Here is a 228617-nt window from a genome sequence, read left to right as displayed (position 1 = left end):
GCCGGCCGCGTGGGTGACCTGGATCCAGAACAACCTGACCTCGGGTGACAACTGGTTCTACATGGTCCTGTACTTCCTGCTCATCGTCGGGTTCACCTACTTCTACGTCGCGATCACCTTCAACCCCGAAGAGGTCGCCGACAACATGAAGAAGTACGGCGGGTTCATCCCCGGCATCCGTGCCGGTCGTCCCACCGCCGAGTACCTCGACTACGTCCTGACCCGGGTGACGTTGCCCGGCTCGCTCTACCTCGGTCTCATCGCGCTCATCCCGCTGGCAGCACTGGCGCTGTTCGGCGCGAACCAGAACTTCCCGTTCGGTGGCGCGAGCATCCTCATCATCGTGGGTGTCGGTCTCGAGACCGTGAAGCAGATCGACTCGCAGCTGCAGCAACGTCACTACGAAGGGCTTCTCCGTTGAGCGCACGTCTCATCATCGTCGGACCTCCCGGAGCGGGAAAGGGAACCCAGGCCGGCCGCATCGCCGAGTCCTTCGGGATCCCCGCCGTCTCCACCGGTGACATCTTCCGGAAGAACGTCTCGGAAGGCACGCCGCTCGGGGTCCAGGCGAAGGCGATCATGGACGCGGGTGACTACGTCCCGGACTCGCTGACGAACGAGCTCGTGAAGTCCCGCCTCGGCGAGTCCGACGCCGAGAGCGGCTTCCTGCTCGACGGCTACCCCCGCACCGTCGGGCAGGTCGAGTACCTCGACGCGCTGCTCTCCGAGCAGGGCACCGGCCTCGACGCCGTCGTGCAGCTCGTCGCCGACCAGGACGAGCTCGTCGGGCGCCTCCTGAAGCGTGCCGAGGACCAGGGCCGCAGCGACGACAACGAGGAGACGATCCGTCGTCGCCAGCAGGTCTACGTCGAGCAGACCGCCCCGATCGTCGCGGCGTACCAGCAGCGCGGTCTCGTGGTCGAGGTCGACGGCCTCGGCGCCATCGACGAGGTCGGCGACCGCATCCAGGCAGCGCTCGCGTCGCGCGGGCTCACCGCCGGCGTCTGACCCCGGCGTGGTCCGGTTCCGCAAGCCCTCGATCTACAAGACGCCCGAGGAGCTCCGCGCCATGGTGCGCCCTGGACTCCTCACCGAGGCGGCGCTGAACGCGGTCCGTTCGGCGATCCGACCGGGCGTCACCACGGGCGAGCTCGACGCCGTCGCCGAGCGGACGATCCGTGACGGCGGCGGCATCCCGAACTTCCAGCTGGTGCCCGGGTACCGCCACACCCTGTGCGTGTCCGTGAACGACGAGATCGTGCACGGCATCCCCGGTGACCGTGTCCTGCGACCAGGCGACATCGTGTCCGTGGACGCGGGCGCCGAGGTCGACGGCTGGAACGGTGACAGCGCCTTCACCACGGTGGTGCCCGGTGGCGACGCCGGTGTGACCGCGGCGCGGCAGACGCTCTGCGACACCACCGAGCGGTCCCTCTGGCACGGCATCGCCGCGCTGGCGCACGCCAAGCACCTCAACGAGGTCGGCGACGCGGTGGAGGACGCCATCGACGAGACCGGCGCCTGGGGCATCGTCGAGGACTACACCGGTCACGGCATCGGCCGCTCCATGCACGAGGAACCCCCGGTCTTCAACTACCGCGTCCGTGGCGCAGGCCCCGCCGTCCGGCCAGGCCTGGTGGTCGCGATCGAGCCGATGGTCACCGCCGGCACGATCGACAGCACGACGGACGACGACGAGTGGACGGTCAGGACCCTGGACGGCGCCGATGCGGCGCACTGGGAGCACAGCGTCGCGGTCCATGCGGACGGCCTCTGGGTCCTCACGGCCAGCGACGGCGGGGCGGCTGCCCTGGCCCCGCTGGGAGTGACACCGGTCCCGATCCCGTAAGCCGAGCCTCCAGGCCCTGGAGGATCGGCTCGGCCCCGCCCCGTCGGCCTCAGTTGCCGACGGAGCAGGTCTCCTCCGCCGCGCTCTGTCCGGTGATCGACGACGGCAACGGCGTCGACGACGGACTCGCTGCGCTCGTACTGGTGCTCGTGCCGGTCGGTTCGCTCGACGGCGTCGCAGCCGACGACGGGGCGGCGCTGGAGGATCCGCTCTGGTCCTCTGATGCACGACCGGTCGACGAGTCGCTCAGCGTCGTCTTCTCGTCGGTCTGCAGCGCGACGTTGAGCGTGTGGGCGGTCGTCTGGTCCACGATGACGCGTGCGCTGTCGTCGGGGTCGTCGGCGACGGGGTACTGGACGAACAGCATGCTCGACGTGCTCATCCCGCGGAGCATGCTCGCGAGGCCGACCAGCGTCTTCGGCTGGTTGAGCCCGTCGGACAGGACCATGTTGTTCAGGGCCGCGCCGGCGAGCTTGTAGAGCGTGATGGGGTTCGAGAGGGTGCCGTCCGAGGTGACCTTGCGGAGCAGTGCCGAGAGGAACACCTGCTGCGAGCTGATGCGGGCGAGGTCGCTGCCGTCGCCGACGCCGTGTCGGGTCCGCAGGAAGGCGAGCGCGTCGGAGCCCTCGAGCGAGTGCGACCCCGCGGTGAGGTGCAGTCCCGTGTAGGTGTCGTCGATGTCCTTCGCGACGCAGACGTCGACGCCGCCGAGCGCGTTCGACATCTCGATCACGCCGTCGAAGGTGATGAGGCCCGCGTACGGGATGCTCAGTCCCGTGAGGTTCTCGACGGTGTCCACCACGCAGGAGACGCCGCCGTTGCCGAGTGCGGTGTTGAACTGCGCCGAGGTCGCTGCTGGGTAGCTCGTGCCCGTCTCCGGGTTGGTGCACGCGGGGATCGGCACCATCAGGTCGCGGGGGAAGCTCACCGCGGTCAGCTGGGTGTGGTCCTGCGACACGTGGATGAGCATCGTCACGTCGTTGCGTGCGCCCTCGACGTCCTCGTTCGCGTCGAACTGCCCGACGCGGGTGTCGCTGCCGATGAGCAGGATGTTCGCGCCGCCCTTGATGGCCGTGATGTCGGCGGTCTTCGCGGCGCTCTGGTCGTCGGTGCTCAGCTTCACGGAGGTCGGCGCACCGGCGAGCTGCGCGCCGGCGATGGCCGCGACGCTCGTCCCGCTGACGAGCACCACCGCGAGGGTGGAGGCGACGATCGACAGGAGGGTCGTCCAGGCTCGTCGTCGCGGGAGTCGTCCGTGACGAGCGAAGGGCCGAGAGGCGTCGGGCACGTGGTCTCCGTTCGGGTGGCTGCATCGTCACCGTAGGGCTGGACCCATGTCCATCCCCTCGAACGCGCCGTGGAACCACTGTGGAACGCTGGCCCGTCCCTCAGGAACACCCCAGCTCTGGGGGCGCGCCGGCTGCACTTGGCAATCGCACCACTTTCCCATAAGATCGATCTTTGGTGTGTCATGCCCTCTCGGCGTGGCGACCGACCCGCAGACCGGCTCGGGGATCACACCGGTAATCCAACCAAGCGACAGTGAGGCTATGGCCAAGAAAGACGGCGTCATCGAGATCGAAGGCTCGGTGCTCGAAGCTCTGCCCAACGCGATGTTCCGCGTTGAGCTGACCAATGGGCACAAGGTCCTCGCGCACATCTCCGGGAAGATGCGCCAGCACTACATCCGCATCCTCCCCGAGGACCGCGTGATCGTGGAGCTGAGCCCGTACGACCTGACCCGCGGCCGGATCGTCTACCGCTACAAGTGATCCGCGAGCTGGAAAGGAACGACTCGGCAACCCTGCCGGGCACGAAGCCAGCGAGCACGAGGAAACAGCAATGAAGGTCAACCCCAGCGTCAAGCCCATCTGCGAGCACTGCCGTGTGATTCGCCGCAAGGGCCGCGTCATGGTGATCTGCAAGAGCAACCCGCGTCACAAGCAGCGCCAGGGCTAGTCCCCGGAACTGCCTGACCGGACGCCGACAGGCGGCCTGCGCAGGATCCACAACTGAACACCGCAAACGCAGTACCAGAACCCTGGTCCGGCTCCGGCCGCGCACAGGGGGACACCTCGGGTCGGAGGCCCGAGCACCGGCACTGCGCCACACCTCCATCGACAACAGGAGCAGCCAGCACATGGCACGTCTAGCAGGCGTCGACATCCCGCGCGAGAAGCGCGTGGAGATCGCACTCACGTACATCTACGGCGTCGGCCGCACTCGCGCGGTCAAGACGCTCGCGGACACCGGTATCTCCGGTGACATCCGCGTCAAGGACCTCACCGACGACCAGCTCGTCGCCCTCCGCGACTACATCGAGGGCAACTTCAAGGTGGAGGGTGACCTCCGCCGCGAGGTGGCCGCCGACATCCGCCGCAAGGTCGAGATCGGTAGCTACGAGGGTCTTCGCCACCGTCGTGGTCTCCCGGTGCGCGGTCAGCGCACCAAGACCAACGCTCGTACCCGCAAGGGCCCGAAGCGCACCGTGGCAGGCAAGAAGAAGGCTCGATAGGAGACCCCGATGGCTACCCCCAAGACTGCCGCGCGCAAGCCGCGCCGCAAGGAGAAGAAGAACGTCGCAGTGGGCCAGGCTCACATCAAGAGCACGTTCAACAACACGATCGTCAGCATCACCGACCCGTCGGGTGCCGTCCTCAGCTGGGCGTCCTCCGGAGCCGTCGGCTTCAAGGGTTCGCGCAAGTCGACGCCGTTCGCGGCGCAGCTCGCCGCCGAGTCCGCTGCGCGTCAGGCGCAGGAGCACGGCGTCAAGAAGGTCGACGTCTTCGTGAAGGGTCCGGGTTCGGGCCGCGAGACCGCGATCCGCTCCCTCCAGGCCGCCGGCCTCGAGGTCGGTTCGATCAACGACGTCACGCCGCAGGCGCACAACGGGTGCCGCCCGCCCAAGCGCCGTCGCGTCTGACGCGAGGAGCAACCGGCCGTCCCCTGCTCGGTCCCTGACGGGGAAGACCCGTCTGACGGGAACGAGCGAGGACGGCCATTCCTGGTCGTTCGATCGCGCACTCCGGTGCGCGTGATCACAACTCAACAGACCCGTCGGGGCCTCGCCGGCCCCGTCGTACCGCCAAGTGTCATATAGCGGACACTTCGCCGAAAGGAATCCCACAGTGCTCATTGCACAGCGCCCCACCCTCACCGAGGAGTCGATCTCCGAGCACCGCTCGCGCTTCGTCATCGAGCCGCTCGAGCCTGGCTTCGGCTACACCCTCGGGAACTCGCTGCGCCGCACGCTCCTCTCCTCGATCCCCGGTGCTGCGGTCACGAGCATCCGTATCGACGGCGTCCTCCACGAATTCAGCACCGTTCCCGGTGTGAAGGAAGACGTCACGGAGATCATCCTCAACATCAAGAGCCTGGTCGTCTCCAGCGAGCACGACGAGCCCATCACGGCGTACCTGCGCAAGCAGGGTGCCGGTCAGGTCACCGCTGCGGACATCTCCGCGCCGGCCGGGGTCGAGATCCACAACCCGGACCTCGTCATCGCGACCCTGAACGACACCGCGCGCTTCGAGCTCGAGCTCACCATCGAGCGTGGCCGCGGCTACGTCTCGGCGACGCAGAACCGCTCGGAGTTCAGCGAGGCCGGTCAGATCCCGATCGACTCGATCTACTCGCCCGTCCTCAAGGTCACCTACCGCGTCGAGGCGACGCGTGCCGGTGAGCGCACGGACTTCGACCGTCTGGTCGTCGACGTCGAGTCGAAGCCGGCCATCACGCCGCGCGACGCCATCGCGTCGGCCGGTCGGACGCTCGTCGAGCTCTTCGGTCTCGCCCGTGAGCTCAACACGGCGGCAGAGGGCATCGAGATCGGCCCCGCGCCGGTCGACGCAGTGCTCTCGAACGAGCTGCAGACCCCGATCGAGGACCTCGACCTGTCGGTCCGCAGCTACAACTGCCTCAAGCGGGAGGGCATCAACACGGTGTCCGAGCTCGTCGCCCTGTCGGAGACGCAGCTCATGAACATCCGCAACTTCGGTCAGAAGTCGGTGGACGAGGTCAAGGACAAGCTCACCGAGCTCGGCCTGTCCCTCAAGGACACCGTCCCCGGATTCGACGGCGCCCACTTCTACAGCGGGTACGACGAGGACGAGTCCAACAACTGACCTCGCGCTCACGCGCACGCGTGCCGCTGACGCAGCGCGCACCACTTTCACCACTGGAGAACTGACATGCCGAAGCCCACCAAGGGCCCCCGCCTCGGTGGCGGCCCCGCCCACGAGCGCCTGCTCCTGAGCAACCTCGCCAACGCCCTCTTCACGCACGGTCGCATCACGACCACCGAGACGAAGGCCAAGCGCCTCCGCCCGGTCGCCGAGCGTCTCATCACGTTCGCGAAGCGTGGCGACCTGCACGCGCGTCGTCGCGTGATCAGCATCCTGCGCGACAAGACCGTCGTGCACACGCTGTTCACCGAGATCGCCCCGCAGGTCGAGGACCGCCAGGGTGGCTACACCCGCATCACCAAGCTCGGCTTCCGCAAGGGCGACAACGCTCCCCTCGCGTCGATCGAGCTCGTCCTCGAGCCCGTCTCGGGCACGCCGGCCCCCGTCTCGCGTAAGTCGGCTCCGGCCGCCGCCGCGCCCGTCGAGGAGCCCGCAGTCGAGGAGTCGGCGGCCGACGAGACGACCGAGGAGGCCCCGGTCGAGTCGACCGAGACCACCGAGGAGTCGGCTCCCGTCGCGGAGGAGACCGAGACCGAGGCTGCCGCCGAGGTCGAGGCAGACGCCGAGGCCAAGTCGGACGAGAAGTCGGACGACAAGTAACCCCAGCACCACTCGACACGGCCCCCGCAGCGCACGCTGCGGGGGCCGTGTCGTTCCCAGCAACTGCATCGTAGGGTGACCCGTCGGCCCATCGGGTGCGGGCCGACACCGGAGGACCCATGGGATTCGAACACGTCGCGGGCGTGGGAACGAGGGTCTGGCGCTGGAGCCGGACCTCGGGCACACAGCCGCGCCTGCTGCACGCCGGGAAGGCAGCGTTCGCCGCGTGTCTCGCCTGGTTCATCGCGAGACACGTGCCAGGGGTCGCGTCGGACTACCCCTACTACGCGCCGCTCGGGGCCGTGGTCGCGATGCAGACGACGGTGTTCGCGGGGCTCAGGAGCGGGATCCAGACCCTCGTGGGCATCGGCCTCGGGATCGTGATCGCCGGGTTCACGATGTGGATCGGCGACCCCGGGTTCATCGCGATCGCCCTCGCCGTGGGGATCGGGGTGCTCGTCGGCGGGTTCCGCATCCTCGGCGAGGGCAGCTCGTGGGTGTCCACCGCGGCGCTGTTCGTCCTGCTCGTCGGCGGTGCGCACGCGGAGGGGTACTCGCTCGGGTACCTCGTGCAGATGGCCGTCGGCGTCGCGGTCGGCCTGCTCGTCAACTTCCTGGTCTTCCCGCCGCTGCGCTTCTGGGACGCCGAACACCGGATCGACGCGGTGAACGACGTGCTCGCCGACCACCTCGACGGCCTCGCCGCGGTGCTCGAGGCCGACGAGCGCGACGAGAAGGCCTGGGACAGGCAGCAGGACCGGCTCGACCGGGCCATCGCCGACGTCCGGTCCCGGGTCTCGATCGCGCACGAGAGCCGGAAGCTCAACCCCCGCGGGGCGCTCCGCGGGTCACGGGCTCGGCTGCAGCAGGACGGCGCGCGGTTCCGGGCGCTCGAGCGGGCCGCCTGGTACACGACGGACCTCACCGAGCTCGTCGCCCGCTCGGGTCCGGTGTCCGACGGACTCGGCCGCCCGGACCCGGCGTTCGCCGAACCGCTCGCGAAGGCGTTCCGCGAACTCGCGTGCATGATCCGCGGCGAGTGCCCGGAGAGTGCAGGGGACGACGCGATCGCCGAGGTCGAGCGGGCCCTCGATGCGAGCAAGGAGGACCCGTCGCACGTCGCGGTGACGTCGGCTGCGCTGGTGTCGCTCCGGGGGATCGTGGAGTCCGAGCGGCGGGCGACGGAGGACCTCGACACGTCGACGGGGCCGTCCGCGTTCGGTCACCGGCGCGACGTCAGGCGGTGAGGGACGACTCCGCCCAGCGCTCGATCGCCGAGCTCGTGTTCGGAGCGGCCCAGGAGAACAGGACGTAGTGCGTCCAGGTGCCGTCCTGCACGACGTCGACGGAGCACGCGGCCTCGTCGCACGTGCGCCAGGCGGCGGCGTCCTCGGCGAGACCGTCGAGCTCGAGCCGGTCGTGTCGGTCGATGAGTCCGTTGCCGAGGCGGGCGCTGACGACCCATCCCGAGTCGGGCATCGAGGAGTACGAGGCTCCGGTCCGTGCGAACGGCTGCTCGGCAGGACCGAACGAGCACGCCGCGGCACCCAGACGGTTCAGCGCGTAGTAGGTCGGCTCGGCGCCGACGTCGGAGCCGAGCGACCACGGGTCGACCAGTGCGACGGCGGTGACGGCGTTCACCCGGTCGGCCGTGCAGGTGCTCGGCTTCCAGGACGCTGCATCGTGTTCGGTCCGCATCCCCGCGACCGGTGCCGCGGCGACGGTCTCCTCGACGTGGTCGAGCAGCGCCTGGAACGCGGGCTGCACCTGCTCCGGGGTGGCGTCGCCCGTGGTCTGGAGGCGGGTCAGGGAGAGGTCGATCCAGGCGTTCCCGGCGAGCGCACGCCCGCTGCAGCTCACCCGGGCGGCGTCGGAGGCCCCGCAGTACACCGACGCGGGGTCCGTCGACGGATCGACGTGCTCGGTGGCATCGGCGTGCTCGGGGGCCGCGTCCGGCAGCACCGAGAGCCCGACGCCCTCGTACATCGGATCGCCCTGCTCGCCGGGGCTGACGTCGTCGAGGAGCGAGACACCGTTGGTGCTCCAGCAGTCGGTACCGCCACTGGTCGTCGCGGTCGTCCAGGCGCCGAGGACGTGGTCCTGCGTCGTCATCGGGTCGAGCACGGTGGTGCCGGGGACCGCTCGGGTGACGAGGTCCGACGGCAGCAGCTGCGCACAGGTCGGTACGCCGTCGGACTCCGGCGACGGACCGAAGTCGACGCCGGAGGCCGTCTCGGTCGGCGTGGCCGACGGTGCGGCGCTGCGCGACGGTGCCGGTGTCGTTCCTGCGGACGACGCGGTGGAACACCCGGCGACGATGACGACCGCCGTGGTCGCGAGCGCCACGGCCACGACCCCCCTCGTGATGATGTGCATACGCACAGGCTAGGCCGCCGTGGTGCCCGCCGATCGGTGCGCGCATCACGATCGCACAACACCGTCCGTAGACTCGCTGCGTGCCGCAGCAGCCCCGCATCGCCGTCCTCGGACCGGTCCTGGTCGAGGACCCGTCCGGCGCGGCGGTGCCCGTCCCCGGGGCGCTCCCGCGGGCGTTCCTGACCGCGCTCGTGCTCGCCCGCGGTCATGCGATGACGACGGACGCGCTCATCGACGAGCTCTGGACCGACGCGCCGCCGAGGGGCGCGCGGGCGGCCCTGCAGACCCTGGTGTCCCGGCTCCGGCGGAGCACGGCCGAGGGGCTCGTGGTGTCGACGAGCACCGGCTACGCGCTCGACGTCCAGCCGGACGACGTCGACCTCGTCCGTGCCGAACACGTCGCCGAGGCCCGGCACACGTCCGACGACACGAGTCGGGCGGCGCTCGCTCTGTGGCGGGGTGATCCGGGCGCCGATGTCGACGGCGACCTCGGCACGGCGCTCGCCGAACGAGCCGAGGTGGCGCGACGTGCGCTCCGCCGGGCGCTCGGCACGGCGATGCTCGACGCCGGTGACGCCGACGCGGCCGTCGGGCTGTGGCACGAGGAAGCGGCCTCCGACCCGTTCGACGAAGTCGCGGTCTCGGGATCGATGCGCGCGCTCGCCGCCGCCGGCCGGACGAGCGAAGCGCTCGCGGTCTTCGCGGCCCACCGGGAGCGGCTGGCTGACGGGCTCGGTGCCGACCCGTCCGCCGACCTGGTGCGGCTGAACGCCGACCTGCTCCGCCGGACGGCGTCCGCCTCCGGGAGCGTCCGACGGATCGGCCTGCGTGCCGCGCCGAACGCGTTGGTCGGACGGGAGGCCGACCTCGCCGCCGTCACGGACCTCCTGTCCCGCGAACGGCTGGTGACCGTCCTCGGTGCCGGTGGGCTCGGGAAGACCCGCCTCGCGCAGGCGGTCGCGGCGGCACTCCCGGCCGACCGCAGCGTCGTGGTGCTCGAGCTCGCACCACTGGCCGCCGGCGAGGACGTCGTCCCCGCCCTCGGCGCGCTGCTCGGGATCGCCGAGGTACGGTCCGCCCGGGCGCTGCGGGACGCCGTCGTCGCCGATCTGCGGGGCCGCGTGTTCCGCGCGCTCGGTGAGGAACCGACCGTGCTCGTGCTCGACAACTGCGAGCACCTCGTCGCGGACGTCGCCGCGTTCGCCGCCGACCTGCTCGCCCAGCTCCCGTCCCTCCGCATCCTCACGACGTCGCGTGCACCGCTCGCCATCGCCGGCGAGGTCGTCGCGCCCCTCGCACCGCTGCCCGTCGACGCGGACGGCGCGGCGGTCCGGCTGTTCACCGACCGCGCACGAGCCGCCCGCCCCGGTGCCGTCCTGCCCTTCGACACCGTGCGGCGCATCTGCACGCGGCTCGACGGATCGCCGCTCGCGATCGAGCTCGCCGCCGCGCGGATCCGCGGGATGGGCGTCGAGGAGATCGAACGGCGGCTCGACGACCGTTTCGCGTTGCTCCGTGGCGGCGACCGGAGCGCACCCGAGCGGCACCGCACCCTGCTCGCCGTCATCGAGTGGAGCTGGCGGCTCCTCGACGACGGAGCCCAGGACCTGCTGACCCGGCTGGCGCTCTTCCCGGACGGCCTCGCGGTCGACGCGGTCGAGGCCGTCGCGGCACCCGAGCGGCGGGACGACGCACTGGACGCCCTCGCCGAGCTCGTCGAGCAGTCCCTCGTCCAGCTCGTCGAGCACGAGGGCGCCGACATCAGGTACCGGCTGCTCGAGACCGTCCGCGAGTTCGGTGCCGCCCGCCTCGACGAACGCGGGCGCACCGACGAGGTCCGCGCAGCGATGATCCGCTGGGGGCGGGACTTCGCCGCCACCCGCAACGTCTTCACCGCGACCGGGGAACCGCAGCGACGGTGGTTCCGCGAGATCGGCCGCGAGGCGGACAACCTCGTGACGCTGCTGCGCTGGAGCCTCGTCGCCGAGGACCGGTCGGCGCTCGCGCAGGTGTTCGCGGCCCTCGGCGGGTACTGGACCCTGCGCGGTGCCCACGGCGAAGTCGTCGCGGTCGCCGCCGAGGTCGTCGCGCTGCTCAGGACCGCGGAACCGTCACCCGCCGACCGAGCCGCCACGACGCTGGGTCTCGTCCTGATCGGCGGTTCCGCGGCGTTCTCGGACCGCAGGACCTCCGTGCGCGCGATCGCGATGCTCCGCCGGGTCGTCCGGCAGGGGACCACCGGCTTCCCGGTCCTCGACGCGCAGGCGGCACTGCTGCTCACGCTCGGCCGCCCGGACGACGGGCTGCGGCTGCTCGCCGCGCTCCGCGACGATCCGGACGACGGCGTGGCCTGCCTGGCGTGCATGCTGAGCGCCCCGCTGGCGGAGAACGACGGGGAGTTCGACGACGCGCTCCGCCACGCCCAGCGCGCCGAGGCACTCGCCACCAGGACCGACGACGCATGGGCGCTGGGGTCGGGTGCGGTCACGATGACCCAGTTGCTCGCGCAGACCGGACGGCACGCGGACGCGCTCGTCGTCGCCGACGTCGCGCGGACCCGCCTCGAGGTGTTCGGCGCCGAGGACGACCTCTACGAGATCGGCTGGACCGTCGGGCTGTGCGCGGCGGCGACGGGCGACGTCGTCCGCGCGCGGCAGGTCGCAGCGGACCTCGCGAACCAGCCGGTGGCGAACCGCGGTGGTCCCGACGGGGAAGCCGTGCAGATGGCCGTCCTCGCGATCGCGATCGCCGCCGAGTGCGCACGGAGCGACGGCGACGTGGCCGCAGGGGCGGCCGAGTACGCGCGAGCTTGGGACGCCGTGACCGCGCATCGCAAGCAGACGCCGAACTGGACACTGATGGCGGGCGCGGCACGCATCGCGGCAGAAGACGAGGCGGCGGCGAGACGACCCGGAGGAGCCGAACCGGGCCTCCCGTCCGGATCGGACGTGCCGCGTCGCCTGCGGGTCGGCGCGCTCGTGATGCTCCGACTGCACCCGTGGTGGATCGACCTGCCCGTCATCGGGACCACGCTGCTCGGGCTGGCGGTCGCCGCCGCCCGGCAGGGCGCGGCGGACCACGCGGCGCGGTGCTGGGGCCTTGCGCGACGGCTCGGTTCGCGACAGGACTTCGCGGTCCTCGCCCACGACCGGTTGCGCGGGGTCCTCGGCGCCGTCGTCGGTACCGGACCCCTCGTGGACGCCGAGACGGCCTCGGCCGGATGGGACCGGGCCGAGGCCGTCTCGCGGGCGCGCGTGCTGCTCGAGGAGCTGCGCTTCAGCGCCTGAGCGTCACGCCTTCCGCATGTAGGCGCGGACCGTCAGCGGGGCGAACACCGCGACGACGACCGCTGCTCCGACGAGCGAGAACACCAGGTCGCCGCCGACGGCTCCGTGGTTCACGAGCTCACGGACCGCGGTGATGAGGTGTGAGATCGGGTTGACCTCGGAGAACCAGCGCAGCCAGTCCGGCAGCGTGTCGGCGGGGACGAACGCGTTCGACAGGAACGTCAGCGGGAACAGCACGAGGTTCGAGATGCCGGAGACGCTCGACGCGGTGCGGGCGACGACGCCGAAGTAGGCGAAGATCCAGCTGATCGCCCACGCGACGACGATGACCAGCAGACCGGCGAGGACCACCGCGCCGAAGCCGCCAGCGGGGCGGAGTCCCATCGCGAAGCCGGTGATGAACGTGATCGTCGTCGCGATGGCGTAGCGGACGGTGTCGGCGAGCAGCGCTCCGGCCAGCGGCGCGATGCGGGCGATGGGCAGCGACTTGAAGCGGTCGAACACGCCCTTGTCCATGTCCTCGCGGAGCTGGACGCCGGTGACGATCGACGACGTGATGTTCGTCTGCACGAGGATGCCCGGGATGATGATCGGCAGGTACGACGCCACGTTGCCGGAGATCGCGCCGCCGAAGATGTACGTGAACATCACCGTGAAGACGATCGGCATGAGCGTCACGTCGAAGAGCTGCTCCGGCGTGCGACGGACCTTGACCAGGCCGCGGTACGCCATGGTGAGCGACTGCCGGATCGTGGCACCGATGCCCGTGCCGCCGACCCCTGGTCGCGGGGTGATGCGTGGGGTGGTCGGAGCCTGCGGGGTGAGCGTGGTCATGCGATGCTCCCTTCGAGCTCGCGCTGGGCGTCCTCGTCCGCCGCGTCGGCGGTCGGCTTGCCCGTGATGGTCAGGAAGACCTCGTCGAGCGTCGGCTTCTGCACGCTCATCTCGGCGAGGGAGATGCCCGCGTCGCGGAACGACACGAGCAGGTCGGTGACGCGGTCCGGCTCGGCCATCGGCGCGGTCAGCCGGGAGCCCTCGGGACTCGCGACGGCGTCGACGCCGAGCGTCTGGCGCACGATGGTCCTCGCCGCGTCGAGTCGGAGCGCATCGGCGAGCCGGAGCTGCAGCGACGCGGTGCCGATCGACGCCTTGAGCTCGTCGCCGGTGCCCTCCGCGACGACCCTGCCGTGGTCGATCACGGCGATGCGGTCGGCGAGCTGGTCGGCCTCGTCGAGGTACTGCGTCGTCAGGAGCACGGTGGAGCCGGTCGCGACGAGCTCCCGGATCGTGTCCCACATCTGCGCACGGGTCCGCGGGTCGAGGCCCGTCGTCGGCTCGTCGAGGAAGATGAGCGGCGGCTGCGCGATGAGGCTCGCCGCCAGGTCGAGGCGACGACGCATGCCGCCGGAGAAGTTCTTCAGCGGACGCTTCGCCGCCTCGGTCAGGCCGAAGCGCTCGAGGAGCTCGGCGGACTTCCGCTTCGACTCGGCCCGGGACAGCCCGAGCAGCCGCGAGAACACGACCAGGTTCTCGGTCGCGCTCAGCGTCTCGTCGACGCTGGCGTACTGGCCGGTCACGCCGATGAGCCGGCGGACCTCCTGGGGCTCCCGCCGGACGTCGTGGCCGAAGATCCTGGCCTCGCCGGCGTCCGCCTTGAGCAGGGTCGCGAGCATGCTGATCGTGGTCGTCTTGCCGGCGCCGTTCGGGCCGAGCACGCCGTACACGGTGCCGGCCTCGACGCGGAGGTCGACTCCGTCCACGGCGCGGTTCTGCCCGAAGGTCTTGACGAGGCCGGTGGCCTCCACCGCGAGTGGTGTCGTCGTCATCGCAGTTCCTTTCGTCGATGTCGAGGACGATGCTGCCGCCGGGCGCTCACACGGCACTGACGCGGCGCTGACATCGGTACCGTTGGGGTGTGAGCGAGAGCGACGGGCTGCAGAGCGGGGTGCGGCTGCGGCTCGACGTCGCGTACGACGGCGCCGCGTTCTCCGGGTGGGCCAAGCAACCGGGACTGCGGACCGTGCAGGGCGCGCTCGAGGACGCGCTCGCCACCGTGTTCAGCCGCTGGGGCCGCGCGCCGCAGCTGACCGTCGCCGGACGCACCGACGCCGGAGTGCACGCCACCGGGCAGGTCGCGCACCTCGACCTGTCCGCCGAGCAGTGGGGTGCGCTCAGCACGAAGCGGGGATCGGGGCGCTCGCCGCTGGACGGGCTCGTCAAGCGCCTGAACGGGCTCGCGGGGCCGCTCGGGGACGTCGTCGTCAGCCGGGTCTCGGTCGCGCCGGACGGGTTCGACGCCCGGTTCTCCCCGCTCTGGCGCCGCTACACGTACCGCGTCGCGGACCTCGACGCACCCCGCGATCCACTCCGTCGGGGGCACACGACCTGGTACCCGGGGCATCTCGACCCGGGAGCGATGGAGCGCGGTGCGCTGACACTGCTCGGGCTGCACGACTTCGCGGCGTTCTGCAAGCCGCGCGACGGCGCGACGACCATCAGGACGCTGCAGGAGTTCCGCTGGGACCGTGAGCCGGACGGCGTGCTGGTCGCGAGCCTCCAGGCCGATGCCTTCTGCCACTCCATGGTGCGCGCGATGGTGGGGGCGACCATCGCCGTCGGCGAGGGGCGCTTCGGACCGGACCGTCTCGAGGAGTTGCGCGTCGCGGGGGAGCGGACCAGCGCCTTCAAGGTCGCGCCGGCGCGCGGTCTCACCTTGACCGAGGTGGGCTACCCGGCCGACGACGAGCTCGCCGCGCGGGCATCGCAGACGCGGGCGCGGCGCTCCGCACCGTCCGGCTCGGATAGCGTCGGGGGATGAGCTCCAGAGAACCCCGGTCCGTCGTCTCCGTGGCACCAGGGGTGGTCTTCGTCGAGGGGCCCGTCTCGAACTGGGTCGTCCTCGCGGAAGAAGACGGCGTCGCCCTCATCGACGCCGGCTACCCAGCTGACACCGACCTGGTGCTGGACACCGTGCGCTACGCCGGACACGACCTCGACGACCTCCGCCGCATCTACGTCACGCACGGGCACGTCGACCACGTCGGTGGCATCCCCGGGATCCTCGAACAGCACCCGCACGTCGAGGTCCTGGCCCACGCGGACGAGCTGTCGAACGTCCGAGGCCCCTCGCGCCAGCAGGTCACGCCGGCGGAGATCGGCGGCCGGCTGGCGTCGGCGCGGGTGCTCAGGTGGCTCGCCCGCGCGATCCGGTCCGACGCGCTCCGGCCGACCACGGTGCCGACCGTCCGGGCCTTCACGGGTGCGGACTTCGAGGGCCGGGCGATCACGCCGTTCCCGGCGACCGGGCACACCGACGGGTCCACCGCGTACCTGCTGCCGGCCGCGGACGCGATCGTCACCGGGGACGCCGTCGTGTCGCGGCACGACACGCAGCCGGCGTCGTGGACGCCCAGGCCGCGGATGATCACGCCGTTCTTCACGGCGGACCAGGCAGTGGCGCTCGAGTCCGCCCGGGCGCTGCCGATCCCGGAGATCGTGCTGCCGGGCCACGGGCCGGCGGTGCACCGGGTCGGGCGGGAGTGGGTACCCGTCGGGTCGTGATGTTGTCGATCGCAATCATTTACCTGGGCGCAACCTGAGGGACTCTGCAGGTCGGTACGGTCTGACCATCCACGTCTCCGACCCGAAGGTCAGCATGCCCAAGATCGTCGGCCGCACTCTGCTGTGCGCCACGGTGGCCGCGACACTCCTCGCAGCGCCACTCGCCTCCGTCTCCGTCGCCAGTGCGAACACCGCAGGCACGGGTCTCGTCATCGCCGAGGCCTACCTGAAGGGCGGCAGCGCGAACGCCGTCTTCAACAAGAAGTTCGTCGAGATCGCGAACCCGACCGACGCCCCGGTCTCGGTCGACGGCTGGTCGCTGCAGTACCGCTCGGCGACCGGCTCGGCCGCGTTCAGCACCAGCGGCCTCGCGGGCACCGTCCCCGCGAACGGGACGTTCCTCGTCACGATGGCGGGCAACGGCGCGACGGGTGCGGAGCTGCCCGCCGCGGACGACACCGCGACCCTGAACACCTCGGGCACCACGGGCACGCTGGTCCTGTCCGACCAGTCCCAGGCGCTCACCCTGCCGACCGGCGCGATCGCGGCGGGCACCGCCGGGGTCGTCGACCTCCTCGGCTACGGTGCGTCGAACACCTTCGAGGGGCACGTGCGCACCGTCGACGGTGGGAACACCGTCCCGAACGGCCTGGTCCGCCAGGGCACGGTCGACAGCGACGACAACGCCGCGGACTTCTCCGTCACGACGACGCTCACGCCGACGAACGCAGCTGGCGAGACCGCGCCGACGACGCCGACAGACCCGACGGAGCCGACTGAGCCGACAGACCCCGGTGCTCCTGCCGAGGCCGTCACCATCGCGCAGCTGCAGGGCACAACGGACACCTCGCCGTACGTCGGCAAGACCGTCGTCACGAAGGGCGTCGTCACCGCCGTGTACGCCACCGGCGGGTTCAACGGCTACACCGTGCAGACCCCGGGCACCGGCGGTGCGATCGACCTCGGCACGCACACCGCGTCCGACGGGCTCTTCGTGTTCTCCTCGGCCACCGCGTCCCGGGTCGCAGCGGGCGACTACGTCGAACTCACCGGCTCGGTGAGTGAGTACTACGGCCTCACGGAGCTGAACGTCGCCGCCGGCGGCATGACGAAGCTCACCGAGACCGTGCCGGCTCCGCAGGCCGCCACCGTCGCGTTCCCGGCCTCGGACGCACAGCGCGAGTCCCTCGAGAGCATGCTCGTCGCGCCGCAGGGCGACTACACCGTCGCCGACAACTACACGACGAACCAGTACGGCGAGATCGTCCTGGCGTCGGGCACGAAGCGGCTGATCCAGCCCACCGAGGTCGCCCGTCCCGGCAGTGCAGCGGCCAAGGCAGTCGAGGCCGACAACGCCGCCCGCAAGGTCACGCTCGACGACGGCGGCAGCACGAACTTCCTGACCCAGGCGAACAAGTCGATCCCGGTGTCCTGGCTGACGCAGGGGCCCGTGACCGTCGGAGCAGCGGCGACCTTCACGAAGCCCGTCGTCCTCGACTACCGCAACGACTCGTGGAAGTTCCAGCCCACGTCGCCGATCACCGGCGCGACCGCGAAGACCGATCTGCCCGCGACCTTCTCGAACGTCCGCACGGCGAAGCCCCAGGACGTCGGCGGCGACCTCAAGCTCGCCGGCTTCAACGTGCTGAACTACTTCCCGACGACCGGCGACCAGCTCACCGGCTGCTCGTACTACACGGACCGCGACGGCGACCCCGTCACGGTGAACTCCGGCTGCGACGCCCGCGGCGCCGCCGAGCAGGAGGACTTCGAGCGCCAGCAGGTCAAGATCGTCAAGGCGATCAACGGTCTCGGCGCCGACGTCGTCTCGCTCGAGGAGATCGAGAACTCGGCCGAGTTCGGCCAGGACCGCGACGCCGCCGTGGCCACCCTCGTCGGGGCGCTCAACGCCGCGACCGGTGCCGACACCTGGGCGTACGTCAAGTCCCCGAAGACGCTCCCCGCGAGCGAGGACGTCATCCGCCTGGCACTGATCTACAAGAAGGACCGGGTCGCACCCACGGGTGAGTCGACGATCCTCATCGACCCGGCGTTCACGAACGCCCGTCAGCCCGTCGCGGACGCGTTCCGTCCGGTCGGGGGCACGGCGGACGACGAGTTCCTCGTGATCGCGAACCACTTCAAGTCGAAGGGGTCAGGCACCGGCGAGAACGCCGACCAGGGTGACGGCCAGGGGGCGTCGAACGCCGACCGCGTGAAGCAGGCGACGGCGCTCGCCGCGTTCTCCACGAAGATGCAGACGCAGTACGGCACCGACAAGGTGTTCATGCTCGGCGACTTCAACGCCTACAGCCAGGAGGACCCGATGGTCGTCCTCGACGATGCCGGCTACACGGACCTCGGGCCGGCGCTCGACTCGTCGGAGTGGTCGTACGTGTACAGCGGCCTGAGCGGATCGCTCGACCACGTGCTCGCCTCGCCAGCGGCGCTCGCGACGGTGACGGGTGTGGACATCTGGAACATCAACTCGGTCGAGTCGGTGGCGCTGGAGTACAGCCGCTACAACTACAACGCGACGAACCTGTACACGGACGACGTGTACCGGGCGAGCGACCACGACCCGATCCTGGTCGGCTTCGACCTGACCGGCGACACCACTCCGACGGACCCGGGTACGGACCCGACGGACCCGGGCACGACGCCTGGTGGTGGTGGCACCGGTGGTGGCTCGACCCCCGTTCCGACTCCGGGTGCTGGTTCGGCGCCGGTTGCTCCGTCGGAGTCGTCCCTGACGGATGCGAACCGTGGAACGGTCACGGCGCCGTCGTCGGCGCGTCCGGGGGAGACGATCACGATCGGTGTCGGGGCGCAGTACGCGGGGCAGCGGGTGAACGTGTGGATGTTCTCCACGCCGACGTTGCTCGGGACGGTGACGGTCGCGGCTGACGGGAGCGTGCGGGTGACGATCCCGGCTGATGCGCCGGCGGGGTCGCACCGGATCGTGGTGACGGCGGCTGACGGGTCGGTGATCGGGTGGACGACGATCACGATCGATCCGGTGACGGGTGCGCTGGCGTTCACGGGCGCCGACCTGACGGGTGGCATCGCCGCAGCGCTGCTGCTCCTCGCCGCTGGTGCCGGCGTGCTGGTCGCGCGTCGTCGCCGCGCCAGCGTCGCGTAGCCAGACAGCGGACTGGAGGCGCGGTGCCACCTGGCACCGTGCCTCCAGTCCTGCGGACGCGCGTTTCGACCCATGGCGCGCGCGGTGGAAAGCGGGAACGCGCGTAGGTGGTCGGAAGTTCGGGCCACCTACGCGCGTTTCGACCTCCTACGCGCGATTTGGCCACGCGGACCGATCTGGACGCGTTTGACCAGGGGGATGCGGGTCCGGTAGGCTCTCACCTTGGTCTGCGCGCCGTGTGCGCCGGACAGTCAGATGAGCCCTCCACCCGGGCGTTCCGCCGGCTTCTGCCGCGGGGAACCCCGACCGGAGCGGGATTCACGGACTCCTCACCTCGACACGAAAGCAGCACTCCTGTGACTCGCACGTTCTCACCGAAGCCGGCAGACGTCCAGCACGACTGGATCGTCATCGACGCGACCGACGTCGTCCTCGGCCGTCTCGCCACTCACGCCGCGGCGCTCCTGCGCGGCAAGCACAAGGCCACCTTCGCCCAGCACATGGACATGGGTGACTACGTCATCATCGTGAACGCGGACAAGGTCGCCCTCACCGGCTCCAAGCTCGCGAAGAAGGTCTACTACCGCCACTCGGGCTACCCGGGCGGCCTCACGGCGACCTCCTACCCGGAGATGCTCGAGAAGCACCCCACCCGCGCCGTCGAGAAGGCGATCCGCGGCATGCTGCCGAAGAACACCCTCGGTCGCGAGCAGCTCAAGAAGCTGAAGGTCTACGCCGGCGCGGAGCACCCGCACTCCGCGCAGCAGCCCAAGGCGTACACCTTCGACCAGGTCGCACAGTAGTTCCGGCCACGACGACTTCAAGGACATAGAGAAACTCATGGCTCAGATCGCTGATTCCCTCGACCAGACCCCGGAGAGCTTCACCACGGAGAGCGCACCCGCCGCTGCCGAGGCCGCTCCCCGTCAGATCCTCAACGTCTCCGGCGGTGCCGTCGGGCGCCGCAAGGAGGCCATCGCGCGCGTTCGCCTCGTTCCGGGCTCCGGCTCGTTCACGGTGAACGGCCGTTCGCTGGAGGACTACTTCCCGAACAAGCTGCACCAGCAGCTCATCAACGACCCGTTCAAGGTGCTCGAGCTCCTCGGCGCCTACGACGTGACCGCCCGCATCACGGGTGGTGGCCCCTCGGGTCAGGCCGGTGCCCTCCGCCTCGCGATCGCACGCACGCTGAACGAGATCGACCGCGAGAACAACCGCGCCACCCTCAAGAAGGCCGGCTTCCTCACCCGTGACGCCCGCGTCATCGAGCGCAAGAAGGCCGGTCTCAAGAAGGCCCGCAAGGCTTCGCAGTTCTCGAAGCGCTAGTCGTCACCGGCTGAAGATCGCAATGCCGCGTCTGTTCGGTACCGACGGGGTTCGTGGTCTCGCCAACGGCGAGCTGACGGCCGCGCTCGCACTGGGTCTTGCCCAGGCGAGCGCGGCCGTTCTCACACACGGACACCATGCCGACGCCCGCCGGGCGTCCGGTCGACCGCGCCCCCGCGCGGTCCTGGCGCGCGACCCGCGCGTCTCCGGCGAGTTCCTCGGTGCCGCAGTCGCGGCCGGGCTCGCCTCCGCCGGCGTCGACGTGCTCGACGCCGGGGTCATCCCCACCCCTGCTGCGGCGTTCCTCGTCGCGGACATCGACGCCGACTTCGGCGTGATGATCTCCGCGTCGCACAACCCGGCGCCGGACAACGGGATCAAGTTCTTCGCCGCAGGCGGCCGGAAGCTCCCCGACGAGGTCGAGGACCGCATCGAAGCGGCGATGCACGACCACTCGGCGCCGACCCCCACCGGCGCCGACGTCGGCCGCATCACCCGGTTCGCCGATGCCGAGGACCGCTACGTCGTGCACCTGCTCGGCACGCTGCCCCACCGTCTCGACGGGCTGCACGTCGTGCTCGACTGTGCGAACGGTGCCGCTGCCGGCGTCTCGCCAGAGGTCTTCGTCAACGCGGGTGCCGAGGTCACGCTGATCGGCGCCGACCCCGACGGCATCAACATCAACGACGGCGTCGGGTCCACGCACATCGACAACCTCGCTCGCGCGGTGCTCGAGCACGGCGCCGACGTCGGGATCGCCCACGACGGCGACGCGGACCGCTGCCTCGCGGTGGACGCCGACGGCAACGCGATCGACGGCGACCAGATCATGGCGATCCTCGCGCTGTCGTTGCAGGAGCGCGGACACCTGAAGGACGACACACTCGTCGCGACGGTGATGTCGAACCTCGGACTCAAGCGCGCCATGGCGGACGCGGGCATCACCGTGATCGAAGCCGGTGTGGGCGACCGCTACGTGCTCGAGAAGATGAACGCCGGCGGTTTCTCGCTCGGTGGCGAGCAGTCCGGGCACATCATCTTCCAGGACTACGCCACGACGGGTGACGGCATCCTCACGGGGCTGCACCTCGTCGCCGAGATGGCGCGGACCGGCAAGACGCTCGGCGAACTCGCCTCGTGCATGACGGTGTTCCCGCAGGTGCTGCTCAACGTGAAGGGCGTCGACCGGCACGGCCTGGCGGACCAGGGCGTGCAGGACGCCGTCGCATCGGCCACCGAGTCGCTCGGCGACACCGGCCGTGTGCTGCTCCGTCCGTCCGGCACCGAGCCCGTCGTCCGCGTCATGGTCGAGGCGGCTTCCCAGGACGACGCGCAGCGCATCGCGGAGGAGCTCGCCGCGGTCGTGTCCGACCGCTTGGCGCTCGACGCCGCGTAGGGGCTGGGCCGGCTGGCGGCGGCGCGCTTCGCTCTCGCACAACCGAAAGCACCCCGCACCACGTGAACACGTGGTGCAGGGTGCTTTCGGTTCTGCGAACGGGATCCGGGTCCGGCCCGGCGCCGCCCGCCGCCCCGGCCGGAGGCGCCGCGTCAGATCTTGCGGAGCAGGACCGACGAGACCTTGTGGTCGGCGGCCTTCTTCAGCACGAGGGTCGCCCGGGAGCGGGTGGGGAGCACGTTCTCGACGAGGTTCGGCTCGTTGATCGCGCGCCAGACCTGGGTCGCCGTCTCCACAGCGTCCGAGCGGGACAGGGACGCGAACCGGTGGAAGAACGAGTCGGTGCTCGAGAACGCCTCCTCTTGCAGTGCCAGGAACCGGTCGACGTACCAGGCCTCGATGTCCTTGGTCTTCGCGTCGACGTAGATCGTGAAGTCGAACAGGTCGGACAGTGCCAGCCGCCCGTGCACCGGCGGCGCGAGCACGTTGAGCCCCTCCACGATGAGGATGTCCGGCTGCCGCACGACGATCTCGGCGTTCGGCACGATGTCGTAGACGAGGTGCGAGTAGTACGGCGCCCGGACCTCGGTCGCACCGCTCTTCACCTGGCTGACGAAGCGCAACAGGGAACGGCGGTCGTAGGACTCCGGGAAGCCCTTCCGGTCCATGATCCCGCGACGCTCGAGCTCGGCGTTCGGGTACAGGAACCCATCGGTCGTGACGAGCTCAACCCGCGGGGTGTCCGGCCAGCGCTTCGTGAGTTCGCGCAGCAGCCGTGCGACGGTCGACTTGCCGACGGCGACCGAGCCCGCGACGCCGATGACGAAGGGCGTCCGCCCGGCCCGCTCCCCGAGGAAGCGGCTCGTCTCCGCGTGCAGGTTCCGCGCGCCAGCGGCGTAGAGCGTGAGCAGGCGGGAGAGGGGGAGGTAGACCTCCTGCACCTCCTGCATGTCGAGGCGGTCACCGAGGCCGCGCAGCTGCACGATCTCCGTCTCGGTCAGGGAGAGGTGCTCCTTGGGCGCGAGCTGCGACCACTCCCCGCGGGGGATCTCCACGAACGGGGTGGGGTGCGCGACGGTGGTCTCCGGGATCGGCATGGGAACGAGCGTAGACGGGAGGCGCGGTGCGGGTGGGCGACGCGGCGGACCTTCACCGAGCCTCCAGTCCGGAGCCCGCTCAGGCGGGCAGCGCCGCCTCGATGGCCGCGATCACCTCTGGCGCGTCCGGCTTCGTCGTCGGGCGGAACCGGGTGACGGTGCCGTCCGGCGCCACCAGGAACTTCTCGAAGTTCCAGATCACACGGCCGGCCTTGCCCGCGGCGTCCGGCGTCTGCTTGAGCTCCTTGTAGAGCGGGTGCGCGCCACCGCCGTTCACCTTGACCTTCTCGGACATCGGGAACGTCACGCCCCACGTGGTGGAGCAGTACTCGTCGATCGCCTCGGACGAGCCGAGCTCCTGCAGGAACTGGTTGCTCGGGAACCCGAGCACCGTGAAGCCCCGCGGGCCGTAGGTCTTCTGCAACTCCTCGAGCTGCTCGTACTGCGGTGCGAGGCCGCAGCGCGACGCCACGTTCACCACGAGCACCGCCTTGTCCGCGAAGGCGCCGAACGTGGTGTGCTCACCGTGCAGCGTCGTGATGTCGATTGCGTCGAAACGTCCCATGATGATCACGGTATCCCGCACGATCCGCGGCCTCGCAGGGAGCGGGCTGAGCCGCATCGTAGGATCGGTCCCATGTGTGGAATCGTGGGCTACGTCGGCACCAACAGCAGCACGGACGTGCTCCTCGGTGGACTCCGTCGGCTCGAGTACCGCGGGTACGACTCGGCCGGCATCGCGGTCATCGACCCGGCAGGCGACCTGTCCTTCGCGAAGAAGGCCGGCAAGCTGCAGGCCCTCGTCGACGAGCTCGACGAGCACCCCATCGCCGACGGCGGGACGGGCATCGGGCACACCCGCTGGGCGACCCACGGCGGCCCCACGGACGAGAACGCGCACCCGCACCTCGCCGACGGCGGCAAGCTCGCGCTCATCCACAACGGCATCATCGAGAACTTCTCCGCGCTCCGCGACGAACTCGCGGCCGAGGGCGTCGAGTTCCTCAGCGAGACCGACTCCGAGGTCGCGGCGCACCTGGTCGCGAAGGCCTTCCGCGAGACCGGTGACCTGACGAGCGCCATGCAGCAGACCGTGCAGCGGCTCGAGGGCGCCTTCACGCTCCTCGTCGTGCACGCCGACCAGCCCGGCGTCGTCGTCGGCGCCCGTCGTAACTCGCCCCTGGTCGTCGGGCTCGGCGACGGCGAGAACTTCATGGGCTCCGACGTCGCCGCGTTCGTCGCGTACACGCAGCGCGCGCTGTCCATCGGGCAGGACGAGATCGCCACCATCCGCCCCGACGGCGTCGACGTGGTCCACTTCGACGGCACCCCGGCCGACCGCAGCGAGTTCGAGGTGAACTGGGACGCGTCGGCCGCGGACAAGGGCGGCTGGTCCTCCTTCATGGCGAAGGAGATCAGCGAGGAGCCGGAGGCCGTCGCGAAGACCATCCTCGGCCGCGTGCACGACGGCGCCGTCACGCTCACCGACCTCGACCCGATCGCGGAGCGCCTGCAGCAGGTCGACCGCGTCATCGTCATCGCCTGCGGCACCGCTGCTTACGCCGGGATCCTCGGCAAGTACGCCATCGAGCAGTGGGCACGCATCCCGGTCGAGGTCGAGCTCGCGCACGAGTTCCGCTACCGCGACCCGGTGCTGAACGACCGCACGCTCGTCGTCTCGATCAGCCAGTCCGGCGAGACGATGGACACACTCATGGCCGTGAAGTACGCGCGTGAGCAGGGCGCGCAGGTCCTCTCGATCTGCAACACCCAGGGCGCCACGATCCCGCGCGAGTCCGACGCCGTGATCTACACGCACGCCGGGCCGGAGGTCGCCGTCGCGTCGACGAAGGCGTTCCTCGCGCAGGGCGTCGCGCTGTACCTGCTCGGCCTGCACCTCGCGACGCTCCGCGGCACGCTGACGACCGAGCAGATCGCCGAGCAGGTCGCGGAACTCGAGTCCCTCGCGCCGAAGCTGCAGCAGACCATCGAGGACGCCTCCGGGGTCGCCGAGCTCGCGAAGTGGATGGCCGACACCCGGAGCGTGCTGTTCCTGGGTCGCCACGTCGGGTACCCGATCGCCCTCGAAGGCGCGCTCAAGCTCAAGGAACTCGCGTACATCCACGCCGAGGGCTTCGCCGCCGGTGAGCTGAAGCACGGTCCGATCGCGCTCATCGAACCCGGCCAGATCGTCTTCGTCATCGTGCCGTCGCCCCGTGACGCCCGCTCGCTGCACCCGAAGGTGGTGTCGAACATCCAGGAGATCCGCGCGCGCGGCGCCCGGGTGATCGCGATCGCCGAAGAGGGCGACGCCGCGGTGCTGCCGTTCGCCGACGAGGTCCTCCGCATCCCGCTCGCGACCCCGCTGTTCGAGCCGCTGCTCGCGGTCGCGCCGCTGCACATGTTCGGCATGGAACTCGCCGCGGCCAAGGGCCTCGACGTCGACCAGCCGCGCAACCTCGCGAAGTCGGTCACCGTCGAGTAGTCGGACGGTGATCATCGGGATCGGGGTCGACGTCGTCGATCTCTCGCGGTTCGGGCAGGTGCTGGAACGCACGCCCGCGATGCGCACGCGCCTGTTCACGTCGGGGGAGCTGCTCCGGGACGGCGAACCACGCCCGATCGCCTCGCTCGCGGCGCGGTTCGCTGCGAAGGAGGCCCTGATCAAGGCGTTCGGCTCGAGCGCAGGACTGAGTTGGCAGGACCTCGAGGTCGTCTCCGACGACCAGCGGAACCCGTCGCTGACGCTGCACCAGCAGGCGCGGCAGGTGGCCGATGCGCGTGGGGTCACGAGCGTGCACCTGTCGCTGTCCCATGATGGAGGGATCGCCACGGCGTTCGTGGTGTTGGAAGGAACAGGGGACACGGCTTGAGTGCGTTCACCGGGATCACGGTCGACCGGGAGGCACTGATCGCCAACTACGCGACGGTCGCCGAACAGGTGGCACCGTCCGGCGTCATCGCGGTCGTCAAGGCGAACGCGTACGGGCACGGCGCGGCTGACGCCGCGCGGGCGTTCGTGGACGCCGGCGCGGAGTGGCTCGGCGTCGCCGACATCGACGAGGGCATCGCGCTCCGACAGGCCGGCATCGACGAGGGCGTCCGGATCCTCGCCTGGTTGCACGCGCCGGACGAGGACTTCCGCCGCGCCGCCCAGTACGGCATCACCCCCGCGGTGTCGAGCGTGTCCCAGCTCGCCGCGGCGGCCGACTCCGAGGTGCCCGAGGTGCACATCTGCGTCGACACCGGGCTCAGCCGGAACGGCGCCGTCGAGTCCGAGTGGCCCGAGCTCTTCGAGACCGCGGGGCGACTCGCACGGAACGGCGCGAGGACCCGGGTCGAGGGACTGATGTCCCACCTGTCGAACGCCTCCCGTACCGACGATCTCGACCAGGACGCCGCCCTGCAGCGCGCGCTCGACGGCCTGGGCGCGGTCGGCATCATGCCGCCGATGGTGCACCTCGCCGCGAGCGCCGCGAGCCTGGTCGTCCCCGAGACCCGTCGGGACCTCGCCCGTGTGGGGATCGCGCTCTACGGCCTGAGCCCGTTCGCCGACCGCACCTCGGCCGACCTCGGGCTCCGACCCGCGATGCGCCTGACCGCGTCGGTGCTGCGCACGGTCGTCGTGCCGGCCGGTGACGGCGTCAGCTACGGCTACACCTGGCGCGCCGAGTCGGACACCCGCCTCGCCGTGATCGGCCTCGGGTACGCGGACGGCTTCGACCGCGCCTTCGGCAACCACGTCGTGGTCCGCATCGGCGATCGGACGTTCCCCGTGGTCGGCCGCGTCGCGATGAACGCCATGCACATCGACATCGGGGACGCCGACGTCGCCGTGGGGGACGAGGTCGTGCTCTGGGGCGACCCGGCGAACGGCGATCCCGCTGTGGAGGACTGGGCGGCGGCCGTCGGCACCATCAACTACGAGGTGGTCGCCCGGCTCGGCCGGAGCATCGATCGGAGGACGACGTGAGCGCACCCCTGCGCCAGGCGGAGATCGACCTCGACGCCTACCGCGCCAACCTCGACCTGGTCCGCGAGTGGATGGACCCCGTCGAGGTGATGGCGATCATGAAGGCCGACGCGTACGGGCACGGCCTCGAACCGATCGCGCTCGCCGCCGTCGACGCCGGCATTCGCTGGATCGGTGTCCTCACGGTCCCGGCCGCGCTCCGGCTCCGGTCGATCGGCGTCGGCGAGGACGTCCACCTCTTCACCTGGCAGCACGACCCGGCGCTCGACTTCCGCGACGCGATCGACTCCGCCGTGGACCTCGGCGTCTCGAACGTCGCCGAGCTGCGGCGCGTCGTGGACGCCGTCGACCAGCGTCCGGCCCGCGTGCACCTCGGACTCGACACGGGGCTGCACCGCGACGGTTCGTCCGTCGACGACTGGCCAGCCCTGGTCGAGGCCGCACGGGACGCCCAGCGCGCCGGGCGGATCGAGGTCGTCGCCGCGTACACGCACCTGGCCGAGTCGTCCGAGGACGACGACAGCGCCGCCGTCGGGCTCTTCGAGGACGCGGTCGAACGCGCCGAGGACCTCGGGCTCGACATCCCGATCGAGCACGTCGCCGCATCGCTCGCCGGACTCGAGCGCAAGGAGTTTCGCAAGGACATGGTCCGGATGGGGGCGAACCTGTTCGGCATCCCCGGCGCGGACGGCGTCTCGGCGGCGGACCTCGGGCTCGAGCCCGTGATGACACTCACCGCGTCGGTCGCGAAGACCAAGCGCGTGCCGGTCGACACCGGTGTCTCCTACGACTACACGTACCGCACGACGACGGAGACGACCCTCGCGCTGGTGCCGGTCGGCTACGCGGACGGTGTCCCGCGGCTGGCGCAGGGGCGCCTCGAGGTGACGATCGCCGGCAAGCGCTACCCGATCGCCGGTCGGGTCGCGATGGACCAGTTCCTCGTCGACGTCGGGGACGACGACGTCCGGACCGGGGACACGGTGGTGCTCTTCGGCACGGGCGAGCGCGACGAGTCGACCGTGCTCGAGTGGGGTGCGGCGCTCGGCACCATCGGCGAGGAGATCGTCTGCCGCATCGGCTCCCGCGTGCCGCGCGTCTACTCCGGGCACTCCGTCGCAGGGCGCGTGGGCGAGTACCTGCGGGGCGAGCCGGCGTGACCGTCCTGCTCGACACCACCGTCGCGGGCACCGACGACATGGGCGCACTCGGCGCCCGGATCGCCGCGGTCCTGCGCGCCGGCGACCTCGTCGTGCTGACCGGGCCGCTCGGCGCCGGCAAGACGACGCTCACACGCGGACTCGGTGCGGCGCTCGGCGCGCGGGGCCAGGTGTCGAGTCCGACCTTCGTCCTCGCACGGACGCACCCCACGACGGCCGGGCCCGACCTGGTGCACGTCGATGCCTACCGGCTCTCTGACCCCCTCGAGCTCGACGACCTCGACCTCGACTGGGACGGTGCGATCGTCGTCGTCGAGTGGGGGCGTGGGTTCGTCGACGGCATCGGCGACAGCGTGCTCGACGTCGAGATCGTCCGCGCGACCGGTGCTGCGACGCTCGATCCTGACCTCGACCCCGACGACGTCCCCGACGAGCCCCGCCGTGTCGTCGTCACGGCCACCGGTCCGCGCTGGGAGGGCGTCACGCTCTGATCAGCGACCTGATGAAGGTCCTGCGTGTTCCGGTGCCGGGCGATCACGATCCGGTGACGGTGGCTACCGTGGACGCATGCAGATGCGCCGGGTCCTCGTCGTCGCCGCCGGGGTCGCGGTCGTCGTGGTCGCGCTCGGGGCGGCGCACTCGATCCGTTCCGAGGCCTCCGGTTCCGGCACCGCGTCGCCGACCGCATCAGCGCAGCGCGTCGCCACCATCGGCGACTCGATCATGGCCGGCTACGGCCTGGACAGCGAGGACCAGGCGTGGCCTGCGGTGCTCGCCGCGAAGGAGCACTTCGCCCTCACGAACGTCGCGTGCAGCGGTGCCGGCTTCATCAACGACGGCGACGCCTGCAACACCCACTACGACGGACTCGTGTCCCAGGCGGTCGCCGCGAAGCCGACGCTCGTCATCGTGCAGTCGTCGGACAACGACATGGGCGAGAGCGCCGCGGACATCCAGCGTGCGACGTCCGAGACGATCGAGGACATCCACTCGGCGCTCCCGCACGCCGAGATCGTCGGACTGAGCACCCTGTGGGACCAGCCGGGGAGCATCCCGGACGAGGTCTCGGTGAGCTCCGACGCGCTCGAGGCCGCGGTGACCGCCGTGCACGGCGAGTACGTCGACATCGGGCAGCCGATCGCCGGCCGGCACGGTCTGCTGCAGGCGGACAGCGAACACCCGACGGTCGCCGGGCAGCGGGTCCTGGCCGCGGCGATCGGGAAGGACCTGCGGAAGGCCGGCGTCCAGCTCTGATCCGTCAGGGCTTGTAGTCGTACGTCGTGACCCAGTCGATGTTGAGGTGCCCGGTCGCGCCCCAGTTGCCGGTCTGGAACATGTACCGGTGTGCGGTCTTCGGGACGTCCTTCGTGACGGTCTGGACGACACGGTTGTCGACGAAGTAGGTGACGGACTTGTTCGGGATCCACTCGATCGAGTAGGTGTGCCAGTCGCGCCAGGACACCCGGGCGGATGCACTGGTGGCGTTGAACTCCGCCCCGGCCGTCATCGAGTGCTGGTAGGAGACCGGTGCGGCTTCGAAGTTGCCCTCCGGGTAGTCGATCTCGCCCTCCGACCAGACGTTCGACGTCGGCCAGAGCATGAACGCCGCGCCGTTGCCGGTCGCGCCGCTCGCCTTGGCGCGGACGGTGAACTTCCCGCCGACGTGCGACCACGCCCCTGACGGTGTCCCGAACGTCCCCGCAGCCCCGTGCTTCCCGTCGAGGGTGACATCCATGATCCCGCCGTGCGCGCTGATCTGCGTGCCGGACCAGTACTTGCCGTCGCCCATCCCGTCCGGGTACGGCTGCCACGACTTCGCGTAGGTCTTCGCGAACTGACCCCCGGCGGAGGCCTTCGTGCTGAAGCTCTCGCGGAAGGTCTGCTTGAACTTGCCGATGTTCCCGATGGGGACCTCGGCGTGTGCGACCGAGTCGCTGCCGATCGGCACCGCGACGAGTCCAGCGGTGAGGACGACGGCCGCGAGGACGGCTCTGATGGTGCGTTGCTGCATGCGCTGGCGCTCCCTGTGGATGCGGGCCGACCCGAACGGCCCGCATCGACCCCTGTCGGCCGCCGGGGTCGATCCGACGGCGTCGCGTTGTCCCCAGAGCGAGGGGTCGTCCTTGCGGGACTCTCAGTCTCGACACCGTCTTCCCAGCTTCGCGCCCTGCTCATGACGCATCACGGGGCCAGCCTGAACCCATGACACCAGGGGAGGCGTCGGTTCCACGACGCAAGCGGTTCTCGTTCTTCAGGCTCATGGGCGGCGTCGCCGTCGGAGCACTGGTCATGGCAGGGGTTGCCGTGACCACCACCACATCGGCCTCGGCGGCGTCGGGTGGCAGCGGCGCGCTGTCGTACGCGGCGATCGAGGGGTTCTGGATCGACGCCGGCGGCACGGCGGCATCGGCGAAGACCGCAGCGGCCATCGCGATCGCCGAGAGCGGCGGCAACCCCGGGGCGATCCAGCAGGGGGTCGGCTACTGCGGTGCCGGCAGCGACCGCGCCGGATGGGGGCTCTGGCAGATCACCTGCGGGGACTCCGTGCCGCAGTACGGCCAGGACTTCCAGATGCTCGACCCGTGGAACAACGCCGAGGCGGCCTTCGCGAAGTACGTCGACGCCGGGGAGAGCTTCTCGCCGTGGACGACGTACACGAACGGCTCGTACTCGTCGTACGTGCAGTCCGTCGCGCCGGCGTTCATCGCCGATCCCGGTCAGTGGACGCCTCGGGGTACCGCTCCGGCAGGGACGCACAACTCGTCGCAGCCCGGCGTGACGTCAGGGCCCGGCATCCCGAACGCGCCGACGCCGTCCGCGTCCTACGTCACCGCGGCGCACGTGAAGTCGACGGGGCTGTGGAGCGTCACGGCGAGCAAGGCCGCGACGTCGTTCCCGGTCGGCGTGGCCTCCGGTACCAGCCCGGCGATCGCGGCCCAGGGGAGCGGGTACGTCATCGCGTTCCAGGCGACCGGCGGTGACCTCTGGTCGATCACGTCGGGCGGTGCGGCGACGCACTTCCCGGTCGGCATGAAGGCCGGGACCAGCCCGTCGATCATCGCGACCTCCGGCGGCGGGTACGTCATCGCCGTGCAGACGAACTCCGGCGACCTGTGGACGATCACGAACACGAAGGCGGCGACCGCCTTCGACATCGGGATGGCCGCTGGGACGAGCCCGTCCATCGTGGCCACGTCCGGCGGGTACACCGTCGCGGTGCAGACCAACACCGGCAAGCTCTGGACCGTCACGAACACGAAGGCCGCCACGGCGTTCGACGTCGGGATGGCCGCTGGGACGAGCCCGTCCATCGCAGCGACGTCCGGTGGGTACACCGTGGCCGTGCAGACGAACACGCACGTGCTGTGGACGATCACGAACACGAAGGCCGCCACGGCCTTCCACATCGGGATGGAAGGCGGCACGAGCCCGGCGATCCTCGCGACCTCGGGCGGGTACGTCGTCGCGGCGGAGGCGAACAACGGCGACCTGTGGAGCGTCACGAACACGAACGCCGCGACGCACTTCTCCATCGGCATGGCGACCGACTCGAGCCCGTCCATCGCGGCGGTGGGGAGTGGGTACGTCATCGCGGTCCAGACGAACTCGAGTGACCTCTGGACGGTGACCAACACGAACGCTGCGACGGCGTTCGGCGTCGGCCTCGCAGCGGGGACGAGCCCGGCGATCCTGCCGCGCTGACCCGAACGGTCCCGAGCGGGGCTGCCCGGCGCGACTCCCGTCGTGTCGAGCAGCCCCGCTCTCGTTCACCGGGCCGGACGCCTACGATGGACGGGTGCTGCTCGCCATCGACACGTCCGCCGGAACGAGCGTCGCCGTCGTCGATCCGGAGACACGACAGGTGCTCGCCGAGCGTTCGACGGAGGACACCCGTCGGCACGCCGAGGTCATCGGCCCCTTCCTGCAGGGGGTGCTCGACGACGCGGGGATCACCGCCGCCGACGTCACGGGCGTCGTCGCGGGGATGGGTCCGGGTCCGTTCACCGGTCTGCGTGTCGGCATCGCGGCCGCACGGACGTTCGCCGCGGCACGCGGCGTCCCGTTCCTGCCGCTCGTCAGCCACGACGCCGTCGCCGCCGAGCACGACGGCCCGCTGGTCGTCCTGACGGACGCCCGCCGACGCGAGGTCTACTGGAGCGTCCACGACCAGACCGGCGCGCGCACCGCAGGTCCCGGACTCGCCAAGCCGGCGGACCTGGACGACGTGCTGGGAGCCTCCAGTCGGTTCCGGCGGGTCACCGCCGTCACGATCCCGGCCGGGAGGCTCGGCTCGCTCGCCGCGGACCGGCTCGCCTCCGGCGGTTCCTTCGCCGACGACACCCCCCTCTACCTGCGCGACCCCGACGTCACCATGCCGGGCGCGCCCAAGCGGGTGAAGCAGTGAGCGCCTCCGGCGGGCGCCTGCCCGACGGGCTGCGCCTGCGGCGCGCCCACCCGCAGGACCTCGACGACGTGATGTGGCTCGAGCACGCCTCGTTCCCGACCGACGCCTGGTCGGCGTCGCAGATGTCCGGCGAGCTGTACTCGCCGCACGGGTACTACGTCGTCGTGGAGACCGTCGACGACGGCGCCCCGACGGTCGTCGGGTACGCGGGACTGTCGTCGCTCGCGGGCAACCCGGTCGCCGACGTGCAGACCATCGCCGTGTCGGCCGAGCACCGCGGCAGGGGCATCGGCCGGGCACTCTTCACCGAGCTCCTCGACGAGGCTCGTCGTCGCGCGGTGGAGGAGGTCTTCCTCGAGGTCCGCGCCGACAACCCCGTCGCGCAGGCGATGTACACGGCGTTCGGGTTCGAGCACATCGCCACCCGCCCGCGGTACTACCAGCCGGACGGCGTCGACGCGTGGGTGATGCGAGCGACGCTCGCGCCCACGAGGCAGGGACCCGGCCCGATCGGACAGGAGACGCTCGATGCGTGAACCGCTGGTGCTCGGCATCGAGACGAGCTGCGACGAGACGGGCGTGGGCATCGTCCGGGGCAGCACCCTGCTCGCCAACGTCATCGCGTCGAGCATGGAGGAGCACGCGCGCTACGGCGGCGTCGTGCCCGAGGTCGCCGCTCGTGCGCACCTCGAGGCGATGACCCCGACGCTGGAGCAGGCACTGTCGCAGGCGGGTGTCACGCTCGACGAGCTCGACGCGGTCGCGGTGACCGCAGGACCCGGGCTCGCCGGGGCGTTGATGGTCGGGGTCGGTGCGGCGAAGGCGCTCGCCGTGGCCACCGGCAAGCCGCTCTACGGCGTGAACCACCTGGTCGGGCACGTCGGGGCCGACGTCCTGCGCGCCGACGGCAGCGCGATCGAGCTGCCGACCGTGGCGCTCCTGGTGTCCGGTGGGCACACGTCGCTGCTGCTCGTGCGCGACCTCGTCGGTGACGTCGAGCTCCTCGGTGAGACCATCGACGACGCCGCGGGAGAGGCGTTCGACAAGGTCGCGCGGCTCCTCGGCCTGCCGTACCCGGGTGGGCCGCAGATCGACCGGGCTGCGGCGGACGGCGACCCGAAGGCGATCCGGTTCCCGCGGGGGCTGACCCTGCCGAAGGACATGGCGGCGCACCGGTACGACTTCTCGTTCTCGGGGCTGAAGACCGCCGTCGCGCGGTGGGTCGAGCGCTGCCGTGACGAGGGGCGCGAGGTCCCCGTGGCCGACGTCGCCGCCTCGTTCCGCGAGGCCGTCGTCGACGTGCTCGTCACCAAGGCCCTCAACGCCTGCCGTGACACCGGGGTGGACCGGCTGCTGCTCGGCGGCGGCGTCGTGGCGAACGCGCGCCTCCGCGCGGTCGCGATCGACCGCTGCGCCGCAGCCGGGGTCGAGCTCCGCATCCCCCCGCTCGACCTCTGCACCGACAACGGGGCCATGATCGCGGCCATCGGTGCGCGACTCGTCGCCGAGGGGCACGCGCCGAGCGACCTCGGCATCGCCGCGGACTCGACGCTGCCGGTGACGACCGTCCAGGTCTGAGCCCGGCCCCCGCGCTTGTGGGAGGATCGGGAGCGACGGCCGCACGGGTCGTCGGGAGGGGTGCAACGTGTCCGATCAGAACCAGTGGCCGAAGCCGGGCGAACAGCAGCCGGACGGGCAGCAGCCGGCGTCGCAGGACCCGACCGCATCGGCACCGGCCCCCGGGTCGGCGGCGGAGCCGAACGGGTACGGCCAGGACACGCAGCAGCCGAACCCGTACGCGCCGCAGCAGCCGCAGCCGCAGCAGCAGCAGCCGCCGCAGTACGGTGCTCCGGAGCAGCCGCAGTACGGTGCTCCGCAGCAGAACCCGTACGCCGCTCCCCAGCAGCCGCAGTACGGCGCTCCGCAGCAGCAGAACCCCTACGGCGCCTCGCAGCAGCCGCAGTACGGCGCACCGCAGAACCCGTACGCCGCATCCGCCCCCGGTTCGGCCCAGTACGCCGGGCAGGGCGCTCCCGGTTCCGCGCCGTACGCGAACCCCTACGCCCCCGCCGGCGCGTACTCGAACGCCGGGTACCAGCCGTACGCGCAGCGCCCGAAGACGAACATCCTCGCGATCCTGTCGATCGTGTTCGGTCTCGGTGCGATCCCGTTCTTCTTCATCGCGATCCTGCTCGGCCCAGCCGGTGCGATCCTCGGGCACGTGGCGCTCGGCAAGATCAAGCAGAACGGCGAGCAGGGCCGCGGCCTCGCACTGACCGGCATCATCGCCGGGTGGGTGATGACCGGCGTGTGGATCCTCTGGATCGTGGTCGTCGTCTTCGCGATCGGGCACTCCGGCGGCGGGTACTACGACGACAACTACGACTACGGCTCGACCGGCGCGTTCATCAGCTGAGGCGCTCGCAGAGGATCGCCGTGTGGCGGCCCTCGAGCCGGGTGAGTACCAGGGTCACCCGGCCGGACCCGCCGCGCAGTCGCAGTCGTTTCCGGAACTGGGCGGGATCGACGTCCACGCCGCGCTTCTTGATCTCCACCGTGCCGATCCCGTCCGCGGCGAGCCGTGCCGCGAGCTGCTTGACGTCGAGGGGCATCGTGTCCAGCACCCGGAAGCCCTGCGCGAACGGCGTGGTGACCGCGCGTGAGGACGTCACGTACGCGATCCCGTCGGAGAGCATGTGCCCGTCGATCGACCGCGCCAGGTCACCGATCAGCCGCGCCCGGATGACGGCGCCGTCCGGCTCGTAGAGGTACTCGCCGATCGGCCCCACCGGCTCGTCCTCGGAGTCGTCCGCTGCGGTCAGCTCCGCGATGCCGTGCGGCCCGATGACGGTGGCCGCGCGCCGGATGCCAGGGCGTGCGAGCGGCCCGAACCAGAGTGCGAGCTCGACGACCTCGCGGTCGACGGACGTCCACTGTGCTTCCGCGGTGTCCGGGACGAGGTCACGGTCGATCCCGGGGCCGAGCTTCACCCCGGTCGGCGTGGTCGTCGCCGCCGCGAACACGGTGTCCAGCGACGGCGACCAGTCGTCGGGATCGGCGAGGCGTCGCGTGTTCGCGTGGCCGGCAGTCCGTCGTGCGGGGTCCATCCAGACGCCGTCGACGCGCGACAGGTCGAACGAGGCCGCGTCCCCGAGCTCCACGCGGGCATCGGACCACGGCGAGAGGTTGTACGTGGCGACCGCCGCCGTGACCTCGTCACGGTCGACCGCCGTCACGTCGAGGTCGAGCGCCGCCATCGCCATCGCGTCCCCGCCGATGCCGCAGCCGAGGTCCGCCACCCGACGGAGCCCCGCCGCGGCGAAGCGTCCGGCGTGCTGGGCTGCGACGGACAGCCGGGTGGCCTGCTCGAGCCCGGCTTCGGTGAAGAGCATCCGCGACGCGAAGTCGCCGAACTTCCCCCTGGCCTTCTGCCGGAGCTTCGCCTGGGTCAGCACGGCGGCGACGAGCCCGGGATCGTGCCCCTCCGCCCGCAGCCGGGAGACGACACGGACGATCTCACCGTCGTCGGAGACGCTGGGCGTACGGTCGAGCAGCGCCATCCCGTCCGGGGTCAACAGCTGGGCGAGATCGGCGGCGTCCATGAGACGATCCTGTCATCAACGGATGCGCTGGCACTCGGATTGACCGAGTGCCAGCGGCCCCCTACAGTTGGACTTGGCACTCTCGTGTGCGTAGTGCCAACCGGTTTTCATCTGTACCGAGTCAGTACCGAGAAAGAAGAGGTCACCGTGGCCGTCACCATCAAGCCGCTCGAAGATCGCATCGTCATCCGTCAGGTCGAGGCGGAGCAGACCACTGCTTCGGGTCTCGTCATCCCGGACACCGCGAAGGAGAAGCCGCAGGAGGGCGAGGTCGTGGCCGTGGGTCCGGGTCGCATCGACGACAACGGCAACCGCGTCCCGCTCGACGTCGCCGTCGGCGACAAGGTCATCTACTCGAAGTACGGCGGCACCGAGGTCAAGTACTCGGGCGAGGACCTCCTGGTCCTCTCGGCTCGCGACGTCCTCGCGGTCATCGAGCACTGAACCCCGCTCCACGAACGAACGCCCCGTCAGCTCCCGGCTGACGGGGCGTTCGCCGTTCCGGCCTGGAGGTTCGGGGCACGTCCGTCGTGTCGGCGCACGTCCGTAGCATTGGTCCGTGACCGAGCGCGTGGCCAGGAGCGAAGCATCCGTCGGGGTCGTGCAGGCGATCGTCGCCTACGGGCTCTGGGGACTCATGCCGCTGCTCTTCGCGGCGATGGCCCCGGCCGGCGCCTTCGAGATCGTGGCCTGGCGCATCGTCTTCGGGCTGGGGTTCTGCGTGATCGCGATCGCCGTGACACGGTCGTGGCTCCGGACGCGGTCCCTGCTCGTCCAGCGTCGGGTGATGGGGGTCATGGCGATCGCCGCGGTGCTCATCGTCGTGAACTGGACCGTGTACGTCATCGCGACGACGACGGGCCACACCGTCGAGGCCGCGCTCGGGTACTTCATCAACCCGCTCGTGACGATCGCGCTCGGCGTCGTGCTGCTCCGGGAACGCCTCCGGCCGGCGCAGTGGACCGCGGTCGGCATCAGCGTCGTGGCGGTCGTCGTCATCGCCGTCGGGTACGGCCAGATGCCGTGGATCTCGCTCGCGCTGGCGTTCTCCTTCGGGCTGTACGGCCTGGTGAAGAAGCGTGTCGGCGGCACCGTGGATGCGCTCTCCGGCCTGACGATCGAGACGATGTGGCTCACACCGCTCGCGGTCGGCGCGTTGGTCGTGCTCGGCGTCACCGGGATCGGCGGCATCACGTTCGGCAGCGAGGGCTGGGTGCACGCGCTGATCATGATCGGGGCGGGCCCGGCGACGGCGGTGCCGCTGCTGCTCTTCGCGTCGTCGGCCAGGCGGCTGTCGCTCTCGACGCTCGGGCTGACGCAGTACCTGACGCCCGTGATGCAGCTCGTCGTGGGCGTGACGATCCAGCACGAGGCGATGAGCACCTCGCGGTGGATCGGCTTCGGGATCGTGTGGTGCGCCCTCGTGATCCTGTCCGTGGACTCGTTCACCGCCGCGCGCCGCGCCCGACGTGCCGTCCTGCCGGCCGCACCCGCCTGACGGACGCACCCCGAGCCTCCCGTCCGGCCGCCTGTCCTGTCCTGTCGTCCTGTCGTGCCGCGTGCCGCGTGCCGCGTGCCGTCGTTCCGCGAAAGCGACAGTCCCCGGCAGGAACCCTGCCGGGGACTGTCGCTTTCGCGGGTGCGGTGGTGTTACTTCGCGACCGAGCCCTGGATCGCGCTCTGGTACTGCGGCTTGTTGTCACCGTCGAACTTGTAGATGCCGATGTAGGCGGTCGACGGGTCGTTGTTCTTGTCGAACGGACCGATGCCGGACGGACCCGTGTAGTGGATGTCCTTGCCGTCGTCGAGGAGTGCCTTGCAGTCCTCGAACGTCGAGCACTCGGTGCCGCCGTCCGCGCCGGAGACCGCAGCCATGTTGGCCTGGATCGTGCCGGAGTCGGTGCCCTTGCCCTTCACCGCTGCGAGGGCGGCGAGGGTGGTGGCGTCGTAGGACTCGGCTGCGTACGAGTAGTCGGTGAGGTCCTTGCCCGACGACGTCTTGTAGTAGTCGACGAGGCGCTGCTTCAGTTCGTCCTTCGGCGAAGCACCGGGGATCGTGCCCTGCGCACCCTCGAGCGTGCCTGGGTCGAAGTCCTTCGAGTAGTCCGCCGTGTTGCCGTCCGACATGTAGATCTTCGCCATGTCGGCGTTCTGCGACTTCAGCTCGGGGATGATCGACTTCGTCTCGTCGAACGCCAGGACGACGATCGCGTCGGGCTTGGTCGCGAGCGCGGCCGTCACCTCGGACGAGAACGTGGTCTGTCCGGGCGGGAACTCCTGGCCCTTGCCCTTGCCGCCGTAGACGACCTGGCCACCAGAGGCCTCGACGGCCTTCTGGACCGAGTTGCGGAGGCCCGTGCCGTACGTGTCGTTGAAGACCAGGAAAGCGACCTTGGCGTTGCCGTCGCCCGTGATGAGCTGGCCGAGCGCCGAACCCTGCACCGAGTCCGGCGGAGCGGTCCGGTAGTAGTACGACGAGTAGCCCGAGAGGTCGGTCGCCGTGTTGGCCGGCGAGATCTCCACGATGCAGTTGCTCGTGAGCTGGTCGATCACGTTGAGCGTCACCGAGGACGACTCCGCGCCGATCGCGACCGGGACCTTCGCGTTGACGAGCTTCGTCGCGGCGGAGCTCGAGACGGTCATGTCGGTGCTGTCACCCGAGTCCGTCTGCGGCTCGATCGTGACGTCCTTGTCGAGCACGCCGCCGGCGGAGTTGATGTCCTCGACCGCGAGGCCGACACCGGACTCGGCGGGCGGGTTGAGGTACGCCAGCGAGCCGGTGAGCGGCAGGATCGTGCCGATCTTCAGCGCGTCGGTGCCTGGTGACGACGGTGCCTTGCAGCTCGACGCCGGGTCCTTCTTCGCTGCCGAAGCCGACGACGACGGGTCGGCGCTGCCGGCCGTGGAGCACGCCGCGAGCAGCACCGCTGCCGCTCCCGCCAGTGCCAGCGCCGTGGTGACGCGGGTGGTTCTGATCATCCGTGGAACCCTTTCTCGGCACGGAGGCTGAGCCGCATCGGGTCGAGTGCGACGCCTCCGTGTGGGGATGCGAGCAAAAGTAGGGTCCGGGTGTTTCGCCCGTGTGACGGGGCGGTACGCAAACTGTTTCGTTACCGAGCCGTGACAGAAGCTGTGCGTCTCCACGGGTTCGCGGCTGGTGCGGTACACCTGCCGGCATGCCCCGCCGGAACGCGAGACGCCCCCGTTCCCTCGAGACACCGCCGGATTCGGCGGCGTCTCGAGGGAACGGGGGCGTCTCGGAGGCCCGAGTGTGTCAGCTGCGGTAGTTCGGCGCCTCGACGACCATCTGGACGTCGTGCGGGTGCGACTCCTTGAGCCCGGCCGGCGTGATGCGGACGAACTTGCCGCGCGCCTTGAGCTCGGGGACCGTGCGGCCGCCGACGTAGAACATCGACTGCCGGAGCCCGCCGACGAGCTGGTACACGACGTTCGCGACCGAGCCGCGGTACGGCACCTGGCCCTCGATGCCCTCCGGCACGAGCTTGTCGTCCGAGGGGACGTCGGCCTGGAAGTACCGGTCCTTCGAGTACGAGGTCTTCTTGCCGCGGGTCTGCAGCGCGCCGAGGGAGCCCATCCCGCGGTACGCCTTGAACTGCTTGCCGCCGACGAACACCAGGTCGCCGGGGGACTCGTCGGTGCCGGCGAGGAGCGAGCCGAGCATCACGGTGTCGGCGCCCGCCACGAGGGCCTTCGCGATGTCGCCCGAGTACTGCAGCCCGCCGTCGGCGATGACCGGCACGCCGGCTTCGCGTGCGGCGAGGGACGCCTCGTAGACCGCGGTGACCTGCGGCACACCGACGCCGGCGACGACGCGGGTGGTGCAGATCGAGCCGGGGCCGACACCGACCTTGACGGCGTCCACACCGGCGTCGATGAGCGCCTGCGCTCCTTCACGCGTGGCTGCCTGGCCGCCGATGACGTCCACACCGTCGAACGCGGGGTCGGCCTTCAGGCGACGGACCATGTCGAGCACGCCGGCGCTGTGGCCGTTGGCGGTGTCGACGACGAGCACGTCCACGCCCGCTTCGAGCAGGGCGGTCGCGCGCTCCCATGCGTCGCCGAAGAAGCCGATCGCCGCACCGACGCGCAGCCGTCCGGCGTCGTCCTTCGTGGCGTCCGGGTACTTCTCGCTCTTGTCGAAGTCCTTGACGGTGATGAGCCCGCGGAGCCTGCCGTCGGCGTCGACGAGCGGGAGCTTCTCGATCTTGTGCTGGGCGAAGATCGCGACGGCGTCGTCCGGGTCGATGCCGACCTGCGCGGTGATGAGCGGCGCCTTGGTCATGACGTCGCGCACCAGCGTGGTCTGCTGCTCGAACGGCGCCACGAACCGCATGTCACGGTTGGTGATGATCCCGACGAGGGTGCCGTCGCCCTCCACCACGGGGAGGCCGGAGACGCGGAACTGTCCACAGAGCGCGTCGACCTCGGCGACGGTGGCGTCCGGGTTGGTGGTCACCGGGTTGGTGATCATGCCCGACTCGGAGCGCTTGACCTTGTCGACCGCGGCGGCCTGGTCGGCGATCGACATGTTGCGGTGCAGGATGCCGATACCGCCCTGGCGCGCCATGGCGATCGCCATGCGTGCCTCGGTGACGGTGTCCATCGCCGCGGAGAGCAGCGGGACGTTGACCGTGATCCGCTTGGTGAGCCGGGACGCGGTCGACGCCTCGCTCGGGATGACGTCGGTGTACCCCGGCAGGAGCATGACGTCGTCGTACGTGAGTCCGATGAATCCGAACGGATCCGGCTGGTCCATGGGTCCCCTTCGTGGGCGAGTGAAGTGGTTTCAGACACCGGGAACGCAGCTGTGGGTTCCGGATAGACCATGCTAACGCGCGCGACGGGGCGCGCATTCCGGATGGGCACGGGCCTGGAGGCTCGGTGCGGGCCCGCCTCGGAGCTCCCTGCACAGCATCACAGTTCCGGCACGAATTCCACAGGGAACGAGATGGAAACACGGGTGACACAAAATCCCCATAGGTTCCTCGGCATCCGAACGAGAGGCTCTTCCGTGGGATCCATCACTCCTGCGGGATCTGCGCTGCTGCGCCGATTCCGCCCCGGTGCGCCAGGTCGTCGCCGACTGGTGCTCGTCGTCGTGCTCGTCGCGGCCTTCCTGGCGACCTTCTTCGTCGACTGGGCCGTGACCCTCCCTGCTCAGGGAGCCACGACCGCGGCCACGGCGAGCGCGACCCCCAGCGCATCCGCCAGCACCGCGCCCTCGAGCACCCAGCCCTGCACCGTCAGCCCGACCAACGGCTGCATCCAGGGCACCATCCTCGACTCCGAGCGGAAGCCGGCCGAGGGCGTGGACGTCGACGTGACCGGCCCGAGCGGCTTCACCGCGACGTCGACGACGACCGACGCCGGCCGTTGGTCCGTCAGCGTCCCGGCCGCCGGGCAGTACTCGGTGACCGTCGACCAGGACACGCTGCCGAAGGGACAGTTCCTGACGAACGCGGCCGACGCGAAGCGCACCGTACAGGCGAACCTCAACGCCAACGCCGGGCAGATCTTCCAGCTGTCCGACCAGCAGGGTGCGACGACGAGCGATGCCTCGACGAGCGTCACACCGGCGCGGGCCTGGCAGCAGTTCGTGTCCGGCATCCGGCTCGGGCTGCTCCTCGCGCTCGCGTCGATCGGTCTCTCGCTGATCTACGGCACGACGGGCCTCTCGAGCTTCTCGCACGGTGAGCAGGTGACCCTCGGCGGGCTCCTCGCCTACGTGTTCGCGAACCAGCTCGGCATGAACGTCTGGCTCGCCGGCGTCATCGTCGTGGCCCTCTGCGCGGCGACCGGGTACTTCCAGGACATGGTCATCTGGAAACCGTTGCGCCGCCGACGGATCAGCCTGACGCAGCTGATGATCGTCACGATCGGTCTGTCGATCGCGGCGCAGTACGCGTTCCAGTACTTCTTCGGGGCCTCGACGGTCCGCATCCAGCAGAGCAACCCCGCGACGGTGACGTTCGCCGGCGTGACGCTGACGGTGCAGTCCTACGTGGCGATGGGCATCGCGCTCGTCGTGCTCGTCGCGACCGGGCTGTTCCTGGCGAAGACGCGGTTCGGCCGTGCCACCCGAGCGGTGTCCGACAACCCGGCGCTCGCGTCGGCGTCCGGCATCGACGTCGACCGGGTCATCCGGTTCGTGTGGACGCTCGCCGCCGGGCTCGCCGGACTGTCCGGCGTGATGCTCGGCCTCGTGCTCAACGGCGTGAACTGGCAGACCGGCCTGCAGCTGCTCCTGCTCATGTTCGCCGCCGTGACCCTCGGTGGTCTCGGCACGGCCTACGGCGCGCTCGTCGGGTCGATGATCATCGGCGTCGTCGTCGAGCTCACGAACCTGGTGCTGCCCGGTGACTTCAAGTACGCCACGGCACTCGTCATCCTCATCCTCATCCTGCTGTTCCGGCCGCAGGGCATCTTCGGTCGCGCCGAGCGGATCGGTTAAGGGAGCGCCGTCATGGACTACATCGTCAACCTCCTCAGCGCACTGACGCAGGAGGCCCTCGCGCCCACCACGGCAGCGTTCGCGCTCGCCGCGATCGGGCTGAACGTGCACTTCGGGCTCACCGGGCTCGTCAACATGGGGCAGGCGGCGTTCCTGCTGCTCGGCGCCTACGGCTTCGCGATCTCGATCACGAACGGGCTGCCCTTCGGGATGGCGGTCCTCGTCGCACTGCTCGTGGCGATCGTCTTCGCGATCATCCTCGGCATCCCGACGCTCCGGCTGCGGGGCGACTACCTGGCGATCGTGACGATCTCCGGCGCGGAGATCATCCGCATGGTCGGCAGGTCGAGTCTCCTCACGACGACGACGGGCGGCTCGAACGGCATCGCCGGATCGGCCTACCGCGACCCGTTCAACGCGCTGAGCTTCCTGCCGGACGGCACGACCACGATCCTGTGGTTCACGTACTCGAACAACGGCGTGAACGGCTGGTGGATCCGCATCGTCGGGTGGGGGCTCGTCGCCCTCTTCACGCTCGTGCTCTTCCTGCTCATGCGCAGCCCGTGGGGCCGCGTCGTGAAGGCCATCCGCGAGGACGAGGACGCGGTGCGCTCCCTCGGCAAGAGCGTGTACTCGTACAAGATGCAGGCGCTCGTCTTCGGTGGTGCGCTCGGAGCGCTCGCCGGGGTCATCTACGTCCTGCCGAGTTCGGTGCAACCGGACGCGATGGGTCGCTCGATGACGTTCTTCATCTGGACCGCGCTCATCCTCGGCGGCGCGGCGACGGTCTTCGGGCCGGTGCTCGGTTCGGTGCTGTTCTTCGTCGTCCGGCTCGCGATCAGGACGCTCGCGAGCGACTTCATCCCCAACTCGATCATGAACGCGCAGCAGGCGGAGCAGTTCTCCTACGTCCTCGTCGGCGTCGCGCTCATGCTGCTCATCGTCTTCCGTCCACAGGGACTCCTCGGGAACAAGAAGGAGCTGACGTTCAGTGTCTGAGACCTCCACGAGCACCGTCGCGCACACGCCGGGCGCCGCGAAGCCCGACGCCATCCTCACCGTCGACAACATCACCAGGAAGTTCGGCGGCATGACCGCCGTCGACGTCGACCACCTCGAGGTCCAGCGCGGCTCGATCACCGCGTTGATCGGACCGAACGGTGCCGGCAAGACGACGTTCTTCAACCTCCTCACCGGGTTCGACAAGCCGTCGAGCGGCAAGGACGCGAGCTGGGTCTTCAACGGCAAGACCCTCGGCAACACCGGTGCCGCCAAGGTGGCCCGGGCCGGCATGGTGCGCACCTTCCAGCTCACCAAGGCGCTGTCGCGGCTCACGGTGATGCAGAACATGCTGCTCGGCGCCAAGGACCAACCCGGCGAGAACTTCTTCGCCGCGCTGATCGCACCGGTCTGGCGCCGCCGTGAGCGGGAGATCACCGCGAAGGCCGAGGAACTCCTCGCCCGGTTCAAGCTGCTCGAGAAGAAGGACGACTACGCGGGATCGCTCTCGGGCGGCCAGCGGAAGCTCCTCGAGATGGCCAGGGCGCTGATGTCCGACCCGACGATGATCATGCTCGACGAGCCGATGGCCGGCGTGAACCCGGCGCTCACCCAGTCGTTGCTCGGGCACATCCAGTCCCTCCGCGACGACGGCATGACCGTGCTCTTCGTCGAGCACGACATGCACATGGTCCGGCACATCTCGGACTGGGTGGTCGTCATGGCCGAGGGGCGCGTCGTCGCCGAGGGGCCGGCCGGCACGGTGATGGACGACCAGGCGGTCATCGACGCGTACCTCGGGGCGCACCACGACACCGACCTCGGCGACGACTCGCTCCTCACCGAGGAGACCTACGAGGAACTCGCCGAAGAGGTCGCCGAGGAGGACGCCGAGGGCGCTGCCGACACGGCGCCGCCGACGGACGCGACGGCGCCACCCGCAACGGACACGACAGCAGACAGCACGGCGGACCCCGCCGACGACGGGAAGGCGACCCGATGACCGACGCGACGAACGGGGCGGAACCGACCCGTGCCTCCAGTCCGACCGGCGGAGCGCAGGCCGGCGGAACCGGGACGGCCACGCTGGAACCGGTGATGCGTGCCAGCGGCCTGGTCGCCGGGTACCTGCCGGGGGTGAACATCCTGAACGGCTGCGACCTGGACTGCTACCCGGGTGAGCTCATCGGCATCATCGGCCCGAACGGAGCCGGCAAGTCGACGCTCCTCAAGGCGCTGTTCGGGCTGGTCTCCGTGCGGGACGGCTCGGTGACGCTGCAGGGCGAGGACATCACCAACATGAAGGCGAACAAGCTCGTGCAGGCGGGCGTCGGGTTCGTGCCGCAGACGAACAACGTGTTCCCGTCGCTGTCCATCGAGGAGAACCTGCAGATGGGGCTCTACCTGCGGCCGCGGAAGTTCGCCGAGCGGCTCGAGGTCATCTACGACCTGTTCCCGGTGCTCGGGCAGCGTCGTGGCCAGCGCGCCGGATCGCTCTCCGGCGGCGAGCGGCAGTCGGTCGCGATGGCCAGGGCGCTGATGATGGACCCGAAGGTGCTGCTGCTCGACGAGCCGTCCGCCGGGCTGTCCCCGGTGCGCCAGGACGAGACGTTCATCCGCACACGCCGGATCAACAAGGCCGGAGTGTCGATCATCATGGTGGAGCAGAACGCGCGACGCTGTCTGCAGATCTGCGATCGTGGGTACGTGCTCGACCAGGGGAAGAACGCGTACTCGGGCACCGGGCGTGAGCTCGCCGACGACCCGAAGGTCATCGAGCTCTACCTGGGGACGCTCGCGAAGGACGTCGACGCCGCTCGCTAGCGCGAGTCGGGGTCGACATGCCGGTGCCGCTGTGGGGGCGGTACCGGCGACCGAGAGGGGTCGTGCGAAGTCGCTTCTGCGCCGCACGGCCCCTCTCCCAGCCTGGAGGCTCGGCTCGGCTCCGCCTTGCGGGTAGCGTTCCGCAGGTGGAACGCGTCTCGAGCATCGCGATGGACATCCTGGTCTGGGTCGTCTTCGCCGTGCTCTTCGTCGGTGCCGCACTGCTCGTGAAGGTCGCGGCGGCGCTGCTCGTCGTGCTCGTCGTCCTGGCGCTCGCACTCGGCCTGACGCTCCGCATGCTCCGCCGACGACGCGCGCGGTAGGCCACCGGTAGGCTTGCCGGGTGAGTGAAGTCGAGATCGGTGCAGGCAAGCGCGGACGTCGGGCGTACGCGTTCGACGACATCGCGGTGGTCCCCTCGCGGCGCACGCGTGACCCGCGTGACGTGAACGTGCAGTGGTCGATCGACGCCTTCACCTTCGAAGCGCCGATCCTCGCCGCGCCGATGGACTCCGTCGCCTCGCCGGCGACGGTCATCCAGATGGGCAAGGCCGGCATCCTCGGTGTCCTGGACCTCGAGGGGCTCTGGACCCGGTACGAGGACCCGGAGCCCTACTACGCCGAGATCCGTGCGCTCACCGACGGCAACGTCACGAAGCGCATGCAGGAGATCTACGCCGAGCCGGTCAAGGCCGAGCTCATCACCGCGCGGCTCGCCGAGATCCGCGCCGCCGGGGTCCCGGTCGCCGGGTCGCTCAGCCCGCAGCGCACGCAGGAGTTCTCCCAGACCGTCGTCGACGCCGGTGTCGACCTGTTCGTCATCCGCGGCACCACCGTCTCCGCGGAGCACGTGTCGCAGAGCACCGAGCCCCTCAACCTCAAGAATTTCATCTACGAGCTCGACGTCCCCGTGATCGTCGGCGGTGCGTCGACCTACACGGCCGCCCTGCACCTCATGCGGACCGGTGCCGCCGGTGTGCTCGTCGGGTTCGGCGGCGGCGCTGCCTCCACCACCCGTGCCGCGCTGGGCATCCACGCACCGATGGCCACCGCGGTCGCCGACATCGCCGGCGCCCGCCGTGACTACATGGACGAGTCGGGTGGCCGCTACGTGCACGTCATCGCGGACGGCGGCCTCGACACCGCCGGCGACGTCGTGAAGGCGATCGCGATGGGTGCCGACGCCGTCATGCTCGGCACGGCACTCGCCCGTGCGACCGAAGCCCCCGGCGGCGGGTTCCACTGGGGGGCCGAGGCGCACCACCCGGAGCTGCCGCGCGGCCGCCGTGTCGAGGTCGGCACGATCGCCCCGCTCGAGAACATCCTGAACGGCCCGACCCCGACGTGGGACGGCCGCGCGAACATCGTCGGGGCGCTGCGTCGCTCGATGGCGACGACCGGTTACTCCGACGTCAAGGAGTTCCAGCGAGTAGAAGTGGTCGTGGCGCCGTACCACCAGCAGTGACGGTGGCACCCGTGCAGCGCGGGTGACGCTCCGGCGCCGCTCGCAACGGCAGCGCGGAGGCGATGATGGCAACGACGGTCTCGGGCAAGAAGGCACCGACCGGAGCATTCGGCACGGCGGGGTTCGACCCCCGGGCGAAGCTCGGACCGGACGAACGCGCGGCCGCGATCGAGGTGCTGAAGACCAAGGAGCTGGACGTCCTGGTCGTCGGCGGCGGGATCGTCGGCGGTGGGAGCGCGCTCGATGCGGTGACCCGCGGACTGAGCGTCGGCATCGTCGAAGCCCGTGACTGGGGATCCGGTACGTCGAGTCGCTCGTCGAAGCTCGTCCACGGCGGCATCCGCTACCTCGAGCAGCTCAACTTCGGGCTCGTCCGAGAAGCCCTCATCGAGCGCGGCCTGCTGCTCCAGCGCATCGCGCCGCACCTCGTGAAGCCGGTCCGGTTCCTGTACCCGCTGAACCACCGCGTCTGGGAGCGCTTCTACATCGGCATCGGCATGGCGATGTACGACGCGTTCAGCTGGTCGGGTGGGCGCCCGCCCGGTGTCCCGCACCACCGACACCTCAGCCGCACGCAGGTGCTCCGCTCGATGCCGTCCCTGAAGAAGGACGCCTTCGTCGGGGGGATGACCTACTACGACGCCCAGGTGGACGACGCCCGCTACGTGTCCTCACTGGTCCGGACGGCTGCGTCCTACGGCGCCCACGCCGCGTCGCGCATCCGCATCGAGGGGTTCGTCAAGGTCGGCGAACGAGTCGTCGGCGCACACGCGCACGACATCCAGACCGGCGAGAAGTTCGAGATCAAGGCCAAGCAGGTCGTCAACGCGACGGGTGTCTGGACGGACGACACCCAGGCGATGGTGGGCACGCGGGGGCAGTTCAAGGTGCGGGCGTCGAAGGGCGTGCACCTCGTCATCCCACGCGACCGCTTCCAGTCGAACATGGGGATGATCCTCCGCACCGAGAAGAGCGTGCTGTTCGTCATCCCGTGGGGACGGCACTGGCTCGTCGGGACCACCGACACCGACTGGTACCTCGACAAGGCGCACCCGGCAGCCACCGCCGCGGACATCGACTACATCCTCGAACACGTCAACAAGGTGCTCCGCGTCCCGCTCACCCGCGAGGACGTCGAGGGCGTCTACGCCGGACTCCGGCCGCTGCTCGCGGGGGAGTCGGACCAGACGTCGAAGCTCAGCCGCGAACACGTCGTCGCGCACACGGTGCCGGGGCTCGTGGTCGTCGCGGGTGGCAAGTGGACCACCTACCGGGTGATGGGCAAGGACGCCATCGACGAGGCGGTGGCCGCGATGGACGGCAAGATCCCGGCGTCGACCACCGAGGACATCCCGCTGCTCGGTGCCGAGGGGTACCCGGCGGCGTGGAACAAGCGCGGACGCACCGCCCGCTCGTTCGGGCTGCACAAGGTCCGCGTCGAGCACCTGCTCAACCGGTACGGCACGCTCACCAGCGAGGTGCTCCAGCTCGTGAAGGAGGACCCCGCGCTCGCCGAGGCGCTCCCGGGGGCGGACGACTACATCGGTGCCGAGGTCGTGTACGCGGCCTCGCACGAGGGAGCACTCCACCTGGAAGACGTCCTCGCCCGCCGGACCCGCATCTCCATCGAGGCGTGGGACCGTGGCGAGTCGGCTGCTCCCGTGGCGGCGAAGCTCATGGCCGGTGTGCTCGGCTGGGACCAGGAGCAGACCGAGGCCGAGGTGTCGAACTACCTCAAGCGCGTCGCCGCCGAGCGGGCCTCGCAGCTCGAGCCGGACGACGCGTCCGCTGACCGTGTGCGTCTCGAGGCGCCGGACATCGCGTTCGGGTTCGAGGAGGACGACGTGGTCGTCGGCGGCGGGCGGAGCGAGGGCGCCGAGGGTGCGACGGCGAGCGACGAGCAGGTCGTCGGCGAGAAGACCACCGAGCCGAAGTAGTCGCGGAGGCGATCGGGTGCTTCAATTGCTGTACCGGGTAGCCGGTACAGCAAAGGAGCATCATGACCGTCACCGCGTCTCGTCCCGTCTCCGTCGACATCGGCGCCCTCGACCCGGCTGACGTCGTCGCCGTGGCACGGCACGGTGCCCTCGTCGAGCTCAGCCCGGCGTCCCTCGTCGCGATGGCCGACAGCCGCGCGGTGATCGAGGCGCTGGCCGACGACACCGCGCCGCACTACGGGGTCTCGACGGGGTTCGGCGCACTCGCGACGAAGCAGATCCCGTTCGACCGACGGCAGCAGCTGCAGGCGTCCCTCGTCCGGAGCCACGCTGCGTCGAGCGGTCCGGCGATCGAGGACGAGGTCGTCCGTGCGCTCATGCTCCTGCGGCTCTCCACCCTGGCGACCGGTCGTACCGGGGTCCGGCCGGACGTCGCGCTGACGTACGCGTCGCTGCTGAACGCCAGGATCACGCCGGTGATCGGCGAGTACGGCAGCCTGGGCTGCTCCGGCGACCTCGCACCGCTGGCGCACTGTGCGCTCGCCGCGATGGGCGAGGGCGAGGTGCGGGTCGACGGCGTCCCGATGCCGGCCGCCGACGCGCTCGCCGTTGCGGGCATCGAGCCACTCGTCCTCCGTGAGAAGGAGGGGCTCGCGCTCATCAACGGCACCGACGGCATGCTCGGGATGCTCCTCCTCGCGCTGGCAGACCTGCGGGACCTCGTCGCCACCGCCGACCTCGCCGCCGCCATGAGCGTCGAGGGGCTCGCCGGGACGGACACGGTGTTCGCCGCCGATCTGCAGGCGCTCCGGCCGCACCCGGGGCAGGCGCGGTCGGCAGCGAACATGCGGGCCGCCCTCGACGGGTCACCCGTCATCGCCGCACATCGCTCGTCCGGCTTCACCCGGGTGCAGGACGCCTACTCGCTGCGGTGCGCACCCCAGGTGCACGGTGCGGCCCGCGACACCCTCGACCACGCGGCGCTCGTCGCCTCGCGTGAGCTCGCGTCGGCGGTCGACAACCCCGTCGTGACGATCGACGGGCGTGTGGAGTCGAACGGCAACTTCCACGGGGCGCCGATCGGCTACGTGCTCGACTTCGTCGCGATCGCGGTGGCTGACGTCGCGAGCATGTCGGAGCGACGGACGGACCGGTTCCTGGACGCGAGCCGGTCGGGAGGGCTGCCGCCGTTCCTGGCGAACGACCCCGGTGTGGACTCCGGGCACATGATCGCGCAGTACACCCAGGCCGGGATCGTCTCCGAGCTGAAGCTGCTCGCGGTGCCGGCGTCGGTGGACTCGATCCCGACGTCCGCGATGCAGGAGGACCACGTGTCGATGGGCTGGAGCGCCGCGCGGAAGCTCCGTCGCGCGGTCGACGGACTCGGGCGTGTGCTCGCGATCGAGATCATGACCGCTGCTCGGGCGGCGGACTTCCGCGGGGAGTCGTCGGCACCCGTGACCGGCGCGGTCCGGGCCGCGCTCCGGCAGCGCGTGGCCGGTCCTGGCGACGATCGGTGGTTGGCGCCGGAGATCGCCGCGGCGGTCGAGCTCGTCGTCGACGGAACGCTCCTGACTGCTGCACGGGACGCGGGAGCCGACGTCCGCTGACCGCGCGATGCGATCTCCACAGATGGAATGCGCCGGGGCCATCGGTGGTTAGCATGGGCGTACTCGAAAAGGGAGCCATCATGGTCGACGTTCACCGCGTCAAACTCCCCGGAGTCGGCGTGCTGCACAGCTTCTACACCGACGACGGTGGCAAGTGTGGTGTCATCACGCACCGGTCGGGACACTCCGACCTCATCTCCTTCGCGGACGTCTCCGACGGCGCCGACAAGTCGGAGAAGGTGTCGCTGCGCCTCAGTGAGGACGAAGCGCACACCCTCGCCGAGCTGCTCGGCGGCACCCGCATCACCGAGGGGCTCGACAAGCTCGACGAGATCCCCGGGCTGTCGATCGACTGGTTCTCGGTCGACTACGACGACGCGATCGCCGGCAAGCCGCTCGGCGACCTGCACGACTCGGGCTTCATCGGCCTGACCGTCGTGGCCGTCGTCCGTGGCGACAGCGCCAACCCGGCGCCGTCACCGGACTTCGTCGTCTTCCCGGGTGACACGATCGTCGTCGCCGGCGCTCCCGAGAAGGTCGCGAAGGCCTTCTCGTTCTACCGCAGCGGTGAGCTCGCGGCGGCAGCAGCTGCCGAGGCCCCGCCCGGAAGGTAGCGCGGATGCACCTGGGTGGTGAGCTGCTCACCATCGGCGGCCTGTTCCTCATCGCCTACGTCCTCGGACGCCTCGGCAAGCTGATCGGCCTGCCCGCCATCCCGATCTACATGATCGTCGGGCTCATCGCGAGCCCGCACACGCCGTGGATCGGGCTGAGCGTCGAATCGCACACGATCGAGCTCATCGCCACCTTCGGTCTGATCCTGCTGCTGTTCAACCTGGGGCTGGAGTTCGACCAGGAAGAGTTCTACGGCAACGCCGGCAAACTCCTGGTGTCCGGCGGCACGTACGTCGCGATCAACATGGGCGTGGGGTTCGCCTTCGGGTTCTCCCTGGGCTGGGGCACCCGGGAAGCCCTGATCATCGCCGGGATGACGGCGACGTCGTCCAGTGCGATCGTCACGAAGCTGCTCATCGAACTCCGCCGTCTGGCCAACGACGAGACCCCGATGATCCTCGGCGTCACCGTGATCGAGGACGTCTTCATCGCGATCTACCTCGCGATCGTCTCCGTCGTGCTGTCCGGCGACACGAACGTGTGGGGCGTGATCGGCAAGCTCGGGCTGGCGTTCGGGTTCCTCATCGTGATGTTCAGCCTGGCGCGGTGGGGCGGCAAACAGGTCTCGCGGATCTTCGCGACGCGCGACGACGAGCTCTTCACGATCCTGTTCTTCGGTCTCGCCGTGATGTTCGGTGGCATCGGGGAGCTCCTCGGCGTGACCGACGCGATCGGCGCGTTCGTGATCGGCCTGCTCTGCGGCGCGACGCGCTACCGCGACCGCATCGAGCAGCTGGCGCTCCCGATGCGTGACGTCTTCGCGGCGTTCTTCTTCGTCAACTTCGGCCTCGGTCTCGACATCGCCACGTTCGGCGAGGTGCTCTGGCCGGTCCTCGCGGCGGTCGGCATGACGGTCGTGCTGAACGCCGTCGCAGGGCAGCTCGTCGCCCGGATGAACGGCTTCTCCGTCCAGCAGGGGATCAACACCGCGGTGATCCTGGTGAACCGTGGCGAGTTCGCGCTGATCCTCGCGACGCTCTCGGCTGCCGCCGGACTGGAGGCACGGATCACCGCGTTCGCGGGCCTGTACGTCCTCATCATGGCGATCCTCGGGCCGTTGCTCGCCTCGAACTCGGACCGGATCGGCCGCCTCGTGGTCCGTCCTGCCCGGGTGCGCAAGTTGCGCGGGCGCGAGCGCGCCGCCGCCGAGGCGGCGGCTGCGCGCAAGGCCGAACGCGATGCCCGGTTCGCCGAGGAGATCGCCCTCGTGGAGGCTGCTGGCAGCGAAGGGCGAGAGAATGGTCGACCGGAGACGACATCCGAGCGTGAACCGGAGACGGTGAGCACGGGGACGTCGTCGGTCGAGATCCCCGCCGAGCGCCCCGAACGCCCGGCACGCCAGCGCGATCCGGAGTACTGATACGCATGTGGGCCGTAGCCCGACGACCGAGATGGATCGCGCTGCTGCTGCTCGCGCTGGTCCTCGCAGCGGTGTTCGCATTCCTCGGCAAGTGGCAACTCGAGCGCAGCATCGAGAACGGCAAGCCGCTCCCGGCCACCACCGAGACGCGCCACGTGTTGTCGGACGTGTCGAAGCCCGAGCGCGGGGTGGGTGACAGCCTCGCCGGTCAGAAGGTGACCGTCACCGGCCGCTTCGTGGAAGGTGACACGACCGTCCTGACCGGGCGCAGCGGGGGCGGGAAGTACCAGACCGTCGGACACATGGTCGACACGACCACCGGAGCGAGCCTCCCGGTCGTCATCGGCTGGTCCGACCAGAAGGCAGCCGCCGTCGCCGGCGGTGACCGCCTGGCGGACGGCGCGACCGTCACGGTGCAGGGGCGGTACTACCCGTCCGAGTCCCCGGACCAGGACTCGTTCCAGCAGAACGAGTACTCCGCCGTCGCACCCGCGCGGTTCGTGAACACGTGGAAGGCGTTCGACGACCGCATGTACGGCGGCTACGTCGTCGCGGACGGCGCCACGGCGAAGGCAGCGGACCTGTCCACCGTGGCCGACCGTGCACCGACCCGCGACGTCCAGTTCGACTGGCTGAACCTGTTCTACGCGGTCGAGTGGGTCGTCTTCGCCGGGTTCGCCGTGTTCCTCTGGTGGCGCTTCGTGAAGGACGCCTGGGAGCGCGAGAACGAGGACGAAGAGGTCATGCTCGCACGACGGTAGGATGGCCGATATGGCTCTGACCGTCCGAACCCGCGACATCCCGAAGATCCCGGGAGCGGTGAAGTGGTACCGCGTCTCGGCGTACATCACCGGTGTGCTGCTGCTCGCCCTGGTGGTCGAGATGGTCATCAAGTACACGCCGCTGCACCTCGAGATGCAGCTCGGCGGCGGGGCGTTCTTCGTACCAGAGGGCACTGCGGGCAAGGACCCCGGCACCTTCAACCTGTCGATCGGCATCCTCATCGCCCACGGTTGGCTGTACGTGCTGTACCTGTTCACGGACTTCCGTCTGTGGAGCATCATGCGCTGGAAGCCGATCCGGTTCCTGCTCATCGCCCTCGGGGGCATCATCCCGTTCATGTCGTTCGTGGTCGAGCACCGCATGCAGAAGATCGCCATGGACACCTACCACGAGCTGACCGCGCAACAGGCGCGTGAGAAGGAGGCCGCTCGGTGAGCGAGACCGAACAGCGTCCCGTCCTCGTCGTCGACTTCGGAGCCCAGTACGCGCAGCTCATCGCTCGCCGCGTGCGGGAAGCGAACGTCTACAGCGAGATCGTCCCGCACTCCATCACCGCGGACGAGGTCCGTGCGAAGGCCCCGGCAGCGATCGTGCTGTCCGGTGGACCGTCGTCCGTGTACGAGGAAGGCGCACCGTCGCTCGACGGTGACATCCTCGAGCTCGGCGTCCCGGTCCTCGGCATCTGCTACGGCTTCCAGGCCATGGCATCGGCGCTCGGTGGGACGGTGGCGAACACCGGTCTCCGCGAGTACGGCGCCACTTCCGTCGAGGTGAGCGGGACCGATTCCGTCCTGCTCGGTGGACAGCCGGCCGCCCAGACGACCTGGATGTCGCACGGCGATTCCGTGTCGGCGGCACCTGCCGGCTTCGACGTGCTCGCGTCGAGTGCGTCCACTCCCGTCGCGGCCTTCGCGTCCGACGAGCGCAAGCTCTACGGCGTGCAGTGGCACCCCGAGGTGAAGCACTCGGAGCACGGCCAGGAGATCATCGAGAACTTCCTGCACAAGGCCGCCGGGCTCCCCGGCGACTGGAACTCGTCCAACGTGATCGAGGAGCAGGTCGCCCGCATCCGCGCGCAGGTCGGGTCCTCCCGCGTCATCGCCGGGCTGTCCGGTGGGGTCGACTCCGCCGTCGCCGCAGCGATCGTCCACAAGGCCGTCGGGGACCAGCTGACCTGCGTCTTCGTCGACCACGGGCTCCTCCGTGCCGACGAGCGCAAGCAGGTCGAGGAGGACTACGTCGCCTCGACCGGCGTCCGCCTGATCACGGTCGACGCCGAGCAGCAGTTCCTCGACGCCCTCGCCGGTGTGAGCGACCCGGAGCAGAAGCGCAAGATCATCGGGCGCGAGTTCATCCGCACGTTCGAAGCCGCCGCCGAGGCACTCGTGCTCGAAGCCCGCGCGTCCGACGGCGATGCCGAGGTCAAGTTCCTCGTGCAGGGCACGTTGTACCCGGACGTCGTCGAGTCCGGTGGAGGCTCCGGTACCGCGAACATCAAGTCGCACCACAACGTCGGTGGTCTGCCCGAGGACATGACGTTCGAGCTCGTCGAGCCCCTCCGTGCGCTCTTCAAGGACGAGGTCCGTGCCGTCGGCCGCGAGCTCGGGCTCCCCGAAGTCATCGTCGGCCGCCAGCCCTTCCCCGGCCCCGGGCTCGGCATCCGCATCGTCGGGTCCGTCGACAAGGAGCGGTTGGAGATCCTGCGCGCGGCCGACAAGATCGCGCGTGAAGAACTGACCGCAGCGGGGTTGGACGACGAGATCTGGCAGTGCCCGGTCGTGCTCCTCGCCGACGTCCGCTCCGTGGGCGTCCAGGGCGACGGGCGCACGTACGGGCACCCGATCGTGCTCCGCCCGGTTTCGTCCGAGGACGCGATGACCGCCGACTGGACGCGTCTGCCGTACGACGTGCTCGCGAGGATCTCGAACCGCATCACGAACGAGGTGCGCGACGTCAATCGGGTCGTGCTCGACGTCACGTCGAAGCCGCCGGGGACGATCGAGTGGGAGTGACGCTCCCCTGACGCCGGAGGCCCGTCGAGCAATGCTCGGCGGGCCTCCGGCGTGTGTGGGGCGCGCCGCGGGTGTGGGTGCCCCTGTCCCCCGATACCGCCGTGCCCGTGCCGGCGCCCCGTGCCCCCGTGCTCCGTGCCCGTGCCCCGTGCCCCGTGCCCCCGTGCTCCGTGCCCGTGCCCGTGCCCGTGCCCGTGCCTCGTGCCGAGTGCCCCGTGCGCCCGTGCCCGTGCCCCCGTGCCGGGTGCCCGCGTACCGGGTGCCCCGTGCCCCCGGGCCCGGTGCCGGGTGCCCCGTGCCGGGTGGTCACAACACCCCGCTCACGTTCGTGGAGTGGTCACAGACCGTCGGTCGTCGGCGCTCCGAACGACGTTTCGTGACCGGTCGGCGAACGTGAGCGGGGAGTTGTGACCGGTCGGGCAGCGCGCGCGACGGGCGTCGGGCGGCTCGCGTCGGGCAGCGCGCGTCGGGCAGCGCGCGTCGGGCAGCGCGCGACGGGCGACGGGCGTCGGGCAGCGGGCGACGGACGGCGGACCACCACGACGAAGGGCCCCGGCGATTGCCGGGGCCCTTCGTGTGTGCGCTGCCGCTAGTTGCGGGAGCTGCTCGCGACGATGGCGAGGATGCGCAGGATCTCGAGGTACAGCCAGACGAGCGTCACGATGAGGCCGAACGCCGCGGTCCAGCCGTAGATGCGCGGGGCTCCACGCTCGACACCGGTCTTGATCTGGTCGAAGTCGAGGACGAGCGAGTACGCGGCCATCAGAACCACGAAGATGCCGATCAGGACGCCGAGGGGGATACCGAACACCGTCGTGCCGAGCAGCCCGAACGCCGTGTTGGTGACGCCGGTCCACATCAGGACCAGGTTGACGAGCGAGAACGCCATGTACCCGACCATCGCGACGAGGAAGAACCGCGTCATCTTCGGGGTCGCACGGACCTTGCCCGAACGGAACAGCAGCAGCGTGACGAAGAACACGCCGAGGGTGCCGAAGACCGCCTGCGTGACGATGCCGTCCCACATGGAGTTGTAGGCGCCGGAGATACCGCCGACGAAGAGCCCCTCGAAGAACGCGTACGCGAGTACGAGGCCACCGGACGGCTTCTTCTTGAAGGTGTTGACGAGCGCCAGGACGAACCCGATGATCGCGCCCGCGATCCAGACGATCGGGGGGAGGTTCCACCCGGCGACCGCGCCGACGATGAGCACACCGAACGCCATGAGCGTCTTGACGATGGTGTCTTCGTAGGACATGCGGTCGGTGTCGACCGTGCTGGCCGACGGACGGTCGTACATGTGCTGCAGCTGCTCGGGCGTCATGCCAGCCGACTGCTGCGGGGTCTGGCCCCATCCGGCCTGCTGCGAGTTGGCGCCGGCGCCCCAAGCGTTCCGGCCCGCGTCGTTGAAGGCGGGGGACTGGTCGAAACCGGGCTTGAAAGCCATGGTGTCCTCGTGATTCCTCTGGATTCGGGTCGTCGAGCGGGAACGATGGACCGTTCCTTCGCGTCCTCTCAGCCTAGGTGTGCGTCGCGCCGAAAGGCTGAGGATTCGCGGCGAGCGGACGCCGGTGCTGCCGTCCGTGCATGCACTCTACGGGCGCGGGCTGCGGGATGGGTCGGTGCGGGTGGGGAGTTCACCGAGCGGGCCGAGAGCGGGCGCGGTGGGGAGAGCCACGTGACGAGTGCGACCGAGATCGTCATGAGCAGCAGCCACGCCACGATCTTCGTCGGTGCGACAGGGTGCCAGGCGGCCACCTGTGCCGGGTAGGACCACGCCCCCGCCCAGGTCGCGACGTTCTCGGCGATCCAGATGAACACCGCGACCAGCCCCATCGCCACGAGGATCGGCATCCGGATCGTCGCCCGGTAGACGCGCACGTGCATCGTCGTCCTGGCGAACAGCACCACCACGAGCGCGAGCAGCACGTACCTCGCGTCCCAGACGAAGTGGTGTGCGAAGAAGTTCACGTAGATGCCTGCGGCGACCACTGCGGTGTGCCACTGCTTCGGGTAGCGCGAGAACCGGAGGTCGAAGAGGCGGTACACGCGGACCATGTACGACCCGACCGCGCCGTACATGAAGCCGGAGAACAGCGGGACGCCGGCGACGTGCAGCAGGCCGCCCGTGTCGTACGCCCACGAGCCGACGTCGGTCTTGAAGACCTCCATGACCGTGCCGACGACGTGGAAGAGCAGCACGACACGGAGCTCGCGCACGGCCTCGAGTCCGAACACGAGCATCGCGACCTGGATGGCGATCGCGGCGATCGTCAGGGCGTCGTTCCTGGCGACCGGGGCGTCATCGGGCCAGGCGATGCGTGCGAGCGCGATCACGCCGAGCAGCAGCGCCCCGAACGTGCACGCCCACGCCTGCTTCGCGCCGAAGACCAGGAACTCGGTGACGAACTCGCGGATCGGCGTCCGGGGCTGCCGTCCGGCGTCGAGCACGCGGCGGGCGGCGCGGTCGATGCGGGACTCGACGGCGGTGGACAGGGATCGATCGGCCATGGCGGGATGGTCGCGCCGCCGGCTGGGATCCGGGGTGCCCACTCCTCCACATGTGCCCGCGGGTACATGGCCCTGCACATCGAGGAGCAGCCGTTGACACGAGTAAACCCGCATGGCCACAATGGTCGAGCAACGACGCACACCCACCCAAGGAGCCAGCATGACGTTCACCCTCGGCATGGTCGGAGCCGGCCAGTTCGCCAGCCACTTCGCGACCCTGTTCGACAAGCACCCCGGCATCTCCGACGTCTACGCCACGGACGTCATCCCGGAGCGCGCCGAGCAGCTCGTCGACGATCTCGCCCTGGCCGGGACCTTCCCGAGCTTCGAGGCGATGCTCGCGAGCCCGGACGTCGACGCCGTCGCGATCTTCACCCAGCGCTGGACGCACGGACCGCTCGTGCTGCAGGCGCTGCGTGCGGGCAAGCACGTGTACTCGGCCGTCCCGATGGCGACCGCGCTGACCGAGATCGAGTCGATCATCGCCGCGGTGCAGGAGACCGGGCTCACCTACATGATGGGCGAGACCAGTCAGTACAACCCGGCGACGGTGTTCGCGCGGCAGAAGGCAGAGCAGGGTGCGTTCGGCCGGGTGTTCTACGCCGAGGGTGACTACGTCCACGACATGGACCTCGGCTTCTACGACGCGTACAAGTACAGCGGCGGCGACGAGTGGAAGGCCACGGCGAGCTATCCGCCCATGTGGTACCCGACCCACGCGATCGGCGGTGTCCTCGGTGCGGTGCCGCGGCACGCGGTCAGTGTGAGCTGCATCGGGGTGCACGACGACCGCGGCGACGGGGTCTTCGACACCGAGGTCAGCATGTTCGACAACGACTTCTCCAACATGACGGCACTGTTCGAACTCGACGGCGGCGGCTCGATGCGCATCAACGAGTTCCGTCGCGTCGGCTTCCCGTCCTACATCCGCGAGAGCCGCTTCCGGTGGTTCGGCACCGACGGCAGCTTCGAGCAGCTCGTGACGAACTCCGTCTGGCAGGACCGTGACGGGGTCACCGATGTCTCCGACCAGATCGCGACGCGTCCGACCATGTCCGAGGACGACCCGCGCCTGGCGGACGTCTCCCCGGCGCTCCGCAGCTCGTTCATCTCCGGGCACGCGCCGGTGCACGACGCGCTGACGGACCGGTTGCCCGAAGAGTTCGCGTTCGCGCCGAACGGGCACGAAGGATCGCACCACCTGCTGGTCGACGACTTCGTCCGTGCGGTCAACGACGGAGTACTGCCCCCGGTCAACGCGTGGCAGGCAGCGCGCTACACGTTGCCCGGGCTGATCGCGCTCGAGTCCGCCCGGCGGGACGGGGAACGGCTGCCGATCCCGGACCAGGGTGGCGCTCCCGTCGCCGTCGGTGAGGCGCTGCCCGTGGCCGATCGGGTGTCATGATCGACCGGTGACCAACGGAACGAGCGACGAGCGCCCCCGGAAGTCCACGCGGCGGGACGTCGCCCGGCTCGCCGGGGTCTCGGATGCGCTCGTGAGCTACGCGCTGAATGGTGGAGCGCCGGTCGCTCCCGGGACTCGGCGAAGGATCCTCGCGGCCGTCGCCGAGCTCGGGTACCGGCCGAACCAGGCAGCGCGGGCCCTCCGATCCGGTTCTGCCCGCACGCTCGTGCTGGCCGTGCCGGATCGCGAGGACCCCGTGTTCGCGAACCCGTTCTTCGCCGAGTACGCGGCGGCGATCGAATCCGCCGCGTGGGAGCGCGGGTACGCGCTCTACACGACGGCGACGAGCTTCGAGCCAGACCGACTCCGTGCGCGTTTCGAGGAGTTCGCTGCGCGCATGGTCGACGGCGTGCTCGTGCTCTCCAGTGGAGCGGCCGACCCGGGTGCCATCGACCCGGTCGGCCTGCCGTGGGTGGAACTGAACGTCTCGTCGGCGCGAGCGGGTGTCGCGAGCGTCGGCACCGACCTGCAGGCCGGTGCGGAGCAGGCGACGGCGCACCTGCTCGGCCACGGTGCCCGGCAGGTGGCGTTCGTCGGCGAGCCGAACGCCCGAGAACCCCGCCATCGAGGATGGCGAGCCGCCTGCGAGCGGTGGGGCGTGCCTCCAGGCCGTATTTACGACGGCGGGTACACGCGCAAAGGTGGTTACGTGTCCGGATTGCAGATCGCGGACGAGGGCGATCGTCCCGATGCGGTGTTCGCCGCCTCGGACCGCACGGCGGTCGGAGTCCTCCGTGCCTTCCACGAGTGCGGCGTCCGGGTCCCCGACGACGTCGCGGTCGTCGCGTTCGACGGATCGTGGGAAGCCGAGTACACGTGGCCCCCGCTCACCACCGTCCGGCAGCCGGTCGTGCCGATGGCCGCTGCTGCCGTCGGGCGACTGCTCGGTGAGCCGGAGACCGAACACCGGGAGTTCCCGGCCGAGCTCGTGGTGCGGGCATCCTGCGGTGCGCACGATGCCCACGGACCGGCAACTCCCGCCCAGTAGGGTCGGCCGCATGACCCTCGTGATCGCCCACCGCGGTGCCTCCGGGTACCGCCCGGAGCACTCCCGCAGCGCCTACGAGCTCGCGATCGACCTCGGAGCCGACGCCATCGAACCGGACCTCGTCCCCACGAAGGACGGCGTGCTCGTGCTCCGGCACGAGAACGAGATCTCGGGCACGACGGACGTCGCCGACCACCCCGAGTTCGCTGCGAGGCGCACCACGAAGGTCGTCGACGGGAACCGGCTCAGCGGCTGGTTCACCGAGGACTTCACGTGGGACGAACTCACCGTGCTCCGCACGCGCGAGCGGCTTCCGGCACTGCGTCCGCGGTCCGCGGAGCACGACGGCGAGGATCCGGTCCTGCGGCTCGAGGACCTGCTCGCCATCCTCGACGCGGCACCCCGCCCGGTCGCGCTCGTCGCCGAGGTCAAGCACGCGACGTACTTCGACTCGATCGGGCTGCCGATGGGGGAGCTGGTCGACGGCGTCGTCGGGGGAGCCGGGTGGCGTGGTGACGAACGACTGACGTTCGAGTGCTTCGAGAAGGGCGTCCTCCGCGACATCGGCTCGCGTGGCGCCGGTGGTCGGCTGGTGTACCTCCAGGAGGCCAGGGGCAGCGCCGCGGACGAGGTCGCGTCCCACGGACGTGCGGCTCCGACCTATGCGGACGAGCGCACGGACGGCGCGCTCGCGCGGCTGGCCGAGGAGTTCGACGGGATCAGCCTCGACCTGAAGACGCTGATGGCCGGCACCGATCCGGTGGCGCTCGACGACCCCCGACCGGTGCGGTCGGACGTCGTCGAGCGTGCGCACGCGGTCGGGCTCGCGGTCTTCACGTGGACCCTCCGGCCGGAGAACCGGTTCCTGCCCGCGCCGCTCCGGCGTGGCGGGGACGCCGCGGCGCACGGCGACTGGGAGCGGTGGTTCACCTCGGTGGTGCGGACGGGAGTCGACGGGGTCTTCGCGGACCACGCCGACCTCGCGGTCCGGGCGCGTTCGCTGGCCGAGGAGCGGGGTGCCGGTGTCGGGGGTCCGGCCTAGACTGTCCCGGACATGACGATCGTGCTCGACCCATTCGACTCGACGCCCGAGCCGGGTGCCGGGGCCCGCCCGTACGACGACCCGTTCACCGCCGGTCTGAACCCCCAGCAGAAGGAAGCCGTCGAGTACCGCGGCGAGTCCCTGCTCATCGTGGCCGGCGCCGGTTCCGGCAAGACCAGCGTCCTCACGCGTCGCATCGCCCTGCTGCTCGCGAACCGTGAAGCATGGCCGTCGCAGATCCTCGCGATCACGTTCACGAACAAGGCGGCCGCCGAGATGCGCGAGCGCGTCCGTGCCCTCGTCGGCCAGGCGTCAGAGGGCATGTGGATCTCGACGTTCCACTCGGCGTGCGTGCGGATCCTGCGTCGTGAAGCCGAGCGCTTCGGCTTCCCGCAGTCGTTCACCATCTACGACTCCGCCGACTCGCGGGCGCTGCTCAAGCGCATCATCAAGGACCTCGAAGCGGACACGCTCGGTCTGACGGTCGGCGCGGCGGCGTCGAAGATCTCGAAGCTCAAGAACGAACTGCAGGACATCGACTCGTACGCGCGGAACATCAACGCGAACGACCCGCAGGAAGTCATGTTCACCGAGGTGTTCCGGCGGTACACGAACGACCTCCGTCGCGCCAACGCGTTCGACTTCGACGACCTCATCGGCCAGACGGTGTTCCTGTTCCGGGCGTTCCCCGAGGTCGCTGCGCTCTACCAGCGGCGCTTCCGGTTCATCCTCGTCGACGAGTACCAGGACACGAACCACGCGCAGTACTCGCTCATCCGCGAGCTGACGCGTCCGATCCCGGTGGAGCAGGTCGACCGGCTCGAGGACGAAGGCCAGCACGTCGCCAGGATGCGCGAGGCGGACGGGTCGATCGCCGGTGCGTCGCTGACCGTCGTCGGCGACTCGGACCAGTCGATCTACGCCTTCCGCGGCGCCGACATCCGCAACATCGTCGAGTTCGAGCGGGACTTCCCGAACTCCAAGGTGATCCTGCTCGAACAGAACTACCGCTCGACGCAGAACATCCTCGACGCGGCGAACGCCGTCATCGCGAACAACTTCGACCGCCAGGTGAAGAACCTGTTCACCGAGGTCGGCGCCGGCGACAAGATCGTCGGCTTCACGGGCTACACCGGACACGACGAAGCCCAGTTCGTCGCGGACGAGATCCAGCGTCTGCACGAGGACGGCATGGACTACCGCGACATGGCGGTGTTCTACCGGACGAACTCGCAGACGCGTGCACTCGAGGAGATCTTCATCCGCGCGGCGATCCCCTACCGGGTGCTCGGCGGCACGAAGTTCTACGAACGCGCCGAGATCAAGGACGCGATGTCGTACCTGATCACCGTCGCGAACCCGGCGGACCCGATGGCGCTCCGCCGTGTGCTCAACGTCCCGAAGCGGGGCATCGGCGCGGTGACCGAGACGACGTTGCAGCGCTACGCCGACGAGCACGACGTCACCATGCGCGAGTCGCTGCGGCACGCGGACGAGCTCGGGTTCGGGCCGAAGGTCCGGAATGCGATCACGGCCTTCGCGGCGCTCCTCGACGAGGTGTCCGCCAAGGCGCAGGACCAGCCCGTCGTCGACACGCTCACGCAGCTCCTGGACGGCTCCGGACTGCTCGAACAGCTCCGGAAGTCCCCGGACGCGCAGGACTCGGCGCGTGCCGACAACATCGACGAACTCGTCGCGGTGACGCGGGAGTTCCAGAAGAACAACCCAGACGGCACACTGAGCGACTTCCTGACCGAGGTCTCCCTGGTCGCCGCGGCGGACGAACTCGACGACTCCTCCGGAACAGTGTCGCTCATGACGCTGCACACGGCGAAGGGCCTCGAGTACGACGCGGTGTTCCTTACCGGCGTCGAGGAAGACCTGCTGCCGCACCGGATGTCGGCGAACGAACCCGGTGGCCCGTCCGAGGAACGCCGGTTGTTCTACGTCGGCATCACCCGCGCCAAGAAGTCGTTGTTCCTGTCGCTGGCGATGACCCGTGCGCAGTTCGGCGACGTCAACGTGGCGATGCCGTCCCGCTTCCTGCAGGAGATCCCCGAGGGGCTCATCGAGTGGAAGCAGTCACCCGGCATGGCGAACAGCCGTGGTGGGACGCAGCCGCGTGCGCTCAACGCCAAGCGTGACGGCGCCGGACCCGGTGGATTCGGTGGCGGCGGCGGAGGCGGCGGTGGCTACCGCGGCGGTGGCGGCTGGGGCGGCGGCTCCTACGACCGTGCTGCTGCGGCGGCGAAGACCCGGCCGAAGACCGAGTGGGCGAACCGTGTCTCCGGGCAGGTCCGTGACAACGGTGACATGGAGCTCGCATCCGGCGACCGCATCAAGCACGTCGACTTCGGCGAGGGCACGGTGTCGGCGGTGACCGGTCAGGGGGCCAAGCGCATCGCCGAGATCGCGTTCGACTCGGCCGGGCGGAAGAAGCTCCTGATCAAGATCGCCCCCATCGAGAAGCTGTAGCGCTCGGCGGTACCCGACCGCTCAGCGCACCAACCGCACGGCATCGAGCGGGTGCGGGCCGAGGTGCTCGCGCTTCACCGCGCCGTCCCGGCGGAACCCGTTGCGTCGGTAGAAGGCCTCGGCGCGCGGGTTGTCGTCCGCCATCCACAGGTACGCCGGCGCGTCGCCGACGGTCTCGTCGAGCAGCGCCTGCCCGGCACCCGAGCCGTACGTCGACGCCAGGACGTAGATGCCCTCGAGCTCCCGGTCGCGTGGAGCCTCGGGATCGCGTCCCGGACCCGCGGAGGCCCAGCCCACGACGACGTCGTCGATCGTGGCGATGAGCACGTCGGTCTGCGGGTCGGCGATGATCGTCCGCCATCGATCCGCCCGCGCATCGACGTCGAGTGCCGCCAGGAAGGACGCCGGCAGCAGGTGTGCGTAGGCCTCCTGCCAGGCCTGGACGTGCACGCGTGCGATGCGGTCGGCGTCCGTGACGCTCGCCGGACGGACCACGGGGTTGTTCATCCGACGATGATGCCGCATCTTGCCATCGCCACGCCCGGGCCCCTGTTCGGGTGACAGCCATGTGGAAGTGAGGTTAGCCTTACCTAACGTGACACCTGTGATCGAAATGCTGACCAACGCCACCGCCGCCCGCTACCGAGACCTCGTCGGATCGACCGTGGACCGGCTCGCCGACCGCGTCGCCGGGGTGACGACGCCGACGACGAGCACCTCCGCCGCGGAGCTCCGCGACCGGGTGACCGGGATCGATCTCGACGGCGTCCCGCTCGGGACGGACCGGGCACTCGTGGAGCTCGACGAGCTGTTCGTCCGGGAAGCCGTGTGGTTCCACCATCCCGGTTCCCTCGCACACCTGAACTGTCCGGTGGCCTTGCCCGCTGTCGCTGCCGAGGCCGTGCTCGCGGCGGTGAACCCGTCCGTCGACACCTGGGACCAGTCGCGGATCGGCACCGAGATCGAGCGACACGTCGTCGACTGGCTGGTACGCCGGATCGGCTTCGCGGCGGGCGACGGCATCTTCACCTCGGGCGGCTCGCAGTCGAACCTGCAGGCGCTCCTCATCGCACGGGAGCGACGGGGCACCGGAACCGTCTTCACCACGGCGGAGACCCACTTCAGCATCGCCAAGTCCGCCCGGCTCCTCGGCCTCGACGCAGTCGTGACCGTCCCCACCGACCCCGCCGGCCGCATGCTCCCCTCCGCCCTCGCCACGGCGATCGCGGAGACCCGCGCCGCAGGCCGCACCCCGATGGCCGTCGTCGCCACGGCCGGCACGACCGACCGCGGTGTGATCGACCCGCTCGAACCCGTCGCCGACGTCTGCGACCTCGAGGACGTCTGGCTGCACGTCGACGCCGCGTACGGCTGCGGCCTGCTCGTCTCGCCCACCCGGCGACACCTGCTGGACGGCATCGAGCGGGCCGACAGCGTGACCACCGACCTGCACAAGTCGTTCTTCCAGCCGGTCTCCTCGAGTGCCCTGCTGGTCCGTGACCCCGCCGACCTCCGCAGGATCGCCTGGCACGCCGACTACCTGAACCCCGAGGACGCGGCGGAACCGAACCAGGTGGACAAGTCCCTGCAGACGACGAGGCGCTTCGACGCGTTGAAGCTCTGGGCGACGCTCCGCGCGACGGGCGCTGACGCGATCGGCCGAGCGTTCGACGCGGTCATCGACCTCGCCGAGGCCACCCACGCCATCGTCGCCGAGCACCAGGACCTGCACCTCGTCGCGCCGACGCAGCTCAGCACGGTGCTGTTCCGCTGGCAGCCGGCGGGGATGTCCGACGCCGAGGCCGATGCCCTGGTGGCACCGCTCCGGGCAGCGCTCCTCGCCGAGGGGCGGGTCCTCGTCGCCAAGACGGTGATCGACGGGCGGCCGTGCAACAAGCTCACGCTGCTCAACCCGGAGACCACCCCGGAGCAGATGCGGACCTCCCTGGACCACGTGGCGCGAACGGCAGCAGCAACGGCAGCAGCAACGGCACCAGCAACGGCGGCCGCGACGGCAGGAGCAACACGATGAACAAGAACACCCTCGACGTCGTCGCCATCGGCATCGGCCCGTTCAACCTCGGCCTCGCCTGCCTGACCGACCCGCTCGACGACCTCGACGCGGTGTTCCTCGACGCCGCAGACGGCTTCGCCTGGCACCACGGCATGATGCTCGACGACGCCACGATCCAGGTGCCCTTCATGGCGGACCTCGTCACGATGGCCGACCCGACGTCCCCGTTCTCGTTCCTGGCATGGCTCAAGGAGACGAACCGGCTCTACCCGTTCTACATCCGCGAGGACTTCCACCCCCTCCGCAGCGAGTACGACGCGTACTGCCGCTGGGCCGCCGAGCGCCTCGACACCCTGCGCTGGGGCAGGACGGTCACGGCGGTCGAGCACGACGAGCCGACGGACCTGTTCACCGTGCACGCCGACACCGACCACGGCCCGGAGACGTACCGAGCCCGCCACGTCGTCATCGGCGTCGGCTCGGCGCCGTCCGTCCCGCCGGCGCTCCGCGACCTGCCTGGCCCGGTGATCCACTCCGCCGAGTACGTACCGAACCGCGACGCGCTCCGGAGCGCCGGCAGCATCGCGGTGATCGGCAGCGGGCAGTCCGCCGCCGAGGTCTACCGCGACCTGCTCGAGGACATCCGCGCGCACGACTACGCGCTCGACTGGATCACCCGCTCGCCGCGGTTCTTCCCGATGGAGGACACCAAGCTCACGCTCGAGATGACGAGCCCCGAGTACACGGACCACTTCCACGGGCTGCCCGAGGACCTCCGCGACCGCCTGGGACGCGAACAGCGCGGGCTGTACAAGGGCATCAGCGCCGACCTGGTCGACGACCTCTACGACGCGCTGTACCGGATCAGCGCGAGCGGCCCGATCCCGACGTCGCTGCGGACCGAGACGAGCGTCGTGGACGCGTCCTGGCTCGCCGACCGGGGCAGGTACCGACTGACCCTCCGGCACGAGCAGCTCGGCGAGACCTACGAGCACGAGGTGGAGCGGCTCGTCCTCGCGACCGGGTACGCCCCGCGCCCGACGCGGTTCCTCGAGCCGGTCGAGCACCTCGTCGCGCGGGACTCCCGCGGTCGGTTCGCCGTTGCGCGCGACCACCACGTGGACACCATCGGGGGTCGGATCTGGGTGCAGAACGCCGAGGAGCACACGCACGGGCTGACCGCCCCCGACCTCGGCATGGGTGCGTGGCGGAACGCGTCGATCATCCGGTCCGTCACGGGTCGCCCCGTCCACGGACTGGAGGACCGGATCGCCTTCCAGGAGTTCGGCCTGCCCGCCACGCGGCAGGCCGGGGCCCCGGGCGCCGCGCCTGAACGGCGCGGCGCCGAGCGTGCGGAGGTGCGCGCATGACCGAGAACGGAACCGTCCTGCTCGACGTGCCCCGCGAGGCGGGCGCGACCCCGAGCCTCCTGTCCGTCGAACCCGTGGACCCGGATCGCGACGCCGCCGTCGTGCAGGCGTGGCTCGCCCACCCGGCGTCGAGCTGGTGGGAGATGGGCCACCTCGACGTCGACGCCGTGCGCGCGTACCTCGCCGGCGTGCAGGCGGACCCGGCGCAGGCCGCGTGGTTGGGGCGCCGCGACGGCGAGCCGTGCTTCCTCGCCGAGACCTACGACCCGGGTGCCGTGCTGCTGACCGACGTCTGGCCCGCCGAACCCGGCGACGTCGGCATGCACCTGCTCGTCGCACCGCCGCCTGCCGACGGGCGGGTGCACGGACTCACGAGCGCGGTGATGCGGACCGTGGTGGAGCACTGTCGGGACGCCCTCGGCGCACGTCGCGTCGTGGTCGAGCCCGACGTCCGGAACACCGCGGTGCACGCGAAGAACGCCGAAGTCGGGTTCCGGGTGCTCCGCGAGGTCGACGTCGACGGCAAGCGCGCGCTGCTCTCGGTGCTCGACACCGACCGGATCGGGGTGCCGGACGACGACGGCCCTGCTGCGCACCTGCGGCCGGAGCACCTCGACGTCGCGGAGCGGCACCTCGTGGCGAAGGCGATCGCCGAGTTCACCCACGAGCGTCTGATCGCACCGGTGGCCGACGGCGACGGCTGGCGCCTTGCGGCAGGGCCGTCGACCTACCGGTTCCTGGCACGGCTGCACGCGCTCGAGCACTGGTCGATCGACGAGGCCTCGCTGACCAGGACCCGTCACGGTGACGCCGTGCCGCTCAGCGCACAGGACCTCGTGCTCGAGCTCCGCGACCTCCTCGGCATCCCCGACGAGCTGCTCGGCACGTACCTCGAAGAGATCGCCTCGACGCTCGCCAGTGCCGCCGCCAAGCACCGACGGGTCGGGCCCTCCGCTGCCCAGCTCGCGCGGGGACGGGCGGACGCGGTCGCGGCGTTCCAGGCGACCGAGGCGGCGATGACCGAGGGGCACCCGGCGTTCGTGGCGTCGAACGGCCGCATCGGGTTCGGGCTCGACGAGTACCGGGCGTACGCGCCGGAGTCCGGGCGGACGTTCCGGTACCGGTGGCTCGCGGCACGCCGGGAGCACACGCACCTGGCGCTCGCCGCGGACCGGACCGAGGACGCCCACTGGGCGGCCGAGCTGCCCGCGGCGACGGTGGCCGGGTTCCGGCAGACGCTGGAGCGCCGCGGGCTCGACCCGGACGACTACGTGTGGCTGCCGGTGCACCCGTGGCAGTGGCAGCACCGGATCGCTGTCACGTTCGCGCCGGACCTCGGACGACAGGACCTCGTCGACCTCGGGGAGGGGCCGGACGAGCACCAGCCGCAGCAGTCGATCCGGACGGCGTTCGACCGGACGGACCCGACGCGGTCGTACGTCAAGACGGCGTTGGCGGTGCAGAACATGGGGTTCCTCCGTGGGATGTCGCCGGCCTACATGCGGAACACCCCTGCGGTGAACGACTGGGTCGCCGGGATCGTCTCGGCCGACCCGACGCTGCGGTCAGCGGGCTTCGAGGTGCTGCGGGAACACGCGGCGATCGGGTACACGGGCGACGCGTACCACCGGGTGGACGTGTCGTCGCCGCAGCGGAAGATGCTCGCGGCGCTCTGGCGGGAGAGCCCGGTGCCGCGGCTGTCCGACGGCGAGCAGCTCATGACGATGGCGGCGCTGCTGCACCGCGATGCCTCCGGTGCGGCGGTGGCCTCGGCGCTGGTCGCCCGGTCGGGGCTGCCGGCGGACGAGTGGGTTCGGCGGTACCTCGACGCGTACCTGCTCCCCGTGGTGCACTGCCTGACCGTGCACGACCTGGCGTTCATGCCGCACGGGGAGAACCTCGTGCTGGTGCTCCGCGACGGTGTCGTGGTCCGCGCCGTCATGAAGGACATCGGGGAAGAGGTCGCGGTGCTCGCTCCGGTCGCCGTGCCGGCCGGGATCGAGCGCATCGTGCACCCGGTCGACGACGACGAGGCGGCGCTCGCCGTGTTCACCGACGTGTTCGACGGGGTGCTGCGGTTCGTCGCGGCGATCCTCGACGACGACGGGGTCCTGCCGGAGTCCCGCTTCTGGGAGCTCGTCGGCGCGTGCATCGACCGGCACGCTGCTGCCCACCCGGACCGGCGCCGCCCGCTCGACCTGCGTGCGCCGGTCTTCGAGCACTCCTGCCTGAACCGGCTGCAGCTGCGGAACACCCTGTCGATGGTCGACCTGGCGGACCAGTCGTCGTCGCTCATCCGCGCCGGGTCGATGCCGAACCCCGTCGCGCGGGCGTAGGGCGGGCGGCGGGCTCGCCGGTCGGGTCCGCGTTCGACCAACCGGGAGCAACTCGCGCCACCGACTTCGGTGGCGCGAGTTGTTCCCAGTTGTGCGGGAGCACCGCGCGCCCCGTCCGAAGACAGCTCACGGTTGCAGCACGCGTGTCGTCCACCCGTCATCCGACCGGCGGTACTGCAGGCGTCGGTGCATGCGGTCGCGGCTGCCGTGCCAGAACTCCACGACGACCGGTTCGAGCCGGTAGGCGATCCACGACGCCGGACGTGAGGCATCGTCACCGAGGGCCCCGGCAGCGGACAGCAGGTCGTCGAACGTGCCGTCGAGCGGCTCGGACTGGTGGGCTGCGGCCGTCGCTGCCCGGGACTTCGGCGACCGGTCGGCGAAGAGGGCGTCGGACTCGTCGTCGGAGAGCACCACGACGACCCCCTCGAACCGCATCTGCTGCATGGTCTCGCGCCAGTACACCTGCAGCGCGGCCGCCGGGTTGGCTGCGAGCTGCCGTCCCTTCGGGCTCTCGGTGGACGACCCGAACACGAGCCCCTCGTCGTCGAGCCGCTTGACGTCGACGGTCCTGGCGCTGACGACCCCGTCCGCCGCGGTCGCGAGCGTCATCGACAGCGGTTCGGAGACGTCGTCGGCCGTCGCCAGCCAGGCCCGCGCGGCGGCCATCGGCGTGGCGGGCGGATCGGTGAACTCGGGGAAGGCGAACGACGGGTCGCCGGAGAGGGGTGCGGTTGGCATCCCCTCAGCCAACCCCGGTCAGTCCGCCCACGTCCAGGAGACCGGGGGACGTCCGCCACGCTGGCCCGACGTCGTGGTCGCCGCCGCCCGGACGAGCGCCGGGTTGGTCCGCAGCGCCCGGTTCAGGTTGCCGGGATCGGGGGCGACGCCGGTCACCGCGGTCTGCAGCCGGCTCGCGTCCGCTGTCGTGAACCGCGTTCCGAGGAGGGCGCGGGTGAGCGGCAGGTCCCGCCACAGCCGGGTGCGGACGTGGTCGAGCGCGGCCTGGATGATCCGGTCGTGGTCGAACGGGAGGCCCGGCTCGGCCTGGGCAGGGTCGCGCCAGACCGCCGACGACGCGACTCCAGGGCCCCCGCCGGGTCCGGCGGACGACTCGGCGCCGCGATCGGATCCCGCCACCACCGCGACGAACGCGATGCTGATCGCCGTCGACCGCGGGTCCCGCTCTGGTCCGTCGAACGCGCCGATCTGCGCGAGGTGCCGGATCGACGCGTCGTCGATCCCGGTCTTGGTGCGGAGCGCGCGATGCGCCCCGTCGGTGAGCAGTTCCGTGCCGTCCAGGAGCACGCCGGGGAGTGCCTCCTGTCCGGCGTACGGGTCGTACGGCCGGCGCGCGGTGGCGACCAGCAGGCCGTCGCCCGCCGTGAACGACATCGGGACGACGTCGATCGCGATGAGCGGCTGGTCGCGGGCCGCCACGGCGCCGTCGGTCACGCCGATGCCGCCCGGCGTGCGGCACGGTCGGCGCGTTCGCGGCGGAGCGTCGCACGCACGTCGGCGAAGGACTGGTGCACGAGGAACCGGCCGTCGGTCCAGACCGGCTGGAGCAGGCTCGTCGCCTCGTCCGCCGCGCTCGCCTGGTCGCTCTGCCGGATCTCGCCGGTCTCGTCACGGTGCAGGGCGATGCGGCCCTTCGCGCTCTTCTTGCCGCTGCCCGTCTTCGGGTCCTTCTGGATGTCGACGGGCTCGCCGTCCACCAGCGCCCACGTCGCCTTCACGGCGCTGCCGAGGTTGTCGCGGGTCATGTACTGGTACGTGTACGAGCCGATGCCGAGCACGATGTTGTCGCTCGAGTAGCCCTTGGCCTCGAGCCGCTCGTAGATCCGACGAGCGCGGTCGAGGGTGATGCTGTCGCCGTAGATCACGCCGATGTGCTGGTCGAGGACCTTGTACCCGGCGTCGTTCACGGTGTGGCCGAAGATCTCGTCGAGGAGCTCGACGACGCCCTTCTCCTCGTGGCTGCGCGACGGGTCGGCGAGCGCGTCGGCACCCACCCCGTGCACGGTGCCGGTGACGATGTCGACCGGGTCACCCGAGTCCGGGCGGATCACGAGCTTGCCGTCGCGACCGGTGATCCGGTCCTTGAGCTGCGGGAGCGTCTCGGTGATGACCTTGAACAGGTCGAAGCCGTCGCTGACCGCCGACACGATGCCCGTCGGGTAGACGTCGAGGATCTGCTCGAACGTCTCGAGCTCCCCGTCGGCCCCGCGGACGCACATCACGCTGTGCTCGGTCGCCGGGACGCTCGCCGCAACCCAACCGTTGTCGCCCGGGTAGTACCGGTCGATGAAGTCGAGCGACGGCATCGAGTCGGTGCCGAGGAACGAGAGCAGGTGTCCGGCGCCACCGGCCGCCGCGGACTCGATGCTGGACTGCCCGCGGAACGAGAAGTCGTGCGCGGCGAAGTCGATGCTCTCCGGGACGGCACCGGTGCGCGCTGCCCAGTCCTCCATCATGTCGCGGTACTCCAGCGCCTTCGTGGCGACGGTCGAGGGGTGCCAGATCGACGCGGACAGGGCAGTCTCGATGTAGTTCGGCAGCCAGAAGAACTCGTCGACGGTGTTCTCGACCGTGAGCGTGGCGACACCGATCGGCGCGAGGGTCCCCTCGGGCAGGGCCGTGATCGTCAGCGGGAGGTACCCGAGGCGGTGCAGGGCGCGGACGTGGTCGACGCCGATGTGGTTCGGGCCGAAGTACCCCTCGAGCGCCTGCTGGAACAGGTCGGCGACCAGGTCCTCGTCCGCAGCGAAGAACGGCGCCCATGCCTCGACCAGGGAGCGCTGGATGAACGCCTGCAGGCCGAACACCACGGCGTGCGTGGATTCGGGCATGTGTGCGTTCGAGCGGTTCGTCCAGTTGATGAGGATCCGCGTGGTCCCCTGCGGGTACACCTGCCGGTGCGAGTGCTTGTACCCGTCGACGGCGAGGAGCGGCGCGATGGGGCTCGGACCGGTGATGCGGGGCTCGATGCCGGCGGTGGTCGTCGTGCCGGTCGCGGTGGTGTCGGTGGTGGTCATCGGATCTGCTCCGTCAGGAAGGGGATGAGGGGAACGGTCGTGAGCCCGGGCACGTCGGTCTGCGCCGGGTAGGAGTCGGTGGTGACGATCTCGCCGAAGTGCTCGGCGAGTGCCGGTGCCCGGCCGGAGAAGACGCCGTGCGAGACCCAGAGGCCGAGGCGTTCCTTCGGCAGGCCGGTCGCGCCGGCGAGGCCCATGAACGTTCCGCCGCCGTCGCAGATGTCGTCGACCACGAGCAGCCGTCCGGACTCGGGGAGGGGCTCGCAGGTGAACCCGTCGAGCTTGCCGGTGTCGGGGTTGCGGTGCTTCTCGGCCCGGAAGACCGGCAGGCCGCAGGCGTCGGCGACCGCGGTGGCCCGTGCGACGGCGCCCTTGTCCGGGGCGATGATGCCGACGTAGTCGGAACCGGCGACCACGGCGTCACGGACGACCCGTTCGCTCGTGACGACCGTCAGGTTGTCGACCAGCCCGACGATGACGGGCGAGTGCGGGTCGAAGGCGATGACCTGGTCGATGCCGAAGCCGTTGATGACGTCCGCGTAGACCTTCGCCCCGAAGGGGAGTCCGCGGTCCTGCCGGGCGCCTGGGAGGTACGGGATGAGTGCGACCGACTTCGAGCCGCGCTGTCGCACGGCGTCCGCCCACATGCCGAGCATGAGGAGGTCGTCGCCGCTCGCGCCCCGCAGGGTCGCGATCTCGGTGGTCTCCCCCGTGTCGGCGTCGTCGTTCGCGACCTTGACGTGTGCTTCGCCAGCGGGGAACCGCATGGTGGAGAACGTCGGGGTCACGCTGGTTCCGGAAGCGTTCCGGGTGGTGAGTTCGACTGCCATGACCCGACCGTAGCACGGTAATTGTCAGTGTGACAAGTACTGCTTCGCAATCCGTCGCATCTGTCGGAGCAGCAGCGGGCCGGGGAGGCGCCGCAGTGGTCCCGGCACGACGGCCCGGAAGCGCCGGACTCCTGCGGTCACCCGTGCGTACCGCCGTCGCTCGCGCGGGCCCCACGCGAAGCCGTACTGCGCGCGGACCGCATCGGGGAGCATGCCGACGGTCACGATCCGCACGAGCGGCATCGCGGCACGGACCCAGAGCGGCGCGAACCGCGGGTGCAGCAGGTCGCGCACCACGGCCCTCGCGTCGTCGGTGACCTGCAGACCCGCGATCGTGCCGGTCCAGTAGCGCTCGAAGGCGGCGACGGAGTCTGGCCAGCGTCCCGCCGGCACCCGGAGCGCCACCCCGATCGGTTCGTAGGCGGCCAGCACGCGCTGGGCGAGCTCCTGGGGCACCGGGTCGCCGAACGCCTCGTGCGCCCGGAGCGCCGAGTCGTACAGCGTCGCCGCCACCCAGAGCTGCCGGTCGGCGTCGTCCGCACCCGTGACCGGTGCGTGCGCGCGGTGCACGAACGACGTCGCGATCGCCGCGTCCGAGGGCGAGCCGAGCATCACGGCGTAGATGTACATGAGCGTGTGGGCGAGCCGCTGCTGCGGCCGCCGCGCGAAGTCCGAGTGCCGGCGGACGCCGGCCGCGACCACCGGGTCGGCGATCTGCAGCAGGATCGCACGCCCGCCGGCGACGACGGGGGTGCTGTCCGCCAGGAACCGGTCGAGCACCCGGTCCCGACCACGGGGCGGACTGGAGGCTCGGCGCACGTCCGGCGCTGAGCCTCCCGTCCGTTCGCTGGTCACCGTCTCGTGCCCCGCTCGCGTCGGCGCGGCACCACGTCGATCGCGACGGCGCCGGCCAGGGCGGCTGCGCCGCCGACGAGCGCGGCGACGACGAAGGCGACGCTGCCGACCGAGCCGGTGCTCATCGCGACGAGCGTCGCGACGAGCCAGATCGCGGGGAGCGGCCAGCAGTGCGACGGCGTCGCGGCTATCACGGCGACGAGCACTCCGCCGATCAGCAGGGGCAACCAGAGGAGGTTCGTGCCGCAGGAGGGGCCGTAGGTCGACGGGCCGCACGCGGTCACGCCCGAGCGGACACCCGTGTGCGCCGAGGCGGCCACGAGCAGCAGTGACGCGATCGCCAGCAGCCGTGCGACCGCGGGCATGCCGTGGACACTGGCCTGGACACGACGGAGCACGGCTCGATGGTACAGAGCCGTGCTCCGTGGTCGATGCGGTGCTGGGCGGTGCTGACTACAGCGGCTTCGTGCCGAGGTCGTTCCCCAGGTCGGGGAGCTCGGAGTCGCCGTCGTGCTCCCACAGGTCCGGCGAGCCCTCGCGGGGCGCTCCGCCGGTGGGGCCGTCGTCGGTGCCGTCACCCGGCTGCGGTTCGACGGTCTCGCCGGCGACGGCGTCGTTCGTCACCGTCTCGAGGGACTCGTCGGTCTCGTCGACCTCGTACGGTCCGACGTGCTCGCGGTCGACGTCGTCGTCGCGGCGCTCCTCTGCGTCGAAGTCGTCGACGGGGCTGATGCCGGGATCGGTCATGGTGCTGCTCCTTCGTGGTCGGGTCGTGCCGGGGTCAGGCGCTGACGAACTTGGTGTCGTGCTCGCCGAGGCGGAGCTGCTCCGCCAGGCCCTTCTCGTCGGTGGAGCCCCAGCGCTCGACGATCTTGCCGTCGCGGAACTTCGACACCTGGATGCCGCGCACCGTGAAGTCGCGGCCGGTGGGCTCGTGCCCCTGGAACGGGCCGGTGTGGGTCCCGCGGATCGTGAAGACGGCGGTGACGTAGTCGTCGGTCACGACGAGCGGGTCCGGTTCGAGCGAGAGATCGGGGAACGCCGTCGTGAACTCGGTCCAGAAGTCCACGATGCCCGCGAGCCCAGGTGCCTGGTCCGGCGCCGGGTCGTGGTCGACGACGTCCTCGGCCCAGACCTCGCTGAACCGGTCGAACGCGCGCGCCTCGAGGATCTCGCCGAGTCGTTCCTGTGCCTGCTGGTTCTGTTCCGCCGTCATGGCGCTCCTTCCGTCGGGCCTCCTGGTGTACGCCGGGGCCCTGGCGGGTCGCCCAGGATGTGGGGGACTCAGACCCGTTCGAGCAGGTGCCGTTCGGCGATGTCCGCGAGGGCCAGGGTCCGGTACCCGGCGTCGTCGAAGAAGACGGTGAGCCGGTCGTCCTCGGTGCTCATCACGACGCCCCGACCCCACTCGGTGTGCTCCACCGCTGCGTCGGGCGGCCACTCGGCGTCGTGTGCACCGTCGACGCCCGTGGTCGCGTCCGCGGTCCCGGCCGAGCAGGTGTCGCAGTTCCCGCATGGCTGGCGGAGCTCGTCGCCGAAGTACCCGAGCAGGAACTGGCGGCGGCACCCAGACGTCTCGGCGAACCGGCGCATCATCGCGATGCGGGACTCCTCGATCGTCACGAGCTGGGCGGCGCGGTCCCGTGCGGCCTTCGCGGCGGCGGACGCGTCGCGCGGAGCGTCGGCCGCGCGCGCCAGCCCGTCGCCGTCGTCCGAGAGGACACCGGCGTCGAGGAGCGCGTTCGCCGCCCGTCCCGCGGTGCGCGCCGACAGTCCGGACGCGTTCGCCAGGTCGGCGCGGGCGATCGACCCGGTGGCCGGGACCGCGTCGAACACGGAGCGGAGCGATGCCGGACGCGGGCTGCCGGAGGCGAAGAACCGGCGGAGCCCGAGGTCTTCCTCGCGGTAGTGCAGCGTGGCGAGCCCCGGCGCACCGTCCCGCCCGGCGCGGCCGATCTCCTGGTGGTAGGCGTCGACGGACTCCGGCACGTCGGCGTGCACCACGAAGCGCACGTCCGGCTTGTCGATCCCCATGCCGAACGCGCTCGTCGCCACGACGACCTCGACCGATCCGTCGTGGAACCCGGCGAGGACCTGCTCGCGGTCCGCCACCCGCAGTCCGGCGTGGTACGGCTTGGCGACCCGGCCGCGCTCGACGATCTCGTCGGCGTACACGAGCGTCTCCGCCCGGGTCGCGACGTAGACGATGCCGGTTCCCTCGAGGCCGGCGACCTGGTCGACGACCGCCTCCCGCTTGCCCTCGTCGTCCCCGTGGCGGCGCACCTCGAGCCGGAGCTCCGGGCGGTCGAAGCCGGTGGCGAGGACGAGCGGGTCGCGCATCCGGAGCCGCTCGACGACGTCGTCACGCACGGGGCCGGAGCCCGTCGCCGTCAGCGCGAGCACTGGCGGGTGGCCGAGGCGCTCGACCACCTCGCCGAGCGCCAGGTAGTCCGGGCGGAAGTCGTGCCCCCACGACGACACGCAGTGCGCCTCGTCGACGGTCACCAGCGCCACGCCGACGTCCAGGAGTCGCTCGATGACGGTGTCCTTCACGAGCTGCTCCGGGGCGAGGAACACGTACCGGACCGCGCCGGCGGCGACGTCGTCCCACGCCTCGGTCAGGTCGCGCGTGCCCTTCGTGGCGTTCACCGTCACGGCACGAGGAGCGTCCGGGTGCTCGGCGAGCCCGACCACCTGGTCCTCCTGCAGGGCGACCAACGGCGAGACGACGACGACCAGGCCGTCGAGGGCGAGTCCGGCGACCTGGTAGATCGCGGACTTGCCGGCGCCGGTGGGCATCACCGCGAGGGCGTCCCTGCCGTCGAGGACCGCGTCGACGACGGTCTCCTGGTCGGGGTGGAGGTGCCAGCCGAAGACCTCGGCGGCTCGGGTTCGGAGTCCATCGTGCACCGGACCACCGTGCCGTCCGATGCCTGGGACGGTTTCCGGGATGCCGTCCCCCGGATCGCGCGTCCATGTGGCGACCCGTTGCTGTCTGTGCGGGCTGGTGCTGTCCGTTGTCTCGACGTCCATGTGGCGACCCGTTGCTGTCTGTGCGGGCTGGTGCTGTCCGTTGTCTCGACGTCCATGTGGCGGCGCTAGGCTCTGTGACGGCCGTTGTCTCGACATCGAGCGACCCTCGATGCTGAGCGCTGCGACCTGCGAAACCGATGCCGATCGCACGACGAGTGCGGGAAGAAGAACAGCGTGGATCTTTTCGAGTATCAGGCCAGGGACCTCTTCGAGTCCTACGGCGTCCCCGTTCTGCAGGGGATCATCGCCGACACCCCAGAGGAGGCGAGGGCAGCGGCCGAGAAGATCGGCGGCGTGGTCGTCGTGAAGGCCCAGGTGAAGGTCGGCGGCCGTGGCAAGGCGGGCGGCGTGAAGGTCGCGAAGACCCCGGACGAGGCGTTCGAGCACGCCCAGGCCATCCTCGGCCTCGACATCAAGGGCCACACCGTCAAGCGCGTCATGATCGCGCAGGGAGCGGACATCGCCGAGGAGTTCTACTTCTCGGTGCTCCTCGACCGCGCCAACCGCTCCTACCTGTCGCTCGTCAGCGTCGAGGGCGGCATGGAGATCGAGCAGCTCGCGGTCGAGAAGCCCGAGGCGCTCGCACGCGTCGAGGTCGACCCGCTGACCGGGATCGACAAGGTGGCTGCGCTCGACATCGCGACGCAGGCGAACTTCCCCGAGGCGCTCCGCGACCAGGTCGCCGACGTGTTCGTGAAGCTCTACGACGTCTACAAGGGCGAGGACGCCACCCTGGTCGAGGTGAACCCCCTCGTCCGCACCGGCGACGGCCAGATCCTGGCGCTCGACGGCAAGGTCTCCCTCGACGAGAACGCGGACTTCCGTCACGACGCCCACAAGGCGCTCGAGGACACCGCGAGCGAGGACCCGCTCGAGGCCAAGGCGAAGGCCCACGGCCTCAACTACGTGAAGCTCGACGGCCAGGTCGGCGTCATCGGCAACGGCGCGGGGCTCGTCATGTCGACGCTCGACGTCGTCGCCTACGCCGGAGAACGTCACGGCGGTGTGAAGCCCGCCAACTTCCTCGACATCGGCGGCGGCGCCTCGGCAGAGGTCATGGCGAACGGCCTCGACGTGATCCTCGGCGACCCGCAGGTGAAGAGCGTCTTCGTGAACGTCTTCGGCGGCATCACCGCCTGCGACGCCGTCGCGAACGGCATCGTCGCCGCGCTCGGCATCCTCGGCGACGCGGCCACCAAGCCGCTCGTGGTGCGCCTCGACGGCAACAACGTGGAAGAGGGTCGCCGGATCCTGGCGGAGGCGGCGCACCCGCTCGTCACCGTCGCCGCGACCATGGACGATGCGGCCGAGCAGGCCGCCGAACTCGCTGCAGCAGCGGCCTGAAGGGACTGACCATGTCGATCTTCCTCAACAAGGACTCCAAGGTCATCGTCCAGGGCATCACCGGTGGCGAGGGCACGAAGCACACCGCCCTCATGCTCAAGGCCGGCACCCAGGTCGTGGGTGGTGTGAACGCGCGCAAGGCCGGCACGACCGTCACCCACGGCGACGTCACCCTGCCGGTGTTCGGCTCGGTGCGCGAGGCCATCGACACCACGGGTGCCGACGTCTCGATCGTCTTCGTCCCGCCGGCGTTCGCGAAGGACGCCGTGCTCGAAGCGATCGACGCGGAGATCCCGCTCGTCGTCGTGATCACCGAGGGCATCCCCGTGCAGGACTCGGCGGAGTTCTGGGCGCACGCCAAGGCGAAGGGCGGGACGACCCGCATCATCGGTCCGAACTGCCCCGGCATCATCACCCCGGGGGAGTCGCTCGTCGGCATCACCCCGGCGACGATCACCGGCAAGGGCCCGATCGGCCTCGTCTCGAAGTCGGGCACCCTGACCTACCAGATGATGTACGAGCTCCGTGACCTCGGCTTCTCCACCGCCATCGGCATCGGCGGCGACCCGGTCATCGGCACCACGCACATCGACGCGCTCGCCGCGTTCGAGGCGGACCCCGAGACCGAGGCGATCGTCATGATCGGCGAGATCGGTGGCGACGCCGAGGAGCGTGCGGCGGACTACATCAAGGCACACGTCACGAAGCCGGTCGTCGGGTACGTCGCCGGGTTCACCGCGCCAGAGGGCAAGACGATGGGCCACGCGGGCGCGATCGTGTCCGGATCCGCCGGCACGGCCGAGGCGAAGAAGCAGGCACTCGAGGCGGCCGGCGTCAAGGTCGGCAAGACGCCGTCCGAGACGGCTGCGCTGCTGCGCGAGGTGGTCGCCGCCCGCTAGCGGGTCGCGTCCACGTCAGGACTGCCGGGAGGCTCGGTGCGGGTTCCGCACCGAGCCTCCCGTCGTTCCCGGTCCGGCACCAGTGCCCGGCGCCGCCGGTAGCCTCACCGCATGCCCGAACCGTCCGCTGCTGTGCCGCGCACGATCAGACCGCCAGCGTCCCGAGGATGGATCGTCGCCGGTGGCACCCTGGTGGTGATCGCGATCGGTGCCGTCGTCTCGCCGCTGCGCTGCGTCGTCGCCGGTGACGGGGTCCCGCTCTGGTTCCTCGCCGTCGTACTGCTGGCGACCGGCGGCTGGTTCGTTGTCTACGCCGTGCTCGCCCGACCGCGACACGATGGGGAACGCCCGCTCGACCCGGAAGCGGCGACGATGCCGAGGGACCCGGCGATCTACGACCCGGCGGACTACGAACCGCACGCCGGGTACGTGACGGACGTCTCCGGTCGGACGAACACCACGCCGCTCTCGGTCGTGATCGCCGTCGTCGCCGGGTTCGCGACGGTGTTCGTGTCCGGGGCGTTCGGGGTCGACCGGTGGGTCGCGTACGGTCTCGCGGTGATCGTCGCCGTGGTGACCTCGCAAGTCTGGTCGCTCACTGGTCGGCGCTGACGCTCCACAGGGGTCCACGTCCTGCTGACTCTCCACAGGAGCCGCGCGGCACCCTCGGAGTCGGCGGATCGGCACGTATCCTCGCTGCGATGAACCGCCTGGGAACCGCACTGCTCGCCGCCGTCGAGGCGATCGTGACGGTCGGCGTGGGCGTCGGGATCGCGCTCGTGCCGCTGACGCTCCTCTGGGGCTTCGAGTACGGCCTGCAGGTCGACTGGGACGTGTTCTGGAAGGCAGCGGGCAGCGTCTGGCTGGTCGGGCACGGCGTCGACGTGACGTTCGTGCTCGGGGCCGCCACCGCGAAGGCCTCCGGGGTCAGCGGTGCCGCCGACCCGATCTCGGTGACGCTCGCCGCGCTCGGGTTCGCACTCGTCACGGCATGGCTCGGCGGGCGAGCCGGACGACGGTTCGCCGAGACGGAGCACCGCGTCACTGGCGTGCTCGTCGGCACCGGGGTGGTCGCCGCCCTCGGGCTCGGCCTCGCGCTGTCCTCCACGTCCGCGGCGACACAGCCGACCGTGTGGCAGGCCGTGGTGTTCCCGGCGCTGTGGTTCGGGATCCCGGCGCTCGTCGCGGCAGAGGTCTGTCGTCGTCGTCGCTCCATGCCGGCCGATCCGGTCACCGCGTGGGTCATCGGGCAGCTCGACCGCGTGCCGGCGGTGTGGCGTTCGGTCGCGGGCTTCGGGCTGCGAGCCGGTACCGCTGCGAGCGCGATGGTCGTCGCCGCCGCCGCGGTCGTCGTCGGCTTCCTGCTCTTCGGCTCCTTCGCCGAGGTCATCACCCTGTACGAGCGCTCGCACGCCGGGGTCGTCGGTGGGATCTCGCTGACGATCGGGCAGCTGGCGTTCCTGCCGGACTTCGTCGGCTGGGCGACCTCGTGGCTCGTCGGGCCCGGGTTCGCGATCGGCACCGGTTCGAGCGTCTCGCCGATCGGCACCACCCTCGGGCCGATCCCGAGCATCCCCGTCTTCGGTGCGCTGCCGTCGTCCGGGCACACGTTCGGTCTGCTGTGGGTGCTCGTCCCCGTCCTCGCCGGGTTCGCGGTCGGCGGGTTGCTGCGACCGCGCCTGGTCCGTGCACTCGGGTCCGAGGACAGTGCGCTGCACCGCGCCGCCGGCGGGCTCGCGACCGGCATCGTCGCCGGGGTGCTCACCGGGCTCGTTGCCTGGTTGTCGTCCGGGTCGTTCGGACCGGGGCGTCTGGCCGACGTCGGACCGCACGCGCTGGTCGTCGGGTCGCTCGCAGCGCTCGAGGTCGGCGTGCCCGCGATCGTGGCCCTCGCCGTCGGGCAGGACCTCGTGCGGATGCCCGAGCGCACCTGGACCCGCGAGCGCTGGCACGAGACCGAGGACGACCAGGACGCTGCGTCGGTGCAGGCCGAGGGCTCGCTGCTCGACGCGCTCGATCGTGCGGGTGCCGGACGGACGACCGACGTGCACCGGTTCGTGGTCGAGGAAGCGCACGACGGTGCGCTCCGCGCGGACGGGCCGTCGCGAGCCGGAGCGCCGGAGCCGGACGATGCCGTGACCGAGACCATCGAGGACGACGTGCGGGGCCAGGTGGACGCTCCACGGGCCTCCCGTCCGGCGTCGGCCCCGGACCGCGACGCGGACGCCGATGTGGAGATCCCCGAGTGGGCGCGCACCGGTGCCGTCGTGTCGCCGACGACCGCGCCGGCGTCGTCCGAGCCGCTCCGCCGAGGCGGCAGCATCCGTGACCGTCTGCGCGCCGCCGCCGACGGCGTCCGCGGCCGTGCCGACGACCTGCGTGAGCGGGCCAGCGGGATCCGCGACCGAGCCGGGGACCTGCGCGACCGGGTGACCGGTGCGGATGCCGAGCGGCCGGACAGTGCACCGGACGACCGCCCGGACCGGCACCGTCCCGAGCGGCCTGAGGTCGCGGGCGCGCGCGACGAGCAGCCGGCGTTCCCCTGGAGCACCGAGGAGTTCGTGGCAGGGCGCGACGACGTCGACGAGCAGTCGGCAGCACCGGCGCCCACCCAGCAGCCGCGGTGGGACGCCACCGACCAGATCGCCGACGACGAGCTGCCGTGGTGGCGCCGACCCAAGGACGACCGGGCGTAGCAGCGCACCACCGCCGGTAGGCTTGTCCCCGTGCTCGAACTGGTGGTCCTGATCTCCGGTGCCGGATCGAACCTCCGGGCCCTGCTCGAAGCGACCCGCGACGCGGAGTACCCCGCGCGGGTCGTCGCCATCGGGGCCGACCGTGACGCCGAGGGACTCGGTCTCGGCGAGGAGTACTCGATCCCGACCTTCACGGTGCCGTTCTCCCGGTACGAGACCCGTGCCGAGTGGGGTCAGGCGCTCGCCGAGCAGATCCGGCCCTGGTCGCCGGACCTCCTCGTCCTCTCCGGGCTGATGCGCCTGCTGCCGCCGGCCGTCGTGTCCGAGTTCGGTCCCGCGATCATCAACACGCACCCCGCGTACCTGCCGGAGTTCCCCGGTGCCCACGGCGTGCGTGACGCGTTGGCGGCCGGGGTCGGGCAGACCGGTGCGAGCGTCATCAAGGTCGACGACGGCGTCGACAGCGGCCCGATCCTCGCCCAGGAGCGCGTCCCCGTGCTCCCCGGTGACTCCGAGTCGACGCTGCACGACCGCATCAAACCGGTCGAGCGGCGCCTGCTCATCCAGACCATCCTCGACATCGCCAACGGCACCACCGACCTGAAGGGCACAACGAGCGCATGAGCGTGCACGCAGCCGACCCCAGCCTGTACCGCGACCGGGACGTCGTGCCCGTGCGTCGCGCGCTCATCTCGGTGAGCGACAAGTCCGGCCTGCTCGAGCTCGCTGGTGCCCTCGCCGACTCCGGTGTCGAGATCGTGTCGACGGGGTCCACCGCGCAGACGATCCGTGACGCGGGCTACGCCGTGACCGACGTCGCGAGCGTGACGGGCTTCCCCGAGTCGCTCGACGGTCGCGTGAAGACCCTGCACCCGTCGGTGCACGCCGGGCTCCTCGCCGATCTGCGCCTCGAGTCGCACGAGCAGCAGCTCGGTGAGCTCGGCATCGAGCCGTTCCAGCTCGTCGTCGTGAACCTGTACCCGTTCGTCGAGACCGTCGCGTCGGGTGCCGACACCGCGACCGTCGTCGAGAACGTCGACATCGGCGGCCCGGCGATGGTCCGCGCGTCGGCGAAGAACCACCCGAACGTGGCGATCGTCGTGTCGCCGTCGTCCTACGCCGAGGTCGTCGAGGCCGTCCGTGCCGGCGGGACCTCGCTCGAGCTCCGGAAGCGCCTCGCGGCGCAGGCGTTCGCGCACACGGCGGCGTACGACACCGCGGTGGCGTCCTACTTCGCGTCCGACGTGGTCGCAGCCGCCGGTCACGACATCGAGACCCCCGGAGCGTTCGACGAGACGCTGTCGCTCGGCGGTTCGCTGCACGCCACCCTCCGCTACGGCGAGAACGCGCACCAGGCGGCGGCGCTGTACACCTCCGACGGCGGCACGGGCATCGCGCAGGCGACGCAGCTGCACGGCAAGGAGATGTCCTACAACAACTACGTCGACGCCGACGCGGCCGTCCGTGCGGCGTTCGACTTCGACACACCGGCCGTGGCGATCATCAAGCACGCCAACCCCTGCGGCATCGCGATCGCACCCGTCGACGCGGCGGACCCCATCGCCGCCGCCCACGCCGCCGCGCACGCCTGCGACCCGCGGTCGGCGTTCGGCGGGGTGATCGCGGCGAACCGTCCCGTGACCGTCGCGATGGCCGAGACGGTCAAGGACATCTTCACCGAGGTCGTCGTCGCACCCGGGTTCGACCCCGAGGCGCTCGAGATCCTGTCGCGCAAGAAGAACATCCGCCTGCTCACGCTGCCCGCGGACTTCGCGCTCGCCCCGCGGGAGGTCAAGCAGATCTCCGGTGGGTTCCTCGTGCAGGACGCCGACCGCTTCACGACGTTCGACCAGTCCACCTGGAACCTCGTCGCGGGCGAGCCAGCGGACGACATTACCCTGGCGGACCTGGCGTTCGCGTGGAAGGCCTCGCGCGCGGTGAAGTCGAACGCGATCCTGCTCGCGAACGCCGGCGCGTCCGTCGGTGTCGGCATGGGGCAGGTCAACCGGGTCGACTCGTGCCACCTCGCCGTGAGCCGTGCCGGGGACCGCGCTGCCGGGTCGGTCGCCGCGTCCGATGCCTTCTTCCCGTTCGCCGACGGGCTCCAGGTGCTGCTCGACGCCGGCGTCCGTGCGGTGGCGCAGCCCGGGGGCAGCGTCCGCGACGAGGAGGTCATCGCCGCGGCGAAGGCAGCCGGCGTGACGATGTACTTCACGGGCGAGCGTCACTTCTTCCACTGAGGCCGACTGGTCACGACACCCCTGTGTGTCGTCGAGTGGTCGTGGATCGTCGTTCGCGCGGCGTGTGAGCGACGGATCCTGACCACTCCGCAGAGCTGAACGGGGTGTTGTGACCAGTCAGGCCTCCGCGGGCGGCGCGGGCGCCGCGGGTTTCGTCCACGGATTTGGCAAAAGCGCGCTAACCCTATTGCGCGCTGAGAGTCGCTGCGAATAGTCTGTAAGGCTCCGCGACAGGCACGCCAACGACTCCCAGGAGCCGGCGGCACCGCGGACACAACGGTGACGAAGACGACGACTGGAGTGACGATGAACACGACGACCGGAACAGTGGCGACGGCTGCCCGGGCAGGTCTCGTGTCCCTCGTGGGGACCACTCCCGCTCCGCGACCCCGACGGGCCGCGGCCGCCGCCTAGCCAGGCCGTTCCCACGGCCTCGCGGCGCCGCACCTGCACACGACAGCAGTTCGGCGACCGCGAACCACCCCGCTGAGAACCCGGGGGACGAGTGTCCCTCGGCGCCTACCGGCCCGACCGACGTCACGGAAGCGACGGCGGTGGCGCGCGACCACGCGCCCGGCTGATGATGACCACGCAACGCACACCGAGCCTCCAGGCCGGATCCGAGCAACCGACGGACCGACCTGCCCGTCTCGGCAGACGCATGAGGACGCAACGCATGTCCAAGTCGCCCACCACGGCGCGCCCGTCCACCTTCCGTGCCATCGCGCGGATCTACCCCTACGTGAAGCCCTACCAGGGCCGCCTCATCGCCGGCATGGCCGCGGCGATGGGTGCCTCCCTGGTGGCGCTCGCAATCCCCTACGTCCTGCAGTGGCTCGTCGACGGGCCGCTGTCCTCGAAGGACTCCGCCCAGATCTGGCCGGCCGGCCTCGGCGTGCTCGCCCTCGGCGTGCTCGAGGCGTTCTTCATCGCCTCGCGCCGCCGGATGGTGATGCGCCCGTCGACCCGCATCGAGACCAGCATGCGGAACGCGCTGTACGCCAAGCTGCAGGACCTGCCCGTGGCGTTCCACGACCGTTGGGAGTCCGGGCAGCTGCTGTCCCGGTCAGTCTCCGACCTGTCACTGATCCGTCGGTGGCTGGCGTTCGGCGTCGTGCTGCTCGTGGTGAACATCGTCACGATCGTCGTCGGCTTCGTCGTGCTGTTCACCTTCGGGTGGCTGCTCGGGCTGATCTTCCTCATCGCCTCGATCCCGCTCTGGATCAACGGGCTGTTGTTCGAGCGCCGGTACTCCGTCGTCGCGCGCCGCAGCCAGGACCAGGTCGGTGACCTCGCGACCAGTGTCGAGCAGTCGGTGCACGGCATCCGCGTGCTCAAGGCGTTCGGTCGCGGCGGCTACAAGCTCGAGGAGTTCAGCGAGCAGGCCGAGGCGCTCCGCGGCACGGAGATCAAGAAGGCGAAGGCCATCGCGAGCATCTGGCTGTGGCTGCTGCTCGTGCCGGACGTCGCGTTCGCGCTGTGCCTCCTCGCGGGCATCTACCTGGCGAGCCAGGGGCAGCTCAGCGTCGGGCAGCTGTTCGCGTTCTTCGCGACGGCGACGGTGCTGCGGTTCCCGATCGAGTCGATCGGCTTCCTGCTCTCGATGACGTTCGACACCCGCACGGCGGTCGACCGCTTCTTCGAGGTCATGGACTCCGAGAACACGATCACGGACCCGGAACACCCGAAGACGATCGTCGAGCCGCACGGGGCGCTGTCGTTCAACGCGGTGCACTTCCGCTACCAGGACTCGCCGCCGCAGTACGCGGACCTGATCAACGGCGTCGAGCTGCAGCTGCAGCCCGGCGAGACGATGGCGCTCGTCGGGTTGACCGGGTGCGGCAAGACGACGCTCCTGTCGCTCGTGCCGCGGCTCTACGACGTGACGGGTGGGTCGGTGACGATCGACGGCGTCGACATCCGCGACCTGACCCGCGAGGAACTCCGTCGCCACGTCGGCGTCGCGTTCGAGGACGCCACCCTGTTCTCGACGACGGTGCGGCAGAACGTGCTGCTCGGTCGCCCCGACGTCGAGGGCGAGGAAGCCGAGGCCCTGATGCGCGAGGCGCTCGACATCGCGCAGGCGTCCTTCGTGGACGACCTGCCGGACGGCGTCGACACCCGCGTCGGGGAAGAGGGGCTCTCGCTGTCCGGTGGGCAGCGACAGCGTCTGGCACTGGCCCGCGCGATCGCCGCACGACCGTCGGTGCTCGTCCTCGACGACCCGCTGTCGGCGCTCGACGTCGACACCGAGGCCCGGGTCGAGGCGGGGCTCCGCCGGGTCCTCGCGGAGACCACGTCGCTCATCGTCGCGCACCGTCCGTCCACCGTGACGCTCGCCGACCGCGTGGCGCTCATGGAGAACGGCGTCATCACCGCCGTCGGCACCCACTCGGAGCTGATGGCCACCAACGAGCACTACCGCTACGTCATCTCGTCGCTCGACGACGACGACGCGAACACCCGAGAGGAGGCGATGGCATGAGCCAGCACGACAACCGTCCCGTCGGCACGACCGACCGGCCTGGAGGCACGGCACCGGTCAGCGACGACGCTGCGGACACGCAGACTGCCGCGCCGATCACCGCATCCATCACCACCCTGGGCGTGCGCGGCGAGGAGCGCGAGGACTTCACCAAGGCGGAGAGCAAGCGCCTGCGGCGCCGCTCCCTCGCCCTGCTCGGGTCGCTCGCGGCTCCGCTGAAGCTCCGGCTCGTCCTGCTCGGCATCGTCGTGGTGGTGTCGACGGGCGGACAGGTCGCCGGCCCGGCACTCATCGCGTGGGGGATCGACAACGCCCTGCCGGCGGTGCTCGACCAGAACGACTGGGTGCCGGCGTTCGGCGTCGTCGCGACCTACATCGTGGTGGCGATCGCCGGCGCGGTGCTCACCGCGTGGTACACCGTGCTCGCGGCGCGCATCAGCCAGGCGATCCTGTTCGACCTCCGCAAGCGGGTGTTCCTGCACACGCAGCGGCTGTCGCTCGAGTTCCACGAGACGTACACGTCCGGCCGGATCATCTCCCGCCAGACGAGCGACCTGGACTCCATCCGCGAGCTCCTCGATTCGGGGCTGAACCAGCTCATCCAGGGCGTGCTCTACATGGGCTTCACCGCGGTGGCCCTCGTCTCGCTCGACCCGACGTCCGGGCTCGTGCTCGCGGTGTCGCTCGTCCCGCTCTGGTTCCTGATCCGCTGGTTCCAGACGAACTCGCAGACGCTGTTCCGGGCGACCCGTGTCACCTCGGCACGGGTGATCGTGCACTTCGTCGAGACGATGACCGGCATCAGAGCGGTGCAGGCGTTCCGCAAGGAGTCGCGCAACCGGGACGAGTACGGCGGCTACGTCGAGGACTACCGGGTGGCGAACACGAAGGTGTTCAACCTGTTCGGGACGTTCGACCCGGTGCTCGTGCTCATCGGCAACGCGACACTCGCCGCCGTGGTCATCGTGGGCGGCTTCCGGGTCGTCGGCGGGACGCTCGAGGTCGGTGCGCTGCTCGCGGTCGCGCTGTACGCCAAGCGCTTCTTCGACCCGGCGCAGGAACTCGCGATGTTCTACAACGGGTACCAGTCGGCATCGGCGGCGATGGAGAAGATCTCCGGCGTCCTCGAGGAACGGCCGAGCGTGCCGGAGCCCGTGAAGCCGACGAAGCTCGCCGACGCCCACGGCAAGATGGACTTCGACGACGTCGTGTTCGCCTACAACAAGGGCAAGGTCGTGCTCCCGGAGTTCGACCTGCACATCCCGGCAGGGCAGACCATCGCGCTCGTCGGGTCCACCGGTGCGGGGAAGTCGACGCTCGCCAAGCTGATGGCGCGCTTCTACGACCCGACGCAGGGGTCCGTGAAGCTCGACGGTGTCGACCTCCGTGACCTGGACTCGCGGGACATGCGCCGTGCGATCGTCATGGTGACGCAAGAGGCGTACCTGTTCTCCGGGACCGTGGCGGACAACATCGCGCTCGGCAAGCCGGGGGCGGAGCGCCACGAGATCGAGGCCGCGGCGAAGGCCGTCGGCGCGCACGAGTTCATCATGGCGCTGCCAGACGGGTACGACACCGACGTGAACAAGCGCGGCGGTCGTGTCTCGGCGGGCCAGCGGCAGCTGCTCTCGTTCGCGCGGGCGTTCATCGCTGACCCGAAGGTGCTCATCCTCGACGAGGCCACGGCGTCGCTCGACATCCCGTCCGAGCGACTCGTGCAGGAGGGCCTGGAGACGCTGCTCGCCGACCGGACCGCGGTGATCATCGCGCACCGGTTGTCGACCGTGGCGATCGCCCACCGGGTGCTCGTGATGGAGTACGGCAAGATCGTCGAGGACGGCACGCCGGACGACCTGATCGCGGGCACCGGGCGCTTCGCGCAGCTGCACGCGGCCTGGCGCGACTCGCTGGTGTAGCGCGCTGCCGGGCTGGAGGACGTGGTTGGCTTGGGGGATGACCAACGACAGTCCGCAGCCCGGCGGCGTGGCCCTGCGCGACCCGTTCTACGGAGCGCCCTTCGCCGAGGCCGTCCGGCGCTTCTGGCGGAAGTACACCGTGTTCACCGGGCGGGCGTCGCGCGCGGAGTTCTGGTGGTGGTGGATCACGTCGTTGGCGATCGGCCTCGTGCTGCAGCTCGTGCCGCAGATCTTCACGCCGGACACCGCGATGCTCGAGAACCCGGTCGGTTCGTACCTGTTCGTGCTCTGGGCGCTCGCGACGCTCGTCGGTTCGCTCGCGCTGGGCGCCCGCCGGCTCCACGACGCGAACCGCTCCGGCTTCTGGCAGTTCCTGCACGTGCTCCCCGCCATCGGGTCGCTCGTCCTCTTCGTGATGTTCCTGCTGCCGTCGAACCCGAAGGGCACCCGCTTCGACCTCTAGGACCCGTGGGCCCGATCAGAACGGGTCGCGGGGGAAGTTCGGGTCGCGCTCGTCGTGACCGGCGTGGTCCGGACCACCCGCGTCGGGTGACCAGCGCGCCCGACGCATGTCGAGCCTCCAGGTCGTGTCGCGCCACGTGAGCGGCGTGCCCTCGACCCGGTACTGCTCGAGCGCGCGCGCCTCGTGGTGGACGGGCGGGAGCCCGCCGGACCGCACCACGCGCCACCACGGCAGGTCCGCGCCCTCGTGCGCCATCACCTTGCCGACGGCGCGAGACGCCTTCGAGCCGAGGGCTGCGGCGACGTCGCCGTAGGTCATCACGCGACCCGGTGGGATCGTGCGCACCACCTCGGCGACGGCGGCGCCGAAGTCGTCGACCGGTGCTGCCGGTTCCAGCGGTGCTGCCGGTTCCACTACAGCGAGAGCACCGCGAAGTGGTCGCCGTACTGGGTCTCGCGGACGACGTCGAAGCCGACCGCGCGGAAGAACTCCTCCGGGCTGCCCTCGCCGGGTTCGTACACGGCGGTGAGGCGTTCGAAGCCGCGGCTGCGGGCCTCGTCCGCGAGACCGTGCACCGCGAAGCGCCCGATGCCCCTGCCCTGTGCGGTGGCGGACACGTTGACACGCCAGATGCACGCCTGCAGTTCCTCCTGCGGGTTCTCGGCGTCGAAGCTGCCGATGATCAGTCCGACGACCTCGTCGCCGTCGAGCACGACACGGGGCCACGACGCGCTCGGCTTGACGTCGGACTCGGCGACGCCGTAGGTCGTGGGCTGCACGAACTGCTCCTGCCCCGGCTTGAGCGTCAGGGAGTTGGCCGCGGCGGCGGTCGCTGCGGAGAGTTCTTCGAGGCGGAGGTCCGTCATGCGGTCAGGCTAACGGTGGTACCCGTGCGGGGGCCAGTAGGTCGCCCGTCCCGGGTGAGGCGGAGCGGGCCGACGACACGGTGGGCCGCACGGCGGAGTCGGCACGATATGGTCCAGACATGGCGGAACACCGGCGCGGCGCGAACCTGCCGTCGATCGGCGGGTTCAACCGCACCGTCGTGCTCGACGCGGTCCGACGCTCGCCCGACGGGTTGAGCCGCGTGGAGCTCGCCGGTCGCACCGGGCTCAGCGCGCAGACGGTGTCGAACGTCACCCGGTTCCTCATCGACGCGGGGATGATCGTCGAGTCGGGCACGATCGTGTCCGGGCGCGGCAAGCCCCGGACCATCCTCCGGCTCGAAGCGGGCAGCCGGTTCGCGGTCGGTGTGCACGTCGACCCGGCCGTCGTCACCTACGTCCTGCTCGACCTCGCCGGCACCGTCGTCGGGTCGACCACCACCTCCACCCCGACCGCGGACGACCCCGAGCAGGTCGTGCGGACGATGGCCTCGGCGGTCGACCGCCTCATCGCGGATGCGGAGGTGGATCGCGACTCCGTGCTCGGTGTCGGCATCGCCAGTCCCGGTCCGATCGACATCGACGCCGGCATCGTCGTCGACCCGCCGTTCCTGCCCCGGTGGCGAGACGTGCCCCTGCGGGACGCCCTCGCCGAGGCCACCGGACACCCCGTGCTCCTCGAGAAGGACGTCACCGCGGCCGCGGTCGGCGAGATGTTCCTGGCGGGGGAGTCGTCGGCCAGGAACTTCGCGTTCGTGTACTTCGGGACCGGGTTCGGCGTCGGGCTCGTCATCGACCACGAGCCCGTGCGCGGGACCGGTGCGAACGCGGGTGACGCCGGACACCTGATGGTCGAGCTCGGTGTCCTCAGCGGGACGCCGGACAGCGCTGCCGACCGGGGCGAGGTGGGTTCCGCCGTCGCGCCAGAGCGTCTCGTCGGCATCGCCGCATCGCGGGGCCTCGACCTCGGGGTCGTCGCACCGTCGGACGTCGAGGCGGTCGACCGCGCGTGGGACGCGCTGGCGGCGGCGATCGACGACGGCGACCAGACGGCGCTCGAACTCGCCGCCGACGCCGGCACCGTCATGGGGCGCGCTGCCGTGCTCATCGTGAACCTGCTCGACATCGACCGCGTCGTGTTCGGCGGGCCGTTCTGGTCCCGTATCTCGGCTGCTGCGCTGCCCGCTGCCCGTGCGGCGATCACGGGGTCGCCGCTCCTCGTCCCGAAGCACCCGGTCACCGTCGTGGAGAGCGACCGTGGGGCGGACGTCGCCGCGGTGGGTGCTGCGTGCCTGGTGCTCGACGCCGCGTTGTCGCCGCGGGCGAGCGCGTTGCTCATCCGGCGCTGACGGGGTGGGCTGGGCCTGCCGGAGCTGACGCGCTGACGCGCTGACGCACGGGCGCCCGGCACGTCCGTTGCCGAGGCGCTCGTGACGACACCCGTCGTTCACCGCCGCGACACCGGCCGGACGCCCGGGTGCTGAACAGTCGTGCAGGTCCCCGCCGTCCCGCTCGAAGGATCCTGCATGCCCACCCCTGTCCTCCGCTTCGGCGTAGCAGCCGCGACCTGTGCCGTGCTCGTCGCCGGCGTCCTCGCCAGCGCTCCGGCGGTCGCCGCGACGCCGAGCACCGCCGCTCCGACCGCCGCCGCGCCCGACGGTCTCGTCATCAACGAGGTCGAGTCCAACGGCGACGACGTCGACTGGGTGGAGCTGAAGAACACCTCGTCCGCAGCGATCGACATCAGCGGGTACTCGATGCTCGACGACAGCGACGCGCACACCCCCTACGTGCTCCCCGCGGGCTCGGTCGTCGCACCCGGCGGGTACTTCGTGCTGAACGGGAAGTCGACCACCGCGGACGGCTTCGACTTCGGGCTCGGGAACCCGGACGAGGTCCGGATCTTCGACACCACCGGCGCGCTCGTCCTCGACTTCGCGTACCAGCAGCACGCGAAGGTCACGTACGGTCGCTGCCCGGACGGCACCGGCGACCTCGTCGACACCACGAAGTCGACCAAGGGTGCGGCGAACGACTGCTCCTCCCCCGTGCGCATCAACGAGGTCGAGTCGCAGGACGGTGTCCCGGGTGACTGGGTGGAGCTGACGAACACGGGCACGACCTCGGTCGACCTCGGCGGGTACGTCTTCAAGGACGACGACGACACCCACGGCTACCCGATCCCGGCCAGCACGACCATCGCCGCCGGCGGGTTCACCGTCCTCGACGAGGCCGACTTCGGCTTCGGGCTCGGCAAGGCCGACTCCGCGCGGCTGTTCAGCCCGACCGGTGAGCTCGTCGACTCGTACTCGTGGACCGCGCACGCCGCCACGACCTACGGCCGGAACCCGGACGGCACGGGCGACTTCGCCGTGACCGCTTCGCCGACGAAGGGCGCCGCGAACAAATTCGCCGGCGTCATCACGGCGAAGGCCTGGCCCGGGAGCCCGGACGAGACGGTGCTCGACGACGAGGACACCTTCTCCGGCGACCTGAGCGGCCTCGACTGGCAGCCCGCTGCGACCGCGAAGGACGGCGGGGTGCTCTGGGGTGTCCAGAACGGCGACGGCCTGCTCTACCGCATGGTCTCCGACGGCGCGGGGGGCTGGGCACCGTCGAACGCGGCGGGCACCACGCTGCACTACGCCGACGGCTCCGGGACGCCCGACGCCGAGGGGGTCACGGTGACGTCGGACGACCCCGGCGCCGTCTACGTCTCGACGGAGCGCAACAACGACGTGTCCTCGACGAGTCGTCCGGCGGTCCTGCGCTTCGCCACGACCGACGGCTCCGAGCGGACGCTGAACGCCACGGACGAGTGGAACCTCGCGGCCGACTTCCCGGGCCTCGGTGCGAACTCCGGCCTCGAGGGCGTCAGCTGGATCCCCGACGCCTGGCTCACCGCACACGGCTTCACCGACGAGCACACCGGCGCGGCGTACTCCCCGTCGACCTACCCCGGACACGGTGCCGGGCTCTTCTTCGTCGGCGTCGAGGGCACCGCGAGCACCTATGCATACGCCCTGATGGACGACGGCTCGTTCCAGCGGGTCGCCACGATCGCCTCGCCGTTCGCGGTCGTCGCCGACGTGCAGTTCGACCCGACGCTCGACGCGCTCTGGGTGGTCTGCGACGACGCCTGCGCCGGCCGGACGGCGCTGTACACCGTCCAGGACGGCGTCTTCACGCTCGACACCGTGTACGAAGCGCCGGCGAACGCCGACCGCGCGCTCGCCAACGAGGGCTTCGCGATCACGGACGGCAGCACCGACGGGGTCCGCCGGACGTTCTACGCGGACGACAACGACACCGACGGCTTCTCGCTGCGGACGGGCACCTACCCGGGCACCGACGACGGTGGCACACCGCCGACCGATCCGGGCACGGACCCCACGGACCCGGGCACGGACCCGACGGACCCTGGCACAGTCCCGGGTGCCGGTCAGACGCCTGCTCCTGGTGCTGGTTCGGCGCCGGTTGCTCCGTCGGAGTCGTCGCTGACGGATGCGAACCGTGGCACGGTCACGGCGCCGTCGTCGGCGCGTCCGGGTGAGACGATCACGATCGGTGTGGGGGCGCAGTACGCGGGGCAGCGGGTGAACGTGTGGATGTTCTCGACGCCGACGTTGCTGGGCACGGTGACGGTCGCGGCTGACGGGAGCGTGCGGGTGACGATCCCGGCTGACGCGCAGGCTGGGCCCCACCGGATCGCCGTGACGGCTGCTGACGGGACGCTCATCGGGTGGACGACGATCACGATCGACCCGGTCACGGGTGCGCTGGCGTTCACGGGCACCGACCTGACGGGTGGCATCGCCGCAGCGCTGCTGCTCCTCGCCGCTGGTGCCGGCGTGCTGGTCGCGCGTCGCCGCCGTGGGGTGCGGGGCCGAGTCTCGGCGTGAGCGACGGTCCTCGCGGTGTGGGCCGCGAGGACTGTCGCCGGGCGCGAGTCTCGCCCCGGGCGTGACACGCTGGGAGCATGCAGCCAGACGTCCTCCGCTACACCGCCTTCGCTTCCGAACCAGGGGGCGGCAACCCCGCCGGACTGGTCCTCGACGCCAGCGCGTTGTCCGCCGAGGAGATGCTCGCGATCGCTGCCGAGGTCGGGTACCCCGAGACCGCGTTCGTCACGGGCGAGACCGCACACGGCCTCCGCGTCCGGTACTTCTCGCCGGGCGCCGAGGTCCCGTTCTGCGGCCACGCGACCGTCGCGCTCGCGGTCGCCCTCGCGGAACGGCACGGCATCGGCCCGCGGACCTTCACCACCATCGCCGGCGACATCGCACTCGACGCGACGCGGGACGAGCACGGAGCGGTCCAGGTCGCGATGACGAGCGTCGAACCGGCCACCCGGGACTTCGATCCCGCTGCGCTCCTCGAGCTGCTCGGCCTGACCGCGGACGACGTCGCCGACGGGTACCCGCTGCTCGAGTCCTACGCCGGCAACTGGCACCCCGTCGTGGTGCTCGGCGACGCGGAGCGCTTCCACCAGTTCCGCTTCGACCCGGCGGCGCTCGCCGACCTCAAGCGCGAGCGCGGCTGGGCGGGCACGGTCACCGTGCTGCACCCGACGGGCCCGGGGGAGTACGAGGCGCGGAACCTCTTCCCGGTCGGCCGCATCACCGAGGACCCCGCGACGGGATCCGCTGCGGCGTCGACGGGCGCCTACCTCCGCGCGATCGGCAAGGCCTGCGCCGGGGACCACGTCGTGATCCGGCAGGGCCGCCACGTCGGCCGCCCGAGCATCCTGCACGTGGACGTCCCCGCGTCCGGTGGCATCACCGTCCGGGGCGGCGCGACCCCGATCTGACGCGCGAACTCGCCCACAACGCCTGCGAGAGGAAGCCAGATCGCGCGTAGGAGGTCGGAAAACCTGACCTCCGACGCGCGTTTCGACCTTCGACGCGCGAGTCGACCCTCCGTCCCCGCGCGAGACAGGGCACCCCCGGGTCACGAACCGTGCGCCAATCTCCCGGAACCCCTTGACAAGCAATAAGTCCATACGGTGGAGTAACCCCTGTACGCGAGCGATGGGGCCCGCGCACACATCACCTGTGCAAAGGAGCACCGATGAAACGCACCCGAATCATCGCCGGACTCGCAGCCGTGGCAGTCGCCGCGCTCGGCCTGGCAGGCTGCTCGAGCTCGGGGTCCGCCTCGAGTGACACGATCAAGATCGCGTACCAGAAGTTCGGTTCCTTCCAACAGCTCGACGCCCAGATGAAGGTCGTCAAGAAGACCTACGAGAAGGAGCACCCTGGCGTCAAGGTCACCCTCGTGCCGATCCAGGCGCAGGAGAACGACTACTACACGAAGCTCGCGCTGATGAACAAGGCGCCGGCCACCGCTCCCGACGTCATGTACGAAGACACCTTCCTCGTGAAGGCCGACGCCGAGGCCGGCTACCTCCTGCCGCTCGACAAGTACACGGCGAAGTGGAAGGAGTGGGACCAGTTCTACGACAACGCCAAGCAGGCGGGTCAGGGCGACGACGGCAAGATCTACGGCGTCCCGATGGGTACCGACACCCGTGCGCTCTGGTACAACAAGGACATCTTCAAGGAGGTCGGCCTCCCGGTCCCGTGGCAGCCCAAGACCTGGGACGACGTGCTCGCGGCGGCGAAGACCATCAAGGAGAAGAAGCCCGACGTCATCCCGTTCAACGTCTACTCCGGCAAGCCGCAGGGCGAGGCGTCGACGATGCAGGGCTTCGAGATGCTCCTGTACGGCGCCGACGGCAAGGGCAACACGCTCTACAAGAACGGCAAGTGGGTCACCGGCTCGAAGCAGTTCGAGGACTCCCTGCAGTTCATCAAGGACGTCTACCAGGGCGGTCTCGGCCCGACACCGCAGCAGGCGCTCGACACCAACGTCGGCACCACGATCGCGCAGACCTGGCTCCCCAAGGGCCAGCTCGCGATCGACCTCGACGGGTCGTGGCAGTCCGGCACCTGGCTGAAGTCCGGCACCGCTCCGTGGGCCGACTGGTCGACGGTGATGGGCCAGGCGCCGATGCCGACGCAGAACGGCCAGGCTCCCGGCTACAACAGCATGTCCGGTGGCTGGACGCTCGCTGTGGGCAAGAACTCGAAGAACCCGCAGGCCGCGTTCGACTTCATCTCGACGTTCCTGAACAAGGACGGCTCGATGAAGTACGACATCGAGAACTCGCAGATCGCCGTCCGCAAGGACGTCTCCGAGGACCCGAAGTACGACGCGTCCAACCCGACGTTCAAGTTCTTCTCCGGGCTCGTGGAACACACGAACTTCCGCCCGGCGACGAGTGACTACTCGCAGATCTCGAACGCCATCCAGGTCGCCATGGAATCGGTGATGACCGGCCAGCAGACGCCGAAACAGGCGGCTGCGACGTACGACCAGTCCCTGATCGGCGTGGTCGGCAAGGACAAGACGGTCGACGTCGGCTGACGTGACCACATGACGGACTGGAGGCTCGTTGCGGCCCCGCCACGAGCCTCCAGTCCGACCCCACCCACTCGAGCTCCGTCAGCACCCCATGAAGGCGGCACCCGCATGACCAGCACCCCGATCGCGCCGACGCTGTCGGCGCCCGGTTCGCCGAAGCGCACCGACCCACCCGTGCCGCGCAAGCGGCGCGCACTGCGGAACGTGGGACGAGCGGTCCCGCTCCTCCCCGCGGTGGTCCTCCTCGTCATCTTCCTGCTCGGCCCCGTGATCTCGTCGTTCTACGGGTCGTTCACGAACTCCGCACTGACCGGCGCCGGCGCCGCGAACCAGGAGTTCATCGGCTTCAAGAACTACATCGACCTGTTCCAGGACAAGGACTTCCCGAAGTCGGTCGTCCTGACGCTGGTCTTCCTCATCGCCTCGGCCGTCGTCGGCCAGAACGTCGTCGGTCTCGGGCTCGCACTCCTCATGCGGAACGCCAACAAGGTCATCCGCGGGCTCGTCGGCACCTTCGTCGTCGCCGCCTGGGTCCTGCCGGAGATCGTCGCCGCGTTCGCCGCGTACGCGTTCTTCAACGACAAGGGCACGCTCAACTCGTTCCTCGGGCTGATCGGGATCACCGGGCCGAACTGGCTGTACGCGCTCCCGATGCTCAGCATCATCCTGGCGAACATCTGGCGCGGCACCGCGTTCTCGATGCTCGTGTACTCCGCCGCCGTCCAGGAGGTCCCCGAGGAGATCACCGAGTCGGCCGAGGTCGACGGCGCCACCGGCTGGCAGCGCCTCGTCTACATCACGCTCCCGGTCATCCGGCGGTCCATCTCCACCAACCTCATGCTGACGACGCTGCAGACGCTGTCGGTGTTCACCCTCATCTACGTGATGACCGCCGGCGGTCCGGGAACGGACTCGTCGACCCTGCCGATCCTGGCGTACCAGGAGGCGTTCAAGTTCTCGCAGCTCGGCTTCGGGACCGCGATCGCGACCATCCTGCTCGTGGTGGGGGCGCTCTTCTCGATCGTCTACATCCGGGCGCTGAAGCCGGAGGTGGACTGATGGCGATCACCGCTGCTCGTCCCGACACGACCACCCGATCCGTGACCGCTCCCGGTGCGCTGCACATGACCTCTCCCCGCGGACGGACCATGCGCTGGGTGTCGAACATCGTGCTGCTCATCGTGGCGATCTGCTTCGCGGTGCCGCTGCTGTGGCTCGTGCTCGCATCGGTCGACGCGAACGCCTCGCTGTCGGTGAAGGTGCCGTCGCAGTTCACGCTCGACAACTTCACGAAGGTGCTCACACCGGAGCTGTCGTTCATCCCGCTCGCGAACAGCTTGCTGCTCTCCGGCGGGTGCGCGCTCATCACGGTGGTCGTCGCGCTGCTGGCGGCGTACCCGCTGTCCCGGTACAAGATGCGGGTGAACAAGCCGTTCCTGTACGGGATCCTGTTCGGCACCTGCCTGCCGATCACGGCGATGATGGTGCCCGTCTACAGCCTGTTCGTGTCGCTCAACCTGATCGACAACGTGTGGGGCTGCATCTTCTTCCTCGCCGCGTCCAGCCTGCCGATGGCGATCTGGATGGCGAAGAACTTCATGGACTCCGTGCCGATCTCGCTCGAGGAGGCGGCGTGGACCGACGGCGCCTCGATGATGACCACGCTGACGCGCATCGTCGTGCCGCTCATGCGTCCCGGGATCGCCGTGGTGTTCATCTTCGTGTTCATCCAGGCCTGGGGGAACTTCTTCGTCCCCTTCGTCCTGCTCCTGTCGCCCGACAAGGTGCCCGCCGCGGTGAGCATCTTCAACTTCTTCGGGCAGTACGGCGCCGTGGCCTACGGGCAGCTCGCGGCGTTCTCGATCCTCTACTCCGTGCCCGTGATCGCGCTCTACGTGGTCGTCTCTCGAGGCCTCGGCGGCGGCAACGCCCTCGCCGGCGGCATCAAGGGCTGATCGAACTCCCTGCGAAAGGAAGCAACTCCATGCACAAGGACGAACCGCTCGTCGAGGCCCGCATCGCCCGCCTCGTCCGCGACCGGATCGACCCGGCGGTCCACCGCCGGTCGGCACCCGTGACGGTGACGGCGTGGGAGGTGCCCGACGAACCCGTGCCGTTCGCCGACGCCGTCACGCAGGAGTTCACGCCGTTCACGGTGGGCTCGGCGTGGGGCGGCCGTCCGTGGGGCACGACGTGGTTCAAGGTGACGGGTACGGTGCCCGAGGACTTCGGCACCGCTGACGGCACGACCGCCGAGCTGCTCGTCGACCTCGGGTTCACGAAGCGCCACCCCGGGTTCCAGGCCGAGGGACTCGCGTACCGGCCGGACGGCACCACGATCAAGGCCATCGAGCCGCGGAACAACGCCGTGCCGCTCGCCGTCGGACCAGGGGAGTCGTTCGAGCTCTACGTCGAGGCAGGAGCGAACCCGGACATCGGCGGCGACTCGTTCCAGGGCGCGACGCCGCTCGGGTCCCGGAAGACCGCCGGCGACGAGCCGATCTACCGGCTCCGCGCGCTCGAGGTCGTCGAGCGCGACGACACCGTGTGGGAGCTCCAGCAGGACTTCTGGGTGCTCCGCGGGCTCATGGCGGAGCTGCCGACCGACGGCACCCGTGGCGCGGACATCCTCCGGGCGCTCGAGCGGGCCGCCGATGCGCTCGACCCGGACGACGTCGCCGGGACGGCCGCAGCCACCCGCGAGGTGCTCGCACCGGTGCTCGCCGTCCCCGCGAGTGGAGCGGCGCACCGGGCGATCGCCGTGGGGCACGCCCACATCGACTCCGCCTGGCTCTGGCCGGTCCGGGAGACGAAGCGCAAGTGCGCCAGGACGTTCTCGAACGTGCTCGACCTGATGGACAGCGATCCCGACTTCACCTTCGCGTGTTCGTCAGCCCAGCAGTACGCGTGGATCCGGGACGAGTACCCGTCGATCTTCGCGCGCATCAAGCAGCGCGTCGCCGAAGGACGGTGGATCCCGGTCGGCGGCATGTGGGTCGAGTCGGACACGAACCTGCCCGGCGGTGAGGCGCTCGCCCGGCAGTTCGTCGCGGGCAAGCGGTTCTTCCTCGAGGAGTTCGGCATCGACACCCCGGAGGCATGGCTCCCGGACTCGTTCGGGTACACCGGGGCGCTGCCGCAGATCGTCCGGGCAGCCGGGTCGAAGTGGTTCGTCACGCAGAAGCCCTCGTGGAACGAGACGAACGTCATCCCGCACACGTCGTTCCACTGGGAGGGTATCGACGGCTCCCGCATCCTGACGCACCTGCCCCCGGCGGACACGTACAACTCCGACGTCTCGCCCGCCGACCTGCACCGCGGGGAGCGGCAGAACAAGGAGCGCGGCACCGCGAACACGTCGATGCTGCTCTACGGCTTCGGCGACGGCGGCGGTGGTCCCACGCGCGAGATGGTCGCAGCAGCCCACCGTCAGCACGACGTCGACGGCTCGCCCCGCGTCGACCTCGGGACGCCCGCACAGGTGTTCGAGCAGCTCGAGCAGGAGCTCCCCGTCCCCGGCGTCTGGTCCGGCGAGATGTACCTCGAGTTCCACCGCGGGACCTACACGTCGCAGATCCGCACGAAGCAGGGCAACCGTCGCTCCGAGCACCTGCTCCGCGAGGCCGAACTCTGGGCGGCGACCGCTGCCGTGCGCCTCGGGCTCGACTACCCCTACGAGCAGCTCGAAGCGGCATGGCACACCGTCCTGTTGCAGCAGTTCCACGACATCCTGCCCGGCTCCTCGATCGCGTGGGTCTACGAGAACGCCGAGGAGAACTACCGGCTCGTCGCCGAGACGCTCGAGGGGCTGATCGGCGACGCGACGACCGCGCTCGCGGGCGGCTCGACCGACGGGACCGTCGTGCGGTTCAACGCGTCGCCGGTCAGTGCGGGGGACGCAACCGCCCTGGGTGGTTCCCTCGGCTCGGAGCCGGAAGCCGTGCCTCCCGTCCGCTCCGGCGACCACTTCGTGTTCGACACCGGCGCGGTCGTGGCGACCATCGACGCGGCCGGCCACGTCGTGTCGTTCGTCGAGCACGCGACCGGACGCGACGCCATCGCGCCCGGGACGGTCGCCGCGGAGTACACCGTGTTCCGCGACACCCCGAACCAGTGGGAGGCGTGGGACATCGACCGCGCGTACCAGCGCAACGGGAACGCGCTGTCGGCCACGTCGGTGTCGGTCGAGGGGGACTCGCTCGTCGTGGTCCGTCCGGTCGGCTCGTCGACCGTGACCACGCGCTACTCGGCCGTCGCCGGGCAACCGGAGCTCACCATCGAGACCGAGGTCGACTGGCACGAGCAGCAGAAGCTCCTGAAGCTGGCGTTCCCGCTCGACGTGCGGGCCAGCGTCGCCTCGAGCGAGATCCAGTTCGGGCACATCGACCGGCCGACCCACCAGAACACGTCGTGGGACTTCGCCCGCTTCGAGACCTCGGCGCACCGGTGGGTGCACGTCGCGGAGCCCGGGTTCGGTGTCGCCGTCGCGAACGACTCGACCTACGGGCACGACATCACCCGGTCGACGCGTGCCGACGGCGGGACGACGACGCTCGTCCGCGAGTCGCTCCTCCGCGGCCCGACGTTCCCGGATCCGCACGCCGACCAGGGGCACCACGTGTTCCGCACGGTGCTGCGCGTCGGGGAGTCGGTGCTGGACGCCGCCGACTCCGGGTACCGGCTCAACCTGCCGGTGCGCACGGTCGCCGGTTCGGCCCCGGTGTCGCCGCTCGTCGTCGTGTCGTCGCCGCAGGTGTTCGTCGAGGCCGTGAAGCTCGCCGAGGACCGGTCGGGGGACGTCATCGTGCGGCTCTACGAGGGACTCGGCGGTCGTGCCACGGATGTCGGCGTGGACTTCGGGTTCGACGTCGCATCGGTGGCGCAGGTGGACCTGCTCGAGCGGCCGCTCGGCACGTCGTGGGACGCAGGCTCGCCCGTGTCGCTGACGCTGCGGCCGTTCGAGATCGTCACGCTGCGGGTGCGGCGGGCGTAGAGGACCGCGACGCCGGACGGGCACGGGTGCGCTCGTCCGGCGTCGTGTCGCGCGGAGTGGCAGCTCCGCGTGGGTGGGGGCGTTTCGCGCGTAGGCAGCTGTTTCGCGCGTGGGAGGCCGAAACGCGCGTAGGAGGTCGGTTGTTCCGACCTCCTACGCGCGATTCCGCTTTCCATCGCGGATGAAGTGGGTGGGAAGCGGTAGCCCTCCACAGATCGCCGGCCTGGAGGCTCGTCCACCGTCGGCGCCGCACCGCGCCAGTGCAGGTGGCCGGTCCGGCAGCGTGGGTGACATGGAACAGCCACTCCCGATCCACAGGTCCACGCCCACCCGAGAAGCCGGCCGGTCCGGCTCAGCGATGCGCCGCCGGACTGCTCGTCCCGGCCCCGACCAGCTCGTCCGAGTCGGTCCCAACGCGTTCGTGCGGGCGCTCGACTGGAACGCCGCCGGCCCCCGAACCCGCTACGTCACACGTGTGCACGCCAGGCTGCTCCGGCTGGGCGCACCGGCCTCGGCGTCGCACGCTTCGGCGGCCGCCTTGCACGGACTCGCGTGGCTCGCCGGTTGGCCGGAGGACGTCCACGTCACGGTGCCGAGGTCCCGGTACCGCAGCCGGAGCCCGGGTCTCGTGCTGCACACCCGTCCGCTCGGGGCGTCGGGGGTCGCGCGGGACGGACGGGTGACGGCGACGACCGTCGAACGCACCGTGATCGACGTGGCACTCACGGGGGACGTCCGCTCCGCGGTGGTCCTGGCGGATTCTGCGCTTCGTCGTGGGGTGTCCGCCGCCCAGCTCGACCACGCACTCGCCGCGTACCCTGCGGCTCGTGGTCGGCGCACGGCCGAACTCGTGCTGGAGCTCGCCGACGCGCGTTCCGGCTCGCCGGCGGAGTCGTTCGCACGAGTGGTCTTCCGAGAACTCGGGCTCCCGGAGCCGGTCCTGCAGCAGGAGTTCGTGCTCGACGGGCGCCGGATCGTCGTCGACTTCTGGTTCCCCGAGCAGGGTGTCGTCGTCGAGATCGACGGTCGCGCGAAGTACACGCAGGAGCGGTACCTGGCCGGCAGGTCCCCTGCCGACGCCTTCATCGACGAGAAACGACGGCAAGAGCTCCTGCTCACCTCGCCGGACGTCCGCCGTGTCGTGCGGGTCGAGTGGCGTGATCTGCACCTCCCGGAGCCGTTGGCGCATCGACTCCGGGCAGCGGGGCTCCCGTGTGCCGTCCGCCCGGGGCCGAGCGCGATCCTGGCCGCGGCGTGACCGGACCAGGCCTAGCGTGGCGGTATGGCCGTCACCGAGATCTGGCTCGTCCGCCACGGGGAGTCCACCGCCAACGTCGCCGCCGCACAGGCCGATGCCGCGGGCGCCGACGTCATCGAGGTCGAGCACCGCGATGCCGACGTCCCGCTGAGCCTGCTCGGGGAACGACAGTCGCGCGCCCTCGGCCCGGAGCTCGCCGCCCGCGGGGTCGACGACGTCCCGGTCGCGCTCTGGGTCTCGCCGTATCGTCGCGCGCAGCAGACGATCGACCTCGCGCTCGACGCAGGTGGGCTCGCGCTGCCGTCACGCAGAGTGGACGAACGGCTGCGGGATCGCGAACTCGGCGTGCTCGACCTGCTCACGCTGGCCGGCGTGCGGAACCGGTACCCGGACGAAGAACGCCGACGGCGGTGGCTCGGGAAGTACTACCACCGACCCGCGGGCGGCGAGTCATGGGCGGACGTCCTGCTCCGCCTGCGCTCGCTCATGGTCGACGTGGACCGGCTCGACGAGCCGGAGCGACTGGTGATCGCCGCGCACGACGCCGTCGTCATGCTCGCCGTCGCCGTGTGCCTCGACCTCGACGAGCCGGCGCTGACGGAGTTCGCCGAGTCGCACACCGTCCAGAACGCGTCCCTCACGCGCCTCCGGCGGGACGCGGTGGGTGCGCCGTGGGCGCTCGAGGAGTTCTCCGCGGTCGAGCACCTCGTCGATGACTCCGAAGCCGAGGTCACCGAGCACAGCGGGCGGAAGGACGACGTCCGTGCCGTCTGAAGTCATCACGCCGCACTTCCTCCGAGCCTGGCCGCTGCCGGGAGCCGGCGTCGGCAAGTACGGCCGCGGCCAGGTGCTCGTCGTCGGTGGCGCGGCGAGGACACCGGGCGCCGCGATGCTCGCTGCCGTCGCTGCACTCCGCGTCGGTGCCGGGCGGCTGACGCTCGCGGTCGCACGGAGTGTCGCCGGCCAGGTCGCGGTCGCGCTGCCCGAGTCCGGTGTCGAGGCCCTCGCAGAGGACGACGACGGGCACGTCGCCGTCGGGGCCATCGCATCGGTCCGAGCCGATCTGGGCAGCGCGGACGCCGTGCTCGTCGGGCCGGGGCTCGACGAGCCGGACGGCGCCCGTGACCTCGTGCGGGGGCTGGGCGGGGCCGTCCGAGACCACACCGTCGTGGTGCTCGACGCGTTCGCGCTCGGAGTGGCCGCCGACGTCGTCGAGGAGCTCGAGCCGCTGCGCGGTCGGCTCGTCATGACCCCGAACTCCGGCGAGGCGGGGCGGTTGCTCGGGCGCGACACGACGGACGACCACGGGGTGGACGGCCACGCTGCGGACGCGCTCGAGATCGCGGAGCGGTACGGCGCCGTGGTCTCGTTCGCCGGCGTCGTCGCGGCGCCGGACGGCCGGACGTGGGTGATGGGAACCGGTTCCGGTGGGCTCGGGACGAGCGGGAGCGGAGACGTCCTCTCGGGCGCGATCACCGGGTTGCTCGCCCGCGGTGCCGACGTCGACCAGGCGGTGGTGTGGGCGACGCACGTGCACGCTGCCGCGGGGGACCGGCTCGCGGTGCAGGTGGGGCCGATGGGCTACCTGGCGAGCGAGCTCCTCGCCGAGATCCCGCGCGTCCTGGTCGAACTCGGCGCCTGAAACGTGCACGTTCCAACCCACACCCGACGCATTCGGAAGCCTTCTCGCGCGGAGGAGGTCGGAACACCACGCCACCTACGCGCGATTCCACCTCCTACGCGCGAAGCCACCCGCCCCACCCGCGCGGCCCGCACCACTCAGGCGCGCAGTGACTCCACGGCCTTCTCGATGCGCCGGAGTCGCGTCTCCGGTGCCTTCGCCTGCACCACCGGGTCGACGAGCGCCCGCTGGCGGGAGTTCGACAGCGTGTTGAACGCCGCGCGGACGCCCGCCTCGGTCAGCGCCGCCGCCAGGTCCTCCGGCAGGTCCACGGTCCGGGGTTGTGCATCGACCACGAGTGAGACGGTGACGGTGTCACCAGCGGCGAGGCCGGATGCCGCACGGTGTTCGGCCGAGAGCGGAACGAGGAACTGCTCGTTCATCACGCCCACCGTCGACCGGTAGGTGTACCCGCCGTTCAGGGTGACCACCACCGGCGGGCGCTTCCCCGAGCCGAGCGCGTCGATGACCTCGGCCGGCACGGGCAGGCCCGTCGCCGTCTTGCGTGCCTGCAGCACCGTCGTCGTGAACTCCACAGGCCGAACGTACAACCGCTCCCCGACGTTCCGCCACCGTTCACCGTCGCAGCACGAACGCGAAACCGGCCGCGTCCACGATCATCCCGAACGCACCACCGAACACGGCGCCGGCCGCAGCACCGAACGCGACACCGGCGCACCACAGGACGTCACCTCGAACGCCACCCGAAAGGCACCTCTCCGTGCAGTACAAGCGCACCCTGGCCGGCCTCGCCCTGGCCGCAGCCGCAGTCGTCACCCTCGCCGGCTGCTCCGCGACGAGCTCCGCGTCCACCGGCAGCGGCGGCGACGCCGACTGGAAGACCGCCACGAGCGCCGAGAGCGCCGGCGGCATGGACGCCCTCGTCACGGCGGCGAAGGCGGAGGGGCAGCTCAACGTCATCGCGCTGCCGCCGTCGTGGGCGAACTACGGCAAGATCATCGACGGCTTCACCAAGAAGTACGGCATCACGGTCAACTCCGCGAACCCGAACGGGTCGAGCGCCGACGAGGTCGCCGCCGTGAAGTCGCAGAAGGGCCAGTCGACGGCACCGGACGTGCTCGACCTCGGCAACGCCGTCATGCAGCAGAACCTCGACCTGCTCACGGACTACAAGGTCGCGAACTGGAGCGACATCCCGACGAACCTGAAGGACGCGGACGGCAAGTGGACGCGTGACTACACGGGCCTCATGTCGATCGGCTACGACTCCTCGAAGATCAAGTCGGCCCCGAAGGACCTGGACGACCTGCTCGGCTCCGAGTACAAGGGCAAGGTCTCGATCTCGGGCGACCCGACGCAGGCGAACCAGGCAGCGTCCGCCGTGTACCTGGCGGCGCTCGAGAACGGCGGCTCGGCCGACGACATCACCAAGGGCGTCGAGTACTTCGGCAAGCTCAAGCAGGCGGGCAACTTCCAGAACGTGCTGCCGACACAGGCCACTGTCGCCTCTGGGGAGACCCCCGTCGTGGTCCAGTGGTCGTACAACAACCTGGCGTGGGGCCCTGCTGCGGGGACGAGTGGGAACAAGAACTGGAAGACCGTGGTCCCGAAGGGTCAGGCGCTCGGCTCGTACTACTCGCAGGCCATCAACAAGGACGCCCCGCACCCCGCGGCAGCCCGCCTGTGGCAGGAGTGGATCGCCAGCGCCGACGTACAGAACCTCTACCTGCAGGCCGGTGCCTTCCCGTCGACGCTCGCCGCACTCGAGAAGTCCGGAAAGGTCGACCAGGACGCCCTCGACGCCGCCGGCGGTGCGCCGAAGGACTACGTCGAGCTGACGGACGACCAGGTCGCAGCGGCATCGAAGGTCCTCGCCGCCAAGTGGTCCGCCACGATGGGCTCCTGACCAGCATGACCACCGCATCGGCACCAGGCGCGCCGGCCGCAGCGAGCATCACGCCCGCGGCGACGCTCGTCACGAGCGAGCACGCCGATGCCACCACCCGCCGCGGTGCCGGACCCCGTGTCCGGCGCCGCGGCGGCGTCGCGTGGCTCGGACTCACCCCGTTCGCCGCCTACGTGGTGCTCTTCCTCGCCGTCCCCGCGGTGATCGCGGTCGGCAGTGGGTTCTTCGACGCGACCGGACGCCCGACGCTGGCGAACCTCGCCGCGTTCGCGGACCCGAGCGTGCTCCGGGCGTTCGGCGCATCGTTCGGGCTCTCCGCGGTGTCCGCGATCGTCGGTGCGGTCGTCGGCGCGATCGTCTGCTGGGCGCTGTCGTCGCTCGCCCCCGACGGCATCGTGCGCTCGATGATCGACTCCGCCGCGAGCGTCCTCGCGCAGTTCGGCGGCGTGATGCTCGCCTTCGCGTTCATCGCCACGATCGGCGCCCAGGGGCTGGTGACGACGTGGCTGGCGTCGACGTTCCACTGGGACATCAACTCCGGCGGTGCGTTCCTCTACACGGTCCCCGGTCTCGTGCTCCCCTACGTGTACTTCCAGGTGCCGCTGATGGTGCTCACCTTCATGCCGGCGTTCGAGGGCGTGAAGACCCAGTGGGGCGAGGCCGCCGCGACCCTCGGGGCGAGCCGCTGGACGTACTGGCGCCGGATCGCCCTCCCCGTGCTCGCACCGGCGTTCTGGGGATCGCTGCTCCTGCTCTTCGCCAACGGCTTCTCGTCGTTCGCCACGGCCGCTGCGCTCATCTCGCAGGGTGGCATCGTCCCGCTGACGATCCGCGCCCAGCTCACGAGCGAGACGATCATCGGCCTGCAGAACGTCGCCGGCGTGCTCGCGTTCGGCATGGTCGTCGTGATGGCGGTCGTGATGGGCGCGTACTCGCTCCTGCAGCGTCGCGCATCGAGGTGGCAGCGATGACCGCGACGGGAGGCTCGCCCCGCGTCACGCAGACCGGCCGGCGCCGGTCGCGGCGCACCACGGCACGCTTCGGCGCCGCCCCGTCCCGGGTCACCGCCGCGATCGTCCTGGCCGTGATCGGAGTGGTCTTCGCCGTCCCGATCGCCGCCCTCGTGCAGTTCACCTTCCGCCAGGGGACCTCAGGTGCCCTGACCGGCGCGCACTACGCCGCCATCGTCGACCCGGTCAACCGGGCGACCTACCAGCCGGTGTTCGACGGCCTCGGCGCCTCGCTCGTGATCGCGCTCATCACCGTGGCGATCGTGCTGCTCGTGCTCCTGCCCGCGCAGATCATCACCGCGCTGCGGTACCCGAGGCTCCGCCGGATCCTGGAGTTCGTCTGCATCGTGCCGATCACGGTCCCCGCGGTGGTCCTCGTCGTCGGCTTCGTGCCCGTCTACCAGGTCGTCTCCCAGGTCTTCGGTTCCGGCGCGTGGACCCTGGCGTTCGCGGTGGGGATCATCGCGCTGCCGTTCGCGTTCCGCCCGATCGCCGCCGCCATCACCGCGACCGACATGACCACCCTGTCCGAGGCCGCACGCTCGCTCGGCGCCTCGTGGTGGACGGTGACCTGGCGGGTCCTCCTGCCGAACCTCCGACGCGGCATCATCGCGGCGTGCTTCCTGACGATCACCGTCGTCCTCGGCGAGTACACGCTCGCATCGTTCCTCTCCCGCACGACGTTCCAGACCGGGCTCGTGCTCGTGCAGCAGACCGACCCGTACGTCGCGGCGGTCTTCTCGCTCGGCGCCCTGGTGTTCGGGTTCGTGCTGCTCGTCGCCATCGGCCGGATCGGCACGCGCCGCACCTCCAAGGAGTCCGCATGACCACCATCGCCCCCGCTGCACCCGCGTCGCTCCGAGCCGCCGGCGCCGTCGTCGAGCTCGAGGCGGTCGAGAAGCGCTACGGCACCCACCTCGCCCTCGCTGGGCTGTCGCTCCGCATCGAGCCGGGGGAGTTCCTGTCGCTCCTCGGCCCGTCGGGCTGCGGCAAGACGACGGCGCTCCGGGCGCTCGCCGGACTCGAGGGCATCGACGCCGGCGCGATCCGCATCGACGGCGCCGACGTCGCGAGCACCCCGGCGAACAAGCGCGACATGGGGATGGTCTTCCAGCAGTACTCGCTGTTCCCGCACATGACGGTGCGCCAGAACGTCGCCTTCGGCCTCGAGATGCGCCGCGTGCCGACGGGCGAACGGAAGACCCGTGTGGTCGACGCGCTCGACATGGTGCACCTCGCGGACTTCGCGGACCGCTTCCCGCACCAGCTCTCCGGCGGGCAGCAGCAGCGTGTGGCGCTCGCGCGTGCGCTGGTCACCCGGCCGCGGGTGCTGCTCCTCGACGAACCGCTGTCCGCCCTCGACGCCAAGGTCCGGGTGTCGTTGCGCGACGAGATCCGACGCATCCAGACCGACCTCGGCATCACGACGGTGTTCGTCACCCACGACCAAGAGGAGGCGCTCGCCGTCTCCGACCGGATCGCCGTGATGCACGCGGGCGGCATCGAGCAGATCGGCACGCCCGAAGCGCTCTACCGCTCGCCGTCGTCGGCGTTCACGGCGGACTTCGTCGGGCAGTCGAACCGGCTCCGCGGGGACCTCCGCGGCGGGGACGTCTTCGTGTACGGGTTCCGCGTGCCGGCGCTCGACCAGTCCGCCGCCGACGGCCCGGTGCTCGCCTACGTCCGGCCGGAGGACATCGCGTTCGCGTCGGACGGCGTCACCGGCACCGTCGTCTCGTCGAGCTTCCTCGGATCGATCCGACGGACGACCGTCCGCCTCGACGACGACACCGTCGTCACGGTCCAGCACGAGGTCGGCGACCGCCACGCGACCGGCGACGCCGTCGCCGTGCGCCTCCTCGGCGCACCCGTCGCGATCGCACCGATCGCCTGACTGTCCGCGGTCCGGGCCAGGTCCAGGGTCGTGAAAGCAACAGAATGCCGCAGGAATCTGGGCACGATCTGTCGCTTCCGCGGCTCTGGTGGCGGTGCCGGTCAGCGCTGGAAGCGCGCCTCCGGTTCGCCCGCCAGGGCGACCTGCACCCGCTCCCGCATGTTCTCGGACATCGCCGGCAGCGCGGAGACCGGGGCCCAGAACGCCTCGGTGTTCTCGCCGTCGGCCGGGTACGGCTCACCGGACGACCACCGGCACGCGAAGACGAGGTCCATGTACTGCGCACGGTCCCCGTTCGCGTAGGTCATCTCCGGCAGGGTCTGCACCCACACCAGCCGTTCGGCGACCGCGACGACGCCCGCTTCCTCGAGGACCTCGCGCTCGGCCGCGACCGCGGGTTCCTCACCGGGGTCGACGATGCCGGTCACGGGTGTCAGGGCGCCGTTGTCCGCCCGCCGGACCACGAGCAGTTCGCGGTCGTCGCCCTCGCCGCGGGTGACGACGGCCGTCACGCCGGTCAGCCAGAGCGGGGCGTTCCCGATCTTCTCGCGCAGGGACAGGACGAAGTCGGGCGTCGGCATGCCGCCACGCTACCGATGGGTCGATACGCTCGGACCATGGCACGCGCAAGCAGGGCGCTCGAGGTTCGGGCGGACCACGGGGTCTGGGCCGCAGGATGGCGACTCGCGATCGCCGGGGTGGTGCGCGCCGTGACCCCGGGTCGGCGACTCGCGTTGTTCGCCTCGCTCGGTGTCGTGGTGGTCGGGCTCGTCGTCGGACTCGTCCGCGGGTCCTCGTCGCCGGCTTCGGTCGCTGTCCTGATCGGGACCGCGGCGCTCCTGGCGTACCTCGTCGTCGCGGTCGAACTCGTGCTCTGGACGATGGCGGATCGTCGTCGGGTCGCCCCGACCGACGTCGACCCGGAACGGCTCGGACGGGTGCAGCAGGCGATCGCCGACGGGCACGCGTCGTCGGTCGAGCCCGCCGATCGCCGTGCACTCGTGCGGTTCGCCCGGGTGCAGCAGACCGCGCTCCCCGCGACCGTCCTGGTCCACGTGCTCGGGGTCAGCGTCGGTGTGCTGCTCGCCGCCCTCGAGGCGTTCGCCGGGTCGGCCGGGATCGTCGTGCTCGTGCTCGCCGTGCTGATCGTGGCGGTGTCGGCGTGGTCGCTCCGCGGTGCGCTCCGCGCGCTCGGGTCGACGCCGGAGCTCGTGGCGCTGGAGGACTGATCGGCCCTGTCGCGGACTGGTCATGACCAGTAGGATGTGCCCGTGGAGATCATCATCCTGCCCACGCCTGCTGAGGTCGGTCGCGTCGCTGCGGCGAAGATCGCCTCGGTCGTGGCGAAGAAGCCGTCAGCCGTCATCGGTCTCGCGACCGGGTCCAGCCCCCAGGACATCTACACCGACCTGCAGCGCCGCGTGGACGCGGGGGAGATCTCCTTCGCCGAAGCGCGCGGGTTCGCCCTGGACGAGTACGTCGGGATCCCGCTGGAGCACCCCGAGTCGTACGCGTCGGTGATCGCGCGTGACGTGGTGGCGCCGCTGGGCTTCGACGCGTCGCGGGTCCGGGTGCCGGACGGTCGTGCTGCGGACATCGAGTTCGCGGCGAAGGAGTACGACGCCGCGATCCGTGCCGCCGGTGGGATCGACGTGCAGATCCTCGGGATCGGGGCGAACGGGCACATCGGCTTCAACGAGCCGACGTCCTCGTTCGCGTCACGGACCCGCATCAAGACGCTCGCACCGTCGACGCGGGAGGCCAACGCCCGGTTCTTCGACAGTCTGGACCAGGTGCCGACGCACTGCATGACGCAGGGGCTCGGCACGATCCTCGAGGCGCAGCAGCTGGTGCTCGTGGCGCAGGGGTCGGCGAAGGCCGAGGCGATCGCGGCCGCGGTGGAGGGGCCGCTGTCCTCCTTCGTGCCCGGGAGTGCGCTGCAGCTCCACGAGCACGCGACCGTCGTGGTCGACGAGGAAGCAGCAGCCGGACTCCGGCTCGCGGACTACTACAAGTACACGTACGCGAACAAGCCGTCCTGGCAGCTGTTCGAGTAGGCGTCACACCGATCGGGCGGCGTAGGCCGAGTGCAGTCGGCTGAGCCCCTCGTGCAGGGTCTCCGCCGAGCACCCGAAGTTGAGCCGGGCGAAGCCGCGCCCCTGCCGCCCGAACGCCGGTCCGCTGGCGAGCGCCACCTTCGCGTCGTCGACGAGCACCGCCGCGGGGTCGTCGCCCCACGGCAGCGCCCCGAGGTCGATCCACGACAGGTAGGACGCCTGCGGCTGTCGGTGCACGGCTCCCGGGAGTGCGGTCCCGAGCTCCTCGGCGAGGATCCGCCGGTTCGCGGCGAGTTCGGCGAGCAGCGACGCGAGCCACGGACCGCCCTCGCGGAAGGCGGCGACGCTCGCGGTGTACCCGAGGATGCCCGTGCGCTCGACGACCTCGCCCGGGAGCCCGTCGAACCACCCGCGTGCCCGGTCCGACGCGCCGACCATCAGCGCGCACTTGGTACCGGCGAGGTTCCACGCCTTGCTCGCGCTCGTCAACGCGACGCCGAGCGCGGCTGCCTCCTGGCAGGAGTCGAGGAACGGGGTGAACGTCGCGTCGGCGTGCACGAGCGGTGCGTGGATCTCGTCGGAGACGACCACGGCGTCCCACTCCGCGGCGAGCTGCGCGAGTGCCACGAGCGACGCGCGGTCGTGGACGAGTCCGAGCGGGTTGTGCGGGTTGCAGAGCAGGACCGTCCGGGCGCCGTCGGCGAACGCACGACGGACGCCGTCGAGGTCCATCCGCCACCCGGCCGTGGTGTCGAACGGGTCCGCTGGGCCGTCCGGCGCGATGAGCGGCACCTCGGTCACGGAGCCGCCGGCTTCGCTGACGTACTCCCAGAACGGCGGGTACACGGGCGGCATGATGACGACCTGGTCGCCTGGCTCGATCACCCGGCGGAGCACCTCCACCGCGGCGACGGACACGTCCGTGGTGGTCCGGACCAGGTCGGGGTTCACCTTCCACCCCCACCGGTCGCCCGCGAAGTCCGCGAACGCCTCGGGCAGGGCCCTGCCGTGCCCGACGTACCCGGTGTCCCCGGCGGTGACGGCGGCCACGAGGGCATCCCGCACGGGTTCGGCGAGCATGCTGTCCATCTCCGCGACGAACATCGGCAGCACGTCCGGCGGGTAGGCGGTGTACTTCTCGCTCGTGCGGGACCGGCTGGCATCGAACACGGAGACCATGACGCTCATGGGACTCATCCTCGCACCGTGGTCGCGCTGTGCTGAGCGGTGCCTCAGACTGGAGGCATGCCGGAACTTCCTGTCGTGTTCGAAGTCGGCTCGATGATCGCCCTCGTCGCGATCCTGCTCGCTGACCTGCTCATCGTCGCCCGTCGTCCGCACGTTCCGACGCTCAAGGAGTCGGCGATCTGGGTCGGGCTGTACGTCGGGCTCGCGCTGGTCTTCGCCGTGGCGATGTTCGTCTTCGCGGGCGGGGAGCCCGCCGGGCAGTTCGTCGCCGGATGGCTGACCGAGTACAGCCTCAGCATCGACAACCTCTTCGTCTTCGTCATCATCATGGCGCGGTTCTCGGTCCCGAAGCAGATCCAGCAAGAGGTCCTCATGCTGGGGATCATCATCGCGCTGGTGCTCCGGGGCGTCTTCATCCTCGTCGGAGCCCAGCTGATCGAGGACTTCTCCTGGATCTTCTACCTCTTCGGCGCCTGGCTGATCTGGACGGCGATCCAGCAGCTCCGGGACGAGGACGGCGACGACGAGAAGGACGGCCTCGTCGTCCGGCTGCTGCGCCGACGCGTGCGCCTGACCGACACCTTCGACGGGATGAAGTTCCGCACCACGCAGGACGGCGTCCGACACTTCACGCCGCTGCTCGTCGTCCTGATCGCCATCGGCACGACCGACCTGCTCTTCGCGCTCGACTCGATCCCCGCGATCTTCGGCATCACCGAGAGCGCGTTCATCGTGTTCACCGCGAACGTGTTCGCCCTGATGGGCCTGCGGCAGCTGTACTTCCTGCTCGGTGGACTCCTCGAGCGGCTCGTCTACCTGAAGTACGGGATCGCGTTCATCCTCGCCTTCATCGGCGTGAAGCTCGTGCTGCACGCACTGCACGGCAACGAGCTGCCCTTTCTCAACGGCGGGGACGGCTTCGCCTGGGCGCCGGAGATCCCGACGTGGGTGTCGCTCGTGGTCATCCTGGTGGCGATGGCCGCGTCGACGCTGGCGAGCGTCGTTCGTCTGCGCCACGACGGCGGTGCCACGAGCGACCAGGACAGCGGTACGGAGCAGCCCGTCCGCACCTCGGACTGACGCCCGCCGCGCGCTGCCGGGGGTGTTCAGTCGAGGGGACGCCCGTCGGCCCAGACCCGCTGCACCTCGAACGACGGCGACAGCGCCACGAGGTCCGCGGCGAACCCCGGCGCGAGACGGCCCAGGCGGTCGCCGAGCCCGAGTGCCTGGGCGGGCACGCTCGTCAGCGCCGCGACGGCAGCGGGGAGCGGCTGTCCGGCGAGGGTGACGGCGTTCCGCAGCGCGACGTCCTGCGTGAGCGTCGACCCCGCGATGGTCTCGGTCCCGGCGACGTGGGCGACGCCGTCCGTCACGGTGACGTCGAGGGAGCCCAGCGTGTAGGAACCGTCCGCGGCGCCGGCGGCCCCCATCGCGTCCGTGATCAGTGCGACCCGCCCCGGGGCCGCGCGGAACAGGGTCTCCGCGACGACCGGGTGCACGTGGACGCCGTCGAGGATGAGCTCGAGGGTCACACGGTCGTCCGCCACGGCGGCCCCGATCGGCCCCGGCGCGCGGTGGTGCAGGCCCGGCATCGCGTTGCACGCGTGGGTGAGCACCGTCGCGCCGGCGTCGAACGCGGCGCGTGCCTGGTCGAACGTGCCGACGGTGTGCCCGACCGCGACGACCACGCCGCCGGACACGAAGATGCGGACCGCGTCGAGGGCGCCGGGCAGCTCGGGTGCGATGGTGACCTGGCGGATGACACCGTCGCCGGCCGACAGCAGCTCGTCGACCGCGGCCGGGGTCGGATCGATCAGGAACGACTCGTTGTGGGCGCCCTTGTTGTGCGGGGAGAGGAACGGCCCCTCCAGGTGCACACCGAGCACGAGCGGGTCGGTGTCCATCACGGCGCGGATCTGTGCGAGCGAGTCGGCGATGGCGGGGACGGGGTTCGCGACGAGCGACAGCACCGATCGGGTCGTGCCGTGGGACCGGTGCATCGCGAGCGACTCGGCGAACGAGTCGTCCTCGTAGGACTCCGTCGCCCCACCGTGCCCGTGCAGGTCGATGAACCCGGGGGTCAGGATCGCGTCGCCGAGCTCGACGACCTCGTCCGCGGCAGGTGCTTCGGGACCGGAGCCGACCGCGTGGATGGTGTCACCGGTGACCAGGACCCAGCCGTCGGCGGTGGACCCGGACACGTCGACGACGTGACGGGCGCGGACCAGCGTGCGCCGAGCCTCCAGGCCGGACGCGCCGGACGCGCCGGACGCGCCGGACGCGCCGGACGCGCCGGACGCGCCGGACGTACCGGATGCGCCGGACCCGCCGCTCACCGCGTCTCCCGCCGGAACGTGACGATCCCGGAGACCGCGGCCACCACGATGAAGACCAGACCCACGACCGGATGCCCGATCGAGATCCAGCAGCCACCGGCCGCGACGATCAGGGCCACCTCGACGATGGTCTTGCCGACCGCGTCCGTCTCGATCGGCGACCGCGGCGACCGGAACAGGTACCAGACGACGATCGCGAAGACGGGCGCGCCGATCATGAACAGGATCCCGGGCATCGGGAACGGCCACGCGATGTAGCCCCAGTACGCCAGCGAGAGCAGACCGAAGGTGCAGACGACCACCCGCAGCACCTTCCAGGCGTCGAACTCGCGTCGGGGCTTGCCGATCGCCGACGGGTCAGGCGTGTCTCCCCAGTCCATGGGGGAGCGCGGTGCGTTGCTCATGGTGCCTACTTGAAGATGATCGTGCGGGCGCCGTCGAGCAGGACTCGGTCCTCCGCGATCCAGCGCACCGCCTGGGTGAGGGTCCTGGACTCCTCGTCCTGGCCGATCGACACCAGCTCGGACGGGTCCTTCGTGTGGTCGACGCGGACGACGTTCTGCTCGATGATGGGCCCCTCGTCGAGATCGCTCGTGACGAAGTGCGCCGTCGCACCGATCAGCTTCACGCCGCGGGCGTGCGCCTGCCGGTACGGGTTCGCACCCTTGAAGCCGGGCAGGAACGAGTGGTGGATGTTGACCGCGCGGCCCTTGAGCGCGGCGCAGAGCTCCGGCGACAGGATCTGCATGTAGCGCGCGAGGACGACGAGCTCGATGTCGTGTTCCTCCACCGCCGCGAGGATGCGGCGCTCCATCGCTTCCTTGCTGGCCGCGTCGGTGACCGGACGGTGCTCGAACGGGACGGAGTAGAACGCCGCGAGCTCGGACAGGTCCGCGTGGTTCGACAGCACCAGCGGCACGTCGATCGGGAGCTGGCCGCCGCGCTGCCGGTAGAGCAGGTCGTTCATGCAGTGCCCGGCCTTCGACACCAGGACGAGTGTGCGCATCGGCCGGCCGACGACGTCGAGCTGGACGCGCATGCCGTAGCGCTCGACAACCGGGGCGATGGCCTGCTCGAACGTCGCGCGGTCGACGGGCGCCATCACCTGCAGGCGCATGAAGAACGTGTTCGTGTCGTGGCTGGAGAACTGCTGCGACTCGGTGATGTTGCCCTGCGCCTGCACGACGGCCCCGGAGACGGCGTGCACGATCCCGGGCTGGTCGTCGCAGACCAGCGTGAGGGTCCAGTGCGTGGGGGTGCTCGCGGGCGTCGGGTCGGTCACCGGTTCAGGGTACCGGGGCGGGGCCGCTGCGCGGTGCGGACGGGAGGCTCGGCGCGGGTCCGGCGCGCGGGCTGCGGCCCGCGCCCCCGGCCCGTGCTCGCACAACCGAAAGCACAGCGCGCCACGTCATCCCGTTGTGCGGTGTGCTTTCAGTTGTGCGACCGGCCGCGACACCGCGCGCGGCGCAGCGCGCCGCGCCCGCCGCCGCGGCGCTCAGCGCGCCGCGCGAGAACCCAGCGCGCGGTCGGAGACCGTCAGCGCGGTGAGCAGGACCGCGATCCCCACGATGACCCACCCGAGGACGTGCAGGTCCGCCGTGGTCGGACCCTGGCCGAACACGCCGCCGATGAGCGACGACGCGGCGATCGCCCCGATGTAGACGCTCGTGCGCGAGAGACCGGCAGCGGTACCGATCGACTCGGGCGGGACGATCTTGTACAGCGCCGCCTGGTTCGACACCGATGCGAGTGCCTGGGGGATGCCGAACAGCGCCGGCGCCAGGGCGAGCAGCACGACGGGCGATCCGGTGTGCAGCCCGAGGAGGAGCAGCCCGCCCACGATCGGCACGACCGCGGCGACGACGAGCGGACCGCGGACCGCCGTCTTCCTGGCGACGAGGAACGACACGATCCCGGCGACGATCGCCGCGGGGAGCTGGATGTACCCGGCCTGGTCGCTCGAGTACCCCGCGACGTCCTGTACCCACTGCGAGAACCCGTACGTCATCGTGTACGCGAGCATGTAGACGAGGAACAGTCGGACGTAGGTGCGGGACAGTGCGCCGTTCCGCGCGAGCATCCGCACGTCGATGAACGGCTTCGCTGCCCGGAGCTCCCAGACGATCAGCGCCGCCAACAGCACGATCGCCACACCGAGCAGCCACCAGAGCCCGGCCGAGATGTCGAGCAGGAACACCAGGAGCGCCGACACCGTGCCCGTCATGAGCACCATGCCGAACGGGTCGAGCGCCGTCAGCACGGGGACGTCCGCGTCGTAGCGGGGTCGGAGCCGGTCGGACGGCAGCCAGAGCCCGGCGACGACGAGGCCGAACGCCGCCATCGGGACGTTCACGAGGAAGATCGCGTGCCACCCGAACGCCGCGATGAGCGCGCCGCCGAGGGGCGGCCCCGCCGCGGCGGAGACCAGCGAGGTGATCGAGAGCGCCCCGAGGACGAGCGGCGGGGTGGGTTTGCCGATCCGGGCGGAGTGCTGCCGGAGCGTGGTGAGCGCCGCCGGGTACGCGGACGAGGTCCCGATGCCGATGAGCACGCGCGCGAACACCGCGCCGCCGAACCCCGTCAGGACCTCGGGCACGACGCCGGCGATGCCGACGACGACGAGTCCTGCCATGAAGACCTTCTTCGGCCCGAACCGGTCAGCGAGCTTCCCCATCGTCGGCTGCGCGATCGCGCTCGCCAGGTACAGCGCCGCGACGAGCCAGATCGCCTGCGACGCGCCGATCCCGAGGTCGCGGGAGATCGGCGCGAGGGCGACGGAGACCATCGTCGTGTTGATCGGGTTGAGCAGTGGCCCGACGAGGATCGGGACGAGGAGCTTCGGCCCGAAGCCGGAGCCCTTCGGTTCGCGCGCCGAGGTGACGGGGGTGGGAGCGGTTGCGGTGGACGTGGTGGGGTGCCTTTTCGACGTGGTCGGGCAGGTGCGGCCTGGAGGCTCGGCGTGCGTCGGGGACGCCCGTCACGCCTGGCAGGCGGTCACCGCTCGACGAGGGTTCCGAGGATGGTGAGGGACCGCGCGACGGTCGCGCGGTCGTCGGGGTCGAGCGCGGCGAGGCGCTCGGCGAGCAGACGGGTGCGGGAACGCTGGGAGTCCTTGCGGGCAGCGTGCCCGGCCTCGGTCGCGCTGACGATCGTGCGACGGCCGTCGGTCGGGTCCTGCGTGCGCTCGACGAGCCCGAGGTCTTCCAGCGCCTGGACCGTCGCGCCCATGGACTGCGGGCGGACCCCTTCGGCGCGGGCGAGTGCCGCGGTCGTGGAGGCGCCGTCGCGGACGAGCCGTCCGAGGACTGCCGACTGTGACGCGGTGACGTCGTCGGCCTTCCCGGCGAGGAGGGTCCGGCGGATCCGGCCGTGCATGGCGAGGATCTCGTCAGCCAGGTCGGTCTCGGTCTCCACACGGCTGTTCACGTCGCCGACGCTACGCTTCGGAAGGTGAACTTGCAAGTTTACCTTCCTGTCTCGACTCAGGTGTCGAAGACGATCCGGCGCTTCGTGACGACGAACCCGGCGCGCTCGAACGCCCGGCGCATCGGGGTGTTCGCCGCGTCCGTGGTGCCGACCACCCGGGTCTCCCCGGCCTCGGCGTGGACCCGGAGCCCCTCGCCGAGGAGCGCGTCGACCACCCCGCGCCCCCGGTGCTGTGGCAGGACGCCGATGGAGCTGATCGCGGCGTCGTAGGCCGTCCGGGTGGCCAGGACGAACCCGACCGTCAGGCCGTCCGTGTCGACCGCGATCCGCCAGTCCTCGCGCCGGCCGGGCAGCGACCGGTAGAAGTCGAGGTCGTCGGCCGCGGTGCCCCTGGCGCCGAGCCGTTCGACGCTGGCGACGGTGTGCGCGTCGAGCGATCCGACCGTGACCCGGGCGAACAGGTCCGTGAACTCGGCGTCGTCGCCCTCGCGGAAGCGGAACGGACCGGTGTCCGGCACCCCCGCCGAAGGCGTCCAGGCGACGCTCACGCGCTCGGTCGTCCTGACCAGTCCTGCCGCCTGCGCTGCGTCCGCCCGCCACGAGACCGCGGCGACGGCGGACGGGTCGTCGTGCCAGTCGACCGCGACGTCGACGATCCACTCCGGGAGCACCCCGAACGCCTGCGCGCCCGTCCGGATCAGACCCGCGGCGATCGCCACGCGGTCGCCGTGCTCCGATGCGGACACGATCACGTCGTCGAGCGTGCTCGGCGCTCCCGCGTCGGCACCGCCCCACCAGATCGCCCGCCCGACCGGGCGACCGTCGCGCTCCGCGAGGAACGACCACTCCGGGCGGTGGTTCCGCGCAGCCGACTCCTGCCGGTACCGGTCCGCCACGGTCCACGCGACCGGTTCCGACGTCGAGAAGGCGAGCAGGGCCTCCAGGTCGGATCCCGTGGATGCGCGGAAGGTGAGCGTCACCGCTGGTCGGTCATCTCTTGTCTGTCATCGTCGTGACCAGGTGCTCCTGGACGTACCCGAGCCAGTCGTAGACGTCACGGAGGCCGACGGCGGCGGCCGACGCGCGCGTCGCGTCCTCCGTCGCCTGGTCCACGATCCCCAGCCGGTCCGCGATCGTCAGCCGCAGATCGGTCAGGCACCGGAGCCAGGACTGCTCGTCGGCCGCGGTGAGCGCGCCGTCCTTCGCCCCCGTGAGCCAGTCGTGGACGACCTGCGCGTTCGCGGACTTCGCCGTCCGGAGGTCGCTCTGCGTGTACCGGCGGAACTCGGCGCTCGCCGCCCGATCGCCGGGGTAGGCGTCCGGGAACATCCGGAGCGTCACCGGGTCGGAGTCCATGTCGCCGTCGAGGATCTGCCGGAGCTGCTCGGTGAGGCTCATCAGCACGTCGCGCTCGCCGGAGGCCAGGCCGAGGTGGATGCCGTCCCCTCGACGGACGAACGGGATCACGCGCGGTACCCGTTCACGCTTCGGGCGCCCGGTCGACGGTGGCCTGGAGTCCGTAGCCGTGCATCGCCTCGACGTGCCGCTCCATCTCCTCGCGGTGGCCGGTCGCCACGATCGCCCGTCCCTCGGAGTCGACCTGGTGCATCAGCCGCTCCGCCTTGGCCGCCGGGAACCCGAAGTAGCTCTGGAAGACGTAGGTGACGTAGGACATCAGGTTCACCGGGTCGTCCCAGACCACGGTGACCCACGGCACGTCGGCGCGCGTGCTCGTGGCTTCGTCCACGTCCGGCGACAGCATGGTCATCTCTCCAGGGTGACACAGGCTGGGCGGCTCGGTACGATCGTCACGTCGCGACTGGCGTTGGATGGGTCACCATCGGGAAGCGACACCTGACACGGTGCGCTGCCGTACGCCTGGGCAGCGCGCACCGACCGTCCGAGCACGACCGCATGGTCGTCCGCACACCGTAGGAGTCCCGTGTCCATCACCGATCTGCCCGCGCCGTCCGCACCGTCGAACACCGCGCAGTCCACCTTCAACGCCCCGCTCGCCGAGGTCGACCCCGAGATCGCCGCGGTCCTGCAGAACGAGCTCGGCCGCCAGCGCGACACCCTCGAGATGATCGCGTCCGAGAACTTCGTCCCGCGCGCCGTCCTCGAGTCGCAGGGCTCCGTCCTGACGAACAAGTACGCCGAGGGCTACCCGGGCAAGCGCTACTACGGCGGCTGCGAGTTCGTCGACGTCGCCGAGCAGCTCGCCATCGACCGGGCGAAGGCCCTGTTCGGTGCCGCCTACGCGAACGTGCAGCCGCACTCCGGCGCCAGTGCGAACGCCGCGGTCCTGCACGCCATCGCCTCCGCTGGCGACACGATCCTCGGCCTCGAGCTCGCCCACGGCGGCCACCTGACCCACGGCATGAAGCTCAACTTCTCCGGCCGCATCTACAACGCCGTTTCCTACGGCGTCGACCCGGAGACGTTCGAGGTCGACTACGACGACATCCGCGCGAAGGCGATCGAGCACCAGCCGAAGGTCCTCATCGCCGGCTGGTCGGCGTACCCGCGCCAGCTCGACTTCGCGAAGTTCCGCGAGATCGCGGACGAGGTCGGCGCGACCCTCTGGGTGGACATGGCGCACTTCGCCGGGCTCGTCGCCGCGGGTCTCCACCCGTCGCCGCTGCCGTACGCCCACGTCGTGTCGTCGACGGTGCACAAGACGCTCGCCGGTCCGCGCTCCGGCATCATCCTGTCCAACGAGGAGTCGCTCTTCAAGAAGCTGAACTCCGCGGTGTTCCCGGGCCAGCAGGGCGGCCCGCTCATGCACGTGATCGCCGCCAAGGCGACCGCGTTCCTGCTCGCCGGTCAGCCGGAGTTCAAGGACCGCCAGGAGCGCACGCTCCGCGGTGCTCGTCTGCTCGCCGACCGGCTCACGCAGGACGACGCGAAGGCCGCCGGCATCGACGTCCTCACCGGCGGCACCGACGTGCACCTGGTGCTCGTCGACCTGCGCGAGTCCGAGGTCGACGGCAAGCAGGCCGAGGACCTGCTGCACGAGGTCGGCATCACCGTGAACCGCAACTCGGTGCCGTTCGACCCGCGCCCGCCGATGGTCACCTCGGGTGTCCGCATCGGCACGTCGGCGCTGGCGACACGTGGCTTCGGCGACGCGGAGTTCACCGAGGTCGCGGACATCATCGCGCTGACGCTCATGCCGAACCCGGACGTGTCGGCGCTGTCCGCGCGGGTGAAGGCCCTGACCGACGCGTTCCCGCTGTACGCGTGAGCGGCGTCGTGGCAGACCTGCCGCGGGTGCTCTGGGCGGGTGAGGGCAGTGCCGTCCGCATCGACGGCACCGCCCTCGCCGCCCGGACGCTCGACGACCTGAAGGTCCGGATCGACCGGCTGCACGACCACGGGTTCCGACCAGGGCTCGGCACGATCATGGTCGGCGAGAACCCGGGCTCGGTGTCCTACGTGGCCGGGAAGCACAAGGACTCGGCACGGATCGGGCTCGACTCGGTCCGCATCGACCTCCCGTCGTCGGCGGGTCCAGCGGACATCCGGGCGGCGATCCTGCAGATGAACGACGACCCCCGGGTCACCGCGTTCATCGTGCAGCTGCCGCTGCCGCAGGGCATCGACCCGATCCCGATGCTCGAGCTGATGAACCCGGCGAAGGACGCCGACGGCCTGCACCCGACCAACCTCGGTGAGCTCGTGCTCGCGGTCCCCGGTGGTGCCGGCACGATCGACGCCCCGCTGCCGTGCACCCCGCGCGGCATCGTCGCCATGCTCGACGCCTACGGCGTCCCGATCCGCGGGCAGCACGTCACGATCATCGGGCAGGGGCTGACGGTCGGCCGGCCGCTGGGCTTGCTGCTCACCCGGCTCGAGGCCACCGCCACCCTGACGCACTCCCTGACCGAGGACGTCGCCGCAGAGTGCCGTCGCGCCGACATCATCGTCGCGGCCGCCGGTGTCGCCGGGCTCGTGCAGCCGGGATGGGTCAAGCCGGGCGCGGCCGTGATCGACGTCGGCATCAGTCGTGTGGTCGACGAGTCGACCGGCAAGGCGAAGCTGCGCGGCGACGTCGACCCCGCGGTCGCAGAGGTCGCCGGGTTCCTGTCCCCGACGCCGGGTGGCGTCGGACCGATGACCCGCGCGATGCTGATGAAGAACGTGGTCGAGGCCGCGGAGCGCCACCTGAAGTAGGCGCGCCGGGTCCGCCCCGCGATAGCGACAGTGTCCGGTTCCGCGCCGGGTCCGTCCCGCGAAAGCGACAGTTCCCCGCCGCATTCCGGCCGGGAACTGTCGCTTTCGCGTGGTCACGAGCGTGCTAGCGTCGCGCCATGGGGGAGCAACTGGTGACCGCGCCGGTCATGTCCGTCGAGGGGCGTCGATTCCGGATCCGCGGATGGATGGTCGCGGCGGTCGCCGTCGTCGCGGTGTTCGTGTTCCGTGCCGTCTCGGTCTGGAGCGCCAGCGCGGACTACGGCGGCGTCGACGCAGACGGGCACTGGATCGATGCGCAGGGTGCCGTCGTGCCGAGAGCCCCACCATCGGTGTCGGTGGTCGGACACGCGTCGCCGCTCGTCCTCGTGCTGATCGTGCTCGCCGGTGTCGTCGGTGTGACGCTCCCGGCGACGCTCTCCCGGTACGGCCGGGACCGCGCCGGGCGGATCGTCCGGGTCGTGGCACTCGTCGCGATCCCGGTGCTCGTCGTCGTCGGGGTCGGGGTGTACTCGTTCTGGCAGTCCGCGTTCGTGCTGGACCAGGTCCAGCGTCAGACGCTGCCGGTCACGTCCTTCCCGTGGGGCGGCGCGACCGTCACCGTGGAGCACATGACCCGCTGACGCGCCGCTCAGCCGTCTCGGCGCGCGCCCTGGTCCGCGTGCACGGTGAACACCGAGGGCTCCCGGTACCCGGCCTCGGCGAAGGCGGTCGTCACCGCGGCGCCGATCGCCTCGCGCTGTGCGGCATCGACGAGCGCGATCGCGGCACCCCCGAACCCGCCGCCGGTCATGCGTGCCCCGACGGCTCCGTTCGCCATCGCGGTGGTCACGGCGAGGTCGAGCTCGGGCACCGAGATCTCGAAGTCGTCGCGCATCGACGCGTGCGATGCCACGAGCAGCTCGCCGATCGCTCGCGGGCCGTGCTCACGGAGCGTACGGACGGTGTCGAGGACGCGCTGGTCCTCGGTGACGACGTGGCGCACACGGCGGAAGGTCTCGTCGTCCAGCAGCGCAGCGGCACGGGGGAGGTCGTCCACCGTCACGTCACGGAGTGCCTCGACGCCGAGCACCTGGGCGCCTCGCTCGCAGGACTCCCGACGGGCCTTGTACCCGCCGGTCGCGTGGGCGTGCTCGACGCGGGTGTCGATCACCAGCACCTCGAGTCCGTTCGCCGACAGCGCCATGTCGACCACGGCGGTGTCGAGCGTGCGGCAGTCGAGGAACACGACGGCGTCGCGCTCGCCCAGGAGCGACGCGGACTGGTCCATGATCCCGGTCGGTGCCCCGACCGCGTGGTTCTCGGAGTACTGCCCGACGCGTGCGAGCTGCTTGCGGTCGAGGCCGAGCTCCCACAGGTCGTTGAACGCCAGCGCGACGCCGCACTCGATCGCGGCGCTCGACGACAGGCCAGCACCCACGGGGACGTCGGACTCGATGAAGACGTCGAAGCCGGTCTTCTCCGACAGATCCGCGCCCTGCTCCCGGAGCGCCCACGCGATGCCGAGCACGTACGCCGACCAGCCACTCATCGCGTCCGGTTCGAGGTCGTCGAGTGCGAGCGAGACGACGGACTCCGGGTCGAAGGCCGAGGCGACACGCAGCACCCGGTCGGTCCGCGGAGCGATGGACGCCGTCGTGCGACGGTCGATCGCGAACGGCAGGACGTAGCCCTCGTTGTAGTCGGTGTGCTCACCGATCAGGTTGACGCGCCCCGGGGCGGAGTACCGCACCGTCGGCTCGTACCCGAACACCTGCTGGAACGTCATGCTCGTTCGATCCCTCCTCGGATGAACTCGGCCTGCTGCTCAGGGACGACGTCCCCGATCCAGGCCCCCATGGCGGCTTCGCTGCCGGCCAGGAACTTCAGCTTCGTCTCCGCCCGACGCGGGGACGTGATCTGCAGCATCAGCCGCACGGTGTCACGCGCGGTGTGCACCGGTGCCTGGTGCCACGCGGCGATGTAGGGCGTGGGGTCGCCGTACAGCTGGTCCATCCCGCGGGTCAGCCGCAGGTGCATGTGCGCCAGCTCGTCCTTCTCGGCATCGGTCAGGCCGGCGAAGTCCGGCACGTGGCGGTGCGGGAGCATGTGGATCTCGAGCGGCCAGCGAGCGGCGAACGGCACGAAGGCGGTGAAGTGCTTGCCGGCGAGGACGACCCGGTCGGAGTCGCGCTCGTTCGCGAGGTGCTGCTCGAACAGGTCCGGCCCGAAGCGCTCGATCGAGTCGAGGAGCCGCTGCGTGCGCGGCGTCACGTAGGGGTACGCGTAGATCTGCCCGTGGGGGTGGTGCAGCGTGACCCCGATCGCTTCGCCCCGGTTCTCGAACGGGAACACCTGCTGGATGCCGGGCATCGCGGAGAGCGCAGCAGTGCGGTCGGCCCAGGCTTCGACCACGGTGCGGGCCCGCGACTCGGAGATGGACGCGAACGACCCGGCGGTCTCGGGGGAGAAGCACACGACCTCGCACCGACCGACCGACCGGAACGTCCGGTTCAGGCCGACCTCGGTCAGCGAGTCCAGCGAGCCCGGAGCGTCGTCGGCCTGCAGTGCCGGACCGAACGAGGGCGACCGGTTCTCGAACACCGCGACGTCGTACACGCTCGGGATCTCGGACGGGTTCGCCGCGGACTGGGGTGCGAGGGGGTCCTGGTCGGCCGGGGGCAGGAACACGCGGTTCTGCCGGCTGCTGGCGATGGAGACCCACTCGCCCGTGAGGACGTCCTGGCGCATCTGCGCGGTCGCCGGCCGCGGGTCGAGGGTCCGCTCGTCGATGCGACGTTCGGCGGGCAGCGTCGTGTCCGCATCGTCGAAGTAGATGAGGTCGCGGCCGTCCGCGAGCTTCGTCGCGCGCTTGGTGATCACCGGACGAGCCTACTCGATGAACGAAGGATTGCGAAAGTGATCGGAAGCAGACGAAACTACCCGTGTGAGCGACGACGACCTCTTCCTCGCCGGCACGATGCCGGCCCCGCTGCGTCAGGAGCGCATCGTCGCCATCGTCGACGGCGCACCCGGCATGGTGCGCACGACGGCGCTCGCCGCGGCGCTCGGCACGAGTGAGGTGACCGTCCGCCAGGACCTCGCGGTCCTCGACCGGGAGGCTCGGGTCAAGCGGGTGCACGGCGGCGCGCTCCGCCTCGGGGCCGGTTCCGGCGAGCGGCCGTTCGAGGAGACCGCCGTCGAGCAGCAGGTCGCGAAGGCCGCCATCGGCCGCGCCGCGGCCGCGCTCGTGCGGTCCGGCCAGTGCGTCGTGCTCGATGTCGGCACCACCCCGGCCGCCGTGGCCGAGGCACTGGTCGCGCGCGAGGACCTCGTGGACGTCACCGTCGTCACGAACTCGCTGACGACCGCCCTCGCACTCGAACGCGCCGTCCCCCGGTTCACGGTCATCGTCACCGGCGGGACGCTCCGCCCGCTCCAGCACTCGCTCGTCGCACCCTTCAACAACACCCTGTTGCCGATGATCGCCGCCGACGTGGTGTTCCTCGGCGGGACGGGCGTGGACGTCGAGCACGGGCTGACGAACGTGAACCTGCCCGAGACCGAGGCGAAGCGCATGCTCGCCGCCCACGCCGGGCGTACGGTCGTGGTGGCGGACGGCTCGAAGTTCGGGCGCGCCCACGTCGGGGTCGTCAGCGGCCTCGGGGACATCGACGTCGTCGTGACCGCGGAAGCGCCACCGGAGCTCGTCGAGCAGGTGCGGGCCGCCGGGGTCGAGGTCGTCGTGGCAGACGGCGGACAGTCGGACACCACCGCATCGGGAAGGAACCACAGCGCATGACCGCAGCACCCACCGGGGGCCAGTACCACCTCCGTCACGCCGGCCCGGACGGGGTCGTCGAGGCGGTCGTCACCGAGGTCGCAGCCGGTATCCGCGAACTCCGGGTCGCCGGCTTCGACCTGACCGAGCCCTTCCCGGCGTCGGAGGCGCCGGCCGGTGCGAACGGCATCGTGCTCGTCCCGTGGCCGAACCGCGTCGCGGGCGGGAAGTGGGAGCTGGACGGCACGGCCCAGCAGCTCGACGTCTCCGAGCCGAAGTACGGCAACGCCTCGCACGGGCTGCTGCGGTTCTCGCCGTACCGCGTGGTGTCGCAGACGGAGACCAGCGTCCTCCAGGAGGCGACGATCCACCCGCAGCACGGTTGGCCGTTCACCCTCGAGACGCGGGTGCACCACGAGCTGGTGGACGACGGCATCCGCGTCACCCACGAGATCACGAACCGCTCCGGCGTGCGTGCCCCGTTCGCCGTCGGGGCGCACCCGTACCTGCGCGCCGGCGACACCCCGGCGGAGGACCTCGTCATCACGCTCGACGCCGCGACGGCGTTCACCGTCGACGACAAGCGCATCCCGAACGGCACCGAGCCCGTGGCGGGCACCGGTGTCGATCTCCGCGCCGGTCGTCGTGCGGGTGACTCGGACCTCGACACCGCGTACACCGACGTGACGCCGGATGCCGACGGGGTCCGGCGCACGACCATGCACGGGCCGGAGGGTGACGGCGTCCAGCTCTGGCAGGACGAGTCGTTCCCCTACGTGCAGGTGTTCACGTCGCGGGAGTTCCCGCGCGGTGACGGCAAGGGCCTGGCGGTCGCGGTCGAGCCGATGACCGCGCCCGCCGATGCCCTGAACTCCGGCGAGGGGCTCCGGTGGCTCGAACCCGACGAGACCTGGACCGGCTCGTGGGGGATCCGCCGCGTCTGGTCCTGAACCCTGGCGGGCTGATCAGCCGCGGCGCATCCGCAGGGCTTCCACCGCGAGCGATTCGGTGCCGTAGCGCCCGATCTCGTGCGCCCACGCGGGGTCGTCGCCGCGGAGGGCGATGAACTGCTTGCGCTGCCGGCACACGTAGCCGAGCACGCTGGAGGCGGTCGCGACCTCGACGAAGTCCTTGCGGATGTGCCGGGTGGTGACCTGGGCGTTCCGGCGAAGCGTGTCCAGCAGCAGCTGGTCGCTCATCGTGGTGTTGGTCGCTGCCGCGAGCTCGACGATGCGGCGCGCGTGCCCGCTGGTGCTGGACTGCGTGGCGTCGATGTGCTCGATCACGGTGTACCCCGTTCGTTCTGCTTCAGGTGGTGCTGGCGATCCACGAGGAGTGGATGCGGGAACGACACTATCGGCGGTATCCCAACAGACCGCTGAACGAGACCTGAACTGTGCAGTGCGAACGCCATGAGCTCGCTGGGGACGGTGTGTACCCCAATCGCAGCTCCGCAACACGTGTCGCTCGAACGGGGGATGTGCCGGCGTCGCCTCCGCTGGGTATGATCTCGTCACCCTGAAGAGCTCCCTGCTCGACGATCGGCAGGAGCCCAGGACCTGATGACGACCCGCGCCATCCACACCCGTCGGACGATGATCGGTCTCGCTGGCATCGGCCTCGCCGGCGCCGTCCTCGGCGAGGCGACCACCGCGTCCGCCGCATCGGCAGTGGGAGCACGGTTCACCGCGACGGCCAAGACCACCACCGACGAGCTCAACCGGTGGCTCGCCGCACGGGACTCGACGCGCATCCGTCGCCTCACGGGCGTGGTCGTCCTGACGAAGCCGCTCGTCGTCCCGGCGAACACGCTGCTCGACGCGCACGGTGCGACGATCACCGGGCCACCGACCGACAACCTGCTCCGGAACGCCGCGTCGATCGCGACGGTCGTGACGAGCGTGGCCGTGACCGCGGGCTCCCCGGTCGTCACGAGCGCGGCCGGGGTGTTCACCGCCGACATGGTCGGGCGACGCATCCAGGTCCTCGACGCCGGCTCTCGTGCGTGGCGGGCCGGCGCACCGACCTCGCTCTACGGCCGCGTGGTCACCGTCACGTCGCCGGGGCAGGCGACGCTCGACGTCCCGGCGACCTCGACCCTCACTGCGCAGGCGTACGTCTACCCCGTCGCCGACGCCGACATCACGATCCAGGGCGGCACCTGGATCAACCGCAACAAGAACTCCCTGTCGCAGAAGCTCTCCTCGCACGGGTTCCTCATCCGCCGTGCCTCGGGCGTGACCATCGCGGACCTGACGGTGAAGGGCCAGGGCGCGAAGCAGATGGGCGGCCAGTACGCGATCTGCCTCGGCGACGTGTCCGACGTGACCGTCTCGAAGATCACCTTCACCAACACGTCGTCCGACGGGCTCCACTTCCAGGGCCCTGCGTCGAAGCTCCGGATCTCGGACATCACGGGCTCGAACTCCGGCGACGACCTCGTGGCGTTCACCGGGGTCGACGGCAAGAGCAGGGACGGCTCCCGACTCGGGGACGTCGAGGGCGACATCACGGACGTCGTCCTCCGCAACGTGCGCGGGTCCGGATGCCACACGCACCTCAAGATCACGTCCGGAGTCGGCGCGGGTGACGTCCAGCGACACGTCAGCGGGTTCACGGCGACCGGCATCTCCGGAACGGTCAGCTCCGGTGGTGCTCCCGTCAACGTCGTGGACTACGCGGGGTCGACGTCCTTCTCCGGATTGATCACCGGGGTCACCGCGACACCGTCCGGAGCATCCGCGATGGTGAACGTCGGCGCATCGATCGTCGGGGACCTCGTGGTCGGTGACGTCACGTGGACCACTGCGAAGGTCCCCACGAACGGGATCGTTCGGGTGGTCCAGTCCGCCACGACCCCGACGGTCACCGCGGGCTCGGTCACCGTCCGCAACGTCGTCCGCAAGGACACCGCAGGGAAGATCACGGACACGACGGGGGCCGGCCTCGTGCTCGGCACGCGCACGCTCGGCACCCTGACCGTGTCCGGGGTCGGGTGTCCGGTACCCGCGCCGCACTTCGACTCCGTCCAGCTCGCCTCGGCGGGGATGCGGATCGACTCGGTGAGCATCGCGTCCGACTCGTCGGCGGCGCGGACGGGCAACGTGCTGGTGTTCCCGGTGTCCTCGAAGGGGTACTCGATCGGCGCCGCCACCTTCTCGTCGATCTCACGGTCGACCGGATCGCTCTGGTCCGCGGACGCCGACGGGGACGGGACCTCCACCGACATCGCGGTCCGTGGGTACTCCGGCGGGAAGGCGGTGGCGCTGCTCCGTTCCCCGGCATCGATCGGCATCGTCGACCTCGCGCAGCCGGCAGGAACCGGTGCAGCCGTCCGTCTGACCTCCGCTGCCGCGTCTCCCGTCCGGATCACGACCGAACGGTCGACGCGGCCTCCGGTGCTCGTCTCGCGGTCGGGAGCGCAGCGGGTCTCCGCATCCTCGCCGACGATCGTGGTCGACAGCTCGCTCCTGACGCCGCTCGACGGCGACGTGGTCCTCGACCCTCGCCTCGGGTCGACGCCTCAGCGGTACGACGCCGCCTCCGCGACCTGGTCGAGCGCGCAGCCCCAGCCGACCGTCCCGCAGGCCCCGACGCCCGCACCGACGACGACACAGGCGCCCGCGCCGACGCCCACCCAGACGCAGACGCCGGTTCCGACTCCCGTGCCCGCCGGCACACCTGCGCCGTCCAGCACCCCCGCCCCGTCCAGCACCCCCACGCCGTCCGCCGAGCCGGTGACTCAGGAGGGCTGACACTCCGCGGTCGTCTCCGTCAGGTCGTGCAGCGAGGCGGCGATGCGACGAGCGAGGTAGCGGTACCCGGCGTCGTCCAGGTGTTCCCCGTCGGCGGCCGCGTACGACCGACTGTTGAACTCCGTGAACCACTGCGCATCGACCGCATCGACGTAGGGCACCCCGGCTGCTCGTGCTCCGGCGCCGACGGCGTCCGAGATGTTCGTGGTGGCGGTCGAGAGCGGCGCCGGTGCCGAGGGTCCGATCGCGACGACGAGTGCGTCCGGCCACTGTTCCTCGGCCTGGCGCAGCGTCGCGGTGACGACCTTCCGGAGCTCGCGGGTGCTCACCGTCCAGTCGTTCTGGCTGCCCTGGACGAGGACGAGGTCCGGATCGAGGTCGGCGTGCGACTCGATCCGCGGCAGGTACGTGTTCTGGACGGAGTCGGTCGCCGCGCGGTTGACGTACCCGCTGCCGGGGATGCCGTCGATCGTGCTGCGCCATGACTCGTTCTCCGAGATCATCTGGGCCCAGCCGTGGTTCCCGTCCGAGGATCCCCGACCGGTCGTGTAGGAGTCGCCGACGATCAGCACGCGCGATCCCGGGTCCAGAGCTGCCTCGGCATGCGCGCTCACCGGCGTCGTGGCCGGCTGGCATGCGTCGGAGACCGACGGGAGGAGCACGACGAACGCGCCGACGCCGAGCGCCATCAGACCGAGCGCGACCGCCGAGGTCGTCGGGCGTCGCGTTCGGGTGGGCACACGACCGAGGACGGTCCTGCCACCGTCGTCGGTTCGTCTGGGCACGCGAGGATTGTACGGACGGCGGGTGGCAGCACGCTCCGTGCGCGGTGTAGGCGGCTAGTGCACGCTCTCCGCCACGCGGCGCCCGCGACGTGCTCCGCCGTCCGTACCCGACACGCGTTTCGACACCGTCTTCGCGAGTCGGTGCGCGGGCAGCTCGACGAACCGGGCGAAGAAGACCGCGACGACGAGCGCGACCGGGATCGTGATGATCGGGGTGAGCCACGGGTGTGCCGTTGGCACGAGCTGCGCGACGCTGACCGCGATGGGTTCGTGCACCAGGTAGAGACTGAACGACATCCGTCCGAGCGTGCGGGGGACGGCACCGAGCAGGACCCGCTCGGCCGGCAACCACTTGCCGGCGAGGACGACGAGCGTCGCGGCAGCGGCCGTGATGACGGTGGACTCGAAGACGGCTCCCGGCATGTCGCTGGGGATCCACCACGCACAGGTGATCCCGAGCAGCGAGGCCAGGAACAGGACCCACCCGAGCGGTCGCTTGACCGCCGGGATCCGCTCCCAGCCCGCAGCGATCGCGGATCCGACGAGGAACATCGACAGGTACGTGAGCCACTGCATGCGGAGCGGGTGCCCCGCGGTCGACAGCAACGCGGCGACGATCGCCGTGATCCACCAGTGCCTGCGCGTGAGCGCGGCGATGGACACGAACAACGGCAGGAGCAGCGAGAACGCGACCTCCCATGTCAGCGACCAGAGCGGGCTGTTCATCCTGGTGGGCGCCAAGAGGGTCAGGTCTCCGAGGAATCCACCGAGGGACAGTGGCTCGGCGTGACGAGCGACCCAGGCCGACTGCCCCGGCGCGCCCGTCCTCGGGACGGCGAGGAAGAGCAGGAGGGCGAGGAAGACCGAGGCGACGACGGGCAGGTACAGCCGGATGAACCGGCTCGGGAAGTACGCGATCCAGTCCTGTGTCCGCCGGAGTGCCGGCAGCGTGAGCACGAACCCGCTCAGCACGAAGAAGACGAAGACGGCCTCCCCGCCGGCCCAGAACGCGTGCAACGGGCTGTAGACGAGCCAACTCCTCGAGTCCGGAACGGGGAGGTGGAGGTTCCCGTTCGCGAACGACGGGATGGTGAGCAGGGAGTGGTGGACCAGGACGATGGCCGCGGCGACTCCGCGCAGGCCATCGAGCGATCCGATCCTGCCCGCAGGGCGATCGCGCATGGGGAGATCCTATGGAATCCACAGGAGAAGGCGAAACTGCGTCACGTCCGACGGTCGGATGGGAAGCCGGTGGGCGGAACCAGTGGGCCCCGTGGGGCTCGAACCCACGACCCTCGGATTAAAAGTCCGGTGCTCTACCAACTGAGCTAGAGGCCCTCGGCGTCCAGGCTACCGGGACGGGCACGCCGACAACGAACGAGTGCGCAGTACTGGGGCCTCCACGCGATGGGAGCCCCGGCTACTGCGCACTCGTTCGATCTCAGGCCGGCACCACCTCGGGCGCCGACGAGGTCAGCTCCGACGGCCGGTCAAGGTCCGGAGCAGCCAGGCGATGATCGCGATGACGAGCAGCACGACGCCGACCCACAGCAAGAACTTCAGGCTCGCGGCGAATCCGCCGACGAACAGCAGGATGACGGCGATCACGGCCAGGATGATGAGCAGGGCGTTCACGAGGGTCCTCTCTTCTACGTCCAGGAGGAGTGCCTCCCTTACGCACGAGCACGGTACCCGTCACCGCCGCTGTCCGTTCGGGGCGAACGGAGGGCGGGCGTGTCACCGGTGACGCCTACACTGCTGCGGTGCCTCGCGATCACCACCGTCCCGTCCACTTCACCGACGCCGAGTTCGCCGCCATCCAGGGTGGCGAGGACCCAGCGCTGGTGAACCGTGTCGCGCACGAGACCGCGAACGCGCTGCTCCACCGCGTCCGGCAGGACCCGGATCCCGAGGTGGTGGAGCGACTCGTGACGTACACGGACGTGCACGGCATCGAGGCCGTGGCGGAGCTCTGGGCCCGCGTGGGAGCGCACACCCTGCCAGGCGCGCTCTGGCGGATCTACCTCATGCGGACGGTGATCCGGCAGAACCCGGACGAGATCGCGTTCCTCTTCACGCGCGGGACGGAGCGCATCGGCACGATCGACCAGGCCGTCGCGGGGGCTGAGGCACCGACGGGGCCCGCCGAGATCCTGACGCTCGCGGACAGCATCCTGCACGGCCTCTACACCGGCGACTTCGCGGTCGCGCTCGACCGCGGCGCCGCGTTCTGCCGCCTCGCCGCAGCGGGAGCCACGAGCGTCGCCGACGACTCGGACCTCACGGCAGCGGAGCGGGCGAGCGTGCTGACGGTCCGTGCCTTCCGGCTGTCCGAGCTGGCGGAGGACCTGTCCGCGGCTGCTGCGCTGTGGCGCCGCGACGCCCTGGACTGAGCCGACCACCCGACGAAACCGGGGCGGAAGACCTGCACCGAGCCTCCAGACCGGATGACCGGAGGCCGGACCAACCGGAGACCGGAAGACCGGTCAGAGGGCAGAGAAAAACCGGGCCGCAGAAGCGCCTCTCGGCGCGAGGCCGCTCGAAGCGGCGAATTTTGGAGCCCGGGGCTTGCTGCGGCCCGGCGACATCGATTCTACGAGACACCTGCCGTGCGCGCGCCCGTGTTCACTCTCGGTGGACACATCGATCTCGGGCGCGCCCTGAACGCGTGACGATCCTCGCCGGGATCCCGAGCAATCCGACTGGACGAGGGTGCCGAATCATCAGCGTGACGGATCCCATGGGCCGCCACACAGCGAGGGCTCCCCGTGCGACCCGACCCGGCTCACCCGGCCGGAGTAATTCCCTGCGGATCGCACGGGACCCTCGCTGCCAAGAACCGCAGCATGGAGCAACCCGGACACCGGAAGGAGGAAAACCTGCAATGCTTGCCATCGTGGAACGCGACACCGAACGCTGGAGCTCGACCGAGCCGGTTCCGTCGTCGCCGGATTCCCTCCTCCTCCGCGTCGCCCAGGGCGACCAGCAGGCCTTCTCGGAGCTCTACGACGAACTCGCCGGCCGCGTCCTCGGACTCATCACGCGCCTCCTCAAGGACCGTGCCCAGTCCGAAGAGGTCGCACAAGAGGTCTTCCTCGAGGTCTGGCAGCAGGCCGCCAAGTTCGACACCACCCGGGGCAGCGCCTCGAGCTGGGTGCTGACGATGGCCCACCGCCGCGCGGTGGACCGGGTGCGTGCCGCGCAGGCCTCCCGTGACCGCGACACCAAGATCGGGATCCGCGACTTCGAGTCCGGCTTCGACCAGGTGTCCGAGTCCGTCGAGATCCGGATCGAGCACGAACGGGTCAGCAGGGCACTGGCCCGCCTGACCGAGTTCCAGCGGCAGGCCGTCCAGATGTCTTACTACGGCGGCTACTCGCACAGCGAGATGGCCGAGCTCCTCGGGGTGCCGATCGGCACCGTGAAGACCCGTCTCCGCGACGGGATGATCAGACTGCGCGACGAGATGGGAGTGGCGTCATGACCGAACGACACGACGATCCCGCACTCCTCACGGGTGCGTACGCGCTCGACGCGCTGAGCGACGCCGAGCGACGCGAGGTCGAAGCGGCACTCGCCGAGTTCCCGGAACTCCGTGCAGAGGCCGACTCGCTCTCCGAGACCGCCAGGGCCCTGGCCTACGCGGTCGAGCCGATCGAGCCGCCGGCATCCCTCAAGGCCTCGCTGATGGCCGCGATCCAGACCACGCCGCAGGTCGCTCCCGACACCGGTCGGGCTGCGCAGTCGGTCCCCGCCACCGTCCAGGAGGCTCCGATCGCCTCCGTCACGGACGTCACCTCCGGGGGTGGCTCGGCCAGTGCCGCGGCTCGCCGTCGGTGGTTCCAGCGTCCGGCAGCAATGCTCGGTGCCGCTGCTGCGGTCGGTGTCGTGTTCCTCGGCGTCGGACTCGGCGCGGGTGGGGCGATCTTCGGCCAGGACTCCGGCCCGGGGACCAGCGCGTCCCAGGCGGCGTCCGGCCTCGATCAGATCTACGCCGCTGCCGACTTCAAGCGCTCCACCTCCCCGGTGACCGGCGGTGGCTCTGCCACGGTCGTGTGGTCGGACCAGCTCGGCAAGTCCGCCGTCATCCTCGACGGGGTGGCCGCTGCACCGAAGGACAAGACCTACCAGCTCTGGTACATCGGCTCCGAGGCGTCTGGCGGCACGATCGAGTCCGCCGGCCTGATGAACGACGTCGACGGCGGTGTCCGCTCGGCCGTGCTGAGCGGTGCGAAGTCCGCGGGCGCGGCGGTCGGCATCACGATCGAGCCCGCCGGTGGGTCGAAGCAGCCGACGACGACACCGATCGTCGCGGTGCCCACGGCGTAGGTCCGTCCGCGCCCTTCGCCGGGCGTCCGCACGCGTGCTGGCGTCGGGATCCGACTCGGAACGACGAAGTCGCTGTCGTACGACAGCGACTTCGTCGTTCGTTGCGTGCGCCGACCCCTGGCACCCGCAAACGGCGACAACGCCGATGTCGTACGACGTCGGCGTTGTCGTTCCGAGTCAGCGCGAGACCGACCCAAGAACCCGCACGCTCACCCGAAGCGGCCGGAGACGTAGTCCTCGGTGGCCTGCACGGACGGGTTCGAGAACATCGTCGCGGTGTCGTCGAACTCGATGAGCTTCCCGGGAGCACCCGTGCCGGCGATGTTGAAGAACGCCGTCTTGTCGCTCACGCGCGAGGCCTGCTGCATGTTGTGGGTCACGATCACGATCGTGAACTCCTTCTTCAGCTCCTCGATGAGGTCCTCGATCGCGAGCGTGGAGATCGGGTCGAGCGCCGAGCAGGGCTCGTCCATCAGGAGCACGTCGGGCTGCACGGCGATGGCCCGCGCGATGCAGAGACGCTGCTGCTGACCGCCGGACAGGCCCATGCCGGGCTTGTCGAGGCGGTCCTTGACCTCGTTCCAGAGGTTCGCGCCCTGCAGGGAACGCTCGACGATGTCGTCGGCCTCGGACTTCGAGATGCGCTTGTTGTTGAGCTTCACGCCCGCGAGGACGTTGTCCTTGATGGACATCGTGGGGAACGGGTTCGGACGCTGGAACACCATGCCGACCTGACGGCGGACGATGACGGGGTCGACGCCGGGGGCGTAGAGGTCGTCGCCGTCCACCTTCACGGAGCCCTCGACGTACGCGCCGGGAATGACCTCGTGCATGCGGTTGAGCGTGCGGAGGAACGTGGACTTGCCGCAACCGGACGGGCCGATGAACGCGGTGACGGTGCGGGGCTCGATCGTCATGTCGACGCCCTCGACCGCCTTGAACTTCGAGTAGTAGACGTTGAGGCCGTCGACCTCGATGCGCTTGGACACAGTGGACCTTCCGGAGGTTCTAGCGGGAGAGCTTGGGGGCGAAGAGGCGGGTGATGAAGCGGGCCAGCAGGTTGAGCACCATCACGATGAGGATGAGCACGAGCGCCGCGGTCCAGGCCCGGTCGACGAACGGTACCGGGTTGGCGCCCTGCTGCGAGTACTGCGTGTACGCGAACACCGGCAGCGTCATCATCGGGTTCTTGAACAGGTCGTAGTTCATGCTCGTCGTGAACCCGGCGGTGACCAGCAGGGGAGCCGTCTCACCGATGACGCGGGCGATGGCGAGCATGACACCCGTCGTGATGCCGGCGAGGGAGGTGGGGAGGACGACCTTGATGATCGTGAGCCACTTCGGCACACCGAGGGCGTAGGACGCCTCGCGGAGCTCCATCGGGACGATCTTCAGCACCTCCTCGGTGGAGCGGACGACGATCGGGATCATCAGGACCGCGAGGGCGACCGAGCCGACCAGGCCGAACCGGGCGCCGGGGCCGAGGAACAGCGCGAAGAGCGAGTAGGCGAACAGACCGGCGACGATCGACGGGATGCCGGTCATGACGTCGACGAAGAACGTGATGCCGCGTGCCAGGGGTCCGCGGCCGTACTCGACCAGGTAGATCGAGGTCAGTAGGCCGATCGGCACGGCCATGAGCGCCGCGAACAAGGTGATCTCGAGCGTGCCGATCAGGGCGTGCAGTGCGCCGCCGCCGACCGAGATGACGCCGCGCATCGAGTACGAGAAGAACGCCGCGTCGAAGCGGGCGAGACCGTCCGCGAGGACCGTGTACAGCAGCGAGACCAGCGGCAGGACGGCGATGACGAAGGCCGTGACGACGAGCGATGTGATCAGCCGGTCGACCGCCTTGCGCCCGCCCTCGACGATCCGCGAGACGACCACGATGAGGACGTCGAACAGGACCGTACCGAGGAACAGCGCGGCGACGATGTTGAAGTCCTTGACGGCGCCGCCGGCGTTGAGCAGCGCGAAGACGAGGGCGAGCGCGACCCAGCTCCCGCCGAGGAGCAGCCACGGGACGGACTTGTGGAGCTTCCCGTTGGCGAAGACGTTGCCGGAGGACTGACGGAGTGCGAGGGACATCGGGGTGCGACCTCTCAGCTGACGCGCTTGCGCACGATGTACCGCGCGAGCATGTTGATGACCAGGGTGATGACGAAGAGGATCAGACCCGATGCGATCAGCGCGTTCAGGGCGGTTCCGGATGCCTCGGCGAACTGCAGGGCGATGTTCGCCGCGATCGTGGAGGGGTTCAGCGACGTGAGCAGCTGGAAGGTGACGTTCGTCGACACCGACAGCACCAGCGCGATCGCCATCGTCTCGCCGAGCGCCCGACCGAGGCCGAGCATGATCGCGGACACGATGCCGGACTTGGCGAACGGCAGGACCGACAGGCGGATCATCTCCCAGCGCGTGGCGCCGAGCGCGAGCGCCGCCTCTTCGTTGAGGGTCGGCGCCTGCAGGAAGATCTCGCGCATGACGGCGGTCATGATCGGGATCGCCATGACCGCGAGCACGATCGACGCGGTGAGGATGGTGCGTCCGGTGCCGGAGATCTGTCCGGAGAACAGCGGGAACCACCCGAGGTACTCGTTGAGGAACGAGTAGAACGGCTGCACGAACCGGGCGAGCACCACGATGCCCCAGAGGCCGTAGACGACCGAGGGGACCGCGGCCAGCAGGTCGATGACGTAGCCGAGCACCGGCGCGATGCGGCGCGGTGCGAAGTGCGAGATGAAGAGCGCGATCCCGATGGAGAGCGGCACGGCCATCACGAGCGCGAGGAGCGCGGACCAGACGGTACCGAAGACGAGGGGCCCGACGTAGTCCCAGAAGTTCGCCGCCTGGTTCGGCAGCTCGCCGACCTTCGCGGAGAAGGCGGGGATGCTCTGCCACACGAGGAAGGCCGCGACGAGCGCGAGCACGACGAGGATGAGTCCGCCGGAGATCACCGATGCGGCGGAGAAGACCCGGTCGCCGACGCGGACGACGGCCTTCGGCTTCGGGGTGGTCGTTGACCCTGGGTGGGCCGGTGCTGTCGTCATGGGACGTGGGACTCCTGTCGGGTGACGGGGAAGTGCCCGGGTGCCGGTCGGTGGACCGGCACCCGGGCGTTCAGGAGGTGCTACTTGATGGACGCGACCGCGTCAGCGGCCTTCTTCGCGAGGTCGCTCGAGAGGGCGGCCGACTTGGCCTCCGTCGCGGCGGCCTTCTGCGCGTCGTCCGAGACCACGTACGTCAGGTAGGACTTCACGAGGTCGGCCTTGGCCGAGTCCTTGTACTCCTGGCACGCGATGGCGTAGGAGACGAGGACGAGCGGCCATGCGCCCTTGGCGGTGTCCTTGCGGTCGATGTCGATCGCCAGGTCGTTGGTCTCGCGACCCGACACGGTCTTCGAGTCGGCGACGACCTGAGCGGCGCCCTCGGCCGAGATCTTCGTGGCGGTGTCGCCGACCATGAGCTTGGCCTTGTCGAGGTCACCGGCGCCGGAGTCGTCGATGTAGGTGATGGCGTTCGAGGCGCCCTGCATGGCCGAGGCCACACCCGAGGTGCCCTTCGCGCTGTCGCCGACCTGGTACGGGTAGGTCTGGCTCGGGGCCTCGGTCCAGACGTCGCCGGCGTTCGCCGAGACGTACTCGGAGAAGTTCTGCGTGGTGCCCGAGTCGTCGGAGCGGTGCACGACCGTGATGTTGGCGTCCGGCAGCTTCGCGCCGTCGTTGAGCGCCGCGATCTGCGAGTCGTTCCACTTGGTGATCTTGCCGGAGAAGATGCCGGCGATCGTCTTCGCGTCGAGCGTCAGGTCCTTGACGCCGTCGACCTTGTAGGCGATGGCGATCGGGGAGATGTAGACCGGGACGTCGATGGCCTTCGAGTCCGCGGCGCAGAGGCCGAAGGAGCCGGAGAGCTCCTCGTCCGAGAGCGCGGCGTCGGAGCCGGCGAAGTCCGCGGCACCCGAGATGAAGTTCTTGCGACCGGCGCCGGAGCCGTCGGGCGAGTAGTTCACCGTGACGCCGGAGGCCTGGTCCTGGAAGCCGGCGGCCCAGGTGGCCTCGGCGGTCTGCTGGGCGGAGGAGCCCGATCCGGTGAGGGTGCCGGAGAGCTTCGAGTAGTCGACACCCGAGGCCGAAGCCGACGAGGTGCTGCCCGCGCCGCCTTCGTTCGCCGCGCACGAGGAGAGCACGACCGCGCCGGCGATCGCGATTGCCGCGACCGTACCGATTCGCTTGATGTTCACAGGGGTCCCTTCGGGAATGTGGAGTGCAGGTGGGACCGCTGCTGGTCCCCGGGCCGGTGCCGACCCGGGAGCGACTGTAGGGACGCGAAGTGACCGGGATCACGCCCACTGGTGAACGGGAGGTGAACGACGGGTTGTCCCCGCGCGGAACGCGCGCACGGGTGCGGATCCGGGGGCATGCTCGGGAACAGCGTGCCCAGGAGCGGACGGGAGGCCCGGCTCGGCAGGGCGCGCCGCAGGACCCCGGCACGTGGCCGGGAGCGCGGGCCCCGCCCGCGCTGTGCGCCTCAGGCGGAGACCGGGTTGCGGTGCGTCTCCACGGCCACGAGTTGCCCGTCGGCGATGTGCATCACCGAGAAGTCGCCGACCGAGAGCATCGCGGCACGACGGAGGTCGAACCGGCCGCTGTCGTCGGCGGTCGCGGTGGCGATGCGCGCGATGATGTCCGGGACGACCGGCCCGTGCGAGCACAGCACGGCAGTCTTCCCCTTCTCGAGCCGCTTGCGCACGACGCCCTTGACGTCGGCAGCACCCTGGTCGTGGGCGTCCTGGCTGATGTCCGGCGTGCTGGAGACACCGAGCTTCGTCGTGTCCGAGAGTGGCTCGACGGTCGCCAGGCACCGGGCGGCCGTGCTGCTCAGGATCTTGCGCGGCCCGAAGGCGGCGACCGGCGACGCCACGGCCTTGGCCTGCGAACGGCCGACGGGCAGCAGCGGACGGGTGGCGTCGGGTCCCTGCCAGTCCGAGCCCGGGATGGTCTTGGCGTGCCGGAGCGTGATGAGCGCGAACGTCCGGTGGTGCCCGACCTCGGCGCGGGCGGCGAAGCGGTCGAGGATCTCGACGTCACGCGCGTACGTCAGGCGGGTGCGGGCCTGGTCGATCGTGACCCACTCGAGCGCGGCGACCTCGTCGTTGGGCCGGAACTCCCCAGCGCGCTCGTACTCCTTGTTGGAGACCCGAGCCGACCAGTAGTGCACGACCTTGTCGCGGCCGTTCGGGAGCACGTACTCCGCGACGCCGAGCGGTGCGCCGAGGTGCACGCGGTAGCCGGTCTCCTCGTGGACCTCGCGCACGGCCGTCGTCGGGACCGCTTCGCCGGGGTCGACCTTGCCCTTGGGGAGGGAGACGTCCTTGTGGTGCTCACGGTGGATGAGCAGCACGAGCGGGACGCCGTCCTGCTCACGCCAGACCACCGCTCCCGCCGCGACGACGGGACCCGTGGGACCGCCGCTCACCGAGTGGAACGCTTCCGCGCAGAGATCTTCCGCATGAGGACATTCTGCACGTCGTCGAGGGGCCGTCCGTCGTCGTCGGTGGAGTGGCGCGTCCACTCGCCGTCCGACTCGAGGTGCCAGGAGCTCGTCGTCTCGGCCATCGCCAGGTCGAAGATCTCCTGGATCTCGTTGACGTGCGCCGGGTCCGACATCCGTACGAGTGCCTCGACGCGACGGTCCAGGTTGCGGTGCATCATGTCGGCGCTGCCGATGAACACGTACGGATCGCCCTCGTTGTGGAACGCGAACGCGCGGGAGTGCTCGAGGTACCGGCCGACGACGCTGCGGACACGGATCGTCTCGCTGACCCCCTCGATGCCCGGCTTCAGGGAGCAGATGCCTCGGACCAGGATGTCCACGGGCACACCGGCCTGGCTCGCCAGGTAGAGCGCGTCGATGATCTGCTCGTCCACCATCGAGTTGACCTTGATGCGGATGCCGGACGGCTTGCCGGCCGCGGCGTTGTCGGTCTCGACCTGGATGCGCTTGAGCAGGCCCTTCCGCAGGTGCAGCGGCGCGACGAGCAGCCGCTTGAACTTCTTCTCGATCGCGTACCCGGAGAGCTCGTTGAACAGGCGCGTGAGGTCCTTGCCGACGGTGTCGTCCGCGGTGAACAGCCCCATGTCCTCGTAGATGCGCGAGGTCTTCGGGTTGTAGTTGCCCGTCCCGATGTGGCTGTAGTGCTTGAGTGTCCCGCCCTCCTGCCGGATGACGAGCACCAGCTTGGAGTGCGTCTTCAGCCCGACCAGGCCGTACACGACGTGCACGCCGGCCTTCTCGAGCTTCCGCGCCCACGTGATGTTGTTCTGCTCGTCGAAGCGCGCCTTGATCTCCACCAGCGCCAGGACCTGCTTGCCGGCGGCCGCGGCGTCGATGAGGGCCTCGACGATGGGGGAGTCACCGGAGGTCCGGTAGAGCGTCTGCTTGATGGCGAGCACGTTCGGGTCGGCGGCGGCCTGCTCGAGGAACGCCTGGACGCTCGTCGCGAAGGACTCGTACGGGTGGTGCACGAGGACGTCCCGCGACGCGATCGCACGGAACAGGTCCGGCTTCGTGTTCGGCTCGCCCGGCTGGAACTGCACGGGCGTGGTCGGGACGTGCTTCGGGTAGTGCAGGTCGGGGCGGCTGATCTTCGAGATCTCGAACAGGCAGCCGAGGTCGAGCGGTGACGGCAGCCGGTAGACCTCTTGTTCAGTGATGTCGAGCTCGCGGACGAGCAGGTCGAGCGTCACCGGGTCCATGTCCTCGGTGATCTCGAGGCGGATGGGCGGCCCGAACCGACGACGGAGGAGCTCGCGCTCGAGGGCCTGGATGAGGTTCTCGGCCTCGTCCTCCTCGATCTCCACGTCCTCGTTGCGGGTGACCCGGAACACGTGGTGCTCGAGCACCTCCATGCCGGGGAACAGGTCGTCGAGGTGGTTCGCGATGAGGTCCTCGAGCGGGATGAACCGCATGCGGCCGGAGTTGTCGTCGGGCAGCTTGATCAGTCGGGAGAAGTTCTGCGGCACCTTGAGGCGCGCGAACTCCTGCCGCTGCGACTTCGGGTTCCGCACCCGCACGGCCAGGTTGAGCGACAGGCCGGAGATGTAGGGGAACGGGTGCGCCGGGTCGACCGCGAGCGGCATGAGCACCGGGAAGATCTGCTCGGCGAAGTACTCGCGCATCCGGAGCCGGTCGGCCTCTGCCAGGTCGGACCAGTGCTCGATGTGGATGCCGGCGGCGTCGAGGTCGGGCTTGAGCGACCCCATGAACGCCTGCGCGTGCCGGTCCTGCAGCTCGTGCGCCTTCGTCGCGATGTCGCGGAGGACGTCGCTCGGGGCGCGGCCGACGTTCGTGGGCACCGCGATGCCGGTGTCGATGCGGCGCTTGAGGCCCGCGACCCTGACCATGAAGAACTCGTCGAGGTTGGACGCGAAGATCGCCAGGAAGTTGGCGCGTTCGAGCAGGGGTACCGTGCGGTCCTCGCCGAGCTCGAGCACGCGCTGGTTGAACCGGAGCCAGCTCAGTTCACGGTCGAAGTATCGATCCGAGGGGAGGGACTCGTGCTCGATCTCCACGACCTCGTCGAAGTCGTCGAGGTCGGGCGCGACGGAGTCGCCGTCGAGCTGCGGTTCGGTGTCCATGCCCACATCCTGCCACCCGGACGTTTCAGGGAGCGGCGTACTGCACGTCGATCGCGTGCTGCGTGAACCCGGACCGCCGGTACAGCGCCAGTGCGGGTTCGTTGTCGCCCTCGACGTAGAGCGCGGCTGCGGTCAGGCCACGACCGGCCAGGCGGGTGGACCCGGCGCGCATGAGCACACCGCCGAGCCCCCGCCCCTGCAGGTCGGGGCGGACGGCGACGGCGTAGAACTCGCCGATCCCGTCCTCGACCTTGAGCCAGCAGGACCCCGCGAGTTCCCCGTCGGCGTCGCGCAGCAGGATCAGGTCGTCCGGGGAGAACCACGGCTCGGCTTCCCGCGCCCGCAGGTCCTCGAGCGTCATCGAGCCCTGCTCCGGGTGTGACGCGAAGGCCGCGGCGTTGAGGGCGAGCCAGTCGCCCTCGTCGGTGCTGGGATCGGAGCCGGTGCCCGTCCGGAACGCGGTCACGGTGTACCCGGACGGGAGGCTCGGGTCCGGTGCCGTCGTCGGCACCGGTGCGCGCAGCTGCAGCAGCGTCCTGGTGGCGGCCCAGCCGAACCGGGTCGCGATCGCGCGTGCCGCCGGGCTGTCGCCGTGTGCCCAGGCGAGCCGGGGAGCGGCCCCGCCGTCCAGGGCGAGCGCCTGCTCGACGAGCCGTGTCCCGACGCCGTGGCCACGGGCCTCCAGTTCGACGACCAGTTCCAGCTCGCCGTTCCTGACCACCGCGACCCCGTCGGGTTCCTGCAGCACGACCGCGCGCCCCGCGCGCACGTCGACGAGGGTCTGGTCGGAGAACGGCGGTGGTTCGCCGGGAACGGTGAACCAGGCGGGGTCCACCACTACTGGCCCATCAGCCGATCGGCCTCGTCGTCGTAGACGTTGAAGCGGTAGCCGACGTTCCGGACGGTGCCGATGAGCGACTCGAGGTCGCCGAGCTTGGCGCGGAGGCGTCGAACGTGCACGTCGACCGTGCGGGTGCCGCCGAAGTAGTCGTAGCCCCAGACCTCGGAGAGGAGCTGTTCGCGGGTGAACACGCGCGACGGGTGCGTGGCGAAGAAGCGCAGGAGCTCGAACTCCTTGAACGTCAGGTCGAGCGGCTTGCCCCGCACCTTCGCCGAGTAGCTCGCCTCGTCGATGACGACGCCGGAGGCCTGGATCTTCGAGCCGGTCTGGTTCTTCGCGGCACGGCCGGCGCTCAGTCGGATGCGGGCGTCGACCTCTGCCGGGCCGGCGCTCTCGAGCACGACGTCGTCGATGTTCCACTCGCTGTTGACCGCGGTGAGGCCGCCCTCGGTGACGACGAGCACGATCGGCGTCGTCGAGCCGGAGGTGGAGAGGATCTTGCACAGGGCCTTGGCGCTGACGAGGTCGGTCCTGGCGTCGACGAACATCAGGTCGCTCTGCGGGGCGTTCACCAGCTGCGCGGCCTCCGCCGGCACGTGGCGGATCCGGTGGCTCAGGAGGCCGAGGCTCGGGAGCACGTCCCCGGGCGCAGCCGAAGTGAGTACCAGGAGCTGTGCCACAGGACCTCCAGAACGGATGAGACGTCGTGCGGACATCCTAGTGATGCTCGACAAGCGTCCTCGACGCGGCCTGCAATGATGGGGTGGTGACCGAGCCCGTCCAGCCAGCAGACCAGCGCCGTCTGAAGCTCACGTCCGTGCTGCCCGTCTGGCTGCTGTCGATCGTCGGCGCCGTGCTCGTCCTGACCCTCACCGAGAAGGACTCCTTCGCCTGGCTGCTGCTCGTCTTCGTGGCGTCGGTGCTCGTGAGCTTCGTGCTGCAGCTCATCACCGCGACGAAGGACGGGCTGGTCGAACGGATCAGCATCGCGTCGTCCGGGTCGTTCGTCGTCGTGCTCGTCACCGCGGTGGTGCTCCTGGCGCGTTGAGCCGGTGCGCTCGGATGGTGGCCGCGTAGACTCCTGGCATGGATTCGCTGCTTGCGCTCGAGCTGTTCTACGTCGGCCTGTTGGGTCTGGCATCGCTCGCGATCGCGTTCGTCTCGGTGACCGTCGTCGTGAAGCTGTTCAAGGGTCAGCGTTGATCGAACTGCCGGAGGGTCTCGCGCCCGAACTCGTCCCCCTGTCCTGGCTCGTCGGCGTCTGGGAGGGCACGGGCGTCGTCGAGTACCCCGTCGGTCCAGCCGACGCCGACGAACCCGACGTCAGGACGTACGAGTTCGGCCAGCGCGTGAGCTTCAGCCACGACGGCCTGCCGTACCTCAACTACTCGTCCACGACGTGGCTGCTCGACGACGAGCACACGCCGCTCGCGGCCGAGATGGGCTACTGGCGGCTCGACCGTCCGTCCGAGCCGGGTGACCGCGGCCCCGCGATGCTCATGGGCGAGGGCAACGTGCCGTTCACCACGACCCAGAGCGTCGAGGCGCTCCGCAACGCCAACGACGGCTTCGACATCGAAGCGGCGATCATCCACCCGACCGGCGTCAACGAGCTCTACGTCGGGCAGGTCCGCAAGGGCCGCATCGACCTCGCAACCGACGCCGTGATGCGCTCGGCCAACGCGAAGGACTACTCCGCGGCCACCCGCATGTACGGGCTCGTCGAGGGCAAGCTCTTCTGGGCGTGGGACATCGCCGCGCTCGGCCAGGGGCTCACCTCGCACGCCTCGGGGCAGCTCGCGAAGGTCGACTGATGGCCGCCTTCGCCGACCGTGCGGGGTTCGTCGCGTCCGACCTCGGTCCGGCCGCGCACTTCGGCAACCCGCTCGGTGAGCAACGTCTCCTCGCCCGTGGTTCCGCCGTCGTCGAGCTCGGGCTCGGCGTCGTGACCGTCACCGGTCCTGACCGTCTGTCGTGGCTCAACTCGATCACGTCCCAGCTGCTGCTCGGCCTCGCGCCGGGGGTGAGCACCGAGACGCTCGTGCTCGACCAGTCCGGTCGTGTCGAGCACGCCGCCCGCGTGGTGGACGACGGCACGACGACGTGGCTCCTCACCGAGCCGGCCGATGCCGCACCGCTCGCCGCGTGGCTGTCGTCGATGCGCTTCATGCTCCGGGTGGAGGTCGCCGACGTCTCGTCCGACTTCGTCACCGTCGGGTCGTTCGCCCCGGGGCTCGTCCCCGACGCCGTGGTCGAGTGGGTCGACCCGTGGAACACGATCACGCCAGGCGGGTGGAGCTACGCCGAGCAGCAGGGGCACCCCGGCGCCGACTGGACGCTGCGGATCGCCGTGCTCGACACCACGGCTGCCGACGCCCTGGCTGCGTCAGACCTGCCCGTCGCGGGGCTCCTCGCGCTCGAGGCCCTGCGGATCGCCGCGTGGCGCCCAGCGCTGACCGACGTCGACGAGCGGACTATCCCGCACGAGCTCGACTGGCTCCGGTCCGCCGTGCACCTGACCAAGGGCTGCTACCGCGGGCAGGAGACGGTCGCGAAGGTCCACAACCTCGGACACCCGCCGCGTCGTGTCGTGATGCTGCACCTGGACGGGTCGGACGCCGTGCTGCCGGCGCCGGGCACCCCGGTGGCGCTCGACGGCGTCGTCGTCGGCAGGTTGGCGGCATCGGCGGTGCACCACGAGCTCGGGCCGATCGGCCTCGCCGTGGTCAAGCGCTCCCTGGACCCCACGGCCGTCCTGACGCTCACCACGGATGACGTCGTGGTGACCGCGGCGCAGGAGACCATCGTCCCGCCGGGCGCCGGTGCCACCGCGAACGTCCCGCGCCTGCCCCGCCTCGGCGCCGTCCGCCGCTCGTAATCCCCGGTCGGGCCGGGTCGCGCCCCCGTACGACCATCGCGCCCGGTCACGAACGGGCGCAATGTCCACGTGCGGGCGCGACGAGGCGTCGTCAGCCGACGGTGAGCGTCGTGATCGAGCGGCTGCCGGCGATCTCCTTGCCGTTGTCCGAGCCGCCGACGTGGAGCACCGTGCCCGCCGGGCGGTCGTAGACCAGGTCGTAGTCGGTCGTGTCCGGGTTCATCCACGCGCCGATCCAGCCGGTGGCGGTGGTGCCGTTCGGGACGGTGCCGATCGGCGTGTACCCGGCCTTCGACATAGCGGGCGTCAGGTCATCAGGGTTCGAGAGTCCGAGGCTCACGAGGTCCAGGTTCGCGTCGCGCCGCGTGATCGACACCGCGGACTCCATGACGTCGTTCGAGAACTTCGTACCGGCGGTGACGCGGATCTCGACGAGCACCGGCTTCACACCTCCGGCCGGGGCATCGGCGGGGACGGGGAAGTCCGTCACGATGGCCAGTGGGCGCACCACGGTCCCGCTCACGTCGTCGCGGAGTGTGTCCGCGGTGACGGGGGTGCTCGGCGGCGCCGAGACGGTCGGGGTCGGGCTCGCCGACGCCGAGCGGCGCTGGACGTCCGGCTGCCCGGCGGCGGAGCACCCCGTCAGGGCGACGGCGCCGATCACGAGCCCGGCGACGGCGAAGAAGTGAGTGGTGCGCACGTTCATGCGTCCATCCTGTCAGCGCGGGGCGACGGCCGACCACGGGACGCTGAGCTCGCCGAGGCGCCACCTCGACGTGCCGTGCAGCACCGGCCAACCGCGGTCGCGCATGCCGACGACGGCCGCGAGCCACCGCTGCCGAGGTCCGTACGTCCCGAGGGGAGCGGCGACGGCCCACGACAGGTCGAGGTCCCGCAGGAAGTCGTGCACGCGCTCCCCGGGGACGTTCCGGTGAATGAGCGCCTTCGGCAGCCGCTCCGCCACGATGCTCGGGACGTCGAGCCCCGCGAGCCGGAGCGAGACCGTGAACGTCCGTGGTGCGAGTGGGTCGAGCGTCACCCACGACGCGACCCGGCCGACCTCGTTGCACGTCCCCTCGACGAGCGACCCGCCCGGTTGCAGCCGGTCCTGCATGATCCGCCACGAGTCCACGACCTGGGACTCGTCGTACTGCCGGAGCACGTTGAACGCCCGGATCACCGCAGGCCGACGTCCACCGGGTGTCGGGGTCTCGAAGCCGCCGAGCCGGAAGGTCACCCCGTCGCGCGTGCCGGCGTTCGCCAGTGCGACGCGGGAGGGCTCGATCTCGATCCCGGTGACCTCGACGTCCGGGCGGACGCGTGCCAGACGGTCCCGGAGTTCGAGCGTCGTCGTCGGGCTGGCGCCGTACCCGACGTCGGCGACGAGCGGGTCCGATGCCTTGCGGAGGGCCGGCAACGACGCGATCCACCGGTCGACGCGGCGGAGCCGGTTGTACCCGGTCGTCCCGCGCGTGACGTTCCCGATCGGCATGCGTCAAGGGTACGGGGGCCACGGCGCTCGGTAGGATCGGAGCATGACCTCCACGCTCGTCCTGCTCCGTCACGGCAACAGTGACTGGAACCAGAAGAACCTGTTCACCGGTTGGGTCGACGTCCGGCTCTCCGAGCTCGGTGAGAAGGAGGCGAAGCGCGCCGGCGAGCTCATCGCCGAGTCCGGCATCGTCCCCGACGTCCTGTACACCTCGCTCCTGACCCGTGCGATCCAGACCGCCGACATCGCCCTGCTCGAAGCGGACCTGGCATGGCTGCCGGTCAAGCGCGACTGGCGTCTGAACGAGCGCCACTACGGCGACCTGCAGGGCAAGGACAAGGCCCAGACGCTCGAGCAGTACGGCGAGCAGCAGTTCATGGAGTGGCGCCGCTCGTTCGACGTCCCGCCGCCCCCCATCGCCGACGACGCCGAGTGGTCGCAGTTCGGCGACCGCCGCTACGCCGAGCTCGGTGACGCGCTGCCCCGCACGGAGTCGCTGAAGCTCGTGATCGACCGGCTGCTGCCCTACTGGGAGTCCGACATCACGAAGGACCTCGGCGCGGGCAAGACCGTCCTGGTCACGGCGCACGGCAACTCGCTGCGCGCGCTCGTCAAGCACCTCGACGGCATCTCGGACGACGACATCGCGGGGCTCAACATCCCGACGGGCATCCCGCTCGTGTACGAGCTCGACGACGACTTCCGCCCGACCGGCCCGTCGCGCTACCTCGACCCCGAGGCCGCCGCCGCCGGTGCCGCCGCGGTCGCCGCGCAGGGCGCCAAGAAGTAGGACGCGAGTCCAGCACCCATCGCGAAAGCGACAGTTCGCCGCGGAAGATCCGCGGCGAACTGTCGCTTTCGCGGAAGAGCGCGGGTGACGGCACCGCGAACTGTCGCTTTCGCGGAAGCGCGCGGGCGACGGCGCGCCTCAGACGAAGTGCGAGGCGATCTCCTGCACGAGCTCGCCGACGTCGTACTGCGCCGTGGTGTCGACGCGGACGACCGGTCCGAGGCCGACCGGTCCGGCGGTGGGGCCGTGCTCGTCCCAGAACGCCAGGATGTCCGCCAGGTCGCCGTGCACCTCGTGACGCACGGGTGAACCCGGGTCGTACCGGTCCGTCAGCCGCTCCACGGCGGTCGCGTGGTCGACGTCGCACCACACCTCGACGGCGCGAGGCGACCCGGCGGAGGCGAGCCCGGCCTCCAGGAACGCGCGGTCACGGGACGGCAGCCAGACGGCGTCGAGGACGACCCCGTTCTCGACCGCTCCGGCCATCGCCCACATCGTGGTCATCGCGATGGCGCCGAGCGGACGCGAGGCGATCATCGGGCCGGCGATGTCCGCCAGCGGTTCCTTGATCCGGTCCTTCGAGAGGAAGGGGCAGCCGAGCACCTCGGCGAGGGCGGCGCCGACCGTGCTCTTGCCGGAACCGGGCATGCCGTTGACGATGATCGCGACCTGGGCCATGCCACGATCCTGGCAGAGAACCTCCGGTCAGACGTTGGCGTTCGCGCCGGCCCAGTCGCCCGTCGCCAGGTACTGCACCTTCTTCGCGATCGACACCGCGTGGTCTGCGAATCGCTCGTGGTACCGGGATGCGAGGGTCGCGTCCACGGTGTCGACCGGCGCGCCCTTCCAGGTCTCGCCGAGCACGAAGTCGAACACGCTGGCGTGCAGCTCGTCGACGGCGTCGTCCTCGTCGCGGATCTCCTCGGCGAGCTGGATGTCCTCGGTGGCGAGCAGGCGCGTGAGCTTCTGCGCCATCGCGACATCGTGCTGGCCCATCTTCTTGAAGGTGCCGCGCAGGCCCTTCGGGACGACCTTCTCCGGGAAGCGCTGGCGGGCGAGCTGCGCGATGTGCTCGGCCATGTCGCCCATGCGCTCGAGCGAGGAGCTGACACGGAGGGCGGTCACGACGACGCGGAGGTCACGGGCGACGGGAGCCTGGCGCGCGAGGATGTCGATCGCGACCTCGTCGAGGTTGTTCGCCGCCTCGTCGATCTTCGCATCGTCGGCGATGACCTCTTCCGCGAGGGCGACGTCCGACTCGGTGAAGGCCTCGGTGGCCCGGGTGATCGCGGACTCGACGAGCCCGGCGATCTCGGTCAGACGCTCCTGGACGTCCTGGAGCTCCTGCTGGAACACTTCGCGCATGGGGGATTGCCTCTCTGATGCGTACCGGGAGAGTGTCGAGCGCCCAGGTGAACGAACGGTGACCTGCGACTGAACGCTTCGCGATCCTCCGGGCGACGGCCCGCGAACGCGGGTGAACGGCACCGGAACCCCTCGTGACCACTCCTACACTGACGGCATGGACAACGCGTGGCTCGTGCCACTGTCGATGCTCCTCGGCGGGGTCTTCGGCGCGGGAGTCGTCGGACTCATCATCACCGCCGAGCGCACGGCACGGGCAGCCGACGTCGCCGAGCGGACCCTGCCGGACGGCGTCGCAGCGGTCATCGCGACGATGCACAACCCCGCCGTGGTCGTCGACCCCTCGAACACCGTCGTGGCCGCGTCGCCCCAGGCACTGACGATCGGACTGGTCGTGCGGCGCCGGCTCGTGCACGACGAGCTGCGTGCGCTCGTCGACCGCGTGCGCTCGAGCGGCGAGATGGGCTCGGAGGACATGGAGCTCCCGCGTGGCCGTCGCGGGGAGCTCGTCGGGTACCTCAGCTTCCGGGCCGCCCAGCTCGGGAACCGCTACGTGCTCGTGACCGCGGACGACCTCACCGAGTCCCGTCGCATCGACGAGGTCCGCCGGGACTTCGTCGCCAACATCTCGCACGAGCTGAAGACCCCGATCGGCGCGATCGGTCTGCTGTCCGAGACCCTCATCGCCGCGGCCGACGACCCGGTGCACGTGAAGAAGTTCGCCGCGCAGCTCGTGACCGAGTCCGAGCGGCTCGGTGCCCTCACGAAGGACATCATCGAGCTGTCCAGACTGCAGTCCGTCGACACGCTGGACACGAGCGAGGAGACGTCGATCGACAAGGTCGTGCAGGCCTCGATCGACGCGAACGAGGTCGTCGCCCGCGCCCGCGACATCGAGCTGGTCCGGGCGAAGAAGTCGAAGCTCCGCGTGATGGGCGACCCCGGTCTCCTGCAGGTCGCGGTGTCGAACCTCATCGCGAACGCGATCAAGTACTCCCCGGACAACACCCGCGTCGGCGTCGGTGTCCGGAGCAGCAAGGGCTTCGTCGAGATCGCGGTGACCGACCAGGGCGTCGGCATCCCGGAGGCCGATCTCGACCGGGTGTTCGAGCGGTTCTACCGCGTCGACCCAGCACGGTCGCGGGCAACAGGGGGCACCGGCCTCGGACTCGCCATCGTGAAGCACGTCGTCGGCAACCACGGCGGTGACGTGCGCGTGTGGTCCCAGCCCGGCAAGGGCTCGACCTTCACGATCCGCCTGCCCGAGGCGGACACCGAACTGACAACAGCACTCGAAGAGCAACTGGAAGAGCAGCCATCGTGACCAAGATCCTCATCGTCGACGACGAGCCGGCCCTGAGCGGACCCCTGGAGTTCCTCCTGCAGCGCGAGGGGTACGAGACCTCCGTCGCAGCGGACGGCGTGACCGCGCTGTCGAAGTTCGACGCGGAGAACCCCGACCTCGTCCTGCTGGACCTCATGCTCCCGGGGCTCTCCGGCACCGAGGTCTGCCGGCAGATCCGCACGCGGTCGAACGCCCCGATCATCATGCTGACGGCGAAGGACTCGGAGGTGGACATCGTCGTCGGGCTCGAGCTCGGTGCCGACGACTACGTGACGAAGCCGTACTCGACCCGCGAGCTCCTGGCACGCATCCGCGCGGTGCTCCGCCGTCGCACCGAGGACGACCCCGCCGACAGCGGCATCCTGCAGGTCGGCGGCATCAAGATGGACGTCGAGCGCCACACCGTGTCGGTCGACGGGTCCGAGACGCCGATGCCGCTCAAGGAGTTCGAGCTCCTCGAGCTGCTGCTCCGGAACGCCGGCCGGGTGCTGACCCGTGGGCAGCTCATCGACCGCGTGTGGGGCTCCGACTACTTCGGTGACACGAAGACCCTCGACGTGCACATCAAGCGGATCCGATCGAAGATCGAGCGGGTGCCGTCGGCACCGGAGGTGCTGGTCACGGTGCGTGGTCTGGGGTACCGGATCGAGGCCTGACGGCCTGGCAACGCATCGGAGGCCCGGTGCCGGTCCGACGGACCGGCACCGGGCCTCCAGTGCGAACGTGCGTGCGTGTGGTGCGTCCGCGACGGCGGGTTACGGGTTGATCGGGGTGTCCGTCGGGTCCGCCGAGGGCGACTCAGCCGGGAGGGTGATCTCCGACGTCGGCGTCGAGGTCGGGGCGAGGGTCTGGTACTCCTCCTGCGAGCTCGTCAGGACGGGGACGCTCCCGGAGACGCCCTCGGCGCCCGGGTACGAGAAGTAGACCTTCACGAGCGACCCGGGGGTGACCTTGGCGTCGGCGAAGTCGAGGGTGTCGTGCTTCTTGTCGTTCGCGAGGTCGACGTGCGAACTGGCCGGCACGTCGACGGTCTCGGTGTCGCCGCCGATCTCGACCGAGACGGTGATGTCGTCGGTGTCGCTGTTGTTGATGAGCGTGCCGATGAAGCGTGCGTCGTCGCCCGAGTCGGAGATGAGCAGCGCGTTGCGGACGTCGATCTTGCCCGTCGTGACGTTGACGCCGTCCGTGATCTGCTTGATCGTCTTGGTGTCCTGCGGCGTCCAGAACGCGCAGCCGGATGCGCCGATCGCGATGGTTGCCGCAACGGCGACGGACACGAGTACCCGAGCTCGCAAGAGATTCCTCCGAAGATCACGATGCGCCAACCGAGCGGCTCGCGCGGCCTCCATCCTACCGATCACCTGGGAGTGCTCGCGGTTAGGCGCCCCTTACCCGAATTTTCCTTGTGGTAAACTGGGTGTTGCGGAACGGAGCTTGATACATGCAATTCGAGGTCGGCGAGACCGTCGTCTACCCCCATCACGGGGCGGCAACCATCTCTGAAGTCAAGACGCGAGTCATCAAGGGCGAGGAAAAGGTCTACCTGAAGCTGCGTGTCACGCAGGGTGACCTGACGATCGAGGTACCGGCGGACAACGTCGACCTGGTCGGCGTCCGGGATGTGATCGGCAAGGAAGGCCTCGACAAGGTCTTCGAAGTGCTGCGCGCACCGTTCACGGAAGAGCCCACGAACTGGTCTCGCCGCTACAAGGCGAACCTCGAGAAGCTCGCGTCCGGTGACGTCATCAAGGTGTCGGAGGTCGTTCGTGACCTGTGGCGCCGCGACCAGGACCGCGGTCTCTCGGCTGGTGAGAAGCGCATGCTCGCCAAGGCCCGTCAGATCCTGATCTCCGAGCTCGCGCTCGCGGAGAAGACCGACGAGGACAAGGCATCCACCGTCCTCGACGAGGTCCTCGCTTCCTGATCGCCCCGGCTTGAGCAGCAGCCCCTCGACGACCCCACTGACCGACACGGTCCGTGGGGTCGTCGTCGTTGCGGCAGGGTCTGGCACCCGGCTCGGGCTGGCGACGCCGAAGGCCTTCGTGCCCGTCGCCGGGTCGCTGATGCTCGAGCGTGCACTGTCGCCGTTGTTCACGCTGGCGACGCCGACGTTCGTGGTCGTGGTCGCCCCGGCCGCGTTGCTCTCCGAGTGCTCGGACGTGGTCGCCGCGGTGGCCGGACCCGCCGTCGGGTACACGGCCGTCGTCGCGGGCGGGGCCGATCGGCACGCGTCGGTGCAGGCGGGTCTCCAGGCGCTGCCGTCGTCGGTCGAGACGGTGCTCGTGCACGACGCTGCCCGCTGTCTGACGCCGGCTGCACAGTTCGAGGACGTGTTCGCCGCGGTGGCCGCGACCGGGGACGGGATCATCCCCGCGCTGCCCGTCACCGACACGGTCAAGCAGGTGTCCGGCGACGTCGTGGTGTCCACCGTGGACCGGTCGGCGCTCGTCGGGGTGCAGACCCCCCAGGGCTTCCCGCTCGCCGCACTCCGCGACGCGTACGCGGTGTCGACGCAGTCCGAGACCGACGACGCCGGGGTCTTCCAGGCAGCTGGTGGCACCGTGCGGTTCGTCCCCGGCGACGCGGACGCGTTCAAGATCACGACGCCGTGGGACCTTCGCCGGGCCGCTGCCGTGGTGTCGGAGCGCACCGGAGCCGCTCGAGACGTCCGGGTCGGGCTCGGCGTCGACGTGCACGCGTTCGACGCCGATGCGGTCTGCCGGGTCGGACTGCTCGAGTTCCCCGGCGAGCATGGGCTCGCCGGGCACAGCGACGGGGACGCCGTGGCGCACGCGGTGTGCGACGCGCTGCTCTCCGCCGGGGGGCTCGGGGACATCGGCGGACGGTTCGGCACGTCGGACCCCGCGTACGCCGGAGCGACCGGCGACGTCTTCGTCCGCGGTGCGGTGTCCGCGCTGGCATCGGCCGGCCTCGTCCCGACGTCGGTCACCGTGCAGGTGATCGGCAACCGTCCTCGGATCGGTGCTCGGCGGACCGAGATGGAAACCGCGCTGTCCGCGGTCGTCGGAGCGCCCGTCGCGGTGTCCGGCACGACGACGGACGGGCTCGGGTTCACCGGTCGTGGCGAGGGGCTCGCGGCGATCGCGACGGCACTCGTCCGGGCCGACCGCTCCGTCTAGGGTTGAGGCGTGACCGTTCGCCTCTACGACTCCCGTGCCGCAGACGTCGTCGACCTCGTCCCGCTGGTCGACGGACAGGTGAGCATGTACGTGTGCGGACCGACGGTGCAGTCGTCGCCGCACATCGGGCACCTCCGCTCCGCCCTGGTGTACGACATCTGGCGCCGCTGGCTCACCCACCGCGGGTACCGCGTGACGCTGGTCCGGAACGTCACGGACATCGACGACAAGGTGCTGGACCTGGCCGCCGGCTCCGACGAGCCCTGGTGGGCCCGGGCGTACCGCGTCGAGCTCGAGTTCACCGCCGGGTACACCGCGCTCGGGATCCTGCCGCCCACGTACGAGCCCCGCGCCACCGCCAGCATCCCGCAGATGCAGGACATCATCGCCCGCCTCATCGAGCGCGGGCACGCCTACCCGGCCGCCGACGGCTCCGGGGACGTCTACTTCGACACCGGCAGCTGGGCGTCGTACGGCGCCCTGACCCGCCAGCGTCGCGAGGACATGGTCGAAGCCGCGGACGCCGACCCCCGCGGCAAGCGGGACGCCCGTGACTTCGCGCTCTGGAAGGGCGCGAAGGACGGCGAACCCACGACGGCCAGCTGGGACTCCCCGTGGGGAGCCGGCCGTCCGGGTTGGCACATCGAGTGCTCCGCGATGTCCCGGCGGTACCTCGGGCCGGCGTTCGACATCCACGGCGGCGGGCTCGACCTCCGGTTCCCGCACCACGAGAACGAGCTGGCCCAGTCCACGGCCGCCGGCGACCCGTTCGCGACGTACTGGCTGCACAACGGCCTCGTGACCGTCGGCGGGCAGAAGATGTCGAAGTCGCTCGGCAACTCGATCTTCGCGGCGGACTTCCTCGGGTCCGCGCGGCCGATCGTCGTCCGCTACTTCCTCGGCGCCGCCCACTACCGGTCGACGATCGACCACCACGAGGGGTCCCTGGGCGAAGCAGAGGCAGCGCTCGACCGGATCGACGGCTTCCTCTCGCGAGCGGCCTCGCGACTCGAAGGCGTCACGCTCGCGGACGCCCCGGACGTCCCGGACGCGTTCGCCGCAGCGATGGACGACGACCTCTCGGTGCCGCAGGCGCTCGCCGTCCTGCACGAGACCGTCCGCGCCGGGAACGCCGCGTTGGACGCCGACGATGCGGATGCGCTCGGGACCGCGTACCATCAGGTGGCTGCGATGGTGGAGGTGCTCGGCATCGACCCGCGAGCGACTCACTGGTCCGGTGCCGGTCAGGACCCCTCCGCCGCACCGCTCGCCGCCCTCGTCGAACGCCTCGTGCAGGAGCGTTCCGACGCCAGGGCGTCCCGGGACTTCGCCACGGCCGACCGTGTGCGCGACGACCTCGCGGCCGCGGGCATCACGATCGAGGACACCTCGGCCGGAACACGCTGGAGCATCGCCTGACCACGGCAGTGCCGAACAGGAGAGAACCATGAAGAACGTCTCGGGCAACAAGAAGGGCCGTCCCGGTGCCGTGCGCTCCGGGCGCAAGGGCAACAAGCAGGTCGGCTCCGGCGGCCAGGGAGCGCAGGCGCTCGAGGGGCGCAAGCCCACCCCGAAGGCGGAGGACCGCCCGTACCACCCCGCCGGCAAGCGCAAGGCCGCCAAGGAACGGTACGACGCCGCTCGTGGTCGGCACGGTGCGTCGAGCGCGCCGTCGAACCGCACCGGGCGTCCGCCGCAGCGCAAGAGCGACGACTCGGAGCTGGTGACCGGGCGCAACTCCGTGCTCGAGGCCCTGCGCACCAAGACCCCGTCGACGACGCTCTACATCGCCGCCCGCATCGAGGTGGACGACCGCGTCAAGGAGATCCTGGCGCTCGCCAACCACCGTGGCGTGCCGATCATGGAGATCATGCGCCCGGAGCTCGACCGCATCACCGGGCACGACAGCGTGCACCAGGGCGTCGCGCTCAAGGTCCCCGCGTACGAGTACGCCGTGGCCGAGGACGTCGTCGAGCGCGCGTTCTCCCGCGACGAGGTGCCGCTGATGGTGGCGCTCGACGGCATCACCGACCCGCGTAACCTCGGTGCGATCATCCGGTCCACCGCGGCGTTCGGCGGCCACGGCGTGATCGTGCCGCAGCGTCGGTCGGTCGGCGTGACGGCCTCGGCGTGGAAGACCTCCGCCGGTGCCGCCGCCCGCACCCCCGTCGCGATGGCGCCGAACCTCACGCAGACGCTCAAGTCGCTCAAGTCGATGGGGCTGTTCGTGCTCGGCCTGGCGGGCGACGGCGACGTGCAGCTCGACGCGCTCGAGCTCGCCGACCGGCCGATCGTCATCGTCGTCGGTTCCGAGGGCAAGGGCCTGTCGCGCCTGGTCACCGAGACCTGCGACGCGATCGTGTCCATCCCGATCTCGTCGGCGACGGAGTCCCTCAACGCGGGCATCGCCGCGAGCGTCACCCTGTGGGAGGTCGCCCGCCGCCGTCGCGCGGAGTAGGGCGCAGCACCGAACGCACGCGCTGGAGGCCCGGAGCCGGTCCAACGGACTGGCACCGGGCCTCCAGTGCGTCGCTCACCGCCCCGTTCGAGTGGTCGCGACACCCCGAGGGCGAGCCGCCGAGTGGTCGCGGAACGTCGCTTGGCGACGCTCCGGCCGACGGCTCCTGGCCACTCGGCGGAACCGGGCGGGGTGTCGTGACCGGTCGGCGCCGCGGCGTCGGCGTCGGCGTCAGACGTTCGCGCGCCAGTCCTCGACGTCCTCGGCCTCGTCGACGTCGGCGTCGTTCTCGACCAGCGGGATCGGCAGCGTCATCGAGGACGTCGGCGGGTTGATCAGCAGGCGCTCGTCGCGACGGTGGCGCAGCACGTCGTTGATGTACGCCGTCGTCGCCTCGGGCAGGGACACCGAACGCTCTTCTTCCTGGGACATGAACCAGCGGTGCTCGAGCAGCTCGTGGAACACCTCGGCGGGCTCGAGCCGTCCGCGGAGATCGCGTGGGATCGCTCGCACGACGGGCTCGAACACGCGGGACACCCACTCGTGCGCGACCATCTCCTCGTCGAGCTCGTCGCGACCGTTCCGCGCACGGTAGGCGTCGAGGTCGTTGAGCAGGCGGCGTGCCTGGTTCTCGCCGGCGTCCAGTCCGGTGAGCCGGAGCAGACGTCGCTGGTGGTGTCCGGCGTCCACGACCTTCGGCTGGATGCGGACCTCGCCGCCGCCGGGCGCCGCGTTGATCGAGAGCTCCTCGATGTCGAAGCCGAGTGCATTGAGACGCTCGACCCGGTCGTTGATGCGCCAGCGTTCCTTGGCGTCGAACTGCTCGGTGCCGGTGAGCTCCTTCCAGAGCGTCCGGTACTGGGCGACGATGCGGTTCGAGACGTCCACCGCGTCGGCGTTCTCGTCGAGACGTCCGCCTGCCTCGAGGTCGAGGAGCTCACCGGCGATGTTCACGCGTGCGACCTCGAGGTCGTTCTCACGCTGCCCGTTCGACAGCCCGCCCGGGTAGAGCTTGCCGGTCTCGGCGTCCACCAGGTAGGCGGCGAAGGACCCGGCGTCCCGGCGGAACAGGGTGTTCGACAGCGATACGTCGCCCCAGTAGAAGCCGAGGATGTGCAGGCGCACGAGCAGGAGGGCGAGCGCGTCCACGAGCCGGGTCGCGGTGTCGGGTCGGAGCGTCTGGGAGTACAGCGCACGGTAGGGGAGCGAGAAGCGCAGGTGCCGGGTGACGAGCACCGGGTGCAGGGGTTCTCCGTCCGCGCTCATCCGGTTCGTGATGACGGCGACCGGGTCCACGCACGGGACGTCCATGCGCTGCAGGGTCCTGAGCATCTCGTACTCGGACCGGGCGATCTCCTCGCCGGTCTCCTTCACCGCGACGACGTACCCGCTGAGGTGCACGAACCGGACGAGGTGCCGCGAGATGCCCTTCGGGAGCGCGACGATCGTCTCGTCCGGCCACTCGTCGAGCGGCAGGTCCCACGGCAGGTCGAGCAGGCCGGGGTCGACGGTGGCTGCGGTGATGGACATCGAGTCGGGCACGGTTGCTCCTGTGGTGCGGTGTGCGTCCGGTGGGTGGAACGACGGGAGCCCGCCACCCGCCCTTGTGAGGCGGGCGCGGGCTCCCGAGGGGTGCGCTGCTTACGCGCTGACGACGGCCTTGTCGTCGAGGCGCTCGCCGGACTCGGCGTCGAACACGTGCACGTGGCCCTGCTTGGGGCTCACGACGATCGTGTCGCCGATCGACGGGTGTGCGCGGCCGTCCACACGCGCGACGATGTCGGTGCGCGTGCCGTTGACGTCGGCGTGACCGTAGAGGTAGCCGTCGGCGCCGAGCTCCTCGACGACGTCGACCGTGACGGGGAGGCCCTCGCCCGACTGGGACACGATGATGTCCTCGGGGCGGACGCCGACGGTGACCTGACCGGCACGCGCGTTGGAGAGCGTGTCGCGGTCGATCGGGTGGTTGAGCGAACCGAAGGAGATGCCGCCCTCGACCACACCGGCCGGGAGCAGGTTCATGGCCGGCGAACCGATGAAGCCGGCGACGAACACGTTGTTCGGCTTCTCGTACAGGTCGCGCGGGGTGCCGACCTGCTGCAGGATGCCGTCCTTGAGCACCGCGATGCGGTCACCCATGGTGAGGGCCTCGGTCTGGTCGTGCGTGACGTAGACCGTGGTGACGCCGAGACGACGCTGCAGCGACGCGATCTGCGTACGGGTCTGGACGCGGAGCTTGGCGTCGAGGTTCGACAGCGGCTCGTCCATGAGGAACACCTGCGGCTGACGGACGATCGCACGGCCCATCGCGACGCGCTGACGCTGACCACCGGAGAGCGCCTTCGGCTTGCGGCCGAGGTACTGCTCGAGGTCGAGGAGCTTGGCGGCTTCCTGCACGCGGGTGGCGCGCTCTTCCTTGCCGACGCCGGCGATCTTGAGCGCGAAGCCCATGTTCTCGGCCACCGTCATGTGGGGGTACAGCGCGTAGTTCTGGAAGACCATCGCGATGTCGCGGTCCTTCGGCGGGACGTCGGTGACGTCGCGGTCGCCGATGCGGATCGCGCCGGAGTTCACTTCTTCGAGCCCCGCGAGCATGCGCAACGAGGTCGACTTGCCACAGCCCGACGGGCCGACGAGGACGAGGAACTCGCCGTCGGCGACGTCCAGGTCGAGGGAGTCCACCGCGGGGCGGGTGCCTCCGGGGTAGAGACGGGTTGCCTTGTCATAGGTGACGGACGCCATGAGCGTTCGGTCCTTTCTCCACCGGCAGGTACGTGCCGGACGATCCGAGTGAAGCGGTGTGCCCGTGGGGGCCCCGGATGGTCGCCGTCGACCATCGAGGTTCATACAACACGACTTCCCTGTGGTGCGCCAGTGCCAGTTTGCGGGATTGGGCGCTTCCCAGAGCGTCCCACTACCATCGGTCGGGTCCGTCCGCCGTGCGGGGGTGAGCGCGAGCGGACCCCGATCAGGAGGACCATCGAGCATGACGAACCGCCCCGAGGGTGATGCCCGCGCCGAGCGGAACCAACGCCGAGCAGCGGCCCGTGAGCGTGCCCAGCGCGCCCGCCTCCAGCAGAAGCGCCGCCAGCGCGGACTCCGCCTCGGGCTGCAGGTCGGCCTCGGTGTCGTGCTGCTGGCCGCGGCGACCGTGGTCACCCTCGTGCTCGTCGACTCGACGAAGCCCGCAGGCCCCGGCCCGTCGTCGATGTCGCAGGGCGGCATCACCATCGGGCAGGACCTCAAGGCCGTGTCCGGTTCGGCCTCCCCGCAGCCGTCCGCCTCAGACGGTGCGGCACCGGTCCGCATCACCATGTACGTCGACTACCTCTGCCCGATCTGTGGCGCGTTCGAGAAGACGAACAGCAGCTACATCGAGGGGCTCGTGGACTCCGGGGCCGCGACGGTCGACATCCACCCGATCGCGATCCTGTCGAACCGCTCGCAGGGCACGAAGTACTCGCTCCGCGCGGCGAACGCCGCCGCCTGCGTCGCGGACTCGTCGCCCGACCAGTTCTTCGCCGTGAACCGGGCCCTCTTCGCGAAGCAGCCGGAAGAGGGCACCGCCGGGCTCACCGACGCCCAGCTCACGAAGATCGTCACGGGGGTCGCCGGCGTGCAGGGCAAGTCGGCGATCACGAAGTGCATCGAGGACCAGCGCTTCGGCAAGTGGGTCGACGAACGGACCACTGCGGTGACCGGGGGCGACATCCCGGGTTCGGACCTCACCGAGTTCCCGGGGACGCCGCTCGTGCTCGTGAACGGACAGCGCTACGAGTACTCGCAGCCGTTCACCAACGACGAGTTCCGCACGTTCGTGATCACGGCCGCCGGGTCCGGCGACGCGACCCCCACGCCCACGCCGAGCGCCAGCCCGAGCGCCAGCGCGTCCTAGAGCGACGAGCCGGGGACGCTGAACGTGTCGCAGGACGTCGCGCCCTGCTCGTAGCCCCGCTCGAACCACCGCTGCCGCTGGGCGCTCGACCCGTGCGTGAACGAGTCGGGGTCCACCTGACCGCTGCTCCTCCGCTGGATGCTGTCGTCGCCGACGGCGCTGGCCGCTGAGAGGGCATCGGCGATCTGCGCACGGGTGATCGGCTTGAAGAAGGTCTGCCCGTTCGCCGCCTTCGTGTTCGCCGCGTCACCCACCCAGGCGCCCGCGTAGCAGTCCGCCTGCAGCTCCACGCGGACGCTGCCCGACGAGGCGCCGCTGCCGCTCCGGTCGGTGTCGGCGAACGTGCCCTGCAGCTGCTGCACGTGGTGGCCCCACTCGTGCGCGACGACGTACATCTGCGCGAGCGGGCCGCCCGACGCGCCGTACTTCGACTGCAGGTCGTCGTAGAACGCGGTGTCGAGGTAGATCGCACGGTCCGGCGGGCAGTAGAACGGGCCGGTCGCGGCGGAGGCCGTCCCGCACCCGGTGCTGGTGGACCCGTCGAACAGGTAGAAGTCGGGTGACGAGTACGAGATCCCCAGCTGCCGGCTCTCGGTCGTCCAGTAGGCGTCGAGCGACTCCGCTGCACCCTCCATGCGGCAGTCGATGCTCAGGTTCGCGTCCCGTCCCGTGCGGCACTCGGACACCGGTGACGCCTCGGACCCGGCCTCCTGGATCTGCGTCAGACCGCCGCCGGTCCCGACGAGCCCGCTGAGGTCGAAGCCGGTGAACTGCGCGATGAGGAACACGACGATGGCCGCTGCGCCCACACCGCCCCCGGCGATGGCCGTGGTCCGCCCACGCCGCTTGACCTTGCCGCCCTGCAACTGGGAGTCGTCGTTGAACGTCATGCCACCGAACCTACGGACGGATGAGCGGCTCCGCCCGCGCGAGGTCCGCGCCGATCCCGACGTCGACCAGTTCGATGCGTCCGGCGAGGGTCGCGCCAGGGCCCGTCAGCAGGCCGGCCTTCACGCCGCCGAACGTGACGGTGACGTCGGCCTGCAGCACGTGGTCGTCGGCGATCGCGCCGGTGTCGACGTCGATGCCGCTCGGCACGTCGACCGCGACGACGAACGGGGCGCGCTGGTCGCGCGCGAGCTCGCGGATCGCCTGCACGACCTCGCGCGCCGGGGAGCGGAGCGCGGACGCGCCGTGCACGCCGATTCCGAGGATCGCGTCCAGGACCAGGTCGGCGCGCAGCGCCGCGTCGGACGCGGTCGCGGCCGGGTCGCCACCGTCGGACAGGAGGACCGCACCGGCATCCAGCGCGGCCCTGAGGCCCGCCTCGTGGATGCGCGAGCCGACGCGCAGGATCTCCACGTGCCTCCCGTCCGATGCCAGCCCCGCACCCGCGAACAGGGCGTCGCCGCCGTTGTCGCCGCTGCCCACCAGCAGCAGGACCGACCCGCGGCCGTCACCCGGCCGCTCGGCCGGGTCGTCGAGCAGACGCCCGACGTGCTCGGCCAGCCCAGCTGCCGCCCGCTGCATCAGCGGCTCACCCGCGTCGAGGTGCGGCCGCTCCGCCGCCCGGATCTGATCGCCGCCGTAGCCGTCCATGGCGACCACAGTGCCCGGATACCCTGGAGGGGACATGTCACTCGTCCCCGAAGCACCCCGACCCCGCGCCGTGATGTCCCCGGACGGGCAGCGCATCGCCACGTACGACTTCGGCGACCCCGACGCCCCGACCGTCGTCGCGGTGCACGGGTTCGCGTCCGGCGCGCTGCTCAACTGGCACGCCTCCGGCTGGACCCGCGACCTCGTGCGCGCCGGGTACCGCGTCGTCGCGCTCGACCAGCGCGGGCACGGTGCCTCGTCGAAGCCGCACGAGCCGAGCGCGTACTCGATGGACCTCCTCGTGGCCGACGTCACGACCGTCATCGACACGTACCTGCTCGACGACGTCGCGTTCCTCGGGTACTCCCTCGGCGCCCGCGTCGGCTGGCACACCGCCGAGCGGATCCCGGACCGGATCTCCCGCGCGGTGTTCGGTGGGATCCCCGACGCCGACCCGATGCGGCGTGTGCAGGTCGACCAGGCCAGGGCGTTCATCGCCGACGGCACGCCGATCGAGGACCGCGTGACGAACGGCTACCTGACGATGGCGGGGAACGTCGAGGGGAACGACCTCGGCGCGCTCGTGGCGATGGTCGAGGGGATGCGGAACAGCATCGAGCCGACGCCGGCGAACGCACCCCGTCAGCCGATCCTGATGGCGGCCGGCAGCGAGGACGGCATCAGGGACAGCGCCGTGCGGCTGGCCGAAGCGGCGCCGGACGCGTCGTTCTTCGAGATCCCGGGGCGCAACCACTTCAATGCCCCGACGTCGAGGGCGTTCCGGCAGGCGGCGATCGCGTTCCTGGGCGCAACCACGCAGTGACATCGTTCGGCGCCCCGACGTCGAGGGCGTTCCGGCAGGCGGCGATCGCGTTCCTGGATCGCACGGCGTCGGGGTCCTGACCGGTACTCGCAGGGCCTCTCGGTCCGGCGGCGACGCGGCGTAGCGTCCGTCGCATGGAATACAGACTCCTCGGGAACAGCGGGACAGCGGTGTCCACCCTGACCCTCGGCACCATGACGTTCGGCAGCGAAGCCGACGAACCCACCTCGCACGCGATGATCGACGCCTTCGTCGCAGCGGGCGGCACGCTCGTCGACACGGCGGACGTGTACTCCGGCAACGAGTCCGAGCGCATCATCGGCCGGTGGCTCGCGGCACACCCCACCGAGGCCCAGCAGATCGTCATCGCGACGAAGGGCCGCTTCCCGCAGGGCGACGGGCCGAACGACCTCGGGCTGTCGCGCCGGCACCTCCGTGTCGCACTCGACGCCTCCCTGGAGCGGCTCGGCGTCGACCACATCGACCTGTACCAGATGCACGCGTGGGACGCCCTGACCCCGATCGAGGAGACCCTGCGGTTCCTCGACGACGCCGTGTCCGCGGGCAAGATCGGCTCGTACGGCTTCTCGAACTACCTCGGGTACCAGGTCACGAAGGCCGTGTACGAGGCCCGTGCCCACCACTTCGCACCGCCCGTCACCCTGCAGCCCCAGTACAACCTGCTCGTCCGCGACATCGAGCACGAAGTGGTCCCCGCGTGCCTCGACGCCGGCATCGGACTGCTGCCGTGGTCGCCGCTCGCCGGTGGGTGGCTCTCCGGCAAGTACCAGCGCGACGAGGCCCCGACCGGCTCCACCCGCCTCGGCGAGAACCCCGAGCGCGGCATGGAGGCATGGGAAGCCCGGAACGGCGACGAGCGGACGTGGGAGGTGCTCGACGTGCTCTCCGGTGTGGCCGATGCGCACGGTGCATCGCGCTCGCAGGTCGCGCTCGCGTGGCTCCTCGCCCGCCCGGCGGTCACGAGCGTCATCCTCGGCGCGCGGACGGTGTCGCAGCTCGAGGACAACCTCGGCGCGGCCGACCTCGTGCTCACCGACGCCGAACTGCAGGCGCTGACGGACGCGAGCGCCCCGCGGATCGACGACTACCCCTACGGCACCGCCGGTGTCGCACAGCGGGAGCGCAAGATCCGCGGCGGTCGCTGAGCGTTCGTTGCGGGAAGCCGCGAGGTCGCTCAGCGAGTCTGGACGGGCGGTTGGGTGAGGTGTCATCATCCCGGTACGGCCGGCTGGTTACCGCGCCGAGCGCCCCGGAACGCCCCTGATCCGTGTTCCACCTGCGCCGAGAGCCCCGAGCGACATGGTCGCCGGGGCTCTCGCTCCGTCAGGGGATCCCGACAGCACTGGGCCGGCAGCGGGACTTGAACCCGCAACCCCCGTATTACAAGTACGGTGCGCTACCAATTGCGCCATGCCGGCTGACGCGCATCATCTTACCGGTGAGCGCGTCAGTGACTCATTCGCTCTGCTCGGAGAAGTTCAGCGAGAGCGAGTTCATGCAGTACCGGTCGCCGGTCGGCGTGCCGAAGCCGTCGGGGAACACGTGCCCGAGGTGCGAGCCGCAGTTCGCGCAGCGGACCTCGGTGCGTGCCATGCCGAGGGAGTTGTCCTCGATCAGGGTCACGGCCTCCGGGTTCACCGACTCGTAGAACGACGGCCAACCGCAGCCGGAGTCGAACTTCGTGCCGCTCTTGAACAGCTCGGCGCCACATGCCGCACAGGTGTAGATCCCGGCACGTTCCTCGTCCAGGAGTTCACCCGTCCAGGGGCGCTCGGTGCCGGCCTGCCGGAGGACGGCGTACTGCTCGGGGGAGAGTTCCTCGCGCCACTCGGCGTCGGACTTCTCGACGTTGTAAGCCATTGATGTGCCTCCTGCTTCTGGCTCTGGGATGCAGCCACTGTCAGTAAACTCGCCCGGGTGTCCGAGCATTCCGTGCAACGCGCCTCGTGGGACCGTCTGACGACGGACGAACTGTACGGCATCGTCCGGTTGCGCAATCGCGTGTTCGCACTCGAGCAACGCGTCTCGGACGAGGACTTCGACGGCCGCGACCGCGAACCCGACACCGAGCACTGGTGGTTCGGAACCGACGCCGAAGCGGTCGGGTACCTGCGGCTGATCCGTCCGGCACCCGGCGAGGTGCACCCGGCGGGCACGGCGGCCCCGGCGTGGGTGATCGGTCGTGTCGCGACGCACCCCGACCACCGCGGCACCGGGATCGCGGCTCGACTGGTCGCGGCGGTGCTCGAGGCCCACGGGCGCGAACCGTTCGTCCTGCACGCGCAGGAGTACGTCGCGGCGCTCTACGAACGGCACGGGTTCGTGCGGTTCGGCGAACCGTACGTGGAGGCCGGCATCCGCCACCTCGGGATGTACCGCGAGTGAGCACCCGCGCCCGCTACGCCGCGTACGCGGACCGGATCGCCTCCGTGTCGCCGACGTACGCCGCATGGGCACGCTCGCTCGACGACGACCTGGTCGGGCTCCTCGACGAGGTCCCGGCGACCCAGCGGCAACCGGAGCTCCTGTTCGCGGTCGCGCGTCGGCTGGGCGCGGATCCGTCGGATCCGGGAGCGCTCCGCGCCCTCGGACGGGAGGCTCGCCCCACGCTCGTCGCGGCCCTCGCCTCCGCCACGGTGCAGGCGAACGACCCGCGGCGGCTCGGTCCGGTCGTCCCGCTGTTCGCGGCGCTCGCCGCGACGGTCTCGCGGCCGATCGGGCTCGTCGACATCGGTGCGTCCGCCGGGCTGTGCTCGATCCCCGACCGCGTGACGCTCGACTACCGAGTCGCGGCCGATCCCGCTTCGGATCGCGCCCCGTCCCGGACATCGCACCCCGTCACTACCGGGTGCGATGACCATCAGGGGGCGCGAACCCGCACCGTGCGGATGGCCACCGCCGCGGTCGACCCGTCGATCAACCTCGTCGCCGACGCATCGGGAGCGGTGCCGGCGCCGGCCACGGCGCCGATCCGGATCGCGGCGCGCGTCGCCCTCGACCCGAACCCGATCGACCTCGCCGCGCCCCACGCGTTCGACCGGTTGGTGGAGGCGGTGCCGCCGGAGGCGCTGGACCGCACCGCCCTGATGCGTGCGGCGGCGCGCGCGACACTCGCCGTGCCTCCCGTCCGGGTCGCCGGCCGCGTGCCGGACGACCTGGACCGTGCACTCGACCTGCTGCCGGACGACTGCGAGCCGGTCGTGCTGACCACCGGGACCCTCGTCTACGTCCCCGGGCCGGATCGCCAACGGTTCGTCGACCGCGTCGCCGAACGCGGCGTGCGCTGGATCGCCCTCGAGCGGACCGGCATCCTGACGGGTGTCGCGGCCACGCTGCCGTCCGACGTCGACGCCGCGGCTCCCGGAACGTTCGCGACCCTGTCGGTCGACGGCGTCGCGGTCGCGGTGTCCGACGCCTTCGGCACCACGATCCGCTGGTTCTGAGAGGGTCGGCGGCCGATTCCGCGACAGTCCAGCGCCATGCCAGGGTCGACATCGACGGCACCCCTACGATGTGCGAGACCCGTTACCCGAATGTGATCGGACCGTCGTGACCACCATCCCCGCGGACGAGCTCAGCGAGCTCGCCAAGCACGTGCTCGCCTTCGAGCACGAGCGTGCGCGGCACGACCGGACGAAGGAAGCCGAGATCCGGGTCGAGTTCGACATGTCGCCGGCGCGCTACTACCAGGTGCTCAACCGGGTGATCGACTCCCCTGCGGCGCTGGCGTACGACCCGCAGCTCGTCGGGCGACTGCAGCGACTGCGCCGTGCGCGGACGAGCGCGCGGGCGAACCGCAGCTTCGTCCAGCCGGCGACCGCCACCGGAACCGAAGAGGAACGATGACGAGATTCCCCCATGACCGCTTCGACGACGTGACCGACGGGCCACGAGTCGGTGCGCACCGCGGCATGCACCGGCGGGGACGCGGCTGGATCGCGTTCGCGTGGGCGGCGCTCGCGACGGGCGTGCTGGTCGGCATCGGGGTGCTCGTCCTCGCGCTCCTGAACGGCAGCTACTCGTTCACCGGCGACTCGTCGTCCGCGCCGTCGGCGTCGGCGTCGTCGTCCGCTTCGCCGTCTGCGTCCTCGTCGCCGGACGGTTCCTCGTCGTCTTCGTCGTCGGAGGCCGCTGCCGCGACGCCGTCGGACCAGGGCAGCACGACGCTCGTCGTCCTGAACGGCACGTCGACGCCCGGGCTTGCGGCCTCGGGCACGTCGAAGCTGACCGCAGCTGGGTGGAAGGTGACCTCGAGCGGCAACGCCGGGACCACGGGCACCGCGTCGACGATCGTGTACTACCAGCAGGAGTCGCAGGCCGCGCTCGCGAAGGGGATCGCGCAGTCCCTCGGGGTCACCGCCGTGGAACAGTCGGCGGCGTTCCCGAATGCCGACATCAGTGTCGTGCTCGGGGCCGACTTCAGCGGTTGAGTCTTCCTTTTGTAACAACTGTGTTTCCGGCACGTTGAGTTCCGGCGGAATCGTCGTGAAATACCCGTCACACCCCTTGCCGAATCGCGCTTCCTGATTAGAGTCACAAGTGGTCACCCCGTGATCGGAATGTCGTCGCACCTCGGTACGCACGCCAGGAAAGCCCGGGACTCGGACCCGCGGCGCCTCCCGACGGTGCCGTCGATCGCAACAGCAGTACCGCAGGGAGCAACAGATCATGGCCAACGGAACCGTCAAGTGGTTCAACGCTGAAAAGGGCTTCGGCTTCATCACCGTCGATGGAGGGGGCCAGGACGTGTTCGTCCACTACTCGGCCATCGACATGAGCGGCTACAAGGTCCTCGAAGAGGGTCAGGCAGTGACGTTCGACGTCGGCACGGGGTCCAAGGGCCCGCAGGCCGAGTCGGTGCGTCCGGCCTAGTCGCCGAACCACTCGCGAACGCGTCGTCCCGTCGGGGCGGCGCGTTCGTTCGTGTGGGGTGGCGTGTTCGTTCGTGCGGGGGCGTCGCGCTCGCTCGTGCGGGGCGTCGTGTGTTGCACTCTCAGGGGGTGAGTGCCAGAATCGGGATTGGCACTCGGTCGTACTGAGTGCCAGAAGACCCCCACGACGTCCGGGAGGGACGAGAAACTCACATGGCTAAGATCATTGCTTTCGACGAGGAGGCCCGCCGTGGCCTCGAGCGCGGCCTGAACCAGCTGGCCGACGCCGTGAAGGTGACGCTCGGCCCGCGCGGCCGCAACGTCGTCCTCGAGAAGAAGTGGGGCGCCCCCACGATCACGAACGACGGTGTCTCCATCGCCAAGGAGATCGAGCTCGACGACCCGTACGAGAAGATCGGTGCGGAGCTCGTCAAGGAGGTCGCCAAGAAGACCGACGACGTCGCCGGTGACGGTACGACCACCGCGACCGTGCTCGCCCAGGCCCTCGTCCGCGAAGGCCTCCGCAACGTCGCCGCCGGTGCCGACCCCGTCTCGCTGAAGCGCGGCATCGAGAAGGCCGTCGCGGCCGTCTCGGACCAGCTGCTCGCGAACGCCAAGGACATCGAGACCAAGGACCAGATCGCCGCCACCGCGTCGATCTCCGCCGCGGACCCGACGATCGGCGCGCTCATCGCCGAGGCCATCGACAAGGTCGGCAAGGAAGGCGTCGTCACCGTCGAGGAGTCGAACACCTTCGGCACCGAGCTCGAGCTCACCGAGGGCATGCGCTTCGACAAGGGCTACCTGTCGCAGTACTTCGTCACCGACCCCGAGCGTCAGGAAGCCGTCTTCGAGGACGCCTACATCCTGATCGTCAACTCGAAGATCTCGAACATCAAGGACCTCCTGCCGGTCGTCGACAAGGTGATCCAGGCGGGCAAGCAGCTCCTGATCATCGCCGAGGACGTCGACGGCGAAGCGCTCGCGACCCTCGTCGTGAACAAGATCCGCGGCATCTTCAAGTCCGTCGCCGTCAAGGCCCCGGGCTTCGGCGACCGTCGCAAGGCGATGCTGCAGGACATCGCGATCCTCACCGGCGGCCAGGTCATCTCGGAAGAGGTCGGCCTCAAGCTCGAGAACGCCACGCTCGACCTGCTCGGCAAGGCCCGCAAGGTCATCATCACCAAGGACGAGACCACCATCGTCGAGGGTGCTGGCGACGAGGAGCAGATCGCCGGCCGCGTCCGTCAGATCCGCTCCGAGATCGAGGCGACCGACTCCGACTACGACCGCGAGAAGCTCCAGGAGCGCCTCGCGAAGCTCGCCGGTGGCGTGGCCGTCATCAAGGCGGGTGCCGCGACCGAGGTCGAGCTCAAGGAGCGCAAGCACCGCATCGAGGACGCCGTCCGCAACGCGAAGGCAGCCGTCGAAGAGGGCATCGTCGCCGGTGGTGGTGTCGCCCTCATCCAGGCCGGTGCCGTGGCGCTCGAGTCCCTCTCGCTCGAGGGTGACGAGGCGACCGGTGCGAACATCGTCCGCGTGGCGATCGACGCGCCGCTCAAGCAGATCGCGCTCAACGCCGGCATGGAGCCGGGCGTCGTCGCTGCTCGCGTCCGCGAGCTCGAGTCGGGCTGGGGCCTCAACGCCGCGACCGGTGAGTACGTCGACCTGATCGCCGCCGGCATCATCGACCCGGCCAAGGTGACCCGCTCGGCGCTGCAGAACGCCGCGTCGATCGCTGGTCTGTTCCTCACGACCGAGGCCGTCGTCGCCGACAAGCCGGAGCGCACCCCTGCTGCTCCCGCCGGCGACCCGACGGGTGGCATGGACTTCTAGTCCGTCGTTCTCGAAGGCCCCCGCACGCTGCGCGTGCGGGGGCCTTCCGCGTGCGGGGGGCGTGCGCGGGGTCGGGTGCGCGCGGCCGGGCGCTCGTCGACCGGTCGCAACACCCCGTTCACTTCCACCGAGTGGTCACAAGTTGTCGGGTGGCGAGGCTTCAGACGACGGTCCGTGACCAGTGGGCAGCACTCTGACGGGGTGTCGTGACCAGTGGTGAGCGCCCGCCCGCGAGCTGAGTCCCACACAGGAGGTCCCACACAGGAGGCTCCAATCCCGTCGCTCTCCACCGTTTCGTCCGGCGCTGAGCGGCTTCCGGGCATGTCGACGCACGATCAGGGATGCCGCACCCACGACCGCTGCCCGATGTCCTCTTGCACCGCGCCTTCCGCGTCTCCGACGCTGCCGCCCACGGCGTGAACGCCGAACGGCTCCGTCGCTCGGACCTGTCGAGGCCCGTCCACGGGGTCAGAGCCGCCGTGGACAGTCGCGGGTTCGAGTCGTTCGTCACTGCCCTGTCCCTCGTGATGCGGCCCGATCAGTTCTTCAGCCACACGACGGCCGCGCGACTCTGGGGTGCACCCCTGCCGAAGGCGGTACAGGACGATCCGGCCGTCCATGTGTCGACGGCCTCGGACGCTCCACGAATGCGCCGCCCGAACGTCCGGGGCCACCGTCTCTCTGCCGCCGGTGTCGCGGAGTCGGGCGGACGACGGCTCGCCACGCCGGCTGATTCCTGGGCACAGTGCGCCTCGCTCCTCGGCACCCGTGCACTCGTCGCCGTCGGGGACCACTTCGTCGGGCGGAACCACTTCGAGACGACGATGGAGGACCTGGCCGACGCGATCATCCCGGGTTCGCGGTCCTCGATCGCAGCGCGGACCGCGGTCGGCCTCGTGCGGGTCGGCGCGGAATCGGCGATGGAGACCTGGTTCCGGCTGGCGATCGTCGACGCCGGGTTCCCGGAGCCGGAGCTGAACGTCGAGGTGCGAGACGCGAACCGGCAGTTGCTCGGCCGCGTGGACATGGCCTGGCCCGAGTTGCGCATCGCGTTCGAGTACGACGGCGATCATCATCGCGCGCGCGACGTTTTTCATCACGACCAGCGGCGCGACAACGGGTTCGTCGTCAACGGCTGGATCGCCGTGCACGCCACATCAGCCGACGCGCATCGTCCCGCCGTCGTGTTCGAGCGTCTCCGCCAGGCGTTCGAGCTGCGACTGGGCACAGATCGTCGGTCCGCCGCATGAGGCCGAGCACGCCGCACCAGTCGCGGCGCCTCGAGTGGTCACGACTCCCCGTTGGCTCACCTCCGACCGGTCGCAGAACGTCGGGCGAGAACCCGCCGAACGACGACTTGCGGCCACTCGGCGGAGCTGAGCGGGGTGTTGTGACCGGTCGGGGGGGGGCGCCGGGCGGGCGCCGGCTCAGGACAGTGCGGGGGGGGGGCGCCGGGCGGGCGCCGGCTCAGGACAGGGCGGGGGCGCCGGGCGGCGGGGCGCCGGCCCAGGACGGGGGGCGCCGGGCGGCGGGCGCCGGGTCAGGACAGGGTGGGGGCGGCGGGGGACTCCGGGGCGGGCGGGGTGTAGTCGCGGGGGAGCAGGGGGAGCCAGATGCGGAAGGTGGCGCCGCCTCCCTCGGTGTCGATGACCTCCACCGAACCCTGGTGTGCGGCGACGATCCCGGACACGATCGCGAGGCCGAGCCCCGAGCCGCCGGTGTCCCGCGCGCGGGAGGTGTCCGCACGCCAGAAGCGCTGGAAGATCTTGTCGCGGAGCTGCGGCGGGATGCCCTCGCCGTGGTCGATGACGTCGATGTGCGCCATGCCGCGGTCGTCGTCCACGCCGATGCCGATCTCGATCGGGTCGTCGTGCTCGGTGAACCGCATGGCGTTGCCCATCAGGTTCGTCACGACCTGCCGGATCTTGTTCTCCTCCGCCAGGACGATCGGCGGGCGCTTCGGCATCACGACGGTGGGCAGCGGCGTCGTCTCGTCCGTCGGCGGTGCGTCCAGGTTCATCGCGCGGTTCCGGCGGGCACGCAGCCGGGCGAGGGTCTGACGGGAGAACGCGATCGGACCGGTGGTGTTGGCGGACGGCGACGCCGGAGCGGAGTCCGATGACGGGGAGACCGCGGCCGGTCCGAACGCCGACGGTGCACGCACGGCCTGCGGCACGTCCTCGACGAGCACCTGGATCTCGCGGTCGGGGTTCGACGCCATGGTGTCGAGCGCCGAGTCGCGGGCGATCGCCACGAGGTCCACGGGGCCGAGCTCGAGCGGCTTCGACTCGTCGATGCGTGCGAGCTGGAGGAGGTCCTGCACGAGGAGCCCCATGCGCTGGGCTTCCTTCTCGATGCGGCTCATCGCCTGGGCGACGTCCTCTTCCTTGCGAAGCGCACCCATCCGGTACAGCTCGGCGTACCCGCGGAGGGACACCAGGGGCGTGCGGAGTTCGTGCGACGCGTCGCCGACGAACCGGCGCATCTGGTCGATGGTGCGCTGCCGGTCTTCGAACGCGCTGTCGATCCGTTCGAGCATCGCGTTCAACGAGCGGTTGAGTCGGCCGACCTCGGTGTTGGGAGTGTCGTCCTCGAGACGCTGGTTGAAGTCACCGGCGGCGAACCGGGCGGCGGTGTCCTCGACGTCGCGCAGCGGGTCGAAGGTGGCGGTCACGAGGAGCCGGGTGAGCATCGCGCCGAGCAGGATCACCGATATGCCGAAGCCCAGGAAGATGACCGTGAACCGCGCGATGGTCTGGTCGGTGTCCGCGCTGGACACGGCGACGAGGACGTAACCGGTCTCGGTGGCACCGGTCGACAGGTTCTGCAGGTTCGCCGGGATCACCTGCGCGCGCCACTCGTGGTTGTGCTGCTTGTCGTAGAGGCTGAACGGGGCGTTCGCCTTCGTCGCCGCGGAGAAGTTCACCGACGAGATGTCCGGCTGCGACGTCGACTGCGTGTCGCAGATCTGCTTGCCGTCCCCGTCGTAGGCGGCGACGTACGAGCTCTTCTCGAGCACCATGGTGAGCTTGCAGTACTGCTCACCGTCGCTGATGTTCTGCCCCTCGAGCTGCGACGTCGTCGTCGTCACCTGGTTGTCCAGACGAGAGACCAGGTAGGTCGACAGCACGGTCATGGTGCCGAGACCGGCGACGAGCAGTCCGAGCGCGACCAGGAGCACCGTGATCCCGGTGATCTTGGTGCGCAGGGAGATGCCGTCCCACCAGCGGTTCATTCTGGAGTGCATGCTGCCTCAACGGTAGACGGCGCCCGTCCGGCGAAACCGGACGAGCGCCGTGAAGAACGCGACGAACGCGAACGCCTCAGGAGGCCTTCGACGCCTTGAGCATGTAGCCGAACCCACGCTTGGTCTGGATGATCGGCTCGGTCGAGTACTGGTCGAGCTTCCGACGCAGGTACGAGATGTAGGACTCGACGATGCCTGCGTCCCCGTTGAAGTCGTACTCCCACACGTGGTCGAGGATCTGCGCCTTCGACAACACGCGGTTGGGGTTGAGCATGAGGTAGCGGAGGAGCTTGAACTCGGTGGGGGAGAGCTCGATCTGCGCGTCGCCGATGGTGACCTCGTGCGTGTCCTGGTCCATCGTGAGCTCGCCGGCGCGGATGATCGCGTCTTCCTCGTCGTTCATCGTGCGACGGAGGATCGCCTTGATGCGGGCGACGATCTCGTCGAGCGAGAACGGCTTCGTGACGTAGTCGTCGCCGCCGACGGTGAGGCCGGTGATCTTGTCCTCGGTGTCGTCCTTCGCCGTGAGGAACAGGATCGGCGAGGTGTACCCGGAGGAACGGAGGCGCTTGGTGACGCCGAACCCGTTCATGTCGGGGAGCATGACGTCGAGGATGATCAGGTCCGGCTCTTCCTCGAGCACGGCGGAGATCGCCTGCGCGCCGTTCCCGACCGCACGCACGGCGAACCCGGCGAAGCGGAGCGAGGTCGTGAGGAGATCGCGGATGTTCGGCTCGTCGTCGACGATCAGGATCTTGGGGCCATCGGTCATGACCCCATCCTCTGACCGTTGGCTAAACGTTTCCTGAGAGCGAAGCAGACGTCACCTGGTCGGCGTCGAGGATCGTGTACGAGTACCCCTGCTCCGCGAGGAACCGCTGCCGGTTCTGCGCGAAGTCCTGGTCCACCGTGTCCCGCGTCACGAGCGTGTAGAACGAAGCCGGCAAGCCGTCCTTGTTCGGCCGCAGGAGTCGCCCGAGCCGCTGCGCCTCTTCCTGCCGCGACCCGAACGAGCCCGAGATCTGGATGGCGACCGTGGCGTCCGGCAGGTCGACCGAGAAGTTCGCCACCTTCGACACGACGAGCACGTCGATCGAGCGCTCGCGGAACGCCTGGAACAGCCGCTCCCGCTCGTCGATGGGCGTCGCGCCGGTGATCTCGGCGGCATCGAGCGAGGCGGCCAAGGAGTCCAGTTGGTCGATGTACTGCCCGATCACCAGGATCTGCTCGCCGCGGTGCCGCTCGATGAGCGAGCGCACCACCGGGGTCTTCGCCGGGGTCGTCGCCGCGAGCCGGTATCGCTCGTCGTCGCCGGACGCCGCGTACTCCAGCCGGTCCTCGTGCGGCAGGTCGATCCGCACCTCGTAGCACTCAGCGGGGGAGATGTAGCCCTGGGCCTCGATCTCCTTCCACGGTGCGTCGTACCGCTTCGGGCCGATGAGGGAGAACACGTCGCCTTCGCGGCCGTCCTCGCGCACCAGGGTGGCGGTGAGGCCCAGGCGTCGTCGGGCCTGCAGGTCGGCGGTCAGCTTGAAGACCGGCGCCGGCAGCAGGTGCACCTCGTCGTAGACCACGAGGCCCCAGTCGAGCGCGTCGAGGAGTGACAGGTGCGTGTACTCGCCCTTCCGGCGGGCGGTGAGGATCTGGTACGTCGCGATCGTGACCGGCCGGATCTCCTTGACGCTGCCGGAGTACTCGCCGATCTCGTCCTCGGTCAGGCTGGTCCGGCGCAGCAGCTCGGAGCGCCACTGCCTGGCGGACACGGTGTTCGTCACGAGGATGAGCGTCGTGGCCTTGACGGTCGCCATCGCCCCGGCGCCGACGAGCGTCTTGCCGGCACCACATGGCAGCACGACGACACCGGACCCCTGCGCGAAGAAGCTGCCGACGGCGTCCTCCTGGTAGGGGCGGAGACTCCACGAGGAGGTGTCGAGGTCGATGGCGTGGGGCTGCCCCGGCGTGTACCCGGCGAGGTCCTCCGCCGGCCAGCCGATCTTCACGAGCTCCTGCTTGACCTGCCCGCGGGCCCACTGCTGCAACTCGATGGCGGTGTCCGAGCGCTTGTCGCCGAGCAGCGGCTTGATGCGCTTCGAGCGGACCACCTCGGCGAGGACCGACGGGTCCGTCGCCGTGAGCAGGAGGGTCGGCTGCCGCTCGAGTGCTTCGCCGGGGGAGTTCGCGATGACCGGCGCGTCCACGGGGTCCTCACGCCGGATCACGAGGCGTCCGTACCGGGAGACGGTGTCGCGGATGTCCACGGTGACGCTCTGCGGCACCGGGAACTTCGCGAAGCGCTCGAGCGTGTCGATCATGGACTCCGCGTCGTGCCCGGCGGCGCGCGCGTTCCACAGGCCGAGGCGCGTGATGCGGTAGGTGTGCACGTGTTCCGGCGCGCGCTCGAGCTCGGCGAACACGGCGAGCTCGTGGCGCGCGTCCTCGGCGTCGGGGTGCGCGACCTCGAGCAGTACCGTGCGGTCGCTCTGGACGATCAGCGGTCCGTTCATGACCTTCTAGCCTAGCCGAGCACGCCTGGGTCAGGCTTCGCTGTCGACGGACACGACGAGCGACAGCGGCAGGGTGCGTTCGACGTCCGCCGCGATGTCCTTGCCGCGGATGCGTCCGGCGGCGACCGAGGTCGGCACGATCGAGAACGGGCGCTCGCTGCCGTCCGGCATCCGGACGACCACGCGGATCGGCGTGCGACCGCGGACGGCGAGGTCGATCTGCCGCCCCAGCCACTCCTGCTCCGGCTCGGCGTCGCCCCGCTGGGTCGTCAGCCGGAGCCGCTCGACGACACCTCTGGCCGCGGCTTCCGGGGACCGGCCGACGGTCCGGCGCCGGCCTGGAGGCTCGTGGCGCGTCTCGGGGCGGGCGCCGGGTTGCAGCACGGCCGGGTAGCGCTGGTCCTCCAGCGCTGCGTGCACCACGTGGGCCGGGTAGCGGGACACCAGGGTCGTCAGGTCGGGGCGCTCCCACGCCAGCTGCCGCAGTTCGGCGTCCACGCCGATGAGGTCGAGCTGGTCGGCGGTCCCGCGGACGACGGTGCCGACGCCGTCGCCCTGCCGGTCGACGACGATGCTGCCGTCCCGGGCGGCGACCTGGTCGACGAGGTACGCCAGCGGCTGCGGGACCCCGGTCAGCCCGATGCGTCCGAAGAGGTCGACGACCTGTTGCCGGGAGCTGCCCGACCGGAGTGCTCGGCGGAGCGAGTCCTCGGAGACGCGGTACCGCGCCGCGAGCCCCGGTGCCTCGAGGTCGGCGACGGTGCGGAGTTCGGCGTCGTCGGCCGGCGCGAGCGGCCCAGGCGCGATGATCGTCAGGTCGTGCTGGAGGTAGACCCCCTCGACCGTGGCGGGCAGGTCGGCCTCCGCCGCACGCTCGGCCGCTGCCCGGTCGTCGCCGAGCAGGACGCGCCCGGTGTCCGTCACGACGCCGTCGACCGTCACGCCGAGCGCAGCGGCCGTGCCGCCGACGTCGAGCAGGACGGCGTCCAGCCACCGCGCGCCGGCCGGGTAGGCCCAGCGGCCGAGGGAGACGAGGTCGCGCCAGTCGCCGTCCGCCACCGCGATGACCTCGCCCACGGCGGGGTCGAGCCCCTCGTGCCAGCGCGCGACGAGCCCGGCCCAACGGCCCGCCCACGGGGTCGTCAGCCACTCGAGGCCGTCGTCGGTCAGGGACCAGGCGCCGTCGGCGGTGCTGGTGAAGCGGATGCGTTCGAGCAGGTCGAGCCGTCCGGGGACGACGTCCGGGTCGGCGCCGGAACGCTCGGCGAGGGCACGCGCGAGTGGTGAGCCGATGCCGCCCTTGACGAGTTCGCGGACACCGCCGTCGTCGACCGCGCGGAGGAGTTCCGCGAGCATCGTCATCGTCGCGAACGCGTGCTCAGCGCCGGTGGTGCGCGGGGTCGTGGACCCGGCCGTCTCCGCGACGGAAGCCTGCTGGCGGGCCGGTGCCGGGCCTCCCGGCTGGTCGAGGGAGACGAGGTCGGGGTGGGCGGCCACGCGTGCCGCGACCGCGTCGTCGACCCTGCCGTCCTCGGCTGCCAGGGCGAGTGCGATCGCCGGGGCCAGGTCGGGCCCGGCGGCGCCGTCGCGGAGGGCGACGAGGGTGCGTCGGGGGAGCCGTTCGATCGCGGCGTCGACCGCGGCGTCCGCGCGGAACGCCTCGGCGAGGTCGAAGAAGTCCGTGACGCTCTGCGGGCCGGTCTCGCCGAGCACCGCGGTCGGGAGCTCGCGCGCGACGATGAGCCGCTCGAGGTCGTCGTCCGGCATCGCCCGCAACCGGGCGGCCAGGTCGGCGGTGGTCGTCATCGTCCTCTGCCGGCGTCCGGAGCGGACGTCAGCGGGCTTCCCGGTTCGCTCGGGCCTTGCGGGTCCACGTGACGCCCAGCAGGACGAAGATCAGCACGAGCGCGATCGGCGGTCCGACGTAGAGGATCCCCAGGACGATGGGCCAGATGCCCGTGCCGGGGATCGTGCCGAGCGTCAGCCAGCCGATGATCATGGCGGCGAAGCACAGGATCGTGAAGACGATGATGCCGCCCACCATGAACGCGAGGGTGCGTTCGGTACGATTGAACGTCGCCGGGGGTTCAGCGGAGTTCCGCGTGTCCCCGGGGGATCGGGTCGGCTTGGCCATCGACCCAGGATATCCGCACCACGGCCGCAGACCTATCGAGGAGTCCACGCATGCCCACCGGCAAGGTCAAGTTCTACGACGACCAGAAGGGGTTCGGGTTCATCACCGGCGACGATGGCGACCAGGTCTTCCTGCACGCCTCCTCGCTCCCGGACGGCGTGACCACCGTGAAGAACGGCACACGGCTCGAGTACGGCGTCGTGCAGGGCAAGCGCGGCTCGCAGGCGCTCTCCGTGCACCTGCTCGACCCACAGCCGTCGCTGGCGAAGATGTCGCGCCGCTCGGCGGACGACATGGCCGTCATCGTGGAGGACCTCGTGAAGGAACTCGACCGGATCAGCGGAGACCTCCGCCACGGTCGCTACCCGAAGAACGGCACACGCCTCGCCGCGATCCTGCGGCACGTCGCAGACCAATTGGACGCATGACCATGACCGACCAGACCGAGCCCCACGAACGGCCAGCGCCCCCGGAGGTCCCCGAGCTCCGCGCGCTCGCCCGCACGGCCCTCCTCGAGGTGACTGCCGAGTCGACCATCGGCGGTGCTGCCGGGACCACGGACGAGGGCGATGGCGTCGTCTCGTACCTGTTCGCCAACCGGATGCCCGGGTACCCGGGGTGGCGTTGGACCGTCAGCATCGCCCAGGTCGAGGGCGACCAACCCACCGTGCTCGAGGTCGAGCTGATGCCCGGCGACGGGTCGCTCGTCGCGCCGGACTGGGTGCCGTGGTCCGAGCGGCTCGCCGAGTACCGCGCGGCGCAGGACGGCCACGACGAGGAGTCCGACGACGCCTCTGACGAGGACGACGAGGACTCCGATGAAGAGGCCGACGACTACGACGAGTCGGACGACGACGAGTCGGACGACGACGACGACGAGTCGGACGACGATGACGACGACTTCGACGACGACGAGGACGACCTCGCCGAGTCGGACGACGACGAGATCGACGGCGTGGACGTCGACGAACTCGACGACACCCCGCCGTCCCGCTGAGACGCCCCCGCAACGACGAAACGCCGCCGGATCCGGCGGCGTTTCGTGTGTTCGGGGGTCTCCGGGCGTCAGCCCTGCAGCGCGCCGACCACGTGGGTGATCGCACCGACGAGCTTCTGCACGTCGTCGGGGTCGATCGCCGTGAAGGTCGCGACGCGGAGCTGGTTCCGCCCGAGCTTCCGGTACGGCTCGGTGTCGACGATGCCGTTCGCCCGCAGGGTCGCGGCGACCGCCTTCGCGTCGATGGAGTCGTCCAGGTCGATCGTGGCGACGACCTGCGACCGGTGGTCAGGGTTCGTCACGAACGGCGTCGCGAAGTCGACCGACTCCGCCCAGTCGTAGAGGATCGACGACGACGTCTTCGTGCGGGTGTCCGCCCACGCGAGCCCGCCGGACTCGTTGATCCACCTGACCTGGTCGTCGAGGAGCAGCAGGGTCGAGATCGCCGGGGTGTTCAGCGTCTGGTTCAGGCGGGAGTTGTCCACGGCGTTCTTGAGGGAGAGGAACTCCGGGATGTACCGGCCGGACGCGGCGATCCGCTCGACGCGCTCGATCGCGGCGGGGGAGAACAGCGCGAGCCACAGGCCGCCGTCCGACGCGAAGTTCTTCTGCGGCGCGAAGTAGTAGACGTCCGTGGCGCTGACGTCGAACGCCGCACCGCCGGCGGCGCTCGTGGCGTCGACCACCGTGAGGGCGCCGTGGTCCCCGGCTGCGCGGACGACCGGAGCCATTACGCCCGTCGAGGTCTCGTTGTGCGGGTACGCGTAGACGTCGACGCCCTCGACGATCTCGAGCGCGGCGAGCGAGCCACCAGGGGCCTCGACCACGTGCGGTGCATCGAGCCACGGTGCACCGGCGGCCTTGGCGAACTTCGAGCCGAACTCGCCGAACGACAGGTTCTCGGCGCGCTGCTCGATCAGTCCGAACGCGGCGGCGTCCCAGAACGCGGTCGATCCGCCGTTGCCGAGGACGACCTCGTAGCCCTCGGGGAGGTCGAACAGGTCGGCCAGGCCCTGGCGGACGGAGCCGACGAGGTCCTTGACGGGCTTCTGGCGGTGGGACGTGCCGAGGATCGTCGCCCCACGGGTCACGAGGGACTCGAGCTGCGCTCCGCGGATCTTGGACGGGCCGCATCCGAAGCGGCCGTCGGTGGGGAGGAATTCGGCGGGGATGACGATGTCTGCCATGGACCGATCCTACCGAGGTGGTATCCCATCGGAATCCTTTACTCGTGCAAGTGTTGGTCGTTCCATGTCGGCCCGAGCAAGTAGGGTGGGCTGCGCTGGGCCCAGTACAGGAGAGGCGGACCGTGACCGATCTCGTCGACACCACGGAGATGTACCTCCGGACGATCCTCGACCTCGAAGAAGAGGGGATCGTCCCGCTGCGCGCGCGCATCTCCGAACGCCTCGGGCACTCCGGACCGACCGTCTCGCAGACGATCGCGCGGATGGAACGGGACGGCCTCGTCGTCGTCTCGGGCGACCGGCACCTCGAACTCACCGACGAGGGACGCTCCCGTGCGACCCACGTCATGCGCAAGCACCGCCTGGCGGAGCGTCTGCTCTCCGACGTCATCGGACTCGACTGGGCGTTCGTCCACGACGAGGCCTGTCGTTGGGAGCACGTCATGAGCGAACAGGTGGAGGTCCGCCTGCTCGAGATGCTCGGCAACCCGACGGAGTCGCCCTACGGCAACCCGATCCCCGGCCTCGCCGAGATCGGCGGCCCTGACGCCGGCGGCTTCCTCGACGGCGTCCGCAACATCGTCGCCGCGACCGAGGGCACCGACGCCGTCGCGACCGGCGTGATCCGTCGTCTGGGTGAACCCGTCCAGTTCGAGCCGGAGCTCCTGCACCAGCTGCGCTCGGCCGGCGTGATGCCCGGTCGGCTCGCGAGTGTGCAGCGAGCAGGGGCCTACGTCGCGGTGCGGGTCGACGGCGAAGACGCTGGGATCGAGCTCCCGGCAGAGGTCGCGCAGCACGTCTACATCGACGCTGCGTAGCCCGTCGGGGTACACGGCCGGGGGACGTCGGCGAACCGCTGCCCCGCGAATTGGGGCGCACGAAAAACCCGGCGCTGACCAGGGCTTCTTTACCGTTCTGTTACAAAGCGGCGTTTTCGTCTCGACAAGGTAACGGTGCACCCGTACACTCGACGAGTCCCCGGGCTGACAGCGACCCGGGAACCCGTGGCAGGACGTCTCGAACCCGTCTCCTGCCTCGATCGGAAACGATGACGAACGGATGGGGTTGCGCACGCACGACGGCCAGCACGGACCACGGCCGGTCGGGCGGGTGATGACGAGACGCCGGAGACCCCCCACCTTGACGCAGACCGGTTCCGCCGCGGACGTGACGCCCGCGAACCCGACGAACTCGACTGACGACGCAGTTGCCCCGCTCACCCGGCGGGCCGCTCGCGAAGCCGAGGCCAAGACCTCCCGACGCTCCAGTCCGACCCGTGCGATGCGCGCGACCGGCACCCACGCGCCGAAGCCCGTCGCGACGCGCACGGCCGCCCCGAGTGACAAGCCGTCCTCGAGCTCGCGCAAGCGCAGGTTCATGGCCCCGATCGTGCTGACGGTCGCCGCCGGCATGTTCGGCACGATGGCCGTCCCCGCCGCCTTCGCCTCGACGCAGCAGTCCGGTGCCTCCGACACCGCGACCGCGCAGCAGGCGATCCGCACGACCCAGAGCCAGCAGCTGTCCGTCTCCGACGCCGCCGCGCTCGCCGACACCAGCCGCGACGGCTACTCGGCGACGTCGTCCGCGACCCTCGCGTCCCAGAAGCACGCGGCCGAGGTCGCCGCCGCCCGCGCCGCGACCGCGAAGCAGTACGCGTCGTACACCGGCCCGACCGCGCAGGACTACCTCGCGAAGTCCAGCACCGCCGCCACGACGACGACCGCACCGGCCGCGAACACCCCGTTCTCGCTGCCGGCCGTCGTCGCCACCGCGAAGCAGTACATCGGCACCCCGTACGTCTTCGGCGGCGCGGACCCGTCCGGGTTCGACTGCTCGGGCTACGTCATGTTCGTGTACGCCCAGTACGGCATCAACCTCGCGCACTCCGTCCCGCTGCAGGACCAGGCCGGCACCACGATCCCCGAGTCCGAGGCGCAGCCCGGCGACGTCGTCATCTTCAACAACGAGGCGCACGACGGCTTCTACATGGGCAACGGCATGATCATGGACGCCCCGAAGCCCGGTGGCTCGGTGTCGATCCGTCCGATCTGGACGAGCGACTACCACATCGTCCGGATGGGTGTCTGACCCGCCCGCGTGGCCTGACGCGAACCTGAACAACCAGAGAACCGGCCCAGCACTCCTCGTGCTTGGCCGGTTTCTGGGTTAACCTGGCGACATCGGCCCGACACGGCCCGAACAGGAGACCCCATGTCATCGTCACGCACGACCCGCACCATGGGTCGGCGCGCGCACGTCGACATATGGTCGACCACGACCTGCGTGCACCTGCACGCCCCAGCGTGATGGAGAGCACTGCCCTGCGGGGTGGTGCTCTTCTTCGTTCCGGGACCGGGTTCGCGGTCACCCGTTCGTCGTCGTCCGGTCCGGTGCCCCGCACCGCCTGGAAGCCGTCCAGGCACGTCGGAAGGGAACCCATGCGCACTCTCGTCCTCAACGCCGGTTACGAGCCCCTCGCGGTCATCTCGTTCCGTCGGGCCCTCGTGCTGGTCATGAACCAGAAGGCCGCCATCGTCGCCGCCGACGCCGAACACCCCGTCACCGGGTCGACGTCGAGCTTCGACCGTCCGTCCGTCATCATCCTCACCAGGTACGTGCGCATCCCGCACTCGAGACTCGTGCCCGTGTCCCGGCGCGGTGTGCTCCGCCGGGATGCCAACCGGTGCGCGTACTGCGACCGGCACGCGACCACGATCGACCACGTGCAGCCGAAGTCGCGCGGGGGCGAGGACTCGTGGGAGAACCTCGTCGCGTGCTGCCTGGCGTGCAACAACGCCAAGGGTGACCGCACGCCGCGGGAGATGGGTTGGCACCTGCGGTTCCGCCCGAAGGCGCCGCACGGTTCGAGCTGGGTCGTGCGCGGCGTCGAGCGCCCGCAGGCCGAGTGGGACGAGTTCCTCATCGCCGCCTGACGGCGGGACAACCGGACTGGAGGCTCGTGGCGGCGCCGCCACGAGCCTCCAGTCCGTCGTGTGGTCACGGCAGACCGCGCGACCGGACGGCGCCGGCCCGTCGGCCCCGCCGAGCGCTAGCGTCGGGCACATGGATGCGCAGGAGATCCGGTCGGCGTTCTTGCGGCACCTGGAGGCGAGCGGGCACGTCGCGATCCGTCCAGCGCCGCTGGTCCCCGCCGACACCAGCACGCTGTTCACCGGCAGTGGGATGCAGGCGCTGCTGCCGTACCTGCTCGGCGTACCGCACCCGGACGGCGTGCGCCTGACCGACAGCCAGCCGTGCGTCCGCGCGCAGGACATCGAGGACGTCGGCGACAACCGGCACACGACGTTCTTCGAGATGCTCGGGAACATGCCAGCCATCCGCACGGTGACGTGAGGACGCGCTGACCGTCACTTCTGAAGGTCTTGACCCGGTGCAAGCCAGCCCGCGCCGGTCCGTGCCCGATAACACACGCCCTCCGCCGGCGCCGCGGGCAGCACGTACATCCACAGCATCTCCCCGAGCGAGTACTCGAGCTTGGAAATGGTCTCCAGATCGGCCCACGTCTGCCCATCGAGGATGCCGGAGAGCGTCTTGTGGTCCACGCCAGCGTCCCGAGCGACAGAGCGAAGCGAACGCTCCCCGATCACCTCTCGGAGCCGCAACGCGAACTGGCGTGCGGACTCACCCGAGGGCACGTCGGATTCTGCCTCCGGCCAATCGGCCGTCAACTCGTTCGCTCGCCTGCGTGCAGTCCTCGCCACGGCCGGATCGTACCGCGCTGCCTCAGCGGAGACGTCAAACGTCGGGCAATGATCTCAAGGCAGGGCCTCCGCCACCACGGACGGGAGGCTCGGTGCCCGTCCGGCGTCGGGCCACTCCGGCACGGAAGCGAGCCGACGCCGCTGACGACTCCACCACCAGCCGCCACGGTCCGGTTTCATCCATCCGGGGTGAGGCGGTCCGGTCCCGGCACCGTCATGGTGGCGGCGATGACGGGGAGGTCGCGATGAGCGAGACCGCAGCACAGACCACGAATACGCCGTACGAGTTCGTCGGCGGGTACCCGACCGAGGAGACGATCCAGCGGGCGCATGACGAGGCCGACTTCAACCGAGCGGTGCAGGCGTACCGGTACTTCTACCCGAGCGTCTCGATGGTCGCTGTCTGGAAGGCGGATCTACGCGCCGGCGCCGAGGCGAACAGGGTGTTCGCGCTCCTGGAGGGCACCCCGAAGCAGTACGTGTTCACACCGAACTCCGACACCCCGTACTCCGGGCTGCTCCTCGACCTGTCCGACGGTCCGATGGTGATGGAACTCCCGCCCGGGCCGCTCATGAGCACCGTCAACGACCTGAATCAGCGATGGATTCTCGATGCCGGGCTCCCCGGTCCGGACAAGGGTGCCGGTGGCCGGCACCTCGTTCTCCCGCCCGGGTTCGACGGTGACGTCCCGGACGGGTACAACGTCGGGCGCGCCACCACGAACCGGGTGATGGTGCTCCTGCGCGCGCTGCCGATCGAGAACGACGACGCGGGGGCCGTCGCGCTCATGCAGTCGGTGAAGGTGTCCCGGCTGGGCGACGAGCCGACGGTCGCGGAGTGGGTCGACCTGACTGCGCTCGAGGACGAGGACTTCACCCCCGTCCCGTGGGAGGACAACCTCGAGTACTGGAACGTCCTCGCGGAGTTCATCCGATCAGAGCCACCGTTCGCGGAGTACCGGGCGCAGTACGGGGAGCTCGCCGAGCTCGGCATCCGACGGGACCGGCCGTTCGAACCCGACGAGCGGATGCGCGGCATCCTCGAACGGGCAGCGGTCGCCGGGCATGCGCAACTCGCGGTGCAGTCCTTCGCGGACCGCCGCCCTGAACGGGTCGTCTGGCCGGACACGAAGTGGGAGTGGGCGGTGTTGCGGCCGGAGAACGGCACGTTCGACACGGCGGACTACGCGGACTCCTACGCCAGGCAGAAGTGGTTCTACCAGGCGCAGATCGAGTCGCCGGCGATGTTCGCCCGATCCCAGGGTGCCGGTTCGCTGTACTGGCTCGGGATGCGGGACGCGTCCGGCGCGTACCTGGACGGCGGGAAGACCTACGTCCTCGACGTGCCACAACCGGTGCCCGCGAAACTGTTCTGGTCGATCACCGTCTACGACGCTCGCACACGGAGCGAGATCCGAACCGAGCAGAATCTCGCAGCGCTGCGGTCGCAGGTCGAGCTGCGCGACCTGCCCGACGGCGATGCGGTGCGGCTGCTCTTCGGCCCTGCCGCCCCGGAAGCCGACGACGCGAAGAGGTGGATCCAGACCCTCCCCGACGTCGGCTGGTTCGCGTACTTCCGGATCTACGGACCCGACAGCGCAGCATTCGACGGGTCCTGGCAACTGCCCGACTTCGATCGGACTTCCTGAGTCGACGCTCGACTCGTCAGACGGGGCAACGGGCCAGCTCGAAGGCAGAGGCGCGTGTGTTCAGGTAATGCCTGGCGTGCAACAACGCGAAGGGCGACCGCACCCCGCGGGAGATGGGCTGGCACCTGCGGTTCCGCCCGAAGGCGCCGCACGGTCCGAGCTGGGTCGTGCGCGGCGTCGAGCGCCCGCAGGCCGAGTGGGACGAGTTCCTGATCGCCGCGTAGCGGCGGGACCACCGGACTGGAGGCTCGAGGCGGCGCCGCCACGAGCCTCCAGTCCGTCGTGTGGTCACGGCAGACCGTGCGAGCGGGCACGTCGCGATCCACCCAGCGCCGCTGGTCCACGCCGACACCAGCACGCTGTTCGCCGGCAGTGGGATGCAGGCGACTCGTTCCGAGCGCGAAGTGTCGGCCTGCGGTACCCGGGTCACAGATGAACGACCCGGCGGGAGGATGGGTCGGCTCCAACTCCGCCGGGTCCGCGCCTCACGGCCTGGTGCGGAGCTTCGCACCCGCTACGGCAGCTGCAACACCGAGACTGAGCAGCACGAGCGCGACGGAGATCATCGGCCAGGGGTCGTTCCCTGTGAACGCAAGCTCCGATGCGTGCGAAGCCTGGTTGTCGGCTCGCTCGACCGTGTTCCGGGGCGTCACGGTATCGGTCGGTCCCGTGCTGGCGGTACCACCCGAACCGGTACCGGCACTCGAACCGGTGTCGCCACCGGGCCCCGTACCCGAAGCCCCGTCGCCACCCGAACCAGAACCGTCGCCTGCACCGGAACCGGCACCTGGACCACTGCCGTCACTCGTACCGTCGCCCGGCGGTGGTGTGGTCACGGGAGCGGAGACGACTGTGGTCGTCGAGGTCGCGGTGTTGTTGGTTTCGATCGCGGTGTCTGCGTCGATTCCGCTGACCGAGGCGGAGGCAGTCAGTTCACCGGTCGCGTCTGCAGGCACCGCACCTGCGATCGTGACGCCGAATTTCCCGCCAGCTGCGAGTACCGTCGCGGGGGTACCGGCGAGGTCGGAGACGAACGTCCCGTCGTCTCGTGGAGTCACCGTGCCGCCAGAGGGAGCCTCGACGCAGGTGAACGTCGCGCCTGCGATGGTGCATCCAGGAGCGTCGCCGACGAACTGCGGGTCCGTCAGCTCGGCGGGCACCGTGCCTGTCAGGGCAAAGCCGCTCGAGGCAGCCGGACCGTTGTTCGTCACCTCGGTGGTGAACGATGCGGTCCCACCTTGTTCGGTGGTGGGCGCGGTCGAAGACGACACGGCCAGGTCCGTGGCGGGCACGCCCACACGGACCCGAGACTGGACCGCGCTCGTCGACACGGTGTGCCCGACTGTGGCGGTCGTCGATGACGAGTACTGGCACGTGTACGTCAGGTTGTAGGTGATCGAGCTCACGAGCCCGTGAGCCTGGAAGTTCACCAGTGCGACGGCCGACGGCGCGGGGTAGGCCTCCGGAGTCACCAGCCGGTACGTCGCACCGTCGAACGACTCCCCGTCATCGGTCGTTCTCGTGATGGAGCCATCGGTCAGTGGGCTTCCGTTGACGGAAGTGAAGGTCATGCTCGGACGCAAGCCGAGGAAGAACCCGGGGCCGGAGTAGTTGACGCCGCCGAGGTTGAACATCAAGTACGGGTCCACGACCGGCTTGGGGAACGTCACCGTGACCGGGACCGGTGCGGTACTCATGTCTGCCGTCGTACGGTTCGCTCCAGGCCACGGGCAGTTGCTGCTGCCGTTGGCGGAGATGCCTGTGTAGGTGAACCCGTCACCGTTGCTGTTCGCAGCGACCCGTCCTGTCGGGGCGCTCACGGATGTTGCCACGGCCGACAGATTCGCTGGCAGCGCCTGCTCGCCGGTGGTGCCGGTCACGGTGACCGGAGCATTGGTCGAGACGGCACCGGGCGGGTCGGTTGTCGGAGGGCTCACCACCGCGTTCGCGGCCGTGGCGGGCCACGCCATGAGGACAACGATCCCGATCGCCGTGGCTGCCTGCGTCACGCGCGGATGCAACGAAGTACCTGTTTTCACTTCTCACCTCATATATTGACGAAATAATACTCGCAGGTTACATGTAAACGGTGAGGAGCGCTACTCGGTGGAGACGTGCTGCTCGGGATGGCCCCACCCGCGTGCACGGGAGATGGCCTGGCACCTGCGGTTCCGCCCGAAGGCGCCGCACGGTTCGAGCTGGGTCGTGCGCGGCGTCGAACGCCTGCAGGCCGAATGGGACGGTTCCTCATCGCCGCCTGGCGCCGGGACCACCGGACTGGAGGCTCGTGGCGGCGCCGCCACGAGCCTCCAGTCCGTCGTGTGGTCGCGTGCGGCGACGCGACTCGGGGCGGCCGGGCTGCCCGGGGGGGCACCTCGCGGTGAGCGTGCTCGGTCTTGGGCGCCTCCGCGGGGGGCGGACTCAGTCTCGCCGGATCATGTCGAAGCCGGCCGCCGCGTACTGCCGGAGCGTGGCGTCCGGCAGGAACGCGCGGACGAGTGCCGGCCCGATGCGGGCGAGGTCACCCTCGTCGCGGTAGAGCAGGTGGATCGGCTCGTAGCGCGGGTTGAACTTCTGCTTGAAGCGGTGCAGCGACGTGAACCCGTAGACCGGCTCCAGCACGCCGGCGAGCTGGCCGAGCAGCCGGGCGATCTGCCCCTCGTCGTCGCCGACCTCGTGCGCGAGCGGTGCACCGGAGAGCGACATGATCTGCGCGCCCTCCTCCGCGAAGGTCCGGGCGGAGGAACCGATGAGGAACTCCATCACGGGGCCGAACCCGCCGTCGCGCCGACGCATCAGGTCGAGGGTCCACCCGCGGTGTTCGCCGCCGGGTCCGTACACGGGCAGCCAGCTGAGGAAGCCCTCGACGTCGCCCACAGCGGACACGGCCAGGGCCAGGCGCACCTCGGGGTCCTCGGCCTCGTGCAGGGTCCCGAGCGTGAACCGCATCTCGGGAAGGTCCTTGTCGCCGATCCACGACTCCGAGATCGCCCGGAGCTGCTGGCGGACGCCCCACGTCTCCTCCGCGAGCGACGTCATCCGGAACGTCACCTGCTCACGGTCCGCCCGGTTCAGCGCGGTACGGACGTGTGACCACGGCTTGCCGGTGAACGCGAGCCCGGGCAGGTCCACGATCGTGTCGTCCGCGATGACGAGGCTGCGCCACGAGGGCGGGACGGCGTCGCGCGTGCGGGTGCCGGCGCTGAAGAAGCACGGCACGAGGGCGTCCCGTTCGGCCGCCGCGACGAACTCCGCGACGCTCCCCGGGATGCCGCCTTCCGGGCCGAGCGGATCAGCCAGGACGATCGCGACCCCGAGGTGCTTCTGGAACGGGACCACGCCGGTCGTCGTCCGGAGGTACTCCATGCCGTCCCACGTCGCCATCCAGGACAGGGTGCCGCCGCCGTCGGCCCTGATGGTGTCGCGGACCTCGTCGAGCGCCGGGGGATCCGCCGCTCGCCGGCCCCTCACGGCACCGAGCGCCCGTCGCCGTCGGGACCGGAAGGCGCTGCGCGTCGCCACGAGGTACACCAGGAACGCGAGCCAGAGCACCGACGTCGCCACGACGTGGTGCGCGTCGTCGCCGTCGAGTTGCACGCCGGGGTCGACCGCGAGCACCAGGACGAGCAGGGCCGACGTGACGATGTTGAGCAGCGCGACGAGGACGGTCAGGACCCAGGCCCACCGGCGTCCCAGACGCAGGCCGTTCGTGACGAACCCGATCACGACCACGTCGACGAGCACGTCGATCCACGGTCCGTCGAGCGCCTGTGTGCGGCCGAACGGACCGTCCGTCGGGACGAGCAGCGAGATGACCTGCACGGCCCCGAGCGCGAGGCTGATCGCGAACGCCAGGAGCCGCCGGTCGCGGAGGGTCGCCCGTTCGATCCGGAACGACCGGGTCACGGCGAGGGCGAACAGCACGGCCACCGCGTGCTCGACGTCCGCGAGGGTGCCGAGGAACAGGACGCTGATCGCCGCGTACCCGAACACCACCACCCAGAGTCGCTGCCGCCACGGCGACGGGAGCAGGGCGCAGCACGCCGCGATGCACGCGACGGCGCCGCCGGACGGCCCGACGTCGAGCACGCCGGCGAGCCGGTCGGCCCACGGCCATGCCGACAGCGACGCGACCGCCAGGAACGCGCAGGTGACGAGTACGGCGACGAGCTGCCCGATGCCGAACGACAGCAGTGCGACACGCGTCCCACGGCGCCACTCCAGCAGTCCCATCCCGGCGAAGGCCAGGAGGGTCGGGATGTACGCGGCCGGACTGACGACGAAGAACGTCCCGGTGACCGGGGTCCACCACCGTCCGTCCCGGAGTGCGGGGAGCCCGTACGCGACGTCCTGCCACCAGGTCTGAGCCGGGGTGGGGGACCACAGCCCCTGCCCGACGATCCCGACGACGAGGAGCACGCCGACCACGGCGAGCGTGCCCGGGATCCTCGTCAGGACCGCAGCAGCTCGGGGCCGCTGTCGGCTCGCGTGCTCGACGGTCGTCACGGCCGCGCCCCTGGGGGCAGTGCCCCCGGTGCCAGCTCCCCGATCAGCGTCCGGACGCGGTCGCGGATGTCGTCGCGGATCGGGCGGACGGCGTCGAGCGGGAGCCCGGCCGGATCCGTGAGGTTCCAGTCCTCGTACCGCTTGCCCGGGAACACCGGGCACGCGTCGCCGCAGCCCATCGTGATCACGACGTCCGCCTGCCGGACGGCGTCCGTGGTGAGGATCCTCGGTGCTTCGCCGAGGATGTCGACGCCGTCCTCGGCCATCGCGTCGACGGCGACCTGGTTGATGCGGTCGGCGGGCTCGGAACCGGCGGAGAAGACGTCGACGCGGTCGCCGGCGAGGTGCCGGAGGTACCCGGCGGCCATCTGGGAGCGGCCCGCGTTGTGGACACAGACGAAGAGCACTGCGGGCCTCGGCGTGGTCATCCGCCCATCCTGCACGGTTGTCGGAGGGGATGCGTAGCGTCGGGCCATGGCCGAGATGCGGATCGACGACGACACCATCACCGATCTCCGTGCGCGGCTGCGTGCGACGCGCTGGCCCGACGCGCCGGGCGTCGCGGGTTGGTCGCTCGGCGTCGACGTCGCCGAACTGCGGGAGCTCGTCGAGTACTGGGCGGACGGGTTCGACTTCGACGCCCACCGTGCCGCCCTCGCGGCGCTTCCGAGCAGCACGGTCGAGATCGACGGGATCGGCATCAACGTCTTGCACGCCGGAGAGGGCGGCACGCCGCTGTTGCTCGCGCACGGCTGGCCGGACTCGACCTGGCGGTACCGGAAGGTCCTGCCGCTGCTGGTCGCCGCGGGGTTCGACGTCGTCGTGCCGGACATGCCCGGGTACGGGTTCTCGGACGCGCCGCCGACGCCGATCGACGCGCGGGCGGTCGCGGGGCTCTGGGCGACGCTCATGACGGAGCTCGGGTACGACCGGTTCGCGGTCGCCGGTGGGGACATCGGCACGCACGTCGTCCGGTACCTGGCGCTCGACCATCCCGACGGCGTGGTCGCCGTGCACCGCATCGACGGCGGGCTGCCGTGGCCCGGCATCGACGTCTCGTCGTTGTCCACGCCGGAACGCGAATTCGTCGAGTCGACGTTCCGGTGGCGGGACACCGAGGGGGCCTACGCGTCGATGCACCGGACGAAGCCGCAGACCGCGGCGGTCGGGTTGAACGACTCCCCGGCCGGGCTCGCCGCGTGGATCGTCGAGAAGCTCCGGTCGTGGAGCGACTGCGACGGTGACCTCTGGTCGGTGTACACGCGGGACGAGGTGCTCCAGCTCGTCACCGAGTACTGGGCGACGGGCACGATCGGCTCCGCCATGCGGATGTACCACGAGAACGCGGCGATCCCGCCAGAGCAGTCCGCTCGCCGGGTGGAGGCACCGTCCGGCTTCACCCTGTACCCGGGCGACCTCGTCCGTGCGCCGCGGGAGTGGCTCGAGCGGACGACGAACCTCGTGTACCTGTCGGAACCCGAGCGCGGCGGCCACTTCGCTCCGTTCGAGCAGCCGGAGTCGTACGCGGCTGAGCTCGTCGCGTTCCTCGAGCCGTTCCGGGACTGAGCGCGCTTCGGTCCCGCTAGAGTGGACGGGCCGGCCTCTGTAGCTCAATGGAAGAGCAGTTCCGTCCTAAGGAAAGGGTTGGGGGTTCGAGTCCCTCCAGGGGCACCAGACGTCACGCGTCGGCGCGTGGCTCCGATTCTTGCCGGACGGCGTCCCAGGCGAGTCCCGCAGCGTCGATCCGCGCCATGTGGCGTTCTGCCCAGTCCCGCAGGGCGGCGATGGGCTCGGTGAGCGACTGGCCGAGCTCCGTGAGCCGGTAGTGCACCTTCGGCGGCGACGTCGGCTCGACGCGTCGGTCGACCAGCGAGTCGCGTTCGAGGCTCCTGAGCGTCTGCGCGAGCATCTTCTGCGAGATCCCCGGCATCCGGCGCTTCAGCTCGGCGAAGCGGACCTCACCGGGATGCTCGTCGCCGAGCACCTTCACCGCCATGGACGTCCACTTGCCGCCGAGCCGATCCAAGAGCTGACGGGTCGGGCAGGCCGGATCGAAGAGATCACCCCGGGACTGGTGCGAGTGATCGGTCACCGGCGGGTGACCAGGTTCCGTGAAAGTGCCGTCTTTCCCGCGCATGGGTGGTCTCCTACCATCAGCTGGTCACCAATCGTAACCACGACCTGGAGCGCCATGACCAGCAACCCATCGATCGTCGGGACCCGGATCGCGACGAACGGCACCCGACTCAACGTCGCGACCGCCGGCACGGGGTCCCCTGTGCTCCTGATGCACGGCTTCCCGCACACCTGGCGTGTCTGGAGCGACGTGATCCCCGTCCTGTCCCGATCCCACCGGGTGATCGCACCCGACCTCCGCGGCCTTGGCGGAAGCGACCGCGAACGTACGGGCTACGACGCTCGGAACCTGGCAGCGGACATGGCTGGGCTCCTCGATGCCATGGATGCGCCCACTGCCGCTGTCGTCGCGATCGATGCTGGCGTACCACCGGCGTTCATGCTCGCGCTCGAACACCCGGACCGGGTGTCACGGCTCGTCCTGATGGAGTCGACCATCGGGCTGCTGCCCGGCGCCGAGGGGTTCTTCCAGAACGGTGCGCCGTGGTGGTTCGGGTTCCATGCCGTCCCTGGCCTGGCCGAGACCGTCGTCGAGGGCCACGAAGCCGAGTACGTCGACTTCTTCCTCCGGGCCGGCACCGCGGATCAGTCGGGCGTGGCTGCGACCATCCGCGACGTATTCGTCAGCGCGTACAGCGGGCGGGAGGCGCTCCGCTGCGGTTTCGAGTACTACCGCGCGATGCCTCGGAACGCCGAACAGATCGCGGAGGCGACCACTCGGTTGCGCTTGCGCATCCCGACGCTCGCGGTCGGCGCGCAGGTCGTCGGCGACGCCACCGCTCGTCAGCTCGAGCCGATAACGGATCAGCTCGAGAGCGCCTCGATCGCGACCAGCGGTCACATCGTTCCCCTGGACAGGCCGCGCGAGCTGCTCGACCAACTCTCACCGTTCCTCAGCGACACGCTCCCTGCGAGCTGACGATGCGACCGTCAGCTCGCGAGCGCTGAGATCGATCTGCACGGCTCGCACCTCGTCTCGTCGCGATCAGCGAGTTGGCAATTCCCCGAGAGCCCATGCCCTTGGAGTTGACGGCATCGGCAGAGCGGCGACGTGTTCGTCGGAGAGCCTCGGGGGTGTGGTGTCGTCTGCCGAACGACGTGTCCGACCGGCACGCAGCGTTCCTGCGACACGGAGATGGACACAGTGGTCGGCGTCACGGACGGGTCAGGTCGACGGCGGATCGGCTCGGCATCGTTTCGTCAGAAGGCGTCCGTATGGCATGCGGGAACTGCGAAACTCCGCGAACCACCTACGTGAGACGGGGTCCGACTCGCACCAGGGCGGTGTGAGTCGGCGTTGCCCATGGTCAGTCAAATGTCCACTGGCGGACCGGCTATCGGACGGCGCGGGATCTAAGGCGAGGCCTATCTCGCTGCCGCGCGAATCGAACGTAAGAGGGTCTGCTCGAACTCCGACAGAACCGGGTCGGGCGCAGGCAGGCCACCCCGCCGCGCCCTGACGATCACGACCTCCGAGTCCCCTTGCGGTGTCCAGCGGAACGCGAGCGAGATGACCTCGACACGAGGAATCACGACTCCGGACCGTTGCGTGAGTGTCGCCCCATCGTGGTCAAGCTCGGAGACAGATGCGCGAGGAATCTGCGCCACAGCAGCCCGCACGACGCTGGGCACGTCCTGGAGCGCCACGTCGACGAGCGTTGAACCCCTCACGGCTGAAGTCACGTGTTCACCCAAGCACGCTGTCCCGGTGACCGATCCCGCACCGAGGCACAGCCAACCAGCCACGGTCAGCTGTCGAGCGCGATGACCCACACAACCAGTAGCGCACCCGCGACGACGAACACTCCGATCCCTGACCAGAACCACCGAGCACTGGTCCCGCGCTCTGCTCTGGCCCGGCCGATCCCATCCCTGCGGACGGCGATGACAGCAGCGCGCCCGATCAGCCCGAGCCCGATCAGCATGACGACTACGAGCCCCCACCACGTCCACCACGAAAACTCCATTGCAAGAGCATGCCGGACGAGAGGGGTTTAGTAGCGGCGCGGATCAGCGGTTGGCTGCTACCCGAGCCGAGCAGTCCGTCTCGATAACCAATCCTTCAGCGGACGTCTTGTGGTGCCGACTGGACCTGGTGTTGGTAGGCGGCAATCTTCCGTTCGAGTGCTGCAAGGTGCTGCTGCAGCTCCTTTTGCCGGGCAAGGACGGTGGCATGGTGTCGTTCGAGGAGCGCGAGCCGTTCGGCGTCGTTCGCACCCGCACGGTACGCAGCCGCGTACTCCCGCATTTCCTGCACGTTCATGCCCGTGCCCCTGAGCATCACGACTCCAGCGAGCCATGACAGCGCAGCACTGTCATACCGCCGCCAACCATCGGGCCCGCGGGGCGGGGCAGGCGCGATGCCTTCCTTCTCGTAGTACCGGATCGTGTCGACCGTGATCCCGAGCAAGCCGGCGGCTTCGCTGATCGTGACAGGCTCGTCGGTGGCCACGGCTGGAAGGATCATCTGCCGAGTCTCCCAGTTGACATGGTGTGCACACCAGGGCCGAAGCTGATTGCGGTCGGACACACCGGCATCGGAACGGAGAGCACATCGTGCAGCAGACACCCCTCGGCTCGCAAGGCCTGACCACCTCCCCGCTCGGGCTCGGTTGCATGGGGATGAGTGCCTTCTACGGCGGTGCGACCGAGCGTGGGTCGGTCGAGACGATCCGCCGCGCACTTGACCTCGGCATCACTCTGTTCGACACCGCGGAGGCGTATGGGCCGTTCGAGAACGAGAAGCTACTCGGTCGCACCCTCGGGGCCGACCGCGACCGGGTGACGATCGCGTCGAAGTTCGCCACCGACTTCACCGACAGCGGCGAGTTCATCGGCCTGGACGGCTCACCCGAGCACGCACGCCGCGCAATCGACCGGTCCCTCAGGCACCTCGGCACTGATCACGTCGACCTCTGGTACCTCCACCGGGTCGACCCGAACGTCCCGATCGAGGACACCGTGGGCGCGATGAGCGAGGCCGTCACAGCCGGCAAGGCCCGGTACATCGGCGTTTCCGAGACGTCCGCCGAGACGCTGCGCCGCGCGCACGAGACGTTCCCGGTCACGGCGATCCAGTCCGAGTACAGCCTGTTCGAGCGGGACGCCGAACACAACGGCGTCCTCGACACCGCTCGTGAGCTCGGCATCGGGTTCGTGCCGTTCTCTCCCCTCGGCCGCGGTTTCCTCAGCGGCACCGTGACCCGCAAGGACGACCTACCCAAGGGCGACGCCCGCCGGAACCTGCCGCGGTTCTCGGATGAGGCGATCGACGCGAACCTCCGCGTCGTCGACGCCCTCCGGAGCATCGCGACGGAGAAGAACATCACGCCGGCGCAGCTCGCGCTCGCGTGGCTGATCCACGCCGGCACCGTCCCGATCCCCGGCACGACGAAGGCGTCCCGGGTCGAGGAGAACGTCGCCGCGACCGAGGTCACGCTCACCGCCGGCGACCTCGAACGAATCGAAGCGGTTTCTCCTCATGGCGTCGCCACGGGCACCCGCAACACCGAAGCCGCCATGGCCCGCGACCGCGGCTAAGCGTCCTACTCAGCAGAACCGGACGGTTGCAGGACGTCTCAATAGACGATGGGCTACCGAGACGGTCGCGTGAAGTTTGCCAACTGAGTGGATTGTGGATCTGCGCGCGGCTCGGTCTTGGTTGCCCACCATGAGGCCAGCAAACGCAGTGATTCTTCGGCGGCTTTGTCCGCGGGACTGTTGACGAACATCGTCTGCCCCTCGGGGCCGGGAACCACGAATGCTTCCCAGTCAATGAGAACCTCCCCGACGGCAGGGTGAAGGAACCGCTTTCGGCCTGATGTTCGCCCGAGTGGGTTGGGGACGCTCCACCACGTCCGGAACTCCGGACTCTTAGTGGCAAGCTCTCCGACGAAGGCAGCCATGGCTTCGTCGTTGGGGTAGGAGCTCGCTTCGAGCTGGAGCACTCCGACCATCTCTGAAGCGATGACTGCCCAATCTGCGTAAAGCTTCCTCGCGTCCGGGTCGAGCAGGATCCAGCGCAGCAGGTTCCGGTCGCCGGGTTCCCTGCTCGGGAAGTCTGTCAGGAGCGCCCAGGCCAAGCCGTTCCCGGCGAGCACCTCGGTTCGGGGGCCCACGACGAACGCGGCCTGTCGGTCGAAGGAACGCAACATTCTCACGATCCCGGGTCGCACGGGAACCTCGGCGGGGCCTCCTGTGATTCCTGCGGCGGGACGGGCGAGGTTCACGAGATAGTCGTGTTCGGCGTCGTCGAGGAGCAGGATCTTCGCGATCGCCGCCAGCACCGACTCCGAGGGCGTCACCTGCCTGCCCTGCTCGAGGCGGATGTACCAATCGACGCTGACTCCCGCGAGGAAGGCCACTTCTTCGCGCCGCAGCCCCGGGACGCGTCGAGGGCCCGTGGCGGAGATACCGACCTGCGCCGGGGTGACGGCGGCGCGCTTGCCCGTCAGGAACTCGCTGAGCGCTTCATTCTTCGCCATGCGCTCATTGTCCCCGACACCCATCCCGGGCGACACGAATGTGAGTGGGCCGCTCTGTCCTACGACACTGCGGCCCTGACACACCTCCCCCGGCCCCGGTGTCCTGGATAAGCGCCGGAGATGTTCCGGCCCCGATCGAGAGGACACCTGCTTCATGGCTACCTGGCTCATCACCGGCGCTTCGCGCGGATTCGGCCGCGAGGTCGCACTCGAGGCCCTGCGACGGGGCGACACCGTCGTGGCCACCGCACGGAACACCGGTGCACTCTCCGACATCATCGACGCAGGCGGAAACAACGTCATTCCAATGAAACTCAACGTCGCCGACGCCGACGAGGTCCGCTCCGTCACGACTGAAGCGGAGAAGCGCACCGGCGGCATCGACGTCCTGTTCAACAACGCCGGCATCGGCTACTTCGCCGCCTTCGAGGAAGGCGAGGAGGCGGAAGAGCGCCGCCTCATGGAGATCAACGTGTTCGGTCTCGCCGCGATCACGAAGGCGCTCCTGCCCGGCATGCGCAACCGCCGCAGCGGCACCATCATCAACGTCTCCTCCGTCGGAGGCCTCCGCTCGTTCCCCGCGCTGTCCTGGTACAACGCCTCCAAATTCGCCGTCGAGGGTCTCTCAGAGGCCATCGCGCACGAAGTCGCACCACTCGGCATCCGCATGGTCCTGATCGAGCCCGGACCCTTCGCAACCGACTGGGCCGGCAACTCTGCCGCCGAGACCAAGCCTTACCGAGAGATCACCGACTACGCCAGCACCGCCGGCGCGAACCGTCAGGCGTCCCGCCAGGGTGCAGGCCAGGAGCCCGGAGACCCCGCGAAGGCCGCCGTCGCGATCGTGGACGTCGCCCACGACGCCAACCCACCGCAGCGTCTGCCCCTCGGGAACATCGCCTACGACGGGATCCTCGAGAAGTTCGACATGGTCCGCGACGACATCGCCGCCCGCGAGCACGTCAGCCGCAGCGCCGACCGATGATCTACCGGACACCAGAGCGTCGGTTCACAGCCGGGACCAAGCGTGCCACGCACCCGCTCAGCCCCCAGATGACGACCGACCAGACGCACACCGCAATCGCGTCGGAAAGCAGAACCCATGAATGACCCGCGTCCCCTCGCCCTCGTCACGGGCAGTTCTTCCGGAATCGGTTTCGAGCTCGCGAAGCAGTTCGCCACCGGCGGCTACGACGTCGCACTCACCGGTTCCAGCGACCGCGTCTTCGCCGCCGCGGGGAGCCTCGAGACTCTGGGTGTCGACGCGTACCCTCACCAGGCAGACGCCAGCACCTACGACGGCGTGGAGAGCTTCTGGGCCTTCGTCCGAGACCTCGACCGCCCCGTCGAGGCGGCAGCGCTCAACGTCGGAATCGGCCTCGGTGGTGCGTTCGTCGACAACACCCTCGAGGACGAGTTCCGCCTCCTGGACATCAACATCAAGGGCACCGTCCACCTCGCCAAGCGCGTCGTGCAGCACATGGTCCCCAATGGTCACGGCCGCATCCTCATCGTCTCCTCAATCTCCGCCACCACCCCCACCCCGTTCGAGACCGTCTACGGCCCCTCGAAGGCGTTCGGGTTCGCCTTCGCTGAATCCCTCCGCGAGGAGCTGAAGGACACCGGTGTCAGCGTCACCGCGCTCCTGCCAGGAGCCACCGACAGCGACTTCCACGCCAACGCTGGGATGAACAACACCAAGCTCGGCCCCGACTTCAAGAAGAACGACAAGACCGAAGTCGCCCGGCAGGGCTACGAAGCCCTCCTCGCTGGGGACGACCACGTCGTCGGCGGCGACGACGCCACCAAGCAGATCGTCATCGACAACCGCACTATCCCCGAGCCGGAGAAAGCCGCCAAGCAGGCCGAGCTGACCCGTCCCAACCAGTCACGAAAGAGCTGACCCATGAGCACCACGAAGAAGCGCGTCGCCGTCACCGGCATCAACGGCAAGGTCGGCCAGCACGTCGTCGACCAGCTCCTCAAGGACGGCCACGAGGTCTTCGGGATCGACCAGACCCCGGCTACCCGCACCGACATCATCTCGATCGTCGCCGACCTCACCGACTACGGCCAGACCTTCGACGCCCTCGGGTCCGTCGGTTGGGACGTCCTCGGCGACACCGTCGACAACGCCTTCGACGTCGTCGTCCACCTCGCAGCCGTGCCGCACCCCCGCCTTTACAGCAACGCCAAGACGTTCGAGAACAACGTCATCGCCGGGTACAACGTGTTCGAGGCTGCCCACCGCCACGGCCTGAAAGACATCGTCCTGGCCTCCAGCGAGACCGTCCTCGGGGTGCCGTTCCCGGCGAACCTCGACCAACTGCCCCTCGATGACGACTCCGCCCGCCACGGCCGCAACGCCTACGGTCTGTCCAAGCTGTTCATGGAGCACCTCGCCGAGGAGTACACCAACAACGACCCCGAGCTACGTGTCACCGCACTTCGGTTGTCCTACGTGCAGAACGTTGACGATTACGACGAGTACCCCTCGTTCGCCGACAACCTTGACACTCGCGCGTGGGACATCTGGTCCTACATCGACGGCCGCGATGTCGGAACCGCAACGGAGAAGGCCCTGCACCAGACCCAGCGCGGCTTTCACCCGTACCTGATCGTCGCCGACGACACCGTCATGCCCATTCCCACCGCGAAGATCATCGCCGAGCGGTACCCCAACACCCTTGTCAAGGGTGAGCTGGCCGAGTTCGGGTCGCTGCTCTCGAACGCAGCCGCGAAGCGTGACCTCGGCTGGGTACCGGAGCACACCTGGCGCGACCACGTTGAGCCCAACGGCCGCTGAACGTCGCCGTGACAAGTGAGGCCACACCCGTTCGCGGGTGTGGCCTCAATGTCTTCTGCGAAAGTGCCGTACCGAGGTCGGCAGGTTGTCTCGATAGGCGATCGGCGATCAGACACTGAATCCGACGCGGTGGAGCTGGGTAGCCCATGCGCGCAGCGTCGTGGGCGTGGTTGTGGTCAGGTCGCGTCGCTGCTCGGCGATGAAGTCGTCTCGAATGCCCGTAGACATGCTCATGATCGCCGCTACCCGCTGTTCCGTAAGGCCACTGACCCGGAGGTCTCCCCGCATCGCTTCGTCTCTGATGCGTTCCACCTGGACAGGACGGCTCAGCGTCGAGCGGAGAACCTCCGCGACTTCGGACCAGGTGAGATCCTCGGGCCCATGAAGTGCCTGGACTTCTCTCCCAGACCAGTGCGGCGACAGGAGCCGGGCAGCGGTGACTTCCGCAACGTCGCGAGGTGCCACCCATGGCATCGGAAGATCGAGGGGGAGAAGCACGCGGATTGTGCCACCATCGAGCGCACCCGGGTCAAGCAACAGGTTGCTCATCAGCAGCCCGCACCGTAGGTGCACCACGTCGATACCAAGGGCGTCAAGTCGTTGCTCGGTGGCGGCGAGACCGTCGATCTCGCCGACCCCGTTCCGGCGCTCGGCGCCGACGCTGCTCTGGAAGACGACCCGTCCGATCGCGTTTGATGTCACCGCGCCCTGCAGCGTTTCGGCTAGTTCGTCGTAGTAGGCAAGAGGATCGGACTCGTCGAGCGCAGGTGATGGTGTGATCCATGACAGCGATTGGATCCCGCGGAGACTCGCGACGACAGCAGCATGATCGCGAAGGTCCACAGCGACGACGTCTGTGCGCTCGCGAACGTCCTGGGGCAAGGACTCCGGGTGCCTCGTCAGAACCCGCGGGCGGACCCCTGCGCGCAAGAGTGCGCGGACCGTCTCGCTCCCGACGTTGCCGTTCGGCGCAGTCATCGCAATCATTCCCGCCCGCCTTTCTGCGCCCTAGTTCTACTGCGTGGGTCTGACACCGCCTCATCCGGTGGCCGATCGGTCATCGAGACGCGAGCGCGCGCTAGGTTGGCTCGGTGGACGTGTTGAGCGCGAAGGTCCTGGGCACGATCGCCCTCGCCTTCGGCTCGGTCTTCATGACGACGTCGATCGTCCGCTTCATCCGGCCGGATCTCGACGTTGTCCTGGCTGTCGTGAACACGGCGCTCGGCATCTTCTGGCTCGGTGCCGGCATCTGGTTGTGGCGCTTCGCCCTCCGCAAGGCGGAACGCGGCCGGTAGCCGTGGCGACACCGAACGTCCACGCCGACCCACGGGGTCGGAGTACGCGGGACTGAGCGTGTGGTCGACGATGTCCGTTGTTCACCCCGGGTTGCTATACCGGGGTGAGCCGCGCAACCGACCCCGCGCGGGCGAGGAGGACCCCGTGCTGGACGTCGCCCCCATCGGAGACCTGCGCGAGTACATCGAGGACCTGCGGACGCGCGGGTACACCGTCGGGAGCGCCCACACCGCCGATCCGGAGCTGATCGATCCCGAGGGCAACCCGATCCACACCTGGAAAGAGGACTACCCGTACCACGAGCGGATGGACCGCGACGAGTACGAGTACGAGAAGTACCGCCTGCAGGTCGAGCTGCTGAAGCTGCAGTACTGGCTCGAGGACGAGGGCCGTCGCGCGATCATCCTGTTCGAGGGCCGCGACGCCGCAGGCAAGGGCGGCACGATCAAACGCTTCACCGAGCACCTGAACCCCCGGACGTCCCGTGTCGTCGCCCTGTCGAAGCCGAGCGAGCGCGAGCAGGGGCAGTGGTACTTCCAGCGGTACGTCGAGCACCTGCCGAGCGCCGGGGAGATCGTGATGTTCGACCGCTCCTGGTACAACCGTGCCGGGGTCGAGCGCGTGATGGGGTACTGCTCGGACGAGGAGTACGAGACGTTCATGGCGCAGGCACCGTCGTTCGAGCGGATGCTCGTCGACTCGGGTATCCACGTCACGAAGTTCTGGTTCTCGGTGACGCGCAAGGAGCAGCGCACTCGGTTCGCCATCCGGCAGCTGGACCCGGTCCGCCGGTGGAAGCTCTCGCCGAACGACGTCGCGTCGCTCCGGGTCTGGGACGACTACACGGCCGCGAAGGAGGAGATGTTCCGCCGCACCGACAAGCGGTACGCGCCGTGGACGATCGTCCGGTCGAACGACAAGAAGCGCGCCCGCGTGAACGCGATGCGGTACTTCCTCGCGCAGTTCGACTACGAGGACAAGGACCCGTCGGTGGCGCTGCCACCCGACCCTCTGCTGGTGATGCGCGGCAAGGCGCTCCAGATGGAGGAGTGACGCTCACCCTGCTGGGGTGATGTCGCCAGGGCGGCTCGGGACGACGATCGCTGGCATGACCACCGATGCGGAGAACGGTACCGACCTCCCGCCGCGCGACAGCCTGCCGGCGATCTTCGACGACCTCGACCACCAGCTCGCCTGCCTGACCTACCTGTGGGCGCTGCCGATCGTGTCCTACGCGCACTGGAGCGCCCAGCACCGCGAGGTGTTCGGCGCGACGCAGCACGACCTCGTGCACTACGTCACCTACCGGGACAAGCTCGGGCTGATCACGGCAAACGCGACGACCCCGTACATCCTGAACTTCTTCGACCTGTCGGAGACCGGTCCGCTCGTGATCGAGCTCCCACCGGGACCGACGGCGGGCGGAGTGTCGGACTTCTGGCAGCGCGAGTGCGGCGTCCTCGGCGAGATGGGGGCGGACGCCGGGCACGGCGGGACGACGCTCGTCGTCGCTCCTGGACAGGACGTCCCCGAGCACGACCAGAGCTGGTCGGTGATCCGGTCCAGCGGGGTCAACGTGATGTTCGGGTTCCGCACGCTCGACCCGGATCCGGAGCGCGGGGCGGCCCTGGCCGCGGCGGTGCGCGTGCATCCCCTGGCGGAGCACGACGATCCGCCGGCGACCCGGCTGATCTCGCCGGACGGGCGGCCGTGGTCGGGCGATCAACCGCGGGGCATCGCCTACTGGGAGGTGCTGCACCGCATCTACCAGACCGAGGTCGTCGACGAGCGGGACCGGTTCTTCCTGGCGATGCTGCGACAGCTCGGGATCGAGCCTGGCAAGCCGTTCGCGCCGGACGAGCGGCTCGTCATGGTGCTGGAACGGGCGGCTGCTGACGGGGAGCGCATGGCACAGGCGAACACGTTCGCGAAGCGCTTCCCCGACACGCGCTACCGCCCGGACCGGCAGTGGGACTTCGCGGTCGTCCTCTCGAACTCGGCACAGCGGGGCCCCTGGTACGACGAGCTGCTGGAGCGTGCATCGTGGTTCTACGAGGCGGTGAGCTTCTCGTCGGCGATGAAGAGCACGACCCCCGGCAAGGGGCAGGCGTACCTCGGTGCGTACACGGATGCAACGGGTGCGTGGCTCGACGGCGGCCGGTCGTACGAGCTCACGGTGCCGCCCGACGTGCCGGCCGCGCTGTTCTGGTCGGTCACGGTGTACGACGTGGGGACGCGGTGTCTCATCGACAACGAGCAGCAGCGCGGCGACCGTGGCAGCCGCGACCGGGACCTCGTGGTGGAGTCGGACGGCTCGGTCGTGCTGCACTTCGGTCCGGAACCACCGGCGAGCGGGACGAGCAACTGGGTGCAGACGATCCCCGGCAAGCACTGGTTCTCGTACTTCCGGCTCTACGGCCCGCTCGGTCCCTACCTCGACCGGAGCTGGGCACCAGGCGACTTCGAACCGGCGGGCGCGTGACGGGATCGAGATGGTGACCCCGTGACGGACGGGAGGCGCGGTGCCAGCCGGCACCGCGCCTCCCGTCCGTCGTCCGGTCGCGACCGGAGCCGCTGGCGGCTCAGCGGGTCGGCACCACGACGGCGCGTCCACGCACCTTGCCCGCGTGCAGGCGGTCGTAGGCCTCGGTCGCCTGGTCCATCGAGTACTCCTCGACGTGGATCGAGATCGCGCCCTTCTTGGCGAGCTCCACGACCTCCATGAGCTCGGTGCGGGAGCCCCAGTTGATCGCCCGCGCGTTGACGTCGAGCGGCACGGTGGTCTGCCCGACCGGAACGGCGCCCGTCGCGACACCGACGACGACGATGTCACCGGCGACGCGGATCATGCCTGCTGCGAGGTCGGCCGTCGGCTGGATGCCCACGAAGTCGAACACGACGTCGGCGCCGAGGCCGCGCGTGATGCCCTTGACGCTCTCGATCGCGTCGGGGTTCGACAGGAAGGTGTGGTCGGCGCCGACCGACTCGGCGAACGACAGCTTGTCGTCGTCGACGTCGAGCACGACGACGGTCGACTGCGTGAGCGCCTTGAGGAGCTGGATCGCGACGTGACCGAGGCCGCCGGAGCCGATGACGACGGCGGTGGTGCCGGGGGTCAGCCGGGGGAGCGCGGACTTCACGGCGCGGTACGGGGTCAGCGCGGCATCGGTCAGCGACACGTTCGCGACGGGGTCGAGATCGCCGATCGGCACCAGGTGGCGGGCGTCGTCGACGATCATGTACTCCGCCATGCCGCCGTCGCTGAAGATGCCGGGTGCGCGCATCCCGTGCTCGCAGTTCTGCTCCTCGCCCGATGCGCAGGCGTAGCAGCGGCCGCAGCCCCACGGTCCGTAGACCAGGACGGACTCGCCGACCTCGACACCGTGCACGCCCTCGCCGATCGCCTCGACGACGCCCGCGACCTCGTGGCCGAGCGTCAGCGGGACGGGCTTGAACCAGTAGTCCTCGGCGGACGTGCCCATGATGAACTCGTCCGAGTGGCAGGCCCCGGCGGCGGTGACGCGGAGCAGGACCTCCGACGCCGAGGGAGCGGGCTTCGGGATCTCGACGAGCTCCGGGCGGGAGCCGATGGTGCGGTACTGCAGTGCCTTCATGGCGTCAGAATACGCCCGTTAGGCGACAGGTGTCGTTTGTGCCTCCCAACCGGTCGAGCGGTGGCTGCGAGCGTGCACGCACAACGGTGGCAGGATGATCGCTGGCCGCTTCCCTGGCGACTGGATTGTGGAGAGATCGAGCGTGACGGACACCCACTCCGCGGCTCCTGTCGGCGAGGACGCCGCACAAGGTCAGGACACCGCACCCGGCGACGACGCCGGAGCCGGACACGGCGGCCCCAAGGGCGTGACGGCCCTGGCGCTCGCCGCGCTCGGGGTCGTCTTCGGCGACATCGGAACCAGCCCGCTGTACGCCCTGCGGACGGTGTTCACGATCGACGGCGGGATCGTGAAGCCGATCCCCGAGGACGTCTACGGCGTGATCTCGATGATGTTCTGGAGCATCACGATCATCGTGTCGATCAAGTACGTCCTCGTGCTCATGCGCGCGGACAACAACGGCGAGGGCGGCGTGATGGCGCTCGCCGCACTGGCCCGTCGGCTGTACGCCAAGCGCCGCGGCGGGTCGACGATCTTCCTCATCGTGGGGATCGTCGGGGTCTCGCTGTTCTACGGCGACTCCGTGATCACCCCGGCGGTCTCCGTGCTGTCCGCGGTCGAGGGCCTCGGCACTGCGGCGCCGGCGGTCGGGCACCTCATCGTGCCGATCGCCGCGGTCATCCTCGTGATCCTGTTCTTCGTGCAGCGGTTCGGCACCGGCAAGGTCGGGTCGCTGTTCGGCCCCGTGATGCTGCTCTGGTTCGTCGTGATCGCGGTGGCCGGCCTCCCGATGATCTTCCAGCACCCCGGCGTCCTGCAGGGGCTGTCCCCGACCTGGGCGATCGCGTTCGTCGTCGCGCACCCGTTCATCTCGTTCGTCGCGATGGGCGCCGTCGTCCTGGTGATCACCGGTGCCGAGGCCCTCTACGCGGACATGGGGCACTTCGGCCGGGTGCCGATCCTCCGTGCGTGGTTCTTCGTGGTGTTCCCCGCGCTGGTCCTCAACTACCTCGGGCAGGCGGCGCTCGTGCTCGAGCACCCGGAGGCGACGAAGGACCCGTTCTTCCTGCTCTTCCCGAACTGGGCGCAGCTCCCGGTCGTGGTGCTCGCGACGGCCGCGACGGTCATCGCGAGCCAGGCGGTCATCTCCGGGGCGTTCTCGCTCACCCGGCAGGCCGTCCAGCTGGGGCTCCTGCCACCGCTGACGATCCGGCAGACCTCCAAGCAGGAGGGCGGGCAGATCTACCTGCCCGCGGTGAACCTGCTGCTGTTCATCGGCGTGATGGCGATCATGCTCGCGTTCCGGTCGTCGGCGAGCCTGGCGACGGCGTACGGGGTGTCGGTGACCGGGGCGCTCGTCACGGACACGCTCCTGCTGCTCCTCGTCGTGAAGCCGCTCTGGCACTGGGCGACGTGGAAGCTCGTCGCAGCGGCGGTCGTGTTCGGCGGTCTCGAGCTGACCTTCCTCGCCGGCAACCTGTCGAAGGTCATCCACGGCGGGTGGGTGCCGCTCCTCATCGCCCTCGCGGTGATCACGGTCATGACGACGTGGCGCCGGGGCCGGCAGCTCGTGCAGCAGGAGCGGCAGGAGCGCGAGGGGTCCCTCGACGAGTTCATCGAGAAGATCAACACGAAGCACGTGCCACGGGTCCGGGGCGTCGCGGTCTTCCCGCACCCGAACAAGGACACGACGCCGCTGGCCCTCCGTGCGAACGTCGAGCACAACCACGTGGTGCACAAGCACGTCATCATCGTCTCCGTCATCACGGCGAACGTGCCGCACGTCCCGCACGCCAAGGCCTTCGTCCGTGACGACCTCGGGTACACCGACGACGGCATCGAGCACATCACCGTGAAGTTCGGGTTCTCCGACGACCAGGACCTGCCGCACGCCCTGCACGCGGCCTGCCTGTCCGAGGTGCTCGACCTCGACCCTGACGACATGGCCGAGGCGTCGTACTTCATCTCCCGCGGTGCACTCCGGCCGATGCGCGGCAACCGGGGCATGGTGTCCTGGCGGAAGAAGCTCTTCGTCGGGCTCGCCCACAACGCCGCGGACCCGGCAGCACGCTTCGGTCTGCCGCCGCAGCGCACCGTGACGATGGGCAGCGACGTCGAGATCTGACGTCGCGGCCGGTCAGGCGGTGCGCGACGCCGCGAACGTCTCTGCGGCGCTGACCGCGTTCCGCACCGCGCGGGCGACGTCCGGCGACGTGGAGGCGGCGGGCCACGCGATCACGGTCGTCGCGAGCGCGGCGTCGAGCACCGGGACCGCGACGTGCTCCGGCCACTGCAGGGTGCGGCTCGACCGCGGGATGACGATGACCGTCCGCCCCAGGGCGACGAGCTGCGCGAGCTGGGCCTGCGAGCGGACCTCGGGACCCGGGCCGTCCGGGTAGGTGCCGTCGACGCGGGGCCATCTGGCGGCTGGGAGGTCCGGCAGGTCGCGCAGGTCGGCGGTGGAGAGCGCCGGCCGTGCCGCCAGCGGGTGCGTCCTGGGCAGGATCGCGACCTGCTGCTCGGTCCGCAGGTCCTCCGCGTCGAAACCGGTCAGGTCGTCGTACGTCCGGTGCATGAGCGCGATGTCCGCCGTGCCGTCGCGGAGGAACGCCGCCTGCTCGTGGACCTCGCCGAACACGACCTCGATCGGCAGGGCGTCGGGGTCCGCGTCCTGCACGTCGAGGAACGCCTGCAGGAGCTCGTGGTCGGCACCCGCCTTCACGGTGAGCACGAGGCGGCGCGTCCGGCGTCCCGCCCGCTGGGCTCGCCGGCCGGCGGCTGCCACGGCCGCCAGTGCTGGCCCGGCATCGCCGAACAGGACCGTGCCGGCGGCCGTCAACGTGACGCCCCGGGGGTTCCGCTCGAAGAGCTCCGTCCCGATCCGCTGTTCGAGCTGCCGGATGGCGCGGGACAGCGGCGGCTGGGACATGCCGAGGCGTGCGGCGGCACGGCCGAAGTGCAGTTCCTCGGCCACGGTCACGAAGTACCGGAGTTCGCGCGTCTCGAGATCGTCCACGCCACGGAGCCTACGTCGCCCGATACCCGTCGGGTATCGATGGACACCCAACGGGTCTTGGACGGGGGCGTGGGCGCGGACCGAGGATCGGAGCATGACAACAGCAACGACCGCCCTGGTCACCGGGGCGAACAAGGGGATCGGCTTCGCGATCGCGGAATCGCTCGGGAGGCTCGGCCTGCGTGTCGTCGTCGGCGCACGGAACGAGACGGCCGGTTCGGACGCCGCGGCCCGGTTGACCGCCGAGGGCATCGACGCGACGAGCGTGCGGATCGACGTCACGAGCGACGAGAGCGTCGCGGCTGCGGCACGCGAGCTCGAGGCGCGGTTCGGCACGCTCGACGTCCTGGTCAACAACGCGGGGATCTCGGGACCGTTCGACCCCGTCACGTGGGGGCAGGACCCCACGACGATGGACCTCGACGACCTCAGGAGGGTCGTCGACACGAACGTGTACGGCGTGATCCGGGTGACGAACGCGATGCTGCCGATGCTCCGCCGGTCCGAGCACCCGAGGATCGTGAACACGTCGAGCAGCATGGGCTCGCTCGAGCGGCAGCCGGGTCCGGTGATGGGCGTGTACTCGTCGTCGAAGACCTTCCTCAACGGCATCACGGTGCAGTACGCGCGGGCGTTCCAGGACACCCCGGTCATCGTGAACGCCGCGTGCCCCGGGCTCGTCGCGACCGACTTCAACGGGTTCGCCGGGGACCGGTCGCCCGAGCAGGGCGCCGCGACGGCCGTCCGGCTCGCGACCCTGCCCGACGACGGACCCCGTGGCGGGTTCTTCGACGACGGCGGCGTCGTCCCCTGGTGACGCGCTAGTCGGCCGTCGGGCGGTGCAGGGTGGCGACCGTGTCGTGCAGCGGCTCGGTCGCCCACCGTGCCGCGAACGTCCGGTCCCCGGCGTCGAGGCGGACCCACAGCAGGTGCGGGGTGTCGACGAATCGGATGGCGACCAGCACGCGTCCGTCGTCGTCGGTCGCGGCGCCCGCCGCGGTCGAGCCGTCGACGGCCCACTCGTCCTCGCCGACGACGGCACGCACGGCGGAGCCGTCCTGGTGCAGCGTGACCACCCACCGCTCGCCGTCCTGCTCGAGCACCACGGACTCCAGGCCGGGGACCCCGGAACGGGACGCGCGTGCGTAGGTGCCACGAGCCTCCAGGCCGAGCCGCCCACCGGGCACCGGCCGCAACACGAGCGCGGACAGGTCGACGGTGCCCACCGAGCCGTCGCGGTCGACCGCTGGCAGCAGGTGCTCCCACACCGCGTCGAGGACCGCCTGCATGTCGGTGCTCTGGCCGGTCATCGCGACGACGACGTCGTGCTCCGGCAGCACGACGCAGAACTGGCCGTACGCGCCGTCGCCGCGGAAGCCGTGCCGAGCCATCCAGAACTGGTAGCCGTAGCCCTGGCTCCAGTCCGGGTTCTCCTCACCCGGGTTCGCGACCTGCGTGCTGGTCGCCGCCGCGACCCAGTCCTCGTCGAGGATCCGCTCGCCGTCCCACACGCCGCGCTGCAGGTACAGCTGGCCGAGCTTCGCGATGGACTCCGTCGTGGCGTAGCAGCCGCTGAAGCCGAGCTCCTTGCCGTGCTCGTCGTGCTTCCAGGACACCTGCTCGATGCCGAGCGGGTCGAACAGGCGCGGGCGCAGGTACTCCACGAGGGAGGTCCCGCTCGCCCGGCGGACGATCTCTGCGAGCGTGTACGTGCAGGGCTGGTTGTAGGCGAAGACGGTGCCGGGGTCCTCGTCGGGCGGGAGCAGCAGGAAGCCGCGGACGATGTCCGTCGGGTCGATCGCGCGGGCCCGGTCGAGGGTCTCCTCGCGGTGACCGCTCGACATCGCCAGGATGTTCCGCAGCGTCATGGATCGGCTGCGCGCGTCGGTGACCTCCCCGTCCAGTTCGGGGAAGTGGCTGATGACGGTGCTGTCCAGGTCGACGATGCCCTCGCGGCTCGCGATGCCGACGGCCGCCGCGGTGAAGCTCTTGCTCAGCGAGTACAGCAGGTGCGGTCGGTCGGCGGAGTACGGGGTCCACCACCCCTCGGCGGCGACCTGCCCGTGCCGGAGCACCATGAGGCCGTGCGGTTCGACGCCTGGCGCTGCCTCCAGTGCACGGACGAGGGCGTCGATGCCGGAGGCGTCGATGCCGAGGGCGGACGGGGAGCTGCGCGGGAACGTCGTCGTCACGACCCTGAGCGTATCCACCGACACCCTGACATCATCGGGGGAGCGTTCGACCGCCGATCGCGCCGCACGTCAGCGACGTCACCGACAAGGACCACCATGCCCCTCTTCCGATCGTCAGCACCCGAGCCCGTCGAAGCGGTCGCCGGCCCCAGGAAGGCGTGGTCCGACTCGTTCGGCCGGCTCGCGACGCGGTGCCTGCAGGTGATCATCGTGCTCGTCATCGTCGCCGGGATCGTCTTCGCCGCGAGCACGCTGAGCGTCGTCACCATCCCGGTGCTGATCGCGCTCATCATCGCGTCCGCGATGCACCCCGTCGTGTCCTGGCTCCGGAAGCACCGGGTGCCGTCGGTCCTCGCGACGCTGGCGGTGCTCCTCGGGGTGCTCGTCGTGCTCGGGCTCCTCGGCTGGCTCATCGTCGTCGCCGTCGAGAACCAGTGGTCCGACCTGCAGGACTCCGCCGTCGACGGCTTCCAGCAGCTGCAGGGCTGGGTGACGTCGCTGCCGATCTCGATCTCGCACTCGCAGATCCAGGACGCCACGAAGACCGTCACCGACTTCATCACGAGCGCCCAGTTCGGGTCCGGCGCACTCGCCGGGGCGTCGGCGACGGCGAACTTCCTCACCGGGCTCGTCCTGATGATCGTCGTGCTGTTCTTCTTCCTCAAGGACGGCCCGCGGATCTGGGAGTGCCTGCTCCGTCCGTTCTCGGGGTCCGGCTACGCGCGTGCCCGTCGCGTCGGGGACCGTGTCGTGTCGACGCTCGGCGGCTACGTCCGTGGGACGGCGGCGGTGGCGGCCGTCGACGCCATCGGCATCGGGGTCGGCATCGCGATCGTCGGCGTGCCGCTCGCGCTGCCCCTGGCGGTCGTCGTGTTCATCACCGCCTTCATCCCGATCGTCGGTGCCACCGCTGCCGGGATCCTCGCCGCGCTCGTCGCCCTGGTCGCGCTCGGGCCGGTGCAGGCGCTCGTCGTGGTCGGCATCGTGGTCCTCGTGAACCAGCTCGAGGGCAACTTCCTCCAGCCGGTGCTGATGGGCCGGACGCTCAAGCTGCACGGCCTCGTGATCCTGGTCGGACTGACCGCCGGGACCGTCCTCGCCGGCATCACGGGTGCCGTGATGTCCGTGCCGCTCCTCGCCGCGGCGTGGGGTGCCGTGCAGGTCTGGGACGGCCCGGACCAGCCCGCTCGGATGTGGCGGCAGAAGCGGTCGGAGGACGTGGCCGTGAAGGCGCGCGCCCAACGGTGAATACTGGGCACGTGCGTGAACTCCAAGCCGCCATCGCCGCGGCCCTCGACGTCCAGCCGACCATCGACCCGGCCGAGGAGGTGTCGCGTCGCGTCGGCTTCCTGCGCGACTACCTGACGACGACCGGCGCGAAGGGCCTCGTCCTCGCGATCAGCGGAGGGCAGGACTCGACCCTCGCCGGACGCCTCTCCCAGCTCGCGGTCGAGTCGTTGCGCGCCGACGGGCACGACGTCTCCTTCACCACGGTGCGCATGCCGTACCGGGTGCAGGCGGACGAGGACGACGCCCAGCTCGCGCTGCAGTTCATCGCCGCGGAGCCGGGCATCACCGTGAACATCGAGCACGGTGTCGACGGGGTCGTCCAGGACACGACCGGCGCCGGCGTCGAGCTCAGCGACTTCGTGAAGGGCAACGTCAAGGCCCGGATGCGCATGGTGGCCCAGTACGCGGTCGCCGGGCAGCGCGGGCTCATCGTCGTCGGGACCGACCACGCGGCAGAGGCCGTGACCGGGTTCTTCACGAAGTACGGCGACGGCGGCGTCGACATCACGCCGCTGACCGGGCTGACGAAGAGCCAGGGGCGGCAGCTCCTCGAGCACCTGGGCGCCCCGGCCCGGCTGTACGAGAAGGCGCCGACCGCCGACTTGCTCGACGACCTCCCCGGACAGACGGACGAGGCGAACCTGGGCCTGAGCTACGCCGAGATCGACGCGTACCTGCAGGGGCACGACGTCCCGGTCGAGGTCGCCGAGGCGATCGAGGCCCGGTACCGCGCCACCGAGCACAAGCGCCGGGTCCCCGCGACCCCGTTCGACAGCTGGTGGCGCTCGTAGCGGCGGGCGGGTCCTCCCCCGCGTAGGACGTCGAAACGCGCGTAGGGGGTCGGGTTTCCCGGCCCCCTACGCGCGTTCCCGCTTCTCAGAGCGGGCGATATGGGTCCTAGCGCGCGCCGGTCTGCTCAGGCGGGGACGGTGGTGTGCCGGTACCTGGCGGCCGGGTGCGATGCGGGGAGCCGAGCCGGGCCTCCCGTCACGCGCTCGCGCAGCGTCTCGCCGTCCGTGTAGCGCTCGGGGAGGCGACCGCGCTCGCGCAGCAGCGGCGTGACGTACGTGCCGAAGTCGCGCACCGTGTCGAACGAGTGGTACTGGCGCAGGTTGATCCCGTCGATGCCGTCGTCGTCGAGCCACCCCTCGATCTGCTCGGTGACCGCCTCCGGCACGCCGGCCGCCCAGAAGGCACCGTTCCACGCCTCGTTCACGCGGTCGATGAGCTCGCCGACCGTGGCGTCGAGCGCGACCCGGCCGACGAGTCGTTCGCCGCCCTCGACGCCCTCGGCCTCGAGGGCGTCGCGGACCGTGCGGTTCCGTGGGTGCGACAGGGCGTCGAAGGGGACGCTGCCGTGGATGAGCGGGCCCTCCTCGCTGGCGAAGGCCTTGTACTGGGCGACCTTGTCCTCGACCTCGCGCCGGGTCGGCGCCGTGATCACCGCTGCCTGCGTGACGAACCTGACGTCCCCGCGGTCGCGACCGGCGCCCTGTGCGGCGTCGCGGACGGCGTCGGCGGTCCGCTGCACGCCGTGGCCGCCGGTGAAGACGACCTCGGCGTGCTTTCCGGCGCGGGCGATGCCGGCGGGGGAGCCCGTCGCCAGGAACAGCGTCGGGGTGCGCTGCAGCGACGGCTCGGACAGGTGCGGACCGGCGACGCTGAAGTGCTCGCCCACGTGGTCGATCGGGTGGACCTTGTCCGGGTCCGTGTAGACGCCGTTCGCCGCGTCACGGACGACGGCGCCGTCCTCCCATGAGCCCTCCCACAGCTGGTAGAGGACCTCGAGGTACTCGTCGGCGATCTCGTACCGGGTGTCGTGCGGGATCTCCGTGGCGAGCCCGAAGTTCCGGGCGGCGTTCGGCAGGTAGCTCGTCACGACGTTCCAGCCGACGCGGCCGTTCGTCAGGTGGTCGAGGGTCGACATCCGACGGGCGAAGGCGAACGGCGGCTCGTAGCTCGTGGAGAACGTGATGCCGAAGCCGATGTGGTCCGTGACGGCGGCCATCGCGGGGACGACGAGCATCGGGTCGTTGTTCGGGATCTGCAGGCCCTCGCGGAGTGCCGGCGCAGCGGAGCCGCCGTACACGTCGTAGGCGCCGAGGACGTCCGCGATGAAGATCGCGTCGAACTGGCCGGCCTCTGCGGTGCGTGCGAGCTCGGTCCAGTACCGGATGTCGTTGTAGCGGTGTCGGTTGTTGCCCGGGATGCGCCAGAGGCCGTGCGTGATGTGTCCGACGCAGTTCATCTCGAACACGTTGAGCAGGAGTCGCTTCGGCATGGGCGCAACGCTACGGAAGGGCTGGCGACGACTGCTCCTTCGTGACCCCGTGTTGCGCGGCGCGGGCCGCCGCGGTGCGGTGCCCGGCGACGTTCGGCCCGGCCCGGCGGGTCAGCGGTCGTGGCCGTCCTGCCGACGGTCGTCGGAGTCGCTCCGGTCGGCGTCCACACGGCCGCCACGGTCCCCGTGCTCGTCCCGGTCGTACTCGGCATGGGCGTCGCGCTCGGTCTGGTCGTCCTGCTCGACGCGTGCGGCCGCTTCGTCGGTACCGTCGCGCTCCACGCGGCGGTCCTGGTCCGCGGTCATGCGCTGCTGCCAGACGACCGCACGGGCGGCACCCGCCAGGACGTCGTCCACCGAGCGGTCGGTCTGTGCGGCGAGTGCACCGCTGAGGCCGGCGGCGATGGTGCCGCCTGCGGAGGCGAGGCGCTGGACGACCTCCTCCTGCCGTTGGGTCAGCGGCTCGTCGACCAGGTCGTCCACGGTCTCCCGGATGTTGTCCTCGCTCGCGTCCAAGGCGGCTTCGTCACCGGAGTGCAGGGCTGCTGCCTCGCCGACGACGACGAGTCCCAGGCGTGCGGCGTCGTCCTCCGGACGATTGCTTCCGTTCTCGTCGTTCATCGGTGCGACGGTACGCGCGTGCCCGCCGTGTCTCCTGGGTCCTCGAGGTACCCCGATCGGTGCCGACCGTGCTGGCGGCCCCGTCGTCGCTCCCCGACCTGGATGCGCACGGCCGACGGTGGCCCAGGTCGGCGCGCGTGGGGTTCCGGTCAGTGCCCCCGGCGGAGGAGCCACCGTGCGGCAGCGATGCCCTCTGCCCGCTGGAACGCGCGGATCGTCGGCATGTTCGGCGGTGCGGGGCGGCCGGCCTTCTCGAAGAACATCCCGGCGAGTCCGGCGAGGACCGCGTCGACCGCCTCCGGTGTCGCGCCGTCGAACACCCGGTGCGTCGCCAGGTGGTGTTCGACGTCGACGTCGTCGCCCCGCACCAGGGCGTCGAGCAGGTAGGTGAGCGGGTCGAGCCAGTGTGCACCGATCCCCGCCCACGGCCAGTCGACCACCCACACGACGCCGTCCGCGTCGACGAGCAGGTTGTCCGCACGGCAGTCGAGGTGGACGAGGTGCTCGCCGTCGACCGCCGCGGCACCGGCGCGCGCGACCTCGGCGAAGCGGGCGGCGTGGGCGGCGACGTCGGGTGGGACCACGGGATCGCCCGCCCCCGTGGTGGCGTCGAGCCCGGTCGCCAGCATCCGGTCCCACGCGGCGAACTCCTCGGCGAGGTCCGGTGCGGCACGTGGCAGGTCGGCGAGCGGGCCGGCCGCGACGGGCAGGGTGTCGAGCGCGTCCAGCACGGCGGTGACGTCCGCGCTACCCGGGTGCGCACCGTCCACGTCGTCCAGCACCAGGGCGATCCAGTCGTCGTCGTGCACGGAGGCGCGCAGCGTGCCGAGCAGGCGGGGAGCCTGCACGCTCGGCGGGATGTGGGCCATCACCGTTGCCTCACGCTCGTGGAAGCCGTACCCGTCCGGGTTCGTCCGGCGCGACAGCGTCTTCACGAACGCCCGTCGACCGGAATCGGTCACCACCCGGTCGGCTCCGCCGGGGGAGTACCCACCGGCTTGGGATCCGGCCGTGACCACCCGACCCCCGAGCATCTCCTCGACCTGCTCCCGCAGCATCGCCGGCACATCGGTCCAGGTCGTCCGCCCCATGCGTCGACGCTACCTGAGGGTGTGTTCACCAAACGTGCGCAATAGGAAAGTTTGCATTGGCAGCAAACGTGCTCGTGGTGTAAAGTTGCAGCGTCTGCAAGGTTGACCCGCCGCGCAAGCCCCGGCGTCCCTCGCGACCACCACGCACCGACGCGCACCGATCCGCCATCAGCACTCCAGAAGGACCCCCATGTCAACTGCCACCGCACCCGTCGAGGTGCAGCGCGGGCGATCATCAGCACCGGCGAGCACGCCGGGCAAGCCGATCATGTCGCACCGCCAGATCCTCCTCGTCATCTACGGCCTCATGGCCGGGATGTTCCTGTCCTCGCTCGACCAGACGATCGTCGGCACGGCGATCCGCACCATCGGCGACGACCTGCACGGACTCGACCAGCAGGCCTGGGTGACGACCGCGTACCTCATCGCGAGCACGATCACCACGCCGATCTACGGCAAGCTCTCCGACGTCTTCGGTCGTCGCCCGCTCTACATCTTCGGCATCGCGGTCTTCATCCTCGGATCGCTGCTCTCGACCATGTCGACGTCGATGATCATGCTCGCCGCCTTCCGTGCCTTCCAGGGCATCGGTGCCGGCGCGCTGATGTCGCTGCCGCTGGCGATCATGGGCGACATCCTCGCCCCGCGTGAACGTGCCAAGTACCAGGGCTACTTCCTCGCCGTCTTCGGCATCTCCTCGGTCATCGGCCCGCTCATCGGTGGGCTCTTCGCCGGTGCGTCGAGCATCCTCGGAGTCACCGGATGGCGCTGGGTGTTCCTGATCAACGTCCCGATCGGCGTCGGCGCGCTGCTGATGGTCATCGCGTTCCTGCACCTCCCAAAGTTCGGTGACGCCAAGGCGAAGCCGCGCATCGACTGGTGGGGCGCCACCTCGGTCATCGTGACCCTCGTCCCGCTGCTCCTCGTGGCCGAACAGGGCCGCACCTGGGGCTGGGGTTCGGCCGGCGCGATCGCCTGCTACGTGACCGGCGCCGTGGGTCTCGTCGCGTTCCTGGTGATCGAGACGCTCATGAAGGACGACGCGATCATCCCGCTGAAGCTCTTCCGCTCCGGCGTGTTCTCGATGGCGACCATCCTCGGCTTCCTCGTGGGCTTCGCGATGTTCGGCGCCATGCTGACCATCCCGCTGTACCTGCAGATCGTGACCGGGCTGACCCCGACCGAGTCGGGCTTCGCCACGCTGCCGATGATCGGTGGCCTGATGATCGCGTCGATCGCCTCCGGCCAGATCGTCGCCCGCACGGGCAAGTACCGTCAGTTCCCGGTCATCGGGACCGCGCTGGTCTCGATCGGCTACGTCGTCCTGACGTTCATGACGATCGACAAGCCGCTCTGGTTCCTGATGATCGGCATGTTCCTCATCGGGCTCGGCCTCGGTCAGCTCATGCAGAGCATCACGCTCGCCTCGCAGAACTCGGTCCAGCCACGCGACATGGGTGTGGCGACGAGCTCGGCGACGTTCTTCCGCCAGATCGGTGGAACGCTCGGCACCGCGGTGCTCCTGAGCGTCCTGTTCTCGATCATGCCGGCGAACATCGTGCACGCCACGGCCGACAAGCAGAACCTGACCGGCGCGCTCGACGCCGCGCTCAACCCGACCGTCGCGTCGGCGAAGGCCAACCAGGGCGTCATGGACCAGATCTGGAACCCGATCGTCACCCCGATCAAGCAGCAGGTCTCCTCCGGGTTGACCGATGCGACGAGCGCCGCGAAGCAGGCTGCCGACCAGGCCGTCACGCAGCAGGTGACCGCTGGTGTCCAGCAGCAGGTCGCAGCAGGCGCCGTCCCGGCCGCCGCAGCGCAGGGGATCATCGACCAGCAGGTCGCTGCGGCACTGCCTGAGGCGGAGCGCCAGGCGCTCGCCGCTGCCGCCGACAAGGCGCACGCCACGGTCGAGAACGGCGCACTGGTCGTCGACTGGTCCGACGAGGCCGAGCGCACGTACTGGGTCGACCAGGTCGTCCCTGGTGTCGTCAAGCAGATGGACAAGGCATCGTCCTCCACGAGCGGCAGCAGCAGCTCCGAGACGAGCGACACGTCCTACCTCAACGGCGCGGCACCGGCGCTCACGCGGCCGTTCATGACCGGGTTCAACACCTCGGCCGTGACCGTCTACTGGGTCGGGTTCGCCGTGATCCTGCTGGCGTTCGTCCTCAGCTGGTTCTTCAAGGCGCCGCCGCTCCGCAAGAGCTCGGCCCTGCAGGAGCAGGCCGACGCCGACGGCACGGCCGACGACCTCGAGGCCCAGGCCGTGGAGGCCGCGAACACGATGGGCTCGCCGACGGCGCCGTCCACCGGTTCGATCCCCGTCCAGGGTCCGCGTTCAGCGAACTAGGCACCATCGGGGCCTCCCGCAGGACGGCGGGAGGCCCCGACCCGCACCAGGAGCACCCCGTGAGCACCACCGAAGCGCCCGCAACGGACGCCACCGCAACCGACGACGAGCACTGCGGCCTCCGGGAGCGCAAGAAGCAGCGCACCCGGCAGTCCATGCACGAAGCCGCGCTCGCACTCGTCACCGACCGCGGACTCGCGGGCGTCACCGTCGAGGAGATCTGCGCCGAGGCCGGCGTCTCCACCCGGACCTTCTTCAACTACTTCTCCTCGAAGGGGCACGCCGCCCTCGGGCTGCCGGGAACGGCGATCCCGCACCACGCGCGCGAGGCGTTCCTCGCCTCGGACGGGCAGCTCGTCCACGACCTCTGCGACCTCGTCGCTTCCACGGTGGAGCTCCCCGAGGACCGCTCCCGGATGAAGGCGCTCGTCCAGGCCCGCCCCGAGATGGTGCCGACGATGCTGCAGTGGATGGCCGATGCGCGGCTCGCGGTGTACGAGGTCGCGTGCGAACGCACCGACGCGGACACCGCCCGGACGGCCACGACCCTCGTGATGGCCGCGGTCATCGAGACCGCGCACCGGGTCTCCGTCGGCTCGCGTGACGAGCTCGCTGCACGCGTCCGCGGCGTGGTCGCCGAGATGGGCCGGCTCGCCGCGTCCTGAGTCGGTGTGCGCGCCCCCTGGTAGCCCGAGGTGTCACGACGTGCCGCTCACTTCCGCTGACTGGTCACGAACTGTCGCCTGCCGGCCCGCGAGTCGACGTTTCGTGCCCCTTCGGCGGCACGCCGACGGCATGTCGTGACCACTCGGCGCGTGTCTGGGGCAGGTCGCGTCGCGACTGCCCGCCGGACGGGAGGCTCGTGTCCGCCCGCCACGGGCCTCCCGTCCGCCGCCCGTCTCTCGCTGCCTCGAGGTGTCACGACGTGCCGCTCACTTCCGCTGACTGGTCACGAACTGTCGCCTGCCGGCCCGCGGAGCGACGGGTGGTGACCGCTCGGCGGCACACCGACGGCATGTCGTGACCAGTCGGCGCGGCCCGGGAGTGCGACCCGGCCCGCAGCCAGTCATCGGGTGGTTGCGGTGGACATGACGCCAGAACGCGACGAAAAAGACGCTTGACGCGGTAGACATCGGATGTTTTGATTACCTCGTTCGGTCGACGGAGACCGGACGGGCAGGAGACACGATGAGCCGCATCACCGGTCTGCGCGTGCGCGACATCCGGTTCCCGACCTCTCGGGAACACGACGGGTCCGACGCCATGAACCCGGCGCCCGACTACTCCGCCGCGACCGTCGAGATCACGACCGACGCACTCGACGGGCTCGCGGGATCCGCCTTCGTCTTCACCATCGGCCGCGGCAACGAGGTCCAGGAAGCCGCCATCGCCGCACTCCGCGGACACGTCGTCGGTCGCGACGCCGAAGCACTCCTGGCGGACATGGGCGGTACCTGGCGCGAACTCGTGCACGACTCGCAGCTCCGCTGGCTCGGCCCGGAGAAGGGCGTCATGCACATGGCGATCGGCGCCGTCGTGAACGCCCTCTGGGACCTCAGGGCGAAGCGCGCGGGGGAGCCGCTCTGGGCGCACCTCGCCGGCCTCGCGCCCGAGGAGCTCGTCGACCTGGTGGACTTCCGGTACCTCACCGACGCGATCACACCCGCCGAGGCGCTCGCGATGCTCCGCGATGCCGAGCCGCTCCGCGCGAGCCGTCGAGCGCGGCTCGAAGCGCAGGGCTACCCGGCGTACACGACCACCCCCGGGTGGCTCGGCTACGACGACGACAAGCTCGCCCGCCTGTGCCGGGAGGCCGTCGACGAGGGCTTCACGCAGATCAAGCTCAAGGTCGGCGGCGACGTCGGCGAGGACGTCCGCCGGATGGGGATCGCCCGCGCCGTCGTCGGTCCGGACATCCGGATCGCCGTCGACGCGAACCAGCGATGGGACGTCGACGAGGCCGTGGCGTGGATCGATCGACTCCGACCGTTCGACATCGCCTGGGTCGAGGAGCCGACGAGCCCCGACGACGTGCTCGCCCACGCCGAGATCGCCCGCCGCATCGCCCCGATCCCGGTCGCGACGGGGGAGCACATGGCGAACCGGGTCATCGCGAAGCAGCTCATCCAGGCCGAGGCGATGCGCGTGCTGCAGATCGACGCGACCCGCGTGGCCGGTGTCAACGAGAACCTCGCGATCCTGCTCCTCGCCGCCAAGTACGGCGTCCGGGTCTGCCCGCACGCCGGCGGCGTCGGGCTCTGCGAGGCCGTGCAGCACCTGTCGATGTTCGACGCCGTGGCCCTGTCCGGCGACCTCGACACCCGCTGCATCGAGTACGTCGACCACCTCCACGAGCACTTCGTGACACCGGTCGACGTGCACGACGGCCGCTACTGGCCTCCCACCGCTCCCGGGGCCGGCACCGAGATGCTCGCCGACTCCCTCGACACGTACGAGTTCCCCGACGGCCCGGTCTGGGCCGTCGACTCCCCACGCGACGCGGTCCGCGTCGCCTGACCACACCCCCTCACCCGATCACCACGACGAAGTGGAGACTCCGATGCAACGACGACGCATCATCGCCGGGCTCGCGGCGGCAGCAGCCGCGGCCCTCGTGCTCAGCGGCTGTTCCTCCGGCAGCAGCGCCGGCGGGAGCCAGTCGAAGGACGCCCTGACCTGGTCCATGTGGATCGCCGGGAAGGAGGACAAGGCCGCCTGGCAGAAGGTCGCCGACACCGTGAAGAGCGAGGACGGCATCACCCTGACGATCCAGGGCGCTCCGTTCGAGAACTACTTCACGAAGCTCAGCACGCAGCTGAGCGCCGGGAGCGCCCAGTGCGTCGTGAGCATGCAGTCGCTCCGCGCGGCGAACTACACCGAGTCGCTGTTGCCGCTCGACGACCTCGCCAAGAAGGACGGCACGGACCTGTCCGCGTTCGACAGCACGGCGCTCGACGGCATGAAGGTCGACGGGAAGCTCTACGGCCTGCCGTACGACACCGGGCCCATCATGATGTTCTACAACAGGGACCTCTTCAAGCAGGCCGGTGTGGCCGAGCCGCAGCCCGGCTGGACCGTCGACGACTTCGAGGCGGCCGGAGCGGCGCTCAAGGCGAAGGGCATCACCGAGTACGGCTCGACGGTGGCCGACCTCAACCTGGAGTCGATGATCTACGGCTACAACGGCGGCCGGGTGATCACGTCGAGCGGGAAGCTCGACGCGACGAACGCGAAGTTCGCGGACGGCCTGGACTGGATGGCCAGCCTGGTGAAGAAGGGCTACGCGACGCAGGCGTCGTCCGACTCGTCGACACCGGGCAATGACTTCGCCGCCGGCAAGGTCGCGATGTACACCGACGGTCCGTGGTCGCTGATCAGCCAGAAGGCCAAGGTGCAGTTCGACCTCGGCGTGACGACGCTCCCCGCCGGGACGTCCGGACCGTCGACCTTCGCGGCCGGCTCCGGCTTCGGCGTCTCGAAGCAGTGCAAGTACCCGGAGCAGGCGTTCAAGGCCGTGCAGACGATGACCAGCGAGAAGGTCCTGACCTCGCTGGCCGAGCAAGGACGCGCGTTCCCCGGTCGGACCGCGGCACAGGCCGCCTGGTACTCCAGCGCCGGCATCGAGGGCGCGGAGCCCGCGCTCAAGGCGGCACTCGCGAAGTCGTCGCCGCTGCTCGGCAACAAGCAGAGCGACCAGCTGTCCCAGCTCTTCACGCAGTACGCGCTCCAGGCGGTGAACGGGCAGACCTCCGGCAAGGAGACCATGTCCTCCATCGCGGGCCAGCTCGGCACCCAGTGACCAGCCGACGGACTGGAGGCTCGGCGCACGTCGTGCGCACAGCCTCCAGTCCGTCCCATCCCACCCCCAGGACCGCGCGAACGACGAGGAGGTCGTCGCATGACCACCATCCAGGACCCACCGGCCGCCGCGGCCGTCCCGGCCGCCGCGGCCGTCACGGCGGTCGCGACCGCCGTGGCGGCCGGCACGGCCACGCCGAACCGGCAGGGCGGCGACCCAGGCCCCGTCGGGCGCCGCACCTGGTGGGGTGCCGCGTTCGCCGCACCGCACTCCATCGGCCTCGTCGTGTTCACGGCGTTCCCGATCATCGCGTCGCTCGTCGTGAGCTTCATGAACTGGCCGACGCTCGGCGCGCGCTCGTTCGCCGGCATCGAGAACTACGCGCGGCTCTTCGGCGACCCGGTGTTCCGCACGGTCACCCTCAACACCGCACTGTTCGTGGTGCTGTACGTGCCGCTCAACCTCGTCGTGTCGCTCGGGCTCGCCGCCTGGCTGACGCCGAGGATCGCTGGGCGACACGTCTTCCGGGTGCTGTTCTTCATCCCGACCATCACGCCGATCGTCGCGAACGTCGTGGTGTGGCGGATGCTGTACCAGCCGGGAGGTGCGATCGACGCGACGCTGCAGTCCACCGTCGGGGTGCACGCACCGAACTTCCTCGCCGACGAGCACTGGGCGATGCTCGCGATCGTCGCGATGAGCGTGTGGCAGGGCTTCGGCTACAACATGCTGATCTTCTCGGCGGCGCTCGACGCGGTGCCGGAGAACCAGATCGAGGCCTCGCAGCTCGACGGGGCGAACGCCTGGCAGACCTTCTGGGCGATCAAGTTCCCGCTCATCTCACCGTCGGTGTTCTTCGCGACGATGATGACGCTGATCACCTCGTTCCAGGTGTTCGTGCAGCCGTTCGTCCTCACGAAGGGCGGGCCGGGCACGGCGACCGAGACCCTCGTGCAGTACATCTACAACACGGGCTTCCAGAACCAGCAGCTCGGCCTGGCCTCGGCCGGCGCGTGGGTGCTGTTCGTCATCATCCTCGGGATCACGGCCGTCCAGTTCCTCGGGCAGAAGCGGTGGGTGCACTATGAGTGAAGCGGTCCGCGGCGGTCTCGCCACCACGTCGAACCGGTCGGTCAACCCCCGTGCCGTCGCCAGGACGACAGCAGCACCACGGCCGGGCCGGGTGCGGCACGCCATCGGGTACGCCCTGCTGTGCCTCGTCGCGATGCTGTTCGTCTCGCCGCTCGTGTACATGGTCGCGACGAGCCTGAAGCCCGCCGACCAGGTGTTCACCACCCCGCCGACGCTCTGGGGTCGGTCGCTCGAGTGGAGCAACTACGTCCAGGCGTTCACCTACCTGCCGTTCGCGCGGTTCATCCTCAACGGGGTGTTCGTCGCGGCGGTCGGCACCGCGATCAACGTCGCCGTGGCCGTGCTCTCCGGGTACGCGTTCTCGCGACTGCGCTGGCGCGGGCGGAACACCGTGTTCATGCTGTTCCTCGTCACGCTGATGATCCCGCAGGACGTCCTCGTCATCCCGATGTACGTGATGATGCAGGGCTTCGGGTGGGTTGACACGTTCCAGGCGCTGATCATCCCGTGGGCGTTCACCGCGCTCGGCGCCTTCCTGATCCGGCAGTTCTTCCTCACCGTGCCGCAGGAGCTCGACGACGCCGCACGGGTGGACGGCGCCGGACCCGTCCGCACCTTCTTCTCGGTGATGATGCCGCTCGCCCGCCCGACGATGGCCGTGCTCGCGGTGTTCTCGTTCATCTCGTACTGGAACTCGTTCCTGTGGCCCCTCGTCGTCGTGAACGACGTGGAGGCCCACGGCACCATCCCGCTCGGCCTGCAGCAGTTCTTCGGGCAGCAGGGCTCCGAGTGGAACCTCGTCATGGCCGCGTCGGTCATCTCGATGCTGCCGACCGTCATCCTGCTCGTCCTGCTCCAGAAGCACCTCGTCAAGGGCATCGTCACCTCCGGCCTCGGCGGCCGGTGACGTGCTGCACTCCTGAAAGGAACACTGGCCACCATGACCATCACCGCACCCGCAGAGCCGCAGGTCGACCCCGCCGCCAACGGCCTGCCCGCCTGGTTCACCCACGACCGTTTCGGCATGTTCATCCACTGGGGGCTCTACGCCCTGCCCGCCCGGCACGAGTGGGTGAAGAACCGCGAGCGGATCACCGACGAGGACTACCAGAAGTACTTCGACCACTTCGACCCCGACCTGTTCGACGCCGCCGACTGGGCTCGGCGTGCGCGGGAGGCCGGCATGAAGTACGTCGTGCTCACCACGAAGCACCACGAGGGGTTCGCGCTCTGGGACTCGGCGCTGACGGACTACAAGGCCACGAACACGCCGTTCGGCCGGGACATCGTCCGCGAGTTCGTCGACGCCGTCCGCGCCGAGGGGCTCCGGGTCGGGTTCTACCACTCGCTCATCGACTGGCACCACCCGGACTTCACCATCGACGGGGTGCACCCGCGACGGGACGACGGCGAATCCGCCATCGCGGCGCTCAACGAGGGCCGGGACATGGCGCGGTACCGGGAGTACCTGCACGGACAGGTGACGGAGCTGCTGACCGACTACGGACGGATCGACTACCTGTTCTACGACTTCTCCTACCGGGACAACGACCACGAGGACATCTGGGGCGGCAAGGGCCGCGACGACTGGGGATCCTCGGAGCTGTTGGAGCTGACCCGTCGGCTCCAGCCCGGCATCATCGTCAACGACCGGCTCGATCTGCCCGGCGACATCGTCACCCCGGAGCAGTACCAGCCGGACAAGCCGATGGAGGTCGACGGGGTCCAGGTGCCGTGGGAGGCTTGCCAGACCCTCAACGGCTCGTGGGGCTACGACCGCGACAACCTCAACGTGAAGAGCACCGACCTGCTCGTCCGGATGCTCGTCGACGGGGTGTCGAACAACGGGAACATGCTCCTCAACGTCGGACCCACCGGTCGCGGCGAGTTCGACGGGGTCGCCCGGACGGCGCTCGCCGAGATCGGGTCGTGGATGGACCGGCACGCACGGTCGGTGTACGGCGCCGGGCCCTCGTCCTTCCGGGCACCCGCTGGCACGGTCTACACGCAGAACGGCAACCGGCTGTACCTGCACCTGTTCACGTGGCCGTTCGAGCACGTGCACCTGCCCGACCTCGCCGGCCGCGTCGAGTACGCGCAGCTGCTGAACGACGCGTCCGAGATCCACTACCGCGAGATCCCGCCGGGGACCCGGGCGCAGAACACCGGGCTCGGTGGGCAGCCGGCAGGGACGCTGACCCTGACGCTGCCGATCGTCCGACCGGACGTCGCCGTGCCCGTCGTCGAGCTGTTCCTCCGCGACTGATGCAGCGGATCCTCTCGCGGACGCGACTGCGGAGCGGGGCGGAGGCAGAGTACGACCGCGTGCACGCCGCCGTCCCGACCGCGCTGGCCGACCGGCTCCGTGCCGCCGGGGTGTCGAACTGGAGCATCTGGCGCGACGGCCAGGACCTCGTCCACCTGATCGAGGTCACCGACTACCGGGCGATGCGTCGCTCGTTGGCGGACGACCCCGTCAACGCCGAGTGGCAGGCCGTGATCAACCCCCTGCTCGAGGCCGACGACGACTACTCCGGGAACGACGACGGGGTCCCGCTCGTGTGGACCCTGGCGAGTCAGCCGTGAGCGTGCCGTTCGCCCTCGACGTCGGGCCCTTCTGGCTCGGGTGCGCCGGGATCGGGAACCTGCTGCGGGAGGTCTCCGACGAGGACGCCCGTGCCACGGTCGACGCCGCGTGGGACGCCGGGGTGCGCGGGTTCGACACCGCGCCGCACTACGGGGTCGGGCTGTCCGAACGGCGGCTCGGGGCGGCGCTCGCCGGGCGGCCGCGGGACTCGTACCGGGTGTCGACGAAGGTCGGGCGGCTGCTCGTGCCCGGCCCGGGTGACGGCGTCGACGGGGACGGGTTCGCGGTGCCGGACGACCCCGTGCGGCTGTGGGACCCCTCGGCATCAGGGGTCCGTCGGTCGCTCGACGAGTCCCTCGTGCGGCTCCGGCTCGACCACGTCGACGTCGCGTACCTGCACGACCCCGACGTCTACTCGCTGTCCGATGGGCTGGCCCAGGCGCTGCCGGCGCTCGCGAGCCTGCGGGACGAGGGCGTCGTGCAGGCCGTCGGGGTCGGCTCGAACTCGGTGTCGGCGCTGTCGGCCGCCGTGGACACGGGCATCTGCGACGTGATCATGCTCGCCGGGCGGTACACGCTGCTCGAACAGCCGGCGGCGGCGCTGGTCTCCCGGTGCGCCTCGCTCGGGGTGGACGTGGTCGCGGTCGGTGTCTACAACTCCGGGCTCCTGAGCAACCCGCTCCCCGCGCCGGGTACCACGTACGACTACGCCCCGGCCCCGTCGTCGCTGGTCGAGCGTGCCCGGGCGCTCGCCGCGGTCTGCGCACGGCACGGGGTGACGCTGCCGGAAGCCGCGCTCGCGTTCCCGCGCCGGGCTCCAGCGGTCCGCACGGTCGCCGTCGGTGCCCAGTCGGCAGCGCAGGTGCGTGAGAACGCCGCTCGTGCCGCGGTGTCCGTCCCCGACGCGCTCTGGGCCGACCTGGAGGCGGCGGCGCTCCTGCCCGCTTGATCTCGTCGCGCCCCGCAATGAACATCGCGCCCCGTCGAGACGGGGCGCGATGTTCGTGCGGGGGCGCGATCAGCGCCGAGGCAGACCCTAGCTGCGAGCCGACTTGCGGCCGGTGACGCGCAGGTAGATGAACAGCACGATGATCGCGCCGATGATCGAACCGATGATGCCGGCCGGCTGGAAGAAGCCGTCCATCGGGTCGTGCTGGAAGATCAGGAAGCCGAGGAAGCCCCCGACGAACGAGCCGATGATGCCGATCAGGATGGTCATCGGGATCGAGATGTGCTGCTTGCCGGGCATGACCAGTCGCGCGATGGCGCCGGCGATGAGTCCGATGATGATCAAGCTGATGATGAGACCGAGCACGGTGTCCTCCTCGTGGGTGCGGTTGCCGCGGCATGGTTGCCGGAGTCAGGGCCGACGTCCCATCGAACACGTCAACCGCTCGACGCGGCCAGGAGTGCGCGGACTGGCTGATCCGACGACGTGTCAGTCGAGGGAACGGCGGAGCCAGCGCTCGACACCCTCGACGTGCGACACGACGAGCGCCTGCACGAGCTGGGGGTCCCGGCGACGGATGGCGTCGACGATCGCGGCGTGCTCGTCGAGGGTGCGCTGGACGGAGCCGTTCTGAGTGAGGCCGCGCCAGACCCGCACGCGCACGGTCTTGCTCGACAGGGCGTCGAGGAGCCCGGACAGGTACTGGTTCCCGCCGATGCCCGCGATCGTGGAGTGGAAGAGCAGGTCGTGCGCGACGAGGTCCTCGACGCCGGTGTCCTCGCCCACCGAGCCCATGAGCGTGGCGAGTTCGTCGATCTGCTGCTCGGAGGCGCGGGCGGTGGCGAGCACGGCGGACGCGGGCTCCAGGATGCGACGGACCTCCAGCAGGTCGACGAGCGAGCGGTCGTGGTGCATGTCGACGACGAACGACACCGCCTCGAGCAGGACGGAGGGCTCGAGCGAGGTCACGTAGGTGCCGTCGCCGCGTCGGACGTCGAGCACGCGGATGAGTTCGAGGGCCTTCACCGCCTCGCGGAGACTGTTCCGGGAGAGCCCGAGAGACTCGCTGAGTTCCTTCTCGGGCGGGAGGCGCTGGCCGGGTTTGAGCTCGCCGGTCACGATCATCTGCTGGATGCGCGCGATCGCGTCGTCGGTCAGCGAAGCCATGGCGATCCCTCCACCCGGCCACGCTGGGTCGGGATGGCTCGACGATACCGGCACCGAGCCTCCCGACCGGTGTTCTCCGGCATCAGGCTGGTCGGAGCCGGAGCGCCTGCATCCCGCCGTCGACCGCCAGGTCGACGCCCGTCGTGGACCGGGCGAGCGGACTCGTCAGGTAGGCGACGGCCTCGGCGACCTCCTCCGGCGCGACCAGGCGCCCGTGGGGTTGGCGTGCCTCGAGTGCGGCGCGTTCGGCTGCCGGATCGGCGGCGGTCGACAGCAGCCGTGCGACCCACGGCGTGTCCGCGGTGCCCGGGTTCACGGCGTTGACCCTGATGCCCTCGCGGATGTGGTCGGCGGCCATCGCGCGGGTGAGTGCGGCGATGGCGCCCTTCGTCGCGGAGTACAGCGCGCGCTGGGGGAGTCCGGCGGTCGCGGCGATCGAGCAGGTGTTCACGATGCTGGCGTCCCCCGATGCGCGGAGGTGCGGCAGCGCGGCACGGGAGAGTCGGACGACGCCGAGGACGTTGACCTCGTACACGTGGCGCCACTCGTCATCGGGGTTGTCCTCGACCGTGCCCTGCGCGCCGATGCCGGCGTTGTTCACGAGGACGTCGAGTCCGCCGAGCTGCTCGACCGCGGTGGCGACGGCCGCGCGGACGCTCTCGTCGTCGCCGACGTCACACGGGACGGCGATCGTGCCGTCGGTGACCCCGGACGTCTGCAGATCGAGCACGGCGACCGTCGCGCCGCGTTCCTGCAGCGCCGACGTGATCGCCGCGCCGATGCCCGAGGCGCCGCCCGTCACGATCGCACGGAGCCCCTCGTGCGAGCCGGGCATCAGGCGGCCCCGATCGTCTGCCGCTGGGCGCCGAGGCCGTCCGCGGTGAGCTCGACGACGTCGCCCGGCTGCAGGTACGGGGCGTGCCCGGCCAGCGCGACGCCGGCGGGCGTCCCGGTGCTGATGACGTCGCCCGGGTACAGGACCATGAACTGGGAGAGGTACCGGACGATCTCCGCCGGGCGGAACACCATGTCGGCGGTCGTTCCGTCCTGGCGGACCTCGCCGTTCACGCTGAGCCGCAGGGCGATGGCGTCCGGGGACACCTCGTCCGGCGTGACGAGCCACGGGCCGAGCGGGTTGAACGTCTCGCAGGACTTCCCCTTGTCCCACTGCCCGCCGCGCTCGAGCTGGAACTCGCGTTCGGAGACGTCGTTCGCGATGGCGTAGCCCGCGATGTGCGTCGCCGCCTCGTCCTCGGACTCGCAGTACCGCGCCATCGTGCCGATCACGACGGCCAGCTCGATCTCCCAGTCCGTCTTCGTGCTGTTCCGTGGGACCAGGACCTCGTCGTCCGGGCCGATCACGGTCATCGGGTCCTTCATGAACACGATCGGCTCGGTGGGGATGTCGGCGCCGGTCTCGGCAGCGTGGTCGCGGTAGTTCAGGCCGATGCAGACGACCTTGCCCGGGCGGGCGACGGGCGCTCCGCGGCGCAGGCCGTCGGCGTCGGGCACCGGCTGCAGGTCGCCGGCGCTGCGGGCGTGCTGCACGCGGCCGACCGGGTCGGACGACAGGAAGGCGCCGCTGATGTCGGTGGTGATCGGCCGGAGGTCGAGGGCCTCGCCGTCGGAGTCGATGGCCACGGGGATCTCGCGTCCCAGGGGGCCGAGTCGTGCGAACTTCATCGTTCCTCGCTCTCTGCGCTGCGCCGATGCAGCGGGCAGTGCAGACATCCTATGTCTGGGGCTGTGCTCCGGCAAGGTACACGCGCTCAGCCGTGCCGCCGAACACCGCCTCGCGCTCGGTGTCGGACAGGTCCGCGAGGGCGTCGGCTGTCGTGCGCAGGGTGGTGCGGTAGTCGGCGGCCAGGGTCGAGACCGGCCAGTCGGAGCCCCACATCGACCGGTCGGTGCCGAAGGTGTGCACCGTCTCCCGTACGTACCGGTCGACGGGGCGGTTCCGCCAGT

Annotated in this window: 218 protein-coding genes, 3 tRNA genes and 1 riboswitch (2 of these 222 cut by a window edge); of the genes, 135 read left to right on the top strand and 86 right to left on the bottom strand. The window is 70.3% G+C overall.

The features are described 5' to 3' along the window. The 3 genes in view from secY to map are tightly spaced (at most 7 nt apart) and all read left to right on the top strand, a layout consistent with a single transcriptional unit that may run on beyond the window. Window positions 1–421, top strand: the 3' portion of a protein-coding gene (secY, locus tag AAEP80_RS01370) for a preprotein translocase subunit SecY (RefSeq protein WP_281266001.1). It extends 902 nt beyond the left edge of the window; 421 of the gene's 1323 nt are visible here — the last part of the coding sequence; the start codon falls outside the window, past its left edge; the stop codon is at window positions 419–421. Continuing rightward, window positions 418–1008: an adenylate kinase gene (locus AAEP80_RS01365; RefSeq protein WP_420365675.1), complete on the top strand. Its 591-nt coding sequence runs from the start codon at window positions 418–420 to the stop codon at window positions 1006–1008. Before secY ends, AAEP80_RS01365 begins: the two co-directional genes overlap by 4 nt. Before the next feature lie 7 nt (window positions 1009–1015). Continuing rightward, window positions 1016–1849, top strand: a complete 834-nt coding sequence (gene map, locus AAEP80_RS01360) for a type I methionyl aminopeptidase (protein ID WP_420365674.1) — start codon at window positions 1016–1018, stop codon at window positions 1847–1849. Between the two features lie 49 nt (window positions 1850–1898). On the opposite strand, the gene AAEP80_RS01355 is transcribed toward map, so the two are convergent. Continuing rightward, the gene (locus tag AAEP80_RS01355) at window positions 1899–3137 is read right to left on the bottom strand and encodes an LCP family protein (protein WP_413600714.1); all 1239 of its coding nucleotides are present in this window, start codon (window positions 3135–3137) and stop codon (window positions 1899–1901) included. Window positions 3138–3399: 262 nt separating this feature from the next. Between AAEP80_RS01355 and infA the strand changes: the two genes are divergently transcribed. The 7 genes from infA to AAEP80_RS01320 all read left to right on the top strand — a co-directional run bounded on the left by infA (window position 3400) and on the right by AAEP80_RS01320 (window position 7880). Continuing rightward, complete coding sequence (infA, locus tag AAEP80_RS01350) at window positions 3400–3621, top strand: translation initiation factor IF-1 (RefSeq protein WP_017885509.1); 222 nt, start codon at window positions 3400–3402, stop codon at window positions 3619–3621. Between the two features lie 70 nt (window positions 3622–3691). Further along, window positions 3692–3808, top strand: coding sequence for a 50S ribosomal protein L36 (gene rpmJ / locus AAEP80_RS01345; protein ID WP_022903266.1), 117 nt, complete (start codon window positions 3692–3694; stop codon window positions 3806–3808). A gap of 181 nt (window positions 3809–3989) precedes the next feature. Beyond that, window positions 3990–4364 carry a 30S ribosomal protein S13 gene (gene rpsM / locus AAEP80_RS01340; protein WP_144760579.1) on the top strand — a complete coding sequence of 125 codons (375 nt, stop codon included), beginning with the start codon at window positions 3990–3992 and terminating at the stop codon, window positions 4362–4364. 9 nt (window positions 4365–4373) lie between these two features. Then, window positions 4374–4772 carry a 30S ribosomal protein S11 gene (gene rpsK, locus AAEP80_RS01335; RefSeq protein ID WP_017885507.1) on the top strand — a complete coding sequence of 133 codons (399 nt, stop codon included), beginning with the start codon at window positions 4374–4376 and terminating at the stop codon, window positions 4770–4772. Between the two features lie 205 nt (window positions 4773–4977). After that, window positions 4978–5973, top strand: a complete 996-nt coding sequence (locus tag AAEP80_RS01330) for a DNA-directed RNA polymerase subunit alpha (protein WP_066656999.1) — start codon at window positions 4978–4980, stop codon at window positions 5971–5973. 66 nt (window positions 5974–6039) lie between these two features. Next, window positions 6040–6633, top strand: coding sequence for a 50S ribosomal protein L17 (gene rplQ, locus AAEP80_RS01325; RefSeq protein ID WP_420365673.1), 594 nt, complete (start codon window positions 6040–6042; stop codon window positions 6631–6633). Between the two features lie 119 nt (window positions 6634–6752). Then, window positions 6753–7880, top strand: a complete 1128-nt coding sequence (locus AAEP80_RS01320) for an FUSC family protein (RefSeq protein ID WP_420365672.1) — start codon at window positions 6753–6755, stop codon at window positions 7878–7880. On the opposite strand, the gene AAEP80_RS01315 is transcribed toward AAEP80_RS01320, so the two are convergent. Then, window positions 7870–9009 carry a hypothetical protein gene (locus tag AAEP80_RS01315; protein ID WP_420365671.1) on the bottom strand — a complete coding sequence of 380 codons (1140 nt, stop codon included), beginning with the start codon at window positions 9007–9009 and terminating at the stop codon, window positions 7870–7872. The genes AAEP80_RS01320 and AAEP80_RS01315 overlap by 11 nt on opposite strands. A gap of 80 nt (window positions 9010–9089) precedes the next feature. Here AAEP80_RS01315 and AAEP80_RS01310 point away from each other — a divergent pair, with 80 nt between their 5' ends. Then, window positions 9090–12296 (top strand): BTAD domain-containing putative transcriptional regulator, encoded by a 3207-nt coding sequence (locus AAEP80_RS01310; RefSeq protein WP_420365670.1) that lies wholly within the window; start codon window positions 9090–9092, stop codon window positions 12294–12296. A gap of 3 nt (window positions 12297–12299) precedes the next feature. Here AAEP80_RS01310 and AAEP80_RS01305 read toward each other — a convergent pair whose 3' ends face one another. Together AAEP80_RS01305 and AAEP80_RS01300 are read right to left on the bottom strand one after the other, a co-directional pair. After that, entirely contained in the window at window positions 12300–13130 is an 831-nt protein-coding gene (locus AAEP80_RS01305) for an ABC transporter permease (protein ID WP_420365669.1), read from the bottom strand. Next, complete coding sequence (locus AAEP80_RS01300) at window positions 13127–14122, bottom strand: ATP-binding cassette domain-containing protein (RefSeq protein ID WP_281265992.1); 996 nt, start codon at window positions 14120–14122, stop codon at window positions 13127–13129. Before AAEP80_RS01300 ends, AAEP80_RS01305 begins: the two co-directional genes overlap by 4 nt. A gap of 89 nt (window positions 14123–14211) precedes the next feature. Here AAEP80_RS01300 and AAEP80_RS01295 point away from each other — a divergent pair, with 89 nt between their 5' ends. The 6 genes from AAEP80_RS01295 (at window position 14212) to glmM (ending at window position 21721) form a co-directional block, all read left to right on the top strand. Continuing rightward, a complete protein-coding gene (locus AAEP80_RS01295; protein WP_420365668.1) occupies window positions 14212–15114 on the top strand; it encodes a tRNA pseudouridine synthase A in 903 nt (300 codons plus the stop codon). After that, on the top strand, window positions 15111–15857 hold the full coding sequence (locus tag AAEP80_RS01290) for an MBL fold metallo-hydrolase (RefSeq protein WP_420365667.1): 747 nt from the start codon (window positions 15111–15113) through the stop codon (window positions 15855–15857). The genes AAEP80_RS01295 and AAEP80_RS01290 overlap by 4 nt, the downstream gene beginning before the upstream one ends. A 94-nt stretch (window positions 15858–15951) precedes the next feature. Beyond that, complete coding sequence (locus tag AAEP80_RS01285) at window positions 15952–18999, top strand: ExeM/NucH family extracellular endonuclease (RefSeq protein ID WP_420365666.1); 3048 nt, start codon at window positions 15952–15954, stop codon at window positions 18997–18999. A 356-nt stretch (window positions 19000–19355) separates the two neighbouring features. Next, window positions 19356–19802 (top strand): 50S ribosomal protein L13, encoded by a 447-nt coding sequence (gene rplM, locus AAEP80_RS01280; RefSeq protein WP_022906970.1) that lies wholly within the window; start codon window positions 19356–19358, stop codon window positions 19800–19802. A 37-nt stretch (window positions 19803–19839) separates the two neighbouring features. Further along, the gene (gene rpsI, locus AAEP80_RS01275; protein WP_281265988.1) at window positions 19840–20325 is read left to right on the top strand and encodes a 30S ribosomal protein S9; all 486 of its coding nucleotides are present in this window, start codon (window positions 19840–19842) and stop codon (window positions 20323–20325) included. Window positions 20326–20347: 22 nt separating this feature from the next. Further along, window positions 20348–21721: a phosphoglucosamine mutase gene (glmM, locus tag AAEP80_RS01270; protein WP_420365665.1), complete on the top strand. Its 1374-nt coding sequence runs from the start codon at window positions 20348–20350 to the stop codon at window positions 21719–21721. Window positions 21722–21873: 152 nt separating this feature from the next. Here the strand turns inward: glmM and coaA are convergent, their stop codons facing one another. Both coaA and AAEP80_RS01260 read right to left on the bottom strand, forming a co-directional pair. Next, a complete protein-coding gene (gene coaA, locus AAEP80_RS01265) occupies window positions 21874–22818 on the bottom strand; it encodes a type I pantothenate kinase (protein WP_420365664.1) in 945 nt (314 codons plus the stop codon). 79 nt (window positions 22819–22897) lie between these two features. Continuing rightward, window positions 22898–23383 (bottom strand): glutathione peroxidase, encoded by a 486-nt coding sequence (locus tag AAEP80_RS01260; RefSeq protein WP_413600725.1) that lies wholly within the window; start codon window positions 23381–23383, stop codon window positions 22898–22900. Between the two features lie 72 nt (window positions 23384–23455). Between AAEP80_RS01260 and glmS the strand changes: the two genes are divergently transcribed. The 6 genes from glmS to AAEP80_RS01230 all read left to right on the top strand — a co-directional run bounded on the left by glmS (window position 23456) and on the right by AAEP80_RS01230 (window position 29205). Next, window positions 23456–25303 (top strand): glutamine--fructose-6-phosphate transaminase (isomerizing), encoded by a 1848-nt coding sequence (gene glmS, locus AAEP80_RS01255; protein WP_420365663.1) that lies wholly within the window; start codon window positions 23456–23458, stop codon window positions 25301–25303. Window positions 25304–25310: 7 nt separating this feature from the next. Next, window positions 25311–25691: a holo-ACP synthase gene (locus AAEP80_RS01250; protein WP_420365662.1), complete on the top strand. Its 381-nt coding sequence runs from the start codon at window positions 25311–25313 to the stop codon at window positions 25689–25691. Further along, window positions 25688–26791: an alanine racemase gene (gene alr, locus AAEP80_RS01245; RefSeq protein ID WP_420365661.1), complete on the top strand. Its 1104-nt coding sequence runs from the start codon at window positions 25688–25690 to the stop codon at window positions 26789–26791. Before AAEP80_RS01250 ends, alr (AAEP80_RS01245) begins: the two co-directional genes overlap by 4 nt. Further along, window positions 26788–27951, top strand: coding sequence for an alanine racemase (alr, locus tag AAEP80_RS01240; RefSeq protein WP_420365660.1), 1164 nt, complete (start codon window positions 26788–26790; stop codon window positions 27949–27951). The genes alr (AAEP80_RS01245) and alr (AAEP80_RS01240) overlap by 4 nt, the downstream gene beginning before the upstream one ends. A gap of 38 nt (window positions 27952–27989) precedes the next feature. Further along, entirely contained in the window at window positions 27990–28442 is a 453-nt protein-coding gene (gene tsaE, locus AAEP80_RS01235; RefSeq protein WP_420366834.1) for a tRNA (adenosine(37)-N6)-threonylcarbamoyltransferase complex ATPase subunit type 1 TsaE, read from the top strand. Window positions 28443–28518: 76 nt separating this feature from the next. Next, a complete protein-coding gene (locus AAEP80_RS01230; RefSeq protein ID WP_420365659.1) occupies window positions 28519–29205 on the top strand; it encodes an SGNH/GDSL hydrolase family protein in 687 nt (228 codons plus the stop codon). Between the two features lie 4 nt (window positions 29206–29209). On the opposite strand, the gene AAEP80_RS01225 is transcribed toward AAEP80_RS01230, so the two are convergent. Then, complete coding sequence (locus AAEP80_RS01225) at window positions 29210–29962, bottom strand: glycoside hydrolase family 16 protein (RefSeq protein WP_413600731.1); 753 nt, start codon at window positions 29960–29962, stop codon at window positions 29210–29212. 293 nt (window positions 29963–30255) lie between these two features. Here AAEP80_RS01225 and AAEP80_RS01220 point away from each other — a divergent pair, with 293 nt between their 5' ends. The 5 genes from AAEP80_RS01220 (at window position 30256) to AAEP80_RS01200 (ending at window position 34772) form a co-directional block, all read left to right on the top strand. Then, the gene (locus AAEP80_RS01220; protein ID WP_413600732.1) at window positions 30256–31653 is read left to right on the top strand and encodes a hypothetical protein; all 1398 of its coding nucleotides are present in this window, start codon (window positions 30256–30258) and stop codon (window positions 31651–31653) included. 94 nt (window positions 31654–31747) lie between these two features. Further along, window positions 31748–32356, top strand: coding sequence for a tRNA (adenosine(37)-N6)-threonylcarbamoyltransferase complex dimerization subunit type 1 TsaB (gene tsaB / locus AAEP80_RS01215; RefSeq protein ID WP_402727233.1), 609 nt, complete (start codon window positions 31748–31750; stop codon window positions 32354–32356). Continuing rightward, window positions 32353–32892 (top strand): ribosomal protein S18-alanine N-acetyltransferase, encoded by a 540-nt coding sequence (gene rimI, locus AAEP80_RS01210; protein ID WP_413600733.1) that lies wholly within the window; start codon window positions 32353–32355, stop codon window positions 32890–32892. Before tsaB ends, rimI begins: the two co-directional genes overlap by 4 nt. Then, window positions 32885–33934 carry a tRNA (adenosine(37)-N6)-threonylcarbamoyltransferase complex transferase subunit TsaD gene (gene tsaD / locus AAEP80_RS01205; protein ID WP_402727231.1) on the top strand — a complete coding sequence of 350 codons (1050 nt, stop codon included), beginning with the start codon at window positions 32885–32887 and terminating at the stop codon, window positions 33932–33934. Before rimI ends, tsaD begins: the two co-directional genes overlap by 8 nt. A 67-nt stretch (window positions 33935–34001) precedes the next feature. Beyond that, the gene (locus AAEP80_RS01200) at window positions 34002–34772 is read left to right on the top strand and encodes a DUF4190 domain-containing protein (protein WP_420365658.1); all 771 of its coding nucleotides are present in this window, start codon (window positions 34002–34004) and stop codon (window positions 34770–34772) included. Here the strand turns inward: AAEP80_RS01200 and AAEP80_RS01195 are convergent. After that, window positions 34765–35958 (bottom strand): THUMP-like domain-containing protein, encoded by a 1194-nt coding sequence (locus AAEP80_RS01195; RefSeq protein WP_420365657.1) that lies wholly within the window; start codon window positions 35956–35958, stop codon window positions 34765–34767. The two genes, AAEP80_RS01200 and AAEP80_RS01195, sit on opposite strands and share 8 nt — an antisense overlap. Before the next feature lie 147 nt (window positions 35959–36105). Here AAEP80_RS01195 and groES point away from each other — a divergent pair, with 147 nt between their 5' ends. Together groES and rarD are read left to right on the top strand one after the other, a co-directional pair. Continuing rightward, window positions 36106–36402 (top strand): co-chaperone GroES, encoded by a 297-nt coding sequence (gene groES, locus AAEP80_RS01190; RefSeq protein WP_056121496.1) that lies wholly within the window; start codon window positions 36106–36108, stop codon window positions 36400–36402. A 115-nt stretch (window positions 36403–36517) separates the two neighbouring features. Further along, a complete protein-coding gene (gene rarD / locus AAEP80_RS01185; RefSeq protein ID WP_420365656.1) occupies window positions 36518–37456 on the top strand; it encodes an EamA family transporter RarD in 939 nt (312 codons plus the stop codon). A 152-nt stretch (window positions 37457–37608) separates the two neighbouring features. On the opposite strand, the gene AAEP80_RS01180 is transcribed toward rarD, so the two are convergent. After that, the gene (locus AAEP80_RS01180) at window positions 37609–38937 is read right to left on the bottom strand and encodes an ABC transporter substrate-binding protein (RefSeq protein WP_420365655.1); all 1329 of its coding nucleotides are present in this window, start codon (window positions 38935–38937) and stop codon (window positions 37609–37611) included. A gap of 295 nt (window positions 38938–39232) precedes the next feature. Further along, on the bottom strand, window positions 39233–40735 hold the full coding sequence (guaB, locus tag AAEP80_RS01175) for an IMP dehydrogenase (RefSeq protein WP_420365654.1): 1503 nt from the start codon (window positions 40733–40735) through the stop codon (window positions 39233–39235). 342 nt (window positions 40736–41077) lie between these two features. Here guaB and AAEP80_RS01170 point away from each other — a divergent pair, with 342 nt between their 5' ends. From AAEP80_RS01170 to guaA, 13 genes are all read left to right on the top strand, one after another. Then, window positions 41078–42430 (top strand): branched-chain amino acid ABC transporter permease, encoded by a 1353-nt coding sequence (locus tag AAEP80_RS01170; protein WP_420366833.1) that lies wholly within the window; start codon window positions 41078–41080, stop codon window positions 42428–42430. Window positions 42431–42442: 12 nt separating this feature from the next. After that, window positions 42443–43429 (top strand): branched-chain amino acid ABC transporter permease, encoded by a 987-nt coding sequence (locus AAEP80_RS01165; protein ID WP_281265967.1) that lies wholly within the window; start codon window positions 42443–42445, stop codon window positions 43427–43429. After that, window positions 43422–44432, top strand: a complete 1011-nt coding sequence (locus AAEP80_RS01160) for an ABC transporter ATP-binding protein (protein ID WP_413600738.1) — start codon at window positions 43422–43424, stop codon at window positions 44430–44432. Before AAEP80_RS01165 ends, AAEP80_RS01160 begins: the two co-directional genes overlap by 8 nt. Then, window positions 44429–45253: an ABC transporter ATP-binding protein gene (locus tag AAEP80_RS01155; RefSeq protein ID WP_420365653.1), complete on the top strand. Its 825-nt coding sequence runs from the start codon at window positions 44429–44431 to the stop codon at window positions 45251–45253. The genes AAEP80_RS01160 and AAEP80_RS01155 overlap by 4 nt, the downstream gene beginning before the upstream one ends. Window positions 45254–45399: 146 nt before the next feature. Beyond that, a complete protein-coding gene (locus AAEP80_RS01150; protein WP_420365652.1) occupies window positions 45400–45576 on the top strand; it encodes a hypothetical protein in 177 nt (58 codons plus the stop codon). 20 nt (window positions 45577–45596) lie between these two features. Next, complete coding sequence (locus AAEP80_RS01145) at window positions 45597–46718, top strand: GuaB3 family IMP dehydrogenase-related protein (protein WP_420365651.1); 1122 nt, start codon at window positions 45597–45599, stop codon at window positions 46716–46718. 65 nt (window positions 46719–46783) lie between these two features. Next, the gene (locus tag AAEP80_RS01140; RefSeq protein WP_420365650.1) at window positions 46784–48655 is read left to right on the top strand and encodes a glycerol-3-phosphate dehydrogenase/oxidase; all 1872 of its coding nucleotides are present in this window, start codon (window positions 46784–46786) and stop codon (window positions 48653–48655) included. Window positions 48656–48717: 62 nt separating this feature from the next. Continuing rightward, entirely contained in the window at window positions 48718–50265 is a 1548-nt protein-coding gene (hutH, locus tag AAEP80_RS01135) for a histidine ammonia-lyase (protein ID WP_420365649.1), read from the top strand. Window positions 50266–50345: 80 nt separating this feature from the next. Then, window positions 50346–50879, top strand: a complete 534-nt coding sequence (locus tag AAEP80_RS01130) for a cation:proton antiporter regulatory subunit (RefSeq protein WP_144760467.1) — start codon at window positions 50346–50348, stop codon at window positions 50877–50879. Window positions 50880–50884: 5 nt separating this feature from the next. After that, window positions 50885–52300 (top strand): cation:proton antiporter, encoded by a 1416-nt coding sequence (locus AAEP80_RS01125; RefSeq protein ID WP_420365648.1) that lies wholly within the window; start codon window positions 50885–50887, stop codon window positions 52298–52300. A 5-nt stretch (window positions 52301–52305) separates the two neighbouring features. Next, window positions 52306–53061, top strand: a complete 756-nt coding sequence (locus tag AAEP80_RS01120; RefSeq protein ID WP_413600744.1) for an SURF1 family cytochrome oxidase biogenesis protein — start codon at window positions 52306–52308, stop codon at window positions 53059–53061. A gap of 10 nt (window positions 53062–53071) precedes the next feature. Continuing rightward, window positions 53072–53518 carry a DUF3817 domain-containing protein gene (locus AAEP80_RS01115; protein WP_281265959.1) on the top strand — a complete coding sequence of 149 codons (447 nt, stop codon included), beginning with the start codon at window positions 53072–53074 and terminating at the stop codon, window positions 53516–53518. Continuing rightward, window positions 53515–55095, top strand: coding sequence for a glutamine-hydrolyzing GMP synthase (gene guaA, locus AAEP80_RS01110; protein ID WP_413600745.1), 1581 nt, complete (start codon window positions 53515–53517; stop codon window positions 55093–55095). The genes AAEP80_RS01115 and guaA overlap by 4 nt, the downstream gene beginning before the upstream one ends. Before the next feature lie 589 nt (window positions 55096–55684). On the opposite strand, the gene AAEP80_RS01105 is transcribed toward guaA, so the two are convergent. Continuing rightward, the gene (locus AAEP80_RS01105) at window positions 55685–56542 is read right to left on the bottom strand and encodes a Bax inhibitor-1/YccA family membrane protein (protein ID WP_413600746.1); all 858 of its coding nucleotides are present in this window, start codon (window positions 56540–56542) and stop codon (window positions 55685–55687) included. A gap of 68 nt (window positions 56543–56610) precedes the next feature. Then, window positions 56611–57606 carry a DUF817 domain-containing protein gene (locus AAEP80_RS01100; RefSeq protein ID WP_420365647.1) on the bottom strand — a complete coding sequence of 332 codons (996 nt, stop codon included), beginning with the start codon at window positions 57604–57606 and terminating at the stop codon, window positions 56611–56613. Window positions 57607–57766: 160 nt separating this feature from the next. On the opposite strand from AAEP80_RS01100, the gene AAEP80_RS01095 reads away from it, so the two are divergent. The 4 genes from AAEP80_RS01095 to AAEP80_RS01080 are packed head-to-tail and all read left to right on the top strand — an operon-like array spanning window position 57767 to window position 63576. Continuing rightward, on the top strand, window positions 57767–59011 hold the full coding sequence (locus AAEP80_RS01095) for a Gfo/Idh/MocA family protein (RefSeq protein WP_420365646.1): 1245 nt from the start codon (window positions 57767–57769) through the stop codon (window positions 59009–59011). A 7-nt stretch (window positions 59012–59018) separates the two neighbouring features. After that, on the top strand, window positions 59019–60059 hold the full coding sequence (locus AAEP80_RS01090; RefSeq protein ID WP_420365645.1) for a LacI family DNA-binding transcriptional regulator: 1041 nt from the start codon (window positions 59019–59021) through the stop codon (window positions 60057–60059). Between the two features lie 10 nt (window positions 60060–60069). After that, a complete protein-coding gene (locus AAEP80_RS01085) occupies window positions 60070–61101 on the top strand; it encodes a glycerophosphodiester phosphodiesterase family protein (protein ID WP_420365644.1) in 1032 nt (343 codons plus the stop codon). Window positions 61102–61113: 12 nt separating this feature from the next. After that, the gene (locus tag AAEP80_RS01080) at window positions 61114–63576 is read left to right on the top strand and encodes an ATP-dependent helicase (RefSeq protein WP_420365643.1); all 2463 of its coding nucleotides are present in this window, start codon (window positions 61114–61116) and stop codon (window positions 63574–63576) included. 21 nt (window positions 63577–63597) lie between these two features. On the opposite strand, the gene AAEP80_RS01075 is transcribed toward AAEP80_RS01080, so the two are convergent. Further along, the gene (locus AAEP80_RS01075) at window positions 63598–64083 is read right to left on the bottom strand and encodes a GNAT family N-acetyltransferase (RefSeq protein WP_420365642.1); all 486 of its coding nucleotides are present in this window, start codon (window positions 64081–64083) and stop codon (window positions 63598–63600) included. 106 nt (window positions 64084–64189) lie between these two features. Here AAEP80_RS01075 and AAEP80_RS01070 point away from each other — a divergent pair, with 106 nt between their 5' ends. Genes AAEP80_RS01070 through AAEP80_RS01060 form a run of 3 tightly spaced genes read left to right on the top strand, consistent with a single transcriptional unit; the run spans window position 64190 to window position 69296 of the window. Next, window positions 64190–65608, top strand: a complete 1419-nt coding sequence (locus tag AAEP80_RS01070; protein ID WP_420366832.1) for a pyridoxal phosphate-dependent decarboxylase family protein — start codon at window positions 64190–64192, stop codon at window positions 65606–65608. Beyond that, window positions 65605–66960, top strand: coding sequence for a lysine N(6)-hydroxylase/L-ornithine N(5)-oxygenase family protein (locus AAEP80_RS01065; RefSeq protein ID WP_420365641.1), 1356 nt, complete (start codon window positions 65605–65607; stop codon window positions 66958–66960). Before AAEP80_RS01070 ends, AAEP80_RS01065 begins: the two co-directional genes overlap by 4 nt. Next, window positions 66957–69296, top strand: coding sequence for a GNAT family N-acetyltransferase (locus AAEP80_RS01060; RefSeq protein ID WP_420365640.1), 2340 nt, complete (start codon window positions 66957–66959; stop codon window positions 69294–69296). Before AAEP80_RS01065 ends, AAEP80_RS01060 begins: the two co-directional genes overlap by 4 nt. Before the next feature lie 126 nt (window positions 69297–69422). Here the strand turns inward: AAEP80_RS01060 and AAEP80_RS01055 are convergent, their stop codons facing one another. The 9 genes from AAEP80_RS01055 to AAEP80_RS01015 all read right to left on the bottom strand — a co-directional run bounded on the left by AAEP80_RS01055 (window position 69423) and on the right by AAEP80_RS01015 (window position 76929). Then, window positions 69423–70037, bottom strand: coding sequence for a pyridoxal 5'-phosphate synthase (locus AAEP80_RS01055; RefSeq protein ID WP_420365639.1), 615 nt, complete (start codon window positions 70035–70037; stop codon window positions 69423–69425). An 18-nt stretch (window positions 70038–70055) separates the two neighbouring features. Next, window positions 70056–70751: an NUDIX domain-containing protein gene (locus AAEP80_RS01050; RefSeq protein WP_420365638.1), complete on the bottom strand. Its 696-nt coding sequence runs from the start codon at window positions 70749–70751 to the stop codon at window positions 70056–70058. Further along, entirely contained in the window at window positions 70748–72334 is a 1587-nt protein-coding gene (locus AAEP80_RS01045) for a nicotinate phosphoribosyltransferase (protein WP_420365637.1), read from the bottom strand. Before AAEP80_RS01045 ends, AAEP80_RS01050 begins: the two co-directional genes overlap by 4 nt. Then, complete coding sequence (locus AAEP80_RS01040) at window positions 72331–73164, bottom strand: ribose-phosphate pyrophosphokinase (protein WP_420365636.1); 834 nt, start codon at window positions 73162–73164, stop codon at window positions 72331–72333. Before AAEP80_RS01040 ends, AAEP80_RS01045 begins: the two co-directional genes overlap by 4 nt. Before the next feature lie 24 nt (window positions 73165–73188). Next, window positions 73189–74019 carry an oxygenase MpaB family protein gene (locus AAEP80_RS01035; RefSeq protein ID WP_420365635.1) on the bottom strand — a complete coding sequence of 277 codons (831 nt, stop codon included), beginning with the start codon at window positions 74017–74019 and terminating at the stop codon, window positions 73189–73191. Beyond that, window positions 74016–74417: a hypothetical protein gene (locus tag AAEP80_RS01030; protein ID WP_420365634.1), complete on the bottom strand. Its 402-nt coding sequence runs from the start codon at window positions 74415–74417 to the stop codon at window positions 74016–74018. Before AAEP80_RS01030 ends, AAEP80_RS01035 begins: the two co-directional genes overlap by 4 nt. 55 nt (window positions 74418–74472) lie before the next feature. Beyond that, window positions 74473–74766, bottom strand: coding sequence for a hypothetical protein (locus tag AAEP80_RS01025; RefSeq protein ID WP_413600760.1), 294 nt, complete (start codon window positions 74764–74766; stop codon window positions 74473–74475). A gap of 34 nt (window positions 74767–74800) precedes the next feature. Next, a complete protein-coding gene (locus AAEP80_RS01020) occupies window positions 74801–75235 on the bottom strand; it encodes an ester cyclase (protein ID WP_420365633.1) in 435 nt (144 codons plus the stop codon). Between the two features lie 68 nt (window positions 75236–75303). After that, entirely contained in the window at window positions 75304–76929 is a 1626-nt protein-coding gene (locus AAEP80_RS01015; RefSeq protein ID WP_420365632.1) for a RecQ family ATP-dependent DNA helicase, read from the bottom strand. 297 nt (window positions 76930–77226) lie between these two features. Between AAEP80_RS01015 and sucC the strand changes: the two genes are divergently transcribed. The 9 genes from sucC to AAEP80_RS00970 all read left to right on the top strand — a co-directional run bounded on the left by sucC (window position 77227) and on the right by AAEP80_RS00970 (window position 89095). After that, window positions 77227–78396 (top strand): ADP-forming succinate--CoA ligase subunit beta, encoded by a 1170-nt coding sequence (gene sucC, locus AAEP80_RS01010; protein ID WP_420365631.1) that lies wholly within the window; start codon window positions 77227–77229, stop codon window positions 78394–78396. An 11-nt stretch (window positions 78397–78407) separates the two neighbouring features. Continuing rightward, window positions 78408–79295, top strand: a complete 888-nt coding sequence (sucD, locus tag AAEP80_RS01005) for a succinate--CoA ligase subunit alpha (protein ID WP_281265938.1) — start codon at window positions 78408–78410, stop codon at window positions 79293–79295. A gap of 111 nt (window positions 79296–79406) precedes the next feature. Next, the gene (locus AAEP80_RS01000; RefSeq protein ID WP_420365630.1) at window positions 79407–79907 is read left to right on the top strand and encodes a hypothetical protein; all 501 of its coding nucleotides are present in this window, start codon (window positions 79407–79409) and stop codon (window positions 79905–79907) included. An 89-nt stretch (window positions 79908–79996) separates the two neighbouring features. Continuing rightward, window positions 79997–81991: a DUF6350 family protein gene (locus AAEP80_RS00995; RefSeq protein ID WP_420365629.1), complete on the top strand. Its 1995-nt coding sequence runs from the start codon at window positions 79997–79999 to the stop codon at window positions 81989–81991. Window positions 81992–82021: 30 nt separating this feature from the next. Then, on the top strand, window positions 82022–82615 hold the full coding sequence (gene purN / locus AAEP80_RS00990) for a phosphoribosylglycinamide formyltransferase (RefSeq protein WP_281265936.1): 594 nt from the start codon (window positions 82022–82024) through the stop codon (window positions 82613–82615). After that, window positions 82612–84231 carry a bifunctional phosphoribosylaminoimidazolecarboxamide formyltransferase/IMP cyclohydrolase gene (purH, locus tag AAEP80_RS00985; protein WP_420365628.1) on the top strand — a complete coding sequence of 540 codons (1620 nt, stop codon included), beginning with the start codon at window positions 82612–82614 and terminating at the stop codon, window positions 84229–84231. Before purN ends, purH begins: the two co-directional genes overlap by 4 nt. A gap of 676 nt (window positions 84232–84907) precedes the next feature. After that, window positions 84908–86716: an ABC transporter ATP-binding protein gene (locus AAEP80_RS00980; protein ID WP_420365627.1), complete on the top strand. Its 1809-nt coding sequence runs from the start codon at window positions 84908–84910 to the stop codon at window positions 86714–86716. Between the two features lie 107 nt (window positions 86717–86823). After that, the gene (locus tag AAEP80_RS00975; RefSeq protein WP_413603065.1) at window positions 86824–88632 is read left to right on the top strand and encodes an ABC transporter ATP-binding protein; all 1809 of its coding nucleotides are present in this window, start codon (window positions 86824–86826) and stop codon (window positions 88630–88632) included. A 37-nt stretch (window positions 88633–88669) separates the two neighbouring features. After that, window positions 88670–89095, top strand: coding sequence for a DUF805 domain-containing protein (locus AAEP80_RS00970; RefSeq protein ID WP_413600766.1), 426 nt, complete (start codon window positions 88670–88672; stop codon window positions 89093–89095). A 15-nt stretch (window positions 89096–89110) separates the two neighbouring features. Here the strand turns inward: AAEP80_RS00970 and AAEP80_RS00965 are convergent, their stop codons facing one another. Both AAEP80_RS00965 and AAEP80_RS00960 read right to left on the bottom strand, forming a co-directional pair. Continuing rightward, window positions 89111–89509 (bottom strand): MGMT family protein, encoded by a 399-nt coding sequence (locus AAEP80_RS00965; RefSeq protein ID WP_420365626.1) that lies wholly within the window; start codon window positions 89507–89509, stop codon window positions 89111–89113. After that, a complete protein-coding gene (locus AAEP80_RS00960) occupies window positions 89509–89961 on the bottom strand; it encodes a GNAT family N-acetyltransferase (protein WP_420365625.1) in 453 nt (150 codons plus the stop codon). The genes AAEP80_RS00965 and AAEP80_RS00960 overlap by 1 nt, the downstream gene beginning before the upstream one ends. Window positions 89962–90080: 119 nt before the next feature. Here AAEP80_RS00960 and AAEP80_RS00955 point away from each other — a divergent pair, with 119 nt between their 5' ends. From AAEP80_RS00955 to AAEP80_RS00910, 10 genes are all read left to right on the top strand, one after another. Beyond that, window positions 90081–91328 carry an ROK family protein gene (locus AAEP80_RS00955; RefSeq protein WP_420365624.1) on the top strand — a complete coding sequence of 416 codons (1248 nt, stop codon included), beginning with the start codon at window positions 90081–90083 and terminating at the stop codon, window positions 91326–91328. 177 nt (window positions 91329–91505) lie between these two features. After that, window positions 91506–93881, top strand: coding sequence for a lamin tail domain-containing protein (locus AAEP80_RS00950; RefSeq protein ID WP_420365623.1), 2376 nt, complete (start codon window positions 91506–91508; stop codon window positions 93879–93881). A 77-nt stretch (window positions 93882–93958) separates the two neighbouring features. Further along, on the top strand, window positions 93959–94789 hold the full coding sequence (locus tag AAEP80_RS00945; RefSeq protein ID WP_420365622.1) for a PhzF family phenazine biosynthesis protein: 831 nt from the start codon (window positions 93959–93961) through the stop codon (window positions 94787–94789). Window positions 94790–95049: 260 nt separating this feature from the next. Beyond that, window positions 95050–96408 carry an extracellular solute-binding protein gene (locus AAEP80_RS00940; RefSeq protein ID WP_281265926.1) on the top strand — a complete coding sequence of 453 codons (1359 nt, stop codon included), beginning with the start codon at window positions 95050–95052 and terminating at the stop codon, window positions 96406–96408. 105 nt (window positions 96409–96513) lie between these two features. Continuing rightward, entirely contained in the window at window positions 96514–97464 is a 951-nt protein-coding gene (locus AAEP80_RS00935) for a carbohydrate ABC transporter permease (protein ID WP_420365621.1), read from the top strand. Further along, the gene (locus AAEP80_RS00930; RefSeq protein WP_402727187.1) at window positions 97464–98360 is read left to right on the top strand and encodes a carbohydrate ABC transporter permease; all 897 of its coding nucleotides are present in this window, start codon (window positions 97464–97466) and stop codon (window positions 98358–98360) included. The genes AAEP80_RS00935 and AAEP80_RS00930 overlap by 1 nt, the downstream gene beginning before the upstream one ends. A gap of 29 nt (window positions 98361–98389) precedes the next feature. Then, entirely contained in the window at window positions 98390–101398 is a 3009-nt protein-coding gene (locus tag AAEP80_RS00925) for an alpha-mannosidase (RefSeq protein WP_420365620.1), read from the top strand. A gap of 292 nt (window positions 101399–101690) precedes the next feature. Beyond that, window positions 101691–102656, top strand: a complete 966-nt coding sequence (locus tag AAEP80_RS00920; RefSeq protein ID WP_420365619.1) for a hypothetical protein — start codon at window positions 101691–101693, stop codon at window positions 102654–102656. Window positions 102657–102680: 24 nt separating this feature from the next. After that, window positions 102681–103430, top strand: a complete 750-nt coding sequence (locus AAEP80_RS00915) for a histidine phosphatase family protein (RefSeq protein WP_420365617.1) — start codon at window positions 102681–102683, stop codon at window positions 103428–103430. Continuing rightward, on the top strand, window positions 103420–104298 hold the full coding sequence (locus AAEP80_RS00910; protein ID WP_420365616.1) for an NAD(P)H-hydrate dehydratase: 879 nt from the start codon (window positions 103420–103422) through the stop codon (window positions 104296–104298). Before AAEP80_RS00915 ends, AAEP80_RS00910 begins: the two co-directional genes overlap by 11 nt. Before the next feature lie 137 nt (window positions 104299–104435). On the opposite strand, the gene AAEP80_RS00905 is transcribed toward AAEP80_RS00910, so the two are convergent. Further along, window positions 104436–104873 (bottom strand): YdeI/OmpD-associated family protein, encoded by a 438-nt coding sequence (locus AAEP80_RS00905; RefSeq protein ID WP_420365614.1) that lies wholly within the window; start codon window positions 104871–104873, stop codon window positions 104436–104438. A gap of 185 nt (window positions 104874–105058) precedes the next feature. On the opposite strand from AAEP80_RS00905, the gene AAEP80_RS00900 reads away from it, so the two are divergent. Genes AAEP80_RS00900 through AAEP80_RS00885 form a run of 4 tightly spaced genes read left to right on the top strand, consistent with a single transcriptional unit; the run spans window position 105059 to window position 109108 of the window. After that, window positions 105059–106204, top strand: coding sequence for an ABC transporter substrate-binding protein (locus tag AAEP80_RS00900; RefSeq protein WP_413600778.1), 1146 nt, complete (start codon window positions 105059–105061; stop codon window positions 106202–106204). Window positions 106205–106209: 5 nt separating this feature from the next. Then, complete coding sequence (locus tag AAEP80_RS00895; RefSeq protein WP_420365613.1) at window positions 106210–107175, top strand: ABC transporter permease; 966 nt, start codon at window positions 106210–106212, stop codon at window positions 107173–107175. Continuing rightward, entirely contained in the window at window positions 107172–108041 is an 870-nt protein-coding gene (locus tag AAEP80_RS00890) for an ABC transporter permease (RefSeq protein WP_420365612.1), read from the top strand. Before AAEP80_RS00895 ends, AAEP80_RS00890 begins: the two co-directional genes overlap by 4 nt. Then, window positions 108038–109108: an ABC transporter ATP-binding protein gene (locus AAEP80_RS00885; RefSeq protein WP_420365611.1), complete on the top strand. Its 1071-nt coding sequence runs from the start codon at window positions 108038–108040 to the stop codon at window positions 109106–109108. The genes AAEP80_RS00890 and AAEP80_RS00885 overlap by 4 nt, the downstream gene beginning before the upstream one ends. Window positions 109109–109209: 101 nt before the next feature. Here the strand turns inward: AAEP80_RS00885 and AAEP80_RS00880 are convergent, their stop codons facing one another. After that, complete coding sequence (locus AAEP80_RS00880; protein WP_420365610.1) at window positions 109210–109689, bottom strand: NUDIX hydrolase; 480 nt, start codon at window positions 109687–109689, stop codon at window positions 109210–109212. Between the two features lie 36 nt (window positions 109690–109725). On the opposite strand from AAEP80_RS00880, the gene AAEP80_RS00875 reads away from it, so the two are divergent. Both AAEP80_RS00875 and nagB read left to right on the top strand, forming a co-directional pair. Continuing rightward, window positions 109726–110337 (top strand): hypothetical protein, encoded by a 612-nt coding sequence (locus AAEP80_RS00875; protein WP_420365609.1) that lies wholly within the window; start codon window positions 109726–109728, stop codon window positions 110335–110337. Window positions 110338–110379: 42 nt separating this feature from the next. Further along, window positions 110380–111165 (top strand): glucosamine-6-phosphate deaminase, encoded by a 786-nt coding sequence (gene nagB, locus AAEP80_RS00870; RefSeq protein ID WP_420365608.1) that lies wholly within the window; start codon window positions 110380–110382, stop codon window positions 111163–111165. A 3-nt stretch (window positions 111166–111168) separates the two neighbouring features. On the opposite strand, the gene AAEP80_RS00865 is transcribed toward nagB, so the two are convergent. Further along, window positions 111169–112353, bottom strand: coding sequence for a MalY/PatB family protein (locus tag AAEP80_RS00865; RefSeq protein ID WP_420365607.1), 1185 nt, complete (start codon window positions 112351–112353; stop codon window positions 111169–111171). 57 nt (window positions 112354–112410) lie between these two features. Here AAEP80_RS00865 and AAEP80_RS00860 point away from each other — a divergent pair, with 57 nt between their 5' ends. Then, the gene (locus AAEP80_RS00860) at window positions 112411–113433 is read left to right on the top strand and encodes a TerC/Alx family metal homeostasis membrane protein (RefSeq protein ID WP_420365606.1); all 1023 of its coding nucleotides are present in this window, start codon (window positions 112411–112413) and stop codon (window positions 113431–113433) included. 26 nt (window positions 113434–113459) lie between these two features. On the opposite strand, the gene nagA is transcribed toward AAEP80_RS00860, so the two are convergent. From nagA to clpS, 8 genes are all read right to left on the bottom strand, one after another. Then, complete coding sequence (gene nagA / locus AAEP80_RS00855; RefSeq protein WP_420366831.1) at window positions 113460–114599, bottom strand: N-acetylglucosamine-6-phosphate deacetylase; 1140 nt, start codon at window positions 114597–114599, stop codon at window positions 113460–113462. Window positions 114600–114685: 86 nt separating this feature from the next. Then, on the bottom strand, window positions 114686–115093 hold the full coding sequence (locus AAEP80_RS00850; RefSeq protein WP_281265910.1) for a YrdB family protein: 408 nt from the start codon (window positions 115091–115093) through the stop codon (window positions 114686–114688). A gap of 5 nt (window positions 115094–115098) precedes the next feature. Then, window positions 115099–115971 (bottom strand): formyltetrahydrofolate deformylase, encoded by an 873-nt coding sequence (gene purU / locus AAEP80_RS00845; RefSeq protein WP_420365605.1) that lies wholly within the window; start codon window positions 115969–115971, stop codon window positions 115099–115101. A 213-nt stretch (window positions 115972–116184) separates the two neighbouring features. Next, complete coding sequence (locus AAEP80_RS00840) at window positions 116185–117498, bottom strand: MFS transporter (RefSeq protein ID WP_420366830.1); 1314 nt, start codon at window positions 117496–117498, stop codon at window positions 116185–116187. Between the two features lie 185 nt (window positions 117499–117683). Beyond that, a complete protein-coding gene (locus tag AAEP80_RS00835; protein WP_420365604.1) occupies window positions 117684–118115 on the bottom strand; it encodes a MarR family winged helix-turn-helix transcriptional regulator in 432 nt (143 codons plus the stop codon). Between the two features lie 56 nt (window positions 118116–118171). Continuing rightward, window positions 118172–119095, bottom strand: coding sequence for a GNAT family N-acetyltransferase (locus tag AAEP80_RS00830; RefSeq protein WP_420365603.1), 924 nt, complete (start codon window positions 119093–119095; stop codon window positions 118172–118174). A gap of 10 nt (window positions 119096–119105) precedes the next feature. Next, a complete protein-coding gene (locus AAEP80_RS00825) occupies window positions 119106–119582 on the bottom strand; it encodes a DUF2017 family protein (RefSeq protein ID WP_420365602.1) in 477 nt (158 codons plus the stop codon). Between the two features lie 13 nt (window positions 119583–119595). Then, entirely contained in the window at window positions 119596–119883 is a 288-nt protein-coding gene (gene clpS, locus AAEP80_RS00820; RefSeq protein WP_420365601.1) for an ATP-dependent Clp protease adapter ClpS, read from the bottom strand. Window positions 119884–119920: 37 nt separating this feature from the next. Then, a riboswitch (ZMP/ZTP riboswitch) is annotated at window positions 119921–120006 on the top strand. Window positions 120007–120057: 51 nt separating this feature from the next. Here clpS and glyA point away from each other — a divergent pair. From glyA to AAEP80_RS00805, 3 genes are all read left to right on the top strand, one after another. After that, a complete protein-coding gene (glyA, locus tag AAEP80_RS00815) occupies window positions 120058–121362 on the top strand; it encodes a serine hydroxymethyltransferase (RefSeq protein ID WP_420365600.1) in 1305 nt (434 codons plus the stop codon). A 26-nt stretch (window positions 121363–121388) separates the two neighbouring features. Next, entirely contained in the window at window positions 121389–122291 is a 903-nt protein-coding gene (locus AAEP80_RS00810) for a tetrahydrofolate dehydrogenase/cyclohydrolase catalytic domain-containing protein (protein ID WP_420366829.1), read from the top strand. A gap of 137 nt (window positions 122292–122428) precedes the next feature. Beyond that, window positions 122429–122932, top strand: coding sequence for a hypothetical protein (locus AAEP80_RS00805; protein WP_420365599.1), 504 nt, complete (start codon window positions 122429–122431; stop codon window positions 122930–122932). Between the two features lie 8 nt (window positions 122933–122940). On the opposite strand, the gene galK is transcribed toward AAEP80_RS00805, so the two are convergent. Together galK and galT are read right to left on the bottom strand one after the other, a co-directional pair. Next, complete coding sequence (gene galK, locus AAEP80_RS00800; RefSeq protein ID WP_420365598.1) at window positions 122941–124077, bottom strand: galactokinase; 1137 nt, start codon at window positions 124075–124077, stop codon at window positions 122941–122943. Continuing rightward, entirely contained in the window at window positions 124074–125171 is a 1098-nt protein-coding gene (gene galT / locus AAEP80_RS00795; protein ID WP_420365597.1) for a galactose-1-phosphate uridylyltransferase, read from the bottom strand. The genes galK and galT overlap by 4 nt, the downstream gene beginning before the upstream one ends. A gap of 64 nt (window positions 125172–125235) precedes the next feature. Between galT and AAEP80_RS00790 the strand changes: the two genes are divergently transcribed. Both AAEP80_RS00790 and AAEP80_RS00785 read left to right on the top strand, forming a co-directional pair. Then, on the top strand, window positions 125236–126090 hold the full coding sequence (locus tag AAEP80_RS00790) for a DeoR/GlpR family DNA-binding transcription regulator (protein WP_420365596.1): 855 nt from the start codon (window positions 125236–125238) through the stop codon (window positions 126088–126090). Further along, a complete protein-coding gene (locus AAEP80_RS00785) occupies window positions 126087–127019 on the top strand; it encodes an aldose 1-epimerase family protein (protein ID WP_420365595.1) in 933 nt (310 codons plus the stop codon). The genes AAEP80_RS00790 and AAEP80_RS00785 overlap by 4 nt, the downstream gene beginning before the upstream one ends. A gap of 15 nt (window positions 127020–127034) precedes the next feature. Here the strand turns inward: AAEP80_RS00785 and AAEP80_RS00780 are convergent, their stop codons facing one another. Continuing rightward, entirely contained in the window at window positions 127035–127355 is a 321-nt protein-coding gene (locus tag AAEP80_RS00780; protein WP_420365594.1) for a hypothetical protein, read from the bottom strand. Between the two features lie 276 nt (window positions 127356–127631). On the opposite strand from AAEP80_RS00780, the gene AAEP80_RS00775 reads away from it, so the two are divergent. After that, window positions 127632–129824 carry a hypothetical protein gene (locus AAEP80_RS00775; RefSeq protein ID WP_420365593.1) on the top strand — a complete coding sequence of 731 codons (2193 nt, stop codon included), beginning with the start codon at window positions 127632–127634 and terminating at the stop codon, window positions 129822–129824. On the opposite strand, the gene AAEP80_RS00770 is transcribed toward AAEP80_RS00775, so the two are convergent. The 4 genes from AAEP80_RS00770 to AAEP80_RS00755 all read right to left on the bottom strand — a co-directional run bounded on the left by AAEP80_RS00770 (window position 129812) and on the right by AAEP80_RS00755 (window position 132244). Next, window positions 129812–130609: an SGNH/GDSL hydrolase family protein gene (locus tag AAEP80_RS00770; RefSeq protein ID WP_420365592.1), complete on the bottom strand. Its 798-nt coding sequence runs from the start codon at window positions 130607–130609 to the stop codon at window positions 129812–129814. The two genes, AAEP80_RS00775 and AAEP80_RS00770, sit on opposite strands and share 13 nt — an antisense overlap. Before the next feature lie 54 nt (window positions 130610–130663). Then, on the bottom strand, window positions 130664–131791 hold the full coding sequence (locus AAEP80_RS00765; RefSeq protein ID WP_420365591.1) for an acyltransferase family protein: 1128 nt from the start codon (window positions 131789–131791) through the stop codon (window positions 130664–130666). Between the two features lie 83 nt (window positions 131792–131874). Beyond that, a tRNA-Lys gene (locus tag AAEP80_RS00760) sits at window positions 131875–131947 on the bottom strand. 135 nt (window positions 131948–132082) lie between these two features. Continuing rightward, on the bottom strand, window positions 132083–132244 hold the full coding sequence (locus AAEP80_RS00755; RefSeq protein WP_165931368.1) for a hypothetical protein: 162 nt from the start codon (window positions 132242–132244) through the stop codon (window positions 132083–132085). A 128-nt stretch (window positions 132245–132372) separates the two neighbouring features. Between AAEP80_RS00755 and AAEP80_RS00750 the strand changes: the two genes are divergently transcribed. The 3 genes from AAEP80_RS00750 (at window position 132373) to AAEP80_RS00740 (ending at window position 134938) form a co-directional block, all read left to right on the top strand. Next, window positions 132373–133002, top strand: coding sequence for a DNA-directed RNA polymerase subunit beta (locus AAEP80_RS00750; protein WP_420365590.1), 630 nt, complete (start codon window positions 132373–132375; stop codon window positions 133000–133002). Between the two features lie 491 nt (window positions 133003–133493). Further along, on the top strand, window positions 133494–134093 hold the full coding sequence (gene sigK, locus AAEP80_RS00745) for an ECF RNA polymerase sigma factor SigK (protein WP_281265889.1): 600 nt from the start codon (window positions 133494–133496) through the stop codon (window positions 134091–134093). After that, window positions 134090–134938: an anti-sigma factor gene (locus AAEP80_RS00740; RefSeq protein ID WP_420365589.1), complete on the top strand. Its 849-nt coding sequence runs from the start codon at window positions 134090–134092 to the stop codon at window positions 134936–134938. The genes sigK and AAEP80_RS00740 overlap by 4 nt, the downstream gene beginning before the upstream one ends. Before the next feature lie 209 nt (window positions 134939–135147). Here AAEP80_RS00740 and pstB read toward each other — a convergent pair whose 3' ends face one another. From pstB to AAEP80_RS00700, 8 genes are all read right to left on the bottom strand, one after another. Continuing rightward, on the bottom strand, window positions 135148–135927 hold the full coding sequence (gene pstB / locus AAEP80_RS00735; RefSeq protein WP_281265887.1) for a phosphate ABC transporter ATP-binding protein PstB: 780 nt from the start codon (window positions 135925–135927) through the stop codon (window positions 135148–135150). Window positions 135928–135946: 19 nt separating this feature from the next. Continuing rightward, window positions 135947–137026: a phosphate ABC transporter permease PstA gene (gene pstA / locus AAEP80_RS00730; RefSeq protein WP_413600873.1), complete on the bottom strand. Its 1080-nt coding sequence runs from the start codon at window positions 137024–137026 to the stop codon at window positions 135947–135949. 14 nt (window positions 137027–137040) lie between these two features. Then, on the bottom strand, window positions 137041–137988 hold the full coding sequence (pstC, locus tag AAEP80_RS00725) for a phosphate ABC transporter permease subunit PstC (RefSeq protein WP_413600874.1): 948 nt from the start codon (window positions 137986–137988) through the stop codon (window positions 137041–137043). Window positions 137989–138068: 80 nt separating this feature from the next. After that, window positions 138069–139178 carry a phosphate ABC transporter substrate-binding protein PstS gene (locus AAEP80_RS00720; protein ID WP_420365588.1) on the bottom strand — a complete coding sequence of 370 codons (1110 nt, stop codon included), beginning with the start codon at window positions 139176–139178 and terminating at the stop codon, window positions 138069–138071. A 287-nt stretch (window positions 139179–139465) separates the two neighbouring features. Next, on the bottom strand, window positions 139466–140413 hold the full coding sequence (locus AAEP80_RS00715) for an NUDIX hydrolase (protein WP_413600876.1): 948 nt from the start codon (window positions 140411–140413) through the stop codon (window positions 139466–139468). After that, window positions 140410–142575 (bottom strand): RNA degradosome polyphosphate kinase, encoded by a 2166-nt coding sequence (locus AAEP80_RS00710; protein ID WP_281265882.1) that lies wholly within the window; start codon window positions 142573–142575, stop codon window positions 140410–140412. Before AAEP80_RS00710 ends, AAEP80_RS00715 begins: the two co-directional genes overlap by 4 nt. A 25-nt stretch (window positions 142576–142600) precedes the next feature. Beyond that, entirely contained in the window at window positions 142601–143413 is an 813-nt protein-coding gene (mshD, locus tag AAEP80_RS00705; RefSeq protein ID WP_420365587.1) for a mycothiol synthase, read from the bottom strand. Continuing rightward, window positions 143413–144096: a response regulator transcription factor gene (locus AAEP80_RS00700; RefSeq protein WP_281265880.1), complete on the bottom strand. Its 684-nt coding sequence runs from the start codon at window positions 144094–144096 to the stop codon at window positions 143413–143415. Before AAEP80_RS00700 ends, mshD begins: the two co-directional genes overlap by 1 nt. A gap of 86 nt (window positions 144097–144182) precedes the next feature. On the opposite strand from AAEP80_RS00700, the gene AAEP80_RS00695 reads away from it, so the two are divergent. From AAEP80_RS00695 to AAEP80_RS00685, 3 genes are all read left to right on the top strand, one after another. Then, on the top strand, window positions 144183–144464 hold the full coding sequence (locus AAEP80_RS00695; protein ID WP_281265879.1) for a hypothetical protein: 282 nt from the start codon (window positions 144183–144185) through the stop codon (window positions 144462–144464). Window positions 144465–144615: 151 nt separating this feature from the next. Next, window positions 144616–145230, top strand: a complete 615-nt coding sequence (locus tag AAEP80_RS00690; protein WP_281265878.1) for an FABP family protein — start codon at window positions 144616–144618, stop codon at window positions 145228–145230. After that, window positions 145230–146294, top strand: a complete 1065-nt coding sequence (locus AAEP80_RS00685; RefSeq protein WP_420365586.1) for a YgfZ/GcvT domain-containing protein — start codon at window positions 145230–145232, stop codon at window positions 146292–146294. Before AAEP80_RS00690 ends, AAEP80_RS00685 begins: the two co-directional genes overlap by 1 nt. A 91-nt stretch (window positions 146295–146385) precedes the next feature. Here the strand turns inward: AAEP80_RS00685 and AAEP80_RS00680 are convergent, their stop codons facing one another. Both AAEP80_RS00680 and AAEP80_RS00675 read right to left on the bottom strand, forming a co-directional pair. Beyond that, a complete protein-coding gene (locus tag AAEP80_RS00680; protein WP_420365585.1) occupies window positions 146386–147000 on the bottom strand; it encodes a hypothetical protein in 615 nt (204 codons plus the stop codon). 12 nt (window positions 147001–147012) lie between these two features. Beyond that, window positions 147013–147786 carry a class I SAM-dependent methyltransferase gene (locus AAEP80_RS00675; RefSeq protein WP_420365584.1) on the bottom strand — a complete coding sequence of 258 codons (774 nt, stop codon included), beginning with the start codon at window positions 147784–147786 and terminating at the stop codon, window positions 147013–147015. Between the two features lie 43 nt (window positions 147787–147829). On the opposite strand from AAEP80_RS00675, the gene AAEP80_RS00670 reads away from it, so the two are divergent. Beyond that, window positions 147830–148576, top strand: a complete 747-nt coding sequence (locus AAEP80_RS00670) for a phosphoglyceromutase (protein ID WP_402727151.1) — start codon at window positions 147830–147832, stop codon at window positions 148574–148576. 138 nt (window positions 148577–148714) lie between these two features. On the opposite strand, the gene AAEP80_RS00665 is transcribed toward AAEP80_RS00670, so the two are convergent. Next, window positions 148715–149254 (bottom strand): AAA family ATPase, encoded by a 540-nt coding sequence (locus tag AAEP80_RS00665; RefSeq protein ID WP_420365583.1) that lies wholly within the window; start codon window positions 149252–149254, stop codon window positions 148715–148717. 27 nt (window positions 149255–149281) lie between these two features. Further along, a complete protein-coding gene (gene phoU / locus AAEP80_RS00660; RefSeq protein WP_281265872.1) occupies window positions 149282–149941 on the bottom strand; it encodes a phosphate signaling complex protein PhoU in 660 nt (219 codons plus the stop codon). A gap of 157 nt (window positions 149942–150098) precedes the next feature. Between phoU and AAEP80_RS00655 the strand changes: the two genes are divergently transcribed. Both AAEP80_RS00655 and AAEP80_RS00650 read left to right on the top strand, forming a co-directional pair. Further along, window positions 150099–151265, top strand: coding sequence for a sensor histidine kinase (locus AAEP80_RS00655; protein WP_281265871.1), 1167 nt, complete (start codon window positions 150099–150101; stop codon window positions 151263–151265). Next, window positions 151262–151942 carry a response regulator gene (locus tag AAEP80_RS00650; protein WP_413600881.1) on the top strand — a complete coding sequence of 227 codons (681 nt, stop codon included), beginning with the start codon at window positions 151262–151264 and terminating at the stop codon, window positions 151940–151942. The genes AAEP80_RS00655 and AAEP80_RS00650 overlap by 4 nt, the downstream gene beginning before the upstream one ends. A gap of 99 nt (window positions 151943–152041) precedes the next feature. On the opposite strand, the gene AAEP80_RS00645 is transcribed toward AAEP80_RS00650, so the two are convergent. Then, window positions 152042–152581 carry a hypothetical protein gene (locus AAEP80_RS00645; protein WP_420365582.1) on the bottom strand — a complete coding sequence of 180 codons (540 nt, stop codon included), beginning with the start codon at window positions 152579–152581 and terminating at the stop codon, window positions 152042–152044. 146 nt (window positions 152582–152727) lie between these two features. Here AAEP80_RS00645 and AAEP80_RS00640 point away from each other — a divergent pair, with 146 nt between their 5' ends. Genes AAEP80_RS00640 through rlmB form a run of 4 tightly spaced genes read left to right on the top strand, consistent with a single transcriptional unit; the run spans window position 152728 to window position 156884 of the window. Beyond that, window positions 152728–153210 carry a CarD family transcriptional regulator gene (locus tag AAEP80_RS00640; protein ID WP_017888066.1) on the top strand — a complete coding sequence of 161 codons (483 nt, stop codon included), beginning with the start codon at window positions 152728–152730 and terminating at the stop codon, window positions 153208–153210. A 10-nt stretch (window positions 153211–153220) separates the two neighbouring features. Beyond that, window positions 153221–154426 carry a 2-C-methyl-D-erythritol 4-phosphate cytidylyltransferase gene (gene ispD, locus AAEP80_RS00635; protein ID WP_420365581.1) on the top strand — a complete coding sequence of 402 codons (1206 nt, stop codon included), beginning with the start codon at window positions 153221–153223 and terminating at the stop codon, window positions 154424–154426. A gap of 9 nt (window positions 154427–154435) precedes the next feature. Then, a complete protein-coding gene (gene cysS / locus AAEP80_RS00630; protein ID WP_420365580.1) occupies window positions 154436–155845 on the top strand; it encodes a cysteine--tRNA ligase in 1410 nt (469 codons plus the stop codon). A 28-nt stretch (window positions 155846–155873) separates the two neighbouring features. Next, a complete protein-coding gene (gene rlmB, locus AAEP80_RS00625) occupies window positions 155874–156884 on the top strand; it encodes a 23S rRNA (guanosine(2251)-2'-O)-methyltransferase RlmB (protein WP_281265866.1) in 1011 nt (336 codons plus the stop codon). A gap of 231 nt (window positions 156885–157115) precedes the next feature. On the opposite strand, the gene AAEP80_RS00620 is transcribed toward rlmB, so the two are convergent. Both AAEP80_RS00620 and AAEP80_RS00615 read right to left on the bottom strand, forming a co-directional pair. Then, entirely contained in the window at window positions 157116–158414 is a 1299-nt protein-coding gene (locus AAEP80_RS00620) for a DUF4032 domain-containing protein (protein ID WP_420365579.1), read from the bottom strand. Between the two features lie 111 nt (window positions 158415–158525). Next, complete coding sequence (locus AAEP80_RS00615) at window positions 158526–159626, bottom strand: ABC transporter ATP-binding protein (protein ID WP_413600885.1); 1101 nt, start codon at window positions 159624–159626, stop codon at window positions 158526–158528. A 244-nt stretch (window positions 159627–159870) separates the two neighbouring features. Between AAEP80_RS00615 and AAEP80_RS00610 the strand changes: the two genes are divergently transcribed. Beyond that, window positions 159871–160779: a DsbA family protein gene (locus AAEP80_RS00610; RefSeq protein ID WP_413600886.1), complete on the top strand. Its 909-nt coding sequence runs from the start codon at window positions 159871–159873 to the stop codon at window positions 160777–160779. Here AAEP80_RS00610 and AAEP80_RS00605 read toward each other — a convergent pair. Next, a complete protein-coding gene (locus AAEP80_RS00605) occupies window positions 160776–161669 on the bottom strand; it encodes a neutral zinc metallopeptidase (protein ID WP_420365578.1) in 894 nt (297 codons plus the stop codon). The two genes, AAEP80_RS00610 and AAEP80_RS00605, sit on opposite strands and share 4 nt — an antisense overlap. Window positions 161670–161679: 10 nt before the next feature. Next, the gene (locus AAEP80_RS00600) at window positions 161680–162378 is read right to left on the bottom strand and encodes an NAD(P)H-hydrate epimerase (protein WP_420365577.1); all 699 of its coding nucleotides are present in this window, start codon (window positions 162376–162378) and stop codon (window positions 161680–161682) included. 34 nt (window positions 162379–162412) lie between these two features. Here AAEP80_RS00600 and AAEP80_RS00595 point away from each other — a divergent pair, with 34 nt between their 5' ends. Together AAEP80_RS00595 and AAEP80_RS00590 are read left to right on the top strand one after the other, a co-directional pair. Next, window positions 162413–163201, top strand: a complete 789-nt coding sequence (locus AAEP80_RS00595) for an alpha/beta fold hydrolase (protein ID WP_420365576.1) — start codon at window positions 162413–162415, stop codon at window positions 163199–163201. A gap of 134 nt (window positions 163202–163335) precedes the next feature. Continuing rightward, window positions 163336–164367 (top strand): aldo/keto reductase, encoded by a 1032-nt coding sequence (locus AAEP80_RS00590; protein WP_420365575.1) that lies wholly within the window; start codon window positions 163336–163338, stop codon window positions 164365–164367. Between the two features lie 200 nt (window positions 164368–164567). Here the strand turns inward: AAEP80_RS00590 and AAEP80_RS00585 are convergent. Then, a tRNA-Thr gene (locus AAEP80_RS00585) sits at window positions 164568–164640 on the bottom strand. A 37-nt stretch (window positions 164641–164677) separates the two neighbouring features. Next, entirely contained in the window at window positions 164678–165082 is a 405-nt protein-coding gene (msrB, locus tag AAEP80_RS00580; protein ID WP_281265856.1) for a peptide-methionine (R)-S-oxide reductase MsrB, read from the bottom strand. Window positions 165083–165139: 57 nt separating this feature from the next. On the opposite strand from msrB, the gene AAEP80_RS00575 reads away from it, so the two are divergent. From AAEP80_RS00575 to AAEP80_RS00545, 7 genes are all read left to right on the top strand, one after another. Further along, window positions 165140–165607: a GNAT family N-acetyltransferase gene (locus AAEP80_RS00575; RefSeq protein WP_420365574.1), complete on the top strand. Its 468-nt coding sequence runs from the start codon at window positions 165140–165142 to the stop codon at window positions 165605–165607. Beyond that, window positions 165604–166665: a DUF2332 family protein gene (locus tag AAEP80_RS00570; RefSeq protein WP_420365573.1), complete on the top strand. Its 1062-nt coding sequence runs from the start codon at window positions 165604–165606 to the stop codon at window positions 166663–166665. Before AAEP80_RS00575 ends, AAEP80_RS00570 begins: the two co-directional genes overlap by 4 nt. Window positions 166666–166771: 106 nt before the next feature. Continuing rightward, complete coding sequence (locus AAEP80_RS00565) at window positions 166772–167068, top strand: DUF3263 domain-containing protein (protein ID WP_402727139.1); 297 nt, start codon at window positions 166772–166774, stop codon at window positions 167066–167068. Continuing rightward, on the top strand, window positions 167065–167652 hold the full coding sequence (locus AAEP80_RS00560; RefSeq protein WP_420365572.1) for a LytR C-terminal domain-containing protein: 588 nt from the start codon (window positions 167065–167067) through the stop codon (window positions 167650–167652). The genes AAEP80_RS00565 and AAEP80_RS00560 overlap by 4 nt, the downstream gene beginning before the upstream one ends. A 238-nt stretch (window positions 167653–167890) precedes the next feature. Then, window positions 167891–168094 (top strand): cold-shock protein, encoded by a 204-nt coding sequence (locus AAEP80_RS00555; RefSeq protein WP_022903461.1) that lies wholly within the window; start codon window positions 167891–167893, stop codon window positions 168092–168094. A 212-nt stretch (window positions 168095–168306) separates the two neighbouring features. Continuing rightward, window positions 168307–169929, top strand: a complete 1623-nt coding sequence (groL, locus tag AAEP80_RS00550; RefSeq protein WP_413600894.1) for a chaperonin GroEL — start codon at window positions 168307–168309, stop codon at window positions 169927–169929. 341 nt (window positions 169930–170270) lie between these two features. Continuing rightward, complete coding sequence (locus AAEP80_RS00545; RefSeq protein WP_420365571.1) at window positions 170271–171179, top strand: hypothetical protein; 909 nt, start codon at window positions 170271–170273, stop codon at window positions 171177–171179. A gap of 290 nt (window positions 171180–171469) precedes the next feature. Here the strand turns inward: AAEP80_RS00545 and AAEP80_RS00540 are convergent, their stop codons facing one another. From AAEP80_RS00540 to AAEP80_RS00520, 5 genes are all read right to left on the bottom strand, one after another. Continuing rightward, entirely contained in the window at window positions 171470–173176 is a 1707-nt protein-coding gene (locus AAEP80_RS00540) for a sensor histidine kinase (protein WP_413600896.1), read from the bottom strand. Between the two features lie 76 nt (window positions 173177–173252). Beyond that, window positions 173253–173948 (bottom strand): response regulator transcription factor, encoded by a 696-nt coding sequence (locus AAEP80_RS00535; protein WP_056120555.1) that lies wholly within the window; start codon window positions 173946–173948, stop codon window positions 173253–173255. 22 nt (window positions 173949–173970) lie between these two features. Next, entirely contained in the window at window positions 173971–175680 is a 1710-nt protein-coding gene (locus AAEP80_RS00530) for a DNA repair helicase XPB (protein ID WP_420365570.1), read from the bottom strand. Between the two features lie 30 nt (window positions 175681–175710). Beyond that, complete coding sequence (locus AAEP80_RS00525) at window positions 175711–177486, bottom strand: helicase-associated domain-containing protein (protein WP_420365569.1); 1776 nt, start codon at window positions 177484–177486, stop codon at window positions 175711–175713. Between the two features lie 28 nt (window positions 177487–177514). Then, window positions 177515–177814, bottom strand: coding sequence for a multidrug ABC transporter ATPase (locus AAEP80_RS00520; protein WP_402727133.1), 300 nt, complete (start codon window positions 177812–177814; stop codon window positions 177515–177517). 50 nt (window positions 177815–177864) lie between these two features. On the opposite strand from AAEP80_RS00520, the gene AAEP80_RS00515 reads away from it, so the two are divergent. Continuing rightward, the gene (locus tag AAEP80_RS00515) at window positions 177865–178242 is read left to right on the top strand and encodes a cold-shock protein (RefSeq protein ID WP_281265845.1); all 378 of its coding nucleotides are present in this window, start codon (window positions 177865–177867) and stop codon (window positions 178240–178242) included. Next, window positions 178239–178811 carry a DUF3027 domain-containing protein gene (locus AAEP80_RS00510; RefSeq protein WP_420365568.1) on the top strand — a complete coding sequence of 191 codons (573 nt, stop codon included), beginning with the start codon at window positions 178239–178241 and terminating at the stop codon, window positions 178809–178811. Before AAEP80_RS00515 ends, AAEP80_RS00510 begins: the two co-directional genes overlap by 4 nt. Before the next feature lie 68 nt (window positions 178812–178879). Here the strand turns inward: AAEP80_RS00510 and serC are convergent, their stop codons facing one another. Beyond that, window positions 178880–179998, bottom strand: coding sequence for a phosphoserine transaminase (gene serC / locus AAEP80_RS00505; RefSeq protein ID WP_420365567.1), 1119 nt, complete (start codon window positions 179996–179998; stop codon window positions 178880–178882). A gap of 122 nt (window positions 179999–180120) precedes the next feature. Between serC and AAEP80_RS00500 the strand changes: the two genes are divergently transcribed. From AAEP80_RS00500 to AAEP80_RS00485, 4 genes are all read left to right on the top strand, one after another. Then, entirely contained in the window at window positions 180121–180816 is a 696-nt protein-coding gene (locus AAEP80_RS00500) for a metal-dependent transcriptional regulator (protein ID WP_281265842.1), read from the top strand. A 322-nt stretch (window positions 180817–181138) separates the two neighbouring features. Further along, the gene (locus tag AAEP80_RS00495) at window positions 181139–182086 is read left to right on the top strand and encodes a C40 family peptidase (protein WP_420365566.1); all 948 of its coding nucleotides are present in this window, start codon (window positions 181139–181141) and stop codon (window positions 182084–182086) included. Between the two features lie 350 nt (window positions 182087–182436). Beyond that, a complete protein-coding gene (locus AAEP80_RS00490) occupies window positions 182437–182931 on the top strand; it encodes an HNH endonuclease (protein WP_413600902.1) in 495 nt (164 codons plus the stop codon). Between the two features lie 130 nt (window positions 182932–183061). Next, on the top strand, window positions 183062–183352 hold the full coding sequence (locus AAEP80_RS00485; RefSeq protein ID WP_420365565.1) for an alanine--tRNA ligase-related protein: 291 nt from the start codon (window positions 183062–183064) through the stop codon (window positions 183350–183352). A gap of 14 nt (window positions 183353–183366) precedes the next feature. Here the strand turns inward: AAEP80_RS00485 and AAEP80_RS00480 are convergent, their stop codons facing one another. Next, window positions 183367–183720, bottom strand: a complete 354-nt coding sequence (locus AAEP80_RS00480) for a hypothetical protein (RefSeq protein WP_420365564.1) — start codon at window positions 183718–183720, stop codon at window positions 183367–183369. Window positions 183721–183965: 245 nt separating this feature from the next. Here AAEP80_RS00480 and AAEP80_RS00475 point away from each other — a divergent pair, with 245 nt between their 5' ends. After that, complete coding sequence (locus tag AAEP80_RS00475) at window positions 183966–185369, top strand: DUF1254 domain-containing protein (protein WP_420365563.1); 1404 nt, start codon at window positions 183966–183968, stop codon at window positions 185367–185369. Between the two features lie 485 nt (window positions 185370–185854). Here the strand turns inward: AAEP80_RS00475 and AAEP80_RS00470 are convergent, their stop codons facing one another. The 3 genes from AAEP80_RS00470 to AAEP80_RS00460 form a co-directional block, all read right to left on the bottom strand. Beyond that, window positions 185855–187378: a hypothetical protein gene (locus AAEP80_RS00470; RefSeq protein WP_420365562.1), complete on the bottom strand. Its 1524-nt coding sequence runs from the start codon at window positions 187376–187378 to the stop codon at window positions 185855–185857. 412 nt (window positions 187379–187790) lie between these two features. Continuing rightward, window positions 187791–189875, bottom strand: coding sequence for a bifunctional lysylphosphatidylglycerol flippase/synthetase MprF (locus AAEP80_RS00465; RefSeq protein ID WP_420365561.1), 2085 nt, complete (start codon window positions 189873–189875; stop codon window positions 187791–187793). Further along, on the bottom strand, window positions 189872–190303 hold the full coding sequence (locus AAEP80_RS00460) for an arsenate reductase ArsC (RefSeq protein ID WP_420365560.1): 432 nt from the start codon (window positions 190301–190303) through the stop codon (window positions 189872–189874). The genes AAEP80_RS00465 and AAEP80_RS00460 overlap by 4 nt, the downstream gene beginning before the upstream one ends. A 46-nt stretch (window positions 190304–190349) precedes the next feature. Between AAEP80_RS00460 and AAEP80_RS00455 the strand changes: the two genes are divergently transcribed. Beyond that, complete coding sequence (locus AAEP80_RS00455; protein ID WP_420365559.1) at window positions 190350–191441, top strand: epoxide hydrolase family protein; 1092 nt, start codon at window positions 190350–190352, stop codon at window positions 191439–191441. A 33-nt stretch (window positions 191442–191474) separates the two neighbouring features. Further along, window positions 191475–191549, top strand: a tRNA-Arg gene (locus AAEP80_RS00450). Between the two features lie 4 nt (window positions 191550–191553). Here the strand turns inward: AAEP80_RS00450 and AAEP80_RS00445 are convergent. Beyond that, window positions 191554–192012, bottom strand: a complete 459-nt coding sequence (locus AAEP80_RS00445) for a winged helix-turn-helix transcriptional regulator (protein WP_420365558.1) — start codon at window positions 192010–192012, stop codon at window positions 191554–191556. Between the two features lie 54 nt (window positions 192013–192066). On the opposite strand from AAEP80_RS00445, the gene AAEP80_RS00440 reads away from it, so the two are divergent. Next, window positions 192067–192930: an alpha/beta fold hydrolase gene (locus tag AAEP80_RS00440; RefSeq protein WP_420365557.1), complete on the top strand. Its 864-nt coding sequence runs from the start codon at window positions 192067–192069 to the stop codon at window positions 192928–192930. Between the two features lie 1143 nt (window positions 192931–194073). Here AAEP80_RS00440 and AAEP80_RS00435 read toward each other — a convergent pair. Then, on the bottom strand, window positions 194074–194463 hold the full coding sequence (locus tag AAEP80_RS00435; protein ID WP_420365556.1) for a MerR family transcriptional regulator: 390 nt from the start codon (window positions 194461–194463) through the stop codon (window positions 194074–194076). A 104-nt stretch (window positions 194464–194567) separates the two neighbouring features. Between AAEP80_RS00435 and AAEP80_RS00430 the strand changes: the two genes are divergently transcribed. Next, the gene (locus AAEP80_RS00430; RefSeq protein WP_420365555.1) at window positions 194568–195551 is read left to right on the top strand and encodes an aldo/keto reductase; all 984 of its coding nucleotides are present in this window, start codon (window positions 194568–194570) and stop codon (window positions 195549–195551) included. Between the two features lie 53 nt (window positions 195552–195604). Here AAEP80_RS00430 and AAEP80_RS00425 read toward each other — a convergent pair whose 3' ends face one another. Beyond that, entirely contained in the window at window positions 195605–196495 is an 891-nt protein-coding gene (locus tag AAEP80_RS00425; protein WP_420365554.1) for a helix-turn-helix transcriptional regulator, read from the bottom strand. A gap of 154 nt (window positions 196496–196649) precedes the next feature. Between AAEP80_RS00425 and AAEP80_RS00420 the strand changes: the two genes are divergently transcribed. The 3 genes from AAEP80_RS00420 to AAEP80_RS00410 all read left to right on the top strand — a co-directional run bounded on the left by AAEP80_RS00420 (window position 196650) and on the right by AAEP80_RS00410 (window position 199301). Next, window positions 196650–197480 (top strand): oxidoreductase, encoded by an 831-nt coding sequence (locus tag AAEP80_RS00420; protein ID WP_420365553.1) that lies wholly within the window; start codon window positions 196650–196652, stop codon window positions 197478–197480. Between the two features lie 117 nt (window positions 197481–197597). Then, a complete protein-coding gene (locus tag AAEP80_RS00415; protein WP_420365552.1) occupies window positions 197598–198398 on the top strand; it encodes an SDR family NAD(P)-dependent oxidoreductase in 801 nt (266 codons plus the stop codon). A 3-nt stretch (window positions 198399–198401) separates the two neighbouring features. Beyond that, window positions 198402–199301 carry an NAD-dependent epimerase/dehydratase family protein gene (locus AAEP80_RS00410; RefSeq protein WP_420365551.1) on the top strand — a complete coding sequence of 300 codons (900 nt, stop codon included), beginning with the start codon at window positions 198402–198404 and terminating at the stop codon, window positions 199299–199301. Between the two features lie 108 nt (window positions 199302–199409). Here the strand turns inward: AAEP80_RS00410 and AAEP80_RS00405 are convergent, their stop codons facing one another. Beyond that, a complete protein-coding gene (locus AAEP80_RS00405; protein ID WP_420365550.1) occupies window positions 199410–200279 on the bottom strand; it encodes an NAD(P)H-binding protein in 870 nt (289 codons plus the stop codon). 113 nt (window positions 200280–200392) lie between these two features. On the opposite strand from AAEP80_RS00405, the gene AAEP80_RS00400 reads away from it, so the two are divergent. The 3 genes from AAEP80_RS00400 to AAEP80_RS00390 all read left to right on the top strand — a co-directional run bounded on the left by AAEP80_RS00400 (window position 200393) and on the right by AAEP80_RS00390 (window position 203079). Beyond that, entirely contained in the window at window positions 200393–200596 is a 204-nt protein-coding gene (locus tag AAEP80_RS00400) for a hypothetical protein (RefSeq protein WP_420365549.1), read from the top strand. Window positions 200597–200741: 145 nt separating this feature from the next. Beyond that, on the top strand, window positions 200742–201650 hold the full coding sequence (ppk2, locus tag AAEP80_RS00395) for a polyphosphate kinase 2 (protein WP_420365548.1): 909 nt from the start codon (window positions 200742–200744) through the stop codon (window positions 201648–201650). A gap of 55 nt (window positions 201651–201705) precedes the next feature. Next, window positions 201706–203079 (top strand): DUF1254 domain-containing protein, encoded by a 1374-nt coding sequence (locus AAEP80_RS00390; RefSeq protein ID WP_420365547.1) that lies wholly within the window; start codon window positions 201706–201708, stop codon window positions 203077–203079. A gap of 100 nt (window positions 203080–203179) precedes the next feature. On the opposite strand, the gene AAEP80_RS00385 is transcribed toward AAEP80_RS00390, so the two are convergent. Next, entirely contained in the window at window positions 203180–204211 is a 1032-nt protein-coding gene (locus AAEP80_RS00385; RefSeq protein ID WP_420365546.1) for an NAD(P)-dependent alcohol dehydrogenase, read from the bottom strand. Window positions 204212–204353: 142 nt separating this feature from the next. Between AAEP80_RS00385 and AAEP80_RS00380 the strand changes: the two genes are divergently transcribed. Then, window positions 204354–206336 (top strand): potassium transporter Kup, encoded by a 1983-nt coding sequence (locus AAEP80_RS00380; protein WP_420365545.1) that lies wholly within the window; start codon window positions 204354–204356, stop codon window positions 206334–206336. Window positions 206337–206348: 12 nt separating this feature from the next. Here AAEP80_RS00380 and AAEP80_RS00375 read toward each other — a convergent pair whose 3' ends face one another. After that, the gene (locus AAEP80_RS00375; RefSeq protein WP_420365544.1) at window positions 206349–207227 is read right to left on the bottom strand and encodes a LysR family transcriptional regulator; all 879 of its coding nucleotides are present in this window, start codon (window positions 207225–207227) and stop codon (window positions 206349–206351) included. Window positions 207228–207321: 94 nt separating this feature from the next. Here AAEP80_RS00375 and AAEP80_RS00370 point away from each other — a divergent pair, with 94 nt between their 5' ends. Continuing rightward, window positions 207322–208044: an SDR family oxidoreductase gene (locus tag AAEP80_RS00370; RefSeq protein ID WP_420365543.1), complete on the top strand. Its 723-nt coding sequence runs from the start codon at window positions 207322–207324 to the stop codon at window positions 208042–208044. 4 nt (window positions 208045–208048) lie between these two features. Here the strand turns inward: AAEP80_RS00370 and AAEP80_RS00365 are convergent, their stop codons facing one another. Then, window positions 208049–209419, bottom strand: a complete 1371-nt coding sequence (locus tag AAEP80_RS00365; protein ID WP_420365542.1) for a serine hydrolase domain-containing protein — start codon at window positions 209417–209419, stop codon at window positions 208049–208051. A gap of 96 nt (window positions 209420–209515) precedes the next feature. Between AAEP80_RS00365 and AAEP80_RS00360 the strand changes: the two genes are divergently transcribed. Beyond that, window positions 209516–210667 carry an AI-2E family transporter gene (locus AAEP80_RS00360; protein WP_420365541.1) on the top strand — a complete coding sequence of 384 codons (1152 nt, stop codon included), beginning with the start codon at window positions 209516–209518 and terminating at the stop codon, window positions 210665–210667. 11 nt (window positions 210668–210678) lie between these two features. Beyond that, window positions 210679–211500, top strand: a complete 822-nt coding sequence (gene nadE / locus AAEP80_RS00355; protein WP_420365540.1) for an ammonia-dependent NAD(+) synthetase — start codon at window positions 210679–210681, stop codon at window positions 211498–211500. Window positions 211501–211625: 125 nt separating this feature from the next. Here nadE and AAEP80_RS00350 read toward each other — a convergent pair whose 3' ends face one another. The 3 genes from AAEP80_RS00350 to AAEP80_RS00340 form a co-directional block, all read right to left on the bottom strand. Beyond that, a complete protein-coding gene (locus AAEP80_RS00350; RefSeq protein WP_420365539.1) occupies window positions 211626–212990 on the bottom strand; it encodes an NtaA/DmoA family FMN-dependent monooxygenase in 1365 nt (454 codons plus the stop codon). A gap of 111 nt (window positions 212991–213101) precedes the next feature. Then, window positions 213102–213611, bottom strand: a complete 510-nt coding sequence (locus AAEP80_RS00345; protein ID WP_420365538.1) for a hypothetical protein — start codon at window positions 213609–213611, stop codon at window positions 213102–213104. Window positions 213612–213760: 149 nt separating this feature from the next. Beyond that, the gene (locus AAEP80_RS00340) at window positions 213761–214702 is read right to left on the bottom strand and encodes a phosphotransferase (protein WP_420365537.1); all 942 of its coding nucleotides are present in this window, start codon (window positions 214700–214702) and stop codon (window positions 213761–213763) included. Between the two features lie 190 nt (window positions 214703–214892). Between AAEP80_RS00340 and AAEP80_RS00335 the strand changes: the two genes are divergently transcribed. The 9 genes from AAEP80_RS00335 to AAEP80_RS00295 all read left to right on the top strand — a co-directional run bounded on the left by AAEP80_RS00335 (window position 214893) and on the right by AAEP80_RS00295 (window position 225485). Continuing rightward, on the top strand, window positions 214893–217058 hold the full coding sequence (locus tag AAEP80_RS00335) for an MDR family MFS transporter (protein ID WP_420365536.1): 2166 nt from the start codon (window positions 214893–214895) through the stop codon (window positions 217056–217058). A 59-nt stretch (window positions 217059–217117) separates the two neighbouring features. After that, window positions 217118–217723: a TetR/AcrR family transcriptional regulator gene (locus AAEP80_RS00330; protein ID WP_420365535.1), complete on the top strand. Its 606-nt coding sequence runs from the start codon at window positions 217118–217120 to the stop codon at window positions 217721–217723. Window positions 217724–218246: 523 nt separating this feature from the next. After that, window positions 218247–219575: an enolase C-terminal domain-like protein gene (locus AAEP80_RS00325; protein WP_420365534.1), complete on the top strand. Its 1329-nt coding sequence runs from the start codon at window positions 218247–218249 to the stop codon at window positions 219573–219575. Between the two features lie 43 nt (window positions 219576–219618). Further along, entirely contained in the window at window positions 219619–220857 is a 1239-nt protein-coding gene (locus AAEP80_RS00320) for an ABC transporter substrate-binding protein (RefSeq protein ID WP_420365533.1), read from the top strand. Window positions 220858–220956: 99 nt separating this feature from the next. After that, a complete protein-coding gene (locus tag AAEP80_RS00315; RefSeq protein WP_420365532.1) occupies window positions 220957–221949 on the top strand; it encodes a carbohydrate ABC transporter permease in 993 nt (330 codons plus the stop codon). Continuing rightward, complete coding sequence (locus AAEP80_RS00310; RefSeq protein ID WP_420365531.1) at window positions 221942–222856, top strand: carbohydrate ABC transporter permease; 915 nt, start codon at window positions 221942–221944, stop codon at window positions 222854–222856. The genes AAEP80_RS00315 and AAEP80_RS00310 overlap by 8 nt, the downstream gene beginning before the upstream one ends. 33 nt (window positions 222857–222889) lie before the next feature. Continuing rightward, window positions 222890–224215, top strand: a complete 1326-nt coding sequence (locus AAEP80_RS00305; RefSeq protein ID WP_420365530.1) for an alpha-L-fucosidase — start codon at window positions 222890–222892, stop codon at window positions 224213–224215. After that, window positions 224215–224535, top strand: coding sequence for an L-rhamnose mutarotase (locus tag AAEP80_RS00300; protein WP_420365529.1), 321 nt, complete (start codon window positions 224215–224217; stop codon window positions 224533–224535). The genes AAEP80_RS00305 and AAEP80_RS00300 overlap by 1 nt, the downstream gene beginning before the upstream one ends. Further along, window positions 224532–225485 carry an aldo/keto reductase gene (locus AAEP80_RS00295; protein WP_420365528.1) on the top strand — a complete coding sequence of 318 codons (954 nt, stop codon included), beginning with the start codon at window positions 224532–224534 and terminating at the stop codon, window positions 225483–225485. Before AAEP80_RS00300 ends, AAEP80_RS00295 begins: the two co-directional genes overlap by 4 nt. Before the next feature lie 87 nt (window positions 225486–225572). Here the strand turns inward: AAEP80_RS00295 and AAEP80_RS00290 are convergent, their stop codons facing one another. The 5 genes from AAEP80_RS00290 to AAEP80_RS00270 all read right to left on the bottom strand — a co-directional run. Next, window positions 225573–225851, bottom strand: coding sequence for a GlsB/YeaQ/YmgE family stress response membrane protein (locus tag AAEP80_RS00290; protein ID WP_420365527.1), 279 nt, complete (start codon window positions 225849–225851; stop codon window positions 225573–225575). 123 nt (window positions 225852–225974) lie between these two features. After that, window positions 225975–226652 carry a FadR/GntR family transcriptional regulator gene (locus tag AAEP80_RS00285; RefSeq protein ID WP_402727089.1) on the bottom strand — a complete coding sequence of 226 codons (678 nt, stop codon included), beginning with the start codon at window positions 226650–226652 and terminating at the stop codon, window positions 225975–225977. An 82-nt stretch (window positions 226653–226734) separates the two neighbouring features. Further along, a complete protein-coding gene (locus AAEP80_RS00280) occupies window positions 226735–227487 on the bottom strand; it encodes an SDR family NAD(P)-dependent oxidoreductase (RefSeq protein ID WP_420365526.1) in 753 nt (250 codons plus the stop codon). Continuing rightward, the gene (locus AAEP80_RS00275; protein ID WP_420365525.1) at window positions 227487–228335 is read right to left on the bottom strand and encodes a fumarylacetoacetate hydrolase family protein; all 849 of its coding nucleotides are present in this window, start codon (window positions 228333–228335) and stop codon (window positions 227487–227489) included. Before AAEP80_RS00275 ends, AAEP80_RS00280 begins: the two co-directional genes overlap by 1 nt. Window positions 228336–228384: 49 nt before the next feature. Next, window positions 228385–228617, bottom strand: the end of a protein-coding gene (locus tag AAEP80_RS00270) for an amidohydrolase family protein (protein ID WP_420365524.1). It continues 658 nt past the right edge of the window; 233 of the gene's 891 nt are visible here — the last part of the coding sequence; the start codon falls outside the window, past its right edge; its stop codon occupies window positions 228385–228387.

The sequence above is a fragment of the Curtobacterium sp. L3-7 genome, assembly GCF_048756585.1.
Classification (GTDB): domain Bacteria; phylum Actinomycetota; class Actinomycetes; order Actinomycetales; family Microbacteriaceae; genus Curtobacterium.
The sequence above is the reverse complement of the archived record's forward strand: the minus strand, read 5'-3'. Positions and strand labels throughout refer to the sequence as shown.

Bases quoted from the DNA above. Each gene is read 5' to 3' on its own strand.
- AAEP80_RS01225 (WP_413600731.1), bottom strand. From the start codon at position 29,962: ATGCAGCAACGCACCATCAGAGCCGTCCTCGCGGCCGTCGTCCTCACC.
- sigK (WP_281265889.1), top strand. From the start codon at position 133,494: ATGCTTGCCATCGTGGAACGCGACACCGAACGCTGGAGCTCGACCGAG.
- AAEP80_RS00425 (WP_420365554.1), bottom strand. From the start codon at position 196,495: ATGGCGAAGAATGAAGCGCTCAGCGAGTTCCTGACGGGCAAGCGCGCC.
- AAEP80_RS01320 (WP_420365672.1), top strand. From the start codon at position 6,753: ATGGGATTCGAACACGTCGCGGGCGTGGGAACGAGGGTCTGGCGCTGG.
- AAEP80_RS00285 (WP_402727089.1), bottom strand. From the start codon at position 226,652: ATGGCTTCGCTGACCGACGACGCGATCGCGCGCATCCAGCAGATGATC.
- AAEP80_RS00345 (WP_420365538.1), bottom strand. From the start codon at position 213,611: ATGAACGACGAGAACGGAAGCAATCGTCCGGAGGACGACGCCGCACGC.
- AAEP80_RS00775 (WP_420365593.1), top strand. From the start codon at position 127,632: ATGACGACCCGCGCCATCCACACCCGTCGGACGATGATCGGTCTCGCT.
- AAEP80_RS00335 (WP_420365536.1), top strand. From the start codon at position 214,893: ATGTCAACTGCCACCGCACCCGTCGAGGTGCAGCGCGGGCGATCATCA.
- AAEP80_RS00620 (WP_420365579.1), bottom strand. From the start codon at position 158,414: ATGTCCATCACCGCAGCCACCGTCGACCCCGGCCTGCTCGACCTGCCG.
- AAEP80_RS01305 (WP_420365669.1), bottom strand. From the start codon at position 13,130: ATGACCACGCTCACCCCGCAGGCTCCGACCACCCCACGCATCACCCCG.
- AAEP80_RS00545 (WP_420365571.1), top strand. From the start codon at position 170,271: ATGCCGCACCCACGACCGCTGCCCGATGTCCTCTTGCACCGCGCCTTC.
- AAEP80_RS00445 (WP_420365558.1), bottom strand. From the start codon at position 192,012: ATGCGCGGGAAAGACGGCACTTTCACGGAACCTGGTCACCCGCCGGTG.
- AAEP80_RS00850 (WP_281265910.1), bottom strand. From the start codon at position 115,093: ATGAGCAACGCACCGCGCTCCCCCATGGACTGGGGAGACACGCCTGAC.
- AAEP80_RS00955 (WP_420365624.1), top strand. From the start codon at position 90,081: ATGGCGGAACACCGGCGCGGCGCGAACCTGCCGTCGATCGGCGGGTTC.
- AAEP80_RS01095 (WP_420365646.1), top strand. From the start codon at position 57,767: ATGACGTTCACCCTCGGCATGGTCGGAGCCGGCCAGTTCGCCAGCCAC.
- AAEP80_RS01315 (WP_420365671.1), bottom strand. From the start codon at position 9,009: ATGCACATCATCACGAGGGGGGTCGTGGCCGTGGCGCTCGCGACCACG.
- tsaE (WP_420366834.1), top strand. From the start codon at position 27,990: ATGGGCGCACTCGGCGCCCGGATCGCCGCGGTCCTGCGCGCCGGCGAC.
- AAEP80_RS01130 (WP_144760467.1), top strand. From the start codon at position 50,346: ATGGTCGACGTTCACCGCGTCAAACTCCCCGGAGTCGGCGTGCTGCAC.
- AAEP80_RS00530 (WP_420365570.1), bottom strand. From the start codon at position 175,680: ATGAACGGACCGCTGATCGTCCAGAGCGACCGCACGGTACTGCTCGAG.
- pstC (WP_413600874.1), bottom strand. From the start codon at position 137,988: ATGACGACAGCACCGGCCCACCCAGGGTCAACGACCACCCCGAAGCCG.
- phoU (WP_281265872.1), bottom strand. From the start codon at position 149,941: ATGCGCGAAGTGTTCCAGCAGGAGCTCCAGGACGTCCAGGAGCGTCTG.
- AAEP80_RS00305 (WP_420365530.1), top strand. From the start codon at position 222,890: ATGACCATCACCGCACCCGCAGAGCCGCAGGTCGACCCCGCCGCCAAC.
- AAEP80_RS00310 (WP_420365531.1), top strand. From the start codon at position 221,942: ATGAGTGAAGCGGTCCGCGGCGGTCTCGCCACCACGTCGAACCGGTCG.
- AAEP80_RS01290 (WP_420365667.1), top strand. From the start codon at position 15,111: ATGAGCTCCAGAGAACCCCGGTCCGTCGTCTCCGTGGCACCAGGGGTG.
- AAEP80_RS01125 (WP_420365648.1), top strand. From the start codon at position 50,885: ATGCACCTGGGTGGTGAGCTGCTCACCATCGGCGGCCTGTTCCTCATC.
- AAEP80_RS00300 (WP_420365529.1), top strand. From the start codon at position 224,215: ATGCAGCGGATCCTCTCGCGGACGCGACTGCGGAGCGGGGCGGAGGCA.
- AAEP80_RS01085 (WP_420365644.1), top strand. From the start codon at position 60,070: ATGACCCTCGTGATCGCCCACCGCGGTGCCTCCGGGTACCGCCCGGAG.
- AAEP80_RS00920 (WP_420365619.1), top strand. From the start codon at position 101,691: ATGGAACAGCCACTCCCGATCCACAGGTCCACGCCCACCCGAGAAGCC.
- AAEP80_RS00865 (WP_420365607.1), bottom strand. From the start codon at position 112,353: ATGAGCGTCATGGTCTCCGTGTTCGATGCCAGCCGGTCCCGCACGAGC.
- AAEP80_RS01165 (WP_281265967.1), top strand. From the start codon at position 42,443: ATGGACTACATCGTCAACCTCCTCAGCGCACTGACGCAGGAGGCCCTC.
- galK (WP_420365598.1), bottom strand. From the start codon at position 124,077: ATGACGTTCCAGCAGGTGTTCGGGTACGAGCCGACGGTGCGGTACTCC.
- AAEP80_RS00540 (WP_413600896.1), bottom strand. From the start codon at position 173,176: ATGCACTCCAGAATGAACCGCTGGTGGGACGGCATCTCCCTGCGCACC.
- clpS (WP_420365601.1), bottom strand. From the start codon at position 119,883: ATGACCATGCTGTCGCCGGACGTGGACGAAGCCACGAGCACGCGCGCC.
- AAEP80_RS00535 (WP_056120555.1), bottom strand. From the start codon at position 173,948: ATGACCGATGGCCCCAAGATCCTGATCGTCGACGACGAGCCGAACATC.
- AAEP80_RS01195 (WP_420365657.1), bottom strand. From the start codon at position 35,958: ATGGACGCCGCCGATCTCGCCCAGCTGTTGACCCCGGACGGGATGGCG.
- AAEP80_RS00280 (WP_420365526.1), bottom strand. From the start codon at position 227,487: ATGCCCGGCTCGCACGAGGGGCTCCGTGCGATCGTGACGGGCGGCGCC.
- AAEP80_RS01080 (WP_420365643.1), top strand. From the start codon at position 61,114: ATGACGATCGTGCTCGACCCATTCGACTCGACGCCCGAGCCGGGTGCC.
- tsaD (WP_402727231.1), top strand. From the start codon at position 32,885: ATGCGTGAACCGCTGGTGCTCGGCATCGAGACGAGCTGCGACGAGACG.
- AAEP80_RS00640 (WP_017888066.1), top strand. From the start codon at position 152,728: ATGCAATTCGAGGTCGGCGAGACCGTCGTCTACCCCCATCACGGGGCG.
- pstA (WP_413600873.1), bottom strand. From the start codon at position 137,026: ATGTCCCTCGCACTCCGTCAGTCCTCCGGCAACGTCTTCGCCAACGGG.
- AAEP80_RS01045 (WP_420365637.1), bottom strand. From the start codon at position 72,334: ATGACCACCACCGACACCACCGCGACCGGCACGACGACCACCGCCGGC.
- AAEP80_RS01120 (WP_413600744.1), top strand. From the start codon at position 52,306: ATGTGGGCCGTAGCCCGACGACCGAGATGGATCGCGCTGCTGCTGCTC.
- glmS (WP_420365663.1), top strand. From the start codon at position 23,456: ATGTGTGGAATCGTGGGCTACGTCGGCACCAACAGCAGCACGGACGTG.
- AAEP80_RS01065 (WP_420365641.1), top strand. From the start codon at position 65,605: ATGAACAAGAACACCCTCGACGTCGTCGCCATCGGCATCGGCCCGTTC.
- rpsK (WP_017885507.1), top strand. From the start codon at position 4,374: ATGGCTACCCCCAAGACTGCCGCGCGCAAGCCGCGCCGCAAGGAGAAG.
- AAEP80_RS01060 (WP_420365640.1), top strand. From the start codon at position 66,957: ATGACCGAGAACGGAACCGTCCTGCTCGACGTGCCCCGCGAGGCGGGC.
- guaB (WP_420365654.1), bottom strand. From the start codon at position 40,735: ATGGACCAGCCGGATCCGTTCGGATTCATCGGACTCACGTACGACGAC.
- AAEP80_RS00685 (WP_420365586.1), top strand. From the start codon at position 145,230: ATGGCCGCCTTCGCCGACCGTGCGGGGTTCGTCGCGTCCGACCTCGGT.
- AAEP80_RS00340 (WP_420365537.1), bottom strand. From the start codon at position 214,702: ATGGGGCGGACGACCTGGACCGATGTGCCGGCGATGCTGCGGGAGCAG.
- rpsI (WP_281265988.1), top strand. From the start codon at position 19,840: ATGGCTCAGATCGCTGATTCCCTCGACCAGACCCCGGAGAGCTTCACC.
- AAEP80_RS00485 (WP_420365565.1), top strand. From the start codon at position 183,062: ATGGATGCGCAGGAGATCCGGTCGGCGTTCTTGCGGCACCTGGAGGCG.
- AAEP80_RS00980 (WP_420365627.1), top strand. From the start codon at position 84,908: ATGTCCAAGTCGCCCACCACGGCGCGCCCGTCCACCTTCCGTGCCATC.
- AAEP80_RS00655 (WP_281265871.1), top strand. From the start codon at position 150,099: ATGGACAACGCGTGGCTCGTGCCACTGTCGATGCTCCTCGGCGGGGTC.
- infA (WP_017885509.1), top strand. From the start codon at position 3,400: ATGGCCAAGAAAGACGGCGTCATCGAGATCGAAGGCTCGGTGCTCGAA.
- AAEP80_RS00670 (WP_402727151.1), top strand. From the start codon at position 147,830: ATGACCTCCACGCTCGTCCTGCTCCGTCACGGCAACAGTGACTGGAAC.
- AAEP80_RS00805 (WP_420365599.1), top strand. From the start codon at position 122,429: ATGGGGGAGCAACTGGTGACCGCGCCGGTCATGTCCGTCGAGGGGCGT.
- AAEP80_RS00665 (WP_420365583.1), bottom strand. From the start codon at position 149,254: ATGGCCCAGGTCGCGATCATCGTCAACGGCATGCCCGGTTCCGGCAAG.
- AAEP80_RS00325 (WP_420365534.1), top strand. From the start codon at position 218,247: ATGAGCCGCATCACCGGTCTGCGCGTGCGCGACATCCGGTTCCCGACC.
- AAEP80_RS00875 (WP_420365609.1), top strand. From the start codon at position 109,726: ATGGCACGCGCAAGCAGGGCGCTCGAGGTTCGGGCGGACCACGGGGTC.
- AAEP80_RS00555 (WP_022903461.1), top strand. From the start codon at position 167,891: ATGGCCAACGGAACCGTCAAGTGGTTCAACGCTGAAAAGGGCTTCGGC.
- hutH (WP_420365649.1), top strand. From the start codon at position 48,718: ATGACCGTCACCGCGTCTCGTCCCGTCTCCGTCGACATCGGCGCCCTC.
- rpsM (WP_144760579.1), top strand. From the start codon at position 3,990: ATGGCACGTCTAGCAGGCGTCGACATCCCGCGCGAGAAGCGCGTGGAG.
- AAEP80_RS01180 (WP_420365655.1), bottom strand. From the start codon at position 38,937: ATGATCAGAACCACCCGCGTCACCACGGCGCTGGCACTGGCGGGAGCG.
- AAEP80_RS00595 (WP_420365576.1), top strand. From the start codon at position 162,413: ATGTCACTCGTCCCCGAAGCACCCCGACCCCGCGCCGTGATGTCCCCG.
- AAEP80_RS00490 (WP_413600902.1), top strand. From the start codon at position 182,437: ATGCGCACTCTCGTCCTCAACGCCGGTTACGAGCCCCTCGCGGTCATC.
- AAEP80_RS00895 (WP_420365613.1), top strand. From the start codon at position 106,210: ATGACCACCGCATCGGCACCAGGCGCGCCGGCCGCAGCGAGCATCACG.
- AAEP80_RS01040 (WP_420365636.1), bottom strand. From the start codon at position 73,164: ATGGCAGTCGAACTCACCACCCGGAACGCTTCCGGAACCAGCGTGACC.
- AAEP80_RS01285 (WP_420365666.1), top strand. From the start codon at position 15,952: ATGCCCAAGATCGTCGGCCGCACTCTGCTGTGCGCCACGGTGGCCGCG.
- AAEP80_RS00680 (WP_420365585.1), bottom strand. From the start codon at position 147,000: ATGAACGTGCGCACCACTCACTTCTTCGCCGTCGCCGGGCTCGTGATC.
- AAEP80_RS01230 (WP_420365659.1), top strand. From the start codon at position 28,519: ATGCAGATGCGCCGGGTCCTCGTCGTCGCCGCCGGGGTCGCGGTCGTC.
- AAEP80_RS01025 (WP_413600760.1), bottom strand. From the start codon at position 74,766: ATGACCGATCCCGGCATCAGCCCCGTCGACGACTTCGACGCAGAGGAG.
- AAEP80_RS00455 (WP_420365559.1), top strand. From the start codon at position 190,350: ATGGCCGAGATGCGGATCGACGACGACACCATCACCGATCTCCGTGCG.
- serC (WP_420365567.1), bottom strand. From the start codon at position 179,998: ATGGCAGACATCGTCATCCCCGCCGAATTCCTCCCCACCGACGGCCGC.
- AAEP80_RS01140 (WP_420365650.1), top strand. From the start codon at position 46,784: ATGGCAACGACGGTCTCGGGCAAGAAGGCACCGACCGGAGCATTCGGC.
- AAEP80_RS00405 (WP_420365550.1), bottom strand. From the start codon at position 200,279: ATGACTGCGCCGAACGGCAACGTCGGGAGCGAGACGGTCCGCGCACTC.
- AAEP80_RS00935 (WP_420365621.1), top strand. From the start codon at position 96,514: ATGACCAGCACCCCGATCGCGCCGACGCTGTCGGCGCCCGGTTCGCCG.
- AAEP80_RS01260 (WP_413600725.1), bottom strand. From the start codon at position 23,383: ATGGGACGTTTCGACGCAATCGACATCACGACGCTGCACGGTGAGCAC.
- AAEP80_RS00520 (WP_402727133.1), bottom strand. From the start codon at position 177,814: ATGGCCAAGCCGACCCGATCCCCCGGGGACACGCGGAACTCCGCTGAA.
- AAEP80_RS00350 (WP_420365539.1), bottom strand. From the start codon at position 212,990: ATGCCGAAGCGACTCCTGCTCAACGTGTTCGAGATGAACTGCGTCGGA.
- AAEP80_RS00710 (WP_281265882.1), bottom strand. From the start codon at position 142,575: ATGGACACCGAACCGCAGCTCGACGGCGACTCCGTCGCGCCCGACCTC.
- AAEP80_RS00785 (WP_420365595.1), top strand. From the start codon at position 126,087: ATGACCGCAGCACCCACCGGGGGCCAGTACCACCTCCGTCACGCCGGC.
- AAEP80_RS00475 (WP_420365563.1), top strand. From the start codon at position 183,966: ATGAGCGAGACCGCAGCACAGACCACGAATACGCCGTACGAGTTCGTC.
- AAEP80_RS00740 (WP_420365589.1), top strand. From the start codon at position 134,090: ATGACCGAACGACACGACGATCCCGCACTCCTCACGGGTGCGTACGCG.
- AAEP80_RS00515 (WP_281265845.1), top strand. From the start codon at position 177,865: ATGCCCACCGGCAAGGTCAAGTTCTACGACGACCAGAAGGGGTTCGGG.
- AAEP80_RS01020 (WP_420365633.1), bottom strand. From the start codon at position 75,235: ATGACGGCGGAACAGAACCAGCAGGCACAGGAACGACTCGGCGAGATC.
- AAEP80_RS00610 (WP_413600886.1), top strand. From the start codon at position 159,871: ATGACGAACCGCCCCGAGGGTGATGCCCGCGCCGAGCGGAACCAACGC.
- sucD (WP_281265938.1), top strand. From the start codon at position 78,408: ATGTCGATCTTCCTCAACAAGGACTCCAAGGTCATCGTCCAGGGCATC.
- AAEP80_RS01100 (WP_420365647.1), bottom strand. From the start codon at position 57,606: ATGGCCGATCGATCCCTGTCCACCGCCGTCGAGTCCCGCATCGACCGC.
- AAEP80_RS00915 (WP_420365617.1), top strand. From the start codon at position 102,681: ATGGCCGTCACCGAGATCTGGCTCGTCCGCCACGGGGAGTCCACCGCC.
- groL (WP_413600894.1), top strand. From the start codon at position 168,307: ATGGCTAAGATCATTGCTTTCGACGAGGAGGCCCGCCGTGGCCTCGAG.
- AAEP80_RS00880 (WP_420365610.1), bottom strand. From the start codon at position 109,689: ATGCCGACGCCCGACTTCGTCCTGTCCCTGCGCGAGAAGATCGGGAAC.
- AAEP80_RS00970 (WP_413600766.1), top strand. From the start codon at position 88,670: ATGACCAACGACAGTCCGCAGCCCGGCGGCGTGGCCCTGCGCGACCCG.
- rlmB (WP_281265866.1), top strand. From the start codon at position 155,874: ATGAAGAACGTCTCGGGCAACAAGAAGGGCCGTCCCGGTGCCGTGCGC.
- AAEP80_RS00275 (WP_420365525.1), bottom strand. From the start codon at position 228,335: ATGAAGTTCGCACGACTCGGCCCCCTGGGACGCGAGATCCCCGTGGCC.
- AAEP80_RS00885 (WP_420365611.1), top strand. From the start codon at position 108,038: ATGACCACCATCGCCCCCGCTGCACCCGCGTCGCTCCGAGCCGCCGGC.
- AAEP80_RS00930 (WP_402727187.1), top strand. From the start codon at position 97,464: ATGGCGATCACCGCTGCTCGTCCCGACACGACCACCCGATCCGTGACC.
- AAEP80_RS00510 (WP_420365568.1), top strand. From the start codon at position 178,239: ATGACCATGACCGACCAGACCGAGCCCCACGAACGGCCAGCGCCCCCG.
- AAEP80_RS00765 (WP_420365591.1), bottom strand. From the start codon at position 131,791: ATGCGCGATCGCCCTGCGGGCAGGATCGGATCGCTCGATGGCCTGCGC.
- AAEP80_RS00410 (WP_420365551.1), top strand. From the start codon at position 198,402: ATGAGCACCACGAAGAAGCGCGTCGCCGTCACCGGCATCAACGGCAAG.
- AAEP80_RS01000 (WP_420365630.1), top strand. From the start codon at position 79,407: ATGCCCGAACCGTCCGCTGCTGTGCCGCGCACGATCAGACCGCCAGCG.
- AAEP80_RS00360 (WP_420365541.1), top strand. From the start codon at position 209,516: ATGCCCCTCTTCCGATCGTCAGCACCCGAGCCCGTCGAAGCGGTCGCC.
- AAEP80_RS00385 (WP_420365546.1), bottom strand. From the start codon at position 204,211: ATGAAGGCACTGCAGTACCGCACCATCGGCTCCCGCCCGGAGCTCGTC.
- AAEP80_RS00560 (WP_420365572.1), top strand. From the start codon at position 167,065: ATGACGAGATTCCCCCATGACCGCTTCGACGACGTGACCGACGGGCCA.
- AAEP80_RS00525 (WP_420365569.1), bottom strand. From the start codon at position 177,486: ATGACGACCACCGCCGACCTGGCCGCCCGGTTGCGGGCGATGCCGGAC.
- AAEP80_RS00960 (WP_420365625.1), bottom strand. From the start codon at position 89,961: ATGACGGACCTCCGCCTCGAAGAACTCTCCGCAGCGACCGCCGCCGCG.
- AAEP80_RS01055 (WP_420365639.1), bottom strand. From the start codon at position 70,037: ATGCCAACCGCACCCCTCTCCGGCGACCCGTCGTTCGCCTTCCCCGAG.
- AAEP80_RS01070 (WP_420366832.1), top strand. From the start codon at position 64,190: ATGCTGACCAACGCCACCGCCGCCCGCTACCGAGACCTCGTCGGATCG.
- rpmJ (WP_022903266.1), top strand. From the start codon at position 3,692: ATGAAGGTCAACCCCAGCGTCAAGCCCATCTGCGAGCACTGCCGTGTG.
- AAEP80_RS00415 (WP_420365552.1), top strand. From the start codon at position 197,598: ATGAATGACCCGCGTCCCCTCGCCCTCGTCACGGGCAGTTCTTCCGGA.
- AAEP80_RS00590 (WP_420365575.1), top strand. From the start codon at position 163,336: ATGGAATACAGACTCCTCGGGAACAGCGGGACAGCGGTGTCCACCCTG.
- AAEP80_RS00320 (WP_420365533.1), top strand. From the start codon at position 219,619: ATGCAACGACGACGCATCATCGCCGGGCTCGCGGCGGCAGCAGCCGCG.
- coaA (WP_420365664.1), bottom strand. From the start codon at position 22,818: ATGCCGATCCCGGAGACCACCGTCGCGCACCCCACCCCGTTCGTGGAG.
- AAEP80_RS00940 (WP_281265926.1), top strand. From the start codon at position 95,050: ATGAAACGCACCCGAATCATCGCCGGACTCGCAGCCGTGGCAGTCGCC.
- AAEP80_RS00315 (WP_420365532.1), top strand. From the start codon at position 220,957: ATGACCACCATCCAGGACCCACCGGCCGCCGCGGCCGTCCCGGCCGCC.
- AAEP80_RS00370 (WP_420365543.1), top strand. From the start codon at position 207,322: ATGACAACAGCAACGACCGCCCTGGTCACCGGGGCGAACAAGGGGATC.
- AAEP80_RS00600 (WP_420365577.1), bottom strand. From the start codon at position 162,378: ATGGACGGCTACGGCGGCGATCAGATCCGGGCGGCGGAGCGGCCGCAC.
- msrB (WP_281265856.1), bottom strand. From the start codon at position 165,082: ATGGCTTACAACGTCGAGAAGTCCGACGCCGAGTGGCGCGAGGAACTC.
- AAEP80_RS00605 (WP_420365578.1), bottom strand. From the start codon at position 161,669: ATGACGTTCAACGACGACTCCCAGTTGCAGGGCGGCAAGGTCAAGCGG.
- AAEP80_RS01075 (WP_420365642.1), bottom strand. From the start codon at position 64,083: ATGAACAACCCCGTGGTCCGTCCGGCGAGCGTCACGGACGCCGACCGC.
- AAEP80_RS00420 (WP_420365553.1), top strand. From the start codon at position 196,650: ATGGCTACCTGGCTCATCACCGGCGCTTCGCGCGGATTCGGCCGCGAG.
- AAEP80_RS01155 (WP_420365653.1), top strand. From the start codon at position 44,429: ATGACCGACGCGACGAACGGGGCGGAACCGACCCGTGCCTCCAGTCCG.
- rplQ (WP_420365673.1), top strand. From the start codon at position 6,040: ATGCCGAAGCCCACCAAGGGCCCCCGCCTCGGTGGCGGCCCCGCCCAC.
- AAEP80_RS00390 (WP_420365547.1), top strand. From the start codon at position 201,706: ATGACCACCGATGCGGAGAACGGTACCGACCTCCCGCCGCGCGACAGC.
- AAEP80_RS01105 (WP_413600746.1), bottom strand. From the start codon at position 56,542: ATGGCTTTCAAGCCCGGTTTCGACCAGTCCCCCGCCTTCAACGACGCG.
- AAEP80_RS00925 (WP_420365620.1), top strand. From the start codon at position 98,390: ATGCACAAGGACGAACCGCTCGTCGAGGCCCGCATCGCCCGCCTCGTC.
- AAEP80_RS00995 (WP_420365629.1), top strand. From the start codon at position 79,997: ATGAACCGCCTGGGAACCGCACTGCTCGCCGCCGTCGAGGCGATCGTG.
- glmM (WP_420365665.1), top strand. From the start codon at position 20,348: ATGCCGCGTCTGTTCGGTACCGACGGGGTTCGTGGTCTCGCCAACGGC.
- purH (WP_420365628.1), top strand. From the start codon at position 82,612: ATGAGCGTGCACGCAGCCGACCCCAGCCTGTACCGCGACCGGGACGTC.
- AAEP80_RS00890 (WP_420365612.1), top strand. From the start codon at position 107,172: ATGACCGCGACGGGAGGCTCGCCCCGCGTCACGCAGACCGGCCGGCGC.
- AAEP80_RS00950 (WP_420365623.1), top strand. From the start codon at position 91,506: ATGCCCACCCCTGTCCTCCGCTTCGGCGTAGCAGCCGCGACCTGTGCC.
- AAEP80_RS01300 (WP_281265992.1), bottom strand. From the start codon at position 14,122: ATGACGACGACACCACTCGCGGTGGAGGCCACCGGCCTCGTCAAGACC.
- AAEP80_RS00945 (WP_420365622.1), top strand. From the start codon at position 93,959: ATGCAGCCAGACGTCCTCCGCTACACCGCCTTCGCTTCCGAACCAGGG.
- AAEP80_RS01115 (WP_281265959.1), top strand. From the start codon at position 53,072: ATGGCTCTGACCGTCCGAACCCGCGACATCCCGAAGATCCCGGGAGCG.
- AAEP80_RS00460 (WP_420365560.1), bottom strand. From the start codon at position 190,303: ATGACCACGCCGAGGCCCGCAGTGCTCTTCGTCTGTGTCCACAACGCG.
- AAEP80_RS00860 (WP_420365606.1), top strand. From the start codon at position 112,411: ATGCCGGAACTTCCTGTCGTGTTCGAAGTCGGCTCGATGATCGCCCTC.
- AAEP80_RS00440 (WP_420365557.1), top strand. From the start codon at position 192,067: ATGACCAGCAACCCATCGATCGTCGGGACCCGGATCGCGACGAACGGC.
- AAEP80_RS00675 (WP_420365584.1), bottom strand. From the start codon at position 147,786: ATGCCGATCGGGAACGTCACGCGCGGGACGACCGGGTACAACCGGCTC.
- AAEP80_RS00615 (WP_413600885.1), bottom strand. From the start codon at position 159,626: ATGGCGTCCGTCACCTATGACAAGGCAACCCGTCTCTACCCCGGAGGC.